We start from the raw sequence: 230686 nt of genomic DNA on the forward strand, positions 1-230686 counted from the left end.
CAGCCGCGGCGGCGCCACAGAAACGAGAGCCCCGGCGTGCCGGGGCTCTCGAGGACTTGCGTGGGTGCGGCGCGAAACGCCGCGCAGCCGCGGCTAGCGATAGGCCGATTCGTCCGCGTGCAGGTCGATGTTCTTGCGGTCCTTGAGGAACAAGAGGCCGATGACGAACGTCATCAGCGCGACGACGATCGGGTACCAGAGGCCGAAGTAGATGTCGCCGGTGGCGGCGACGAACGCGGTCGCGAGCAGCGGCAGCATCCCGCCGAACCAGCCGTTGCCGATGTGGTACGGCAGGGACATGGAGGTATAGCGGATGCGGGTCGGGAACAGTTCGACCAGCATTGCCGCGATCGGGCCGTACACCATGGTCACGTAGATCACGAGAATGGTGAGGAGCACCAGGATCATGCCCTTGTTCATCTGGGCAGGATCAGCCTTGGACGGATAGCCGTGTGCCTTGATGACGTCGCCCAATTCCTTGGACAGTGCCTTTTCCTTGGCAGCAGCTTCATCCTTCGGCAGCGCAGCAGCGTTGTACGACTGAATCACCTTGTCGCCAACCTTGACGGAAGCGACGGTGCCCGCAGGAGCAGCTTCGTTAGAGTAGTTCACCGAAGCAGCAGCCAGCTTGGCCTTGACGATATCGCAGGAAGACGTGAACTTCTTGGTCCCGGTCGGGTTGAACTGGAACTGGCAGTCTGCCGGATCAGCGACCACGACAACCGGCGAGTTCTTGATCGCGGTTTCGAGGGCCGGGTTGGTGTAGTGGGTCAGCGCGCCGAAGATCGGGAAGTAGGTCACTGCGGCGAGCAGGCAGCCGCCGAGGATGATCGGCTTGCGGCCAATCTTGTCGGACAGCGAGCCGAACACGATGAAGAACGGCGTACCGATCACGAGTGAGGCAGCGATCAGCAGGTTGGCCGTCGCGCCATCAACCTTCAGGGTCTGGGTCAGGAAGAACAGCGCGTAGAACTGGCCGGTGTACCAGACCACTGCCTGGCCGGCGGTCAGGCCGACGAGCGCCAGGATAACGATCTTCAGGTTCTTCCATTGGCCGAAGGACTCGGAAATCGGAGCCTTGGAGGTCTTGCCTTCCGCTTTCATCTTCGCGAAAGCCGGGGACTCGTTCATGGACAGGCGGATCCACACCGAAACAGCCAGCAGGAACACCGAGACCAGGAACGGAATGCGCCATCCCCAATCAGCGAACGCAGCTTCACCGATCGCGGTACGGGTACCGAGAATCACGAGCAGGGACAGGAACAGGCCCAGGGTCGCAGTGGTCTGGATCCAGGCAGTGAACGCGCCGCGCTTGTCTTGCGGAGCGTGCTCTGCAACGTAAGTTGCAGCGCCGCCGTACTCACCGCCGAGCGCAAGGCCTTGCAGGATGCGCAGGGAGATCAGGATCACCGGTGCGGTGATACCGATCGAGGCATAGCCCGGGAGCAGGCCCACGCCGAAGGTGGACATACCCATGATCAGGATGGTGACCAGGAAGGTGTATTTACGGCCGATCATGTCGCCGAGGCGGCCGAAGACCAGCGCGCCGAACGGACGGACGATGAAGCCCGCCGCAAATGCCAGCAGCGCGAAAATGAATGCGGTGGTGGGGTCGGTGCCGGCAAAGAACTGTTTCGCGATGATCGCTGCCAGTGAACCGTACAGGTAGAAGTCATACCATTCGAACACGGTGCCCAGCGAAGAGGCGAAAATAACTTTCCGCTCTTCTGCCGTCATGCCGCGCGCAGCCGTTGTCTGAACTGTCGCCATGCTTATCTCCTCGTTAATTAATATGAATGTGCAAAGACTCTTGCCCATTTATTGCACATGCGGAGTGTGCGACTGAAACCTTACGTCACGCTTGCTTCAAACTTACAGAAACTTACAAGAAACAGGATCGCGGTATGGTGGTTTTCACTCTGGGAGATGCATTTTTCAGGGGGGATGGATTCTCGATCTTACGTTTGCGAACGATCGTGCTAAAAATGTGATATTCTGGTGTTTCGATAAGAGTTCATGTCGGCCGGCGGCGTCTGCGGACGGCAAGCTGCGGGCCCCGGCTGCCGACTTGGACTCGACATGCAGCAAGGCTGAAAAGCCGGCAGGAAAGTACGCGTACCGATTCGCACAAGTACATAAATCAAATTCAACTCAAGGAGCTCCAAATGACAGATGCCGTGATCGTATCCACCGCCCGCACCGGCCTGGCCAAATCCTGGAAAGGCGCTTTCAACATGACCCACGGCGCGACACTGGGCGGCCACGTGCTGAAGGCAGCCATCGAGCGCGCGAAGATCGACGCCGCTGAAGTGGAAGATGTCCTGATGGGTTGTGCGACGCCTGAAGGCGCAACGGGAAGCAATATTGCGCGTCAGGTCGCGTTGCGCGCCGGTTGCCCGGTGACGACCGCCGGCATGACGATCAACCGGTTCTGCTCCTCCGGCCTGCAAACCATTGCGATGGCATCGCAACGCATCATCGCCGGCGAGGGCGACGTTTATGCGGCAGGCGGCGTCGAGTCGATCTCCTGCGTGCAAAACGAATCCAACCGTCACATGATCATGGAGACCTGGCTGCAGCAGAACAAGCCGGAAGTCTACTGGCCGATGCTCCAGACTGCGGAGAATGTCGCCAAGCGCTATAACATTAGCAAGGAGCGCCAAGACGAGTACGGCGTGCAGAGCCAGTTGCGCGCCGCTGCTGCGCAGGCTGCCGGCAAGTTCAACGAAGAAATCGTACCGATGACCACCATCATGGGCGTAGCCGACAAGCAAAGCGGCATGCTGATGACGAAGGAAGTGACGATCTCTGCCGACGAAGGTATTCGCGCCGACACGACGCTGGAAGGCGTCTCCAAGATCCGCACTGCGATCCCGGGCGGCGTGATTACCGCTGGCAATGCCAGCCAGTATTCTGACGGCGCATCAGTCGCCATCGTGATGAACAGCAAGCTTGCGGAACAGAAGGGCCTGAAGCCGTTGGGCATCTTCCGTGGCTTTGCGGTTGCGGGTTGCGAGCCGGACGAAATGGGAATCGGCCCGGTATTCGCGATTCCCAAGCTGCTGAAAAAGGCCGGCCTGAAGGTGGAAGACATCGGTCTGTGGGAGCTGAACGAAGCCTTCGCCGTGCAAGTGCTGTATTGCGCCGACAAGCTCGGCATCCCGATGGATCGCCTCAACGTGAACGGTGGCGCCATTGCAGTCGGCCATCCGTATGGTGTTTCCGGTGCACGCCTGACCGGACATGCGCTGATTGAAGGCAAGCGTCGCGGAGCGAAGTACGTCGTGGTCACGATGTGCATCGGCGGCGGGCAGGGCGCAGCCGGACTGTTTGAAGTCGTGTGATGTAAAGCGTGGGCGCCCGGTGCAACCGAGGCGCCCACGTTCGCATTGGGCGCCTCGGTTGCCATTTGGTGCCCGTCATCCTTGATATTGCTCACAATCGCGTGTGGCGGTGATTCCGCACGCACGGAGGACCATCATGCAATCGAAAATCGTTTCCCGGCGCGACCTTGAATTTGTGCTGTATGAATGGCTCAGGGCAGAGGATCTGACCGGTCGCGCGCGTTATGCCGATCATTCGCGCGAAACCTTCAATGCCGCGCTGGACACCTGCGAGCAGATTGCAACCGATCTGTTCGCGCCGCATAACAAGAAGAATGACCAGGAAGAGCCTCATTTCGACGGTGAAAAGGTCCACATCATTCCGGAAGTGAAGACTGCGCTGAAGGCGTTCTGCGATGCCGGGCTGATGGCCGCAGGGCAGGATTACGATTTTGGCGGCATGCAGCTGCCATGCCTGATTGAGAAGGCCGGCCTGGCCTATTTCAAGGGCGCCAATGTCGGCACCTCCTCGTATCCGTTCCTGACCATCGGGAATGCCAATACCCTGCTTAAATGCGGCACGCCAGAACAGATCGACACCTTCGTCAAGCCAATGATGACCGGCCGTTTCTTCGGCACCATGTGCCTGTCCGAACCGCAGGCCGGCTCGTCGCTGTCCGATATCGTCACGCGCGCCGAACCGCAAGGCGACGGCACCTATCGCCTCAAGGGCAACAAGATGTGGATCTCGGCCGGCGAGCATGAACTGTCGGAGAATATCGTGCATCTCGTGCTGGCCAAGGTGCCGGATGAAAACGGTAAGCTGATCCCGGGTGTGAAGGGCATCTCGCTATTCATCGTTCCCAAATTCCTGGTCAACGCTGATGGCTCGCTCGGCGAGCACAACGATGTGGTGCTGGCCGGCCTGAACCACAAGATGGGTTACCGCGGCACCACGAACTGCCTGCTGAATTTCGGCGAAGGCAAGTTCAAGCCACTGGGCAAGGCCGGCGCGGTCGGCTATCTAGTCGGTGAACTGCACAAGGGCCTCGCCAACATGTTCCACATGATGAACGAGGCGCGCATCGGCGTCGGGCTCGGCGCCGTCATGCTGGGCTACACCGGATACCTGCATGCGCTGGAATATGCGCGCGAGCGTCCCCAGGGCCGCCATCCGATGGCGAAGGATCCGGCGCAGCCGCAGATTCCGATCATCCAGCATACCGACGTCAAGCGCATGCTGCTGGCGCAGAAGACTTATGTGGAAGGCGGACTCGGGCTGAACCTCTTCTGTGCAAGATTGGTCGACGAGGAAAAGACAGCGGAATCGGCGGAAGTGCGCAAGCATGCCACGTTGCTGCTCGACATCCTGACGCCGATTGCCAAGTCATGGCCGTCGCAGTGGTGCCTGGAAGCCAACAGTCTGGCGATCCAGGTCCACGGCGGCTACGGCTACACCCGCGAATACAACGTCGAGCAGTTCTATCGCGACAACCGCCTGAACCCGATCCATGAAGGCACGCATGGCATCCAGGGCCTGGATCTGCTGGGCCGGAAGGTATCGATGCAGAACGGTGCGGCATTCAAGGCGCTCGCGCTCGAAATGCAGAAAACGATGGCACAGGCGCAGGAATTGTCTGAGCTTGCCGCTTATGCGAAATCCCTGGGCGCCGTGTTGCTGCGCGTTGAAAAGGTAACGCAGGCGCTGTACGCGGCCGGCGACCTGAACAAGACCCTCGCCAATGCGTCGGTCTATCTCGAAGCATTCGGTCACATGGTCGTCGCCTGGATGTGGTTGCAGCAGGCCATTCTTTCGGTCGGCAAGAGCGGTCACGACGCCGACTTCTACAAGGGTAAGCTGCAAGCCTGCGCATTCTTCTTCAAATGGGAACTGCCGAAGGTGCAGCCGCAACTGGATTTGCTGGAAAGCATCGATATCACCACGCTGGAAATGCAGGACGCCTGGTTCTGAACATGAAGCAGCGCAATGCATGGGTCACGAAGTCCGAACAACATAGATAAAGGAGGCACTATGCGTACGACAAAAGAATTGCTGAACCTGACAGGCAAGACGGCCTTGGTCACAGGTGGTTCGCGCGGTCTCGGTTTGCAGATCGCCGAAGCGCTCGGCGAGCAGGGCGCGAAACTTGTACTGTCCTCGCGCAAGCAGGCGGATCTCGATGAGGCTGTCGCGCACCTGAAAGAGCGCGGCATCGAAGCGAGCGCCATCGCCGCCGACCTGTCGAAGGAGAGTTCGATCGCACCGCTGGTCGCGGAAACGCTCCAGCGCCTGGGGCATATCGACATTCTCGTCAACAATGCCGGCGCGACCTGGGGCGCACCCGCGGAAGACTATCCGCTGGAAGCGTGGGACAAGGTAATGAACCTGAACGTGCGCAGCATCTTCCTGCTCTCGCAGGCGGTCGCGAAGCAATCGATGATTCCCCGCAAGTACGGCCGCATCATCAACGTCGCCTCGATCGCCGGCCTGGCCGGCAACGGCCCGGACAGCATGCAAACCATCGCCTACAACACGTCGAAGGGTGCGGTCGTGAACTTCACGCGAACGCTGGCCGGCGAATGGGGCAAATACGGGATCACCGTCAACGCGCTGGCGCCGGGTTTCTTCCCGTCCAAGATGACCAAGGGCGTGCTGGAAAGCTTTGGCCAGGAGGCATTGGCCAAGGCTGCGCCGCTGCAACGCATCGGCGACGATGAGGACCTGAAGGGCGCGGCATTGCTGTTCGCGTCCGATGCGTCCAAGCACATCACTGGCCAGATTCTTGCGGTTGATGGCGGCGTGTCTGCGGTTCACTGATGGATACGTCAAAGCCACAACCATTTCCCGCTGAAATCCCGTTCCTGCATGACCTCGGCGTGGAATTCATCCGGATGGAAGATGGTGAGGCGGAAGTCGCGCTGAGCCTGTCGGAGCGCCACATGAACAGCTGGAACGTCGCGCATGGCGGCATCATCATGACCCTTCTCGACGTGGCAATGTCCATGGCGGGAAGGTCGCTCGACCCGGATGCGCGCGGCGGCGTCACGATTGAAATGAAGACCAGCTTTTTGCAGCCAGGTGGTCACCCTGGCGGGCGCATCATCGCCAGGGGCAAGGCCTTCCACCGCGCACGAACCATCTGCTTCTGCGAAGGCGAAGTGTGGAATGACGACAAGCTGGCAGCCAAGGCGATCGGCACGTTCAAGTACCTAAAACGCCTCGACGTTGCAAAGAAGCTGGAACACGAGTAAGCCCGTGCAGCCTGCGGCGCGCACTGTTCCCGGCACAACTGGGACACGCGCTGCAACTGCTCTCACTTTCTTCTGAATAAGCGAGCACACAATGAGCACATCGACTACTTACAAACGCATGGTCCTTGCCTCCCGCCCGCAGGGGCAGGTTGTTCCCGAAAATTTCCGTCTCGAAGAAGTGCCGGTGCCGACACTGAAAGACGGGCAGGTATTGATCCGCAACCATTTCCTCTCGCTCGATCCTTACATGCGCGGCCGCATGGAGGAGAGCAAGAGCTATGCTGCGCCACAGCCTTTGAACGAAGTCATGGTCGGTGGCACGGTCGGCGAAGTGGTCGCATCGAAGAACCCGGCATTTGCTGTTGGCGACAAGGTCCAGGGCATGCTCGGCTGGGCCGAAATGGGTGTGTCGGACGGAACCATGCTGCGCAAGGTCGACACCACGCACGTCCCGATGTCGGCCTATCTTGGCGCAGTCGGTATGCCCGGGATGACGGCATGGTACGGCCTGACGCAGATCATGCATCCGAAGCCGGGTGAGACGATCGTCGTCTCCGCCGCAAGTGGTGCAGTGGGCAGCGTTGTCGGGCAGTTGGCCAAATTCCATGGCTGCCGCGCGGTTGGCATTGCCGGCGGTGCGGAGAAGTGTGCTTATGCCGTGAACGAGCTTGGCTTTGATGCCTGCGTCGACTACAAGGCGGGCAATCTGGCGGGCGACCTTGCCAAGGCCACACCGAATGGCATCGATGCCGTTTTCGAGAATGTCGGCGGCGAGGTTTTCGATGCCTGCCTCGCGCGCATGAATCCCTTCGGACGCATTGCCTTGTGCGGCCTGATCGCGGGTTATAGCGGCGAACCGATTCCGCTGAAGAACGTGCGTGCCTTCCTTACCATGCGCCTGAACGTGCAAGGTTTCATTGTCTCCGAGCACATGGAACTGTGGCCGCAGGGACTGACCGAGCTGGAAGCGCTGGTGGCAATCGGCAAGCTGAAGTTCAGGGAATCCATCGCACAGGGACTGGAATCGGCGCCGGATGCATTCATTGGTCTGCTGAAGGGAAGGAACTTCGGGAAGCAGCTGGTCAAACTGATCTGAGTTCAACCAGCCGATTGCGCGGAGACCGCATGCCAGACCTTATTCTTCATCATTATCAGAATTCGCCCTTCTCGGAAAAAATCCGGCTGATGTTCGGCTTCAAGAAGCTGGCATGGAAGTCGGTGCTCATTCCGCCGGTGATGCCCAAACCGAACCTGACAGCGCTGACCGGCGGATATCGCCGCACGCCCGTGCTGCAGGTGGGGGCGGACATCTATTGCGATACTGCACTGATTGCCGATGTGCTGGAGCGGGTCGCGCCGTCGCCCTCCCTGTATCCGGCGCCGGTAACCGGATTGGCGCGTACGCTTGCACAATGGGCTGACGCGACCCTGTTCTGGACCGTGATCGGCTATGTGTTCCAGCCCATTGCGATTCCTCACCTGCTCGGGCCGCTGACGCCGGAGCAGATGAAGGCATTCGGTGCCGACCGTGCAGCGATGCGCGGCAATGCGCCGCGCATGACGGCGCAGGAAGCGACCGGTAATCTCAAGGTGTACCTGCGCCGGCTCGATGACATGCTGGCCGATGGCAAGCGTTATTTGCTCGGCGCGCAGGCAAGCATTGCCGATTTTTCGGTCTATCACTGCATGTGGTTCATTCAGCTCGCGCAACCGCTTGCAGGCATTCTGGATGATGTGCCGCGACTGAAAGACTGGGTTGCACGGATGGCGGGTGTCGGGCATCACCAGTCGGAAATGCTGAGCGCCGAACGGGCGCTGGAAGTTGCGCGCGACAGCACGGCTGCGGAGACGAGAGGCTTCCCGTTCGTCGACACGCACGGCGTTGCGCTGGGCGAGCGCGTCTCCATCATGCCGACCGACTATGCATTCGATCCGGTCGAAGGCGAACTCGTCATTTCCGCTGACAACGAGTTCGCGGTACGACGCGAAGACCCGAAGGCGGGCAGAGTGGTAGTGCACTTTCCGCGTATCGGTTTCCAAATGAAGAAAATCTGAATCAATCAGCTGGCAGGAGACAACATGAAAGAATTCCGGAACAGGGTGGCCGTCATTACCGGCGGCGCAAGCGGCTTCGGGCGCGAGTTTGCAAACATCGGCGCAAGAGTGGGCATGAAACTGGTGCTGGCCGACGTGCAGCAGGACGGATTGGAGAAGGCAAAGGCCGAACTGGAAGCCCAGGGCGCGCAGGTCATCGCGGTTCGTTGTGACGTGCGCAAGGCGGAGCAGGTGCAAGCGCTGGCCGATGCCGCGATGGAGAAATTCGGCGCTGTTCATCTCGTCTTCAACAATGCCGGCGTGGGCGCAGGCGGCCTTGTCTGGGAAAACTCCATCGCCGACTGGGAATGGGTGCTTGGGGTAAATCTGTGGGGTGTGATCCATGGCGTGCGCACGTTCACGCCACTGATGCTCGAGTGTGCAAAGAAGGACCCCGGTTACGAAGGTCATATTGTGAATACGGCGTCGATGGCCGGGTTGCTGAATGCGCCCACCATGGGCGTCTACAACGTCTCCAAGCATGCCGTCGTATCCTTGTCCGAATCCTTGTTCCATGACCTTCAGTTGATCAAGGCACCGGTTGGAGCGTCAGTGCTGTGTCCATATTTTGTTCCCACCGGGATCAACCAGTCGCATCTGAATCGCCCTGATGATGTGAAGAGCGATGCAGTTCCCACGACAAGCCAGGTCGTCGCCCAGGCGATGTCGGACAAGGCTGTGACTTCAGGCAAGGTAACCGCCGCGCAGGTCGCGGAGCGAACCTTCGACGCCATCAAGGAAGACAGGTTCTACATCTATTCGCATCCCCATGCCCTCGGCAACGTGCAGACACGCATGGAAGACATCGTCCTGCAGCGAAATCCTAGCGACCCTTATGCCGCTGCGCCACAGATTCGCGAAGCACTGCAGGCCCAACTGGGCGTGAAGTAAGGGGGAAACGATGAGCGCACCCATTCAATCCAACCAATTCGCAGCGCTGCCCAATGGCATTCGCCTGCATTACGCCAGTGCCGGTGAAAAGGGCAAGCCGCTGGTCCTGTTCGTGCATGGCTTTCCCGAGTTCTGGTACGAATGGGAAGCGCAACTGCGCGAATTCGGCGGCGAATACTTTGCCGTGGCACCGGACTTGCGCGGCTTCAATTTGTCGGACATGCCTGCCGACCCTGCAGCCTACAAGGCGAAACATATCGTCGATGACCTGCGCCTGCTGGCGGAGCACCTCGGCTATGAAAAATTCGTGCTGGTCGCGCATGACTGGGGCGGTGCGATTGCCTGGAACCTTGCCATCGCCTTGCCGCTGCTGCTGCACAAGCTCATCATCGTGAACTCGCCGCATCCTTACCTGTTCATGCAGGCACTGGCGAACGACCCTGCGCAGAAGGCGGCGAGCGAGTACATGAACTGGCTGCGCGCGGAAGGCTCGGAAGGTGCGCTTGCGAAAGATGGCTTCGCGAAGCTCGAAAGTCTGCTGAACGGCATGGGGCAGGCACCGACGCCCTGGTTTACTGGCGAGGTACGAGCGAAATACCACGAGTGCTGGTCGCGCGGCCTGACCGGTGGCGTCAATTATTATCGCGCGTCGCCTTTGCATCCGCCGACATCCGATCATCCCGGCCCGCTGAAGCTGCAAATGAACCCGGCCGATTTCCGCATCACGGTACCCACGCGCGTGATCTGGGGAGAAAAGGACATTGCGCTGCCGAAGTCGCTGCTCGACGGGCTGGATGAAGTGGTCGACGACCTCGAGATCGTCCGCATCCCGGACGGTTCGCATTGGGTCGTGCACGAGCAACCGGAACGGATCAACAGCCTGATTCGCGGGTTTCTTGCTGACTAGGATCACCCGAAAAGCTGGTGCCGGGGCAGCCTGGCATCCATGTCGTCCCGTGCGCAAATCGTTCATAATTAACGGCTGAATATTTTCTGGCACACAAGATGGCACGCGAAGATTTTTCCTTCTTTCATTCCTTGCGTGTCCGTTGGGCAGAGGCCGACATGCAAGGCATCGTCTTCAACGGACATTACCTCACCTATTTCGACGTCGCGTTCACCGAATACTGGCGCTCGACCGGTCTGCCCAGCGTCCTTCAGCAGGCCAGCGACGGACGAGAAATGTTCGCGCGCAAGGCGACCATTGAATACAACGCGCCTGCACGTTTCGATGACGTTCTCGATATCGGCGTGCGCTGCGCCGGCTTCGGCAGGACCTCGGTGCGTTTCGTACTCGAGATTTTCCGCGGCGACCAGCATCTGATCTCGGGTGAACTGGTGTATGTGTATGCGGATACCGCAGTCCGGAAGGGCGTGCCCTTTCCGGAGGAGTGGCGCGCAGTCCTGAGCCGGGTCGAAAAAGTCGCACCGGTCGCTGCATGAACATCCGTCTGACGATTGGCGATTGGGACACGCAGCGCTCCGATGCGCAGATGATCCGTTACGAGGTGTTCGTCGTCGAGCAGAAGGTTCCGCTGGAGATGGAGTGGGACGAGATGGATCGCGAGTGCGTTCATGCCGTCGCCTATGATGCGGGCAAGGCTGTGGCTACCGGGCGGCTGCTGCCGGACGGGCATATCGGCCGCATGGCGGTGGTGAAGGCGATGCGCGGACAGGGAGTCGGCGGGGCCGTACTGCAGGCGTTGATGTCCGAAGCCCGCAAGCGCGGCGACCCTGCGGTCCTCCTGCATGCGCAGAGCCATGCCGAGCAGTTCTACCGCCGTTTCGGTTTTGTGCAGGAGGGTGAGGAATTCATGGAGGCGGGCATACCGCACATCACGATGCGGCATGCGTTCCGCTGACAGTCCTTTTAGCGGATGACGTGCTCGCGCAGTTTCGCGGAGTCACGGGCGTGGATTTGCGCAACGGTCGAGGAACGCGTTCCATACTCCGGCGACTCGATGCACACCGCCGACAACATTCGTTCCCATTCCAGGCTCACGCCGGTTTTCGGCAGGCGGCAATCAGATGCCCGCGTCGTATCGGTCAGCATGTCGAAATAGGCTTCTTCCGGTGCGCCCTGGCACAAGAGGCTGGCAAACTGCGCCTTGGTTCTGACTACTTTGGGCCATGGTGAATCGAGTGACGCATTCGATAGGCCGTAGATGCCTGAGGGCAGAGGCTTGCCGTTGCGCTCGTCATCCGCGCGATTGGAGTACCAGATCAGTGAATCCCGATTGCCGACGAGGAGATTGAATCCATTGAATCGGTCGGCATCGGCCGAGATCGTTTCTACATATTCCTCCGGTGACGTGTTGCCCGTGAGGTAATCGGCAACCAGCGCGCCGCGTGTCGGTGCATCGTCGCGTCGCTCTGACGGCGCGCGGATATTCGTGATCGCCGCAAACCTGCCGTCGCGTGTCACGCCCATCCAGGTACCGCCGCCGCGCAGGTCACGCCCGGCATACACATCCGGATGATCGTCCCACCAATCGGCAGGGACGGCAGGGCGATCATAGAATTCATCGCGATTACCGGCAGCGACCAGCGGCATGCCGGGAACAACCTGCCAGGCGAATACGATCAGGCACATGTAGAAACATCCACAAAAATTTCTGTATGACGGGGGCCGTCGATGAGCGCGGCCAGGCCAGCGTGCGCGATTGCGCGCCCAAGTGTCGCCTCGAAGCCGGCAGGCACTGCGTGGTAAATTTCCATCCACGTCTGCCCACCATCCTTTTCGTCCGGGCGGCGCTTGAGTTCGCAGACGATACCATATTCCTGGACGATCGATCCTTGCATGCCCAAAACCCGATCGCGCAAGACCTCGACATTGTTCACCGGGACGCGATAATAGATATACAAATCCATGGCCGCGTCGAAGGCCGTCAATCAGGCGGGAAGGGCGTAAGGCAACTGGCCAAACCTGAGTACAGTGCCTCCAGCGGAGCCGAGGTGGATGGAGCCTTCTTCCGCAGCAACCGTTTTCACTTCCACCAGGCAGTCGGTGCCGCCTTGCAGGTTGGGTTCCGCATTCACGACCATGCCGCAAGGTTGCTCGGGATCTTCACTCGAGAACAATTCCATGCCGGGCCGCGCCGCCATTCCGTCAAGGGTGGCGAGCAGCATTCTGCGTTTCTGCTTGCCGAGGTATTGGCTACGGGCGACGATCTCCTGACCGGGGTAGCAGCCTTTCTTGAAGTTGACGCCGCCGATCAATTCGAAATTGACCATTTGCGGAACGAACTGCTCCTGCGTTGCCTGCGTGATGAGGGGAATTCCCGCGTGGATGTCGGTCAGGTGCCACAGCGATGCGCCGACCGGTGTGAATATCTTGACGAGTTCCGGCCAGGCCTGTTCGGCCACGGCGACTGGCGCGACCCACTGAAAGCGCGGCTCGCCAAGCGCATCCGGAAGACGGATCAGGCTGCCGGACGGAGAGTCGGTCTTTGCAAATGGCGTCGTGGGGATGGTGGGGAACCACGCCTTCAGTGCATCAGCTGCCGAGGCTCCGCCGAGGCCGAGCACGGCATGCTGGTCCGAGAGGTCATTCAGCTTGACCTTCGCCCGCAACACGAACATCTGCAAGCGCTTTTGCACGGCGGGCTGGATTTGACGCGACAATTGCAGCATGATTGCATCCGCCGTTTTCCACATCAGGAAACTGGCCAGCATGCGACCTTTCGGCGAACAATAGGCTGCCAGGCGCGCTTCCCCGGACGACAAGTGTTCGACGTCGTTGGTCAACTGGTTGTGCAGGAAAACGAACGCATCATCCCCGGTTGCGCCGATCAGGCCGACATCGGTCAAGGGGGCGACGAAGCTTCGCGGAAGTGCTGCCGGACGGGGAAATTCGGCGATCGGTACTCCACTGGAGTCATCGATCGCGGCGCCGTTCTGGCTCAGGAATTGCAACCATGTATTCATAAATGCGGTCCTACCTAAAGTAAATTAGCGCTACAGCCATTATCATTCTGGGTTGATTATAGAGAGGTCTGAAAGACTCGGTGGCATCAACCCCAGCCGCGACCCGGATTCTGAATTTGCCAAGGTTTTGTTTTGATCAAGAAATTTTTTCTTTTTGTTATCGCCATTTCCACCTTGTTCGCCGCGCTGGTCTATTTCTGGGCGCACCAGCCGATCATCGGCGGCGAGGAAAAGCCGGTGGAGTTTTCCATCAAGGCTGGCAGCAGTGTGCGCAGCAGCGCCGAGCAGATAGCCAGCGCCGGCGTACCGGTCAATCCGATGCTGCTCGGCTTGCTTGCCCGCATTAGCGGAAAAGGCTCCCGGCTGAAAGCCGGCAACTATGAACTGAAGCCCGGCACGACGCCGCTGAAGCTCATCGATCAGCTCGTACGAGGGGAGTTCGCCCAGGAAGCTCTGGTCATCATTGAGGGCTGGACGTTCCGTCAGATGCGTCAGGCGATCGCGACCCACCCGGCCCTGAAGCACGATACCTCCGGGCTGTCCGACAAGGAACTGCTCGCGAAAATCACCACGGAGTACACGAGGCCCGAAGGCTTGTTTTTTCCGGACACCTACCTGTTCGCCAAGGGGTCGAGCGATCTCCAGGTCTACAAACAGGCGCATGCCTTGCTGCAGAAGCGCCTGAACGATGCCTGGGCAAGGCGCGATCCGTCGCTGCCCTACAAGTCTCCGTACGAAGCGCTGATCATGGCGTCCATCGTCGAGAAGGAGACCGGGCTGAAGGCCGAGCGCAACCTGATTGCGGCGGTCTTCATTAATCGCCTCAAGCGCGGCATGCTGCTGCAGACAGATCCCAGCGTGATTTATGGCATGGGTGAGGCTTACCAGGGCAACATCCGCAAGCGGGACCTGGAGACCGACACGCCATATAACACGTACACCCGTGTCGGCCTGCCGCCAACGCCCATCTCCCTGCCTGGTGCGGAATCGCTGGAGGCTGCACTCAATCCCGCCAGGTCGGATGCGCTGTACTTCGTTTCACGCGGAAACGGGACGAGTGAATTTTCAAACAACCTGAACGACCATAACCGCGCAGTCAACAAATACCAGCGATAATGCCGTCTGCACAGGAAACAAGAATATCCATCCATGACAGTTGGCAAATTCATCACATTCGAGGGGATCGATGGTGCGGGTAAATCTACCCATCTGGACTTTGTCGCCGAATGGCTGAGAACGCAGGGCAAGACCGTCATCATCACGCGCGAGCCCGGCGGCACGCCGCTCGGTGAGAAATTGCGGGAGATCCTGCTGCATGAAAAGATGCATCTTGAAACGGAAGCCTTGCTGATGTTTGCGGCGCGCCGGGAACACCTGGCTGAGGTTATCGAGCCTGGGTTGGCGCGTGGAGACTGGGTGATCTCCGACCGCTTTACCGACGCCACATTCGCCTACCAAGGCGGGGGAAGGAAGCTCTCCCTGGACAAGCTCGAAGCCCTCGAAAAGTGGGTGCATCCGCATTTGCAGCCCGATCTGACCCTGCTTTTCGATGTTCCCCTCGATGTCGCGCGCGCGCGGCTGGATGCCACGCGCGAACTGGACAAGTTTGAACGGGAGAAGGCGGACTTCTTTGAATCGACCAGGAAGGAATACTTGCGCCGGGCAGCCCAATTCCCGGGACGTTTCAGGGTGATCGATTCGACGCAGGCGATCACAGACATCCGGAAGACGCTTGTAAACATCCTGGCAGGCATGTGACGTCATGACGCAGACTCTTTACCCTTGGCAGAACACCGCGTGGCAGCAACTGCAGCAGTTGCGGCAGCGCCTGCCGCACGCCATTCTGTTCCACGGACCGGAAGGCATCGGGAAGACAGATTTCGCCGAGCATTTTGCCCAGTCTCTGTTGTGCCAGGCGCCTTCGGCGGAAGGACATCCATGCGGCCACTGCGATCCATGCGGCTGGTTCGGCCAATACAACCATCCCGATTACCGCCGTGTCCGCCCCGAAGTGCTGGACGAAGACGAAGCCGGCGAAACGGAGGATGTCGAGGCGGGTGAAGGGAAGAAATCCAGCAAGACAAAGGCGCCCTCCAAGGAAATCAAGATCGACCAGGTCCGCGCACTGGCCGATTTCATGAACGTCTCGACCCATCGCCAGGGAATGCGCGTAATCCTGCTGTATCCGGCGGAAGTGCTGAATACCGCGGCAGCCAACGCCTTGCTCAAGACGCTGGAAGAGCCGCCGCCGCAGACCATGTTCCTGCTGGTGTCGAACAGTCTTGACCGCCTGCTGCCGACGATTTTGTCGCGCTGCCGAAAGTTTGCGCTGCCAATGCCGTTACAGGAAGAGTCACTGGCGTGGTTGCAGGAGCAGGGTGTTGCCGATGCCGATGTCTGGCTCGCCGAGCAAGGCGGAGCGCCACTCTCCGCACTGGCCCTGGCACAGACGGAAGAGCGCGAAACGATGGATGAATTCCTGCGCAGTCTCGCCAGGCCGGGAGTGGAAAGCGCCTTGAAAGCGGCCGAAAAGCTGCAGAAGGCGCCCGTTCCCACCATGGTCTCGTGGCTGCAACGCTGGCTGTATGATGTATTTTCCCTGAAACTGTCAGGCAGAATTCGTTATTATCCGCGCTACGGGAAAGAACTCACCGCGCTGGCGCAGCGGGCCGACACGACCGATTTGCTGCGCGTGCTGAAATCCGTCAAGGACCGTCGGGCGGTGGCGGAACACCCGTTGTCGGCAAAGCTTTTCATTGAAGATATGCTGCTGGAATATTCAGCCCTTTTTCCTTCGTAATGTCTTCCGAACGTAAAGGATAGTCATGGCAGAAGCACCCGCGATTCCGACGTCTTCCGCAGGCGGAGCCAACATTGCCCGCCCGTCCGTCCTGTCGCTGCCCATCAAGGAAAAGGCGGCCTTGTATGCCGCGTACATGCCTTTCCTCGCCAATGGCGGCATTTTCGTTCCGACCAACAAGCCGTACAAGCTCGGCGACGAGATCTACCTGATCCTCACTTTGATGGATGATCCAACCAAATATCCCATTGCCGGGAAGATCGCCTGGATCACGCCCGCCGGCGCGAACAACAACAAGGCGCAAGGTATCGGCGTCCATTTTTCCGCCGATGAGAGCGGACTGCGCGTAAAGCACCGCATAGAAGAATTGCTTGGCGCTGCGCTGCGCTCGTCCCGCGCCACGCACACACTGTAATCATCAATGAGCTATTCGCATCGCCTCGCCCGCCAGGAAGACCTGCCTGCAATTGTTGCCATCTACAACAGTACCGTCCCGTCCCGACAGGTAACCGCGGATACGGAGCCGGTTACCGTCGAGTCACGCCAGGCCTGGTTCGCTGAACATCAGCCCGAAAGGCGGCCTCTTTGGGTCGCGGAAGAAGATGGACAGATCATCGGCTGGCTATCCTATTCCAATTTTTACGGTCGCCCGGCTTACGCGGGAACGGCCGAGCTGTCGATCTATCTGCATGAGTTGGCGCGCGGCAAGGGCCTTGGCCGTTATTTTCTCACCAAGGCCATTGAACACGCGCCAAGCATCGGCGTACACACCCTGCTTGGATTCATCTTTGGACACAACATCCCCAGCCTGAAGCTGTTCGAAGCATTCGGTTTCGAAACCTGGGGCGATCTCCCCCGCGTGGCGACTCTCGACGGCGTTGAACGCGACCTGATCATTGTCGGCAAGCGCGTTGCCTGAACATAATTTCGGGGCGGCGCCGTTTGCCGTTCGTTCACCGAACTGCTGCCATGATCGAGATACGCCCGAGGGCGTAAAATGCGCACATGTTTATCGATTCCCACTGCCACATCAATTTCCCCGAACTGTCTGCCCGCCTGTCGGAGATCTTCCGGAAGATGGAAGACAATTGCGTAACGCATGCCCTTTGCGTGTCGGTCAACCTTCCCGAGTTTCCTCAGGTACTGGAACTGGCCGAAAAATATCCAAATATCTACGCATCAGTCGGCGTCCATCCTGACTACGAAGACACGCCTGAGCCGAGCGTGGAAGAGCTCGTCCGCCTTGCCTCCCACCCGAAAATCGTTGCCATCGGTGAAACCGGGCTGGATTACTACCGCCTCGAAGGTGACCTCGAATGGCAGCGTGAACGCTTTCGCCGGCACATCAAGGCTTCGCGTGCCACCGGCAAACCCCTGATCATCCATACCCGTTCGGCCTCCGAAGACACGATTCGCATCATGCGCGAAGAGGGTGCGGGAACTGAAGCAGGCGGGGCTGGCGGGGTGATGCATTGTTTTACCGAATCGCTTGAGGTGGCCGAGGCCGCAATGGAAATGGGTTTTTATATTTCCTTCTCCGGCATTGTCACTTTCAAGAACGCCAGGGACCTGCAAGCGGTTGCCAGCGCGGTGCCGCTGGAACGCATGCTGATCGAAACGGATTCTCCCTACCTCGCGCCCGTTCCGCATCGGGGAAAAATCAACGAGCCCGGCCTGGTCAGGCATGTCGCAGAATTTCTCTCCAGGCTGAAGGATGTTCCGCTGGAACGCGTCGCGCAGCAGACCACGGATAATTTCTTCACGCTGTTCAAACTGCCCTGCTGAGGAGTGCATGAAAAACCTTGAGCATCGCGAAATGCGGGAAGCCCGGATTTGTCTGGGGCGGAGAAAATCTATCGCGATGCTGGGCGCTGCTGGCCTTGCCCTCGGCATGCCGGGCATCGGGATGGCGGGCGCTTATGATGATTTCTTCCGGGCGGTAAAGGTGGACAACGACCAGGCGATCAAATCACTGCTTGCGCGCGGCCTCGACCCCAATCTGATCGAAGCGGAACGTGGAGATACCGGTCTCATCCTCGCCTTGCGAGAGAATTCCATGAAGGTATTCGATGTGCTTCTCAACGCAAGAGACATTAATCTCGAAGTGACCGCATTCAATGGCGATACCTCACTGATGATCGCATGCTATAAGGGAAACAAGCCGGCTGTCGAAGCGCTGCTGGCCAAAGGCGCTGAAGTCAACAAACCGGGCTGGACTCCATTGCATTATGCAGCCGCAATTGGCAACAACGAGATTGTGCAGATCCTGCTCGACAAGTCCGCGTACATAGACGCCGAATCGCCGAACAAGACCACGCCGATCATGATGGCCGCACGCGGAGGACATATCCTCACCGTCAAACTCCTGCTCGACGAGGGGGCAGATGCCACCCTGAAGAACGACATCGGGATGAGCGCCATTGATTTTGCGGTAAAGCACGGGCATGCGGATATCGCCGAGGGCCTGACTTATCGCCTGAAAAAAGCGGGCAAGCTGTAAAAAGCCGTGCTCGCAGAACCAGTTGCTGGTTCGTGCCCGAAATTGTTGAGTTCAGCCGAACTCGCTTCGGTTGCCCCAGATCCCGTACTGAATGGACTTCGCAGATTTCAGGAAGTGCTTCTTCAGGGCCTCCAGGTCCGAGGCGACATCTGGCGGAAAGCCTTGCCTGTCACCGCGAGTATCCGTCATCAGGTCATCCAGATAGCGCTCGCATTCAGGTGGTCGATTCCAGACCTCGGCAAGACGGTTGGCGACACGGGGAAATTTGACTGCCAAGGCATTTGGCCTTGTCTCCCTGGGTAGCTTCGCTAGCCACTTGAAGGTATTCGCAGCCAAGTCATTGTGGCTGCTTGCCCGTTGGCCTCGCGCGGCCAATCTCTTATCCAGCGGTGAAGCCGCATTTGCTGTTGTGGTCGGCCCGAGCGGGGACGCCTTTGCTTTTTCCAGCAAAACAGGTTCGCAGGGAATGGAATCCATCGCACCGACCTCCAACCATATGCAAGGCAGACAAGCGAGCATGTTGCGCCCCCCGATTATTTTGTTTCTTGTTGGGACGCAGGCAATGAAGCTGAAAATCCAGAAGATTTACAAATTGCAAAATTCGCAAAATATTAGCACCGACCGAATTAGTCGATTAATGAGTAATATCAATCGTGAATAGAGAGGGCATGGATTGACGCTATGAAATGTGTCGTTGCCTGCAAATTTCAGCAAGTAGTTGAGTCTTCAAGAAAAATGTCTTGACCTTGCAGGCCTGGTACAACGCCTCACGTCTTATGGCAGGCTGATCGTAATGCTCGCGATTCTTGGTGCCAGCCTGATGATATCGAAGTAAGCGCCGAGCACTTCATTGCTGTGCCGGGCGAGCAGCCATCCGAGAACCCCGTAAGTGACCAAGCCGAGACAAGCTAGTGCGGCGCCGATCACCCATAGCGGAAGTTCGGATCTCAACATGTGCTTCACCTGGTCGGGTGATTTCCAGTGCGGAGCGAATTGGGGGCGCTTGCCCTTCAGGTGAGTGATCTCCTTGTCGAGTGTGGCGATAAGATAGTTCAGTTTTTCCTTGCTCTCGAGTGCATATTTGCCCTGGAAGCCGGTCAGAAGACACATGTAAAACACCTCCAGGGTCTGGACGCTTGCCTGGCCGCGATGTCGCACGGCTTCGAGCTCCTTGTAGAAATTCTCTCCGGCCAACTGATCACCAAACAGGGTCAATTGCAGCGGTGCCTGCTCCCAGATCTCCCGAATAGCCATTTCTGACGACAGGATGGTTTCGTCAACGGCGGCACAAAATGCATACTTCGCTGCGTAGATGTCATCGATTGCCACGTTCATGCGTCGTGCATTGCGTTCGAAATTATCGAGAAGTCGACATACCTGCGCGGAAAACTGATTCGGGTCCGCCGGAAAGTAGCGGTTACGCATCAAAAGCAGCAGGTAAAAGCCCTCATGCATCAAGTCTGCCAGCGACCGTGTTGCAGGTGCGGGAGTCGAATGCGCAGGCATATCCTCAAACAGGGAGGGAGCATGGGAAATCGTATTCTGTATCAATGCATCAGTCATTATTGTGTCACCGCGAACAATTCGAGTCTGATATTGTTGAAGCCGGCAGGCGCGTAGACCATCACGGAGGCGGACGCGATCATGCGCTCATAGATTGTTCCGTGAGGGTCGAGCGAAAAGTAATAGCATCCCGGGCGTACCGGTATGGATGGCGGTACCTGCGGCGCGGACATCAGCCGCACACCTGGCATGGCTGAGGAGACCATTCTGTCCACGTCATCCGGTGCTCCCACTTTGATGCGTAACGGGATGGCTTCCACTAATTCTGCAGGGGGCATGTCGGCGGTGACGCAAAGGTAGAACGATGCACCGCTTGTGACTTTTTCGGAGTCGAGACGACCGAGATGGAAGGCGGGTTTTACCTCGGACAGCGGGATCGAGAAGTAGCGCGACGAAATCACGGTGTCGATCAATTCCCGGATGATCCTGTCAAGTCTTGCGAATTCAGGGCCAGGGCTTGAATGATTGTATATCGGCAGGTCAGACAGGCTGAACGCCTTGGAGAAGGTCAGCAGTTGACCGGCCAGCTTCAGGAGTTCATGGAACAGCCGTTCCGGATGGAGCGCAGGGTGATGGAACAGATGTGCCAGCGAGGCGTAAGCCGTGTTGACCGTATGGAGGAGCCAGAACGAAGCCACATCGCCAGACCGGAATTCGAGCACATTAAGTGAAGGTTCGCGATGATGGCCATAGAGCGCCTGCGCCTTGGCCTGGAGGATCTCCAGCAGCCGACGCATCATCAGAAAGACCGGCGAGGATGAACGAATTGTCAGAATGGGCGGAACAAAGCTGGTATCGAGTTCATAGGAGCCTGAACTTCCTGTACGCACCCGGGCGATCGGCATGGAGACATACTGCTCGCGATTGTCGTGTTCGGAAAGCAGGCGCAAGGATTTCTTCAGAATTGTCAGCTCCGATTCGATCGCATTCGTGTAAAGGTCAGGCGCAGATTCCTCGTCTTGGCGGTAACGAAATGCCTGTCCGATGGGTGCGTGTTGTGTCGAGAAATTCGGCCCGAAATCCCGGAGATAGGGCAGTCCGACGTAAATGACTGTGCCGTTCGCCATGTTCTCGATACCGGCAAGATTGAGCGCCTCCGGCAATTCGTCGCAGGCTGGCGCGCGAATCATCTCGCCATCAGGCAGGACGCCGCTGATCGCAGTGAGCCGCAGAATGCCTGATGTGATGGCATCCATATCGAATTCCAGCTCTCGCACCCCCCATAAATAGGGATGGGCCATGTGGCCGAATTCAGCCAGTCGTGACTCGTGATAGAGGTCTTGCCGCTGGAAGTGTTGAGGCCGCAAGAACAGGCCTTCGCCCCAAAGGATTTTTGCTAGACGGTTCATGATTCACACGATTGATCTGTTACGGTTAAGCCTCAATTACAGCCGGTCGATACCGGCAAGGCTGCATTGGCCGACGAAATTCCGATTGGTGCCGCGCTTGTTGCCGACATCGCGCAGGCATGCAGGCCAAGCACGACTCCGGAGCGCGACTTCAGGCGCGGCAAACGCATAGCGCCAGTGCTGCGCCCGCGGCGAGCGAAAGAGAGCTACCACACCAAAATACCTTGCTTCTCCCTCGAGCTTTTCAGTGATTTCCAGCGTTTGTCCCGGGGACAGGACCAGCTCCCGAGTCCCCACGAGATCGTCGCCCATATCCTGTTTTTCCTTTTCCAGGTTCCCGTAGTTCGCATAGGGCATGGCCATAAAGACGTGCTCGGCTCGCAAGTGGTAAAGCCTGATTACCGTCGCCAGTCCTCGCCCGTCGTCTCCGGCATTCAGATCGGGCGCGGCTTCCATCCTCATTTGAATCGTCAAGGAGGTCTGCGACGCAGATGTTCCTGGACGATTCACGCCGATAGAGCCCAATGCGGCCTCTGCCATCTTTTCCGCAGCCTGGTGGACGGCCGTGCTGCATCCGGCAATAGCCACGCACGCTGTAGCCAACGCAAGTATGCGGACCAAAGGTTGCCGTTCAGTGCGGTCGGCAATTGTTCTTTGCATGGGGCGGTTTTGTGGTCAGGAATCTCCTGCCAGCCCTAAGCAGTTAGCCGTGCTCACAGAAAAATATCAAAAAACAATTGAAAAAATAACAATAAGTCAGTTAGTATAGCCGACTGTTGCAATAATGTTAATTATTAATGCGCTAAGTCCGCGGGAGATGATGCGATGGCGGCAAGGTTTGTCGGCCATCCGTCAGTTCTGATGCGGAATGCGCGGGAATTTTCTTTTTTGCCGAGGAGATCCAATGTCCTATGGAAAATCTTGCACATTTCGACGCACCACACGAGCCTTGAGCCTGAGCCTTGGTGGAGCGTTGGTATGCCTATCCCTTCTTTCCGGCTGCGCAACAACTGGCGCTGATGACGCGCCAAAGGCGAACGTCGACATACTTTACAAAGATGCAGATGCCGCGCTCGCAGCGGGGCAGACTGACAAGGCGATCGGCCTGTGGAACCAGGCTGCGAGGGAGAATCCGACCAGTGCCGTGCCATGGATGAAGATGGCTAACGCCTGGTTTGAACAGAATAACTATCCGTCTGCGATTGTCGCCGCAAACGAGGCCATGCAACGGGACGAATCGAATCAGGATGTGAAGAGCGTCCTCGTTGTGGCTGGTCTTCGTGTTGCAGCGAAGGCGGTTGCCGGACTGCGGCCAAATGGAGCCGTCAACATGAACGCGCGCGCCGAAGCCGAGAAGCTCACCAATTCCTTGCGGGAAGTGCTTGGCGAAAAAGTTCTTGTTCCGCCTGCTACCGCCGACGCAAGGCCTACTCCGGCAGCGCGTATAAGACTGCATTCGCGCGCGCATGGGGCATCAAAGACCTCCAAATCTCATCAAAGCGAGTCGAGCAACGGCTCCGCGGACCCTTTCAAGTCATTGAAATAGCGGCCTGCAAGTCCACACGTTTCTGATACCACTCATCAAAGGAAAACACCTATGTCCAAGAAAGAAAGCGTGCAGAAGAAGCTACAGCGTGTCCGGCCGCCGCGCGTCCAGCTCACCTACGACGTTGAGATCGGCGACGCAATCGAACAGAAGGAGATTCCGTTCGTCGTCGGCGTCATGGGGGACTTTTCAGGGAATTCCGCCACACCCTTGCCTAAATTAAAGGATCGAAAGTTTGTCAGCATCGATGTGGAGAATTTTGATGATGTCATGAAGGGGGTCGAGCCTCGTGCTGCGTATAGCGTAAAGAACACCCTGAGCGAGACAGGTGGTGAACTCGCCGTCGATATCAAATTCAGGTCGATCGACGATTTCCGGCCTGAGGCTGTGGTTCAGCAGGTTGAGCCATTGCGAAAACTTCTTGAAGCACGCAGCAAGCTGTCCGATTTGCGTAACAAGCTGGCCAGCAACGACAAGCTGGAAGATGTGCTGAGCGAGGTCCTGTCGAATACCGAAAGCCTGCAGCGGCTAGGCAAAGAAACGCAACGCGGAGAGGACTGACATGGAAATGCAAGCACAGGCCAAGGAAGCGCCGACCTTCGGCGAAGTCGGGGCGAGCCTGCTCGACAGGGTTGTCGACGAGAGCCGGGTGGCGCGTTCCGATTCGGAAAGAGCGCGTGCAAGAGACCTGATTGCGGAACTGGTTGCACAAATCGTCGACGGTACAGTCGCCATCTCCAGCAATCTGTCGGCAACGCTCGACGCTCGCATCGCGGAACTTGATGACCTGATTTCCGGACAGCTTAATGAAGTCCTGCATGCACCCGAATTTCAGAAGATGGAGAGTTGCTGGCGCGGCCTTCATTACCTCTGCAAGCACTCGGTAACCGGTGAAACGCTCAAGGTCAAGATGTTGAATGCATCGAAGAGGGACTTGGTGCGTGATTTTAATAATGCGATCGATTTCGATCAGAGCGCATTATTCAAGAAAGTGTACGAGGAGGAGTTCGGCACCTTCGGCGGGGCACCATTCGGTGCGCTGATTGGCGATTACGAAATCACTCGCCAGCCCGAAGACATGTACCTGATAGAACAAATGTCGCATGTTGCTGCGGCATCGCACGCACCGTTCATTTCTGCGGCGTCACCTGAACTACTCGGGCTGGATTCATTTTCCGACCTTGGAAAACCGCGCGACCTCGCAAAGATCTTCGACACACTGGAATACGCAAAGTGGAAGTCGTTCCGTGATTCCGAAGATGCGCGGTATGTCGGCCTGACAACCCCGCGCTTTCTGGGGCGTATGCCATACCATCCGAAGGAAGGAACCGTAGTCGAAGAGTTCAATGTCGTCGAGGATGTCGATGGCACGAACCACGGCAAGTACCTCTGGATCAATGCGGTCTATGCATTTGCTGCACGCCTCACCAATGCCTTCGAAAATTTCGGCTGGTGTGCCGCTATCCGTGGCGTGGAGGGTGGCGGTCTTGTCGAGGATCTGCCGACGCATACGTTCAAGACGGACGATGGCGAAATTGCGCTCAAGTGTCCGACAGAGATCGCCATTACCGACCGCAGGGAAAAGGAGTTGAGCGATCTTGGATTCATCCCGCTGGTGCATTGCAAGAATACCGACTATGCCGCGTTTTTTGGCGCCCAGTCGGTGCAACGCGCAAAAAAATACAACACGGACTCGGCAAACGCGAACGCTGTGCTGTCGACGCAGCTGCAATATGTCTTCGCGTCATGCCGAATCGCCCATTACCTGAAGTCGATGATGCGCGACAAGATCGGCAGCTTTACGGCGGCCTCCGGTGTCGAGCAGTTTCTCAATAACTGGCTGGCGCAGTACGTCGTCATGGACGACTCTGCTTCCCAGGAAGTCAAGGCGCAGTATCCGTTGCGGGAAGCGTCTGTCCAAGTATCGGAAGTGCCGGGGCGGCCCGGCGTTTACCGCGCCGTGACATTCCTCCGTCCACATTTCCAGCTGGATGAACTAAGTGTTTCCTTACGTCTTGTCGCCGAGCTTCCGCAGTCGGCGAAGGCGTAGCTTTACCTGCAGTGATGAAAAGACCAACCAAGCACGTCAGCGTGCACATTTTTAGGAGTGATGAAGCATGAAAGATATCTACCTGAAGTTCGACGGAGGCGATACCAAAATCGAAGGTGAGTCGCGTGATGACGGCCATCCGAAATGGCTCGAGGCACTGTCCTGGAGCCACCTGATCCGCCAGCCGAAATCCGCGACAGCGAGCACTTCCGGCGGCCATACGGCGGAACGCTGCGAACATGGCGACATGGTATTCGTGAAGGATATCGATTCGACCAGCCCGTCGTTATGGCTCGCATGCAGCCAGGGCGATACCTACAACAAGGTGACGATCGAGTTCATGCGCGCTAGTGGGAAGGATAAGGTCAAGTATCTGGAAATTGTTCTGAACCACGTCATTATTTCGTCGGTTACGCCATCGGTCGGAGGCGAGGGATTGCCGACAGAGACCATCGCCCTGAAGTACGCCTCGGTGAAATGGACCTATACCGTTCAAGGCATTGATGGCAAGAAGGGTGGCAGCAATCCGCAAATGTGGAGCCTGTCGAAGAACAAGGCGACCGAGGCAGTGTAATGGCCTGACGATCTCCTTTATGTACTTGCGGCGTCGAAAGTGCGCCGCCACTTTTTTGTATCGTTGACGCTATAAGCGGCCGTGGTCACATGCCAATCGATCTGCATCCGAAAGCCAGGTATCGTCCAGCCTTGCTCGAACGTCTCTCGGACAGTGCACCGCATCTCCCCTCGGACAGTCATCCGGTCAGGCTCATCACGGTCGATGAACTGAAAGATTCGGTAGCGCAGGATCTTGAGGCGCTATTGAATTGCAGATGTGTTCACGACGAGGACAGTTTTCGGCGTTTCCCGGAAGTGTTGAAATCGATTGGCAGCTACGGGATGGGAGATTTTGTCGGCCTGAGCCTCGCAAATCCGGCGGATCGCAATCATATCTGCCGATCGCTGGAGCGCACCATAGCGATTCATGAACGTCGCCTGACGCAGGTGCGTGTTTTACTCGAAGTTGACAGCGTTGCTGTCAACCGGCTTCATTTTGCGATCCACGCACTACTGGTGGTGCATCCTTCGGCCGAGCCGGTATTTTTCGATGCCCTGCTTCAGCCATCGTCGCTTCAATATTCCGTCAGCAAGGCCCGGCGCATTGTTCCTTTCTGAAAAGCCATGGATACCTTGTTACCGTATTACGAGCGTGAACTCACTTTCTTGCGCAAGCAGTCGAGTGAATTCGCGCGTCGCTTTCCCAAGGTTGCGAGCCGGCTTTTGCTCTCGGGTGAAACCTGCGAGGATCCTCATGTCGAACGCCTTGTCGAATCCTTCGCATTCCTTTCTGCTCGCATCCACAAGAAGCTGGATGATCAATATCCCGAATTTACAGACTCATTGCTTCAGGTGCTCTGTCCGCAGTACCTCAGACCATTTCCCTCAGTATCGATTGCGCATTTCGACACCGCTTCCGTTGCTGCGAGACTCGCTGGGGCAGTACGTATTCCGAGGCATACGACACTTGTCACGCGTCCGGTGCGAGGGATACCGTGCCGTTTCAGAACAGCATACGATGTGACTATCTGGCCGATTAGCGTCGTCAGTGCGGCCTATGAAACTGTCTTGGACGTCTCTGGGCTGAGCAGCTATGCTGCGCGCATGGCCAGTTCGGCGATTCGGTTTGATCTTGCCGTATCGGGGGAGTGCGGTGGGTTCGGCACGCTTGCTGTCGAGAGGCTGAGATTCTTTCTCAACGGCGACCCGGCCATCGTCGCACGGATACGCGAAGCGCTGTTCTCGCACGCGGTCGGCCTCTGGGTAATCTTGCCTGAAACGGGGCAGAAGCTTGAGCTTCCGCTTTCCGCGATCATTCCCGTCGGATTTGCAGATGAGGAGATGCTGCTTGACGCAGAGGTACGCTCACATCCGGCAGGTCAACTGATGCTTGAATATTTTTCCTTCCCGGAGAAATTCAATTTCTTTGACCTCGATCTTCGTGCGTTGAAAGGGAAAATACCGCAGCAGGGCCGTAGGTTGGAAGTTCGTGTGGGGCTCGGCAAATCCGAGGACCGATGCTTTCCGATCAATTTTCTGGCGCGAGTCGACAAGGATAATTTCGTTCTCGGATGCACTCCGGTTGTCAATCTGTTCCAGCAGGCTCCGGAGCCAATCCGTGTGACGGGAACCGAAACGTCGTACCCGCTCATTGTCGACAGCAGGCGTCCCTACGCCTACGAAGTCTACGAAATCAAACGGGTGTTCAGGGTCAGGAAGGACCTGGACGGCGATCATGTGAACGAATTCCATCCGTTTTTCTCTATCCGGCACGGCGATGCACATGACAGCCCTGCACATTACTGGCATGCGTCCTATCTCGGGAGTGAAAGCGCCGACAGCCATACCATGGAGCTGTCCCTGGTCGATTCGTCGATGAGCCCGCAGCGCGAGGAGACAAATACACTGAGCCTCGAGCTAATGTGCACTAATCGCGACCTGCCATCCCAATTGCCATTCGGGCTGCAGGAAGGTGATTTGTTCATCGACGGTGGATCTGTTGCGAAGGCGATTCGTTTGCTGCGCAAACCGACGCCGAGTTACCGATTCCGGTCCGGGCATGGTGCGCAATGGCGTCTCATTTCTCAGCTGTCACTGAACCATCTGGGTTTGTCAGGGCAAGGTGTGGAGGCCATCAAGGAGATTTTGACCTTGCACGATATAACACAGGCGGCCACCAACAGCAGGCAGATCAGCGGTATCACCGCGATCGATCATCGGGCTACGACAGCGCGCATTGCCGGCGATCCGTTTCCAAGCTTTGTGCGGGGTGTAGAGGTTCGCGTGAGCCTGGATGAAACACATTATGCAGGAGTCGGCCTGTTTACGTTCGCGCAGGTCCTGGATCGCTTCTTCGGGCTCTTCGTGCATGCCAACAGTTTCAGCCAGTTGACATTGGTCTCCAGACAAACAGGACAGGAACTGATCAAATGCCCCGCGAGAAACGGCGCCGCCATACTAGCCTGATCCAGAGCTTGCGCGAGGAACCATACCGGTTCGAATTCTTTCAGGCGGTGCGATTGCTTCTCATGCTGCATCGCGCGCAGTCAGGCAAGCCGGATGCGCACCTGCTCGGGCAAATCATTCGTTTCCGGAGTTCGGCTGCGTTGGCGTTCCCCCCGAGTGAAATTGAGTCCATTGACTTTGACTGGCCCGAGACACATGCCGGCGACAGTGACGGGGATTCTTGCTTACCTTGTCGGGATACACATGCAGGTATCTTTAAGCCAGTAACGATTACGCCGGCATTCATTGGGTTGACCGGTCCATTAGGGGTCTTGCCGCGACACTACACACAATATGTGGCAGACAGAGAAATTCATCACCGCGACGTTGCCGCCCGGGCATTCTTTGACATTTTTTCTTCACGGTCGATTGCCTTGTTTTATGAGGCCTGGCAAAAGTACCGACCACATTTGCACTACGAAGCAGAAGGCAAAACCGGCTTTTTACCGCTGGTGGCAAGTCTGGCCGGCCTTGGATTTGCCGGCGTTCGGGATCGACTGAAGGAGGATGGCAGCGGCATTTCTGACGAATCGTTGGCGTTCTACGCCTCTGCATTGCGCCAGCGACCACGCTCGGCGACGTGGTTCTCGCGGGTCGTTTCAGACTATTTTCGCGTGACCTGCAATATTGACCAATTTATCGGGCAATGGTTCGAATTGCCCGCCCATGAACTGACCCGTCTCGGGGCGGCAAATTGTGATCTGGGACGGACTACGTTCTGTGGCGGACGGATATGGGACCGGCAAACCAAGTTGCGACTGACACTCGGCCCAATGCAGCGCAAACAGTTTGACGACTTCCTGCCTGGCGGTGCGGCGCAAATGAATCTCGCCCGTTTGCTTCGCCTCATGCTCGGCATCACATTTGACTGTGAAGTCAGATTGGTGCTGGACAAAAGAGATGTCACTCCCGCACGCCTTGAAACAAGGCAAGACGGCACAAGGCTGGGCTGGAACAGTTGGTTCACGAAGCACGGCACTCGCTCGGATTCCCGCGATGTGGCATACCTGATCAAGGTTTCTGATCACGTTTAATTAACCACCAATACCTGAAAATGAACGCGAACCTGAAAGTACTTATTAGCAAACTGGACTCCACCTGCAAGAAAGCAGCAGAACAGGCGGTCAGCCATTGTGTATCGCGAGGCCAGTATGAGGTCGATCTGGAACACCTGTTTCTGGCCTTGCTTGATAACAGGGGAAGCGACTTTGCACTTCTTTGCCGGCACTATGACATCAGCCCGGCAGCGCTGGAGAGGGATTTGGTGAACGAAATTGCGGGATTCAAATCAGGTAATGCACGCACTCCTGTATTTTCCGCTCATCTGCCGAAACTTTTCGAGCATGCCTGGCTGTTCGCTTCGCTTGATAGCCAGGGCACGCGAATTCGCAGCGCTCATCTCCTGCTGACGCTGCTGACTGAGCCGGAACTGTCGCAACTGGCATTCCGCGGTTCGAATCAGTTTGCGCGATTTTCAATAGAGGACCTCAAGCACAAGTTGGCCGAACTGACTTCTGATTTTCCAGAAGCCATTGAGGCGAAGGATTTCGTACCTGGCCCGGATATCGGCGATCCGGCAGTGGCCATGCGAGAGAGCTACCCCGTAGGAAAAACAGGAACACCGGCACTCGATCAGTTCACCACGAATCTGACCGAGCATGCTCGTACTGGAAAGATCGATCCCGTCATCGGTCGTGATGCCGAGATCCGGCTGGCTATCGATATCCTGATGCGTCGGCGTCAGAATAACCCGATCCTAACTGGCGAAGCAGGTGTCGGGAAGACAGCAGTTGTCGAAGGACTGGCGCAGCGGATAGCGGACGGGGACGTGCCAGCTTCTCTGCACGGCGTCGAGTTGCATGTGCTGGACCTCGGTTTGCTGCAGGCGGGAGCGAGCGTCAAGGGAGAATTCGAGAATCGCCTTCGGAATGTCATTGATGAAGTCAAACGCAGCCCTCACCCGATCATTCTGTTCATCGATGAAGCCCACAACATGATCGGTGCCGGCGGCACGGCAGGCCAGAATGATGCAGCGAACCTATTGAAGCCGGCGCTCGCGCGCGGCGAGTTGCGAACAATTGCAGCGACGACGTGGAGTGAATACAAGAAATACTTTGAACGGGACGCGGCGCTGGCCCGGCGCTTTCAGGTGATATGCGTGGAAGAGCCATCCGAAGAGATCGCCTGTGCCATGCTCCGCGGCCTCGCGAGCCGGATGGAGCAGCACTTCAAGGTTCGAGTACTGGATGAAGCGGTTACCGCAGCAGTCAGGCTCTCCGCGCGTTACATCACCGGCAGGCAATTACCTGACAAGGCCATCAGCATTCTTGACACTGCGTGTGCACGTGTCGCGCTCGGCAACTCTTCGACACCGGCCGTCGTCGAGGACGGACGTCGCGCGGTGTCCTGCCTGTCTGAGGAAATCAGGGTGCTGGAGAAAGAGGTCGCAAGCGGCAGATTCCATGCGCACAGGCTGGAGGAATTGCGCAGCCAGCGAGAGGCTGTTCAAGCACAGCTAAGGTTGGATGAAGAACGTTGGCAAAGAGAGTTGGTGCTGGTCAGGCAGGCCCAGGATTTGGGCCGGCAACTGGAAGACGACAAGCAGGATGATGCCAGCTACACGGCACCATCGATGGACTCCGTCGGGATGCCGGAGGACATCGACAATCGCGTGGAAAAAGGATCGGATTTCGCCAATGCCGCTCGCTTGCAGGAGCTTGCCGAACGGCGCCAGGCGCTTTCCATCCTGCAGGGGGAAAAGCCCTTGGTCCCGGTCTGCGTCGATCGTCAGGCCGTGGGTGAAATTGTGGCGGCATGGACCGGCATACCGATCGGGAAAATGGTGAGCGACGAAATCAGAACAGTCCTTGACCTCAAACCATTGCTCGAACAACGTGTGATCGGGCAAGCGCATGCCCTGGACCAGGTCGCTCAGCGCATTCGTACTGCGCGCGCCAACCTGGAGGACCCCGACAAGCCCAAGGGCGTGTTCCTGTTCGTCGGCCCATCCGGAGTCGGCAAGACCGAAACCGCGCTTGCACTCGCCGACATCCTGTTCGGCGGAGAACGCAACCTGATAACGATCAACATGTCCGAATACCAGGAGGCACATTCGGTCGCCGGACTGAAAGGGGCGCCACCGGGCTACGTCGGCTACGGCGAGGGTGGTGTGCTGACGGAGGCGGTGCGCCGGAAGCCCTACAGCGTGATCTTGTTGGACGAAGTGGAGAAGGCACATCCGGATGTGCTGGAGTTGTTTTTCCAGGTGTTTGACAAGGGACTGATGGATGATGCGGAAGGGCGCCAAATCGATTTCAGGAATGCGGTGATCATCCTGACCTCCAACGTCGCGTCACCGAGCATCATGCAGGCTTGCCTGAACAAGGGGCAGGATGAATTGCCGGATCCAGAGAGCCTGTGCGAGCTGATTCGCCCGTATCTGTACAAGGCGTTCAAGCCGGCATTCCTTGGGCGCACGAAAGTCGTTCCCTACTATCCGCTACCGGATTCAATACTTTCCGACATCATTCGCCTGAAACTGGAACGCATCAGAAGGAGAGTCGAACAGAATCACAAGGCAGATCTTGCATATAGCCGGGATGTGGTGGACGCAGTGCTTGCGCGATGTACTGAGGTCGACTCGGGCGCGCGCAATGTCGATCACATCCTGAATGGCACGATGCTCCCCGAAATCGCCCAAACGCTTCTCGCGCGCATGGCGGAGGGGAAGACAATCAGGTCGGTCAGGATCGGCGTGAGCAGGGAAAAGCAATTTATCTACAAAGTAAATTGATCGCACGGAGGTGCCATGAAGATGCAGATCGAAGAGATGCTGGAGCCCGTAAGCGAGTTGCAGCCATGCGGCGATGACTTGTCTTTTTCTGCTGAGTTCGACCGGATTCAGGAATCGCGCCGCGAGGATGATCCGAACGTAGATTATGGCGACTGGCAAACAACGCTCAAGCAGGCAGACTGGCACGCCGTTGTTGCAGATTGCCGGCAGCTGCTGATCGCGCGCAGCAAGGATTTGCGGCTGGCCTCCTGGCTGGCAGAAGGAATGATAAAGACATCAGGCCTCGCCGGCCTCCTGGGCGGACTTGAGATCGTCGCACGTCTCCTGGCTCGCTTCGGTGCCGGAATTCATCCTCAGGCAGAGAGCGACGACCAGGAGCGGCGTATCGCGACCTTGAACTGGTTCGCGGCGCGCACGGCGCAACTAGTGCCACAAATACCCCTTACTCGATCGAACGGCGCCTGCTACAACCTGAATGATTATGAGGCCGCGCAGCAGTTGCAGCTTCAATTGCAGCGCAATGCGGAAAGCGTCGAGAAAATTGATGGAAAGCTCACGTTGGAAAAGTTTTCATCCGCCGTTGGCAAGACGCCGAAAGCACTTTATGTTGAATGGATGTCCGAGACTGGACGGGCTATCACTGCACTGGCGCATTTGACGGAGGTATGCGACAGGCAGTTTAGAGTCGATGGGCCGTCGTTTGCAAAGCTGAGTGACAAAATCGGCGCGGTCCACGAGCGATTGCGGATGATTGCAAGGGGACTAGGAATTCCTGTGCCGGGAGAGGATGTCCGGTCGGACGTGCCGCGAGATCCGGCTGATGGGCCGGTGGCAGCTCAGGACAATTCTGTTCACGATCTGTTCCGGACGCGCGCGGAAGCGCTCAATGTCCTACGACAGGTGGCAGATTTTTTTCGGAAGACTGAGCCGCACAGCCCGGTGGCTTATCTTGCGGACAAGGCTGCGACTTGGGGGAGTATGCCCCTGCATGTCTGGCTACGCAGTGTCGTAAAGGATCACGGTACCTTGTCTCACCTTGAAGAAGCGCTTGGCCTGGACAAGGAGCAGGACAGGGCTGGTGCAGGCTAAAGATGCCAGCGTAAATCCGGTTGCAGTGGCGCTCCGTGCTGCTGAAATATACGTACCGTCTGTATCGGTTGTCCTGCCATCGCCATTTTAGGTGGGTACGCCGCAGCTACTTTCAGGAACACTTCCCTGAGCCCGTGCGAGCCGTGACAGGAGAGTTAGCTTACTGGCTGACACGGAAGTCGATTCTTCGATTTTTCCGGCGACCTTCCTCGGTCGTGTTTGAAGCGACCGGTTGGTCGGCGCCCATTCCGCTCGTTCCGATAAGTGCCGGCGAAATCCCTTTTGAGACAAGATAGGTCTTGACTGAGTCAGCGCGCGAGCGAGACAGGGCTGTGTTCCTTGCTGGCGTTCCGATATTGTCGGTGTGGCCGATGATTTCAAATTTCGTGGCGTCCAGCTTCTTGATCGCGCCCGCTATCTCATCCAGAATTAATTTTCCGGATTCGGTCAGTAGTGCGCTTCCATGTTCAAACTCGACGACGCGATTGGCCAAAACCTGATCAATCAATGTCTGGCCTGCTGCTGTGACGCGTAGGCTATTTCTGATGACATACGAGGCATTGAGTGATTTCGCAAAATCATTGGTGATCGCTCGCCGCACGTTTTCACTTGCAACTTCCCCGTGTATGGAAACATTGGTTCCGTCGACGGCGAGCTGCCCCTTGCCGATCAACTTCAATTGCGGAGTGAGAATGTTCGGTACATTGGCAGACCAGCCCGGCGGGGCCGAAACGCGACCTACGCTCAATTGATCGACGACCTTGCCCGATCCGAATATCTCCTGCAAGCGCGCCAGAAACGCAGCCCTGGTCGCCTCGTCCGGTACTGTCCCGGTAATGACGACCGGACTGGACGTCGACTTCTCGGCATAGATTGTCTCGGCAGGTGCGGATCTGAACGCGGTCAGCAGAAGGAGAACGATGAGTCGGGCACACGAAAGACAAGAAGTGTTCATCCAGGATGGCGATTTGTGATGTTGAACTCGGGACACGGCAGGCATCGACATGGTTATCCGCTGAAAGCCTGCCGAAAGGTTTCCACCATCTGGCGCAAGGACAGGTTTCCGTGCTCCAGATAGCTCGCCAGTTTTGAGGTTGCGGAGTCGAGACTGAGACAGTCCTCGACCCATGCAGAGTTGCTGACGTCAACCAGGAGTGCGGATGCGGTCTGTTCCTGGAGCAGGGCGCGAAAGATTGTCGGTGTCGTTCCGTTGAAGGTGAGAATCAGTTTAGGCGTGCCGAAGTGCATGCATGAAAAGACGCTGAGCTCGAATTCCGCCCGTTGAACGAAGGTGCTAACCAGATCGAGCCAGAGCGCCTTGACGAGGGCGAACCATGCCGGATCACATGGCAATGGAAATATCAATCCTTTTTGAGGCGGATCGGCATGGTTGGTCAGGACGGGTTGCAGCAGGTATCCGGTTGCGAGAATCATTTGCCTTGGCGTCGCGTAGGTGTCGCAGATGCCGAGAGCGTCCTCCAGCATGGCAATCGTGGTGGTCTCGAGAAATTGGCCATAGGTTTCGATGATTCTGCCTTGCGAAAAGCTTGCTTCCAGCGGGACCTCGCTGAGCGTGGCGAGCGTATCGTTGACATCCGCGGCTTTGGCGGCGTGATGAATCAAGGCGCGCAGGTGATTTGTGTGCCGCTCCAGCACAAGTGGGCTGAGGGGAAGAAACGCAAGAGACTCATCGGCTTCAAAAAGGGTGGCGGCAATAAAGGGGAATCGACGTGATGAGGCGTCGGCGCTAGGAATCAACGCACCACAGATCGCATGCTTTTTGCGTGTCCCAATAAAGAGGAAATCGATCGGCGCCGTGGAGTCGTAACAATTTTTCCAGTCCGGACTCGCGATAAGCAATTCCATGCCCTGCGTCACCCAGTTGTCGATCAAGGCGATGACCTTTGCACCTGGTGAGCTCCTTACAAAGTCCCCGCGTGACGCAATCTTGCCGAAGAAGAACGAACTGTGATTGCGCAATTGAATGGCTTTGGCCGTGGTCATGTTCTGATTTGCCCGTTCAAGATTCCCGCGTCATTCCTCTGCGCCGGCCACCTTGGCCGGCAATCTCAGCCCGCGGAGACCGGCTTCGGCGATTGTGCTGGATGCAGTACTGTTTCGTGCATCACTGATGAGCTTGAAATTGACGCTCACTGCGATGCCCTCGCCGGACCAGGACATGCCGAAGATGCCATTGTCGAGTTTTTTGCGTTGTGCCGAGTTGATGAGTTTTTCCAGACCGAACTGCCCAGGAAAGTTGGCCACTTCGATTGTTTTGCCATCGCTGGTTGTGACAACGATCCTGGCCCCGGGTTGGCCAAGGGCGGAGGGCCACGAGAAATTGACCCAGTCCTGCCGCCCATTCCTATAACGCAGGCTTTGGCCGTCGATGTCGATGCTGTATTCCGCCAGACCGGGAGTTGGCACTGGTTGCAGCTGGAACATGGTTTGAGGCTGCGGGCCAGTATTCGTGGCCGAACTTGTCACGCCCTGCGGCGCAATATAGCGGGCCAGATTGCCGGTAAACCCGGCATTGAGGCGAAGACCCATGTCGGCCCAGGTTCGGGGAGAAATCGTGTCGCCGCGACGAACAACCAGTAATCCCATGGAGGTCTGTACGAATCGTGCAATTGCTCCTTCAGGTCCGAACACCTGGCTGATCTCACTCGAACTTGCTTCGAGCCGGGCATCAGGTGAAAAAGGATATTTTGCAGCAAGCGATTTGGTGAATGGATCAAATACCTGCGCGGCCCAGATTCGGTTGAGCTCCTGTTCGACAGGAGAAATGATGGCGGAGAATGCCTGCATCAGGGGGCGCACCAGTAGCGGACGTATGGTTGCACGCTCGTTGTCCGGCATGCCGGTCAGCATACTTTCGTCGACATATTGCAGTACTTCTGCGATTTCCGAATTGCTGCCATCGAGGGTGGCTTGCATCAGCTGCCGGCTTGCCGGCCCGATGTCGCCGCTGTTCCTGATCTGGTTGAAGCGCATGCGCACATGGGAAAGCCGCGCGAGATAACCATTGAGGAGCGACCTATCCCTGTTTTCGCCGCGCGCAACGACAAGCCTCGCAATCCCTGTGAATTCCCTTCCGATCCCACCTGCGCCTATGTCGCCTTGCTTGCCTGAAGCAATGTTCGGGAGGGCTTGGGCTGGCGCCTTGCGCAGTACGACTGTCCTGAACCAGTCTGCAATGCCATGACTCGCATTCTGCAGCCCCTGGGTGACGAGGGATGGATTGTCCCACGATGTCTCCTTGTACAAGGTTTGCATCAGGGAATTGATCGGCGAGGATATGGGATCGCCAAGTCGCTCCATGCCGGCTGCTGCAGAATCGAATGAAGAAAAATTTGCGATTGTGATGCCCTGGATGAACTTCTTCCATTCCCTGACATACTCGGTCTTGTACATCCGGACCAGCTCGCGCTGGATCTGCTCCGGGCTGCCTTCCAACGAAAGGTCATCGCGCATCGTCGTGTTCAGAACCCAGTCTGCGCTTCGCAGTGCCTTCGTGCTTGCTTCCCTGATGGCGCCGTCGACAAACTGCTCCCAGGCAGCACGGGTGAAGGCGCCAGCTACCGCATGGCTGCCGGCGAGAATATCCTTGCCTTGTTCGCCTGCGACGGCAGCGACCGTCAGTGCTGGAAAGCGTGTCGATGCACGCATCTTGATTTCGCTGTAAACACGTTCGCGTGCCGGCGTTCCCGTAATAATGGGGCGCAGCGTCTCTCGCGTCTGGTCCACCAGCGCGAGCTGGCTCTCGATCAGTGGGAAATCTGGCTCCTGGACCTGTGAAAGATAGAAGGCAATGATCTTCTCTGCGCTCCGAATGACCTGCTCGCGCGCCGCATTCCCGCGATTGGCTTCCAGCCATGTCCGCCAGATTCGTGTGACCTGGTCTCCCAGGTGCGCGGTGTCGACATGACTCCGGTCCGCAAGCATCAAGTAAGTTTTCAGGGCGTTGTACGCGTCCTCGGCACTGGATGGCGAGAGGCTCGTGTATATGGCTTGATGTGGTCTGCTCTGTCCGCTGCCATCGGCGGCAACAGTGGAGGCAGCGTTTGGCGGCTGCGATGGTCGAACCGCTACTTCAAGCCTGGGGGGATTCTTGTTCACTTCGGACAGAAACCCCTCCAGGCTGGCCGTCACCGGATTGAGCATGACCTGCCGCAGCCCCTTGAAATATTCTTCTCGTAATTTATGTTCGACCCGTTCGCCCTGGTACAGGCCGAAGCCCAATGAAAGAGGTTTGTCGGCGTGATAGCGTTGCAGCTGCTCGAGTCGTTCCTGGATGGTCTCAAGCGCTTCAAGTCGGGATGCGAGATCGAGCCGCGTTTCCTGGATCCGCGCTGCCTTGTTCAAGTCGGCCTGGACGTTGGCGACATACTGGCGATTTGCCTGGAATGACCAGCTCCATCCGCCTAGAAGGAGACTCAATGCGAGGACGCCACCGAAGAAGGTTGCCTGACGCACGAGGATTCTGCGGCGGCTTGCGTAATGTCGGATCAAGTGACGATCAGCGAAAATGACCGAGGAGAATAGGTTGCGCAGAAAAAAGCCTGTGCCGGAGCTGATGCTTGCGCTCATTCTTTTTCCGGAAGACAGGCCGTATTGCTGGATGATCCGTTGTCCAGTGGCATGAGTCGCCACGCCTTCCTGTATCGCGCTGGTGAAGTAAAAGCCGCGAAAGATCGGTTTGAACTGAAATGGGTTGTCTTCGAACAGTGTCGCGATGAAGGTGCGCAGATGCTGCTTGATCCCGATGAATTCCATCGGAAAGGTGAGGATGCCAGGGCTCATCGCTTGGCCCCGGTTGAGGGACATGCGCGTATTACCGAGCTCCTTGAGGCCATCGGCCAACAGGTCGAAGTGCTGGTCGAACTGTGACGCGGCATTGGCCTTGCCCCCTGCGTCATACGGGAAGGTTGCGCCCCACACACGGTTTCGCTCGCTGGCGTCGGAATCTTCAAAGAAGTCGACGAATCCGGCGATCAGGTCGACCTTGGTGAACACGACGTAAACCGGAGCGAACAGTTCCAGGCGTTCCGTGAGTTCTTGCACACGCTGCCTGAGCTGCCTGGCAAGGTTGATGGTGAATTCCGGGCGGTTACCAGTCAATTCCGCAATACTGGCAACGATGACGACGCCGTTGATTGGCACCTTTGGACGGTGTTTTCTGAGCAGGCCGAGGAAGCCGAGCCATTCGCTGCGGTCCTCATCATGCACGGCATAGCGGCCGGCAGTGTCGAGCAGGATGCCTTCAGTAGTGAAGAACCAGTCGCAGTTTCGTGTACCTCCGATACCCTGTATCGCTTGCCCTGCATTGTCAGAATAGGGGAAATTCAGGCCGGAATTGACGATGGCAGTACTCTTGCCCGCTGCCGGATTGCCGATGACGATGTACCACGGTAATTCATACAACGCGGCACGTCCCGTCGTCTCGCCGAGTTTTGACGTCTTGATCGTGAGGACTGCTTCCAGCAGGTGCTTGCGCAGGATCTCGACGTCTGGTTTTCTTGCCGCAGGAGCGGCGTTGACGGCTGCGTCGGCCTGGCTCCTGAATATTTGTTCCATGGCCTCGGACGCATGTTCTGACTGTTTTCGGCGAATGATCCAATAAGACGTGCCGGCGAGCAGCATGGCCGCGCCCACCGTGACCATCCATATCACGGGAACGTCAAGCAGGAACATGGCAAGGAAGAACGACGCGATAGCCAGTATCAGTCCGAATGCGACGACGATTCGGATACTGTTGGACGGGTTGAAAATGCGATTCATGGACGAGATTCTCTATGCCACATGCGGGAGGTCGGTTTCTCCGCGGGTAATTCGAGCGGCGGCAGGAATGAGGACGGCGGCGGCACGGTCCAGGTCATGGCTGACGTTAAAAAGCAGCACTGGATGGCCAGCATCGGCGCAGCGGGTGACGCCTGCGACCAACAGGGCTGGAACGGACGTCGTACCAAGGTGGCCGCACGCCTCGTTTGTGGCGAGGCGGTGACGGATGGCGTCGAGTTGGGGCGTGTGCGCCGACATCACGGCAATACTTTCCAAAGTCCGGCTTGCGCGATGGTCGGCATCGCAAGCGACGGCACCGAGCTGCGCCGACGCTATGCCAGATGCTTCGAGTGCCGCCCCAACGGTTTGCTGCAGCGCCTGGCATGAAGGCCGGGCTGGAGCATCGGCTGAATGCGGGCGTTGCGTCCTGAATACTGGTGTCAGTGCGCAGGCTGCTTCGATCCCTGTCATCTGCAATGCTTTTTGGTTCGAAAACAGGGCTCCGAACGCGGCTTCTCCGACCATTAACCCATCCGGTCTGGCGGAATCAAATAGCTTCTGCTGATTTTCCAGATCTTCGATCACTGTCGGGCAAAGGCGCGAATCGCAGGCAAGAAGCAGAAGGGCTCGCGGGACCGTATCGTGAAGACTTGTGCGCCGAAATTCGTCGGCGGCGGCCAATGCGCTGGTATCGTCCATGGCAGTAATGACGTTGAACGTGCGCTCGCCCGGACAAGACAACAATGCGAGACGTTGTGCCACGAATTCTTCGGCGAGCAGTCGTTCCGGCGCAGGGAAATCGGTCGGCACGAGTAGGATGACGTGCAATTGCAGGAAGTCCCCGTCAGGTGCCGTGAGCCCCGAGGAGCCGCGCAGGATCGGCGCCATTCCGGACGGGACGCTTGCGTTCTCGGCGGCGCTTCCGGGCAACGGCCAATCCGTCAGAACCTGATTCAGCAAGGACTCGAGGAGTGCAAGCGCGCGTGTGAGGGAATCTCGCCAATGCTCATTATCCGGGTCAGCCTTCCGGGCGGCCAGCAGCTGCCGCAGATTCTGGTCGATGGCCTCGGTATCGAGATTCAGGGCTCGTCCTGCCAGGACTGGAAAACCCTGGGTATCAGTCAGGGTGTGGTCCGGATTCGGACGAGAACGTTGTGCAATAAGTTGTTCAACGAAGCCTTCCTGATCTGGTGCGAGGCATGTTGCAGCCCAGGTGGCGAGAATCGGCAGTGCAGAACCGGTTGATGTTCCGGGACGGACGTCCTCTGCTTCAGTGGGCGAGGTTGTAGTCGCGCCGCCTGCGGAAGGCGGTTGGGAATGTTTAACCGTGCCGTGGAGTTTGCTTGCTACGAAAACGCATAGCAACAGCATGAGGGGAAGCGCGATCAGGTAGGCCAGCGTGTCCGCCGTAGTGATGACGCGTTGGGTGGATTGCCACCAGCCGATCACCAGGCACCAGGTCAGGATGATGACGACTGCCGAGATGGCGGCCCAGCGTGATGCTGTGCGAAATGTGCTGTTTGCGTGAGGCGTGGGCGACATCGATTAGAGTGATATGTTGCAGGAATGTGATCCTACGGATGAGATTTGTCTGTCTATGCGCTGAAAACAGAAGTCTGGGATGCGATCAGGATGGCCCCGCAGGCGGTTCTATCTCCGTGGCGTGCGACAGGCCTGCCGTCAATGACCACGGTCGGGTCGCCAGTTGCGATGACAGTCGTTCCGCCGTGACCTTTCTTCGGACAGGTCACTTCGTCGCCGACACGTGCGATACGCTTTCCTTGGGTGTCGGTGGTGGCAGCTCCGCCGATAACCTTGCCGCCATGGTCGGTCACGTCGCCAACAACAATAAATGCTTTCGTCATAAAACTTGTTTATTTGAAAAGATTGTCTAAATGATAACTTAAGGCTTTGCGGATGTGGATGGTTTTGAAGCGCCAGCGGCCACCAGTGACCTTTTCCTCAGTTCCACATGGCCGAAATCCATCAGTTGCCAATTGCCGCCCCAGGTGAGACCAAGTGATTCCGCGAACTGGCCGTACAGACGGTATCCCTCCATTGCCCATGGGTCGCGTTCCGATATCACGATCCTCCCGTCCCGATAAAACGCGCTGTCTGCCGCAAGGCCGAACTGGTGATAGCTCTGATTGGGGCCGGCATAAGTAACGTGACGGCCGAGCTGCGCCAGTTGTGCTTGTCGTTCGGGGCTGCGATACCCTTCAAGCAAGGCCATGCGGTATCCGCGACCTTCCATCAGCTTGTACAGAGCCAGCAGGCGCTGGCGGAAATCGGAATCGAGCTGGCTCCATTCGCGGCTTGCGGTACCCAGTTGGCGCTTTTCTGCGTCGACGTCCCTGCTGATGAACAGCTCCGGAGGAAGTGGGGGCGGCGGCACGAGCCGTTCACCGGAGAGCAGCGCGACGATGACGGGCGAAGTTGTCGGAGCCACGTCGTTGTAAGGCTCGAGTGCGGGAGGCGGCAGGAGGAAGTGTGCGGCCAGCGGTGGAGTCGAGAGGATCGCAAGACTGGCCAGGATTGCTCGGCGGTGACGAATTGCGCCGGCTTTAAGCATTTCTGCTGACTGCGTGATGAATTGCAGGGTGTTTGCCTTGCGACGCAGTGCCGGCTGATAGCGGGCCTGCAGCCACGCGCCGAATGTCGTGCGCAATTGCCGGACATGGGACACCCATTTCTGCCTGCTTGCGGTTTCCATGACATACCAGCCTCCAATTCCAATGACGATGAAATGAACTACGGCAAGGAATGCAAGGAAATAGGTGTCGCGCACAAGGTCTGCCAGTTGCAAATGTGTTGTTAAAAAAACAAAATCAAATGTTATTATAAATGTAAGTATTGCAATTTTGAAAACTGTTTTATGCCTTGCAGGAAAGGATGCATCTGGGATGAATAAGCAAACGAGACAAGCCGTCCCGGAACTGAAAATACCGGAGCGGCCATCGCTGTACGGCGATGGCGTCATGGAGGGACGCGGCGGTTTCAGTATCCTCGAAGGATTGGAGCCCCGGCGGCGGCAGTGGCGAGCATCACGAATGGCCTGGTGGGGGTTATTGTTGGCAATGGTGGGAACAGGCGTGGCAATTCTTTCCAACCTGCGGATGACGCAATCGATTTACGCGCCGCACTTGCGGGCTGACGTCGGAAATGAAAGGCCGCAGGCAGTAAAGAATGTTGTGTCGCAACTTGCCGCGGTGTCGCCTGCTGTGAGCAGTAACGTAGATGCTCGACCCATGGTTATCGAAGCTTCGCCAGGCGAGGACGGGGCGGAAACGCCGGTCTTGGTTGGCGAACGCATAGAGCCCGCAGTGGCAAGTACGGGCGACGTCGCCGGCAATCATGCAGACGATGCTGGAGCGGATTCGGGAATTCGGGCGACGAACCTGGTGCCTGCGGCCTCGCATCAGACAGCCGCCGGAAAATCGAAAAAAGAAGCGGCGCATGTACTTGCGCGACCCAGTACGCGGGATGCAAAGAGCGAGAGGAAGTCGGCGCAGCAGACGACGAAGAATCCGGACAAGGATGTTGAGCTGATTGCCGCGCTCTTGTCGCATCTGTCCGGGCCGGCAAAGAGGAAAAACGAGGTGAATTCTCGTCCGCGCGCCAAGGACGAATCCGATTCGCTGAAACACACGAGGCCCGCCGATCAGAACAAGGAGGTCGTGATGCGCGATTCCGGCGAACCACTGGACTCTCTCGTCAAACGATGCAAGGCGCTCGGGATGATCGAAGGCGAGCTTTGCAGGTTACGAATCTGCTCGGGAATGTGGGGCAAGGACCCCGCCTGTCCGGCGGGGCCGAATTCCGCCAGCGGTGTGCAATAAGTTCAACGCTGACACGGCAGCGACAGGATGACTTCGAGCCCGCCCGCGGGATGGTTGTGCAGGCGGATCGTGCCCCCATGCTGTTCGGCGATATTGCGGGCGATGGTCAGACCGAGGCCCGTGCCGCCCGTGTCGCGCGAGCGGGAGTTTTCGAGGCGGTAGAAGGGATCGAAAACCTTTTCCTGGTCGTCATCGGGGATGCCGGGCCCGCCGTCCCTGATGCGGATGATGGCGTATGCTCCATCACGCCCTACCGTCACTTTCGCGAATTGTCCGTATTTCACCGCATTATCGATCAGGTTGGTGAGGCAGCGGCGCAGCGCTACGGGGCGCGCCATCAGGGCGGCATGGGTCTGTCCGCTGCACGTCACGGCCTGACCGGCATCGGAAGCATCGGTGCATACGCTGTCGATCAGCGAATCGAGATCCAGCGACTGCAAACGCTCTGCTGAGTCCATGCTGCGCGCGAGATCCAGTCCCTCGCGCACCATACTTTGCATGGCGGAAAGGTCGCTGATCAATTTTTCACGCAGCTCGGTATCGTCGACCTTTTCCAGCCGCAGCCGGAGGCGGGTCAGCGGTGTCTGCAGGTCGTGCGTGATGGCGGCGAGGATATGGGCGCGCTGCTTGATGTGATGACGAATGCGCAGTTGCATCGCGTTGAACGCGGCGGCCGCCTGCCGGATTTCGAGCGCACCGCGCTCGGGCAGGGGAGGGCGCTCGATATCGTTGCCAAGTTCGGTTGCCGCTTTTGCCAGCTGCTTCAGCGGACGCATGGTCATGCGCGCCACGAGCGCTGCCAGCAGCGCAATGCTGAACAGAAACGCGAGAATGTAGGTCAGGTAATCCTGCTGCGGACGCAGCATCGGCGGGCGGGGCGGGGCGACCGTCAGGCGCAGCCGCGCGCCATCGTTCAGCGTGATGAGCAAGGCTTCGCAATTATTCCGGTAGTCCGGAAGACGCCGCATGCGGCGCCGCATGCCGGGCGGCGGGCAATCCGCCGCGTTGCCGGTCACGGAGGCGACACGGTATTCCTGGGGCAGGCGTTCATTCAGCAGCTCGGCCAAGTCCGAGCGGGTTTCCGTCGTCTGCTCGGCCGGGTCGGCCATTTCGGCGCGCATGCCCATGCCGCCGGCCGCGGCCAGGAACTGCGGGCGCAAGTCGGGAGGGACCGATTCCAGCGAAAGAACGAACTGCGCCATACGTTCCACCGCGTGGAACTCGCGGAACTGGCGCGCCATCTTCTCGCTCTCGTTGAAAGCGAGGAACAGCATGAGGACCGCGCTGAGCACCACGCCGGAAATCAGGACCAGGATCACCCGGCTCGTCATCGACTGGAAGAGCGCTCTCATTCCTTGGCAACCACGGTGGCAAGTACGTAACCCTCATTGCGCACGGTCTTGATGATTTGCGGCGAACGCGCGTCATCGCCCAGCTTCTGGCGTAGGCGGCTGATTTGCAGGTCGATGGAGCGATCGAACGGATCGGCGTCGCGGCCCTGCGTGAGGTTGAGGAGCTGGTCGCGGCTGAGGACGCGATTGGCGTGGTCGAGGAACACTTTCAGCAGGCGGTATTCCGCTCCCGACAGGGCAACGACGGTGCCACTGGGGTTGATGAGGTGGCGCGCCGTGAAGTCCATGGTCCAGCCGGCAAAATGCATCTGCTGCGCTTCCGCCGTCTGCAGATTCGGCGGGAGTGCTTGCGCGCGGCGCAGGACGCTGCGGATGCGGGCAAACAGTTCGCGCGGCTCGAATGGTTTGGGGAGGTAGTCGTCGGCACCCATTTCGAGGCCAAGGATACGGTCCAGTGGCTCGCCGCGCGCTGTCAGCATGATGATGGGCATGTCCGAGCGGGTGCGCAGGTTGCGGCAGAGCGTCAGGCCATCTTCGCCGGGAAGGTTCAGGTCGAGCACGATCAGGTCGACCCGTGCTTCATCCAGGATTTTCCACATTGCCTTTCCGTCGGCTGCAGTCAGCGTGCGATAGCCATTCTTCTCGAGGTATTCCGCAAGAAGGGTGCTGATTTCTCTATCGTCGTCGACGATCAGGATTTGGGCAGGTTGTTCCATGAGCGTAATTATGGCGAATTCAGCCGGACACGATGTCACGCAATTGTATCGCTCTATTTCCAGCAGCCGGTGGGATACAACCCGATACAAATGCCATTCGGGCAGTTACTTCATGCTACAAGATTTCCGCTGCCGGACAAGCCGGGGATACATTCGCGCCGCAAGATGGGAACCGTGCCGAGATGGATGCACGTGAACCACGAATGACCTGAGCATAGGAGTAATGATGACAACGTTTCGCAAACATTTATTGATCGGGCTTGTTGCGCTGGGCGTCGGTGGCGGCTCTGTCGCTGCCTATGCCGTCGGACCGGGCTATGGGCCTGGGCCAGGGCCGGCGAATGGCCAGGGATACGGCCCGGGGTCGGGAGGCGATCCGGCAAAATTCGCCGAGCGCATGAAGGAGCATTTCGACCGGCGCCAGGCTGAATTGCACGACAAGCTCAAGCTGACCGCGGCGCAGGAGCCGGCCTGGAACACCTTCACGCAGCGCATGCGCCCCACCGTACCGCCTGCATTCGCTAACAGGGCGGCGCTCGACAAGCTGCCCGCACCGGAGCGCATGGAGAAGATGCTTTCCTTCATGAAAGACCGTGAGGCGCGGATGGCCGATCACGTCGTCGCGGTGAAGGAATTCTATGCTGTCCTGACGCCGGAGCAGAAGAAGGTCTTTGATGATCAGTTTGCCGCCGGAAGACGTCACCGACCCGGACGCTGGTAGCCGATCGGACGAGGGAGCATGCTCCCTCGTTCTTGTGCCTGCCTGTCGCAGCTCCGTGGTTGTATCGGCGGATGTGTCAATGTTCTCTCTTCGTTTATTGCCTCTCACGGCCTTCCTGTCCCACGCCCGCGCCTGATGCGGGCATCTTTCATCTTCACCACTAGATCCTCCCGTTCGCGGATGTTGTGCTACGTGCGAGCTGTCACGTTTTGGAGCAGGTGGTGAATTTTGAATCACCCGGATTCATCGTAATACCCGATTTCCCCCTGATTCCTCACTTCCGCAGCCGCGGAAAGAGATGGCACACAGATTGCGTTACATACGCGTCACCAAAGGATTCGTGACACAGGCAGGAATGATGTCAGTTCCTTGCATTCGCTTCGACCGGAGCGTGGGAGTCGAACAGTCGCCCATGCACCTGGGCGCTTTGGACCGGAACGGGAGGTGTCGCACAACGCGGCCGCCCGGCACAGGAAGTCAAATCAAAAACAGGAGGAGTCAATGAAAACACAGTTGATCAAGTTGTCTGTCTTGTCGGCGCTGGCCGGCCCGTTGGCGGTGTATGCCGCCGGCGTTACCGACGCCATGATCGAGGCAAGCGCAAAATCGACGAACGAAGTGCTGACCTGGGGCATGGGCCAGCAGGGACAGCGCTTCTCGCCGCTCACGCAGATCAACACCAAGACCGTGAAGCACCTGGTGCCCGCATGGTCGTTCTCCTTCGGCGGCGAGAAGCAGCGCGGCCAGGAATCCCAGCCGCTCGTGTACAACGGACGCATGTTCGTCACTGCATCCTACTCGCGTATCTACGCGCTGGATGTGAAGACTGGCAAGAAGCTGTGGAAGTATGAACATCGTCTGCCGGAAAACATCATGCCTTGCTGCGACGTGATCAACCGCGGCGCTGCGCTGTATGACAACCTCGTGATCTTCGCAACGTTGGATGCACAGCTCGTGGCACTCAACCAGGAGACCGGCGAAGTCGTCTGGAAGGAAAAGATCGACGATTACGCTGCCGGCTATTCCAACACCGCCGCGCCGCTGATTGCCAAGGGCCTGCTGCTGACCGGCGTGTCCGGCGGCGAGTTCGGTATCGTGGGCCGCGTCGAGGCGCGCGATCCGCGCACCGGCCAACTCGTGTGGTCGCGTCCGACTGTCGAAGGCCACATGGGCTACAAGTACGACAAGGACGGCAACCCGACCCCGAACGGCATCAGTGGTACCACCAACAAGACCTGGCCGGGCGAACTGTGGAAGACCGGCGGTGCGGCAACCTGGCTTGGCGGCACTTATGATCCGAAGACCGGCCTGGCCTACTTCGGCACGGGCAATCCGGCGCCGTGGAACAGCCACCTGCGTCCTGGCGACAACCTGTATTCGTCGTCGACGGTCGCGATCGATGTTGCAACCGGGCAGATCAAGTGGCACTACCAGACCACGCCGCATGACGGCTGGGACTTCGACGGCGTGAATGAATTCGTGACCTTCGACATGGACGGCAAGCGCCTCGGCGGCAAGGCTGACCGCAACGGCTTCTTCTATGTGATCGACGCGAACAACGGCAAGCTGGAAAACGCCTTCCCGTTCGTGAAGAAAATCACCTGGGCCAGCGGCATCGACCTCAAGACGGGACGTCCGAAGTACATCGACGAGAGCCGCCCCGGCGATCCGACCAAGGGTGAGAACGGCAAGAAGGGCAAGTCCGTGTTCTCCGCACCGTCCTTCCTTGGCGGCAAGAACCAGATGCCGATGGCTTACAGCCCGAAATCGAAACTGTTCTATGTGCCTGCCAATGAATGGGGCATGGAAATCTGGAACGAGCCGATCAGCTACAAGAAGGGTGCTGCGTATCTTGGCGCTGGCTTCACCATCAAGGCATTGAACGAAGATTACATCGGCGCGCTGCGTGCGATTGATCCGAAGTCCGGCAAGATCGTATGGGAAGCCAAGAACAATGCGCCGCTGTGGGGCGGTGTCATGACCACCGCGGGCGACCTGGTGTTCTACGGCACGCCGGAAGGCTACCTGAAAGCACTGGATACGAAGACCGGCAAGGAAATGTGGAAATTCCAGACCGGTTCCGGCGTCGTGGCGCCCCCGATTACCTGGCAGGACGGTGACACTCAGTACGTGGCCGTGGTGTCCGGTTGGGGCGGCGCAGTTCCGCTGTGGGGTGGCGATGTCGCCCGCCGCGTCAACTTCCTCGAACAGGGCGGATCAGTTTGGGTCTTCAAGTTGGCGAACTGATCGCCGATCTGCTGTCTCTGCCTCCTTGGGTGCTAGTTTGCACAGCTAGCCTCTACCTCACCTGAGGATGGTTTTGGCCGATGATATGTGTCATCGGCCTTTTTTATTGGCCGCGCGGATTCGGGAACGAGTCAATCCGTACTGTCTTGGTCGGACTTGTCAGTGCGAGTTCTTGCGAAGTTGTGGAGAGTTCAGGTAATTCCGTATACACAAGGGCACAAGGGTGCGATGTGCGGGAGTGCCCTTGATGCCTTCGCAAGTGCGCGCGTAGCGCACCCCGCGGCATTGTCTGATGATCTATACGGAAACGAACCGGGTTTGATGGGCCAATGACGTTCTGCCAGGGCGATTCCTGGCTTGTCATTCCGGTCACGCTGAAGCGAGGTGTTCCAGGATGTCGCAACAGTGTCACATATTGGAACAATCCCCGCTTGCTGTTTTCACATCTTGAAGCGAAGTCCGATGGTGACGATGCGCGGCGACCCTGGAGCGACGAAGCGAGCCTCCGCAGCTTCGGCCGGCGCGACATGTGGCTGCACCAGACTGCCGTTCGGGAACATGTCCTGCGCGAGTACGCCGTAGGTTTCATAACGGCGGTTGAAGAGGTTGCTGACTCTTGCAAAGAGCTCCCATTGACGGTTCTTCTGGTAGCTCGCGTGCAGGTTGAAGATCGCATGGCCGCGGATGCGCCAGTCGGCAGCGACGGGAGTGCCGCTCGTTGTGTCGGTGCGCATGCCGTCCTCGTTGCCTTGCGTTGCCATGCTTGATACGGCCAGCATGCTGCTGCCGATGGTCAGCTTGTGCGTGGCATTCCAGTCGATGCCGAGTTTGAGCGTGTGGCGCGGCAAGCCGGCGATGGGTGTGCCCGGATGTACGTTCACATTGCGTTCACCCGCGAACAGCGTGCCGTCGGCGTCGTAGGTGGCGCGCAGATAGCTGTAGGAGAGATGTGTGCTGATACTGCCCATCGTGCGGCTTGCGGTGAAATCGATGCCGCGCCGCCGCGTACGCGCGAAGTTCGCAAAATAGCCTTGCTGGGTGGCGCCGGCAGTGAAGAACAGGATGTCGTCGCGATTCACCGTCTGGTACGCCGATACGGATAGCGATGTGCCCGGAGACGCCTGCCAGCGCGTGCCCGCTTCGATGGTGCGCGACACGACCTGCTTCAGGTAGGGATCGGATTGCAGGCCGGCGGGCAGGCGGCAGGGCTGAGCAGGATCGGCGCAGCCGAGTTCGATCACTGTCGGGACGCGATTGCTTTGCGCAACATTCGCAAATACCGACAGGCCTGTACGCAGATCGCGAGTGATACCTAGCGCCGGGTTGAGCTTGCTGTAGGTAAATCGTTCGTGCGGCTGCTCGCCGCTGGTGTTGCTCAGCGTATTGCCGACCTCGACATGGTTGAAGCGGGCCGCGCCGGTGATATGAGTGGCGCGTGCGACTTCCCAGGTGTCGGTGGCGTACAGGCCGAGGGCACGCGATGTTCCGTGTACGCCTGCGACGAATTCCGGTGCCGCCTGCGGATCGGCGCTTACGCCACGATCGCCATTGAACCAGGCGTCCTGCTCCTGCTGCGCATACCGCACGCGACTGGCGTCGAGCGCGGTGCCGAGCGTGAACTGATGGCGTTCGAGCGTTTTGTTCAGATTCAGGCTGAGGCCGATGCTGTCCTGCCTTGTCGACGCGCTGTTGAGCGAAGCAGAGTGCAGCGCGGCTGCTGAAGCCCTGTCGGTGCCGCAGCTTGCCGGATCGACGGCCGCGCCGCTGGCGTCGAATCCGGCCGCGCAGTCTTGCGCATAGTTGCTGTATTGCTCGCTGACATCGCCTGTGACGCCATCGCGCCGGCTGTTGCGCCAGTATGCGCCGGCGACGATATCGGTCTCGGCATCGAGCGCGTGACGCAGGCTTGCCGCGATCTGGGTCAGGCGATTTTCCGTCACGTCCGGAAAGGTGTAGGCGGCGCGGGGATTCGACTCATACAAGCCATTGATTGGACCGCCGGCGGACCAGCGATAGCTCGGCAGCAGGCCGTTGCCAGCCAGGCGGCTGGAGCCTTGAAGCAGCGAGATGTCCCATTGCGTCGTTCCACGTTGCGCGCCGATCTTTGCAAACAGGTTGCCGAGGCGGCTTTGCGAATGCTCGCGCCAGCCATTGTCGTCGAGCAGCGTGGCTGCCACGAAGCTGTGCAGTCCGCCCTGATGGCGGGTGCCGTAGGCGAGGTCGAGCCGCTTGCTGCCGGCGCTGCTGACGGATGTTTCGGCTTCGAGGCCGGGATGGCTGCGCCCGCTTTTCGTTGTAAAGGCCAGCGCACCGCCCAACGTATTGAGGCCGAACATCGGGTTCGATCCGGGCACGAGCGAAACGCTGGCGATGGCCGCTTCGGGCAGCATGTCCCAGTTCACGACGTCGCCGAAGGGCTCGTTCACGCGCACGCCGTCGAGATAGACCGACATGCCCTGCGGCGATCCGAGGATGGGGGAGGCGCGAAAGCCGCGGAAGGTGATATCGCTCTGGAACGAATTGCCCTGGATGTCGTTCGCGTTGACGCCTGCGAGCTGGCGCGTCATGTAGTCGGTGAGCGTGCCGGACTGCGACTGCTTCAAGGTCTTGTCCGAGGCAGTTTGCACAGCGTAGGGAAGCAGCCTGCCGTCGATGCCGAGGCCGGGCAGCAGGGCTGCCGAGACGACCGACACGGAAGGCAATTCGCGTTCAGGCGCTGCAAGCTGCTGCGCCTGAACCGCCGGAGCTGCGGCAGCGGCCAGCAGCGCGATCGCATAAGCGAGCATGCGCGGCTCGACGGCCTCGATCAGGAGGTCGACGAGGTGGCGCGAATCCGCGCTGCGAGAAAACAAATCCATAAAAGCGCTCCTCCAACAATATAGGTATGGCACTTCGCAGCGCAATTTCCGTTCCCGCATTCACGATGCCGGTTTCCGCTCACGGCGGATGCGCGTGGCATGCAAATTGCAAACGTGGTGGAAAAGCCTGTGTCACACCGATCAACCACAACGTCAACATGCCAATGAATTCATTTCATCGCCTTCGCTGCAGTGCGGCAGTCGTCCCATCGCCTGGGCTGGGGCCGGTCCTTGCCCTTTCATTAAGCGTTCCTTTGCTCTGCATGTCGCATCCCGCGGCAGCGCAGGAAAAGAAGCTGGAGGATGTGGTCGTATCTGCAAGCCGTTCCGAGCAGCGCCGCTTCGATGCGCCGGCATCGATCGATGCCGTGCAGGTCGACACGCAGCACGCCTCCTCGCCGCTGGTGAACCTGTCGGAACTGTTGCAGGCCGTGCCCGGCATCCAGATCCGCGAGCGGCAGAACTATGCGCAGGACCTGCAGGTCTCGGTGCGCGGTTTCGGCACACGCTCCACCTTCGGCGTGCGCGGCGTGCGCATCCTGATCGATGGCATTCCGGCCACCATGCCGGACGGGCAGGGGCAGGCGGCCACGGCGAGCCTGAATTCCGCGCAGCGCATCGAAGTGCTGCGCGGCCCGGTCGCGCAGCTCTATGGCAATGCGGCGGGCGGCGTGGTGCAGGTGTTTACCAAGGAGCCGCCGCTCAAGCCCGCGCCTCCGTTTGCGAGCGCAGCAGTCGGCGCCGGCAGCTACGGGCAGCGGCAGGCGGATGTGTCGGTCGGCGGTGGATCGGAAACAGTAGGCGCGCTGCTTGATGTTTCGAACTATTCAACTGATGGCTATCGCGACCACAGCGCGGCCGAGCGTTCGCAAGTCAACGCCAAGCTGGTGGCGCATCCCTCGGCGGACACCACCATCACCGGCATATTCAACCGCTTCGACCAACCGACCGCGCAAGATCCGCTCGGCTTGACGCATGCGCAGTTCGAGCAGAATCCGCGGCAGGTCGCGCCCGGCGCCATCACGTTCGATACGCGCAAGCGCATCGAGCAGAACCAGGCCGGCGTCCTGCTCGATCAACGCCTGTCTGCTAACGACACCTTGCATGCGCGCGCCTACGGCGGGACCCGGCAGATCATGCAGACGCTCTCATTCAGCGGGAGCGCGGCCAATTCCGCCGGCGGCGTGGTGGACCTTGACAACAGCTTCCGTGGCGCGGGAATGAGCTGGACGCACAAGACGAAGGTCAATGCATTGCCGCTCAACTGGACGCTGGGCGTCGAGGGCGACCAGCTCGATCAGACACGGCGCGGCTATGTCAACAACAACGGCAGCGCCGGCGCACTGCGGCGTGACGAGATCGACAGCGCCGACAACCTTGATGTTTTCGGACAGGTCGACTGGACCTTCTCGCCGCAATGGACGGCGACGGCCGGCGCGCGCGCGTCGCGTGTGCGCTTCGCGGTCGATGATCACTACGTGACGTCGGCCAGCCCGAACGACAGCGGAAGCGTTGAATACCGCAATACCAGCCCGGTGGCCGGCCTGGTGTGGCATGCCACGGATGACATCAACGTGTATGGCAATATCGGGCGCGGTTTTGAAACGCCGACATTGACCGAGATGGCGTACCGGCCCGATGCGACCGGGCCCAATCTTTCCCTGAAGCCTTCGCGCAGCGTGCAGGGCGAGGTGGGCGTCAAGCTGCACAGCGGCAGGCACAGCGTCGACGTGGCGCTGTTCGATGCACACAGCAATGACGAGATCGTTCCCCTCACCAACGATAACGGACGCTCGATTTTCCAGAACGTCGACAAGGTGGAACGGCGCGGACTGGAAGTGTCATGGAAAGCCGCCTGGGACAAGCTCGCCACGCAGCTCGGTTACACCTTGCTGGATGCGCGCTTCAAGCAGGCGTTTACCAATGGACAGGGCACGGCGGTTGCTGTCGGCAATCGACTGCCGGGTGCGCCGATGCACAGCCTGTTTGCCCAGCTTGAATACCGGCCCCAGGATGCTGTCACGACGGCCCTGGAAATGCGCGCGGAGAGCCATGCCTACGTCGATGACCTCAACAGCGATGCCGCACCGGGATATGCAGTATTCAATCTGCGCGCCGGTTATGACTTCCGCGCTGGCAGCATGAAGATGCACTTGTACGGCCGTCTCGACAACCTGTTCGACCGCAATTACGCCGGCTCGATCATCGTCAACGACGGCAATCGCCGCTTCTTCGAACCGGCTGCCGGCAGGCGTCTGTTCGTCGGGCTGCGCACCATGTTTTGACATATATAAGGCCGCTCGGCCAATAACATTACGGAGACATCATGAAGAAGCATTTCACCGCGTTACTCGTCCTTTCCGCCTGCGTGCTTGGCGCACATGCCAGCCCTTTCGCCTATGTGCCCAACGAGAAGTCCGGCACCCTGTCAGTAATCGATTGCGAGACGGACTCCGTCGTCGATACGATTGCCGCCGGCAAGCGGCCGCGCGGACTTGTCGTCAGCCACGACGGCAAGTCCTTGTATGTCAGCGACCAGGCCAGCAACGCGCTGCTCGTGGTGGACCTGGCGAAGCGGGCCGTGGTGTCGAAGGTGGCGCTGGAGGAATCGCCAGAGGGCGTCGGCATCTCGCATGCCGGTGACTGGGTGGTAGTGGCGAGTGAGATCAGCAACAGCGTGGGCTTCGTCTCGACAGACACCAACCGGCAGGTCTTCAGCGTCAAGACCAAGGGCAAGAACCCGGAACACGCAGAGTTCAGTCCGGATGGAAAGTGGCTGTACGTGAGTGCGGAAGAAGCGGACTCGGTGGACATCGTGGACGTCGCCAAACGTGAACAGGTCAATTCAATCAAGCTCGGCGAACGCCCTCGTGGCATCGGCTTCTCGCCGGATGGCAGCAGGGCTTACGTCGCGGCGGAACTCGCAAGCATGGTGTATGTGATCGACGTGCCGAAGCAGTCGCTGATCGCGCAGGTCAAGGCCGGCAAGTTTTCCAACGGCGTGGCGGTGCATCCGGACGGCAGGCATGTCTACATCTCGAACGGCAAGGATGCAAGCGTATCCGTGATAGACACCGCAGAGAACCGCGCGATCGCCACCATCCCGGTCGGAAAGCGGCCGTGGAACATGGCGTTCACGCCGGATGGGCGCAAGCTTTATGTTGCGAACGGCCGATCGAATTCGGTATCGGTCATTGATACGCAGAGCAACCAGGTCATCAAGGAGATCGCGGTGGGTGAATTGCCCTGGGGCGTGGTGGTGCAATGAACGCCGCGGTGGAGGAGACGGACATGAACGAGAAACTGCCACAAGCGTACAGCAGGCCGACCATGCTGCTGCATTGGATGATGGCGATCCTGCTGTTCGTGCAGATCGGGATCGGCTGGTACATGGTCGACATTCCCAAGCGCACGCCGCCGGTCGCGTTCTACTACGACATCCACAAATCTCTCGGGCTGATTGCGTTTGCACTGGTGCTGTTGCGCCTGTGGTGGAAGTCGCGCGTGCCGGCCCCGTCACCGGTGGGATTGCATCGCTCGGTCCTGCAGGAGAAGGCGGCGCAGGCCTCGCACAGGATGCTGTATGCGTGCATGGTGATGACACCCTTGTGCGGCATTGTTTCGTCAAGCTTCACGCGCCATGGCATTCGCTTCTTCGGCTATCCGCTGCCGCAGCTCGGATGGGATGAACCGCTGATCCACTCGGTGTTCAACAATATGCATGTCGCATTTTCATGGCTGCTCGTTGCACTGATCGCCGTACACGTGCTGGCAGTGTTCTACCATCTTTCGGTGACCGGAACGCGCATCATCTGGCGCATGCTGCCGCACTGAGCAGGACAGTAATTCAGCATCGACATGCGAAAGCCGGGTGGGCGCCGTCCACCCGGCTTTCTTTTTTTTGCATGTGCTGGTGGGCGAGGGGCGTGATGACAGTCCGCCAAGGGCACGCATCGTTGCGTTCTGGAGCAGTGTTGCAGATTGACGCAACCTCATTTCCGCGAGAGCGCAGACCGTCTTTCTGGTACCGCCATGTTGGCGTTCCGAAGCGCGCCGTACAGCCCGCATCCGGCCGGAAAACGGCGGCATCAGGTAGCCATCCATCAGGCTTCGTCCGACGCGTTCGATGGCACACGAATTGCGTTTGCTTGCGTACCCATTTTTGTTTAAAGAGGAGACACCATGAAACGCAAGACCTTTACCTTTGTTTTTGGCGCATTGATCATGTCCGCATCGATGGTGCCGCTTTCCGCGATGGCGCATGGCGATGTCGTGCCGCAGGCCGTCGATACCAGCACCTTGCCGCAGCTCGGAGAGGGCTGGCGTGACGAGAATCCCTTCAAGGGCAACAAGGAGGCGATCAAGATCGGTACCTCCGCCTTCGCGCAGAACTGTGCACGCTGCCATGGTATCGAGGCGGTTTCCGGCGGCATCGCTCCCGATCTGAGGAAGCTGGACCGCGACTGCTTCGGTCTGAAAAACGAGGCGAAGAAGAAGGCCTGCTACAAGGATAACGACCAGTATTTCCTGACCTCGATCCGTGGCGGCAAGACGCGCAACGGCGCGGTGTACATGCCGCCGTTCGAGAAGGTCTTCAGCCAGGAAGCGATGTGGGCGATCAAGGCCTATCTCGAAACGCGTCGCGAAACCAACTGATCAGTGCACCCCTTCCAACAACATAATCGGAGACAGAGATGATCATGCACGTATTGCGGAGGCTGGCGGCGCCGTTTGCCCTCGCCTTCACCTTGTATGCGCCACTGCAGCAGGCACACGCCGACCTCGACAAGCTCAAGCAGGGCGGCATCCTGAAGGTGGCGGTATATAACGACTTCGCGCCGTTCTCGAACAAGGAGAGCGGAATCGATGTCGATTTTGCACGCGCGCTGGCCGACAAGCTCGGATTGAAGCTGCACCTGCTTCCCTTCGATGCCGGCGAAGACCTGGGCGATGATCTGCGCAATATGGTGTGGAAGGGGCATTATCTCGGCTATGGGCCGGCTGACGTGCTGATGCATGTGCCGGTCGATCCGCACCTGATGAACGCGAACAAACAGGTCAAGATCTTTGCACCGTACTATCACGAAAAGGTCCGCCTCGTGCGCGACGTGCGCAAGATCCCCACGTACGAGAGCGTCGATTCGCTCGCCGGCAAGAAGGTCGGCGTCGAGAAGGTGTCGATCTCGGCGATGGTCATGCTCGGAGAGCAGGACGGGAAATTCCGTGATAACGTGAAGATCTTTCCGACGGCGATTGAAGCGCTGGAAAAGCTGAAGGCGGGTGAGCTCGATGCGGTTCTGGCCAATCAATCGGAAATCGAGTCGGTGATCAGGCAGGATCCGAATTTCGCGCTGAGCGAGGCAACGTTCCAGCGCCTGCCGCGCCAGGGATGGGTCGTCGGCCTCGCCGTGCGGGATGGTGACGTCGAACTCGCCAAGGCCTTGCAGGCAGCGACCAACGACATGGCGTCTTCGGGCGAGCTTGCGCAGATTTTTGCGAAGCACGGCGTGTCGCTGGCGAAGCCGTAGGACGCCAGATAAAGGATGCGCAGCCGCTCGTGACGCGGAGCGCATCCCCATTTGTGCGCACTTGATCCGAAGTGCGCAACGTCTTCTACTAATGCAGCTTGATGCGCGGGTTGCGCGCCCAGTTGATGGCCTCGGCCCATGTCACCAGCCATGTTCTGAACCAGCCGCTGACGGCAATCTGGTGGCGCTTGTAAAGCCACCAGTACATCCACTTCGCGATGTAGCCTTCGATGAACACCGATCCCCGCGCGACGGCACCCATCAGGTTGCCCACGGCGCTGTATTCTCCGAGTGATACCAGAGATCCGTAGTCGTGGTAGCTGAACTCCAGCAGCGGTCTTCCTTGCAGCATTCGCACCAGTGATTTCGCCAGCATTGTCGCTTCCTGGTGGGCCGACTGCGCGCGCGGCGGAACCGGCGGCCGACCATCGCCTTGCGGGCAGGCGGCGCAATCGCCCATGGCGAAAATGGATGGATCGTGCGTGGACTGCAGTGTGCGATGGACAACCACCTGATTGAGACGGTTGACTTCGAGGCCGTCGAGCGTCTTCATGAAGTCCGGAACCTTGATGCCCGCGCACCACACCACCAGTTCGCTGGGAATGAAGGTGCCGTTGGCCATCTGCACGCCATCCTTCGTCACTTCCACCACGCGCTCGTTGGTGCGGATCTCGATGTCGAGCATGTGCAGTTCCTGCGCGACTGCCGACGAGAGGCGTTCCGGCAGGGCCTGCAACAACCGGGGCGCGGCCTCAACGACCACGATCCGCAAATCCTTTCCAGGATCGAAATTGGCCAGGCCGTAAGTGGACAGGATCTTGGCTGTCATGTGCAGCTCGGCCGAAAGTTCCACGCCGGTTGCGCCGCCGCCGATGATGGTGACGGTGAAGGGTGGCTGGCCGGGCTGTCTCGGCCGGGCCTGCGCACGAATGCACGAGTTGATGAGGCGCTGGTGGAAGCGCTCGGCGGCGGCGGGAGTGTCCAGCATGATGCAATGTTCGCGCGCGCCAGGAGTGCCGAAATCGTTGCTCTGGCTGCCGATCGCAAGCACAAGCGTGTCGTACGGGATTGCCCGGCGCGGAAGAATCTCGTTGCCGTCTTCGTCATGGGCCGCTGCGAGGTAGACTTCCTTTTTCTCGCGGCTTAGTCCATCCATGCGCCCCAGCCGGAAATGAAAGTGGTAGTTGCGGGCGAGGGCGAGATACTCGAGTTCGTCGGTATGCGTATCCATTGTCCCGGCTGCGATCTGGTGCAGCAAGGGTTTCCACAGATGGGTGCGGGCCGCGTCCACCAGCGTGACTTGGGCCTTGTTCTTCTTTCCAAGTTTCTTTCCAAGGCGAACGGCGAGTTCGAGGCCGCCGGCGCCGCCGCCGACGATGGTGATCCGGTGTGGATGCGACGTGAATGCTTGGGCCAAGACGATCTCCGTGAGATGCACGCAGAAATGCTGCCGCGAGAATTGAATTGCAAAACTGACATCGCCTCGCATTCCTGCAGGGGCGGGGATGCTGGTATGACCCGTGCAGGCTTCGTGCATCGACTCCGGACGGATTGATTCAAATCAAACAACTGGCAAAACCCGTTTGTTACATTCGTGCGCGACGATATGCACATGTGATGGAACAAGACAAATAACAGGGAGTCTCCGATGAGAGTGCTGGTCGCGGTGGACGGTTCGAAATATTCGCGCAAGGCGGTCAAGCATGTGGCGTCGCATCTCGACTGGTTCCAGGGCAAGCCGGAACTGCATTTGCTGCATGTAAAGGAGCCGGTGCCGGCAGGGCGCTCCAGGCCGTTCCTGGCCGCAGACCTTATCGCCGACTATTATCGGAAAGAATCCGAGATCACCCTTTCGCCGGCCGGGAAATTGTTGGACAAGCTCCAGATCCCGTATACTGCCGCGTGGAGGGTTGGAGACGTGGCGGAAGAGATCCGCGCGTATGCCAGAAAACACAAGATCGACATGATTGTCATGGGTTCGCATGGACGCACGGCATTCCAGAACCTGGTGATGGGCTCGGTGGCGACGAAGGTGATCGCTGCGACGAACGTCCCGATCCTGATCGTCAGATAACACTGCATGAGCACAAGCAAAATAAAGATTCGCGAATTTCTCTGCCGGCTGCCGCTGTTCAATGAAGTGGCGCCGGAGGAACTGGACAAGATCGCGGAATCTGTCAGCGAACTGCACGTTCCGCGCGGCGACATCATTTTCCGGCGTGGCGACCCCTGCGTCGGGTTTCACACGGTCATTTACGGCCAGGTGAAGCTGGCTTTCCATTCTGCGGATGGCAACGAGAAGGTGGTCGAGATCATCGGGCCGGGCTTCAGCTTCGGTGAGGCCTTGATGTTCATGGAGAAGCCCTACATCGTGACGGCGCAGGCGCTTGCCGATTCCCTCGTGCTGCATGTGCCGAAGACTGCCGTTTTCGATGAGCTCGAGCGCGATCCGAAATTCGCGCGCAAGATGCTGGCGGGACTGAGCCGGCGGCTGCACAGCCTGATCTGCGACGTGGAAGCCTACTCGCTGAGTTCCGGCACGCAGCGCGTGATCGGTTACCTGCTGAAGCAGGAGACGCCCGAGGATGGCGGCCAGATCATGCTGAAGGTCAGCAAGACGGTGCTGGCGTCGCGCCTCAACCTGACGCCGGAACATTTCTCGCGCATCCTGCATGATCTCGCCGACCGGCAGATGATCAGCGTGGAAGGGCGCAACATCACCATTCTCGACATCGAAAAGCTGCGGGCATACGAGGGCCGTTGATCAGATCCGGGCCGGCGTCATGCCGGCTCGCGCAGCTTCGACAGATCGGCGGTCATCGTCCGATAGATCCGTGCCGCTTTCCAGATATTGAGCCAGAGCCATGCCGACGAGGCAATGAAGGACAGCGCCGCGACTTGCGACAGCCACGCCGGGAGGAGTGCGGCGGCAAGCAGCAGCACCAGCGCCAGCAGATGGGCGCGGAACTGCCTTTCCGCTACGCGGTCGGGCAGGATCTGTTTGACGTTCGGCGCCTTGGCGCAGCCACCCGCGAGCTTGTTCTGCAAGTGATACCAGACCAGGAAGGGCACGATCTTGTAGAGCATGCCGTTGATGACCGATGCGGCGAAGCCGACAATGAACAACAGGCCCAGCAGCAGCGGATAGGCAGGGATTGCCGCAAGCGCCGGGAACAGTGTGCCGGCAAGCCACAGCACGGTGCCTGCCAGCAGGCTGGAGAGACCGGCGCGCCAGAACAGTGTGGTCGGGTCCGGTTTGGGGCGCTTGCGCCGCCACAACAGGTAGAACGTGGTACCGGCGAACAGGGCGAAGGCCAGCGCGAGCAGTGCCGCCACGGCATTTGTCCAGGCCGCCAGCACTTGGGCCACCGACCAGATGGCGATCAGCGAGAACACCGTTTTTGCGAGCCAGCGGGTGATGTACTGCGGGTAGGTCGGCGTCACCTGGAACATCGGCACGACCTGGTAGGCGACACCGATGACAAGCAGGCCAACCCACCCGAGCAATCCCCATCCGGCATGCATGTTGGCGATGGTCATGACCGGCAATGGCAGCGACAGGCCCCAGGCGAAGGCGCTTGCCGCGACAAGACCGAGGACCACGACCACGGCCAATGCAGTGAGGGCAAGACGGATGGCTGTCAGCATGTCCTTGCCATCCGGTGCGCGCCACACGCCGCGCAGCCCGGCGAGGAACAGCCAGGCAAACCCGATCGCGAGCAGCGGCAGTGCCATTTCGAATAGCAACGGCGATGACAGCAGGAAGCCCGCTACAAGGGCGAGGGTTCCGGCGGTGAGCAAGGCATGCGCGACAGCGGCGGTCCTGTTCGAGTGCGGGATGTCGATGCCGGCCACCACGGGCAGGATCTGCATCAGCGCGCCGATCATGCACATCGCGAGGAAGCCCAGCGTCATCAGGTGCGTGAGGGCGAGCGTCACGGGCGACCAGCGCGAGGCCAGCGCGTCCGGCCCTTCCCAGAGCAGCACGAGGCCGGCGGCGATGGCAAACAGCGGCGCAGTCAGGAAGAAGCGGAGCGGGACGGAGAGCGGCGGGGTCTGCTCAAATGATAAGACGCGCTGCATGTGACTTCGGTATCAGCGTTTATTCCAGATCAGGACTTCGTACAGGAAATCCTCGCGGCACCTGGTTTCGTGGGCATATCCGTTCTGCTCCAGGATGCGATAAAGCGGAAACGGTTCGCGGCCGATGACTACACGCAGGCGGCGGCCGGAAGAAAGTTCCGACAGCGCCTCCAGCACGCGTTCCAGCGGTTCGGGCGGTTCCAGCCCGCAGACATCGAGGACGATATCGTCCTGCGGCGAATTGCTCATGGCGTGACGCCGATACCGCTCATCTCGCTGATCAGTTGCTCCTGCTGGCCGGACAGTACGCGATCGCTCATCTGGTAGAGAATCGTCTCTTCCTTCATGTTGTGCTGCTGGACCATAGTGTTGAAGGTGTCCGAATGGCCGAAGAAGTCATCGGCATCGCGCTTTGCCAGGGCATCTTTCAGCATGGCCATCATGGAGCGCATCTGCTCGTGTTCCATGCGCATCACGCGCGTCGGGCCTTCAGTGCTGCCGATCGCTTTTTCGAAGGTCGGGAACAGCACCTGTTCTTCCATGCCGAAGTGCCGCTCGACCGCATCGACGAATTCATTGAGCGATGTCGCCGCCTGGTCCCATTGGCCGTTGCTGACGCTAGTCTCGGTGTTGGCAAAAAGATCATCGCAGCGTTTGTGATCGCTGCCGAGAAAGCGGGAAATCGTAGTCATGTGAAGCCTTGTTTCGTGAAGGTGCGGCACATTGTGACATTCGCAGCAAGCCGAAATCCTTAACCTGAATCAAGGATTCCGGCACCGTCCCGAGAGTAGAGTGGACAAAGTAGACACATTGTGGGCCAGTTGCCCTAATTCAATTCAAGTCCGGATTTCTTGATTGAGATCAAACAAATTCGACATTGCATTTGCTACATTCGCTCGTTGCTTAGTGATTGGAAGGACCCCCTGTGCTGAAAACTGCTTTACAACCGCTTGTCGTCAAGGGCAAGTCTCTCCTTCCAATCGTCCAGGGCGGCATGGGAGTCGGTGTTTCCGCCCATCGCCTGGCGGGTACTGTCGCGCGCCTGGGTGGCATCGGCACTATTTCCAGCGTGGATTTGCGCCGTCATCACGCCGATCTCATGGCGCAGACCGGAAAGTCGCGCAACAAGGCGCTGATCGATCGCGCCAACCTGATCGCACTCGATCGTGAAATCAAGGCTGCCAAAGCCATGGCCCAGAACATCGGCATGGTGGCGGTCAATGTCATGCGCGCGGTCGCCGAATACGCCCACTACGTCAAGCAGGCCTGCGAGAGCGGCATCGATGCGGTCGTTGTCGGCGCCGGCCTTCCGCTGGACCTTCCCGAGTTGACCGTAGACCACCCGGATGTTGCATTGGTTCCGATCCTGTCGGACGTGCGCGGCATTGCGCTGATCATCAAGAAATGGATGCGCAAGAACCGCCTGCCGGACGCGATCGTGATCGAGAACCCGCGCTATGCCGCGGGCCATCTTGGCGCTGCCAAGCTCGAAGACGTCAATAACCCGCATTTCGCTTTTCCCGTCGTGCTCGAAGGCACGCTGCAGCTGTTCAAGGAGCTCGGCCTCGAGCGCGAGAAGATTCCGCTGATCACCGCAGGCGGCATCAACAGTCATGAGCAGGTACGCGCGCTGATGGACATGGGCGCAAGCGCCGTGCAGCTCGGCACCGCCTTTGCCGTGACGGAGGAAGGCGATGCGCATATCAATTTCAAGAAGGTGCTCGCCGAGGCCAAGCCGGAAGATATCGTCACCTTCATGAGCGTGGCCGGTCTGCCGGCGCGCGCGGTGCGCACACCCTGGCTGGATAACTACCTTGCCAAGGAAGCGAAGCTGCAGCGCAAGGCGGCGCCGAAGGATTGCACCGTCGGCTTCGACTGTCTGCACGAGTGCGGCCTGCGCGACGGCATTGCCAAGCACGGCCAGTTCTGCATCGACACCCAGCTTGCGTTCGCCATGAACGGCGATGTCAAGCGCGGACTGTTTTTCCGCGGCTCGGAGAAACTGCCGTTCGGCAGTGAAATCCGCTCCGTGCGCGAACTCGTCGAATTCCTGCTGAATGGTGTGCGCCCCGCGAAGGCCGACAGCACACTTGTCTGTCCTTCGACTGCTGTCGTTCCCGCCTGAGGACAGGCACACGTTCCATGACGAAGAACCCGATCGACATTTTTGAAGAATAGAAGTTATGCAGAACGCAACAGGCCAGATGGAACTGGTTTGTCCGGCCGGCAGCCTTCCGGCCCTGAAGCTTGCCATTGATAATGGTGCAGACTGTGTCTACCTCGGTTTTCGCGATTCCACCAATGCGCGCAATTTCGCCGGCCTGAATTTTGACGAGAAAGCGATTGCGGAAGGTATCGCCTATGCCCACGGCAAGGGCCGCAAGGTGCTGCTGGCGCTGAATACCTATGCGCAGGCAGCGGACGTGGCCCCATGGCGCAAGGCGATCGACCGTGCCGCAGCTTCCGGCATCGATGCCATCATCCTGGCTGATCCGGCGCTGATGCAGTATGCGACGAAGACCTATCCAAACTTGCGCTTGCACTTGTCCGTGCAGGGATCGGCGACCAATTACGAGGCAATCAATTTCTATCGCGAGCGCTTCAACATCCAGCGCGCCGTGCTGCCGCGCGTGCTGTCGATGGAGCAGGTCGAGTTTGTCACGCAGAACACCGATGTGGAAATCGAGGTCTTCGGTTTCGGCAGCCTGTGCGTGATGGTGGAAGGCCGTTGCGCCTTGTCTTCCTACGCCACCGGCGAAGCACCGAACACGAACGGCGTTTGCTCGCCCGCCAAGTCGGTGCGCTGGCAGCAGACATCCAAGGGATTGGAATCGCGCCTGAACGGCGTGCTGATCGACCGCTACGGCGAAGGCGAAAATGCCGGCTATCCCACGCTGTGCAAGGGGCGCTTCGAGGTCAATAACGAAAGCTATTACGCCATCGAGGAGCCGACCAGCCTGAACACGCTGGAACTCCTGCCGCAGCTGCTGGCATTGGGTGTGCGCGCCATCAAGATCGAAGGGCGGCAGCGCAGCCCGGCCTATGTCGGCCAGGTCACCAAGGTATGGCGCGATGCGATCGACAACTGTCTCAACCACGCGCAACGCTATTCCGTGAAACCCGCCTGGATGACGGAACTCAACAAGGTGGCGGAAGGGCAGCAGCACACGCTGGGCGCCTACCACCGTCCGTGGAAATAATTCGTCGGAGAACACATTTTGAAGCTGGCTCTGGGGCCGAACCTGTATTTCTGGCCACGCAATACCGTATTCGAGTTTTACCAGGCGATCGCCGAAACACCGGTTGATATCGTCTATGTGGGCGAAGCCGTCTGCTCGCGCCGCCGCGAACTGAAACTGAGCGACTGGCTCGACGTGGCGCAGATGCTGCAGGAGGCAGGCAAGGAAGTGTACCTGTCCACGCAGGTCCTGCTGGAATCCAAGACGGATATCGGCACGCTGCACCGCATCACCGAAAACGGACGTTTCGGCGTCGAAGCGAACGACATGGGCGCGGTGCGCTGCCTGTCCGGCAAGATGCCGTTCGTCGCCGGCCCGCACGTGAACATCTATAACGCCCCGACGCTGCAGTTCATGGCGGAGACCGGCGCAAAGCGCTGGGTGATCCCGCTGGAAATGTCGCGCGAGAGCCTCGCGCATGTGCACCAAGGGCGTCCGGAAGGCATGGAAACCGAGGTGTTCGCCTACGGGCGCATGCCGCTCGCCTTCTCGGCGCGCTGTTTCACCGCACGGCATCACAACTTGCCGAAAGACGATTGTCAGTTCATGTGCATGCAGTATCCGGACGGCCTGGCGCTGAAGACGCGCGAAGGACAGCATTTCCTCACGCTCAACGGCATTCAGACACAGTCCGCACTGGTCTACAACCTGGTGAGCGAAATGGAGGAGATGCGCAAGCTGGGCGTGGACGTGGTGCGCATCAGCCCGCAGTCGCAGCATACCGAACAAGTCATCAGCCTATTCCGCGAGGTCATGGACCAGAAACGCAGTGGCGACGATGCCATGGCCGAAATGGAACCGCTGATGCCGTCGGCGCCGTGCAACGGATACTGGTATGGCAAGCCCGGCCTTGAACGGGTGGTGGCACGCTGAATTTTTCGCCGGAAGGTGGAGACCCGTCTCCGGCGCGACGAGTGGATCGGCCAGATAACGATACGGAGAAGCAGGATGTGCCGCGACGCATCCAGTGAGATGATCCGGACGATCCGTGGTCCCTCTCCGCAGTGGAGACGGGCATGAAGGACCGGGCTTCGCCGACTGTCGCTTCGATGCAGGCCCTGGCAAGTATCAGTCGAGGAATTCCTATGAGTGAAAATCGTTTTCTGGTGCCCGAACCCCTGGGCAAGCTGCTTTCCCTGTTGCCGGCCTATCCCGGCTCACTGCTGTTTGCGACCGGGCTCAACCTGGCGCTCAAGAGCGATCTGCCGGAGGACGTGCAGCAATCGCTGAACGGCAAGAGGCTGCGCATCAGCGTCACCGACGCGCGCCTGTCGTTCGACTTCACCTGGCAGAATGGACGATTCGCGCCATGCGCAAGGCAAGCCGAACCGGACCTGACAATCGGCGCCTGCGCCTATGACTTCATGCTGCTGGCGCGCCGCGAGGAAGATCCGGATACGCTATTCTTCAGCCGCCGCCTTTCCATGGAAGGCGATACCGAGCTTGGCCTGCTCGTGAAGAACACGCTCGACGCCATCGAGCTTCCGGTATTCGAGCTCGGCAAGCTGGCGCCGGCCCGCGTGCTGGGCAGGATCAGGCCGGGTGGTAGAGGGCAGGCCTGAGCGGGGAAGATAACGATGGCTGTCAAGGATCCGACTTTTCCTCTCGTTTATTCCTGTTCAGGTTGTTCCAGCGCGGCGCAGACTGCCAACTATGCCGCCGTCCGCCTCGACCGTCTCGGCGTGGCCGAAATGTCCTGCATTGCAGGCGTTGGCGGCGATGTGCCGCAACTGGTGAGGGTGGCCAAGTCGGGCCGCCCGATCATCGGGATCGACGGTTGCCCGCTGGCTTGCGTGCGCAGTTCGCTGGCACGCCATGGCGTCACACCGGACCACTATCACCAGCTGAATGACTACGGCGTGAAGAAGCGCAACCACATGGACTTCGATCCGGAGCAAGGCGATGTCGTGGTGGAACGCGTGATTGCCGATCTCGAGCACCACAGCGCTGCGGCGATCGAAGAGCAGGAGTGATGCAGACGCATGGTGCCCGTGCACCATGCACGTCGCGTTCTCCTATGCCGGTCGATGGACGAAACCGGGAAACATCTGCCTGAGTGTTTCAACCAGGTCCGCACTCGGATAACCGGCGATCGCAGTCGCCTTCAATTCCTTTGTCTTGCAACCCTGCGCACGGAACACCTGCAGCGCATAATTTTTCACGCCCATGCCGGACAGGCTGCGTGCCAGTTCGATCACGTCGTCTTCGCTGAGCAATGCCGGATGCACGGTCGTCCGGAATTCATGATCAATCCCGCTTGCGATAATGGCCTCGGCCGACGCTAGAGTCTGCTGGCCGCTGTCGCTGACGCCGGTGATCTTTTCGTACTGTTCGAACGGCGCCTTGACGTCGAGCGCGACCCAGTCAATTTCCGGAAGCAGTTCCACGAGGCGATGCGGATAGGCTCCGCCGGTATGCAATCCGATCTTGAAGCCCAGGCGGCGTACATCGCGCATCGCGTTGCCGAGCGCCGGGTCGAGCGTCGGTTCGCCGCCGCTGAATACCACGGCGTCGACCAGGCCGACGCGCTTTTCCAGCAGGCCGAGCACACGCGACCACTGCAAGGGGCTCTTCTGCAGGCGTGGCTGCAAATGCGTATTGTGGCAATACCCGCACTGCCAGGGGCAGCCCTGAACGAACACCACCGCCGCGACTTGCCCGGGGTAGTCGGTCGCCGTGAACGGCGTTACACCGCCGACTTTCAGCGAACGCGGCATGCCCTCCGTCGACGCGGCGACCTGCTGCTTGCTCGCTACTGTGGTGACGTTCATGAAATTCTCCCTCTTTTTTTCACGCTGAACGAAGATGCCGCATCAGCATGCGCGCACCATGCGCAAGCCTGCATGACCAATTTGATATCGAAGTTTACGTTGAAGTCGCGTGCCTTGTCGCCTGCCGGATGTAGTGAAAACTAGTCCGCCACTTGATCTGGGGCAGTTTGCGGCAATTTTCTTCAGGCCGTCGTGCAGATTCCGGCACATGCATTTCTCACGCGTGGATCTGCGCCCAGCATCCATCGTCATCTTCGTCGCACGAAGCGATGTCTTCTCGAAGGGGAAGCATGACGGATGCGCACTGTCGTTGTCTTGCGCATGTGCGCGTACGCCTTTCGAACTATGCCGCCATGCGGGGCATACGCTTTCCGGGCTAATGCAATAAGCCTCTTGGCTTTGCGCATTAACCCTCTAACGGATAGTCTGAAGTTGCCAAGTGGCATATGCTCTTTGTCTGACACGCATGCGCTCAAAACGAAACGCAAGCGAAGCACGAATGCGAATGAGTTCAAGATAGTCTTGACTTGGGTCATTGGTTGTACCCAATCAACAAATATAAGCTTCCCTCCCTGTTGCTGACGTGAGATCTGGATCCGTGCTTTTGATCCGTATCCTGACAAAGTTGATCCAGATCATATTTTTTTCCGTGAACCAATACAGATAATGTGCATTAAAAATGCATATTTAAAAGCTGATTCAACCGGTATTTATTTTTTTTCACTTAAAGTCAGTTGTTACAGGAAAGGTAAACATGGCTGATACCAAGAAGACCAAGTCGAACACGGACCTGCCGGAGCAGGGGACCCGTCGCCGGTTCCTCGGGCAAAGCGCAATGCTGGGCCTGGCTGGTGCCGGGCTGCTCGCCGGCTGCAAGGAAGAGCCGGCCGCGAAGGCGTCGGCACCTGCAGCTTCCGCCAGCGCGACGGCTGCTGCCGAGTCCACTGGCATCCACAGCATTGAAGTCCCGCCGGGCAAGCTTGACGACTACTACACGCTTTCGAGCGGTGGTCACTCGGGTGAGATGCGCATCATCGGCATTCCGTCGGGCCGTACGCTCAAGCGCATCCCGGTGTTCAACATCGACCCGATGAGCGGCTGGGGCATTACCAACGAATCGAAGGCCATCATCGGTACCCATCCGGATGGCACCTTGCTGTACAACACCGGTGATACGCACCACGTGCATGGCAGCTACAAAGATGGTACCTATGACGGTCGTTGGCTGTTCGTCAACGACAAGATCCATTCCCGTATCGCTCGTGTCCGCATGGATACGATGGAATGCGACAAGATCACCCAGCTGCCGAACGTGATGGGCTTCCACGGCATCTTCCCGGACAAGTGCGACCCGGTCGATCCGAAGATCAATTACACCACCCGCGTGTTCTGCGGCGCTGAATTCCACATCCCGCTGCCGAACGACGGCCGTGACGTGAATGATCCCACCAAGTGGGGCTGCCTGTTCACCTGCGTCGATGCTGAATCGATGGAAGTGCGCTGGCAGGTTCGCATCGACGGCAACTGCGACCTGGTCGCAACGTCGTACGACGGCAAGCTCGTCGGCACCAACCAGTACAACACTGAAAACGCCGCCGACCAGGCAGGCATGATGGCTGCCGAGCGTGACGCCTGCCTGTTCTTCAACGTGGCTCGCATCGAGAAGATGGTCAAGGACGGCAAGTTCACCACCATCGGCAAGTCCAAGGTGCCGGTTGTTGACGGTCGCAAGGCTGCCAACCAGGATCCGAAGACCTCGATCACCTGCTACGTCCCGGTCGGCAAGAACCCGCACGGCGTGAACGCCAGCCCGGACGGCAAGTATTTCGTCTGCTCCGGCAAGCTGTCCCCGACCGCGACCGTGATCGACCTGTCGCTGGTGCTGAAGTGGTTCGACGGCGATCTGAAGACCGAGCGTGATGCAGTCGTTGCTGAACCGGAAATCGGCCTCGGCCCGTTGCACACCGGCTTCGACGGCAAGGGCAATGCCTTCACCACCCTGTTCCTCGACAGCCAGATCGTCAAGTGGAACGTGGATAAGGCGATTGCGCTCTACAAGGGCGACAAGAACGCCAAGCCGATCATCGACAAGATCGACGTGCATTATCAGCCGGGCCACGGCTTTGCATCGATGGGCGAGACCAAGGAAGCCGACGGCAAGTACTACAACTCCGGCAACAAGTTCTCCAAGGACCGTTTCCTGCCGGTAGGCCCGCTGCACGTGGAAACGGAACAGCTGATCGATATCACCGGTGAAAAGATGCGCCTGCTTGCGGACCACACCGCGCATCCGGAACCGCACGATGGCATCATCGTTCGCCGTGATATCGTGAAGACCCGTCAGATCTACAACCTTGACGAATTCCCGAATGCGGTCAAGCCGGAAAATGCTGGCATTACCCGCAAGGGCAACAAGGTCACCGTGCGCATGATGTCGATCGCTCCGGCGTACAGCATCCCCGAAATCAAGGTGAAGAAGGGTGATGAAGTCACCATCATTCTGACCAACCATGACAAGGTGGAAGACCTGACTCACGGCTGCGCGATTCCGAACTACAACATCTGCTTCATCGTGAATCCGCAGGAAACGAAGTCGGTAACGTTCAAGGCTGATAAGCCGGGTCTGTTCTGGATCTACTGCACCCACTTCTGCCACGCGCTGCACCTCGAAATGCGCAGCCGCTTCATCGTGGAAGCCTGATGGTCTAAGTAGCATGCATGGCGCAGGACGGGCATTGTCCGTCCTGCGGTTTTTCTGTTTTTTGATGGTGGTTTTTTTTGCCGGCACCGCCGTCATTGCGTCAAGTTTCGTAAAATAGGCTCATTCGCCTGCCGGCATGAGTATTTCAGCAAATACTCAAGAAGATATATATGAAACCGACAATTCACCGCCAGTCCCCGTTGCACCTGTTCCTCGTGCTGTGGGTCGCGCTTTGCGGATTGCTGTTTGCGCCGCATTCGCAGGCCTCGATGTACGACACCGTTCTCCCTCCCGAACTCAATACCAGCCCCGACCTCTGTGCCTATGCGCCGTGCCGCGATGTTATGCCGTCGGCGCAGAAGTTCTCCGTTCGAAAAGGCATGCCGAGCTATGTTGAGGCGTATGCGGACGAGGCGGGCAAGCAACTGGTCGGTTACGTATTCCTGTCCACCGACGTGGTGGACATTCCCGCCTATTCCGGAAAGCCGGTCATCACGCTGATCGGCATGGACACCAAGGGAATCCTGGTCGGTGTGCGCATCCTCAAGCACTCCGAACCGATTCTCCTGGCCGGTATTCCAGAGTCGGTGCTGACCAAGTTCATCGCGCAATATATCGGCAAGTCGGCCGCGGCCAAGCTGGAGATCGGCCATGGTCAGGACCAGGCCGAACGAGGCGCGGTCGGGCTGGACGCTATCAGCGGCGCGACAGTGACCGCCATCGCCGAGAACCAGGTCATCGCGCAGAGCGCTTATGAAATCGGCAAGCAGGTCGGCATCTTCAAGTACAAGCCGAAGCCGCGCGCGCATTTCACGCCGCTCCGCGAAAAACTCGACTGGAAGGCGCTGGAGAAAGAAGGCAGCGTCCAGCACCTCGTCATCGAAGCCGCCGATGTGGGTACGGGTGACAGCTCCCGGCCTTACATGGACCTGTATTTCGGTTACCTGAACACGCCGACGCTCGGTATCAGCCTGCTCGGCGAGCATGGTTACCAGCGGCTCATGAGCGACCTGAAGGAAGACGAGCATGCGATCTTCGTCATCGCGAACGGACAGGTGTCGTTCAAGGGCTCGGGCTTCGTGCGCGGTGGTATCTATGACCGCATCCAGGTGCGTCAGGATACCGGCACCTTCACCTTCCGCGATACCGATTATCAGAACCTGTACCACCTTGAGCCGTCCGACGCGCCCGGGTACAAGGAGTCGGGCATATTCATCATCCGTTCCGCGAACTTCAACCCGGGATGGCCCTGGCAGCTGACCTTCCTTGCCAACAAGATGGATCAGCAGACCCGCGTCAAGACCTTCGAGCATTTCGACCAGGAGTACTGGCTGCCCGCACGTTACCTGGAAGGCGGCCGCCCCAAGGTCGAGCGCCCGGTGGCGGCCTGGAAGAAAATGTGGATCGCGAAGAAGGTCGAGATTGCATTCTTCGTGCTGTTCCTGGCGGTCACAGCCGGGATGTATGCAGCGCGCGACAAGCTCGTCCGCATGTCCAACCGCAAGCACAAGCCGTGGATCTCGATTCCGCGCCACCTGCTGTGGATCGTCGCGGTCGGTTACGTTGGCCTGTATCTCAAGGCGCAGCCCAGCGTGACGCAGATCATGACCTGGTTCCACTCGGTCATTCATCACTGGAAGTGGGAGCTGTTCCTGTCGGATCCGTTCATCTTCATCTTCTGGTGGTTCATGATTGCGACCGTGTTCATCTGGGGGCGCGGCCTGTTCTGCGGATGGATGTGTCCGTTTGGTTCTCTGCAGCACCTGGCCTTCAAGCTCGGCCAGCTGATCGGCCTGAAGCGCTTCCAGGGACTGTTGCCGAAGAAGCTGCATGACAAGCTGAAGTGGGTAAAGTACGTGGTATTCGTTGTCCTGCTCTTCGTCTCGTTCTACTCGATGGAACTGGCCGAGACGCTCGCCGAGATCGAACCCTTCAAGACGACCTTCCTGGTCGGCGTGTGGAACCGTTCATGGCCGTTCGTGACCTTTGTCATGGTGATCCTCGGCATTTCGATCTTCAGCGAGCGTCCCTACTGCAAATACATCTGCCCGATGGGCGCCGGCCTGGCGATTCCGAGCACCTTGCGTCTGTTCGGCCTCAAGCGCAAGAAGGAATGCGAGACCTGCCACGCCTGTGCGGCCGGCTGCGGTTCGCATGCGATCGATGCGCAAGGCAAGATCGACCAGCGCGAATGCCTGGCCTGCCTCGATTGCATGGTGATGTACTACGACGACCATGCTTGCCCACCGCTGGTCAAGGAGCGCAAGTCGCGCGAGCGCGAAGGCTTGCCGCTCACGCCGATCGACGGCAAGGGCTATTTCATTCCGCTGGAGAGCGTGCGGCGCAATCTGTCGGAAAAAGCCACCGAAATCAAGAGGAAGGCTGGATAAGCATCATGAAAGCCGAGTGTAAGGAAGCAGTCCGGTGTTAGCGTTGTCACGGGTACGAATAGGCAAGACGCTCATCGCCGGAGTGCTGCTGGTAACGGGCTGTGCTGCCTGGAGCGCAGTCCTGCAGGTCAAGCCAGGACAGTCGATCGCCGCCGCGGTGCGCGCCGCGCAGCCCGGCGATACGGTACAGGTCGAACGCGGCACGTATAACGAAAACCTCGTGATCGACAAACGGTTGACGCTGCAAGGCATCAACCGGCCTACCATCAGCGGGCAGTTCCACGACGACGTCATCCGCGTCACGGGCACCGACGTGACGATCCAGGGCATGATCGTGCGCGACAGTGGCATCGATCAGGACAAGCAGAACGCGGGCATCTACATCCAGCCCGGCGCCGACCGTGCCACAGTGCAGGACTGCGAGGTCGTCTACAATCTGTTTGGCATCTGGCTGGAACATTCGGCCGATTCACGCCTCCTGCGGAATGTCATTACGGGACGTCGGGATCTCATGTCGGTGAACCGCGGCAACGGCATCGAGGTCTATAACACCGACCGCTCTCAGGTCATTGATAACAAGATCAGCTACACGCGCGACGGCATTTATGTCGACTGGTCGCGGCACGCCACCTTTCGCGGCAACATCATTCATCATGTGCGCTACGGCACGCACTACATGAACACCAACAACAGCGTCTGGGAAAACAACCAGTCGTATCTCAATCGCGGCGGACTGGCGCTGATGGAGGTGAAAAACCTCATCGTTCGCAACAACGTCGCCTGGGGCAATGCCGATCACGGCATCATGCTGCGCACCATCCAGGATTCCGTCATCGAAAACAATGTCGTGGCAGGCAATGACCGGGGTTTCTTCATCTACGATGCCGAGTTCAATTCAGTCAAGGGCAACCTGGTGATTGGGAACCACACCGGAATCCACCTGGCGGCGGGCGCAAAGAATAATGCGGTCGACGGTAACGATTTCATCGACAACCAGGAACAGGTGAAATTTGTAGCAACGGCGGATACCGAGTGGGGCCGGAGCAAAGGCAATTACTGGAGCAACTACAGCGGGTGGGACCAGAACGGCGACGGCACGGGCGATGTCGCCTATGAAGCCAACGACGTGGTGGACCGCCTCAACTGGCAGTACCCGCTGCTCAAGCTGATACTGAGCAGCCCGTCGATACAGACGCTGCGTTTTGTGGCGCGTCAGTTCCCGGTGCTGCGCGCGCCCAGCATCGTCGACAAGCATCCGCGCATGCACCCGTGGAATCCGGATTGGAGCAAATGGAATGGCAAGCAATCCCATTGAAGTTCAGAACGTCAGCAAGTGGTTCGGCGACGTCCATGCGGTCGACGGCGTCAGTCTGTCCGTCGGAAGAGGGGAGATGTTCGGCCTGATCGGGCACAACGGCGCAGGCAAGAGCACGCTGTTCAAGATGATGCTCGGCCTGATCCCTGCCAGTACCGGCGAGATCCGCGTCAATGGCGCCTTGATCGGTGGACGCGATTTCCGCGAGGTGCGGCGCCGTATCGGCTACCTCCCTGAAAACTTCGTCACCTACGACAACCTCAGCGGTCTGGAAGTGCTGCATCTTTTTGCGGACCTGAAGAAGGTGCCGCGGCGCGAATGCGAGGGAGTGCTGGAGCGCGTCGGACTGAAGGAAGCCGCGAAGCGCCGCGTGCGCGGCTATTCCAAGGGCATGCGGCAGCGGCTCGGTTTTGCGCAGGTGCTGCTGGGTTCGCCCGACCTGATCTTCCTCGATGAGCCGACGAACGGCCTCGATCCCGAAGGCATCCACGATTTTTACCAGGTGCTGCATGACGTGAAGGCACAGGGTTGCACGATCATCATCACCTCGCACATCCTGGCCGAGATCCAGGAACGGGTCGACCGTCTCGTCATCCTGAACTCTGGCCGCATCGCCGCGCAGGGCACGCTGCCGGAATTGCGCGCGCAACTGGTGCTGCCTTCGGTGATCCAGATCCAGCTGCGCTCCGGGCACGAGACGCGCGTGCAGGCGGCGCTGCAGCAGCTCGCCGGGCTCGAACTGAAGATCGACCAGGATTGCGTGCGGGTATCCTGCCTGCCGGGACAGAAGGTCGCTGTCCTCAATATTCTTTCGGCGCTGGCGGATACGGTGCATGACATCGCTATCCATGAGCCGTCGCTGGAAGACCTGTTTCTCGGTTATGGAGGTTTGCATGTCAAGCAGCGTTGATTGGGCGCAGGTGCGCGTCATCGCGAGCAAGGAGTTTCGCGATCGCATCCGCAATCGCTGGGTACTGGCCGTTGCGGTGATCTTTTCGCTGTTCGCGCTCGCGATTGCGTACTTCGGTTCGGCGCAGCAGGGCGCTGTCGGTTTTCGCGGCATCGATGTCACCATCGCGAGCCTCGTGAGCCTGGTGATTTACCTTGTTCCACTGATCGCGCTGATTCTTGGTTACGACGCGATCGTGGGCGAAAAGGAGCGCGGTTCGCTGGAGCTGCTGCTGGCCATGCCGATCACGCGCTTCGAAATCCTGCTCGGGAAGTTCGCCGGGCTGTCGGCGGCACTCGCGAGCTCGACAATACTCGGGTTCGGGGCAGGGGTATTGCTGCTGTCATCCCAACTCGGTATGCGAGACGTGTATCATTACGTCGGTTTTGTGTGTAGCGCAATTTTGATGGGCATGGCTTTCCTGAGCCTGTCGCTGCTGGTGTCGGTTCTCTCGCTTGATCGCATACGCGCAAGCGGCGTGGCCATCGGGCTCTGGTTCTTCTTCGTACTGATTTTCGATCTGCTGTTGATGGGCGGGCTGGTGCTGAGCCAGGGAAATCTCGGCAGCGGCCTGTTCGGCGCATTGCTGATGCTCAATCCCGCGGACGTCTTCCGCCTGCTGAACATCTTCAGCTCGGAGCAGGTGCAGAACATGTACGGACTGGCGACGGTGATGCCGGACAATCTGACCAATCCATCGGTTCTTGTCGGCATCATGCTTGCGTGGATCGTGACACCTTTCATCATTGCGCACTGGAGATTCAAGTGAATTTGGATTTGAGCATCAACAGGAAAAGCTGGCGCGCCGTGTCGTCCCGCTGGATAGTCGGGGGCTTGCTGGTTGCAGCGCTGGGCGCATGCAGCCAGAGCGAGCACAAGGTCGCCGCGCTGGAACCGAAGGATGACACTGCCTGCTCACTGGACGGCATGATCCTCAAGGACTATGCTGGTCCGAAGGCCCAGATTCATTACACCGAAGGTCAGCCGGATTTCTTCTGCGATCTGATGGAGTTGTTCGGCGTAGTGCTCACGCCGGAACAAAAGCGCGCGGTTGCCGCGATCTATGTGCAGGACATGGGCAAGACCGACTGGGATCATCCGCAAGGCAACTGGATCGACGCAAAAACGGCTGTCTACGTGGTTGGCAGCAAGAAGCACGGATCGATGGGGCCGACTTTCGGCTCCTTCTCCAATGAGCAGGACGCAACAGCCTTTGCACAGAAGGAAGGCGGCAAGGTTTTGCGTTTTGAACAGATCACGACCGACATGGTCAGTATGGGCAGCAGCAGCGCTGCACACGACGACGGCATGTCGCATTAGCTGATGGAAATGTATTACGCAGTCCGGCATGTCGCCGTACTGCGCCAGGGAGGATACGCGCTCTCCAAGAGGGTTTTTTTTGTTGTTAATAATAGGAAAGAGGAAACATGAAAGCATCGAAAATTCTACCGTTCCTGATGGTTGCAATGCTGGCAGCTTGCGGCAAGAAGGAAGAAGCACCGGCTCCGGCACCTGCTGAACAAACGCCGCCTGCTGCATCCGCTCCGGCAGCATCGGCACCGGCCGCTGAAACGCCGGCTCCGGCCGCATCCGCACCGGCCGCATCCGCACCGGCTGAAGCTGCTCCCGCAGCATCCGCTCCGGCTGCTTCCGGCGCCGCATCCGCCAGCGCAGCTGCAGGCGGTGGCGATCTCGCCATGGGCGAAAAAGTCTACAACACCACTTGCGTTTCCTGCCACGGCGCAGGCGTGCTCGGCGCACCGAAGTTCGGCGACAAGGCCGCATGGCAGCCGCGCATTGCGCAAGGCAAGGACACGCTGTACAACCACGCGCTGAACGGCTTCAAGATGATGCCTCCGCGCGGCGGCAATGCAGCGCTGAAGGACGACGAAGTGAAGGCGGCAATCGACTACATGGTCAGCAAGGCAAGCTGATCAAGCATGCGCCGGCACATGCACGATGCAGTGCCGGCGTTTTTGGCAGGTCTTGAAGTACTGGATTTACGGTGATGCGTAAGCTTGGTGTGTGGGCGTTTGTGTTGTTGCTGCTTCTTTCATTGCTGGAAGGCTGCAGCAGGAACGACGAGGTTTTTCGCACGCAGGGCCACGTATTCGGCACCCAGGTCCAGATCAGTATCTACGGCAATTCCGAAGAGCGTGCGCAGGAACTGGGCAACGCGGTCCTGAAGGAATTCGACCGGCTTCATCACAAATTCCACGCGTGGCAGCCCAGTCAGCTGACTGCGCTCAATGACGCGATCGCGCGCGGTGAAACCTTCCAGGCAGACGAGGAAATGGTCGATCTGCTGAAATCCGCCACCGTGCTTGCGGAGCAGTCGGACAATCTTTTCAACCCCGCCATCGGCCACCTGATACGGCTGTGGGGATTCCAGAGCAGCGACATCACCGAACACGGGCCGAGCCGCGCGGAGATCAAGCATTGGGTCGACGCCAACCCGCGCATGCGTGACCTGGTCTTTGACGGCACCCGTATCTCGAGCAAGAACAAGGCGGTCATGATCGACCTTGGTGGCTATGCGAAAGGCTATGCGCTCGATCGCGCGGCGCGCATCCTGCGTGATGCGCATGTGAAGGCGGCGCTGGTGAACGTCGGCGGCAACATCATCGCCATCGGCCAGCCGGGCGACCGGCCCTGGCGTGTCGGTATCCGCGATCCGCGCTCGGAGGGCATGATCGCCAGCGTCGCCCTGCACGATAATGAAGCGATCGGCACCAGCGGCGACTACGAACGTTATTTCATGAAGGACGGCAAGCGCCATCCGCATATCATCGATCCGCGCACCGGCGAGACGACCGACGTGGTGGCATCGGTGACCATCCTCATCTCAGGCGGCAAGGACGTCGGCCTGCGCTCCGACGGCAATTCCAAACCCATGTTCGTAGCGGGCCCCGCGCACTGGAAAGAAGTCGCGGATCATCTCGGTCTCAAGGCAGTCATGCTGATCGACGCGAACCACAACGTCGAAGTAACGCCGGCGATGGAACAGCGCCTTGCTGCGAAAGAGTGAGATAGTAGTCGCGGGGAATCCACAAAAACCTCTTTGTCCACGGAAAACACGGAAAACACGAAAGGGAAAGCCTCTTGGCGCAACCACTCGGGCCAGTCTCTGACAGCAGCTTCTATTTCACCTGTCAAAAAACCGACCTCGGCAGCTCGTACTGAGCCAGGAACCCTTTCGTGTTTTTCGTGTTTTCCGTGGACAAATGGTTTTTCCGTTGCGCACCTACGGAAGTAGTTCAGCGCTCTCCGTATAAGCAGAAAAGGAACCCACGACCTGAATAGTCCGTGGATCCAAAGCCCACCCACCGCACCCCATCTACTACTTTCGGCCTATCCCACCCGGCCGCGCCCTAATCCCTTGGCTCTACCACCCTAGCTCGCTTGCCTCGCGCGAGTACCCCTCCGACCAATAGTGTCGTCGGCGCGTCAGACGTAATCTTGTTGCATCTGATCATTCGTCCAAGGAGGTGTGTCGTGGTCGATTCAACCAACAATAACAGGAAGCAGATTTCCGTCCTCGCGAGCAGCACATTTGCCTTTACCGTCTGCTTTGCGATCTGGATGATGTTCGCGGTGCTCGGCATCCCGATCAAGGCCAAGCTCGGCCTCAATGAAACTCAGTTCGGTCTGCTGGCGGCGACGCCGGTGCTGACCGGTTCACTGGTCCGCGTGCCGCTTGGCATCTGGACCGACAGGTTCGGCGGCCGCATCGTGCTGTTCGTGCTCATGCTGTCGACAGTGATTCCGATCTACCTGATCAGCATGGCGACGCAGTACTGGCATTTCCTGCTGCTCGGCCTGTTCGTCGGCATTGCCGGCGGATCCTTCTCGGTGGGCACGCCGTACGTCGCTCGCTGGTTCTCGAATGAGCGCCGCGGCCTCGCCATGGGCATCTTCGGCGCCGGCAACTCTGGTTCAGCACTCACGAAATTCGTCGCTCCTCCCATCATCGCTGCATTCGGCTGGACCATGGTGCCGAAAGTTTATGCGGGCGCGATGCTGGTGACCGCGCTGCTGTTCTGGTTCTTCTCGTACAGCGACAAGTCTCACGTGGTGTCCTCCAATGTGTCCTTTGCCGAACAACTGCACGTGCTGAAGGATCCGCGCGTCTGGCGCTATTGCCAGTACTACTCCGTGGTGTTCGGCGGCTATGTCGCGCTGGCGCTGTGGATGACGAAATACTACGTCTCGGAATACGGTTTCGACATGAAGCTGGCCGCGCTGCTGGCCGCCTGCTTCTCGCTGCCGGGCGGTGTGCTGCGTGCAGTCGGCGGCTGGATCTCTGACAAGCACGGCGCCCAGAAGGTCACTTGGTGGGTGATGTGGGTGTGCTGGGTCGCCTTCTTCCTGCTGTCCTATCCGCAGACGAGCATGACCGTGAAGACCATCAACGGCCCGATGGCAATGAACATCGCCTTGTCGCCCGTGATGTTCACGGTGCTGCTGTTCATCGTCGGTGTGGCCATGGCGATTGGCAAGGCTTCCGTCTTTAAGTTCATTTCCGACGACTTCTCGCACAACATCGGCGCGGTGTCCGGCGTGGTCGGCCTGGCTGGCGGGCTCGGTGGTTTCGTCCTGCCGATCATGTTCGGCGCACTGGTCGACCTGACCGGCATCCGTTCCAGCTCTTTCATGCTGATGTACGGCACCGTGTGCGTGTCCCTGGTGTGGATGCACTACTCGTACAAGCCGCGGCGCAGCGCGCCTGACATGGCCATGCCGCTGGCGAAGGCTGCCTGACCGAATGCAATCGATTATCAATAGGAGAACAATGTGAGCAGATATCTGATCAGCCACTGGGAGCCGGAAACGCCTTCCTTCTGGCTCAGCAAGGGGAAGGCGACAGCCAACCGCAACCTGTGGATTTCGATCCCGGCGTTGCTGCTGGCGTTCGCAGTGTGGATGGTGTGGAGCGTGGTGGTGGTGAACCTGCCGAACATCGGGTTCAAGTACAGCACCAACCAGCTGTTCTGGCTAGCCGCGCTGCCCGGCCTGTCCGGCGCGACCTTGCGCATTTTCTATTCCTTCATGGTGCCGATCTTCGGCGGCCGCAAGTGGACCACGATCTCGACCGCCTCGCTGATGATCCCGGCGGTCGGCATCGGCTACGCGGTGCAGGACATCAACACCAGCTATCCGACCATGCTGATCCTGGCCTTGCTGTGCGGCTTCGGCGGCGGCAACTTCGCGTCCTCGATGGCCAACATCAGCTTCTTCTTCCCGAAGTCGCAGAAGGGCTATGCGCTCGGCATGAACGCCGGCCTCGGCAATCTTGGGGTGTCGGTGGTGCAGTTCGTCGTGCCGCTGGTGATTACGGCGGGTGTCTTCGGCGGCCTTGGCGGTGATCCGCAGTTGCTGAACACCGGCGGCATTACCAAGGAACTGTGGCTGCAAAATGCCGGCTTCGTCTGGGTGCCGTTTATCGCGGTGACGACCGTCGCCGCCTGGTTCGGCATGAATGACCTGGCCTCGGCCAATGCTTCCTTTGCCGAGCAGGCGGTGATCTTCAAGCGCAAGCACAACTGGCTGATGTGCTGGCTTTACCTCGGCACCTTTGGTTCCTTCATCGGCTATTCGGCCGGTTTCCCGCTGTTGATCAAATCGCAATTCCCGAATGTCAATCCGCTGCAGTATGCCTTCCTCGGTCCGCTCGTCGGCGCGCTGGCGCGCGTGGCAGGCGGCTGGATCTCGGACAAGCTCGGTGGTGCGATCGTCACCTTCTGGACCTTCATCGTCATGGCGTTCGCCGTGGTCGGCGTCATCGCCTTCCTGCCGAATGGCGGCGGCACGGGCAGCTTCATCGGCTTCTTCTGGATGTTCATGCTGCTGTTCGCCGGCACGGGCGTGGGCAATGCCTCGACCTTCCGCATGATCCCGGTGATCTTCCTCACCGAGCACCAGCGCGCAGCGGCCGGCAAGGGCCCGGCTGCGGAGGCGCAGGCGATCGCCAGCGGCAACAAGGAAGCGGCTGCCGTGCTTGGCTTCACCTCCGCAGTGGCGGCGTATGGCGCCTTCTTCATCCCGAAGAGCTATGGCACTTCGATCTCGCTGACCGGCGGACCGGAAGCCGCGCTGTGGTGCTTCATTGGCTTTTATGTCACCTGCATCGCCATCACCTGGTGGTTCTACTCGCGCAAGGGCGCTGAAATGCCCTGCTGATCCCCGACAGACGGGCTCCGATAGCGGAGCCCGTTTCGCAAGCAGTTTCAATTTCGCCTAGTTCTTAAGTAGTAGCCCGGCTAGTCACTACGCATGCAATCGCTCAACTTCTTGAGAATATCAAGTCGTGATACATCTCCGTAGACTTCTTACGTAGACAAGCCTCGAAAAACAATGTACTCGACCTCCGGGTACAAGGATGGAGAAACCATGAGTCACTTTCTGGACCGCCTGAAATTTTTCAGCAAGCCGAAGGAAACCTTTTCCAACGGCCACGGCGCGGTAGTACACGAAGACCGCACCTGGGAAAACGCCTATCGCCAGCGCTGGCAGCATGACAAGATCGTGCGTTCGACCCACGGTGTGAACTGCACCGGGTCGTGCAGCTGGAAGGTCTATGTCAAGAACGGCCTGATCACCTGGGAAACCCAGCAGACCGACTATCCGCGCACGCGGCCCGATCTGCCGAACCACGAGCCGCGCGGCTGCCCGCGCGGCGCCAGCTATTCGTGGTACGTGTACTCCGCCCAGCGCGTGAAGTACCCGATGGTGCGTGGCCGCCTGATGAAGATGTGGCGCGAGGCCCGCCAGACCATGTCGCCCATCGAGGCCTGGGAATACATCAGCCAGAACCCGGCACGCGCCGCGCACTACAAGAAGGTGCGCGGGCAGGGCGGTTTCGTGCGCGCCGACTGGGATGACGTGAATGAAATGATCGCTGCGGCGAATGCCTTCACCATCAAGAAATTCGGCCCGGACCGCGTCCTCGGCTTCTCCCCGATTCCCGCGATGTCGATGATCAGCTATGCGGCAGGTACGCGGTACCTGAGCCTGATCGGCGGCGTGGCAATGAGTTTCTATGACTGGTACTGCGACCTTCCGCCGTCCAGCCCGCAAGTGTGGGGCGAGCAGACGGACGTGCCGGAATCGGCCGACTGGTACAACTCCACCTATCTGATGGTGTGGGGCTCCAACATCCCGATGACTCGCACGCCGGATGCGCACTTCTACACCGAAGTCCGCTACAAGGGCACCAAGACCGTCGCTGTCTCCTCCGACTTCGGCGAAATGGCCAAGTTCGGCGACATCTGGCTCGCACCGAAGCAAGGCACCGACGCCGCGCTCGCGATGGCGATGGGCCATGTGATCCTCAAGGAATTCCACGCGACCAACAAGTCGGCCTACTTCCGCGAGTACGCGAAGCAGTACACCGACTTCCCGATGCTCGTACTGCTGAAGGAAAAGAACGGCCATCTGGTGCCGGACTACTTCCTGCGCGCCTCGCATCTCGCCAACAACCTCGACGAGACCAACAACCCCGACTGGAAGACGCTGGTTCTCGATGAAGCCACCGGCAACATCACCGCGCCCGCCGGTTCGATCGGCTTCCGCTGGGGCGAGTCGGGCAAGTGGAACCTGGAACAGATCGAAGGCAAGAGCGGCAAGCCGATCGATCCGCAGCTCTCGCTGATCGACAACCGCGACGACGTAGTGGAAGTCGGCTTCGGCTACTTCGGCGGCAAGGATGCCGACGATGTCCTGCTGCGGAATGTGCCGGTGAAGAAAGTGCAACTGGCCGACGGTACCGTCGCGCTGGTGGCGACCGTGTACGACCTGTCGATGGCGAACTACGGCGTCGACCGCGGCCTGGGCGGCAAGAACGTGGCGCGCGACTACAACGACGACGTGCCGTACACGCCGAAGTGGCAGCAGAAGCACACCGGTGTCAAGCCGGAAGACGTCATCACCGTGGCGCGCGAATTCGCCGACAACGCCGACAAGACGCGTGGCAAGAGCATGGTGATCGTCGGCGCAGCGCTGAACCACTGGTATCACATGGACATGACCTACCGCGGCATCATCAACATGCTGATGATGTGCGGCTGTATCGGTCAATCCGGCGGCGGCTGGTCGCACTATGTGGGCCAGGAAAAACTGCGTCCGCAAACCGGCTGGACCCCGCTCGCTTTCGCGCTCGATTGGCACCGTCCGTCGCGCCAGATGAACTCAACCTCGTTCTTCTACGCGCACACCAGCCAGTGGCGTCACGAGAAGCTGCACACCTCTGAAATCCTCTGCCCGACGGCGGACGGGAAGACAGCGGAGATGTCGCTGCTCGACTTCAATGCCAAGGCCGAACGCATGGGCTGGCTGCCGTCCGCACCGCAGCTGGAAACCAATCCGCTGGAAGTCACCCGCGCAGCGGAAGCGGTAGGCCAGGATCCCGTCAAGTACACGGTCGACAACCTGAAGGCCGGCAAGCTGAACCTGTCCTGCGACGACCCGGACAATCCCGCGAACTTCCCGCGCAACATGTTCGTGTGGCGTTCCAACATTCTCGGCAGCTCGGGCAAGGGCCACGAATACTTCCTGAAATACTTGCTCGGCACGCAGAACGCGCTGATGAGCGAGGAAGGCGGTTCCGTTGTGCCGAAGGACGTGAAGGTGCGTCCGGCCGTCGAAGGCAAGCTCGACCTGCTCGTTGTCCTCGACTTCCGCATGTCGACCACCTGCCTGTACGGCGACATCGTGCTGCCGACCGCGACGTGGTACGAGAAGGACGACATGAATACCTCGGACATGCATCCGTTCATCCACCCGCTGTCCGAAGCGGTGCAGCCGCTGTGGAAGGCGAAGTCCGACTGGGAAATCTACAAGGGCATCGCGCAGAAATTCAGCGAGATCGGTGGCGAATACCTCGGCACGCAGAAGGACCTGGTGCTGACCCCGCTGATGCACGACACCCCCGGCGAACTCGGCCAGCCGTTCGATCCGAAGGATTGGCGTGCAGGCGAATGCGAGGCAATCCCCGGCAAGACCATGCCGGCGATGACGGTGGTGGAACGCAACTACCGTGACGTGTACAAGAAGTACACCTCGATCGGACCCTTGCTGGAAAAAGTTGGCAACGGCGGCAAGGGCATCAGCTGGAAGACCGAGCATGAAGTGGACGTCCTGCGCGGCCTGAACCGCGTGGTGACCGAAGAGGGTGTGTCGAAGGGGCAGCCGCGCCTTGATACCGCCATCGATGCTGCCGAGATGATCCTCTCGCTGGCACCGGAAACCAACGGCCACGTTGCGGTGAAGGCATGGGAAGCGCTGTCGAAGATCACTGGCCGTGAGCATGCCCACCTGGCGTTGCCGCGCGAGCATGACAGCATCCGCTTCCGTGACATCCAGGCGCAGCCGCGCAAGATCATTTCGTCGCCGACCTGGTCCGGCCTCGAGAGCGAAGAGGTGAGCTACAACGCCTGCTACACCAACGTGCATGAGCTGATTCCATGGCGTACCCTGACCGGCCGCCAGCAGTTCTACCAGGACCATCTGTGGATGCGTCAGTTCGGCGAAGGACTGTGCGTGTACAAGCCCGCGATCAACACCAAGACGACCGCACCGATGCTCGGCAAGCGCCCGAACGGCAACAAGGAAATCGCGCTGAACTGGATCACGCCGCACCAGAAGTGGGGCATCCACTCGACCTACTCGGACAATCTGCGCATGCTGACGCTCTCGCGCGGTGGCCCGCACGTGTGGCTGTCGGAAATCGATGCGAAGGAAGCGGGTATCGAGGACAACGACTGGATCGAGGTGTTCAACGTCAATGGCACGCTGACTGCGCGCGCCGTGGTCAGCCAGCGGGTACCGGTCGGCATGACGCTGATGTATCACGCCCAGGAAAAGATCGTGAACGTTCCTGGTGCGGAAACATCCGGCATGCGCGGCGGCATCCACAACTCGGTGACGCGCGTCGTGACCAAGCCGACGCACATGATCGGCGGCTACGCACAGTACTCCTACGGCTTCAACTACTACGGCACCGTAGGTTCGAACCGCGACGAGTTTGTGCTGATCCGCAAGATGAAGAACATCGACTGGCTGGAAGGCCCGCTGAAGGAAAAGGCATAAGAAAACGGTCCCCTCTCCCTTGCAGGGAGAGGGTTAGGGTGGGGGTAGTGAGGCTGAACATCCGTAGAAGTGAATTCAGGCAGTCAACCCCCATCCCAACCTTCCCCCTGCCAGGGGGAAGGAGCCTACAAGGAGCTATGAATGAAAATTAGAGCGCAAATTGGCATGGTGCTGAACCTGGACAAGTGCATTGGTTGCCACACTTGTTCGGTCACCTGCAAGAACGTCTGGACCAGCCGTGACGGTGTCGAATACGCATGGTTCAACAACGTGGAAACCAAGCCGGGCATCGGCTATCCGAAGGAGTGGGAAAACCAGGACAAGTGGAACGGCGGCTGGAAGCGCAATGCTGCCGGCAAGCTGGAACCCCGCCAGGGCAGCCGCCTGAAGATCCTCGCCAACATCTTCGCCAACCCGAACCTGCCGGCCATCGACGACTATTACGAGCCGTTCACCTACGACTACGAGCGCCTGCAGAACGCGCCGCTGTCCGAGACGCCGCCGACCGCACGTCCGATCTCGGTGATCACCGGCAAGAAGATGGACAAGATCGAATGGGGTCCCAACTGGGAAGACGATCTTGGCGGCGAATTCGCCAAGCGCAGCAAGGACAAGCTGTTCGACAACGTGCAGAAGGAAATGTACAGCACGTTCGAAAACACCTTCATGATGTACCTGCCGCGCCTGTGCGAGCACTGCCTGAACCCGGCCTGCGTCGCCTCCTGCCCGTCCGGCTCCGTGTACAAGCGCGAAGACGACGGCATCGTGCTGATCGACCAGGACAAGTGCCGCGGCTGGCGCATGTGCATCTCGGGCTGCCCGTACAAGAAGATTTACTACAACTGGTCCACCGGCAAGGCAGAGAAGTGCACCTTCTGCTTCCCGCGTATCGAAGCCGGTCAGCCGACCGTTTGCTCGGAAACCTGCGTCGGCCGCATCCGTTACCTTGGCGTGATGCTGTACGACGCCGACATGATCGAAGCGGCGGCATCGGTGCCCGATGAGCAGGATCTGTACGAAGCCCAGCTCGGGCTGTTCCTCGATCCGCATGATCCGAAGATCATCGAGGAGGCGCGCAAGCAGGGTATTCCCGACGCATGGCTGGAATCCGCCAAGCGTTCGCCGGTGTACAAGATGGCGATGGAATGGAAGGTCGCCTTCCCGCTGCATCCGGAATACCGCACGCTGCCGATGGTGTGGTACATCCCGCCGCTGTCGCCGATCCAGGCTGCGGCCGAGTCCGGCAAGATGGGCATGAACGGCATCATCCCGGATACCAAGAGCCTGCGCATTCCGGTCAAGTACCTGGCCAACCTGCTCACGGCAGGCAAGGAAGCGCCGGTGGTGCACGCGCTGGACCGCATGCTCGCCATGCGCGCCTACATGCGTGGCAAGTCGGTCGAACGCATTGAGAACCTGGAAGTCCTCAAGCAGGTCGGCCTCGACAAGGCGATGGTGGAAGACATGTACCAGATCATGGCAATCGCCAATTACGAAGACCGCTTCGTGATTCCGTCCAGCCACAAGGAAATGGCCGAAGACAGCTTCAACGAGAAGGGCTCCTGCGGCTTCAGTTTCGGCAATGGCTGCTCGGACGGCATGAGCGAACCGTCGCTGTTTGGCAAGAAGAAGCAAGGTTCGGTGATCTTCGTCGACATGCCGAAGTCGCGCAAGAAGCGCGAGACAGAAGGAGCTTGAAACCAGAAGGCAGGGTGGATTTGCTGAATCCAATCCAGTCCGTCCATCCTGCAGTTCTGTCCGGCGCCCCAATGAAGCGAGCCTGAAAGGAATCACCATGCAACACTACCAAGTCCTGTCGGCACTCCTGCTGTATCCCGAGCAGGCCCTGATCGACAGCCTCGGCGAACTCGAATCGATCCTCGAGAAAACGCCTGCACTGCACGCTCCGCTGCGTCCGCTGTTCGCATATCTGGCGCAGGGAGACCTGATCACGCTGCAGGAAGACTATGTGTCGACTTTCGACCGCAACCCGTCGCATTCGCTGCATCTGTTCGAACATATCCATGGCGAATCGCGCGACCGCGGCCAGGCCATGGTCGACCTGATGGAGGAGTACAAAAAGCACGGACTGGAAATGGTGGGCGACGACCTGCCGGACTATGTGCCGCTTTTCCTCGAATTCCTCTCGCAGCTCGAACAGGACGAAGCGGACCGCCTGTTGTCCGATGCTATCCATGTAATGGCGCACGTCGGACGAAAACTGCGCGCCAACGGCAGTCCGTACGCGGTCGTGTTCGACGTGCTGCAGCTCCTCAGCCCGGTTCAGGCGGAAGAACTGAGCGAGCCGCCGGTGCGCGACATGGACGAAGCGCTGGAAACTTTCGGGCCGGGCGCCGACGGTGTCGAGCCGCTGTTGAAGAAGGCGCAGGGCGGCGTGCAGCCGGTCAATTTCTATCCGAAGGGCACGCGCGGCAGCAATGCGTGCACGGCGGGGTGATCAAACATATCGTGACGGCGCAGCCGACGCAACGATCAAGGAGATAACACAATGAATTATGCCAATCAGTTCTTTTTCGGGATCTACCCGTACATCGCGCTGTCGATCTTTTTCCTCGGCAGCCTGATCCGCTTCGATCGCGAGCAGTACACTTGGAAATCGGATTCGAGCCAGCTGCTCCACCGCGGCAGCCTGCGTCTCGGCAATACGCTGTTCCACATCGGCATCATCGGCCTGTTCTTCGGCCACATGGTCGGCCTGCTGACGCCGGTCGTGGTCTGGGATACTCTCGGCGTGTCGCACGGCGCAAAGCAGATCTTTGCGATGGCCGCCGGCGGCGTCATGGGCTCGATGTGCCTGGTCGGTCTGCTGATCCTGCTGGGCCGCCGCTTCTCGAGCGATCGCCTGCTGCGCGTGACGACTGCCAAGGACAAGGTCCTGCTGGTATGGATCCTCGGCGCCTTGCTGCTCGGCCTGTCGACCATCTTCGTGTCCGCATCGCATACCGACGGCCACATGATGGTGCAGCTGATGACATGGGCGCAGCATGTCATCACCTTGCGCGGTGACGCTGCCTCGTTCATCGAAGACGCGCCCTTGCTGTTCAAGTTGCACCTGTTCATGGGCATGACGCTGTTCGTGATCTTCCCGTTCACGCGCCTCGTGCATGTCTGGAGCGGTTTCGCATCGGTCGGCTACCTGGCCCGTGCTTATCAATTGGTGCGCCCGCGTTAACAGTTTGTTGAAAAGCCACTGTGCTTTTCAACAAACTGCCAAGTAATCAAGGAGTCAATGCCATGAGTATCACCGTCAACGGTATCGAGATCACCGACCGTGCCATCGAAGCAGAATTGCCGCATCATCAGCGCGCGCAGAACCCGCTGAAGCAGAGCGTGAATGAACTGGTTCTGCGCACGGTGCTGGTGCAGGAGGCGGATCGGCTGGGCATCGTTGGCGAGGATGACGATGCGCGCATCGAAACACTGTTCACGCAGGAAGTGCGCGTGCCGGAAGCCAACGAGGAAGCATGCCGCAACTTCTACCGGAATCGCCCGGAGATGTTCACCAGCGGCGAGATTGTGGAGGCACGCCACATCCTGTTCCAGGTAACGCCTACTGTGTCACTGGAGTTCCTGCGCACCACTGCCGAGTCGATCCTCGCGGAACTGCAGGAGCATCCGGAACGCTTTGCCGAACTGGCGAAGATGTATTCCAACTGCCCGTCCAGTAACCTCGGTGGCAACCTCGGGCAACTTACTCGCGGCCAGACCGTGCCGGAATTCGAGAGCTTCGTATTCCGTCTTACCGAAGGTGAAATGGGAAGCCGCCTGCTGGAGACGCGCTTCGGCCTGCATATCGTGCAGGTGATGCGGCGGGTCGAGGGCAAGCTGGCGCCGTATGAAGCGGTGCGCGAAGAAATTGCCGAGAACCTTACGCTCGCCGCATGGCAGCGCGGCGTGCACCAGTACATGCAGATCCTGGTCGGTCGCGCGAAGATCGAAGGCATCACACTCGAAGGCGCAGAGTCGCCGCTAGTACAGTAAATCAGATTCCTCCGGGAGCGGCGCAATGCAGCCGCACCCGGGCGGCACAACGGCTGGCTGCAGCCATCTTTGTTTCCTCTCATTCCGGCGCGCCGCGCTAATACTTAAGGACTACCCGCAGTAGCTCCTCATGCCAACTGCGGCGGCCGTTCCCGGAATATAGAATTCAATCACCACCCCACCATCAGGAGCAGTGATGCTGCGTGACCGCTTTGGCCGATCCATCGATTATCTGCGTCTCTCGGTGACCGACCGTTGCGACTTGCGCTGCACTTACTGTATTCCCAAAGGCTTCAAGGGATTCGAAGAGCCGTCGCATTGGCTCACATTCGATGAAATCGAGCGCCTGCTGTCGGCCTTTGCGCGTCTTGGCACCTCGCGCATCCGGCTGACCGGCGGCGAACCCTTACTGCGGCGGAATCTTCCCGAACTGGCCGGCCGCATCGCGCGCATTCCGGGCATTCGCGACCTGTCCCTGTCGACCAATGCAACCCGGCTCAATCGTCATGCGCAGGCATTGAAGGAGGCTGGCGTGTCGCGCATCAACGTGAGCCTCGACTCGCTTGACCGCGGCTGCATGGAAAAGATCACCGGGCGCGACAGCCTCGAACAGATCCTCGACGGCATCATGGCAGGCAAGGAAGCCGGCTTCGAACCGATCAAGATCAACATGGTCGCGATGCGCGGCATCAATGACGGCGAAATCGACGCCATGGTGGAATTCTGCATCACGCACGGATTCATCCTGCGCCTGATCGAGGCCATGCCCATGGGGGCCACGGGACGCGATGCATCATTCATGGAACTGGGGCCGATCCAGGCACGGCTACGCGAAAAATTCGGACTGCACGCCCAGGCTGCGGAGCTGGGCGGCGGCCCCGCGCGCTATCTCGCCACCGCGGATGGCCGCGCCAGCGTCGGTTTCATCACGCCGATGTCGCAGCACTTCTGCGCCACCTGCAACCGCGTGCGGCTTGCGGTGGACGGCACCTTGTATCTTTGCCTTGGGCAGGAAGAGAAGGTCGAGTTCCGCCCATTGCTGCGCGACGGCGCGAGCGACGCGGAGCTGGAAGCGGCAATCAGGCAGGCCATCGAACTGAAGCCGCAGAAGCATGAGTTTCGTGAGCGGCCGGAAAAGATCATCCGGTTCATGGCCCAGACGGGCGGGTAACGATCATGCAGGATATCGAAAAATTCATTCGCGGTTTCTGCCGCTTCCAGCAGCAGTACTTGGGCGAACAATCCGTTTTCGATAGCCTGCGCGAAGGACAACGTCCCGGCACGCTCATCATTGGATGCTGCGATTCGCGCGTCGATCCGGCGCTGCTGACCGGCAGCGATCCCGGCGAGCTGTTCGTGGTGCGCAATGTCGCCAATCTCGTCCCGCCCTGCAGGATGGATGCGCCGCCCGGCGTCAGCTCCGCCATTGAATTCGCGGTGTGCGGGCTTGAAGTCGCGCGCGTGATCGTGCTCGGTCATGCAGGTTGCGGCGGAATCCGCGCGCTTATGTCGCCAAAGCGGCTCGCATCCGAAACGAACTTCGTGGAGCGCTGGATGCGCATCGCCGAACCGGTGCGCCAGCGCGTGCTGCGCGAGTTGCCGCACAAGTCAGGCATGGAGCAGGCCAAGGCTTGCGAGATGGCGAATATCCTGCATTCGCTCGACAACCTGATGACCTATCCATGGCTCAAGCGCCGCGTGGAAGAAGGCAAGCTCATGCTGCATGGATGGTATTTCGATATCAACACCGGCGCGCTGCTCGCCTATTCACCGCGCAAGCAGGAATTCCTGCCGCTGGTATGCGCGCTTGAAGAACGCCTGCTGGAAGCTGCGGCATGACCTTGCCCAGGCGGAAGACTGCGGGCAAATGCTTGCATGATTGAAGGTATTTATCCCGGGGCAACTGACAGGCATGCAATGCCTCCGGACACCAGTGCGGGTCTTGCCGCGGGCCGTTATACTGTAGCCGTCCCGCTACGCATCCTGCCGGCAAGCGCGGCTTGCGAAATGGATGCAAACGGACTGCAAACGGCCTGCACCTTTCGCGCCGCCTCGCATCGATCGAGCACATGCAAGCAATGACCCTGGAAACCAACTTGCCGACGTGGCAACGGCTGTCGACGAAAATCGTCGGTGCCTTGCTCGGCTTTCTTTTCCTCGCCCTGATTGCCATCGGCGCCACGCTGTTGCTTTCCTGGCAACTGGAAGGCAGTTCTGCCGCGATCAACGAGACCGGCACCTTGCGCATGCATAACTACCGGCTGAGCACGTTCCTGGCGCGGCTGGTGCATGAACCGGGCATGCAAAGCATGACGCTGGCAACGGAGACCGAGCTGAAAGCAATCGACGACACTTTCGAGCGCCTGCGCCGCGGGGATCCGCAGCGTCCGTTGCTGTTGCCGCCGACGACCCGCATACAGAAGGGCTTTCAGGCAACCCATGAGCGCTGGATGAAACAGATGCGGCCGATGGCTGCCGATGTGCTGCAACAGGAGGGCCAGGCCCGGATCGCCGCATGGCGGAAATACCAGGCGAGCGTCGACCCCTTTGTCGCGGAAATCGATTCGCTGGTCCAACTGATCGAACGCGACAGTGAACTGCGGACCTTCTGGCTGCGCTCCTCGCAGCTTGCGCTGGTGGCCATGGCGCTGAGCGGCACCGTGGTACTGATTTACCTGATGTTCCTCCTGATCATCGAGCCGATCGATCGCCTGCGCGTCGGCATCCAGCGCATGACGCAGAAGGACTTTGGCGTGCGCCTGCAGGTGGAAAGCAATGATGAGTTCGGCCAGCTGACGCGTGGCTTCAACCACATGGCGGATCGCCTCGAAGAGCTGTACGGCAGCCTCGAGCAGCGGGTGCAGGCCAAGACGGCCGCGCTGGCCGACCAGAATCGCGAGCTGGCACTTTTGTATGACAGCGCGGCGTTCCTGCAGCGCCCGCAGACCCTGGAATCGATGTGCGACGGTTTCTTGCAGCGCATCACGCAGTATTTCGGCGCTGCGGGCGGTTCCGTGCGCGTGCTCGATGAAAAACATGGCAACCTTCACATGGTGGTCCACCATGGGATTTCGAGCCACCTTGCCGTGTCCGAGCAGTGCATGAAGGTCGGCGACTGCCTGTGCGGTGAAGCCGTGGCGAAGCGGATTTCGCTCGTGCGCGACTTGCGCGTGGCGAGCAAGTCGCGCAATCTCCCCTGCGCCAAGGAGGGATTCGCGACCATTTCGATCTTCCACATCCATGCGCATGAACAGCATCTCGGTTTTTTCAACCTGCATTTCCGTGATCCCAAGGCCTTCAGCCAGAAGGAACAGGCCTTGCTGGAAACGCTCGGCCAGGTGCTCGGCATCGCGATTGAAAACCTGCGGCTGGCGACGCGCGAGCGCGAGATGGCGATCTCCGAAGAGCGCAACCTGGTGGCCCAGGGACTGCACGACAGCATTGCGCAGGGATTGACGTTCATGAACATCCAGATCCAGATGCTGGACGATTCGCTGCGCACCGGTAACACCGCCGAGGCTGCCGAAATCGTTCCTGCGCTGCGCTCGGGCGTGCAGGAAAGTTATGAGGATGTGCGCGAGCTGCTGCTGAACTTTCGCAGCCGGCTTGCCGAAGACGATCTGATCGGTGCGTTGAAGACCACCATCGAAAAATTCCGCAAGCAGACCGGTATCGACGCGCAATTCATCGCCGAGGGCAACGGCCCGCCGTTCTCGCGCGAGCAGCAGTTGCAGATGCTGTTCATCGTGCAGGAAGCGCTGTCCAACGTGCGCAAGCATGCGATGGCGCGGCATGTTGAAGTCCGCCTGCACAACCATCAGGATTTCGCGCTAAGCATCCGCGACGACGGGATTGGTTTCCAGTTTGATTCTTTGCACCAGAAAGGAGAGAATCACGTCGGAATCAATATCATGCGTGAACGCGCGCAACGCATTCATGCATCCCTCGCGGTCAGCTCCGAAATCGGCAAGGGCACGACAGTGTCGCTGCAGTTGCCGCAGGAGGAGCGCCGTGCTGCGTGACCTGAACAACAAGAAACATGAACACACCTGCCAAACCGATTACCGTCCTGCTGGTTGACGACCATACGCTGTTTCGCAGCGGCATACGCTCGCTGCTGCAGCGGCATTCCGATTTCACCGTGGTGGGTGAAGCATCCGACGGCGTCGAGGGCATCAAGCGCGCGAAGCAGTTGCGGCCGGATGTGGTGCTGCTCGACTTGAATATGCCGGGCATGTCGGGACTGGAAACCCTGCAACTGCTGCTGCAGGATTGTCCCGACACCGCAGTGATCCTGTTGACCGTGTCAGAAGAAGCCGAAGACCTGAAGGCGGCGCTGCAGGCGGGCGCGCGCGGCTACCTGATCAAGAACATCGATGCCGATTACCTGGTCCGGGCGATCCGTCGCGCCGCGGGTGGCGAGCCGGTGCTGGCCGAGGCGATGACCACCAAACTGGTGGCGCACTTGCAGGGCGGATCGACGAAGCCCGAGCCGCCGTCCGACCTGGATAAGCTGACCCCGCGCGAGAAGGAAATACTGGCTTGCCTGGCGCGTGGCGAGAGCAACAAGATCATTGCCCGCACGCTGGATGTTGCCGAGAGCACGGTGAAGATTCACGTACAGAACATTCTGAAAAAGCTCAATCTCTCAAGCCGTGTGCAGGCTGCCGTTTTTGCTGTCGGCCATGGCATGGCCGGCAGTCCGGACAAGCAGCACTGATGGATCGTCCGGCCTGATTGATCGGCTGATGTAGATGCCGATCAGCCGCCGCACTTGCCGCAGCAACCGCCGCAGGACCCGCTGCTTTCTTCGAGTGCAACCTTCTTCACGCCATAGCCGGAGCGGGCGAGCACGGCCGCCATTTCCTGCGTGGCGGTCAGGTCCTCGTCGAATTGCACGATAGCGCGGTTCTGCGGATATGACACGCTCACGTTGCTGACACCATCGATCGACTTGATCGCGCGCATCACCGTTTCGGTGCAATCTTCGGACTTCATTCCTGTGACATTCAGGATCTCGGTTTGCATGGTGCTTCCTTAATTCTCAATAAAATAAACTGGTTTCAGACAGGCGGGGCGATGCTTGCCGCACGTTAGCCGATACTAAATGAACCGCGCCGTGCGCATGAATGACTGAAATCAAGTTTTTCCAACTGACAAGCGATCTTGACGCCGCATGGAGACGTGTGACGGGAGAGGGAAGGCCCGTAAGGGCGAATTTTTTCTCTTCGCTCTATTGAGGACGAAATTTGCTCTCGCCAAGACGCCAGGAACGCCAAGGAAATGGGAAGAGTGACGGGCGATGCGATTGGGAAGCCCGGCATCACTCATTGATCGGCCGGACAAGAATCCTTGATTCCTTGACATTCCTGGCGTCCTAGCGAGAGAAGATTTTTTCTCCGCCTCAGGAATTTACTTGGCACGCTCAACATACCTGCCAAGCGGGGGAAAGGGAAAGGCGCGTGCAGCATGCTCGGCCGCACGCGCCGGTGTGACAAGCGGTCAGTGCGACATGAATACCGGCACGGTCATCGATTCCAGCACGGTGCGCGTGACGCCGCCAAGCAGGATCTCGCGGAAACGGGAATGCCCGTAGCCGCCCATGACGATCATGTCGGAGCCGAGGTCGGTGCAGATCGAGAGCAGGGCGTTGCCCACGTCGATATCGGTCTTCTGGCGCACGACATTGACCTTGATGCCATGGCGTGCGAGATAGAGGCCGATGTCCGCACCCGGTTGTTCGCCATGCGCATCGCCTTTCGATTCCGCATTGAATACGACCACGTCGACGTTCTCGGCGTGCTTGAGCAGCGGGATCGCCGCAGTGATCGCGCGCGTGGCACTGGTGCTGGCATCCCAGGCAATCAGGACACGTTTCGCGACGGTCTTGTAATGGCCGACGTACGGCACGATCAGGACCGGGCGGCCGGAGTTCATGACGACAAATTCAGGAAAATCGGGCAGGGTCGTGGTCGACGGTTCCTCGCGATCGGTTTGCCCGATCACGACCAGGTCGCTGTAACGCGCAGCAAGGCTGATGCCGCCGCCTGCTTCGTCGTCGATCGCGCGCGCTTCGCAGGACTGCACACCCATCCGCTTGGCGGTTTCTTCAAATTTGGTGAGCGAGTCGGCAGCTTCCTTGCGCAGTTCCTCGATGTGGTTTTCGAGATGCGTAGTCATGCCGCCGCCTTCGTAGATATACCTCGACTGGTAGACAAACCTTGAAACGCCGGTCGGCGCTGCGCCGATCAGATGCGCTTCCTGACTCATGGCGATGCCGGCGGCGAATTCGATACGCTCGGCCGCATGTTTGTCTTTGTCGACGTGCACAAGAACGGTTTTGTAGGACATGTGTTACCCCTTCATTTTTTTTAATGACATGGAACGATTGCTGTCAAATCCCGCATGGATAGCGTAGGGCCAACACGGTGGACCAGTCCAGAAAAAAGCGAACGCACGATCTATTACTTTGGGCATTTTTGATGCACATCAAAATTTTCCTTGCAGCCTGAATTCAAGGTAGTGGCGTCGACCGAAGGCCGGCATCAAGGCCTCCGCGCGCTCGTTCGTGATACCGCAAAGCGCCTACACCGTACGGCTGGGATCGCATGCGGTGTTGTGTTCCATGAGCCGGCTTATCGAACAAAAATCGCATGCGTTGCGCAAGTTCATGGCTCGCAATCCACAAGGCGCGCAATATTCGCCCAGGATCGATCGACGCAACCTGTTTAGGGATACCAAATGACCGTCAGAAACCTCAAATCCTTGTTTGAGCCGCGTTCCATCGCAGTGATCGGCGCATCCAGCAGGCCGCACAGCGTGGGCGCCACCGTGCTGCATAACCTGGTGGTCGGCGGCTTCGAGGGGCCGATCATGCCGGTCAATCCGAAATACGACACGCTGTCCGGCATGAAGGTCTACCGCAGCGTCAAGGACCTGCCCGCTGTTCCGGACGTGGCCGTGATCTGCACGCCGCCCGAGACCGTCCCCGGCATCATCAGCGACCTTGGGGAGTTAGGGACCAGGGCGGCCATCGTGCTGACAGCCGGCCTCGGCGCGGCCAAAGACCTGCACGGCCGCAGCATGAAAGAGTTGATGCTCAATGCGGCAAAGCCGCATCTGCTGCGCATCCTCGGCCCGAACTGCGTCGGCCTGCTGGTTCCCGGCCTCTCGCTCAACGCGAGCTTTGCCCATACCGGCGCGCTGCCCGGAAAGATTGCCTTCGTGTCGCAGTCGGGCGGCATGGTCACCGGCATCCTCGACTGGGCGAAATCGCGTGGCATCGGCTTCTCCCGCTTCATCTCGCTCGGCGACAGCGCCGATGTGGATTTCGGCGATACGCTCGATTACCTTGCCAGCGATCCGGATACGCATGCCATTCTCCTTTACATGGAAGCGATCAAGGATGCGCGCAAGTTCATGTCCGCCGCGCGTTCCGCCGCCCGCACCAAGCCGACGCTCGTCATCAAGGCCGGCAGGATGCCCGAGGGTGCAAAGGCGGCGGCATCGCATACGGGCTCGCTGACCGGATCGGACGATGTCTACGACGCCGCGATCCGCCGTGCCGGCATGCTGCGCGTCTATACCACGATGGACCTGTTCGATGCAGCGGAAACCCTCGCGCGCTCGCGGCCCATCAAGGGTGACCGGCTTGCCATCATCACCAACGGTGGCGGGCCGGGCGTGCTGGCGACCGATGCACTGATCGGCAAGCAAGGCAAGCTGGCGATGCTGTCTGCGCAGGCCATGATACGGCTGAACGAGATCCTGCCCGACACCTGGTCGCACGGCAATCCGGTGGACATCATCGGTGACGCGCCGGCGGAACGTTATGTCGATACGCTGGAAACCCTCCTGCAGGAAAAGGAAGTCGACGCTACCCTGTTCATCCACGTGCCGACGGCCATCGTGCCCAGCGTCGATATCGCCGCGGCGGTCGCGCCCATCGTGAAGAAAGCGTCGCGCAACATTCTTGCATGCTGGCTGGGCGGCGACTCAGTGGCGCAGGCGCGCAGCGCATTCACCGATGCCGGCATCCCGACCTACGATACGCCCGAGGAAGCGGTACGCGGCTTCATGCAGATCGTGCAGTACAACCGCAACCAGCAACTCCTGATGGAGGTGCCGGCGGCCGTATCGCACGACGTCTCCGAGGACCGCGCCACCGCGCGCGGCGTCGTGAAGAACGTGCTGTCCAGCGGACGCAGCATGCTGTCGGAGCCGGAGGCCAAGCAGGTGCTCGCGGCCTATGGCATCCCGGTGGTGCAGACTCGCTCGGTGCGCACGGTCGAAGAAGCCGCGCAATGCGCCATTGAAATCGGATTCCCGGTCGCGCTCAAGGTGCTTTCGCCGGACATTACACACAAGTCCGACGTGGGCGGCGTTGTGCTCGATCTGGAAGACGCGGCATCGCTCACGGCCGCGGCAAACGCCATGAACAAGCGCCTGCACGAATTGCGTCCCGATGCGCAGCTGATCGGATTTGCTGTGCAATCCATGGTGCGCCGGCCGCAGGCGCGTGAGCTGATCGTAGGCGTGACCAGCGACCCGATGTTCGGTCCCGTGATCCTGTTCGGGCAGGGCGGCATCGCCGTGGAAGTCACGGCCGACCACGCGGTAGCGCTGCCGCCCCTGAACATGGTGCTGGCGCGCGACCTCATCTCGCGCACCAGGGTGTCGAAACTGCTTGCCGGCTATCGCAACCTTCCCGCGGCGGACATCGAGGCAGTGTGCCATGTCCTGATCCAGATTTCGCAGCTGATCATCGACATCCCCGAGATTGCCGAGCTTGATATCAATCCCTTGCTGGCCGATGCGGAGGGCGTGATCGCGCTCGATGCGCGCATCGGCGTGAAGCCGGCCGAAATCGGCGGCGTGGACCGGCTTGCGATCCGGCCTTATCCGGAAGCGCTGGAAGAGTGGATCAGATGGCAGGATTCGCCCGTGCTGTTGCGACCTATCAAGCCGGAAGACGGGCCGCAGCACATCGAGTTCTTCAATGTCCTCGACCCGGAAGACGTGCGCTATCGCATGTTCGTACGCATGCGCGAGCTGACGAATCCGCAACTGGCGCGCATGACGCAGATCGACTACAACCGCGAGATGGCGTTCATTGCGACCAGGAAGGGCGAGGATGACGCACCGGAAACACTGGGCGTGGCGCGCGTAATTTTTGATCCTGACAACGTCAGCGCGGAGTTTGCGATCATCGTGCGCACCGACCTGAAAGGGAAGGGCCTCGGACGCATCCTGATGAGAAAACTGGTCCAGTACTGTCGCGACCGCGGCACGCAGGAGATCGTTGGCGAAACGCTCAGCTACAACAAGGCGCTGATCGGCCTGGCGCGAGGCTTCGGTTTCCAGGCGTCGCGCTCTGTTGAAAACGATACAACACACCTGGTCCTGGACTTGCGGCAGGGCTGAATGCGCGCCGGCGCCCGGATTAGTTTACCTGTCGATATTGATTTACCGGCCAAGGCAATATAAGATTCATCTAATATGAATCTTTTTGAGGGGTTGCCATGGCCTTGCTGACCATTGAAGAGCCGCGTTCGTCGGCACAGGGAAAGCCGTCGCTCACGCACCATCCGCTGTTCCGTCTCGGATTCCGCCCGTTCTACCTGCTGGCGGCGATCTTTGCCGGCGTCAGCGTTCCGATGTGGGTCGCGACCTACTTCGGCGTGGCGCCGCAGCATCTTGCCTCGCATGTGAGCCTCTTCTGGCACGTGCATGAAATGGTCTACGGCTTCGCCGTTGCCGTGATCATCGGTTTCCTGTTCACCGCCGGCCGCAACTGGACCGGGCTGTGGACACCGCGTCGCGGCCATCTTGCGGCGCTGGCCGGGGTCTGGATCGCCGGTCGTATTGCCATGTGCGCCTTCCCCGCGCCGCTGGCTGCCGTAGTGGATATCGCTTTCCTGCCGCTGGCGGCATGGCCGATGTATAGCGTGCTCAAGCGCGCCGGCAGCAAGCGCAATTATTTCCTGGTCGGCCTGCTGGGCCTGCTCACCGCCGCGAACATCGTGTTCCACCTTGCCGTCAATGGCGTGCTGAACATCTCGCCGATTGCGCCGGTGGAAGCAGCCATCCTCGTTGTCGTAATGATTGAATCCGTCATCGGCGGCCGCGTCATCCCGGGTTTCACTTCCAACGCTGTCCCGGGCAGCAAGCCGGTGACCAACGTGCAGCGTGACCGCATCAGCATCGGACTGACCGCCGTGGCAGCGCTGGCATGGATTGCCCACCTGCCGGGGCCGATGGTGGCGGCGCTGACCTTCGCCGCCAGCGTCACACAACTCACGCGTCTCATCGGCTGGAAGCCGCATCTCTCCCTGGGCACGCCGCTGTTGTGGATCCTGCATGTGTCGTTCGCCTGGATCGGGATCGGTTTCTTCCTGCTGTCGCTGGCGGCGCTGAACCTCACCACGACGAGCGCAGCCTTCCATGCGCTGGCCGTCGGCTCGATTGGCGGCCTGATCATCGGCATGATCACCCGCACCGCGCTCGGCCATACCGGACGGCCGCTTGCCGCAGGGCGCAGCGAACTGGTGATGTACCTGCTGGTACAGGCAGGCGTCGTCACGCGCCTGCTGGCGGCGGTGGATGCCTTCGGCGCGCGTAATGCACTGCTCGTCATTGCAGCCGTCTGCTGGAGCGGCGCATTCCTGTTGTATGCGGCTGTGTATGGACCCTACCTGGTGCGTGCTCGCATTGATGGCCGAGACGGCTAAGACACATTTCATCAGCACAAAGGCCCGGTTTCACACCGGAATCGGCGATGCAAGCCCCGATTCCAGTGTGGCTCCGGGCCTTCTTGCTGATGAAAGAGTTCTGATTTCGCTTGACAAAACTTCAGCTACACGATCCATGTCTGACCCGTTTGACATAGATCAAGGTGGCACTTTGTTCGCCAACCGTACACTGCACCCGAGCCTGATAGCGTTCCATCGTGGGGCGTTCGGCTGCAGGAGTTAACTATGGCGGTTCCCGCAACGGCAATACCCTTTACCCCCTCGGTGCTCTTCGATGCATCCTTGATCCGCAAGCTGAGCCAGCAGGGGCCGCGTTACACCTCGTATCCGACCGCAGATCGGTTCACGGAGGAGTTCCGCGTGGGCGATTACCTGCAGGCGGTGAGCAGCGTACGGGCCATGGGCGCCAGGAATCCGCTTTCCCTTTACATCCATATCCCGTTCTGCGACAAGCTGTGCTACTACTGCGCCTGCAACAAGATCGTCACCAAGAATCACAGCAAGGCCGATGAATACCTGACCTATCTGAAGCGGGAGATCGACCTCCAGGGCAAGCTGTTCGCAGCGATGAACCACGTCGAGCAGCTGCACTTCGGCGGCGGAACGCCGACGTACATCTCCGACGAGCAGATGGGCGACCTGTTGGCGCACATCCGCAAGTGGTTCCGCTTTGCCACCGACGAGGATGGCGAATATTCCATCGAAATCGACCCGCGCACGGTATCGCCGGAGCGGGTGCATTCCCTGCGCGCGCAGGGCTTCAACCGCATCAGTCTCGGCGTGCAGGATTTTGATCCGGACGTGCAGAAGGCGGTCAATCGCATCCAGCCGGAAGAGCAGACGCTCTCCGTGATGTGCGCAGCACGCGAGGCGGGATTCCGCTCCATCAGCGTCGACCTGATCTACGGTCTGCCGAAACAGAACCTGATCACCATGGGCCAGACGCTGACCAAGGTGATCGCGGCCAATCCGGACCGCATCTCGATCTACAACTACGCGCACCTGCCGCACCTGTTCAAGGCGCAGCGCCGCATTTCCGAGGCGGACATTCCGCACCCGGAAACCAAGCTGGACATGCTGGCACTGTGCATCAAGCGTTTGACCGAAGCGGGCTATGTCTATATTGGCATGGACCATTTCGCCAAGCCGAACGACGACCTGGCCATCGCGCAGCGCCAGGGGCGCCTGCACCGCAATTTCCAGGGTTATTCCACGCACGCCGAAGCCGAGATGGTTTCCTGCGGCGTGTCGGCCATCAGCGCAGTTGGCTCCACCTACAGCCAGAACGAGAAAACGCTGGAAGCCTATTACGAACGCCTGGAGTCCGGCGAATTGCCGGTCGCACGCGGCACGAAGCTGACTGTCGATGACCTGTTGCGCCGGATCATCATCCAGATGCTCATGTGTAATTTCGAGCTGTCGATCCGTTCGCTCGAGCTTGCCTATCCGATCACCTTCACGACGTATTTTGCAGAGGAGATCGAAAAGCTGCGCGGGCTGGAGGCCGATGGTCTGCTGAGCATCGATCCCGAGTGGCTGACCGTGACGCCGAAGGGCCGTCTGCTGATTCGCAATATCTGCATGGTCTTCGATCGCTACCTCAATACCAGGCAGGAAGCGAAAGTCGAGCGCCTCCGGTACTCAAAGACAATCTAATGTAAGCTTGCGCTTTTCGCGGCGCATGCCCGGCCAGCTTCGGGCACGGGTTCGCAGGTCTCAATAGTGACAGATTTACATTTACTCTCCGTTTTCCTGATCGGCTTGCTCGGTGGCGTGCACTGCGTCGGCATGTGCGGCGGCATTGTGAGCGCCTTCTCGGTCGCTTCCAAACGGCGACCGTTCCCGGTCGCGGTGACAAACGGATCCGCCTCCATCAACCACGCCATGGTGCTCGGCGATGCCGTGCGCGTCCTTGCCTATAACACCGGGCGCATTGCCAGTTATGCAATGGCAGGCGCGATTGCTGGCGGCGTTGCGCAGGGCGTGCGCACCTTCTCCACCGTATCGGTGCTGCAGGTCGGCGGCTACTGGCTTGCCAACCTGATGCTGGTTGCGCTCGGGCTGTACCTCATGGACGCGTGGCGCGGGCTGGCCCGGCTGGAGGCGCTGGGGCAGATCCTGTGGCGCAGACTGCAACCTTTGATGAAGCCGCTGCTTCCCGTCGACAGCGCCGCCAAGGCCTTTGCACTCGGCGGCTTGTGGGGCTGGGTGCCATGCGGCATGGTGTACAGCGTGCTGCTGACCGCGATGATGAGCGGCACTGCGCTTTCCGGCGCGACCGTCATGCTGGCCTTCGGGCTCGGCACGCTGCCGTTGCTGGTGACAATGGGAATGCTGGGCGCGCGCCTGCAATCTTTCACGCGACGCCGCTGGGTGCGCGTGGCAAGCGGCCTGCTCGTACTGGCCTTCGGCCTTCTCGGCCTGGTGCGCGCTGCCAATGGCTTGTCGCTTGGCTGGCTCGACGCCGTCTGCATCACGCCGCATGCCGCTACCCACGGAGGGCAATGATGCAAGCCGTGCTGGACAAGGCCGATGAGCCCTTGCGCGGCCAGGCTGCGCAATCCTGCTTTCACTGTGGCCTGCCGGTGCCGCCGGGTTCGAACTGGACGGTGACAATCGACGGCGCACCGCGCGCGATGTGCTGCCCAGGCTGCGAGGCCGTCGCGCAGGCCATCGTCGACAACGGCTTGACGGATTACTACCTGACCCGCGAGGGCTATTCCACCACCGCCGACAAGGATGCGCTGGTTCCGGAAGAGCTGCGCCTGTATGACACGCCGGAGCTGATGGCGCAGTTCTCCGCGCAGTCGTCGGATGGAGCGAATACCGGCGGCGAGAGCTGCGAAGCGGTGTTCTCGGTGGACGGCATCCGCTGCGCCGCCTGCGTGTGGCTGATCGAACGTCGGCTTACTCATGTGCCCGGCATCGAGAACATCAACCTGAATGTCGCCACCGAACGCCTGCATGTGCGCTGGCAAAAGGACAACTGCAAGCCGAGCGACATCCTGCGCGCGGTGCGCGAAGTGGGCTACGCAGCCTATCCGTATGACGCCATCCGCCACGGCGAGCAGCTGCAGCGCGCGGCGAAAAAGATGTTCCGCCAGCTCTTCATCGCCGGCCTGTCGATGATGCAAGTCATGATGTACGCCGTCCCTGTCTATCTTGCCAGCGAAGGGACGATGGATGCCGACATGGAAAGGCTGATGCGCTGGGCCAGCCTGCTGCTGACGCTGCCGGCCGTGTTCTACTCCGCACTGCCGTTCTTCAAGGGCGCATGGTCCAACCTGAAGGCGCGCGCGCTCGGCATGGACGTGCCGGTCGCGCTCGGCATTGCTGCCGGTTTCATTGGCAGCGTGGCATCCACCATCACCGGCCGGGGCGATGTCTATTTCGACTCGGTGACCATGTTCATCTTCCTGCTCCTGTGCAGCCGCTACCTGGAGCTGATGGCGCGCCGCAAGGCTGCGTCCGCGCTGGAAAAACTGCAGCGCGCATTGCCGGCCTCGGCTGCGCGAATGCCAGGATACCCTGCCGATCGCAGTACGGAAGTCGTGGTCGCGGCCCAGCTCATTGAAGGCGACACGGTGCTCGTCAAGCCAGGCGAGGCGATCCCGGCGGACAGCGTGATCGTCGAAGGTTCCACCGCGATCGACCTGTCGCTGCTCACCGGCGAAAGCCATCCTCAGCCGCGATCCATCGGCGACATCGTGCCGGGCGGCGCGGTCAATGCGACGCAGGCGATCGTGGCCCGCGTCAGCAAGTCTGCGCACGATAGCACGCTGTCAATGCTGGTCAAACTCATCGAGCGGGCAGGGCAGGCCAAGCCGCAGCTGGCCTTGTGGGCCGACAAGGTGGCCGCATGGTTCGTCGCCGCCTTGCTGCTGTTTGCGCTGATCGTGTTTGGCCTGTGGCAGTGGCACGATCCGTCGCGCGCATGGCCGATTGCCGTGGCAGTGCTGGTCGTCTCCTGTCCCTGTGCGCTATCTCTCGCAACGCCGAGCGCGCTGGCCGCCGCGACCGACCGACTGGTTCGACAAGGCGTGCTGGTGGTGCAACCGCATGTACTCGAAACCTTGCATCGGACCACGCATGTCATTTTCGACAAGACCGGCACGCTGACCACTGGCAAGCCGGTGCTGCGCAATATCGCCGCAGACGATCCGGATTCCAGCGCCCGTTGCCTGCAACTGGCCGCCGCGCTGGAAGCGTCGAGCGCGCATCCGCTCGCGCTGGCCATCGCCGAAGCCGCGCGCGCAGCTGGTGTGAATGCCGGCGAAACCATCGCCAGCGACTTGCACCACAGCGCGGGGCAGGGGATTGAAGGCATCATCGAAGGTGTGTCTTATCGCCTGGGCTCGGCGGCGTTCGTGGGGCAGATTGCCGGCTCGCCGGAGCCGGAGGGTGCGCATGACAGCTATACCCCGGTCTACCTCGGCACCAGCGGCGCATGGCTGGCGCGCTTCGACTTGGCCGACGCGGCGCGCAGCGACGCGAAGCAGGTGGTCGATCAGTTCAAGTCCGCCGGCAAGAAGGTCATCCTGCTCAGCGGCGACCAGGAGGCAGTCACGCAACACGTCGCCGCGGAACTCGGCATTCCGGAGGCGCACGGCGAATACCTGCCGGATCAGAAACTCGAATTCGTGCAAGCCCTGCAGGCCTCTGGCGCTGTCGTCGCCATGGTCGGCGATGGTATCAACGACGCAGCCGTCCTGCGCGCGGCCGATGTCTCCTTTGCCATGGGCAGCGGCGCGGCGCTCGCGCAGACGCATGCCGATACCGTCCTGCTGTCGGGCCGCCTGTCGGCAGTCTGGGATGCGAAGGAAGCGGCAACGAAGACCATGGCGGTCATCAAGCAGAACCTCGCATGGGCGACGGTGTACAATGCGGTCGCCATTCCCGCGGCGGCATTAGGGTTGCTCAATCCTTGGCTGTCTGGCATCGGGATGTCACTCAGCTCCGCGATCGTGGTCCTCAACGCGCTGCGCCTGCGCCGCCTTCCGGACGTTTCAACTGCGCGCCAGCCGATCGCGCCGCAACTTGACAAACAGGCCGCGTGACGGCGCGGAACGGAATACATGGAAGCACTCTATCTCCTCGTCCCACTGAGCATCGTCGTGGTCTTCGCAGCGATCTGGATTTTTTTCGCCGCCTCCGACAATGGGCAGTTCGACGACCTCGTCGGTCCGGGGCTGCGCATCCTGCAGGATGACGATCGCCCGGCTATCGGTGATGAGGCCGATGGCAAGCGTCACGACGTGAACAAGCAGTAACTCCCCAGGCAGTTTCTCCACTTCGGCGAGGGACATCTCCCGTCCCTCGCGAAAATCCTTCTCCTCCATACAGACTCGCTGCGTGCTCCGCTGTCGGAGCATACGGCAAACTTTCGTTCGCATTTTTCTACCATCAGGAACGCGGCCAGAGCGATATTTGGTTTTAATCACCCTATGTGCGTCGTGGGCTACTTGATTTCAATCAATTTGATTCATATCAAGGTTTTTCGCGTAGCAGAAATATACCCTGCCCCCATTAGTGTTACTAACCTTGGGAGATCGTACGTGGATACATCACTTAGCTACAACTACAAGGTCGTGAAGCAGTTCGCGATCGCTACTGTAGTGTGGGGCGTGGTGGGCATGCTGGTCGGCGTTTTTATCGCCGCGCAGCTGGCCTGGCCGGCGCTCAACTTCGACATACCGTGGCTGACCTATAGCCGTCTGCGTCCGCTGCACACGAATGCGGTGATTTTCGCATTCGGCGGCAGTGCCCTGTTTGCCACCTCATACTACGTGGTACAGCGTACCGCGCAGGTTCGCCTGTTCTCCAATGCGCTGTCGGCATTCACGTTCTGGGGTTGGCAGCTTGTCATTGTGTGCGCCGCGATCAGCCTCCCGCTGGGTTATACGACCGGCAAGGAATACGCCGAACTGGAATGGCCGATCGATATCCTGATCGCGCTGGTCTGGGTGTCCTATGCAGTGGTGTTCTTCGGCACGCTCGTCAAGCGCAAGGTGCCGCACATCTACGTTGCCAACTGGTTCTTCGGCGGCTTCATCCTCGCCGTCGCGCTGCTTCACATCGTGAACAGCGCCGAGATCCCGGTCACGTTCATGAAGTCCTACTCCGCCTATGCCGGCGTGCAGGACGCCATGGTGCAATGGTGGTACGGCCACAATGCGGTGGGCTTCTTCCTGACCGCAGGCTTCCTCGGCATGATGTATTACTTCATCCCGAAGCAGGCCGAGCGTCCGGTGTATTCCTATCGCCTGTCGATCGTGCACTTCTGGGCGCTGATCTTCACCTACATGTGGGCGGGCCCGCACCATCTGCACTACACCGCGCTGCCTGACTGGACCCAGTCGGTCGGCATGGTCTTCTCCCTGATCCTCCTGGCGCCGTCCTGGGGCGGCATGATCAACGGCATCATGACCTTGTCCGGCGCATGGAACAAGCTGCGCAGCGATCCGATCCTGAAGTTCATGATCGTGTCACTGTCCTTCTACGGCATGTCGACCTTCGAAGGTCCGATGATGTCGATCAAGACCGTGAACTCGCTGTCGCACTACACCGACTGGACCGTCGGCCACGTGCACTCCGGCGCGCTGGGCTGGGTCGGCTTCATTACCATGGGTTCGATCTACTACCTGATTCCGCGCCTCTCCGGCAAGACCGAGATGTGGAGCAAGCGCCTGATCGAAGTGCACTTCTGGGTCGCGACCATCGGCATCGTGCTGTATATCGCCGGCATGTGGATCGCCGGTGTGATGCAGGGCCTGATGTGGCGCGCTGTCAATGCGGACGGCACCCTGACCTACGCCTTCGTCGAGTCGGTCAAGGCAACCTTCCCGTATTACGTGATTCGCATGACGGGCGGACTGTTGTATCTCACGGGCATGATACTGATGGCCTACAACACGTTCATGACTGTGCGCGGCGGCAAAGCTGTTACCGCACGCATCCCCGCAGTCGCCGCACACGCTTGAGTCAAGGAGCTAGGAATGAAATTTTCACATGAATGGATTGAGAAGAACCCCTGGCTGCTGATCACGCTGATCGTGCTGGTGGTGAGCGTCGGCGGCCTGGCAGAAATCGTGCCGCTGTTCTTCCAGAAATCGACCACGGAACCGGTCGCGGGCCTGAAGCCGTATTCGGCCCTGCGCCTGACCGGGCGCGACATCTACGTGCGCGAGGGCTGCTACAACTGCCACTCGCAGATGATCCGTCCGTTCCGCGCCGAGACGGAGCGTTATGGCCACTATTCGGTCGCAGGCGAATTCATCTATGACCGTCCGTTCCAGTGGGGCTCCAAGCGCACCGGTCCGGACCTGGCGCGCGTCGGCGGCCGCTACAGCGACGAATGGCATCGCACGCACCTGAATAATCCGCGCGACGTGGTGCCGGAGTCGAACATGCCTGGCTACCCGTGGTTGGCCACGACGAAGCTTGATCCCGAATCGGCCGCGCCGAAAATGCGTGCACTGCGCAAGCTCGGCCATCCGTACACGGATGAAGATATTGCCAACGCCGCCAAGGAACTGGAAGGCAAGACCGAGCAGGATGCGCTGATCGCCTACCTGCAAGGAATGGGTACCCTGATCAAGGCGAGGTAATCATGGACATCGACAGCCTCTTTTTGAACGCTCGCAGCCTGTTTACCGTGCTGAGCTTCCTCACCTTTATCGGCATCGTTCTGTGGGCATACAGCGCTCGTCGCGCCGCGGACTTCGAGGCGGCAGCGAACCTGCCGTTCGCCGATGAAAAGGACACCCAAGTTTCGGAGAAATAGAAATGGCAGACTTTACAAGTGAATTCTGGAGCGTCTACGTCTCGATGCTGACGCTCCTCGGCATCGCCGGCTGCGCGATCCTGCTCTGGGCGCAGTCCAAGGCAAAGGTCGTGGTGTCCACCGAAGACAAGATGGAAACCACCGGCCACACCTGGGACGAAGGCCTTGCGGAACTGAACAACCCGATGCCACGCTGGTGGATGTGGATGTTCTACATTACCATCGTCTTCGGCCTCGGCTACCTGGCTCTGTATCCTGGCCTCGGATCCTATGCCGGCAAGCTGGGCTGGAGATCCACCGGCGCCTACGAGGAAGAGCTGAAGAAGGCGGACCAGGAGTATGGCCCGATCTTCGCCAAGTACCAGAAGATGGACCTCAAGGCCGTGGCGGCGGATCCGCAGGCGCATGCGATTGGTGAACGCCTGTTCCTGACTTACTGCGCGCAGTGCCATGGTTCCGACGCCCGCGGCAACAAGGGCTTCCCGAACCTGACCGACAACGATTGGCTGTACGGCGGTGCGCCGGAAACGATCGAGGCCACCATCCTCGGCGGTCGCAACGGCATGATGCCGCCGATGGGCGCAGCAGTTGGTTCCGCGAAGGACGTGGAAAATGTCGCGAACTATGTGCTGAGCCTGTCCAATTCGGCGCATGATCCGATCAAGGCTGCGTTCGGCAAGGAGAAGTTCGTGGCCTGCGCGGCATGTCACGGTCCGGACGGGAAGGGCAACCAGGCCATCGGCTCGGCCAACCTGACCGACAAGATCTGGCTGTACGGCGGCAGCAAGGAAACCATCATGGAGACCATCAACAAGGGCCGGACCAACACCATGCCTACGTTCAAGGAATTTTTGGGCGAAGCCAAGGTCCACTTGCTGGCGGCTTATGTATGGAGCCTCTCTAACGAAAAATCGACGGTCGCACAGAAGTGAGGCAGTCCTGGCAGTGAGTAATATCGATGAGTGAACCTGCACCAAAGGTTTCGGTAATACGGATGTACCAGGCTCGCGAGGATATCTATCCTCGCGAGGTGAAAGGCTGGTACGCCAACTGGCGCTGGGTCTGCGTATGGCTGACCCAGCTTGTTTTCTATGGCTTGCCATGGCTGTCCTGGAACGGCCGGCAGGCCGTTTTGTTTGATCTGACGGCACGCAAGTTTTATATCTTCGGCATCGTGCTGTGGCCGCAGGATTTCATCTATCTTGCGCTGCTGCTGATCATCTGCGCCTATTCGCTGTTCCTCTTCACCGCAATTGCGGGGCGGCTGTGGTGCGGATACTCCTGCCCGCAGACGGTCTACACCGAGATCTTCATGTGGGTCGAACGCAAGATCGAGGGCACCCGCAGCGCTCGCATGCGGCTCGACAAGCAGCCGATGTCGCTGGAAAAGTTCTGGAAGAAATCGGCCAAGCACCTGGTCTGGGGCGCCATCGCCCTGTGGACCGGCTTCACCTTCGTCGGCTACTTCACGCCCATCCACGTACTGGTCCAGGAAGTGGGGGCGCTCGGACTCGGGCCGTGGGAGTGGTTCTGGGTGCTGTTCTACGGCTTCGCCACTTACGGCAACGCCGGCTGGATGCGCGAGCAGGTGTGCAAGTACATGTGCCCGTATGCTCGCTTCCAGAGTTCGATGTTCGACAAGGACACGCTGATCATCACCTACGACAAGGAGCGTGGTGATCCGCGCGGCGCGCGCAGCAAGTCGGCAGGGAAGTCCTCCTCGCTCGGCGACTGCATCGATTGCTCCATGTGCGTGCAGGTATGCCCGACGGGCATCGATATCCGCGACGGCCTGCAGTATGACTGCATCGGCTGCGCGGCATGCATCGACGCCTGCAACTCGGTGATGGACAAGGTCAATTCGCCGCGCGGCTTGATTCGCTACTCGACCGAAAACGCCATGCGGAACCGTTTCACGCTGCAGCAGATCCGGCAGCGCGCTTTCCGCCCGCGGGTGCTGATCTACACCGGCATCCTGGTGCTGGTCGTGGCCGGGTTCTTCACCTCACTGCTCACGCGCACGCCACTCAAGATGGACGTGATCCGCGATCGTGGATCGATGGGGCGCGAAGTCGAGGATGGCATGATCGAGAACGTGTACCGCCTGCAGATCATGAACACCGACGAGCGCGCGCATCGCTATCGCATCCGGGTGAAGGGCATCGAGACCATCTCGCTGGTTTCGCCGGACGTGGTCGAGGTGGAAGCGACCGAGTCGCGCGCCGTGCCGGCACGGGTGCGGGTCGAACATGGCAAGGGCGTGGCGGGCTCCAACAAGATCGCATTCGAGCTGGAAGCCCTCGACGACGAAAGCATGGAAGTGAAGGAAAAAGCGGTATTCATCGTGCCGCGATAGTGAAGTGATTGGAGATTGTGATGCAGACTACGGCACCTGTTCTGAACCGCGCCAGTGATACCAAGCCCTGGTACCGTCATCCCTGGCCCTGGCTTCTCATGCTGGGGCCGCTCGTGGTGGTGATCGCCGCGTGCTACACGGCGTGGCTGGCCTACTCGCAGCAGGACGCGCTGGTCGTCGACGACTATTACAAGCAGGGCAAGGCGATCAACCAGGACTTGCGGCGCGATCGCGTCGCGGCCGACATGCGGCTGAAGATGAACATCCGCTACGATGCGGCGGCCGGCGTGCTGGCGGGGACGATCTCCAATCTTGCCCATCCCGAATCGGGCAAGCTTACGATCAGCCTCGTGCATTCGACGCTACCTTCCAAGGACATGCGCCTGGAAGCGCAGCCCGATGCCCAGGGGAATTTTTCCGTGGCGCTGCCGATGCTGGATGTCGCGCGCTGGCAGGTGCTGGTGGAAGGAGAAAAACGGGATTGGCGTCTGAATGGCGAATGGGCCTGGCCGCATGACCGCGCGATCGAGATTCGCGCCGAGGCGCCCTGAGCGGCAGAAGAATCCGGCAAGCCGTTCTCAGAATTCTGAATGTATTCCCGGATTCGGGAAATATTTTTGCAATCAGAATGTTGTGCTGATAGGGCGAGTTGATGTACCTTTTAGGAAAACAATAAGGTACGCAGGGTTTTTCAGCTGAAAGGAGGGTAGGAGGATGGCGCGACTGCTGATGGTCGTTTTATGGCCGTCATTTCTGGTGGCGATAGTCGCGGAAGGTTTCTTTTTCTCGTTGGTCGATCCACGCGATCTGGCATGGTCCAGCATCCACCTCGAGTTGTCGCCCATGGCGGCTTACACGATTGGATTTTTCTGTTTCTGGGTGTTCTGCGCGCTGGCAAGCATGTTGACTTACTATCTTGCCAACACACCGAATGATCGCCAGGCGCCTTTCTGAGCTGATGGCAAATTAAAAAGCCGCAGGATGCGAAAACATCCTGCGGCTTTTTTCATTCCGGGTGGTGTCTCACCCGCGGCAAGTCATCCGCAGCTGCGCGTGCCTGCGGCCACCGCCTTCAAGGTAACGGGATCCAGCAGTTCCAGTTCGCGATTGTTCACCTTGATCCAGCCTTGCTTCTTGAACTTCGACAGCAGCCGGCTGATGCTTTCAATCGTCAGGCCGAGGTAATTGCCGATTTCTTCGCGGGTCATCCGCAACTGGAAGCTGGTGGACGAGTATCCGCGCGCCGAATAGCGCGATGAGAGATTGCTGAGAAAGGCGGCGAAACGCTGTTCGGCGCGCATGTTCCCCAACAAAAGCATGACACTTTGCTCACGCGTGATTTCCTGGCTCATCATGCGATGGAAGTGATGCAGCAGCGCAGGCATCTCGCTGAACAGCGACTCCAGGCGCGCGAACGGAATCTCGCAGACTTCGCTGTCTTCCAGCGCGATCGCATTGCAGTGATGGCGATCCGTGCTGATGGCATCCATGCCGAGCAGTTCGCCGGCCATCTGGAAGCCGGTGATCTGTTGGTCTCCGCTCGGGTTGATCTGGTGTGTCTTGAAATGACCGAGGCGGATCGCGTACAGGTTGGTGAACGGATCGCCAACGCGGTACAGGTGCGCGTCGCGCGGCACACGGCGGCGACGGCCGATGATCTGGTCGAGCTTGTCCATGTCGGACACTTCCAGGCCCATAGGCAGGCAGAGCTGATGCATGCTGCAGGCGGAGCAGCGCGTACGCAGTTCCTGCACATTTACCGGACTCAGTTTCGGGAACGGGATGGGCTGGGTCATATTACCGGAGTTAAGACGATGCGGAATCATGGTGTGCTCGTTGATGGTTTTCATCCAGAAGGACTTTCGCCTCGGCCCTGAATTGAGCCAGGTCAAAAATCCTTATGCAAATCCTGTACCAAGCACCCATTACGTAAACAAGTTGAGAAATCAGGCGCAGATCGCAGCTTTGGCACGAATGGATATGACGATAATGAAGTCTTGCTAACGAGCAAAATTTTTGGTGCCTGACTTCGATCGACTTCTGACGACCGTCATTTTAAGGCGAATCGAAAGACCACACCTAGAGCATCGTTAAACATCACTCATCGGATACAACATGCTGGCTGAACGCGAGATAGAGAGCTGCTACCTGGGACAATTCATCCCTTTGCACTACCACCACAACATGCTGATGGACAGTCGCCGCATGCAGGGCTTCAAGGCCGCGATCGCCCATGCCGTCTTCCCCGGCGCGAAAGTGCTGGAGCTGGGCGGCGGCACCGGTGTGCTGTCATGGTTTGCCGCAGCCAGGGCGGAGAAGGTGTGGTGCGTGGAATTCAATCCGGATCTCGTGGCCGAGGCGCGGCGCCTGCTTTCCCGGAACCGGGAAGGGCACAAGGTCGAGGTCGTGCATGCCGATGCCTTCGACTATCTGCCGCCCGAGCCAGTGGATGTGGTCATTTGTGAAATGATCCACGTCGCGATGTTGCGAGAAAAGCAAGTGGAGATGATCGAGTCGTTCAAGCGCCGCTACCGGGCGCGCTTTGGCGGAAAGCTGCCGGTGTTCGTGCCGGAAGCTGCCATCATGGCAGTACAGCCGCTCGGGCAGGAGTACCGCTTCGAAGGCTACCACGCGCCCATCGTGCAGTTCCAGGAGCCGACGGCCATCGCGCCCGGCAGCATGGAATTCGCCGCACCCGTGGTGTACAGCGTCCTTGATTTTTCACAGCCGTGCGACAGCAGCATCCAGTGGCAGGGGAGCTTCACGATGGCGCAGGATGGCACGGTCAACGCGCTGCGCTTCATCACCAAGAACATCCTTGCCGTGCTGATGGCGCAGGGAACGACGGTCGACTGGCTGAATCACTACATGGTCCTGCCACTGTCAATGCCAGTGCAGGTAATGGCAGGCGATACGCTGTCCGTCCGCTTCCAGTATCGCGCGGGCGGCTCCATTCCTTCCTTGCAGAATGCACTGGAAGTCGAGGTGATCTCCGCTGCGAGCGCTTCAGCCTCGATACGCTCCGTGGATCTGATGCCCGCATGATGCACGCATGAAGTCCGCGCCGGGAACCGCGATTGCGATTCCCGGAATCGCGAGGAACCCCGCTCAACCCTTCTTCAAATTAAGAAAGATATTGAGCGCAAAGCAGACGAGGCCGAGCGTCGCGACGATCTCGGACACGGCCAGCACCGGTATCACCGCGCGCTTGCCTACCAGGAGCAAGGTGAGCGAAATCGTCATCACGGGCAGGGCCAGGTTGGTCAGCCAGAAGTGGAGCGTGGCAAGCCTGCTCGATGCCGCCCACGGAAACACGCTGTAGACCAGGCCGGCCACGGCCATGGTCGCCCATCCGAGCAGGTTGACGTGCGCGTGCACAGGGCGCAGCGTGAAGTCTTCGCTGGCGCCCATGGCGATGCCGAGCACGACGCCGACGATCAGGTAAAGCACGGCCAGTTTCAGCCAGAGAATGCCGACGGGGGACAAGGAATGCTCTCGCCCCTGGAGTGTTGTTTGCATGGAATACCCCTTTGTTGAGAATTACGCGATCTGTTCTTCGTGTTCGAGCGTCTGCGGCACATCCGCTCCCATCAGCTTGCGGGCCGCAACTACGACGGCTTGCGCCTGCGGCATGAATGCCTGTTCGAGCGCATAACTCGACGGTGCCGGCGTGTCGGGGCCGGTGATGCGCATGACGGGAGCTTTGAGCGAGGCAAATGCATGCTCGGCCACGATTGCGCTGATCTCCGCGCCGACGCCGCACATGCGACTGGCTTCGTGGACAACCAGCACGCGCCCAGTCTTGCGCACGGAGCGCAGGATCGTTTCCTCATCGAGCGGCTTGAGCGAGCGCAGGTCGATCACTTCGGCGGAGATTCCCGATTTTTCCAGTTGCGCAGCAGCGTCCATGCAGGTGCCGACCATCTTCGCGTAGGAGATGATGGTGACGTCCGATCCCTCGCGTGTGACGGCCGCTTTGCCGAGGGGGATCACATGCTCGCCTTCCGGCACATCCCCCGGCACATAGCCGAGCGGCATATCGACGAAGAAGAGCACCGGATTGTCGTCGCGGATCGCTGCCTTCAAAAGGCCTTTGAAGTCGGCGGCATTCGACGGCATCACGACCTTCAGGCCGGGGCTGTGCACGAACCAGGCTTCGAGATTATGGTTGTGCTGCGCGCCAACGGTCCAGCCGCCACCGGTCATGGCGATGACCACCATGGGGAAGGAGAACTGCCCGCCGGAGATGTAGCGCAGTTTGCCCGCGCTGTTCACGATCTCGTCCATCGCGAAACAGAGAAAGGGCGCGAACAGCAGATCGACCACGGGCCGCAGCCCGGTGGCCGCGGCGCCCGCAGCGGTGCCGGCGATGATGCCTTCCGCCAGCGGGGTATTGCGAATGCGCTGCGGCCCGAATTCTGCCAGCAGGTCGGCGCGCTTGGTCGCCACGCCTTCGCCGAACATGAGCACGCGCGGATCGCGTCGCATCTCTTCGGCAAGCGCCTGTGTGACGGCTTCGTTCACGGTAATGTGGGACATGGTCGGGCTCCTCAAGCGTAGACGTCGGTGGTGAGTTCGGACAGGGACGGGAAGGGCGAGTCGGCGGCGAAGGCTGCGGCTCGCTCGATGGCATCGGTGACGCGCTGCTGCATCGCTGCGATTTCCGCGCGGGTGATCGCCTGTTGCTGCAGCAAGCGGTTCTGCTGCAGCGTGATCGGTTCTTTCTCGCGCCAGCCCGCCAGTTCCTGCGGATCGACATAGGACTGGTCGTCGGGCTCGTAATGGCCGCGCAGGCGATAGGTAAAGGTTTCGAGCAGATACGGCCTGCCGGTTTCGCGGATACGCGTGATGGCATCCTTTGCCGCTGCATGCACTGCTTCCACGTCGTTGCCATCGACGGTGCGGCTTTCCATGCCGTAGCTGCACGCCCAGTCGCTGACATGCTCGCCTGTCATGGTCTCCTTGCGATGCACATAGGCCTGCCACTGGTTGTTTTCGCACACGTAAAGGATGGGCAGCTTCCACACGCTGGCGAGGTTCAGCGATTCATGGAAGATGCCTTCGCACGCCGCGCCGTCGCCGAAGAAGCAGGCCACGATGCCGTCCTGCGCGAGCATCGACATCGACAGTCCGACGCCGGTCGCCAGCGACAGTTCGCCGCCGACGATGGTGGAGGTCAGTATCACGCCGAATTCCTGCGCCGAGATGTGCAGTGATCCGCTTTTGCCCTTGCAGTAGCCGGTGCTGCGCCCCATGACTTCCGCCATCATGCGGCCGGGGTCTGCACCGCGTGCCAGCAAATGGCCGGCGCTGCGATGGTTGGTCAGGATGCGGTCGCCGGCGCGCAGCGCGCGCACCACGCCAACCGCCGAGGCCTCCTGGCCCACGGCGGTGCAGGTGCCTGCCACGCCGGTGGATTGCAGCGCTGCGAGCTTTTCTTCATAAGCCCGGATCAGCATCATGCATTCGAGCATGGATGCCGGGCTGTTGCCGTTCGAAATCTGGTTCATGTTCGTCCTTCATCGGATGGGTCAATCGGATGTGCGGACGAAGTCTACTGTGCGCCGCAGCGAAAAAATCGCCGGTTTCGCGGCTTAAGAATTTTTTAGGATTTATTGAATGAAGTTTTAGGAAAGCGCGTGCCGGCGATCTCAGGATCGTGGACAGGCGTCAATAAAGAAGAGGTCGAGACTGGCTGAAAAGCTGCCGCACGCCAACAAGCGCGGCCGTTTTCATTCTTCGGCAAGCCTGATCGGCCGGTCGACCTGCAGCCGGAACCGGCCGCGTCCGGTCTTTTCGATCCGGAGCGGCGCGTTGCGTTCTACCAGCCGCTTTCCGAGCAGGATCAGGCGTGCTTCGAGATTGTCGCTGACGTCAGGCAGGCGCACACGGGAATCGAGGCGGAGTTCACGATTGGTGAATTCCGTGCGCTGCCTGTCGGCATAGTCGCGCAGCAAGGTCCAGAAGATCGAGCCGGCAACACCCTTGATGAGGTAGTCGTCGCCGAGGAAGACGCTGTCGTTTTCGGGGAAATGCCGAACCAGCAGCGGCGCGCCGCCGGGCAGGTCGGGCTCCGGATCCGGCAACGGCGCCTCCTCGCCATTCTCCGCCGTGCTCTGCAAGAGATGGATCGCCATGCCAAGCTGGCCGGCGAGGCTGACCAGTGCGTCCTCGTCGTCGTAGCTGAAGCGCAGGTCGCGCGGGCTCTCGACGTAAAGTACGCCGAGCAGGCGTTGCGATGCGAGGATGGGCACCGCGAGCTGGCTGCGTGATTCGCGCAGGCCGGGCAGCGGGATTTCGGTTTCCAGCGCGCTTGCCCAGTTGCTCTGCTCGGTGCTTTCGCGGATCGCCCGGCCGTAGGCATATTCGGAGCTCATGTGGCCGATGCGGATCGGAGTGCGCTCGCGCGCAGCCACGCCGATCACGCCTTGGCCGAGGGGGATTTCGGAGCCGACGCCGGACTGTTCGTAGCCCTGGCTGGCGACGGTGTACAGGCGCTGGCTGGCCTCGTCGAACATCAGGATCATGGTGTGATGGATGCTGAACTGCTGGTCAAGGCAGAGGAGCGTCTCGGCGAGAAGCCGTTCCAGATCGGCGCATGGCGCGAGGCGTTCGGTGCAGGCGCGCAGCGCGGACAGCAGGTTGCGCTGCGGCGGCGGCGCGGGCAGCGATTCGCCGGGCAGGCGTTCGATCTCCAGTACCTGGAACACATCCGACCCGAGCAGGCGGAACACGCCGCCCATGCCGGTATGCGAGGCGATGCCGGCCAGTTTCGCCTTCATGCTTTCGAACAGCGGGCCTTGCGTTTCGGTCCGCAGGTATTGCAGTGAAAGCCTGTACTGTGCGGCCGTCAGCGGGCTGGTCACGACCAGCGCCGCGCGCGGATTGGCCATGATGTTCTGCCGTGTCTTGTTGAAGAACTGGTAGGACAGCGCAACGTGGCTGCTGTCGACATACTGCACCTGCGACAGGTAGGCGATGTTCGGCGTGCCGTCCGGGCATGCGGTGGCGACGGTGCCGGGGATCACTCCTTCCAGGCATTCGCGGATGGCGTCCACGGTCAGCGTCATGAGCGCCTCTGCAGGGGTTCGCCGGCGCGCGGCCCCGGTGTCTGCGAGTACGCTTCGGTCGGCGTAAAGTCCAGGCGCACGAGGTCGGAAGCGGGACGCGAGAGCAGCATGCGGACCAGGCTGTCCCTGTGGCCAATCGGCGCGAGCTGACGTGTAAAGGCTTCGATGTAGGCAGCGACGACCGACAGGTCACCCTCCGCAAGTTCCGCGACGGTGGCATCCCGGCCCTTGACCTGCACGGTGCGGTGCGTGGGCGGCTCGCTGAAGACAGCGGCAATGGCACGGTTCTCGCGCACGCACCGCAGGACCGGCGCGGCCTGCGAAGCCGAGATGAAGATGGCGATCCGTCGCCGGTCCGGCGCGACGCGGCAACCGGTGGCGCGCGCCAGGGTGGGGATGCAGTGAGCGTCGCAGGCAGCAACACTGATGCCGACGCCGCCCTGCATGAAGGCGGCGTGGTCGGCATCGATGAGCGGGTCGGGGTCTGGCGTCATTGGGCGTGTCGCATGAAAAATGAATGTATGACAATATTATCCAACTTGCACAGATAATAGCTTTGAATCGACAGTACGTCACTCATGAGACCGGGCGGGCGGTCGTGTTAGAGTGTCGCCATGAGTAAATTGACACTGGATCGCATCCTGCAATCGCAGGGTTTCGGCTCGCGCAAATGGTGCCGCGAGCTGATCACGGACGGGGAAGTCACGGTCGCCGGCGCAAAGGTGACGGACTACCGGCAACTGTTTGAGACCGATGGCCTCGAATTCACCGTGTACGATGAACCCTGGCTTTACAGGGAACATATCTACATCGCGCTGAACAAGCCGTCCGGTTACGAATGTTCGCGCAAGCCCAGCCATCATCCCGGCGTCCTGACGCTCCTTCCGGAGCAATTCACCTGGCGCGATGTGCAGCCCGTCGGCCGCCTCGACCACGACACCACGGGCCTGCTCCTGATGTCCGACGATGGGGCGTTCATCCACGCGCAAACCTCGCCACGGCGCCACATTCCGAAGGTCTATGTTGCCACTACGGATACCCCGGTGACCGGCGCCCTGATCGAACAGCTTCTCTCGGGAGTGCAGCTGCATGACGAGCCGGCGCCCATTGCCGCAAGCTCCTGCCGGCAACTCGGGGACCGGGAGATCGAAATCGTGCTGGAGCAGGGGAAGTATCATCAGGTCAAGCGCATGCTCGCCGCGGCGGGCAACCATTGCGCGGCACTGCGCCGGACCGCCATCGGCAAGCTGACGCTCGGGATGCTGGATCTTGACGCGGGCGAATGGCGCTACCTGGAGCAGGCAGAACTCGACCTGCTGGTTCCGGAGTGATGCTTTGCACGGGCTTCCTGGCCTGCGTGAAGTCCGTTGTATAGATAGTTGACGTTCGTGCACAAACTTGTTTCGGCTGCGATACGATTTACGGCTAAACTACTGATCAACCTTAGTTGAACCACGACAGGTATGGCAGAGACAGAATACAAGCGTCTGATTCAATCCGCGAAAGACAAAGCGCTGTTCGGCTTTTTGGCTGCCGTGCAGCGTTCCATGCAGGATGCGGACAAGGGTATTGTCGACCGGCTCCTCGCCGCGAAATCGGGACTGGATCAGACCGCGTTGACGTCGGTCCGACATTTCCTGCGGCAGGATGGAAACATCTTCCTGCGCCGGGTCGATACGCTGTTCCGCAAATATCTCGACCGCGCAGTGCAGACAATGTATGTCGACCTTCGCTCCGGCATGCGCAAACTGTCCGCCGACGAGCTGTCGCTGATCGATGATGAAGTGGTCAGCCACCAGATCGAAGTCGGCCGCCTGACGGAGCGCATGCGCGAAGCGAACGAGGAAGCCATTGGACGGCTGAACGTGATGATCAGCCAGATGCACGGACAGCATGAAGCCCGCGAACGCGAAAATCCGTTTCGCCCCTACCTGCTGGCGCGCGCGCTGTATGAGGCCGTCAAGGAATCGGTCAGCGACGATGCCAAGGCCCGTCTGCTGTTCGAGCATCTCTCCAATGCGATGGTCCAGCATTTGCCCGGCTATTACAGCGCGATCCGCGACGTGTTCGAATCGGCCGGCATGCGCGGCAGGTTCGTGGCGCAGCAGTCGCGCGCTGCGCACAACCAGCGCTACTTCGGCGCTCCGCCCGGGGCGTTGCCCGATCAGATCAGCGCGCGCATCGTCCCCAGCTTGCAGCGCATGTCGGAAACGATCGGATCCGAATCCAAGGGCGCCGATGGCAAATCCACGGCAGGCGACAAGGACCAGCCGCCGACGGTGCAGGACTTTATCCGGAAAATGTTCAGCCCTTCCCGGGGGCAGCCCGGCGACAGCCGCATGACGGGCATAACGGGCACGGCAAGCAATCCGCTGGTCGCGCAACTGAACAAGTACCAGAAGATGGCCGCGCAGGGGCAATCCGTCAGCGATGACCTGCAGCCGGGACAGAACCAGCTGGCTGCATTGCGCGACAAGCTCGACCTTGGCGCCGCATCCACCATGGAACGCATGACTGTCGAAGTCGTTGCCATGCTGTTCGAGTTCATCCTCGAAGACGAGCAGATACCGGCGGAGCTGCGTGCGCTGATCGGGCGCCTGCAGATACCCATCCTGAAGGCTGCGATCCTCGAGCCGGAGCTGATGCATGATGAAGGGCACCCGTCGCGCCAGCTCTTGAACCGGATGAGTTCGGCTGCAGTCGGCGTTGACGTGTCATCGGCAGCGGGACAACAACTGGCAGGCGAAATCGGGCGCCTTGTGCGCCGGATTCTTGACGAGTTCGATTCCAGCACGGCGATATTCGCCCTCAGCGTGCGGGAATTCGAGCAGTTCCTGGCGAACCACTTGAAGCGGGATGACAGCCTGACCGAGCGCGGCATCGAAGCCGTGGAGGCTGCGGAGAAGTACAGCGTCCTGCTGACCAACACCACCAATACGCTGTGCGATGTGCTGTTGCCGCTCAACGCGGATAAGGGGATCTCCGATTTCATCATCCATGTCTGGCCGCATGTGCTGGTGCAGGCATCATGGCGCGACCTGGAAAAACAGGTGCAGCTGGAGCAGGCCGACAGCCTGTTCCAGCAATATCGCACTGTGCTGCCCGAGCTGCTGTGGAGCATCCAGGAGAAGCAGAATCCCCAGGAGCGAAGCACCCTGATGCGCCTGCTTCCGCCGCTGGTCAAACGCTTGCGCGAAGCGCTGGCCATGGTACAGTTGCCGGAGGATGAGAGCACACAGATTCTCGATCGGCTCGTAGCACTCCATACGCAGGTGCTGCGCGGCGCGGCCGGCGGCGCCGGCAAGGAGCTTTCCAGCCTCGACGATTTGCGCCAGGTGTTTTCACGACTGGTGGTGAGCTGGGATCGCGCGTCATGGGGACTGGGCGAACCGCCCCAGCCGCGTACCGCGATCATCGAAGAGATATTCGGAAGGTTCGGACTGCAGGCTGAACTCAGGCTGGACGTGAAATCGGCGGCCACCTCGGCGCCGGACCGGGAATTCCTCGCGCAAACCTATCTCCTCGGCACACGCGTGGAACTGCGTGCGGCCGACGGAGGCATGCAGCCGGGACAACTGGTCTGGGTCAGCACGCATCGCTCGCTTTACCTCTTCAAGCGGGAAAGCGACGGCAGCCTCATCCTCTACACCTTCGCGTCGCTGCTGGAAGCGCTGAACAACGAGGAAGTCATTCCGGTCGAGTATGCGCCGGTCTTCGAGCGGGCGGTGGAATCGCTGCTCTTCGGCGCGGGGAACATGAAGGATACGGTACTGTAAGTCCCCGGGAGGCGCCGGCTCTGGCGCTTCCGGTCATTTGACGATCCGGTAGCACGGATTGTATTTCTTCCCCGGCAGCTTCATGCGGTGCTGCGATACGAACGAGGCCAGCAACGCATCCATCGGTTCCATGATGCTCGGCTCGCCGTGGATCTCGAAGGCGCCGTGCTGTTCGATGGCGCGGATTCCCTGTTCCTTCACATTGCCGGCGACCACGCCGGAAAACGCCCGGCGCAGGTTGGCGGCGAGATGATGCCGTTCCTGATTCTTCTGCAGGTGCAGGTTGCGCATGTTCTCATGCGTCGGCAGGAAGGGCATCTGGAATTCATGATCGACCTTCAGCAGCCAGTTGAAGTAGTAGGCGTCGCTGGTCTCCTTGCGGAATTCGCGCACTTCCTTGATCCCCGCATGCATTTCCTGTGCGACCTTCGCCGGGTCGTTGATGATGATCTTGTAGCGTTTCTGCGCTTCCGGCCCCAGCGTCGCACCAATGAACTGGTCGATCTGTTCGAAATACGCCTTGGCCGTGACCGGGCCGCTGAAGACGAGCGGGAAGGGCACTTTTGCGTTGTCCGGGTGGAGCAGGATGCCGAGGATGTACAGGATTTCCTCGGCCGTACCGGCGCCGCCGGGGAAGACGACGATGCCGTGACCGACGCGCACGAAGGCTTCCAGGCGCTTTTCGATGTCCGGCATGATGACCAGGTCGTTGACGATCGGGTTCGGTGACTCGGCGGCGATGATGCCCGGCTCGGTCAGGCCGAGATAACGGCCGTTGACGATGCGCTGCTTCGAATGCGCGATGGTCGCGCCTTTCATCGGTCCCTTCATCGCACCCGGGCCGCAGCCGGTACAGATGTCCATGGCACGCAGGCCGAGCTCATAGCCGACCTTCTTCGAATAGTCGTATTCCTCGCGCGAGATCGAATGCCCGCCCCAGCAGACCACCATGTTCGGATTGGTCATGGGCCGCAGTACGTTGGCATTGCGCAGGATATGGAAGACCGAATCGGTCACGCCTTCCGAGGTGGTGAGATCCAACTTCGGATTGTCATGGATCTCGTCGCTGACGTAGATGACATCGCGCAGCACCGCGAACAGGTGTTCATGGATGCCTTTGATCATCTTGCCGTCGACGAATGCGATGGCCGGTGCGCCCTTGATGTCGAGCTTGATCCCGCGCTCGCGCTGGATGATGCTGATGTCGAAGTTCTTGTAGCGTTCGAGCAATTCCTTGCCGTCGTCGAGCGGACTGCCGCAGTTCAGGACGGCAAGCGAACAGTTGCGGAAGATGTTGTACAAGCCGCCCTGGCTGGTGTCGAGAAGTTTTGTGACCTCGGCTTTGGAAAGAATGTCCAGGCGGCCTTCGGGGGATATCAGGGTGTCAACGACTTCGTGATCCATAGGTGGCGAGATTTCTGCCGGACATGACAAGGCATGCATTCGGCTTGTTCGAAAAAGCAATGGTATGAGTATACACACTGGGCGCGATCGTGGGCATTGCGCCGATAACAAAGTCTGGAGGTGTTGCCGCGATGTGGCCGCAGCGAAGGACGACGTGGGCGAACGTTTGCCGTGCCGAAGCGTCGAATTGTGATGGATTGAAGGCCGCTGAATCCGTTCCGTGGGAAATTGATCGCCAGGGTTGCTTGCTCACCTCCATTCGACAGGAACGCGCAGAGAACATGAACCAGACCAACTGGTCAGACGACGCAGACGAGCAGATGCGCCTCGACGCGCTGAAGCAGTATCACATCCTGGACACCGGACCGGAGCAGCAGTTCGACGACATCGTGACGCTCGTCTCGAGTATCTGCAATACGCCGATGGCGACCGTGTCGCTGGTCGATGAGCACCGCCAATGGTTCAAGTCCAGGCTCGGCATTGCGCTCGACGAGACACCGCGCGAGATTGCATTCTGCGACCATGCGATCAGGCAGACCGACATCTTTGTCATCAACGATGCCACCAGGGATCACCGGTTTTCCGATAATCCGCTGGTGACCGGGCCTCCGTTCTTCCGCTTTTATGCAGGCGCACCGCTGGTCAATCGCGACGGTTTCGTGCTGGGCACGCTCGCTGTGCTCGACGTCGTTCCACGCACGCTGACTCAGGAGCAGCGGCAGGCCATGTCCATTCTCTCGCGGCAAGTCGTGGCGCAACTTGAATTGAGGAGAAGCCTCGATGTGCTGGCGCGGACGATCGAAGAACGGGATCGCACGCAGCAGCAACTGCGCCTGTCGCACAAGCATCTCGAAAACCGCGTTGCCGATCGCACTGCAGCCCTGAACATTGCGAATGCCTCGCTCAAGGCGCAGTTCGAGGAAACTGAGAAACAGGCGGTGCAATCGCAAGCCATTATCGACAGCCTTCCGGGCATCTTCTATGTCTTCGACGAGAATGGAGAATTCGTGCGCTGGAACAAGAATCTCGAGCGCGTTACCGGGTACAGCGGGGAAGAGGTGGCTCGGGCGAGGATGCGCGATTTCTTCGGCAGCGACGAGGACAAGATCCTTGCCGAAGAGAAGATGCGAACTGTGCTGGCTGAAGGAAAGGCTACGCTGGAAGCAGACCTCGTCACTCGCAGCGGAAGGCGCATCCCCTACTACTTCACCGGTGTAAGAATCAATCTCGACGGCAGAGTCTGCTCGGCCGGCATGGGGTTCGATATCACCGAACAGCGGCGGTCCGAGGAATCCTTGCGCTTGCGCAACCGCGCGATCCAGGCGAGCGTGAATGCCATCGTGATCACCGACCTGGAGGGAAACATCGAATACACCAATCCGGCGTTCGAAAGGATCACGGGTTACCCGGTGGCGGAGTCGGTGGGGCGCAACTGCCGTTTTCTGCAGGGCGATGATACGCAGCAGTCCGGTGTGACGGCCCTGCGCGAAGCGGTGCACAAGCGTGAGGAACGCTCGGTCCTGCTGCGCAACTACCGCAAGAGCGGCGAACTGTTCTGGAACGATGTGCACATTGCGCCGGTGCGCGGGCCGGACGGCAAGGTGACGCATTTTGTCGGCGTGCTCAACGACATCACGGAAATCAAGCACTATGAGCAGGAACTCGAACGGCAGGCGAATTTCGATTCTCTGACGGCACTGGCCAATCGTAATGTGCTGACGGACCGGATTCTCCAGGCGATCGCTGCGGCACAACGCAACGGCACGTTCATGACCGTGGGATTCATGGACCTCGACAATTTCAAGTTCATCAACGACAGCCTCGGGCACAACATCGGCGACGAACTGCTCAAGGGTGTTGCGCAGCGCCTTGCCGCCTGCCTGCGTGGCCAGGACACGATCGCCCGCTACGGCGGGGACGAATTCGCCTTTGTGCTGGTGGGGCAGAAGGATGAGAAGTCTATCGCTGCCTTGATGGAGCGCATATTGAAGACCGTCGGGCACCCCTTCGACGTACAGGGGCACAAGCTCTTTGTCAGTTGCAGCATCGGCCTGGCGGCATACCCGAAGGACGGCAAGGATGCCGATACGCTGCTCAAGAACGCGGATGCCGCGATGTATCGCGCCAAGGAGCGGGGCCGCAACAATTTCCAGTTCTACACGCCGGCCATGAACAAGAGGGTGACGGAACGCTTGTCGCTGGAGTCGAAGCTGCGGCAGGCGCTGGCGGGGAATGAATTCGCGCTGCATTACCAGCCCAAGGTCGATCTTCGCAGCGGCCTCATCGTCGGAGTCGAGGCGCTGTTGCGCTGGCACACGACCAGCGGCGGCGTAGTTTCGCCGTCGTCCTTCATTCCCCTGGCCGAGGAAACCGGGCTCATCGTTCCACTCGGTGAATGGGTGCTGTACACCGCTTGCGCACAAGCGCGGGCCTTGCAGGATGCTGGATTTCCTCCGCTGCGCGTGGCTGTCAATATTTCAGCGCGGCAGTTCGAGCGCGAATCACTGGTGAACATGATCCGCGAGGCGCTCGAGACATCCGGCCTCGAGCCGAATTACCTCGAACTCGAGCTGACAGAGAGCCTGGTCATGGAGAATCCGCAGGAAGTCATCAAGATCCTGCACGACTTGAAGGGCATGGGATTGCTGATCGCCATCGATGATTTCGGCACCGGCTACTCGAGCCTTGGCTACCTGCAGCGCTTCCCGGTGGACCGCCTGAAGATTGATCAGTCCTTCGTGCGGGACATCGGCGCCGATCCGAATGATGCGATCATTGCGCGCGCCATCATTTCCCTGGGACACAGCCTCGGCATGAGCGTGATTGCCGAAGGCGTTTCCAGCGTGGAGCAACTTGCTTTTTTGCGCGAGAACGACTGTGATGAAATGCAAGGTTTCCTGTTCAGCCGCGCGCTGCCGATCGATGAGCTGACCTTGCTGCTTAAGGATAACCACAATCTTGGCGCGCATTGACCTGCCATTTTCTTCTTCATGATTTTTCCCTTTGCCATGCTGCTGCGAAGAATGTCGAACCTGTGCGGCAGGGGCGGTCTAATGGGCTGTTGAATAACTGCTGCGCGACGTTTTTCAAGACCCTGCCAAGCGTCACGCAGATCTGACATTGCAATCCGGCCTTTATTCTGAAGCATCATTCTTGCGTTCTAGGAACCTTGCAAACGCGCATGACCGCGGAATGCCTTCGGAGCGCGTGTGTATGCGGGAAGTACTCCTGAAGCAGGAACTCTTGCGGCATTTCATGATCTTTTGTTAAAGCAGTTAACGACAAATCCCGGACGAAGGCCTGTTGCCACTCGACCATTCTCCATCCCAGATGTCCCTTTCAGTTCCTGCCGCATCCGTGCGGCATCAAAGATCGCCGGCAGATAGCCTCGTGGTTCTCCGGCAAATCAACTTGTTGTCGACTCATAAAAAAATCGGCTCTCGGGCCGTCACGCTGCATGGCGCAAGAGATTGCGCCCATGTCAAAGCGCGTTGATAGAAACGGGAGAGCTTATGCCTATTCGATTATTTCGCCTTTCGTTGCGTTTCGTCCTGCCGCTGGCCCTCGTGCTCGGTTTGTTCGCGTACGCAGTGGTCCCGCTCGTGGATAACATGACGCTGCACTGGTTCATGCGGGACCTCGACGCGCGATCGCAGTCGCTCGCCAATGCCTTGCAGGAGCCCTTGCAGGAATATGTGCCGCAACATGCGGAAAAAAAGATCAACCAGTTGTTCGAGCGCTCGCTGCGCGATGAGCGGCTATACGCCATGGGGTTCTGCGATTCCGCAGGCAAGCTGTTGTACAAGACAGTGACCTATCCGCCTTCCCTCGGCTGCAACGTGCATTCGAAGGACGCAAAGAAAGCATCACTGGTGAGATTTCCCCAGGGATCGCTGCATGTATCGGAAAGCGCGCTCGAAAACAACGGGCAGTATCTTGGCAAGCTGATCCTGGTGCACGACATGAGCTTCATCGAGAAGCGCAGCGCCGACACGAAGAAATACATCATCGTGCTGTTCGCCATGATGGCGGTGGTGATTTCGCTGATCACGGTCATTGTCGCGCACCTTAGCTGGCGTGACTGGATGTCCTCAGTCAAGAGTATCCTGCGCGGCGAGATCGGGCCGCGGCCGCAACAACGTTCGACGCCCCCAGAGGTGAGGCCGCTGGAAGGCGATCTGCGCGTCCTGCTGCACGAACTGAACATCGAACGGCGCGCGCAGGATGATGTGACGCACTTGTGGACGCCGGAAAAACTGCGCACTTTGCTGCGCGAAGAACTGGCGGGCGACGAAATTCTGGTCGTGTCGAACCGTGAACCTTACCTGCATTCGCGCACACGCAAGGGAATCGAAGTGCAGCGGCCGGCCAGCGGGCTGGTGACAGCCGTCGAGCCGGTGATGCGTGCCTGCTCGGGAACCTGGATCGCGCATGGCAGCGGCTCGGCCGATCGCGAGACCGTCGACCGCAACGATCGCGTACCGGTCCCGCCGTCCAATCCTTCCTATACCTTGCGCCGCGTATGGCTCACCAAGGAAGAAGAGCAGGGCTATTACTACGGATTCGCCAACGAGGGCTTGTGGCCGCTGTGCCATATCGCGCACGTGCGGCCGGTGTTTCGCTCGTCGGACTGGGACCAGTACGTGATGGTGAACCAGCGGTTTGCCGATGCGGTGATCAAGGAGGCGCGCACCGACGATCCGGTGGTGCTGGTGCAGGACTATCACTTTGCATTGCTGCCGCGCATGGTGCGCGAAGTGCTGCCCAAGGCGACCATCATCACCTTCTGGCACATTCCCTGGCCGAATCCGGAATCCTTCGGCATCTGTCCATGGCGAGAGGAAATCCTCGAAGGACTGCTGGGCAGCACCATCCTTGGCTTCCATACGCCGTTCCACTGCAAGAACTTCATGGAGACCGTTGACCGCTACCTGGAGACGCGCATCGAGCATGAGGCGTCGACGATTTCCTATGGCGGCAAGCTGACGCAGGTCGAGCCTTATCCGATTTCGATCGCCTGGCCGGAGCCGAATATCATCCAGCCGAGCGTGGCGGAATGCAGGGCGGTGATACGCGAGGAGCACGGCATGCCGCTCGACCATCTGCTTGCGGTTGGCGTGGACCGCCTCGACTACACCAAGGGCATCATCGAGCGCTTCCAGGCGGTAGAACGCATGCTGGAGCTGCACCCGCACCTGGTCGGGAAGTTCACCATGATCCAGATTGCAGCGCCGACGCGCTCCTCGCTGGATGAATACCAGAATTTCGAGGCGCGCGTGCGCATGCTCGTGCAGCGCATCAACAGTCGTTTCTCGAGCGGCAATTACCAGCCCATCATCCTCAAGGCGGAGCATCACGACGCGCAGCAGGTCAACCGTTATTACCGGGCGGCAGACGTGTGCATGGTCACCAGCCTGCATGACGGGATGAACCTGGTGGCGAAGGAATTCATTGCCGCGCGGGATGACGAGCGAGGCGTGCTGGTGCTGAGCCAGTTCACGGGTGCAGCGCGGGAATTGCATGAGGCACTGGTGGTCAATCCCTACCACATCGAGCAGAGCGCCGACGCCTTGTACCGCGCCGTCACCATGCCGGAAATGGAGCAGCGCGAACGCATGCGCAGCATGCGCGCGCTGGTGAAGGACTTCAACATTTACCGTTGGGCCGGCCGCATGCTGCTGGACGCGGCACGGTTGCGGCAGCGCGAACGGATCACAACCAAGATCCGCTCGCACAGCCGCAAGTCGCTGCGACGGGTGGTGTGAGCATGGACCTGCTGTTTTCCGACGCGGGCATGACGCGTCTTGCCGAGGCTGCACAGCCGGGTCTGTTGTGCGCCTTCGACTTTGACGGCACGCTGTCGCCGATCGTGCCGGTGCCGGAACAGGCGCGCTTGCCGGATGAGGTGCGCGAGCGATTGCTGGAACTGTCTCGATACGCGCCGGTGGCGATCATCACCGGGCGCTCGCTGCAGGACATACGCCAGCGGCTTGGCTTCTCGCCGGACTTCCTCGTGGGGAACCATGGCATCGAGGGCGTGCCGGGATGGGATTTCCACGCTGCGCACCTCGAAATGATGTGCAGGGAATGGCTCGCACAATTGTCCGTCGCGATCCGCGAAATCGATCCCGGTATCGGCCTGGAAGACAAGCGATATTCCCTTTCACTGCACTTCCGCCATGCACGCGACCCGGATCGGGCCGCTGCACGACTCGGCGCGATCCTGGAAGAACTGGCGCCGCGCCCGCGCATCGTCACGGGAAAGTACGTGTTCAACCTGGTCGCGCCCGATGCGCACCACAAGGGACATGCGCTGGAACAATTGGTGAAGGCAAGCAAGGCGCGCCGCGCCGTCTACATTGGCGACGACGTGACCGATGAGGATGTGTTTTGTCTTCCTCGGGAAAGCCTGCTCTCGATACGGGTCGAATGTCATCCGGACAGTGCAGCCGAGTTTTACCTGCCGCATTTTCAGGATGTCTTGCCCGCACTGGAACAACTTGCGCAAAAGCTGTGCGATTCCGGCGCGCGCAACTGGCTGCAGGCGGCGGACAGCGTTACTTGAGGCGCAGCCGCGCTATGATGCTGAAACGTGGGTGCGGCGGATCGATGCCAGTAGATGCCAGTAGCCGGTACGCTGCCCGGTGCGATCGTGCGCGCCGCGCACGCGGCACTTTTTTCTGCATCACAAGACCGTAGCACAACAACAATGTGCCTGGCACAAAGCTATCTGAGGTTGGCATGGATGCGACTTTCATTGGTGCGGTTGATATCGGCGGGACAAAAATTGCGACGATCGTCGCGGGCCCGCAGGGGCCGCTTGCGCGGGTGACAGAGCCCACGGTCAAGAGCGGTCCGGAGGATGCGTTGCCGAACCAAGTGATCGCGATGATGGATGCGGCATGCAGGCAGGCGGGCGTCGATCCCGCCGCGGTGAAGACGGCCGGCATCGCTTCCTGCGGTCCGTTCGTGCGCGAACAGGGCTTCCTTGGCCTGTCCACGCCCAATCTTTGCGGCGGGCATACGGCGGCCGTCGACCTGCCTAACGACTGGAATGTGATCCCGGTGGAACGCGTGCTGCGCAAGCGTTTCAACCAGCTTGTCATCCAGAACGACTGCGTCGCTGCACTGGCCGCGGAACGCACCTTCGGCGCGTTGCAGGGCGAGCGCGATTGCGCCTACGCGACATGGAGCACCGGCATCGGTTTCGGCCTGTGCGTGGACGGGCAGATCCTGCACGGCAAGCACGGCAACGCCGGCCACGCCGGGCACATGCTGATGAGCGAGCGCCAGGATGCGCTGTGCGGATGCGGCAACCGCGGCGATCTTGAGGGATTGATCTCCGGGCGCAACATCGGCCGGCGCATGAACATATCGACGGCGGAGTTGTTTCGCGCCGCGCGCAGCGGCGATGCCAGGGCGCGCGAGATCGCCATCGAGGCAGCGCAATGGTTCGGGCGCGCGCTGTACAACCTGACCGCGACGCTGGACAGTCGCGCGTTTGCCGTCGGAGGCAGCGTGTGGCTGCATCACGGCGAGTGGCTTGCGCCCATCGTGCTGGAGGAAATCGAACGGCGCTTGCCGGCGCTGACGAGCGGTGTCACGGTGGTCACGGCGGCGCTGGGGAATCTCGTCGCTGATATCGGAGCGCTCAGCCTTATCATTCCGGCCGACTGGATCGCCGGCTGGCGGGTCACGCAACCTTGGCAAAAACTTGGCGGTTGATTCATGCCGGCGCATCCTTGACGGCGTCTCCTTGCTGTTTTCTATAGACATTTCGCTACTGGGCTGGCGGTAGGCGACACTATTTGCAGCGTCGTTCATGCCATGGGGAACTTTCCTTCTTTTCTTGCGACATAGAAATGACCGTGCTTGCAGCATGGCTTGTTGCATATTTTTTAAGCATCGTCTGCCCCTTTTTGCGAAAGAGTCCCTGTATGTTGATGGCATCCCCGCTGGCAAGCCTGCCGAAAGAATGGCAGATCTGGATCGAGGAAAACCTGGCTCGCTCCTGCGAACCTTCCAGCATGGCGGACGTGATGGTCCGCGATGGCCGGTTCGACCCGCGGCTCGCCTACGCCGCCATCGAGCAGGCGCGCGGCGCACCGGTACGTCAGTCACGCCCGCCGCGCCAGCATCAAGCCTTGCCGGAAATCGATACCAGCGCGAATACCGTGCTGGCAGGCGACCGCGTCGTCGACATCCTCCTCAGCCTCAAGGCTCCGCGCATCGTCCTGGTAGGCAAGCTGTTGGCCGATGAGGAATGCGATGCCTTGATCCACTATGCGGAAACGCGCCTCGAGCGTTCGCCGGTGGTCGCGGATCGCGACGGCAGCAACGAGCTCACTGCGTATCGCACGAGTCGCGGCGCGATGATGCAGCGGAGCGAAACGGAACTGGTGGCGCGCATCGAGGCGCGGCTTGCAGCACTGGTACGCTGGCCGGTCGAAAACGGCGAAGGCATGCAATTGTTGCGTTATGAAAAAGGCAATGAATACCGTCCGCACTACGACTGGTTTGATCCGGCCATGCCCGGGCCGCGCAAGCATCTCGAGCGTGGTGGGCAGCGCGTCGGCACGGTCGTCATGTACCTGAGCGACGTCGAGCAGGGCGGTGGCACCTCCTTCCCGGACATCGGCCTGCAGGTGCAGCCGAAGAAAGGCTCCGCGGTGTTTTTCGCCAATACCGATTCCTTCGGCGAGCCTGACCGGAAGACCCTGCATGCCGGTGAGCCGGTCGAAAAGGGCGTGAAGTTCATCGCCACCAAGTGGTTGCGGGCAGGCGAGTATCGCTGAGCGCAGCCGCAGTTCCCTGATACGCGCGGAGCGCGTTCGCCGCTCCGCCATTTCCTTCCTCCTCCTGCTCCTGGCTTTCCCGATCGTTACGTTTTTCGCATGACGATCGGTACGCCTTTCCGGATTTCCATCCAGCGAATCTCCGTACTTCTTTTCCGGAAAATAAAAAATACTGGTTTTTCAACGGCTTAGCGTGTTCTTGCAATAACGATACACATGGCACGCGAAGTGCTAATACAATGAACAAGGCATTTGCCTCTCATGGATCTTCCGGAAGACACCAGCGGCGAACGAAACGCAAGGCAGGAACGCAGGGCGGATCGTGCCGTACCGCTTGTTCGAATTCCTCCGGCTGACCCAGTTGTCAATAACAGATAGGAGATAAGGATGAAATTCAGCTTTGGACGTCGTCTCGTGATGTTGGCGGGCGCTGCGCTGCTGGTGGCAGGACCGGTTCATGCACAACAGCAATTCATTAATGTACTGACTGGCGGCACCAGCGGCGTGTACTACCCGCTCGGTGTGGCGCTGTCGCAGATCTACAGCAAGGCCATCCCCAATGCGAAGGTCTCGGTGCAGGCAACCAAGGCGTCCGCTGAAAACCTGAACCTGCTGCAAGCAGGGCGCGGCGAAATCGCATTCACGCTTGGCGATTCGCTGTCCGACGCATGGAAGGGCGACAAGGAAGCCGGCTTCAACGCTCCCCTGAAGAAACTGCGCGGCGTGGCGGGCATCTACCCGAATTACATCCAGATCGTGGCCTCCGCCGATTCCGGCATCAAGACCCTGGCCGACCTCAAGGGCAAGCGCATTTCGGTGGGCGCGCCGAAGTCTGGCACCGAGCTCAACGCGCGCGCCATCTTCAAGGCGGCCGGCATGAACTATGGTGATTTCGCGAAGGTGGAATACCTGCCGTTCGGCGAGTCGGTGGAGCTGATGAAGAACCGCCAGCTCGACGCGACTCTGCAGTCGGCCGGTCTTGGCGTCTCCTCCCTGCGCGACCTTGCCACGTCGATCAAGATGGTGGTTGTGCCTGTGCCTCGTGACGTTGTGCTGAAGGTGGGCGATCCGGCCTATCAGTCCGGCATGATCCCGGCCAATACCTATGAGGGCCAGGCCGAGGCCGTGCCGACCGCGTACGTGCAGAACTTCCTGGTGACGCACGCCGGCGTGTCCGATGACACCGTCTACAAGATGACCAAGGCCATGTTCGAGAACCTGGACCAGCTGAAGGCCGCGCATGCCGCCGCCAAGTCGATCCGGCGCGAAGCTGCGACGATCGGCATGCCGGTGCCGCTGCATCCCGGCGCCGAAAAATACTATCGTGAAGTGGGCGTCATCAAGTAAGACAACCAGAGCAATAAGAACGCGGGCGGCACATGCGCCGACCCGCGTCGCTACCACCCAAGGAGAACTTCATGTCCGACATCGACCTCCACGCCCACGGACACGGGCACGCGCACGCCGCCGAGGAGGAATTCCAGGAACACGGCGTGCAGCGCAAGCTGGGCGGAAAAACGCTGAAGCTGATCGTCGCGTTTTCGCTGCTGTTTTCCGTCTACCAGCTCGTCGTCGCGGCATTTTCGCCGCTGTCGAGCCTTGTCATCCGCTCGCTGCACGTGGGCTTCCTGCTGCCGCTGATCTTCCTGCTGTACCCCGCATTCAAGGGCGGCAAGCTGTCGCATGTGCCCTGGTATGACTGGCTGTTCGCCATCACCGGTTTCGCGCTGTCGTTCTACCACTGGATATTCGAATCCGACCTGATCATGCGCGCGGGCGACCCCAGCATGGCGGACATGGTGGTCGGCACCATCGTCGTGGTCATGGTGTTCGAGGCAGCGCGGCGCATTCTCGGCCCGGCGCTGCCACTGGTGTGCGCGACCTTCCTTGCGTACGGCATGTTCGGTCAGTATTTGCCTGGCGTCATTGCACATCGCGGCTACGGGTTCGATCAGATCGTTGGTCAGCTCTATACCGGCACCGAAGGCATCTATGGCATTCCGACCATGGTGTCGGCAACCTATATTTTCCTGTTCATCCTGTTCGGCGCTTTCCTTGAGCATGCCGGCATGATCAACCTGTTCAATTCACTGGCGCTCGGCCTCGTCGGACACGCAAAGGGCGGTCCCGCGAAGGTGGCCGTGATCTCCTCCGGCTTCATGGGCACAATTTCCGGCTCCGGCGTGGCGAATGTGCTGACGGTCGGCCAGTTCACGATCCCGCTAATGAAGCGCTTCGGCTACACCTCGGTATTCGCCGGCGCGGTGGAAGCAACGTCCTCGATGGGCGGCCAGATCATGCCGCCGGTCATGGGCGCGGTGGCCTTCATCATGGCCGAGACGCTCAACGTGCCGTATGTCAGCATCGTGAAGGCGGCGGTGATTCCCGCGGTGCTCTACTACTGCACGGCCTTCTGGATGGTGCATCTCGAAGCCGGCCGTGCCGGCCTGTCGGGATTGACGAAGGACCAGTGCCCGAACCCATGGCGCGCGCTCAAGGAAAGCTGGTATCTGATCCTGCCGCTGGCCGCGCTGGTCGCCATGCTGTTCCATGGCTTCACGCCGATGTATGCGGGCATGACCGGCCTCGCGCTGACGTCGATCCTGATCCTCGGCGCTGCGATTGCCGCCACGCTGTCGAAGCAGGCTTTCCGTTATGTGTTCTGGCTCGCAGTCGGGCTGGCTGCTGCCACGTTCGTGCAGTGGGGCATCTACTCGATCCTCGCGGTGATCGCGGTGCTCGTGCTGGCCTGCGCCCGGATCAAGGGCGGCATGAAGACCCTGCACACGATCAAGATGAGCCTGGTCGATGGCGCCAAGCAGGCGCTGCCGGTGGGGATCGCCTGCGCGATCGTCGGCGTCATCATCGGCGTGCTGACGCTGACTGGCGCCGCATCGAGCTTTGCCGGCTTCATCCTGCAGGTGGGCGAGACGAGCCTGTTCCTTTCGCTGGTGCTGACCATGATCGTTTGCCTGGTGCTCGGCATGGGCATCCCGACGATTCCGAACTACATCATCACCAGTTCGATCGCCGCCCCGGCCTTGCTCAAGCTCGGTGTGCCGCTGATCGTCAGCCACATGTTCGTGTTCTACTTCGGCATCATGGCGGACCTGACGCCGCCGGTGGCGCTGGCGGCATTCGCGGCAGCGTCGATCGCCAAGGACTCGCCGATGAAGATCGGCTTCAAGGCCACGCAGATTGCCATCGCCGGCTTCGTCATCCCCTACATGGCGGTGTACGATCCGGCCCTGATGCTGCAGGGAGACTGGACGATACCGGCAGTGGTCTATGTCGTCATCAAGGCCTTGCTTGCCATTACGCTGTGGGGTGGCGCGGCAGTGGGCTTCATGTTCGCTCCGCTTAAAGCGGCTGAACGCGTCTTCGCAGCCGTTGCAGCGCTGATGCTGGTAGCCGCAGTGCCGCTGACCGACGAGATCGGTTTTGCCATGACGATCGTCTTCTTCGGGTGGCACGTCTGGCAGAAACGCAGGCTGGCACTGGCGTGATCGGTACCTGTCTGGCAGCCGCCGCCTTGACGGTGGCGCTGCCCCTGCAAAGCTTCACGCTGGCGTGGACGCATTCGATCGAAAAGATCCGGTGGGAAGAGGACTACCGGGTCGTCGGCCAGCGCCTCCGGCTGGTCGAGGCGCGCGTGCGCGGGCATGGCGCCGGCATGGAACCACCGGAAGGCGCCGTCCTCAAAAACGGCGCCTGGCATTACCGTCCTGCGTTGCCGGATCTGCCCCGGCTCACGCTGGCCCGCTCCGGCTTCGTGGCTGACTATCAAATGTGCTGGGACGGCGCATGCCGTCCGATGCGCGATCTCATCGGGCCGGACGAAAAGGCGCCGGTGGTCGAAGTCTTTCCCTGCGAGACACCGTAAATCATCACAACTCGCGTGCCGGCTCCCCGTACAGCAGGCCCCTGCGCAGCAGCAGTTTTTCCACTTCCACAACCACCAGCACGATCATCGACAGCGCGAGGCACAGCGCTAGTTCACCCGCAGTCAGCGGCTGCGTGCTGAATACCGGATTCAGGAACGGCACGTAGATCGTTGCCATCTGTAGCGCGAAGGTCAGCAGCACGGCGCCAAGCAAGGGCCGGTTCGAGAACAAGCCTTGGTGGAACAGGGATTGCCGTTCCGAGCGGATCGCCAGCACATGCGCCATTTGTGACAAGGTGAGCACGGTGAATACCATCGTCTGCCAGTGCGCCGAACCGGTATCAAGCGCCCAGGCCTGCGCGAACAGCGAGACAGCCGCGATTGTCAACCCGACCCAGATGATGTGCTGCCACATGCCGTGCGCGAAGACGCTCTCCTGCGGCGGGCGAGGCGGGCGCTGCATGATGCCTTCTTCTGCCGGTTCGGCCGTCAGCGCGAGTCCGGGCAGGCCATCCGTCAGCAGGTTGATCCAGAGGATATGGATAGGCAGCAGCGGAATCGGCAAGGCGAAGAAGGGCGCCAGGAAGATCACCCAGATTTCCGCGGAATTGCCGGTCATCGCAAAGCGGATGAACTTGCGGATGTTGTCGAAGATGCGGCGGCCTTCGCGCACTGCGCCGACGATGGTGGCGAAGTTGTCATCGAGCAGGACGAGGCTGGATGCTTCGCGTGCCACATCCGTGCCGCCTTTGCCCATGGCCACGCCGATGTCTGCGCGCTTCAGCGCCGGCGCATCATTGACGCCATCGCCCGTCATCGCTACCAGTTCGCCGCGTGCCTGCAGCGTTTCGACGATGCGGATCTTCTGCGCCGGATCGACCCGCGCATACACACGGATATGTGCGGCCTTCGAGGCGAACAGTTCATCATCCATCGCCGCCAGTTCCGGGCCGGTGACCACATCATGCTCGTCGTTTGCGATGCCAAGCTGACTCGCGATTGCCAGCGCCGTGGCTGCATGGTCGCCGGTGATCATGACGGGCGTGATGCCCGCCGACCTGCACAGGCGGACTGCTTCCTGCGCTTCCGGCCGCGCCGGATCCATCAGGCCGACGAGGCCGATGAACACGAGGCCGGATTCGATGTCCGCATGTTGCTGTCTCTCGGGAATGACGGGCCAGTGGCGCTGTGCGATGGCAAGCACGCGCAGGCCGCGCGTGGCCATCTGCTTCGCCGCGGCGAGCATCGCAGTGCGGTTGATGTGCCCCTTGCCCTGCTCACCGGGTGCGTTGGTGAGCGCGTCGGTGCACAGCGGCAGTACGGATTCGGGTGCGCCCTTGGTATAGGCAATGAATGCTTCCCCGTGGCGATGCACGGTCGTCATGCGTTTCCGGTCCGAGTCGAAAGGCAGCTCGAAGACACGCGCTGCATTTGCTTCGAGCTCGACCTTGTGCAGTCCACGCTCGCTGGCAGCGAGATAGAGCGCCGCCTCGGTCGGATCGCCCGTTATCTCGCCGTTGCGGCCGCGGCTGGCATCGTTGCACAAGGCGAGCGCAGCGAACAGGCTGTTCCATGGCTCCTGCGCCGGCGTGTCCATCCATTGCTGGGAGAGTTCGCCCGCTGCCCACAGTTCTTCCACGCGCATGCGGTTCTGCGTCAGCGTGCCGGTCTTGTCGCTGCAGATGAAGGTGACCGAGCCCAGGGTCTCGACCGCCGGCAGGCGGCGCATCAGCGCATTCTGCTGCACCATCTTGCGCGCACCCAGCGCGAGTGAAATCGTGACCACCGCGGGCAGGGCTTCCGGGATCGCGGCAACCGCCAGGCTGACTGCGGTCAGGAACATCAGCACCACGGGCTCGCCGCGCATCAGTCCGACCACAAAGATGGCAGCGCAGATTGCCAGGACCGAGAGGCCCAGCCGCTTGCCGAAGGAAGCAAGGCGCTTTTGCAAGGGCGTCCTGAGTTCTTCGGCGGATTCCATCATGCGTGCAATCTTGCCAAGCTCGGTCTGCATGCCCGTCGCGACGACGATGCCCTTGCCCCTGCCATAGGTGGCCGTTGCGCCCTTGAAGGCCATGTTCACCCGGTCGCCCAATGGCAGATCCGGTTGCGGCAGTGCGTCGCACTTCTTGTCAACGGTGACCGCTTCGCCAGTCAGCAGGGCTTCGTCGACTTTCAACCGGGCCGACTCGACCAGGCGCAGGTCAGCCGGCACGACATTGCCCGCTTCCAGCAGGACCACGTCGCCCGGCACCAGTTCCTGCGCGGGGATGACGGCGTGCTCTCCGCCGCGCAGGACGGTGGCATGCGTCGCCGCCAGCTTCTTCAAGGCGGCCATGGCGCGCTCGGCACGCACTTCCTGCCCGAAGCCGATGATCGCGTTGAGCAGCACGATCACCACGATGGCCAATGTGTCCTTCAGGTCTCCGATAAATCCAGAAACGATCGCTGCCGCCATCAGGATCAGGATCATGAAGTCGGTGAACTGGTCGATGAACATGCGCCATAAGGGGCGCGGCGGTGCTTCCTGGATGAGATTGGCGCCGTTGGCCTGCAGGCGCTGCGCTGCCTGCTCATGCGTCAGGCCGCTCTTCGGCGCGACACCCGTCCGGCGCGCGACCTCGTCGACGTTCAGCGCGTGCCATGCGGCCATATCGGATGCGTCGGCGGGCGGAGCTTTTTCGGCAGTGGGATGGGGAGCGTGCATGGGCGAAAAATAGTAGGGCTGCAACATTCAATACTATCGCGGATAGCCATTGCCAGCCTTGATCGAGGACGCAATCCCGCTGGCACAGTGGGGCGCTGCAAATCGTTTGCCTGAGATTTGCCTGGAGTTCGCCTGAGCTGAATCAAGACCGTGCCCTTGTACGGCAGCGCCCGCGCGTTCACCCCCGGATGTCAGCAATATCACCCGCCGCCCGGCGAGATCCGTGAATGGCAGGCCCCGTGCACGTCCATCCGGAGCAGTGGACATGGCGGAACGTGAGAGCGTCCAGGTGTTGAAAAGACATCATCTGAAGCGGGCAGCCGAGCGCCCGGTTCGTCTCAAGCGCCGCGCCTTGAATTCTCTTCAAGACCCGTTCGCAACATCCCGAAAAAATTTTGTCATCCTTTTGCTTTTCGCAAACGTTGCGACTCATAAACACGCTATGATTAGTGCCGAAGAACAACCCTTTAATTTCGCCTTTCGCCTTTCGTATGTTCAAAAAAACCTTGATGGCGCTGCTGCTCAGCACGGCAGCGTCCGCCTTCGCGTTGCCGCTCAGCTCCCAGCATGCTCTCGTGCTCGAGGAGGATTCCGGCAAGGTGCTGGTGGAAAAAAATTCGCACGATGTGGTCCCGATCGCGTCCCTGACCAAGCTGATGACGGCGATGGTGGTGCTCGATGCCAAGCCCGACATGAACGAGATGATCACCATCGACGAAAGTGACGTCGATACGCTCAAGAACAGCTCGTCGCGCGTGCCGGTCGGCGCAGTCCTGCCGCGGCAGTCGGTGCTCGAACTGGCGCTGATGTCGAGCGATAACCGCGCAGCCCATGCGCTGGCGCGCACCTACCCCGGCGGCATGCCGGCATTTGTCTCGGCGGTCAGGGCGAAGATCGCCGCGCTGGAAATGCACCAGACCAATATCGAGGAGCCGACCGGCCTGTCGCCGCACAACCGCTCCACGGCTGCCGACCTGGCGAAAATGGCCGCGGCGGCCTCGACTTATTCTGAAATCAGCCGGCTCACCACGGGCACGGAAGATCTGATCGACATGAATGGCCGCATGGTCCACTACCACAACACCAACCGCCTGGTTGGCAGCAATGGCTGGGATATCCTGCTGTCCAAGACCGGCTTCACGCAGGAAGCCGGGCGCTGCCTGGTGATGCGCTTCCAGTCAGCCGGCAAGAACATGATCCTGGTCCTGCTGAACGCCAAGGCGACGGCCGCGCGCGTGCTGGATGCGGAAAACATCCAGCGCTACGTCAACGGCGAGCCGCTGTACGCCGCGAAGGCGGCGCCGCGCCGCGTCGCGCACAGGACGAGGTCGGCGAAGTCCGGCATCATGCTGGTCAAGACGAAAGGCAGCATCAAGCACAGCAAGAAGCGTCGCACGGTCTGATTCGTTCGCTCTCCTGTACATCGAAAGGCCCGGTTCGCCGGGCCTTTTTGTTGGCGCTCGCGGAAAGCACGCGAGACACGGAAAGGACCGCGATGTCGCCGGCAAGCCTTCCGCAACCTGTTTTTTCGACTGTGTCAGATTGGCGCAGTCATCCTCCATCTGTTCAGGAATAGGGCAGGCCGCGTGCTGTTGGCCTGACCCGGCAATCCGCGCAGGTGCCGTCGGGCTGGCATTTGCGGCCGGTCTGCATTCGTTCTGCCTCGGCGAGCCCGCTTGGCACGCCATTTGCCCCGTCACCGCAATACGCGAGGCGCCTTCAAGGGCGTAACAAGAACAGATTGGAGACCACAATGATGTTGCCGTCATGCCCCGGCCATTTTGCAGGGAGTGTGCAGCCATGCTGCGCGCAATCCTCTCGGCCCTGATCCTGTTCGCGGCCTGCGCGTCGTCTGCGCTGGCCGGCGTCATGACCCACGACGCGATGGTCAAGAGGTTCCCATCGCCTTACATCGTGGGGATGAAGGATGCGACCTTGCCGGTATGGCCGATCTTCCAGCAGAACGCCACGTCCGATGAACTGGTCGGCTATGTGTTCGAATCGATCGACCTCGCGCCGATTCCCGGCTTCTCCGGCGTGCCGATGAACCTGCTGGTGGCGCTCGACCATAACGGCAATTTCCTGAACGTGCAGGTGCTGTCGCACCATGAGCCGGTGTTCCTCGACGGCCTGGGCGAAGCGCCGCTGTTCAAATTCGTCAGCCAGTACCGCGGGATCTCGCTGATGCGGAACATCTCCATCGATAACGGAACGCAGCGGCAGATGGATCACGGTGATGCCGCCAATGTACATATCGACGGCGTGACGAAGGCAACCGCTTCGGTGCGCATCCTGAACCAGACGATATTGTCGTCGGCGCTCAAAGTGGCGCGCGGCAAGCTCGGCTTCTCCGGCAAAGGCGATCCCGAACGCGTGGCGCGCATCCGCGCCGATCTGTTCGAGCAGCATAGTGTCGACGAATTGATGCAAAGCGGATTGCTGCAGCGCGTAGTGCTGAAAAATGCCGACGTGGAAAAAGCTTTCGCGGGAACCGACGCAAGCGGTCTCGACCCGCAAGCGGTTTCCGCGCCGGACGCTCCCTTCGTCGAATTGCAGATCGGTTATCTCTCTGTGCCGAGCGTCGGGCGCAACCTCCTCGGCGAGGCACAATGGAACAGGCTGAAGGGCAGGCTGGAAGAGGGCGATCACGCCTTCCTGGTCATCTCGCGCGGCAGGTACAGCATTGTGCCCGACGACTTTACGCCGGGCAGCGTACCGGAACGCCTGGCCTTGACGCAGGGCGGGCTGCCGCTGGAAATGCGCGACGTGAATCTTGACCTGTCGTTGCCGAAGCAACTTGCAGCCAACGGCGACACCGTCAAGGTTTTTCGCGTCATCAGCCAGGCCGGGCTTGATCCGGCGCTGCCGCTCGACTTTGCACTCAACGTCACGCGTCTCAAGGGCGTGATCTATCCCGAGCGTGTCAGGAAGGAGTTCAAGGTTTCATACCAGCTGCCGGAGCGTTTCATCATTCCCGCAGAAGGAGACAACAAGTCCTGGGTCGGGATCTGGAAGCAGCGCTGGCCGGAACTTGGCATCATGGTGGCCGCCATCGGCATATTGTTCGTCGCGCTGGCAAGGCAGAAGCAGCTGACGGCAAACGCGACACGCTTCGCCTGGTTCAGGCGGGCGTACCTGCTGTTCACCCTGGTGTTCATCGGCTGGTACGCGCAGGGCCAGCTTTCCATCGTCAACATCACCAGCGTCGTGCAGGCGCTGAAGGAAGGGCGCGGGCTGGGCTTCCTTCTGTTCGATCCGCCCACGGTCATCCTCTGGTCTGCGGTCGTCGCATCGCTGTTTTTCTGGGGGCGCGGCACCTTCTGCGGCTGGCTGTGCCCGTTCGGCGCACTGCAGGAAGGAATCGCGAAGCTCGGTGCATGGCTTCGCATTCCCACGCTCAGGTTCCGGCCGCGCACCGATGCGCGGCTCAGGAAGATCAAGTACCTGGTCTTCGCCGGCATCGTTGCCAGCGCACTGTTCTCATCGACGATCACGGACAAGGCGGTGGAAGTAGAACCCTTCAAGACTGCCATCACGCTGGGATTCCAGCGTTCCTGGCCGTTCGTCCTCTATGCGCTTGCGCTGCTGCTTGCCAACATGGTGGTCTACAAGATGTTCTGCCGCTACCTGTGCCCGCTGGGCGCCGGCCTTGCGCTGTTCGGGCGCGTTCGCCTCTTTCGCTGGCTGCCGCGCCGCACGGAATGCGGATCGCCATGTCAGACCTGCCGCCATCGCTGCCAATATCAGGCGATCGAACAGGACGGCAGCATTCGTTATGAAGACTGTTTCCAGTGCATGGAATGCGTCGTGATTTATCGAAGCGACGAACAGTGCGCGCCGCTGATCATGGAAGCGAAGCGCGCGCGCACCATTCCCATCCAGGTAGCAGAGAGAAAGAAAGCATGATGCGACGTAGAAAATTCATGGCTGCCTCCGTCGGGCTCGGCACGGCGGCGCTTGCCAGCGGCTGGAAAATCATCGACAACCACGCTTTGCCGGGAACCGTTCTCAGGGGCAGACCGGGCGAGTCCGGCGAACGCCTCTATCGCGGTTTCGATCTCGCCTTCGGCACGACCATCTCGGTTCAGCTGCTGCATGCTGACGAGCGGCAGGCAAACCTGGCCATCGAGGATGCGTTCGCCGAAGCGAAGAAAGTGGATGCGCTGATGAGCATCCATCGCGAGACAAGCCAGGTGTTCGCGTTGAACGCGAGCGGCAGTCTTGAGCGGCCGCATCCCTACCTGCTCACCGTGCTGAAAACGGCGCGTGACCTGTCGATGCTGACCGACGGCGCGTTCGACGTGACGGTGCAACCGCTATGGCGAACCTATGAACAGGCCGAGAGGGCGGGCGGCCTGCCGAACGATGCACGGATCGACCATGCGCGTATGCTCGTCGGCTGGCAGCATCTGGCGTTCGATGGAAAGCGGGTACAGTTACTGCAGCCCGGCATGGCCATTACCCTGAACGGCATCGCGCAGGGCTTCGCAACCGACCTTGCCCTGGCGAGGGTGCGGGAGCGCGGCATCAGGCATGCACTGCTGGATACCGGCGAGTACGGCGCGATCGGATCGCGCGACCAGTCGCGGCCCTGGCTGCTGGCCGTGCAAGACCCGCGCAAGCGCGAGCCGATGCCGGAGGCATTTCCCATGGATGGACGCTGCGTGGCCACGTCGGGTGATTACGAAACGCATTTCAGCACCGACTATGCGCAGCATCACATCTTCGATCCGCACACCGGGAAATCGCCGCCCGAGCTGGCGAGCGTGACGGTCCTCGCGCCGACCGGAATCGTCGCGGATGCCTTGTCGACTGCATTGATGGTGATGGGCAAGGCAAAAGCGAAGAAGCTGGTGGCGAGCCTGGAGAATGTCGATGCGCTGCTGATCGACAAGGCCGGCGCGCGATGGCAGTCGGCGGACTTTCCGTCAGCGTGAATGATGTGCCGCTGCGCTTATGCCTGTCGTCGGCGCAAGTTCAGAAATTCATCTTCCGGTAAATCGTATTGCGCGACACACCCAGCGCCCGCGCTGCCGCCGATACGTTGCCGCCAAGCTCTTCCAGTGTCTTGCGCATCATTGCCAGTTCGATATCTTCCAGCGTACTCCCGCTTGCAGCTTGCTGTTCACCGCTGGACGCCAGCGCCATGGCACCGATGTCCTCCAGGAAGTCGTCCGGCATATGCTCCATTCCGATTTCCTCCTCGTCGCCGGCCATGATGATCGCCGTGCGGACCAGGCTTGCAAGCTGGCGGACATTGCCCGGCCACCTGTGGCGCTTGAATACCTGCATCAGTTCCGGTGAAATGGTCCGCCGCACAGTGCCCGAATTGGCGGCGAGCAGTTTGTCGACCACCGTCTCGATATCGGTGCGCTCGCGCAGTGGTGGCAGCTTGATCACGAGACCGTTCAGGCGATAGTAGAGGTCCTCGCGGAAAGCATTGCTCGCGATCTGTTCCCGCAGGTTGCGGTTGGTCGCGCAGATCAGCGCGATGTTCAGCGGATAGGACTTGGTGCAGCCAAGCGGCGTGACGGTGCGCTCCTGGAGCACGCGCAACAGCCGCGCCTGGAGGTTGAGCGGCATGTCGCCGATTTCGTCGAGGAATAGCGAGCCGCCATTCGCCTGCAGAATCTTGCCGATGCTGCCTTTCTTGCGCGCGCCGGTGAAAGCGCCGTCTTCATAACCGAACAGCTCGGACTCGATCAGTGTTTCCGGGATCGATGCGCAATTGACCGCTACGAACGGCCCGCCGGCGCGCGGGGAATCGTTGTGGATCGCCTGCGCCAGCAGTTCCTTGCCGGTCCCTGTCTCGCCGAGAATGAGGATCGGGATATCCCGGCCAATTACCTTTCCCACCTTGTCAATGACGTTCGCTACCTGCGGATCGCCGGTGTTCAGGTAGTGCAGGCTTGAAAACCGAGGCGATGCATTCGACGGGCGGGGTGTCTCCGCCATGGTGGAGACGGCCGTCGCCTCGCCGGCGCCGGCCGGGATGCGCAGCTCGGCGCGCGCATGAACGCGCACGCCGTTGTATAGGCGCAGCGTCAGCAGGCCCGGCGATAGCTTGCAATAGTGTTCAAATAATTCGGAGAGCGGCAGGCCGAACAGCGAACTGAACGTGTGTGTCTCCAGCGCCGATCGCGGCAAGCCGAATTGCCGCATCGCGCTGTGGTTGGCCGACAGGAAACGGCCTCCGGCCGTGAATGCCACCGTGTTTTCCATCAGCGTGCCGATGACTTCCGGCCGGCTGTGGAAATGGACCGTGATCGCATTCCGGAATGTGGTCGAGAACAACTGGTTTTCGATCATCTGCGCGGAAATGCGCACCAGTGCCATGGTGTGATGATGGAAACTGGCATGGTCGCCGGCTACGCCGAGTATGCCGGCGATCTGCTGTTGATGGTCGAAGACCGGCACGGCGGAGCAGGTAAGGAATCGGTTCGCGGCGAGGTAGTGTTCATCGGCGTGGACCACCGTCGGCGCTTGCTCCACAATGGCGGTGCCGATGGCATTCGTTCCCTTGCTGCACTCCGACCATCGCACGCCGGGTTGCAAGCCAATGTCGCTTGCCTTTTCGACAAAATCGCGATCACCGATGGCATGAAGCACGACCCCAGCGGGGCCGGTCAGCACCACCATGCTGCCGGTGTTGGCGATCTGCTCGCCAAGCGTTTCCATCACAGGAACGGCATACGCGTGGAGCATGGTGTTTTTCTCGATAGCCTGCTTCAGGTCCACGGCGCACGCCGCGCCGGGTGAAACTGGTGCGGACCTGGACAAACCATACGCGGCAGAGCGTTCGTGTGCTTCCTCGATGATTTGCTTGCGTCGATCGTTCGGCGAGGCGCGATGCGCGTCGGAGGCGATGTCCGATCTCTGGATTGTCAGCACTTCTACTCCTGTTGTCTCTTCATCAGAGCGCAGACCGCCGTCACTGGTGAATACGTGACTGTATCACCTGTGTGGAGCAGAGCAAAGCAAATGTGTTGGATCGCAACAGATAGCGATTTTTAGTGGCGCGTTACGGAAAGTTGGTAGGTATGAAACCGTGATGCACTAGAGATCACAAGGAATTATTCATGTAGGACAAATACTGCTGTCAACTGCATGCAAAACGGATTCAGGCAGCCTCACGAGATGTGACGCGCACCCCGTCTCGTAACTCGTTGCCGGGGTAGCGCACCACCTTCGCGCCTGCGCTGATGCCGGAGAGGACCTGCGCCTCGTCCTGGTTGCGCTGGCCGACCTGCACGCGGCGCTCATGCGCGCGTCCGCTCTCCACGGTGAAGACATGCCATTCTTCGCCGACACGAAACAGACTGCTCGCCGGCAGCTTCGTGACCTTGTCCGCCTGCCACACCACGATCCGCGCCTCGACCCGGTAGCCATCGCCCAATGGGCCGAGCGGATCGACCGGATCCGCGACGATATTGACGCGTTGCTCTTCTACGCCGAGCGATGAAATCTTGGTGAAGGCGACCGGCTCGACGAGGCGAACGCGCGCGCGGAGGGTTTTTCCGCCGCCCCAGCCCTCCAGCAGCATGGTGTCGCCCTGCTTGACTTTCACGGCATCCGTGGAAAGTACGTCCACCACGATTTCGTAACGCGTCGGGTCTCCGATCGTGACGAGCGGCGCACCGGCATTGACGGTGTGTTCGCTCTTTTCATGCACCTTCAGGATGTAGCCATCCACCGGCGAGCTTAGCAGCAGCTCGCGCTTTCCGCCGCGTGCATCGCGTGCATCTGCGAGCAAGGCCGCTTCAGCCGCCTTGACGTCGGCAGCAGCGGCCTGCTGGCGCGATATTGCCGCATTCCATTCAGCCCGGCTGGTCCTTTCGGCGGTTGCCGCTTTTTCCACTGCCTGCGGCGAGACGAAATTGTCGCGGACCAGGCGTTCGACACGCGCGCGCTCGCTGATCGCAAACTCCATATCCGTTTTCGCGCGCCCCGCGCGCAAGCTGGCCTCACGTTCCAGCGCCTTCGCCGCGTCGAGGCGGGCGAGGGCTTCGCGTCGCTGCCGCTCATCCATCGGCAAGGGACTGAGCACCGCAACCTCCGCGCCGCGCGCGACCGGATCGCCGTCATGCAGGGCGATCCGCGCAATCTCCGCGGCGACCGGTGCGGCGATCACATACTTGTCGTGGACGCGGACCTGTCCCTGGTTGTTGACCGTCACCTGCAGCGGGCCGGATTCGACCGCCGCCATTTCGACGGAAACCGGGGTCGGTGCAAACAGATACCAGGCGGCCAGCGCAAGCGCGGCGATCCCGAGCGCACCCAGAAACCAGCTGCGGCGCCGCCCGGCAGCAACCCGGGAAGTCGCGGTTTCCTGTTGCTTGTTCATGGTTTCCTTATTCACGTGTCTTGAGCACTTCAATCAGATCCAGTTTGTGCACCTTGCGCCAGACGAGATAGCCCGATGCCGCGGCGGACAGCAGCACGACGCCGATCGAGAACAGGTAAGTACGCGTGCTGATCACGAGCGGAATGCGGAACAGGTCCTGGCTCAGCAGTTCCGACAGCAAGGCTGCCAACCCGTAGCCGAGCAGGCAGCCGAACGGAATCGCGGCAAGCGTCAACAGGCCTTGCTCACCGAGCAGCATGCGCGCGACTTCCGCCCGGGTAAAGCCGAGTATGCGCAGGCTTGCCAGCTCGACCGCGCGTTCCGACAAGGCAATGCGGGCCGAATTGTAGACCACGCCGACGGCGATCACGCAGGCGAAGGCCACGATCACGATCGTGTTCATGCGCATGTTTTCCGCAATGGTGGAAAGGAAGCTTTGCAGCGTCGCTTCCCGCAGGTTGATGCTGCGCACGGCGGGAACGGATTTCAGTGCGTGATACAAGGTTGCGCGCTGCTGCGGATCGACCGCGACGAAGGCGCCGGTCATGGTTTCAGGCTCTTCCATCGCTTTTGCCAGCGCAGCATTGTCCATGTAGGCAAACATGCCGATCGGCTCGTCCACGATGCGTGCCACGGTCAGCAGAAGTGTCCTGCGCTGTCTCGCCATCGACTCGACCGTCAGCTTGTCCCCCTGGACAGCGCCGAGCGTTTCGGCGAGCTTCTTCGACAGCACCATGCCTTCCTGCGGCAGGTCGATCGGACGCTCGTTTTCGTCCAGCACCATGCGCAACTGGCGTGAGTGGCCGAGACCGAAGAGTACCGCCTTCTTGAAGCGATGCCTGAAACGTATCTTGACCGGAACGTCGTTGTAAGGCTCGACGCGCAGCACGCCGGGCAGGGAGGCGACCGCGTGGACGGCCGACATGTCGCGCACTTCGTTGAATGCCAGCGTCACGTCATCGCGTTGCGCGGTACGGAACTGGATGCGGATGATTTCATCCAGGGCATCGAAGGTGTACTGCCCGACGATCAGGAGCGAGACGGCAAGCGACAGCCCGAGTATCGACAACAATGCCTTGGCTGGGGTGCGCTCCAGGCTGCGCATGATGACGCGCACCGCCAGCGGCATGAAACGCTGCAGGCCGAGCCGCTCCAGCGGACCTGGCCGGAAATGCGCCGGCGCCTCGGGCCGCATCGCCTCCGCCGGCGCCATCCTGACCACGCGCGCCACGGCAACGGCGGCGCCGATGAAGGCCGATAATGCCGTCACCAGCAGCGAGACACTGATGGCGAAACCGGACAGCACGAAGTCCATGCGCGGAAAATGGTAGAAGCGCGCATACAGGTCGGCCAGGCCGTTGCCCAGCCATTCGCCCAGCGCGATGCCAAGAATGGCGCCGATCATCACAGTGAGCAGCGCGAACTTCAGGAAGTGTGCGGCGACCGCCATGCTGCTGTAGCCGAAGCTCTTGAGCAGGGCGATCTGCGCGCGCTGCAGCGAGGTGATGCGCAGCAGGACATTGTGTATCAGGAAAGCAGCAACACCGAGGAAAATGCCGGGGATGATGCTGCCGCTCACGCGCACTTGCGTCAGTTCGCTATCGATGAAACTGTGCGAGACCTGGTCCTTGCGGCCATAGGCGCCGAGCGAGCCATAGGGGGCGAGCAGATGGTCGAGCGCGTCGATCACGCCTTGTTCGCTGGCATGCGGCGCCAGCACCACGGACAGGTCATTGAAGCTGTCGCGCATGTCCATCGCGCCGGCCAACGCTTCGCGCGCCATCCACATCACGCCGAAGCGGCGGTTGTCGGGAAAACTGGTGCCGCGGATTTCATTGACGAACTCCGGCGAGATGGCAATGCCGACGATATGCAACTGTTCCTTGCGGCCATTGATGATGGCGCCCAGCGTGTCGCCGGGCTGCAGATTGTTGGCCTGCGAGAAGGCTTCGCTGATGAGCGCTTCATACAGGCTGCCGGCTTCCGGAAGGCGGCCGGTGCGTAGGTGGACTCGGTTCAGTCCGGTGCCGGGCCGCTCCGGAAGCGAGACCAGCAGGCCTGCGGCGGGTTCGTCCAGGCCGGGCACATCGAGCGATGCGTCGAATACCACGCGCCCGTCGGTTTCGTTGACGCCGGGAATTTCGCGCACCCGCGCCAACAGCGTCACCGGCGCATTCTTCAGCGTGGCAAAAACATCCGCAAAACGATAATGCTCGTAATACGAGGCCTGCGCCGTCAGCAGCGCTTCGTAGGAGCCGCGCATGGTGACCAGCGTGGCGATACCGCACATCGCCACCAGCGCAATCGCGAGCGCCTGGCCGCGCATGCGCCAGAGGTCGCGTAGCAGCTTGCGATCCATCGGATGCAGGGCAAGTTTCACCATTCGATCTCCGCCGGTGAAACACGGTTCTTGTTGAATTCGACCCGCGTGATATGGCCGCTGCTGATGTAGATGATCCGGTGCGCCATGCGGGCAATGGCCGCATTGTGCGTGATCACGGCGACCGTGGTGCCGAGTTCGCGGTTGATGCGGCTGAGCACCTCCAGCACGAGTTTCCCGGTCTGGAAATCGAGTGCGCCGGTCGGCTCGTCGCACAGGAGGATATCGGGCTGCTTGGCAATCGCGCGGGCGATGGCGACACGCTGCTGCTCGCCGCCAGACATCTGGGCGGGGAAATGGTCGATCCTGTCGCCAAGGCCGACCATCGTCAATGCCTCGACCGGATCCATCGGACTCTCGCTGATCTCGGTGACGAGCTGCACGTTTTCCAGCGCGGTCAGGCTTGGAATGAGGTTGTAGAACTGGAACACAAAGCCGACATGTTCGCGCCGGAACAGCGTGAGGGCAGCATCGCCTGCATGCGTGAGGTCATGGTCGAGGTAGCGGATGGTGCCGGCGGTCGGCGTGTCCATGCCGCCGAGGATGTTCAGCAGGGTCGACTTGCCGCTGCCGGAGGCGCCAAGCAGCACGACGAATTCGCCTTCGTAGAGATCGAGATCGACGTCCTTCAATGCTGCCACCTGGACCTCGCCCATCAGGTAGGTCCTCGCGACGCCGCGCAGGATGAATACAGGCCTGCCTGCGGCAGGCGGCGAGGGCGGAGCTGCATCTTGCGCTGCTGACGTCAGAGGCGCAGGCATGAATTAGGTCGCGGAGTGTGATGCGCACTACCGTAATCGGTGTGTGCCAAATTTTTATTGATCCAGGTCAACGGCCTTCGAATGCGATGAGAGCTGATGTGTGTGACACGATTTGGAACAGTTCACCCTGCAAACCTGCGCCAGAACGGAACATCCGGTTTGTCCCATACTGTAACGCGCAGAACCGCATTCCTCCAGGATAAGCGCGCCGTCATGGCGCAAACCCAGTATTCACGCGGGTTTCAGGGCGGTATGGCATCGGCTGGCACGTCCATTGCGCAATGTCATGCGTGCCTGGAATTCTCCAGGTGTCAAACAGTGCGAACCATCACATCTTTTAGGAGGAAGACATGAACCTTGCCGATATCAGCAAACTCGGAATCAAGAACCCGTACAAGCAACGTTACGACAACTTCATCGGCGGCAAGTTTGTGGCACCGACCGGCGGCAACTACTTCGAAAACATCAGCCCGATTATTGGCCAGCCGTTCTGCGAAGTCGCACGTTCGACGGCAGAAGACATCGAGCTCGCGCTCGACGCCGCGCATGACGCGAAGAAGGCATGGGGCAAGACCTCGCTGACCGACCGCGCCAATATCCTGAACAAGATCGCCGATCGCATGGAAGCGAACCTGCAGGTGCTCGCCACCGCCGAAACGATCGACAACGGCAAGCCGATCCGCGAAACGATGGCTGCCGACATCCCGCTGGCGATCGACCATTTCCGTTATTTCGCCGGCTGCATCCGCGCACAGGAAGGCACCGTCGCACAGATCGACTCGGAAACCTACGCATACCACTTCCATGAGCCGCTGGGCGTCGTCGGCCAGATCATTCCGTGGAACTTCCCGATCCTGATGGCAGCATGGAAGGTCGCTCCGGCACTGGCCGCCGGCAACTGCATCGTGCTCAAGCCCGCGGAACAAACTCCGGTATCGATCCTGGTCCTGATGGAACTGATCCAGGACCTGCTGCCGCCTGGCGTGCTCAACGTCGTTAACGGTTTCGGCCTGGAAGCCGGCAAGCCGCTGGCCAGCAACAAGCGCATCGCCAAGATCGCCTTCACTGGCGAAACCGGCACCGGCCGCCTGATCATGCAATACGCTGCACAGAACATCATCCCCGTCACGCTGGAACTCGGCGGCAAGTCGCCCAACATCTTCTTCGCCGACGTGATGGACAAGGATGACGACTACTTCGACAAGTGCCTCGAAGGCTTCGCCATGTTCGCCCTGAACCAGGGTGAGGTCTGCACCTGCCCGTCGCGCGTGCTGGTCCAGGAATCGATCTACGAGAAGTTCATCGAGCGTGCCGTCAAGCGCGTCGCTGCCATCAAGCAGGGCAACCCGCTGGACAGCTCGACCATGATCGGCGCCCAGGCATCGCAGGAACAGATGGAAAAGATTCTGTCCTACCTCGACATCGGTCGCCAGGAAGGCGCGAAGGTGCTGATCGGCGGCGAGCAGAACAAGCTGGGCGGCGACCTCGCCGGCGGCTACTACGTCAAGCCGACCATCTTCGCCGGCAACAACAAGATGCGCATCTTCCAGGAGGAGATCTTCGGGCCGGTGGTTTCGGTCACGACCTTCAAGGACGAAGAAGAGGCACTGTCGATCGCCAACGACACGCTGTACGGTCTCGGCGCAGGTCTCTGGACGCGTGACGGCTCGCGCGCCTTCCGCATGGGCCGCAGCATCCAGGCTGGCCGCGTGTGGACCAACTGCTATCACCTGTATCCGGCACACGCTGCGTTCGGTGGCTACAAGCAGTCCGGTATCGGCCGCGAAACGCACAAGATGATGCTTGAGCACTATCAGCAAACCAAGAACCTGCTGGTGAGCTACAGCCCGAAGGCGCTCGGCTTCTTCTGAGCTGAGCCCTGAGGCAACAAGGCGGACGGGATCCGTCCGCCTTGTGTTGTTGATTCATCCCTGTATTAGGAGCACACATGCAGCAAGCGGCCATTTCTCGCGTTGTCGCCACCGAAGCCGCCATCGAGTTCATCAACGCGCTGCGTGAAAAGCACGGTCCGCTGATGTTCTTCCAGTCAGGCGGCTGTTGCGACGGCAGCGCGCCGATGTGCTACGCACTGGGCGAGTTCAACGTGAGTGAATCGGACGTCTTCCTCGGAACGATCGCGGAGTCGCCGTTTTACATTGGAAGCGAGCAGTTCGAGTACTGGAAACACACTCAGCTCATCATTGATGTGGTGGATGGGATGGGTGGCATGTTCTCGCTCGATAACGGCACTGGAAAGCGTTTCTTTACCCGCTCCAGGCTCTTTACCGACATGGAGTGGGAAGGCTTGCAGGAGTAGTCCCGCAGACCAGGGTGGCGTGTACCATGCGCATGATCCGGCGCGGCGTTCATTGCGGGATGGCGTCGTGATCATTCGTGCGCATGGCGCACGCTACCCATCTCATTCACGTTCCGTAGTCTTGTAGCGTGCGCTCTGCGCACGGCCCCGCATTCCGCAAGACCATGCGCAGGATCAGCGCACTTTCCTAGACCCGTCCGTTCAGCTTCCGGTAGATCGTGTTGCGCGACACGCCCAGCGCCTTGGCTGCCGCCGACACATTGCCATCGTGATCCGCCAGTGTCTTGCGGATCAGCGATACCTCGGCATCTGCGAGCCGGCCGCTGCCCGGCAGCGCCGTCTCGACGACCTCGCAGACTTCTCCCACATCCTCGAGAAAATCATCCGGCATGTGTTCACGCCGGATCTCGCGATCGTCACCCGCCATCACGATGGCGGTGCGCAGCAGGTTGGTGAGCTGGCGGAAATTGCCCGGCCAGTTATGCTGCCTGAACATCTCCATGATCTCCGGCGACACGGCGTATTGTTCGCCGTTCGATTCGACCGCCAGCAGCTTGTGCACCACGACTTCGAGATCGGTTCTTTCGCGCAGCGGCGGCAGTTTCACGACCAGCCCGTTGAGGCGATAGTAGAGGTCTTCGCGGAACGCATTCTTGGCGATCTGGTCGCGCAGGTTGCGGTTGGTCGCGCAGATCACGGCGACGTTCACAGGAATCGATTTGGTGCTGCCCAGCGGCGTCACCACGCGTTCCTGCAGCACGCGCAGCAGGCGCGCCTGCAGGCTGAGCGGCATGTCGCCGATTTCGTCGAGGAACAGCGAGCCGCCGTTGGCTTGCAGGATCTTGCCGACGCTGCCTTTCTTGCGCGCGCCGGTAAATGCACCGTCTTCATAACCGAACAGTTCCGATTCGATCAGCGTCTCCGGAATCGAGGCGCAGTTGACCGCCACGAACGGCCCGCCGGCGCGCGGGGAGTCGTTGTGAATGGCCTGCGCCAGCAGTTCCTTGCCGGTGCCGGTTTCGCCCATGATCAGGATCGGGATGTCGCGCCCGATCACCTTGCCCACCTTCTCGATGACGTTCGCAATCTGCGGATCGCCGGTGTTCAGGTAGTGCAGGCTCGACAGGCGGCGCGGCTGCTGCGCCTCGACGGGACGCCGCGCATGCTCGGGCGCGGGCTGCGGCGAGGGCGCAGTGTTCTGGAAAAAGCTGTTCGACAGCCGCAGTTCGGCACGGCCGTACACGCGCACGCCGCTGTGCAGGCACATGCTCAGCAGACCGGGCGATGCGGTGCGGTAGTGGTCGAACAATGCCGACACCGGAATGCCGAACAGCGAACTGAAGGTATGCGCCTTCAACGCTGCTAGCGAGAGGCCGAGCTGGAACAGGCCGCTGCGGTTGGCGGAGAGGAAGCGGCCGCCTGGCGTGAACGAGGCAATGCCTTCCATCAGCGTGCCGATGAATTCGGGGCGGCTGTGGAAGTGCAGAGTAATGGCATCCTGGAACGCTGCCGAGAACAGCTGGTTCTCGATCATCTGCGCCGACATGCGCACGATGGCCATCGTATGCTTGTGGAAGCTGTGCTGGTCACCGCTCACGTCGAGCACGCCGAGCACCTTTCCTTCGTGGTCGAAGATGGGTGCGGCGGAGCAGGTCAGGAAATGGTTCGCCTTCAGATAGTGCTGGTCCGCGTGCACGAGCGCCGGCGCGCGTTCCGCGATGGCGGTGCCGACGGCGTTGGTGCCCATGCTTTGCTCCGACCACGCGGCGCCCGGCCGCAACGCGACGCGGTTGGCCTTCTCGAGAAAATCGGCATCGCCGATCGAGTGCATGACCAGGCCGTTGGCGTCGGTCAGCACGACCATGCTGTGCGTGTTGACGATTTGCTCGTAGAGCGTTTCCATCACCGGCAGCGCATAAGCGTGCAGGATGCGGTTCTGCTCTACCACTTGCTCCAGGTCTGCGCGCCCGATCGGACTGAAGTCCGGCTTGGCGTTGCAGGTAAGGCCGTAAGCTGCCGAGCGCTGGTGCGAGTTCTCAATCATGTCAGAGAAAAAACTGGCAGGATTCGTGCCATGTCCACTGACTTGTTTCGAGGGCAGGCCGGCGCCGGCCGGGTAGACAAGTTGCTGCCTGTTACCCGCGTGCGGATCATTCGAATACGCTTTCATGATGTCTCCACCAACGTCAATCTTCAGGGATTGATTCTGTCTGAGTGATTCTGTATCGCAAACCAGTGTAGCACCATGGGAAGGGAGATGATTGTCCCATTTTGACACAGCGCACACGCTGCATTTTTGCCATTTTGAACAGGCTTCCTGCGATGGTGTAAACCGGCAATGCGGATTTGACCTGCGCTGGGGTGCAACGTATGATCGGAGAAATTAAAACGGTCGTTCGGTTCCGCTCGTTGATGGCGTTGCCGAACAGGCATCGCGCTGCTGTCACGGCGCGAACATGAGGAGCAACGAGGATTCATGACGATGAATGCAAACACGACGGATCGCGCGGGCTTTTCGGCCGCACGTCTTGAAACCATCACCCGCTGCATCCAGGCCGATGTCGATGCGAAACTGATTCCCGGCGCGGTCATGCTGGTCTCGCGCAATGGCCGCATCGAGTACGAAAAGGCGATCGGCGTGCAGGACCCGTCCACTGGTGTGCCGATGACGCTGGACACCATCTTCCGCATCTATTCCATGACGAAGCCGATCGTGTCGGTTGGTGTGATGATGCTGGTCGAGCAGGGCAGGCTGCTGCTGAGCGATCCCGTTTCCATGCACATTCCGGAGCTGAAGGAACTGAAAGTCGGTATGGAAACGACCGACGCGCGGGGCCAGCGTAGACTGGAGTTGGTGCCGACGGTCATGCCAATGACGGTGCAGGACCTGTTGCGCCACACCTCCGGGCTCACCTACGGCATCTTCGGCGATTCGCTGGTCAAGGAGGAATACCGCAATTCGGGGCTGGGCAGCGCACGCGCGACCAGCGACGAGTTCATCCGCACGCTGGCGCAATTGCCGCTCGCTTACCAGCCTGGCACCGTGTGGGAGTACAGCCATGCGACCGATGTGCTCGGTGTGCTGCTGGAGCGCCTGTCGGGCATGTCGCTCGACGCGTTCCTCGCCGAGCGTATCCTGAAGCCGCTCGGCATGAACGAAACCGGCTTCTGGGTCGAGCCGGCGCAGCATCATCGCATCGCGGAAGCCTTCCCGATCGATCCTGTCACTGGCGTGTCGGTCAAGCTCAACCAGCCGCGCCGGCGTCCGAATTTTCTCTCGGGCGGCGGCGGCATGATGTCGACCCTGCACGACTACTTCCGCTTTGCGCGCATGCTGCAGAACGAGGGAGAGCTGGATGGCGTGCGCATCCTGTCGCGCAAGATGCTGCGCTACATGGCAAGCGACCATCTTTCCGAACTGCCGCTGGCAAAAACCGGTGCCAGCTATCTACCCGGGCCGGGTTATGGTTTCGGCCTCGGTTTTGCGGTGCGCACCAGCGAAGGCGGCGCGTTCATGCCGGGGTCGGTGGGCGACTTCACCTGGAGCGGCCTGGCCGGCACCTATTTCTGGGTCGATCCAAAGGAGAATCTTCTCGCGATCTATCTGATGCAGGCGCCCGAGCAGCGCAACCACTATCGCCAGCTGTTCCGCAACCTGGTGTACGCGGCCATCGAATAGGCGCGTTTCCTGGCATCAAGCCGCGGCAGCATGAACCAGATCATGACGAGTGCCGTGCGGGCAATGGCATAATGGAATTCTCCCACTTGCCGCAAGCCGGAGCCGTACATGAACGATCAAGTTGCCTTGGCGAACCAGATGGCGCTGATCGCCGCGCTTGCAGACAGGTTGTCGAAGCAGTCGCCGCGCTTCGCGATGTTCGAAACCCATATCTCCTGCATTCTCGTCACCAGCGATTACGCCTACAAATTCAAGAAGGCGGTCCGCTTCGACTTCCTCGATTTTTCCACGCTGGAGGCGCGCCATTTCTTCTGCCGTGAAGAGGTGCGGCTGAATAGCCGTCTCGCTCCCGACATCTATCTCGACGCGGTGGCGGTCACGACGCAGGATGGCGTGCCGGTGATCGGCGGAGAAGGCGCTCCGTTGGAATATGCCGTCAGGATGCGCGCCTTCGAGCAGGAGGCATTGTGGGATTACCGCCTACAGAACAATCTGCTGGGCCGCGACGAAATCGATGCGCTGGCCGTGCTGCTCGCGCGCTTTCATCAAGAGGCCGCGATTGCTCCCGCGTCCAGCCCCTTTGCCATCCAGGCTGCGCTCGATGCGGTGTCGCACGAAACGCTGCACCAGATCGCCACCTCCGCGCTGGACGCGCAGGACAGGGCGCTTGTCGAACAACTCCTGGCATGGGATGCGCGGCAGCGCGCCGAGCTGGCATCGATATTTTTGGAACGCAAGGCGCAGGGCATGATCCGCGAATGCCACGGCGATCTCCACAGCGGCAATATCCTCACGCATGACGGGCAGGTCGAAGCATTCGACTGCATCGAATTCAATGACAGCCTGCGCTGGATCGATGTGATGAACGACGTCGCCTTCGTCTGCATGGACCTGCGCTTTCGCCGGCAGCCGGAACTGGCTGCGCGTTTCCTGAATGCCTACCTCGAACGTACCGGCGACTACGGCGGCCTCGGCGTGATGCGTTACTACGAAGTGCATCGCGCTCTGATCCGCTCCAAGGTGGCGCTGCTGCGCGCGGCACAGGACGATGTCACAGGTACCGAACTCGAACGTTGCCGGCAGCAGGGCAAGGCCTATCTCGCATTCGCCGCACAGCGCCTCCGCTCCTCGCCGCCTGCGCTCATGATCATGCACGGCTTTTCCGGCTGCGGAAAATCCACTGTCGCGCGGCAGCTGGTCGAGGCATTCGACGCGATCCAGCTGCGTTCCGACGTTGAACGCAAGCGGATGCGCGGCCTTGCCGCCACGATGCGCGGCGCTGCCAGCCTGTATGGAGCGGACGTGACGCGCGAGACCTACGATGTGCTCGCAAGGCTGGCTGAACAGGTCATTCGATCGGGGTATCGCGTCATCGTCGATGCCACCTTCCTGCAGCGGGAGCAGCGCGTACGCTTCCGGCGGCTCGCGGAAGAACTGAAAGTGCTGTTCTTGATCCTGGATATCCGGGCTTCGGAAGCAGGCATGCGCGCGCGCATCACCGATCGTATGCGCCAGGATCGGGATGCATCCGACGCGGGGCTGGCAGTGCTGGAGTCGCAGCTGACCAGCCATGAACCGCTGCTGCCGGAGGAATGCCGGCAGATGATTGTGGTGGACACCGAAACGGGGCAGCTGGATACGGCGTGCGACCGTATCGGCATGGCACTGGCGATGCAAGAAACAGCATCACGTTAAGCATGACCTTAAGCATGACGTCATGCATGACGTTTTACGCCGGTCGTGCGCTTCCTCGCCATGTCGAGCGCCGCGACGCAGGCAAGGCCTGCGCGGAAACTCCGCGCAGCCTCAACGGATGACAGTAACCGGTACCGGCGAGCTGGCGATTACCTTTTGCGTGACACTGCCCGCAAACAACCTGCTCAATCCCTTGCGTCCGTGCGTGCCCATGAAAATCGCATCGCAATGCAAACGTTGTGCGGTGTCGACGATTTCCTCGTGCGGATTCTCCGACTGCGCCACGATCGTTTCGCAAGGCACGCCGGCAGCGGTGGCCGCGGTCGCGATCATGGAAACGTGTCCCTTGGCGACTTCGAGCGACCTCTGCTCGAAGGCTTCCGAACCACCGATATAGGCACTCTCGGCAATTGGCGAAAAGGGATAGGGCTCTGCGACCGCAAGGCCGATCACCTTGCCGTCAACCTGCCGCGCGAAATCGATTGCAGTTTTGATCGCCCGTTCGGAGTTGGCCGAGCCATCCGTGGGAACAAGAATCGTCTTGAACATGGTTTTCTCCCTTCACTGACGAAGCACTGGCGGGTGTCCTCTCGCTACGATACACCCGGTACAAATCAGGGGGTATCCGGCTTTTCTTGACTCAAGTCAAACCGGGGGTGGCAAAGGAGAAGCTGCGCGCTTCAACCCGCTTGAACGCACACTGAATTTACCTAAAATGACCTTAAGTCAGTCATGGATTATGTTGAACCGGGCTTTGCGCGAGCCCGGCCACTGCGAAAGCAATCATGTTCAAGAAAATCCTCGTGCCCACCGACGGATCGCCGCTGTCGGACAAGGCCATCAATGCCGCGGTCGAATTCGCCAAGGCTTACGGCGGCAGCCTTGTCGGCATCTGCGTCAGCGAACCGTATCCGCTCTCGCCGCTGTCGGAAATGAATTTCTCCGACGAGCGCGACGCCTACGAAGAACGCTCGCGCCAGGTCGCTGGGAAGAACGTCGAAAAGATCGTCGCTGCTGCCAGCGCGGCAGGCGTGAAGTGCGAAACGCTGGTCGCGGAATCCTTCGCGCCGCATGAAGAGATCATCAAGGCTGCAAACAGGCTCAATTGCGATGTGATCTTCATGGCGTCGCACGGACGCAAGGGACTGAGCAAGCTCTTTCTCGGTAGCGAGACGCAGAAAGTGCTCGTCAACTCGGCCATCCCGGTCCTGGTTTTCCGCTGAGACACATGATGCTGAAATCAACTGGCCTGGCGCAAGCAGGCGACTGCGCCAGCCGATCCTGAAAACCTGCGCGGGAGGAATTGCCGGAATCGCAGCAGGTGCATAAAACCGGAGCGAAGCACTCCGGTCCATCATCGAAGAGAGAAGGAGCAAAACATGTTCAAACATATTCTGTTACCGACTGATGGTTCCGAAGCATCGGAAAATGCGATCAAGAAGTGCATCCAGTTCGCCAAGGATACCGGCGCAAAGATCACCGGCTTTCATGTGACTCCGGAGTTTCATGTGATCGCTTATCAGACTGAAATGCTGGAGGACACGAAGGAAGAATTCATGCAGGCCAGCAAGGTCCACGCCGCGACCTATCTGGCGTCGATTGAAAATGCGGCGCGCGAAGCGGGCGTGCCTTGCTCGGTCACGTACACGTCCAGCGATCATCCTTTCGAAGCGATCATCGAAGCGGCGAAGGAACATCATTGCGACCTGATTGCAATGGCGTCGCACGGAAGGAAGGGAGTGAAGGGAGTCTTGATGGGCAGCGAGACGCACAAGGTGCTGACGCACAGCCAGATACCTGTGCTCGTTTATCGGTAGCTTGTTTAAGGGGGCGCGTGAAAAAGGATGCAAATCGAAGACGCAATCGCACCCGAGGAATCGGGTATCTGCACCATAGAACATCTTGCAAAGGCTTCCGGACTTTCGCTGGCGGAAGTCCAGGAACTTATCGATACCGGCGTCATTGTGCCGCTGGATCAGCTGGTCGAGCCGGCACGTTTCCACAAGCAGTATGTGGTGACCGCCTTGACCGCGCGCCGTCTGCGCGACGACTTCGAACTGGACCGCCGGGGCGTTGCCGTCGCGCTCATGCTGCTGCAACGGATCGATGCGCTCGAGAATGAATTGCGTGCCCTGAAAGCCAGGCACTAGACCTGACGTGTTTTTGCAACATCTTTGGCTGCCTGAAAATTGGGCAGTGTCGATGCATGTCTGCAAACTGGGCAGTGTGCACGTGCACCGCATCACGGTGCGTAGATCGTAAATTGCACTGCGCTACAAGGCCGGAATGCGGCTCGTCTGCACTCGGCACGGATGCCTGTTAACAAACTGCAAACTTCGTTGCAAGAGATATCCTCCCTGCTTCAGCTTGGGGCTGCCCAGATTCCGGACATGCGCACCGGCGTATCGTCATTAGTCTGACCGAAACCGCATTGCTTCCATTACACTCTTTCTGCTGGGGTGTATGGCTAGGGAACTTCAGTCTTGATACACAACTATTCGACCGGATGCAGTCATGTCCGGCAGACAGGTTCCCGACGCCGAGTTAAACGGATCGGGGGACAAGGCAATGAATCTGCGTACGGTGAAGATCGGTGCGAGGCTGGCAATCGGCTTCGGCATCATTCTCGTGCTGGTCGTTTGCGTGCTGCTTGCGGACATCGTGATCAGCGCCAACGGAAGAAAAACGCAAAACGAAGGACTGAAGCACGCCAGCGCAAAATCCGCCGTCGCCGGCGCCATGCGCAGCGCGGTGCTCGAAGGCGGGATTGCGATGCGCAACGTCGGGCTGCAGTACAGCACGCCGGACATGTTGCGCGAAGAGGCAAAGGCGAAAGCGCAGCGGCAGCGTTTTACGGAAGCGGAACAGAAACTGCTCTCGCTGGGCCTGACTGCCGAGGAAAAGGCGATCGTCGCCCGCATCGATGAGCTGAACAAGAAGACCGATGCTCCGTTCGCGGAAGCCATCCAGCGCGTCAAGGATTATGCGAACGAATCGGCGGGCAAGCTGATCTCTACGCAGATTGATTCTCTCAACCATCAAGCCATCGCGGAAATCGACAAGCTCGTCGGCATGCAGCAGAAGGCGATCGACCAGTTGCTGACGGATTCGGAAGCCGCTGGCCGCCGGCTGACCTTCCTCCTGCTGGCGATGGGCGTCGTCACCTTGATCACCGGCGCCGCGCTGTCGGTGGTCACGACGCGCAGCATCACAGGTCCGTTGCAGGACGCGGTCGGGCTGGCCAAGCGTGTCGCCGCAGGCAAGCTCGGCACGCCGGTCACGATCAGCGGCAAGGACGAAACCAGCGAATTGCTGCACGCGCTGCGCGACATGGATGAAAGCCTGTCGCAGATCGTGCGCCAGGTCCGGATCGGCACCGACCAGATCGGCAACGCCTCCGGCGAGATCTCTTCGGGCAATGCCGACCTGTCGGCGCGCACCGAATCGCAGGCCAGCGCGCTGGAGGAAACCGCCTCGTCCATGGAGCAGTTGACCGGTACCGTGCGTCACAACGCGGAGAATGCGCAACAGGCGAACCAACTCGTGCAGTCGGCATCCGATTCTGCGACCAAGGGCGGCGTCGTGGTCGGGCAGGTGGTGGAGACGATGGGTTCGATCAAGGACAGTTCGCGCAAGATCGTCGACATCATCGGCGTCATCGACGGCATTGCCTTCCAGACCAACATCCTCGCGCTCAACGCCGCCGTGGAAGCAGCGCGGGCCGGCGAACAGGGCCGCGGCTTCGCCGTGGTCGCCGCGGAAGTGCGCAACCTTGCACAGCGCTCCGCCAGCGCCGCGAAAGAAATCAAGGACCTGATCAGCGATTCGGTGCGGAAGGTCGAAAGCGGCAACGCGCTGGTGGACGACGCCGGCCGGCAGATGGAAGAAATCGTCGCCGCGGTCAAGCATGTGGCGGACATCATGAACGAGATCACCGAAGCGAGCCAGGAGCAGAGCGTCGGCATCGAAGAGGTCAACCGCGCCATTGCGACCATGGACGAGATGACACAGCATAATGCGGCACTGGTGGAACAGGCCGCTGCTGCTGCCGCCGCGATGCAGTCACAGGCATCAGAACTGGCGCAGACCGTCGCCGCGTTTGAGCTTGGTGCAGGAAGTCAGCCGGCACGGCCGCAAATAGCGAGCCCGGACAACGCGCGCCTGAAGCAGACGGCGCTGCTGGCTATCGCAGAGCCAGCGAAGAAGATGCTTGTGCACCATGGATAGGATATCCACGGAAAACACGGAAGACACAGAAAGAAATCCAGGAATTTTTTTCGTGTTTTTCGTGTTTTCCGTGGACGATATCAATCGACGTTGATCCGAACCCGACGCTAGCGCAGGCGCGCGGGACTCAATTCCTCCGCACGCACGCCGAAGTCGAGTATCCGCTGCGGGATCGATACTCCGCGCAGCATCGCTGCATACGTCTCGCCCGCCGCTGCCGAGGACTGGATGCCGTAGCCACCCTGGCCTGCGGCCCAGAAAAATCCGGGAACGGCCGGATCGAATCCGGCGACGAAACTTCCATCGGGCACAAAGGAACGCAGGCCCGCCCAGACATGTTTCGGCCGGCGGATCGACAGCGTCGTCATCGTTTCGATGCGGTCGATGGCGAGCGCGACGTCCATTTCCTCTGCCTGCACATCATGCGGTTCGACCGGATCGGCGTTGGCGGGAGAACCTAGCAGCATGCCTGCGTCGGGCTTCACATAGTAGGACTCGTCCGCGCCGATGAACATCGGCCACGCGCTCACGTCGAGGCCTTCCGGAGGCGCGAAGGTGAACGCCGAACGCCGCATCGGCACCAGGCCGGACGGCACTGCACCTGCCAGCGCGCCGACCACATCGCACCAGGCCCCGGCCGCATTCACCACCACCGGCGCTTCAAAGGTCTGGCCGCCGGCTGTCACGCGCCAGATGCCGTTCACGCGCTCCATTGCCGTCACAGACGCATCACACACTACGGAACCGCCTGCCGCACGGATGCCGCGCAGGTAGCCCTGGTGCAGCGCATGCACGTCGATGTCCGCTGCGTCCGGTTCGAGCACGGCGCCGAGCACGCGCTCGCGCCGCAACACCGGAACGAGTTCGCACGCGCCGGCGGAATCAAGGCGCTGCACGTGCTCCGATACCGACCTGACGGCGGCTTCATGCTGGTCGAGCAGGTCCGATTGTCCTTCGGTGGCGACCATCAGCGCGCCACGCGGGGAAAGGATGGGATGGTCGGTGAAGCCCGCTGGAGGATGATCGAAAAATGCGCGGCTGGCGCAGGTGAGGGCGCGTACCTGCGGCGGACCATAGCTTTCATAGAACAGGGCGGCGGAACGGCCGGTGCTGTGGTATCCCGGCTGCGCTTCACGCTCGAGCATGATGACTTTCGCATGAGGTGCCAGCCAATATCCAATCGATGCTCCCGCGATGCCCGCACCAATGATCAGGTAGTCGCACTTCATTTCATTGCTTGCCACGTGGATCCTCCGATTGTTCTGGAAGGCCCTATTATCCGTCGGCCCTGTGGGCTGCGTGTATTGATCCCCGGAAATGTGTGGGGGATTCTTCGACGATAATTTCTATTTCAGAAAAAATGCATTGTCAGGAACGCTGTTTATTGATAGCGACGTGGTCTATACACTGTGCTTCATCGATGAGCACACAAGAAAAAGCTGCGACTCACCGAGCTGGTTCAGACGGATCACCGATTCCTTTACCGCCGGACAGCACTGGATAGTCAATCAACCAACTTGTTTCTGGAGAATGAAAATGAATGCCACCAAAATGATCGCCGCCGCTGCTGTATTCGCCCTCACCGGTTCCGCTTTTGCGCAGGGCAACAGCGAAGTTGTCGATTTCAGCAGCTTTGTCTCGACCAAATCCCGTGCAGAAGTCCAGGCCGAACTGGCGCAGGCTTATACGCAAGGCCAGCTCGCGGGGAACCAGGAGTATGTGCAGTTCACGAAGGTCGCGTCCACGGCGCCGCGTTCACTGGTGCGTGCCAGCATTGCCGCTTCGCAGGGCGCTGTCGGCAGCAGCCCGGAATATGTCGAATTCACGAACGTTGCATCAACCAGGACCCGCGCCGATGTGCGCAACGAAGTGTTGCAGGCCGCGAAGAATTCGCATGAAGTGACCGGCAGCTGATCAATCCGCACGACAGCTCCTTCTCGCAAAAAGACCTGCCGCAAACAAGGCCAGCCGCAGAAGCGGCTGGCCTTGTTGCCGTGAGGCTGACATGAGTTTCATTCGACCTTCTCGCATTCGCGGCCGACCGCCTCGCGGATGATTTCCGCCAGCCGGCGCGTGCCCGGTCCAGCGGCATCGGGATCCGCCAGCACGAGGTAGAGTTCCGCGAAGCGTTCGCCGCCGTCGCGCATCGGCAGCGGCTTCAGGCAGCCGTCTCGCAGTTCGTTGCGGATTTTCTCTTCAGGGAACCACGCAAAGCCATAACCCATGCGCACCGCTTCAATGGATGTCGCACTGTGGCTCACTGTCCAGCGTTGCGTGGTGTCCACCGGCAAGATGCGCGTGCTGCGCCTCGTGCCGGATTCACGCACCACAAGATGACGCTCCTTGCGCAAATCTTCGATCGTGATTTCGCGCCCGAGCTGATGCAGGGGATGCGACGGGCTCGCAACCGGAATGAAGCGCATGCGCAGGAGCGGCATGCCGAGAAAGCCGGAGGGCACGATACTCGCGATCGCCAGGTCGGCCTGGCCCTGCAACAATGCTTCGCCGGTGCCGCCCAGCACCGACTCGATCAGCTCGATGCGGGTGTGCGGACTCTCCTTGCCGAGCCGGTCGAAACATTCCAGCAGCAGCCACGTCGGGAAGATGATTTCCGCCGCAATCCGTATTTCCGCTTCCCAGCCGGCCGAGAGCCGCTTCGCCGCACGTTCCAGCGCGCTCGAATCCTCCAGCAGCGCGCGGGCGCGCCGGTACAGGAACTGCCCGGTCGGCGTCAGGATCGCCTTGCGACCCTGGATCTCGAAGGCCTTCACGCCGAGCAGGGATTCGATTTTCTGCACGGCATAGGTCACCGATGACTGGCTCTTGTGCAGTACCTCGGCAGCCTGCGCATAGCCTCCGATATCGACCACCATGATCAAGGTCCGCCATTGCTCCAGCGTGATGTATTGATTTTCCATTATCGGATGAATAGATGAATATGGTCTAAATATTCTACTTTTTTATCTATCCAGTAAATAGTTTAATGGAGACTCATGATCAACCCGAGGAGAAACACAATGAAAACCCTGCTTCAGATTAATGCCAGCATGTTTTCCGAAAACGGCCAGTCGAGCCGCCTGTCCAACCGGTTCGTTGCCGAATGGCAGTCCGCCCATCCGGATGGAAAGGTGATCGCGCGCGATCTCGGCACCGATCCCGTGCCGCACCTGACCGCGCAACGCTTTGGCGCCTTCCTCGCCAAGCCCGAGGAACGCAGTGCCGAGCAGCAGGACGTGGTCGCGTTTTCCGATGCGCTGATCGATGAACTCCGGCGCGCGGACACCATCGTGATCGGGCTGCCGATGTACAACTTCGGCAGCCCGTCCGCCCTGAAAGCTTACTTCGATCACATCGCACGTGCCGGTGTGACCTTCAAATATACCGACAAGGGCGCGGTCGGCCTGTTGTCCGGGAAGAAGGTTTATGTGTTCGCGACGCGCGGCGGATCGTATGTCGGCACCCCGCTGGATACGCAGACTTCGTATGTGCGGGATTTCCTGCGCTTTATCGGTATTTCGGATGTCGAATTCGTTTATGCCGAGGGACTCAACTTGGGTGACGAAAGCAAACAGGCGGCATTAATGAATGCCGAAACCGCGATCAGGCTGCTCAGCGAGCCGCTGCGCGCCGCTGCATGACGCTGGATAACGGCGCATAAGCTGGCACAACGCAGTATGATCGTTTGTTATTAAAGGAAAAGCCATGAACACCACTGTCACTTCACGTACCTTGCAGCGTGTCATCGAAGGCCTCGCCACATCCGACGGCGCCGGTGTCAAATTGCGCCGCAGCCTCGGGCAGGGACAGGGCGCGCGGCTGGACCCGTTCCTGATGCTGGATGAATTCTCCTCGGACAATCCGGGCGATTACATCGCGGGTTTCCCGGCCCATCCGCATCGCGGGTTCGAAACCGTCACCTACATGCTCGACGGCCACATGCGGCACGAGGACCATCTCGGCAATGTCGGCGAGCTCAAAAACGGTGGTGTGCAATGGATGACGGCGGGGCGCGGCATCATCCACTCCGAGATGCCGCAACAGGAAGAGGGCCGCATGCGCGGCTTCCAGCTGTGGATCAACCTGCCGGCAAAGGAAAAGATGAAGCCGGCGCATTACCGCGACATTCCGCCGTCCGAGATTCCTCTGGCTTCCCTGCCAGGCGGCGGATCGGTCAAGGTGATCGCGGGCACCTTGCATCTCGACGGCCAGGACGTGCGCGGCCCGATCCAGGGCCTGAGCACCGATCCGCTGTATCTGGACGTTGCGCTGCCGCCCGGCGCCGCATTGTCGCAGGTGCTCGAGACCACGCACAATGCGTTCATTTACGTGTATGAAGGCGATGTGCAGGTCGGCAGCGAGTCGCCGCGCCTATTGAAGTCGCAGAGTGCCGGCTTCCTCTCTCCCGGCGAGCGCATCGATGTGAAGGCGGGTACGGTGGGAGCGCGCTTCCTCGTGCTGGCAGGCCGTCCGCTGCGCGAGCCGGTGGTGCAGTACGGGCCGTTCGTGATGAATACCAGCGAGGAAATCGAGCAGGCGATCATGGACTACCAGAGCGGCCGTTTCACCCAGGCTGCGACTTGAGTGGATAATGGGTGGACACGTCTTCGCGAGGATCCATCCATGACCATTTCTTCGTTGCATCTCATCAAGCCGCACGTCAAGGATCTCGGCGGCTTCACCGTCAAGCGCCTGCTGCCCAGCCTGTCGCACAAGATGGTGGGGCCGTTCATCTTCTTCGACCACATGGGACCTGCGGTATTCGGACCTGGCGAGGGGCTGGATGTGCGGCCGCATCCGCATATCGGCCTGGCAACCGTCACCTATCTGTTTGAAGGCGTCATACTGCATCGCGATTCGCTCGGTAGCGTGCAGCCCATCCATCCCGGCGACGTCAACTGGATGACGGCAGGGCGCGGCATCGTGCATTCGGAGCGCAGCCCCGATGAGGTGCGTCGCGTCGGCGGGCCGCTGCATGGCATCCAGATCTGGGTCGCCTTGCCAAAGATGCATGAAACCTTGGCGCCTTCATTCGAACATCATCCCGTCTCGACTTTGCCTGTCGTGGATCTACCTGGCGTTCAGCTGCGACTGGTCGCCGGCGCCGCCTTTGGCCATACGGCGCCTGCCACCACCTTTTCGGACATGTTCTACGCGGCACTCGAAATGATGCCGGGCAGCCGCTTCACCGTTCCTGCGGAATATCCCGAGCGGGCGGTCTACCTGGTCGACGGCGAAGCGGATGTCGAAGGTTCGGTCTTGCCCGCGCAATATATGGCTGTCCTTCCGGCCGCACAAGAATTTACAATAGAGGCAAAGACGAAGGCGCGTATCATGCTGCTGGGTGGGAAGTCGATCGATGGTGACCGTGTTATCTGGTGGAACTTCGTAGCCAGCAGCAAGGACGCGATCGAGAAGGCAAAAGAAGACTGGCGTGCGCAGCGCTTTGGCGCGGTGCCGCAGGAAACTGAATGGATTCCGCTGCCGGAAGCGCCGAAACCGCCGGAATCTTTCAGTTAAGGCAATTCACAGGATCACATCACATGAGCAAACCCGGAGACAAGAAGACGGCGACCGCCGGCTCCGACAAGATTTTCGACCACGTTGTTTCTTCCACCCTTCCGACCAAGCATGGCGAATTCCACATTCACGTGTTTCAGCCGGCCGGCGAAACGGTGGAGCACGTGGCCATGGTGAAAGGCGACGTCCGAGGCAAGGAGGCCGTGCTGGTGCGCGTGCATTCGGAATGCCTCACCGGCGATGTGCTCGGTTCGATGCGCTGCGATTGCGGCGAGCAGCTCGACGCGGCACTGAAGAAGGTGGCCGACGAAGGCAGCGGCGTCGTGGTCTACCTGCGCGGCCATGAAGGACGCGGCATCGGCCTGGCCAACAAGATCCGGGCGTACCAGTTGCAGGACCAGGGGCGCGACACGGTGGAGGCCAACCTCGACCTCGGCTTCCCGGTCGACATGCGCGATTACCAGATCGCGGCACGCATCCTCGAGCATCTCGGCGTGAAGACGATCCGCCTGATGACCAACAATCCGAAGAAGATGAAAAAATTGGCCGATTGCGGCATGCAAGTGGTCGAGCGCATCCCCGTGCTCACCGCGCACACGCCGCACAACATCGGCTATCTGCGCACCAAGCAGGAGAAGCTCGGGCACATGCTCGACTTCGATTGAGGAACACGCGCTCGACGTCAGCGCGTGCGCGGCGCATTGCGTTGCGGCTGGCCGCGGTTCGATCCCTGTCGTACCGGTTCGGACGGCGTCGAGATTTCCTCCAGCGTGTCTTCCACGCTGGCCTTGTGGCGCGCGTCGCGAGATCACCGAGCGACACAATGCCGACCAGCTCCATGTTGCGATTCACTACCGGAATGCGGCGGATCTGGGCGTCGCCCATGTGCTGCAGCGCTTCTCCGACTGTCTGATCCTCGAAGCACCAGTAAACGCCGCCGCTCATGATCTCCGCGGCGCGTATGTCCGCCGGAGCTTTTCCGGCGGGTATCGCACGCACGGCGATATCGCGGTCGGTAACGATGCCTACCAGGCGCTTGCCTTCGCAGACTGGCAGCACGCCAACGTTCCAGTCGGCCATCATTTTTGCCGCCTGCTGCACATTGTCGTCCGGCTTGATGACCGTGACGTCACGCGTCATCACCTCTGAAATTGTGATGGACACGTCAGACTCCTGTTCGTTACATCTTCGCCGCCACCGGATTGCCCGACAGCGACAGCTTGTTATTTGACTTCGGCGCTGTCGCACGGTTTCCTCACTACCGGTCTTCACGCGCGGTACACTTCTGCCTTTTCATGATTTTCGTAGCGGAACCAACCATGCCGAAACCCAAGCGTTTATTGACCCTGCTGGCCTTGTTGATTTGCGGCGGCGCATACGGCGCCGAGCCCGTCAGGATAGGCATGATCGAGGGACTGTCCGGACCGTTCGCCAATGCAGGACAAGCGGTCGTACGCAACCTGCAATTCGCGATCGAGCGGGTGAATGCGCGCGGCGGGGTGCACTTGCGCGACGGCGCCCATCCGCTCGAACTCGTCACCTTCGACAACAAGCAGGGCGTGGAGGAGTCGCTGGTCGGTCTGCGGCAGTATGCAGACCAGCATGTGCGCTTCGTGGTACAGGGCAACAGCTCGGCGGTGGCCGCGGCGCTGATCGACGGCATCGAGAAGCACAACCTGCGCGATCCTCAGCATCGCATGGTGTTTCTCAACTACTCCGCAGTCGATCCGGCGCTGACGAACGAAAAGTGCAGCTTCTGGCACTTCCGCTTCGATGCGAATGCCGACATGCGCATGAACGCGCTCACGGAAGTGATCAAGGGCGACACATCGGCGAAGCGCGTGTACATCATCGGCCAGGATTACAGCTTCGGCCGGCAGCTCGCGAAATCGGCACGCACGCAGCTTGCGGCGAAGCGGCCGGATATCAGCATCGTCGGCGACGAGCTGCATCCGATCGGCAAGATCAAGGACTTCACGCCCTACATCGTGAAGATCAAGGCCAGCGGCGCCGACACGGTCATCACCGGCAACTGGGGCAATGACCTGACACTGATGGTGAAGGCGGCGAAGGAAGCCGGCCTGCAGCTCAAGTTCTATACCTTCTATGGCAACGGCCTCGGCGCGCCTGCAGCCATCGGCGATGCCGGCGTCGGGCGCGTGCGCGCCGTCGCTGAATGGCATCCGAACACCGGCGAGGGCACCAGGAATTCCGCCAGCGACGCCTACTACCAGACCTTCCGCAAGCGCTATCCGCAGCCGGAAGACGACTACGTGCATCTGCGCATGCATGTGATGATCGAGATGTTGGCATCGGCGATGGAAAAGGCTGGCAGCAGCGAGGCCGGCGCGGTGGCGAAGGCGCTCGAGGGCGCACGCTTTCGCAATGCCTTCCACGAAGCGGTGATGCGCGCCGAGGATCACCAGCTGCTGCAGCCGCTCTATGTCTCCGTGATGCGGAAGGTGTCGGACGGCTCGGTCCGGTTCGATAACGAGGGGAGCGGTTACGGTTTCAAGACAGAACGCTATCTACCGCTGGAGGCGAGTGCGCTTCCCACGACCTGCAGGATGAAGCGCCCGGAGTAAAGCGCGACCGCGCGGCAGGCGCTTGAGCCTGCCACCGGATTGGCCGCATTAGATCGCCCGCATTAGATCGCCCGCATCAGATTGCCATATAGCGCCCTGGCTTGTGGTTGATCGCCAGCGTCAGGTTAAGCATTGCCGCACCGAGCAGGGAAATCACCACGGCCTGGATGGAAATCATCGGAATGGAAAGCAACATGATGATTGCGTCCAGGCCGAGTTGCACCAGGCCCGCCCGCAGTCCATATCGCTCCTGCAGATACAGCACCATCACATTGAAACCGCCCAGGCTGGCCTTGTGGCGGAACAGCACCAGCAGTCCGACGCCGGTCAGCAGCCCGCCCATCACTGCAGCGTAGAGCGGGTTGAGCATTTCCACCTTGAGCACCAGTGGCAGCATTTCCGAAAACGTCGACAGCAGAAGCACGGCGGTGAAAGTCTTCAACGTGAACTTCCATCCCATCTTCTTCACGGCGAGATAGTAGAAAGGCAGATTGATCGCGAAGAACAGCTTGCCGAAACTGATCCCGGTGAAGTAATGCAGAAGGAAGGCCAGGCCGACCGTGCCGCCCGTGATCAGGTGCGCCTTGCCGAGCAGCGCGACCCCGAGCGACACCAGCAGAATGCCGGCGGCAAGCGCCTGCATGTCCTCGAAGGCTGTATGGTGCTGCAGCTTGTCGGTTCGCTGCGTTTCTTTCGGTTTGTCGGCCACGATGGCAATGGAAGGGGAGCTGCGCAGCGGAACGGGATTGTCCATGTGGGACCTCAAAAGCGACTCGGCCCCACTCTTGTGAAGCAGGCCCGAAGGATTATTTTTCTGCGCGCAAGCTTATACCAACTGCTTCTGAAAAATAATTGACTTGCATCAAAAAAATCGGGGCCGCGATGCGATTGATGCTTCATGCACTCGGTTTATTGCACTCAATGAGGACTATTCATTTGAATGATTCTTCGGCGCACTCTAAGATTCTCCGTACATGCAGCATGCAACATCTCGCATCACTCTCTGAAAGTTCAAGATGGATTTCGAATACACGCCGAAAGTTCGGCAGCTGCAAAGAAAGCTGCAGGACTTCATGGACAACTATGTCGTGCCGCACCTTCCGCTGTGGCACCGGGAAGCCGGCGACGGCCTGCAGCATCCGCAATGCCTCGAAGACCTCAAGGCATTGGCCAAAGAGGAAGGCCTGTGGAACCTCTTCCTGCCCTCACAAGGACTGACCAACCTGGAATACGCGCCGCTGGCGGAAATCATGGGGCGGGTGCACTGGGCTTCGGAAGCCTTCAACTGCAGCGCGCCCGATGCGGGCAACATGGAACTGCTGCACATGTTCGCTTCGGAGGAGCAGCGTGAACGCTGGCTCGATCCTCTGCTGGATGGGAAGATCCGCTCCTGCTTCGCGATGAGCGAGCCTGACGTCGCCTCGTCCGATGCCACCAATATCCAGATCTCGATTCGCCGTGACGGCGACGATTACGTCATCAACGGGCGCAAGTGGTTCATCTCCGGTGCGGCGCATCCGCTCTGCACATTCGCCATTGTCATGGGCGTGACCGATCCGAACGCGGAAGTGCACAAGCGCCAGAGCATGGTGATCGTGCCCTTCGATACTCCCGGCTTCAGGGTAGTGCGAAATATCGAAGTGATGAGCCATTCCTTTCCCGGCGGGCATTGCGAGCTGGTGTTCCGTGATGTGCGGGTGCCGAGAACGAACCTCATCCATGCAGAAGGCGCCGGTTTCGCCATTGCACAGGCGCGCCTCGGGCCGGGCCGCATCCATCACTGCATGCGTTCCATCGGCCAGGCCGAGCTCGCGCTCGAGCTGATGTGCGAGCGTGCGGCCGAGCGGCGCACTTTCGGGCACTATCTGCACCAGCACGCGAACATCGCCGAATGGATTGCCTTGTCGCGCATGGAAATCGAGCAGGCGCGACTACTCGTGCTGAAGACCGCCTGGATGATCGACCAGCACGGCGCGAAATCGGCGCTGCGCGAGATCGCCATGATCAAGGCCATCGTGCCGCGCATGCACACCACGGTTTGCGACCGGGCGATGCAGGTGTTCGGCGCGATGGGGCTCAGTCCGGATACGCCGCTGGCGGAGCTGTGGACATGGGGCAGGGTGCTGCGCATCGCGGATGGCCCGGATGAAGTCCACCTGCGGACGATCGCGCGGCAGGAAATGAGCGCGGCAGCCGAGCGCCGCGGTGCCACGCTGCCGTACATGAATACGCCGGATCTCGATTAATACTAAAATTGCACGGGTGTTCACTTATGCGGCATGTCATCTCCACGTCGACTGTCGCCACCCACCCACTGCAATTCATGAAGCAATCAGACCAGGCCGTAGCCATACCGGTACCCACTACATCCATTCCCGTTGCCGCGGTGCCGTTGCTGTCGCTCGCAGCTTTCGGCAGCGGCATTTCGCTGCGCGTCACCGATCCGTTGCTGCCGCAGCTCGCGACCGAATTCTCCGTCTCGCTCGGCGATGCATCGAATGTCATCACGATGTTTGCCATCGCCTACGGCCTGGCGCAGCTGTTCTTCGGCCCGCTGGGAGACCGTTACGGAAAATATTTCATTGTCGCCTGCGGCACCCTGGCCTGTGCGCTCACCACCTTGCTGTGCGCGTTCGCACCGGGATTTGTTCCCCTGCTCATCGCGCGCCTGCTGGCCGGCACCACCGCTGCGTCCGTCATCCCGCTCTCCATGGCATGGATCGGTGACGTCATACCTTACCAGGACCGGCAACCGGTGCTGGCGCGCTTTCTGATCGGACAGATCCTCGGCCTGTCGGCCGGCGTGCTGCTAGGCGGGCTGGCGGCGGATGCGCATAACTGGCGGTTGCCGTTCTTCCTGATCGCGGCCGTCTTCCTGGTCGTCGGCGCGGCGCTGTTTTCATTGAACCGGCGTCTTCCCGAAGCTGCGCGCCGCCTGCACCGCGCAGAGGGGCCGGCCGTGCGTCGCATGATCGTGGAGTTTAAACAGATTCTGATGCTGCCTTGGGCGCGGAGCGTGCTGCTCACCGTGTTTCTCGAGGGCGCGTTCCTGTACGGCGCGTTCGCATTCATCGCTTCGCACGAGCATCGTACCTTCGGCCTGTCGATGACTACGGCGGGCGCGCTCATCATGCTGTTCGGCGGCGGCGGATTCGTGTTCGCGCTCGGCTCGCGCATATTGGTGCGGCGAATGGGGGAGGTGGGCTTGTCGCGCTGGGGCGGTATCTTCCTCGGTGGCTCGCTGTTCCTGATCGGCGGTGCGCCGGCGTGGTGGTGGGCCATACCGGGCTGTTTCATGGCCGGGCTGGGCTTCTACATGCTGCACAACACCCTGCAGATCAATGCCACGCAAATGGCGCCGGAGCGTCGCGGTGCGGCAGTCTCGGCCTTCGCTTCCAGTTTTTTTCTGGGCCAGTCAGTCGGTGTCGCCATTGCCGGCGCGCTGGTCGAGCCGATTGGAACCGGCAAGGTGCTGATGATCGGTGCGCTCGGCGTGCTGCTCGTCGCACTGCGCTTCAGCCATCGGTTGCGCCTAAAAGCGCAGCCCGCGTGATGGCTTTCAGATAACAACAATGAAAGGAGACAAACAATGAACGATATCCAGCACCCTGCACTATGGACGCCGTCACCGGAACGGATCGCGCAGACGCGCATGCATGATTACATGCAGTGGCTCGGCCAGGAGAAACAGGTCCACGTCGATGATTACAACGCCTTGTGGCAATGGTCGGTCGACCGTCTCGATGATTTCTGGGCCTCGATCTGGCAATACTTCGATGTGCAAAGCTCGGCGCCGTACACCCGCGTGCTGGACGGCGAGAAGATGCCGGGCACGAAGTGGTTCGAAGGTGCGCGGCTGAATATCGCGGAACAGGTGTTCCGCTTTCATCGCAGCGAGGAAGAGAGCGGCAAGACTGCCATCATCGGAAAATCGGAAATGCGGCCGACGGTCGAGCTGAGCTGGCGCGAGATGCGACGGCAGATCGCCTCAGTGGCGCACGCACTGCGCGAAATGGGGGTGCAGCCGGGCGACCGCGTCGTGTCCTACCTTCCCAACCTGCCGGAATCCGTCGTCGCCTTCTATGCCTGCGCGAGCATCGGTGCGATCTGGTCGAGCTGCTCGCCCGATATGGGCACACCGAGCGTGCTCGACCGCTTCGGCCAGATCGCGCCGAAGGTGCTGATTGCCGTAGATGGCTATCGCTATGGCGGCAAGGATTTCGACCGGCGTGATGTCGTGACGGGACTGATGCAGTCGTTGACCTCGCTCGAACACGTTGTGCTCCTGCCCTATCTGAACAAGGATGCGACCTTGCAGGGAACGCGCAACTGGAATGCGCTGCTCGAGCATGACGGCGAGCTCGCCTTCGAGCAGCTGCCTTTCGATCATCCTTTGTGGGTCGTGTATTCGTCAGGTACCACCGGTATGCCTAAACCGATCGTCCACGGGCAGGGCGGCGTCCTGCTGGAAAGCCTGAAGGGCCATGGTCTGCATTCGAACCTGGGCGAGAACGACCGCTACATGTGGTTCTCGACGACCGGCTGGGTCATGTGGAATTCGCAGGTCACGGGACTCTTGGTCGGTTCCACGATTGCGGTCTACGACGGCAATCCCGGTTATCCCGATCTCGGGGTCTTGTGGAAGTTCGCCGAAGAGGCGCGCCTGACTGCCTTCGGCGCCGGCTCCGCCTACTTCGCCAATTGCATGAAGGCCGGCATCGAACCGGGCAAGCTGGCCGACCTGCATACGCTTCGCATGGTCGGCGCGACAGGTTCGCCGCTGCCGGCGGAAGCATTTGCATGGATCTATGAGCAGCTCGGATCGAACATTCTGCTTGCCACCATCAGCGGCGGCACGGATGTCATTGCCGCCTTTGTCGGCGCCTGCCCGATCCTGCCGATCTACCCGGGGGAGATGCAATGCCGCTGCCTGGGCATCGCAGTCTACGCAATGGACGAGCAGGGCAAGCCGCTCACGGATGCCGTCGGCGAACTGGTGGTCACCAAGCCGATGCCGTCCATGCCGCTGTACTTCTGGAACGATGCAGAGGGACGCCGCTATCGCGAGAGTTATTTCGAGATGTATCCCGGATGGTGGCGGCACGGCGACTGGCTGCAGATCACGCCGCGCGGCGGGGCGGTGATCTACGGACGATCGGACACGACGATCAACCGGCATGGGATCCGCATGGGCACCAGCGAAATCTATCGCGTGGTGGAAGCCATGCCGGAGATCATGGACAGCCTCGTCGTGGACCTTGAATACCTCGGACGCGAATCATGGATGCCCCTGTTCGTCGTGCTGCGCCCGGGTGTTGCACTGGACGACGCGTTGATCAGGCGCATCTTCGACAACATCCGCACCGCGCTGTCCGCGCGCCATGTGCCGAACGAAGTGGTCGCGGTAACGGAGATTCCGCGCACCCTGAGCGGGAAGAAGATGGAATTGCCCGTCAAGAAGCTGCTGCTCGGGATGCCGGTCGCGGAGGTCGCCAGCCCGGATGCGATGAGCAATCCCGGCAGTCTCGGCTACTTCGTGGAGCTGGCGAAATCACGCAACGCGCAGCAAGTCCAGGCCAGCGCCTGATCCGCAGGGAAAGCGGGCCTGAGCAATCTCAAGGCTCGCGCCCTTGCGGGCAGTACCATGTCCGTGGATCAACACCGGGGCAACGACCATGGAAAGCGGACAAGACTGGCACACCGAATCTTACAAGGGGATGGAAGTGCATGTGACGGCCTTGCCCCATGAGCGCGACTCGTCACGCTGGGATTACACGGTGCGTATCGCGCAGCCGGGCGACGACTCCACGTCGGAGAGTGAACTGACGGCAGAATCGGGCGATGACGCCGATTACCCGACCCGGGATGCGGCCGTCGAAGCCGGCTTCATCAAGGGCTACACGATGATCGACGAGCTGCTTTCGTAGACGTGTGTATTCTGTTTTCCAGCAGCCTGCTAAGGCATCTTCTTCTCGCCGGGCTTCTTGCCCGAAGGAGAATGGTGCTCGATCACTGCATTGATCTCGGCGCCGAACAACATCACGGCGGATGAAATGAAGAAGTAGAGCAGCAGCACGATGATCGTGCCGATGCTGCCATACATTGCGCTGTAGTTGCCGAAATTGCTGACGTAGTAGTTGAAGGCAATGGAGGTAACCAGCCAGACGATCACCGCAAGCGCCGCACCTGGCGTGATGAAGCGGAATTCCTGTTCAACGTCGGGCGCGACGTAGTAGACCACCGCCGCCGACAGGGTCAGCAAAAAGACGGCGACCGGCCACCGCAACCATGTCCATAGCGTCACGAACAACTGTTCAGCGCCGATCTGCCGCGCGAGCCAGTCGATCGCCTGGGGGCCAACGATCAGGAATGCCGTGGCGACGATCAGGATCGCGGCAATCCCGAGCGTGTAGAGGATCGAGAGGGGATAGAGCTTCCATGCGGGACGCCCTTCCTGCACATCGTAGGCGCTGTTCAGCGCGTTCATGGTGGCGCGTACGGCGGAGGACGCGGTCCAGAGTGCGGTTATCACGCCGAAGGAAAGCAGGCCGGCCTTTTTCTGCTGGAGTTCGCCAATGACCTGATTGACCGGTTGCATCGCCTCCTGCGGCAGCACGATCTGCGCGCGTTGCCGCAGCCATTCGAAAAAATCGGAGAGGTTGAAAAAGCCGAGCAGTGCGATCAGGAAAATGATGAACGGGAAGAGCGCGAACAGAACCTGGTAGGACAATGCGGAAGCGTAGGTGGTCATGTCGTCGGCGAGGAAATCCTTGGCCGCCTCCTTGAGGACGTTCATCGGGCTCAGGCCGCGAAGTCCGGGTATCCGCATAGAATCGTTCAAACCGTGTGATTGATCATCCGGTGCAGGACGGGCGACACGCCGTGCGACTGTGGCCGCTTACGCCCGTCTGGACATTCGGAAAATTTTACCTCGTTGCATCAATTATGGCGATGCCGCGCCTGCCCTTCGAACGCGCGCTTGGCAAAGTAGGTTCCTGCCAACAGAGCGCCTGCGGCGACCAGCATGGAACTGGTGGGAAATCCGCGTACCGTGTTCACTGCAATCTCCCCGGCGCGCGGCGCAGTGAGTTGCAGGCGACGCTTGGTCATCTGCATTCCGAGTTCGCCCAGGCGGTCGGGCATCAGGCGTTCTGCATCCGGCAGCAGCGTGGTTTCTTCCTCCGCGACGTGATGCATCACAACGCGCATGAGCTGCATGAAAGTCTGGTCGTAGTGCGCATCAAGCGGATCCATCGAGCGCAGCTCTGAAATCAGGTGACGCATTTCATTGTGCTCGGGAATGCTCTTGTTGACGACCGGCGTGTCTGCGGCAAGCGTGCGCATGGCAGGATAGAAGATTTCTTCTTCGAGTTGCGAGTGGATTTCCAGGGCAAGGCAGACGGTGTTCACCAAGGCCTTTTTCGTTTGCGGACTTGAATCGATTTCATACTGGTGAAAAGCTTCCACGACATGCGTGTGATCCATGCGGATCATGTTTGTCACGCTCGGGGAAAGCTTGTCCTTTACGGTGTTCCTGATTGAATTCATCATGACTCTCTCCAATTAAGTGGGTGGGCACATTCACGAATGCAGGTCAGGAGCAAACAGCATACCCGCGCAAATGCGAGCGAATTCGGCGTGAACAGGTTGCACCTTGTGCAGCCGGCAGCGGTCAACAGGGGGCTTCCTTACATGGGCGTGTACAAATTACAGGCCCGCCCGTGAATTGACATCGCTCGTATTGCAGGGCTATTGACGATGCATTGCAGGTCATCAAGCGGACGACGAGGAACTATCCGCCGGAGCGGCGAACAAAAGATACTCGCTTGTCATCCCTTGAGAAAGGAATACCCATGCAGATGCAACAGATTCGTGACCGCTTTTCCCAGATTGAACAATGCGTCGATGCTGCCGCACAGATGTGCGAGATGAGCAAGGATGTACCTGATCGCTTGCGCACATGCCTGAATGAACTGGAGCAGGAATCCGACCATGCGCAACAAGTCGCCGAGCAGCAACAGAGTGAAGAACAGATTCGGCAGTGCGTCACCAAGCTGGAAAAAATCGGCGACCGCGCAATGCAGGCGTGTTCGCAAGGCGGATATGTCGACGAGCAGGTACAGAACGCCGTGCGCCAGGCGCGCAAGGCTATTTCCACATTGAAGCAGCAGCTTCATTGATTGATTCACTCATCGCATTTCCTCGTTACATCGAAGTCGGAGCGGCGCTCGCTGTTCCGATGTAACGAGGTGTAACGTTGCCCTGGTCGCTTGCGTTCGCACAAAACTCTTTCGATTTAAGTGAAACAGAATCCGTAGACCCGATGACTTGAGTGCGTCTGTTCGACTCACTCGATGATGTCGCCGGGGAAACCGGAGAACGGTTCGGTCGGTACCCGCGCCGACATGTCCGTTTCCTTCGTCAGTCTCATCACCCCTTGATCAACACACTGTTTCCGAATGCAGGCCGTGGAGACAGTGCACGTATTCGGTTGCAAGCTCGCGTGCAGTCGTTCGCGGCCAGCGCGATCTGCAATCCGTGTGCTTATATTTGGAAGGGAATTTGCCAATGCCGGAATCCATCAGTGTGAACCTTGAAAGCGAACCGCACGGTGCCGCTGCCTGTCGCGATGTGCGGCGTGAAAAAATGCCGGAATCATTCGCCACGCGTGGCCGACAGACACGCATCATGTATCTGCAGCCGCTTTGCGCGGCACTGGCCGCTGCGAGCCTGCTGAGTGCGTGCGGCGGCGGAGGAGGATCCACTGTAACGACGACGCCGTCATCGGGCAGCCAGCCTCCCGCCACATCGTCGCCGAACGAACCTGCAAACCCGGGCACGCCATCAACACCTACTACGCCCACTACACCCACCACGCCCACCACACCGACAACACCTCCGGACGGTGGACAGACAAGCGGCACGCCCGCACCAGTTCCGTCATCGACGCAAATGACCATGGTCTGCGCCGACGGCGCCGGCTTCCAGTGCAGCGGAGGGAGCATCATCCGGCGCGAGAATGGCATCGCGCTGACGAGTTCCGGCGTGCAGGCGTACGGCACGTCGACCAGTGACCTGGCCGCGCAAATCGCAATCAAGACCGGTGCCTTCGGCTTTGCGCCTGCCTCCGGCGGCTCGGCCGAAATCCGGATTGCGAAAGACAGCAGTGGCGCCGTCAGCAAGGCCGCGGCATTGCTGAACAACCTGGGTCTGACATGGGACGGCAAGACGGAGCGACCGCCGATCCTGGAAACCTTTGCGACGACCCAGGGGCACACCGTGCTGACCACGGGTGGCGCGTTGTCTTCAGTCGCGCTGCCCGACAGCGCCGATCTCAGCTTCTATGACTATGCGATCAAAGGTACGGCCGGCACACAGACCAATTACGCGAACAATCGCTACTTCCCGCGCACCAGTCCCTCGCGCTGCCCAGCCGACCTCGTGCCATGCCCGACGACGGAAACGAGCGGGGTGCACTATTCCGCAGGTGACTGGCGCTCGGGAGGGAATACGCCAGACCTCGCATCGGCTTCGCGCGTGCATGAAGATGGCGACATCCACGCCGGCAACAACATCCCGGATGCGAATGGCAATCCGACGATCCTGCCGGGCGGGAACGGTATCGGCGTGCCTTTCCCTGGCTCGAAAGGTTATCGCAGTCTCGATAACTGGGGCTTCCAATACGGGAACCTTGCCGCCTGGCTGACGCAGGACACGGTTGTGATCGAGGAGTGGGCCAAGGCGGGCAACGAGCACAACAAGAACCGGCGCGGCATGGTGGCTTACGGCGATGTGACCAATCCTGCCGCGGTGCCGACAAGCGGAACTGCCACCTATTCGGGCTTTGTCTACGGCTGGTACACGCCTGACGGCAGCGCCGACCCCGCGGTGTTCCGTGGCTCGGCAGTGGTCAGCGTGAACTTTACCAGCCGCCAGGTGAGCGTGACGATCCAGAACCCGGTGACCTGGGATGCGTCCGCGACGAGCGTTCCGGTCGCGTTGACGGCAACGGTGCCGATGGGCGCTGCCGGCAGCAACGTCGCAAACTATATGACCGGACCGGTGCAGAACGGCAACCTGAGCGGGGGGCTGGGCGGGCGTTACTTCGGCCCGGTGACCGGCTCCGGCACGAATGCCGCGCCGGCGGAAATCGGCGGTACGATTTCCCTTTCCAGTACGACAAGCGGCCAGGCTGTGCTTGGCGGGTTCATTGCGCGCAAGCAGTAGTGCAGCGCCGCCGGGAGCACGACAGTTCCCGGCGGCGTCCGCGATTGACAAAACGTCATCAAGATTCTCTCGCCAATACGACGTAACAAATGTAAAGAAACACGCCGGCCCCGGCCGCAGGCTGCTAAAGTTGCGTTTTTTCAGGACTTTACGAGGAAGCGACAGTGGCCCGGCGTTCAAAGCCTTCATCGTCCGCGGGGAAATCGAACAATGGCTCGATGAATGTGCGCCTGCTGCAAGCAGTGGCCGCACTGTTTTCCATTGTGGCGCTGGCCGGCGTGCTGCTCGCCGGTTATGTGATGCTGGTGGTGATCCCGAGCCTTCCGCCGCTGGATGCACTCACGGACTATCGTCCGAAAATTCCTCTGCGCGTCTATACCGCGGACCAGGTGCTGATCGGCGAATTCGGCGAGGAGCGGCGCGATTTCGTGCCGATCAGAGACATGCCGGCGGTCATGAAAAAGGCCCTGCTGGCCATCGAGGACGACCAGTTCTATGAACATGGAGGCGTGAATTTCAAGGGCATCCTGCGCGCCTTCCTGGTGAACTTTGGCGCCAGCAAGTCGCAGGGCGCATCCACTATCACCATGCAGGTAGCGCGCACGTTCTACCTTAGCCGTCAAAAGACCTATGCGCGCAAGCTCACCGAAATCGCGTTGGCATACAAGATCGAGGAAAAGCTGACCAAGGACCAGATCCTCGAGGTCTACATGAACCAGATCTACCTCGGTGAGCGTGCATATGGATTCGGCAGCGCCGCGCGAATCTACTTCGGCAAGTCGGTACAGGAACTCAGTATCGCGGAAGCGGCCATGCTCGCTGGTCTGCCCAAATCGCCGGCCGGCGCCAATCCGATCGTCAATCCAGCACGCGCGAAGCAGCGTCAGCAATACATTCTCAAGCGCATGCTGGAACTCGGCTACATCACGCCCGCCCAGTACAAGCAGGCCGCCCAGGAAAAACTCGTTGTGCGCGGAAAGGGCTACCGTTTCGATACGCATGCGGAATTTGCAGCGGAACTGGTTCGGCAGTATATGTATGAGCAATACAAGGACGATATCTACACGCGCGGCTTCACCGTCTACACCACGCTCAACAGTAGCGACCAGAATGCCGCCTATGATGCGGTGCGGCGTGGCGTGCTCGACTATGACCGACGGCACGGCTACCGTGGGCCGGAAGTCTTCATCGACCTTCCGCGCGACACCGACGAGCGCGAGCAGGCGATCGATGAGGCATTGCAGAAGCATCCCGACAGCGACGAACTGCGCTCCGCTGTAGTGCTGTCCACATCGCCGAAAGTGGTGCGCGCCGAAACCTTCTCCGGCGAGATCGTCGAGATCACGGGCGACGGCCTGCGCTTCGCCGCGGCATCCCTGTCCTCCAAGGCACGCGCCGAACACCGGATCAGACCAGGTGCGGTGATCCGCATTCTGCGCGATGCGAGAAACCGCTGGTCGATCAGCCAGCTTCCGGAAGTGTCGGCTGCATTCGTTTCGCTCAATGCCAACGATGGATCCTTCCGCACCATGGTCGGCGGCTTCGACTTCACGCTCAACCAGTTCGATCATGTCACTCAGGCATGGCGCCAGCCCGGGTCCAGCATCAAGCCTTTCATCTATTCGTCGGCGCTGGAGAAGGGGTTTTCACCGGGAACGGTCGTCAACGATGCGCCGCTATCGATCGACACGGCGGTCACGGGCGGTCAGCCATGGGACCCGCAGAACGACGATGGCCGCTACGACGGCCCAATCACCATGCGCACCGGCCTGAAGAAATCGAAAAACCTGGTATCGATCCGTATCCTGCAATCGATCACGCCGGGCTATGCGCGCGATTACCTGTCGCGTTTCGGATTCGACGCCGACAAGCATCCGCTCAACCTCACCATGGCGCTCGGAACGGGATCGGTGACGCCGCTGCAGATGGCTGCGGCCTACTCCGTCTTTGCAAATGGCGGCTACCAGGTCCGCCCTTATCTGATCAGCAAGGTGGCCGATGCACAGGGCAAGGTCCTGTTTGAAAGCAAGCCGGTGATTGCCGGCGACGAATCAGTACGCGTGCTCGACCCGCGCAATGCCTTCATCATGGATACGATATTGCGTGACGTGGTGAATTCCGGCACTGGCTATGCCGCCAGCCAGCGCCTTGGACGCCGTGACCTTGCGGGCAAGACCGGCACCACCAACGACGCCATGGACGGCTGGTTCGCCGGTTATGGCGGAGATATCGTCGCGGTTTCCTGGATGGGCTTCGACAAACCGAAATCGCTTGGCGGGCGGGAGTTTGGGGCAACGGTCGCGCTGCCGGTATGGACTGACTACATGCGGCAAGCACTGCGCGGCAAGGGCGCATTCCAGCGGGCAGTCCCGGCCGGCCTGGTTCAGGTCGATGGTGACTGGATGTATGAGGAAAACTCGCACGGAGACGGGGTGCGCTCGATTGGCGTCGATCCGATCCGGAGTTTCTGGGATCGCCTGTTCGGCAATCATGCGCCGGATTCCGGACGTGCCGAAACACCCAGGCAACCGCTCAATGACATGACCTATCGTGGTGGCCAGTGATGGCCGGGTGGCGTCGTGGAATGCCTGGAATGCCCGTTCAGCAATGGCGTTCGACGCGGTTGCGTCCCTTGCGCTTGGCCTGCAACAGGGCTCCGTCAGCGGTTTCGGTCAGGCCCGCCGCCGTGTCGACCAGGGGATAGGGCGAGACGCCTGCGCTGAACGTGGCATACAGCGCGCCGCCCGGATGCGCATGGGGCAGGCCAGAGAAATCCGTCCGGATACGATCGATCACCATGGTGGCCTGTTCCAGGCTGATGCCGGGAAGGGCGATGATGAATTCTTCACCACCGTAGCGCCCGATCAGGTCGATGGAGCGCAGGCGTCCCTTGAGCAGCCATGCAAGGCTGCGGATCACCTGGTCGCCCACGGGATGTCCATACGTGTCGTTGACGGACTTGAAATGGTCGATATCGATCATGGCCACGGTCAGGTTGTGATGGGCGCCGTCACGGACCATGGCATCGAGACGTGACTTGGCGGCGGTATGGTTCAACAGGCCGGTCAGCCCGTCGAGACGCGTGGAGCGGCGCGTCTCGCGGAAACGTTCGATCCGCGTCTTCACCACGGCTGCCAGCAGTACGGGATTGAAGGGCTTGATCAGGAACTGGTCCCCGCCCAGGCGCAGGGCTTCGACCTGCATGCCCACATCGGATTCGCCGGACAGGTAAACGATCGGCAGTGAGCTGTAGGCGGCCATCTGCCGCAGGACCCGCGTGGCTTCGACGCCATTGAAGCGCGGCATGTACATATCCATCAGCACCAGGTCCGGGCGGAAGGACTCCAGAGCATCCAGCAACTTGCCCGGGTCGTTGATGGCCCGCGTATCGATGCCGTGCTGCGCCAGCGTGCGCTGGATCAGCGCCACCGCAACGCGGGAATCCTCGACGACGAGGACCCGATACTGCTCCTGCTCGTTGGTCTGCACGAGATCGAGCACGCAATTGAGCACCATTGAGGGCTGGTCTTCTGCCGGGATCGTCACATCGATACCGGCGCGCATCAGGTCGACGATCGGTTCTATGGCCGACTGGCCGCCCAGGTAAAACAGCTGGCTGGCCGGGGAGCTTTCGCGGATCGCGGAAATGAACCTGAGCTCGCCCGGCTTCGTGGCATCCCCGGTCGGAATGAACAGTACCGCGAGCGGCTTGTCCTTTGGTAAATGTTCGCCGCCCCAGTCGATTTCGTAAACCTTGAAGCCAAAGAACTGCAACTGGCGGCGCAGCGCATTCGCCAGGTCATGTCTTTCGCCTGCCGCGATCATCCAGATCGATCGCGGCTTGATCCAGTCGATCTCCTGTGTAGCAATGGACGGTTCCTGAATTCGCCGGCTCGAGGCAGAAGAACGCGAAGTCGCGACCGAACCGAGCAGGGCATCCAACTGACGTTGCAGTGAGGCGATATCCTGCGCCGGAATCGGATGCGTAGAGAGGTCGCCAAGCTTGGCCAACGCGACATTTTCCAGGCCCTCGCACAAGCGGACCAGGCCGGGCAGGCGCAGGCGGTTGAAGTACTCCGCGAGACTGTTGACCGCAACGGCAAATTCAATGAACTGCTCGAAGTGTCCCTGGGCGACATAGTGCTCCCATCGCGTTCGCAGAACGTAGAGCCTGTCTTCAATTGAATTGTTGGAATGCGTCGGCATGGATCGGCAAGTCGGGTGCGTGTTGTTCTTGTTGATGTGCAGGGCACCAGTGATTCGTTACACCTCGATTGACGGCTTCTCCCGGCCACTCGACATAAACCATGAATCGAGGTGCGACAGACTACGAGCCGCTTCTGGGCTGTGCTGTTCCCGCGCCGTTCGTCCGGTGCTGCCGGACAGAAACGATGTCGCATTATCAGGGATCATTGCATTTCAGGCAATTGTATTGAGATAAAAATGACAACTATCTGGTTGTGAGAGCGGAAAGTGCCCCGTTCTTTTTACTGTTGTTTTATACAGTAGTTGTGGTAAAGTAAGATTTCATCCACTGCAGCATTCAGAAAAGGAGACGTGCCATGATGCACCTGAACAATTCCTTCGGTCCCCGATTCGGCCTCGAATATGCCCCCACCTCATTTCTGTTGCGACTCGGACGTCGTGAAATTTTTGTGTGCCGTGATTTCCGCAAGCGGTATTACACCGTCAACCCGCTCATTGATGTCAGCACAGGGATTGAACCCGGGCATCTTGAGTTGCTGCTTTTTCGCCGTTGGCTGGTCATCCTCTCCAAAGCAAGATAAGAATCTGCCAGCTTTGGTTGGATAGATGCGAAAAATCAATCGCTTATGAGGCTTGTTTGAAGTGAATTGGTTCAAGCAAAGCCTGAGGATGGAACGTCGACTCAAGTCGGATTTTGCTGCTCGAACTGCTGTATATCCTCCTCGACTGAGCGCAGGTAGTCGAAGGCAAGACCGAGGGCATTGACGGCAGCATGAAACGGGTTGTCCCAAGGATCAGTTGCGGCAACGCTGGCGTTATATTCCTGCAATGCTGCCTGGATTTCGAGGCTGCGCTGTGAAAGGCTGCCAACCTGTCGCGTCTGAATAACGGCCTGGAATGCGGCCACGAGGCTGTCGAGTTTTCGCCCGACCACGCGCAGGTTGAATGCCAGCAGGCAGATGTGGACGTCAACGTCATACAAGTCCGGATGCGAAGACTTCAGCGCCGTTTGCCGGACATGCAGGGCATCGAGGAAATTCAGCGCGTCTTCAACGGCCCGGTACTGCGTATAGAGCGGGCCTGGAGGGTAGAGCAGGTTCAAGGGCATGGCAGTTCATGGGAGATGAACATATCCAGTATAGGCGCCGTACTTCCGTAGTTCGGAAAAGCGCTTCAGATTTTTAAAAAATAAGTAAAATCAGATGGTTGTAGCTGATTTTTGAAGATTTTTGGAGGCTAGGGCCTATGTTTTTCATCGAAGCAGGCCCGGATGGGCGGGCGCAGCGCCGCCAGGCGCGCACGGCCCATCTTGTTCGCTCTGTAACTTACTCAAGCCCAAGTTCCTTCAGGCGTTTGATCTGTCGCCTTGTCAGGCGATCAATGTCGGCGATGTCGGCCGCCGAGAGCTTCGGCCCCGGCCTCCTGACAGCGGCTGATGCAATCGCGCCGCGTGCTGCCAAAATGTGCTTGCGTACCGCGAGCCCGGCCACCGGTTGTTGCTCATAGCGCGCCAGCGGCAGATAGGCATCGAAGATGTCGTGCGCCCGTTCGGTATCGCCGGCGGCATGCGCGTTGCAAACGCCGACCATCATCTCCGGATATACGAAACCCGTCATTGCGCCATCCGCACCGCGGCTTAGCTCTTCGGGCAGGAACAGCCCGCCTCCGTTGCCGGTAAGGATCGCGACCCGCTTTACTTCACCGCGCTCGCTCGCCGCGCGAATCGCGGAAAGCTTGCCTAGTCCCGGACAGTCTTCATGCTTGAGCATTACGCAATTCAGTGAATTCTTAAGGATGCTCAGCACCACCGAATTCGACATCTTGACCCCCGTCGAGACCGGATGGTCCTGCAGTACCCAGGGTACATCCGGCCCGAGGGTTTCGTTGACCATGTCGAAATACGCTAGGATCTGCTCGTCGGTACGCACACTCGACGCCGGCGCGATCATGACGCCGGAGGCGCCCATATCCATCACGCTCTGGGTCAGCTCCTTCATCGGCGCGAAGCCGGCGGAAGAGGCGCCGACCACGACCGGCACGCGGCCGTTGACGCGCTTGAGCACCTGTCTGGTGAAGGTGCGCGACTCCTCGGCGGTCAGCTTGGTCGCTTCGCCCATGATGCCGAGAATGGTGAGTCCGTTCGCGCCGCGCTCCAGGTAAAAGTCGACCATGCGATCGGTGCTTGCGAGGTCGAGCGAACCGTCTTCCGCGAAGGGCGTGACGGCGATCAGATAAACGCCCCTGGCGTTGATATCCAGCTTGTTCATGTTTGCGTCTCCGTGTCCGGTTTCAGAAGATCTTCATGGCTCTTTAAAGCTTCTTCAGGCTTCTTCAGCCTTTTTTGGCGGCAGCCTTGAAGGCTTCATAGCGCGCCTTGTTTTCGGCATTCGGCGGGTAGAGGCCCGGCAGCGCGGCACCTTTTTCCACTTCCGCCATGATCCAGTTTTCCAGTTGTTCCTGTTCGGTCGCCTGCGCTACCACTTCGTCGAGCAGTCTAGCCGGGATGACTACCGCGCCATCCGTGTCCGCCACCACGATGTCATTGGGGAAAACGGCGACGCCGCCACAGCCGACCGGTTCCTGCCAGCCGACGAAGGTCAGGCCGGCGACTGAAGGCGGCGCGGCGACGCCACGGCCCCAGACCGGCAGGCCGGTATCCGACACGCCCTTGACGTCGCGCACCACGCCGTCCGTGACGAGCGCGGCCACGCCACGCTTCTTCATGCGGGAGCACAGGATGTCGCCGAAAATGCCGGCATCCGTGACGCCCATCGCATCCACCACGGCAATGCAGCCGGCCGGCATCGCCTCGATGGCAGCGCGCGTGGAGATCGGGGAAGACCAGGATTCCGGGGTCGCCAGGTCTTCGCGCGCCGGCACGAAACGCAAGGTAAACGCGCGGCCGACCTGGCGCGCCTGCTTGCCGTCCATCGGCATCGTGCCGCGCATCCAGACATTGCGCAGCCCCTTCTTCAGCAGGACCGTGGTCAGCGTGGCGGTGGAGATACTTGACAGGGTATGTGCGATTTCAGGATCGAGGGGAAGGGATTCAGTAGTCATTCTGCATGCCTTGTGAAGATGAAGTGGGTGCAAATTCCTGCCTTGACGCCGTGGACCCGCTGCTATCGGAAGGCGTCCGTTACGTCGGCTTTAATTAGAGATATCACATCGTCCAAATAATTTCCGTACCGCGCCACAAAATTCGCCACCTGTTTCCGCCGGGCGATGCATTGCGTTAGCCACGTTCCAGCTGGCGCCGGGCGCGATGCCTTGCCTTGCAGTCATACATCTCCCGATCGGCGAATCGCATAAGGGACGGAATATCCAGCCCATCGCGCGGATACACCGCGATGCCAATGCTGGTTCGCACGTCGAGCACCGCGTCGCCGAACTTAACCGGCTGGCTGACTGCCGTCTCCACCTTGAGCGCAACTGCTGCGGCGTCTTCCATATGCGTGATTTCAGTCAGGACGATCACGAACTCGTCGCCGCCGAGGCGCGACACGATGTCGCAGCCGCGTACCGCCTTGGTCATCCGCTCGGCCACTGCCTTCAGTACAAGGTCGCCGGCTTCGTGGCCATGGGTGTCGTTGATCTGCTTGAAACCGTCCAGGTCAAGAAACAGCAGGGCGAACTGAAGCCCGTTGCGGGTGGCCGCGGCCAGGGTCCGTTTGGTCAGTTCGAGCAGGAAGGACCGGTTCGGCAGTTGCGTCAGGCTGTCGGAGTGGGCGCGCCGGCGCAGCTCTTCCTCCGCGGCCTGGCGCTCGGTGATGTCGCGCGCAATGCACAGCGCATAGCGGCTGCCTTTCAGTTCGAAGGCGCGCACGCTGATTTCCACCGGGATGATGCGCCCGCTCTTGGTGCGGTGGTCGGTGACGAACATGGCTTCGCCCTTGACGAGCAGGCGTTCGGCGATCAGCGGAAAGTCGCCGAGGCTGCCGGTGGCGTCGATGCTGCTGGCGGTGAGATGAAGCAATTCTTCGCGTGAATACCCGAGGCGCCAGCAGGCGACATCATTCACTTCGACGATGCTGGTGAGGCCTTCCGGCGTCAGCAGGCACACGAAGATCGCGTCGCTGCTGGCGTTGAACAGGGCACGGTAGCGCTCTTCGCGATCGTGCAGCGCTTCCTCCGCATGCTTTTTTTCGGTCACGTCCGAAAATGTGCCGATGTAGGTGCTGACCATGTCGTCACTGTCGGTCAGTGCGCGAATCGACAGCCACTTGGGGAAATCCTCGCCGCTCTTGCGGCGGTCCCAGATTTCGCCCTCCCAGCGGCCGGTGGACTTGATGGCGGCCCACATGTCTGCGTAAAACGCATCGGCATGGCGGCCGGAGCGCAGCAGGCGCGGCGTCTGTCCGATGGCTTCTTCACGCGAGTAGCCGGTAATGCGCGAAAAAGCCGGGTTGACGGTCTGTATGACGCCCTCCCGGTTAGTGATCATGATGCCTTCGCCGGTCGCGTCGAATACCTGGCGGGCAAGCTGCAATTCCTGGTCGGCCTTGGCCAGGCGCCGCTTGTGTTCAGCGAGTGCCTGCTGGAGATTGCTGAGATAGTCGCGTTCGTATCCGGCCAGCACTTCCGATTGCGAGAGGATGCCGAGCAGGCTGCCGTCCTCGCCGGTGACGCCGAGGTGGCGTATGCCTTTCTCCTGACAGAGCGCGCGCGCCAGGAAGAGGCTGGTGTCCGCGTGGACGCTGATGAGCGGGCGGGAAGCAATCTGCCCGGCCTGCGCGCCGGTTTCCTGCCGGCCGAGCGCGCGCAGCACATCCTGCTCGGTCAGCATGCCATATTCGCCGTGGAAGTCGACCACGATAGCGTCACGGCCTTGCATGGCCATCGATCGCGCGGCATCGGCCAGTGCAAGCTCTTGCGGAACGATCAGGGCGGGGCCGCTGATCAGAGAGCCGACGGCCTTCAGCGTGACATCGAGCTCCAGGCTCGGAAGCCTGACGATGTCCGTCTGGCTGATCATTCCGATGGGGTGTCCTGATGCGTCAACCACGAGCGCATGGCGGATGTGATGCTGAATGAAGAAATGCGATGCGGCTGAGACGCTGGTGTCTTCCCCGAGGGTTTTCACCGCGGTGGTCATGGCGGAGGAGACGGGAGCGCTCATGGCCTCCCGCTTGCCGAGGTCGACGCGCAAGGCATCGGCCCTGGTCCAGATGCCGAGCACCTTCCCGTTGTCCATGACGAGAATCGAGCCGCACCGGTTTGCGTCCATGAGATCGGCAGCTTCGCAGATCGGCGTGTGCGGCGGGCATTGCAGGAGCTCGCGCCGTATGATCTTCGAGATCGGCAGATCGAATGACATGGACGAATGCCTCTTTGCTTCGGGTTGCGCGGTCGGAATGGTCAGATGGCGTTTGGAATAGCGGCCTGGAAAATTGCCTTAAATCAATTATACGCAAGCAGCGGAGCGCGCGCACGGCAATCCTGGCGGATTTGGCCCGGTGGCTGGCAAGAGTGGATTGCGCGCAACGACAGGGAGCGATGCGGGCAAGAAGCCGCCCGTTGAGTCCCAACGGCTCAGCGGGCGAGCGGGGCTTACAGCATCGGCATGCGCAGCATGTCGACGACTTTGCGGATGATGCGGCGGCGTGCTTCGGTGTAGGGTGGGTAGAACATCTTCACGAGCATCAGCGGGGAGGAGCGCAGTACCGCGCGCTCATGCGAAAACGCCTTGAAGCCGAAATGGCCGTGGGCATTGCCGATGCCGGAATTGTTGACGCCACCGAACGGCAATTCGCCGTGCGCAAACTGCATCACGCAATGGTTGACGCAGGCTCCGCCGGAACTGGTGCGCATCAGAACGTTATCGATTTCCTTCCTGTCCCGGCTCCAGACATACAACGCCAGCGGCTTTGGCCGTGCGTTGATGTCTGCGATGACCGCGTCCAGCTGCGTGTATGGGAGGATCGGCAGCACCGGGCCGAAGATTTCTTCTTCCAGGATCTGCGCTCCGGGCGGGACATGATCGATCAGGGTGGGCGCGATGTAGCACTGCGCCACATCCACCTCACCGCCGGCCTGGATCGCCGCGCCGCGGGTGAGCGCATCGTACAGCAGGGAGGCGACGCGCTGGGTATGGCGCTGGTTGACCACGCGCGTCAGGTCCGACGTATGCTTCTGTTCGTGTGCGGTTGCGCCATACCGCGCGTGGATGATCTTGCGGCATTCCGCGATAAAGGCATCCTTGACCGATTCATGGACGTAGACAAAGTCCGGCGCGACGCAGGTCTGGCCGCCATTCAGGAATTTGCCCCACATCAGCGTTTCGGCCGCCAGCCTGATGTCGGCGGATGGGGCGACGATGGTCGGTGACTTGCCACCGAGTTCCAGGGTGACGCTGGTGAGATGTTTTGCCGCGGCGGACATGACGATCTTGCCGACGGCCGGCGATCCGGTGAAGAAGATATGGTCGAAGGGCAGGTCGAGCAGCGCCTGCGAGGTGGCGGTGCCGCCTTCGAACAGCGCGACTTCCGATTGCGGGAACACTTCGCTGATGACGCGGCCCATCAACGCGGATACCGCCGGCGTCATCTCCGATGGCTTGATCATCACCGTGTTGCCCGCAGCGAGCGCGGAAACCAGCGGGCCGAAGCACAGGCTCAGGGGGTAATTCCAGGGGGCGATGATGAGCACGCGACCGCGAGGCTGGTACTGCACCCAGCCGGAAGTACCGAGCATCGTGCTGGTGGGCCACACCTTGTGCGGCTTCATCCAGCGCTTGATGCGCCCGATGGCATGGCGCACCTCGTCCATGACGGGCAGGAATTCGGACGCTTCCACTTCGGCGGGCGACTTGCGGTAATCCTGCATGAATGCTTCGTAGAACGCCTCGCGCTGGGCCATCATCGCGTCGCGCAGCTTTCTGATGCGCGCGATGCGTTCGTTCGCCGTGGATACGCGCCAGCGCAGCGCCGTCTCGAGCTGGCTGGCAAACACTTCCTTGATGCGCGCCGGATCGCTTTCGACCAGTGGCGCGACCGGTGTGAACGCCTGCATGGACGGGTTCGTGCTCATGTTCATCTCCACATTGAAATTCTGTTTCTTATTGTTTGAGGACTTCCGGCGCACCGGACTCGAACTGCTGTACGGCACACTCCATGATTGTATGCTTCATCAACTCGGCCGACGTCGACAGCTTGCGGTCCTTCAGCCAGACGATTGCAAAATGCGTCTGCAACTGTGGCGGCAGCGCCAGGTCCAGCCTGACAAGTTCCCTGCGCCTGACCTGATCGCGTACCGCGCTCGGCGGCGAGAAGAACAGCACGTCGGTCAATGCCGCGCTGGTGCGCAGCAGGCCGAAATCATTGCTCGACACCGCACTGGCGGACAGCCTGCCCGACAGCAATTCCGGATGCATCTTCAAGACCTTTTCCAGCTCTTTCGGGATCTTCGTCAGCCCCGAAAACGGATATTTCTGCAAGTCACCTAGGTTCAGCTTCTTCTTTTTCAGTAGCGTATGCCCGTTCCGAACATATACGCAGATGGGCTCGGCAGGCAACTGCGCAATGTCAAAATCGACGATGTCCTCTAATTCCCGCGAGTCCGCAACGAGGAAATCAATCTCGCGGTTCAGGAGCCTGTGCTTGTGGTCATCCCAGTAGCCGGACTCGACGGCAATATCGATATTGGTCGCAACGTCCCGCAACCGGGCCAGGCAATGCGGAATCAGTGACGAGCACAGGACCGTTCCGGCGGCAATTCGCACGGAGCCGTTGGCCTGGCGCTTGATCATGTCGATTTCCGTGTGCAACTGCTGGATGTCGGACAACAGCGAGGAAGAGCGCGACAGCAGCCATTGCCCGACCGGCGTCAGCCGTACCCCGCGCGGAGAACGGTCGAACAGGACCACATCAAGGTCTTCCTCCAGGATGCGTATGCTCTTCGACAGCGCCGGCTGCGAGATGGAAAGCCTGGCGCTTGCCTTGTGCACATTGCCCGATTCCGCGAGTGCCACGAAATGCTGCAGCTGCTTCAGGTTCATATCGATAACTTTCGGATATCACTCGTCGAACAAAAAGTCATTAGACCATGTATCGGGCCATACGGGATACTAGTGGACCGCCGCAAAGAATAATCCTGAACGGGGAGACAAGCCATGCATGCGGACCGTCCGCTTTTCCTTCAGCCGGCTTGTGCCGGCGACTACCGTGAACTGGCCCGGCGCCGCCTGCCGCGGCAGTTCTTCGATTATCTCGATGGTGGCGCGTACGACGAAGCTACCATGCATAACAACGTAGAGGACTTCCGCAAGGTCTTGCTGCGGCAGCGTGTGCTGCGCGACATTTCGAACATTGACTTGCGTGCCGAAGTACTGGGGCAGAAGCTGTCCATGCCAGTGATCCTCGGCCCGGTCGGGCTGGCAGGCATGTTTGCGCCGCGCGGCGAAGTCCAGGCGGCGCAGGCGGCCGAAGCCGCCGGCATTCCGTTCTGCGAATCGACGGTCTCCATCTGCTCGATAGAGGAAGTGCGCGCGAACACCAAGGCACCGTTCTGGTATCAGCTCTATGTGATGCGGGACCGCGGTTATGCCCGTGAACTGTTGCAGCGGGCGCACGCGGCGGCATGCCCGGTGCTGGTCTTTACTGTCGACCTCGCCGTGGTCGGCGCGCGCTATCGCGACGTGCGCAACGGCATGACCGGCGTGCGCAGCCCCTTCGGCAAGCTGGCCAAGGCCTGGGACTTCGTTTCCCATCCTTCGTGGGCGCTGGACATGGTGGCGCATGGTAAGCCGCTGGTGTTCGGCAATCTCGTCAAGGCACTGCCACAGGCGCACAGCCTTCCGGCATTTCGCGCGTGGGTCAATGCACAGTTCGATCCTGCCGTGACCTGGAAAGACCTGTCATGGCTGCGCGAGAACTGGCCGGGGAAGATCGTGGTGAAGGGCATCCTCGATGCGGATGATGCGCGTACCGCTGCGGACATTGGTTTCGATGGTGTAGTCGTTTCCAATCATGGCGGCCGGCAGCTCGACGGCGTGCCTTCTTCGGTGTCGGCATTGCCTGCCATCGTTGATGCGGTTGGCGATCGTGTTGACGTATTGATGGATGGCGGCGTGCGCAGCGGCCTCGACGTGGTGAAGGCGCTGGCGCTCGGCGCGCGGGCATGCATCGTAGGCCGAGCATGGGCATATGCATTGGCGGGCGGCGGCGGTCGCGGCGTCGCTCATGTGCTGCATATCATGCGCAAGGAGATGGAAGTGGCCATGGCGCTGACTGCCTGCACCAGCTTGCGCGAACTTGACCGCGAGATCCTTGTCCCGGCATCGGGGACGCAAGTGAAATCCGGACCGGGCAAGGATGTCGCCGAAACACTGGCATCGCGGGTGGCCTATGCAGAAGTATCAAAGTGACGTCATCGTCATCGGCGGCGGACTCGCCGGCATCGTCGCCGCGATCGAGCTGCTCTCCGCCGGCAGGCGCGTAACGCTGCTGGACCGCGATGTCGAAGAGAACTTCGGCGGGCTGGCGAAGGAGAGCTTCGGCGGCATCTTCCTGGTCGGGACGCCCGAGCAGCGGCGTTCGGGCATTCGGGATACGCCGGAACTGGCCTTGCAGGATTGGCTCGCCTTCGGCGCGTTCGGCCAGGACGAATCGGCGGAACGGTGGCCACGCCGCTGGGCGGAGGCCTATGTCAACGATAGCCATGGCGAAATCTATTGCTGGCTGCGCGAGCGGGGCGTACGTTTTCTGCCTTTGCCCTTGTGGGTCGAACGTGGCCAGTTCAGCGGCGGCAACTCCGTGCCGCGCTGGCATGTGACCTGGGGCACCGGGCATGGACTGGCGATGCAACTGATCCGCGTCCTGCAGGCGCATCCGCGGCGACAGGCGCTGACGCTGAGGTTCAATCACCGGGTGGATGCGTTGACATCGCGGGACGGCAGCGTCACCGGGTGTTGCGGCGTGATAGAAGACAGCGGGGAAGACTTCGTGGCCGAAGCCGGCGCGGTGCTGGTCGCGTGCGGCGGGATCAACGGCAACATCGAACGCGTCCGTCAGCACTGGCATCCTGAATGGACATCGCCGCCGGACACCATCCTGAACGGCTCGCACAAGTTCGCCGACGGGCGCTTGCATGATGCCGTGGAATCGATCGGCGGCAAGCTCACTTTCCTCGACCGCATGTGGAACTACGCAGCCGGCGTTCATCACTGGCGGCCGCGCAAGCCGGGTCACGGCCTCTCGCTGGTGCCGCCGCGTTCCGCCTTGTGGCTGAACTGGCGCGGCGAGCGTATCGGCCCGCAACCGCTGGTGAGCGGCTTCGATACGCGCGAACTCGTCACGCAGATTTGCCGGCAGGAGAAACAGTACTCCTGGCAACTCATGAACTGGAAAATCGCGTTGAAGGAGCTCGCCGTTTCGGGTGCGGAATTCAATCCGTCGATCCGCGAGAAGAAAGTCATCGGCTTCCTGAAAGACACCTTGCTTGGCAACCATTGGCTGCTGGAGCAGATGACGGAAAACTGCAAGGACGTGGTCGTGGCGGGTTCGCTGCCGGAACTGGTGGAGAAGATGAATGCCCTGCAGGGCGAGGCCGCAGTCGATCTCGCAACGGTGTGCAGCGTGGTCGCGCGGTACGATGCGGAAATTGAGCGCGGACCGACCTTCCATAACGACGAGCAATTGCGGCGCATCGCGCATCTGCGCAAGTGGCGCGGCGATCGCATGCGCACCTGCAAGTTCCAGAAGATACTTGAGCCGGGCGCGATGCCTCTGATTGCGATCCGCGAGTTCATCATCAGCCGAAAAAGCCTGGGCGGCATCCAGACCGATCTCGATTGCCGCGTGCTGGACAAGGTCGGCGCGCCGATTCCGGGTCTGTATGCGGCGGGTGAAGCGGCGGGCTTCGGTGGTGGCGGGATGAACGGGCTGCGCGGGCTGGAAGGTACATTCCTCGGCGGATGCATCTATGGCGCGCGGCGCGCGGCGAGAGCGATCAAATAAAAGCATCAAGGAGACAATCATGAAGAAAACCGCAGCCTGGCTGGCTGTCTATGCCATGGAACAGCTCGGCATCAAGTTCACCTTCGGCATACCGGGTGTGCACAACACCGAGCTGTACGACGAGCTGAACAACTCCGAAAAGGTGACCCCGGTCCTCGTCACGCACGAAGGCGGCGCCGCCTTCATGGCCGATGGCGTGAGCCGCGCGGCGGATGATACGATCGGCGCGCTGGCGATCGTGCCCGCCGCCGGCTTCACCCATGCATCGAGCGGCATCGGCGAGGCGCTGCTGGACGGCATCCCGATGCTGGTGTTTTCCAGCGGCATCCGCACCGATACGGGAAAGCGCTACCAGCTGCATGACATCGACCAGCTTGCGCTGGCCAAGCCGCTGACCAAGGCGGCTTTCCGCGTTACCCGCCACGAGGATGTGGTGCCAACGATTTTCGAGGCCTACCGGATTGCGACGGGCAATGAACCAGGGCCGGTGCTCATCGAGCTGCCTGTCAACCTGCAGTTGTTTCCCGGAGAGGTGGGCGAACTGCCGCGATGGGAGCGCCATAACGGACTGAGTACGCCGGATCCTGCGCTGATCCGGCGCGCGGCAGACGTCCTGCTCGGCGCGCGCAAACCCGGCCTGTTCGTCGGCTGGGGTGCGCGCATGGCGACGGACGAAATTGCGGCGATTGCCGAACTGCTGCAGGCGCCGGTCAGTACGACGCTGCAAGGGCTGGCTGCGTTTCCCGGCGATCATCCACTGCATGCCGGATTCGGCTTCAGCCCGTCGGCGGTGCCGGCCGCCCGCAATGCCTTCCATGAATGCGATGCCATGCTTGCGGTCGGCGCACGTTTCGGCGAGATCCCGACCGGCAGTTTCAGCGCCACTGTGCCGCCGGCCCTGGTGCATGCCGACATCAATCCGCAGGTGTTCGATGCGAACTATCCGAGCGCGGTGCGCATTGCCGGCGATGCGCGCGTGGTGATGGCCGCGCTGCTGGCGGAGCTGCGCTCGCGCGGCGGCCGTGCGGCAGACAAGGAACTCCTTACGCAGATTGCTCGCGACAAGCAGGCATACCGTGAGGAATGGTATGCGCACGACAGCAAGGGACGCGTCAATCCTGCACGCTTCTTCGACGAGTTGCGACGCCAGATGCCGTCCGACGCGGTGGCGGTGCTGGACGACGGCAACCACACCTTCCTGACAGCAGAGCTGTTCCCCATCCATCGCGGCGGCAAGTTGCTGACGCCGACCGATTTCAATGCGATGGGCTACGCGGTACCGGCGGCGATCGGCGCCAAGCTTGCGCAGCCCGACAAGGAAGTGTTTGCCATCGTCGGCGACGGCTGCTTCATGATGACCTGCATGGAAATCGTGACGGCGGTATCGCGCTGCCTCGGCGTGATCTATTTCGTTTTCCACGACGGCGAACTGTCGCAGATCGCGCAGGCGCAGCAGATTCCCTACAACCGCAAGCCATGTACCGTGCTGGCCGGCCCGAATATCGAAGGCATCGCCATGGCGACCGGCGCAGCGTATGTGCGTATGGCGAACCAGGACGCCATCGTTGACGCGATCGAGCAGGCGCGACGCGTTGCGCGCGAAGGACGCCCAGTGATCGTCGACGTGGAAATCGATTATTCGAAGCGCACCGCATTCACCAGCGGCACGGCGAAATCCACCTTCAAGCGATTCCCGCTGTCGCAGCGCATGCGCTTCGCGGGTCGCGCGCTGGTGCGCAAGGTGACTGGCTAGCAAGCGAAATGTCGGGAAGGTCTCTAGAATAGCTGGCATTGCCAACGCACGGAAACAGCATCATGCAAGCATTGAAAGCGCGCGAACTTCTTCTCGACATGTATAGCGCCGCCGTCGGCGCGGTGAGTGCGGAGAAATGCCTTCCGGCCTTCCTGCCGAAACCGTCGCCACAGGGTCGCACGCTGGTCATCGGCGCGGGCAAGGGCGCGGCGGCGATGGCGAAGGTTGTGGAAGAACACTGGGAGGGCGATCTTGCCGGACTGGTCGTAACGCGCTACGGGCACGGCGCGGATTGCAAGCGCATCGAAGTGGTCGAGGCGGCGCACCCGGTTCCTGACGAGGCGGGCCGCCGCGCGGCGGGGCGCATGATGGAGATGGTGCGCAACCTGACCGAAGACGATCTCGTGCTGTGCCTGATCTCCGGCGGCGGTTCCGCCTTGCTCGCCTTGCCGGCTGAAAGCATCACGCTGGAGCAGAAGCAGGCGATCAACAAGGCGCTGCTGAAGAGCGGCGCGACCATTTCGGAAATCAACTGTGTGCGCAAGCACCTGTCTGCGATAAAGGGCGGGCGTCTCGCGCTGGCATGTGCGCCGGCGCGCGTGGTGACGCTGCTGATCTCGGACGTGCCGGGTGACGATCCAGGCGTGATTGCCAGCGGCCCGACCTTGCCCGACCCGACGACCTGCCAGCAGGCCCTGGCGATACTCTCGAAGTATGCGATCGATGTCCCCGACAACGTCAGGCGACATCTCGCGTCCGGCGCGGGGGAAACACCGAAACCGGGCGATGCGCGTTTTGCGCGCAATGCACATCATGTGATCGCCACGGCGCAGCAGGCGTTGGAAGCCGCTGCGCAAGTGGCGCGCGCGGCCGAGATCACGCCTTACATTCTCTCGGACGACATGGAAGGCGAGGCGCGTGATGTCGGACTGGTGCATGCGGCGCTGGCACGGCAAGTCGCCGTGCGTAACCAGCCGTTTCGGCGGCCTTGCGTGCTGATCTCCGGCGGCGAAACCACGGTGACGGTGCGCGGGAAAGGGCGAGGCGGGCGCAATGCGGAATTCCTGCTGAGCCTGGCGACGTCGCTGAGCGGGCTGGAAGGTGTCCACGCGATTGCCTGCGACACGGACGGCATCGACGGCTCGGAAGACAATGCGGGTGCGCTCTACGCGCCGGACTCGGTGGCGCGCGCGGAAAAGCTGGGGCTGCGTGCGAGGACGATGCTTGACAACAATGACGGCTATGGCTTCTTCAGTGCGCTGGGCGACTTGGTCGTGAGCGGCCCGACGCGCACCAACGTGAATGACTTCCGCGCGATACTGATCCTGTAATTTCAGGCCGGGTGGCGGGTTGGTTAAGCATCCAGTTAGAGATGTGGGGTGGGGTGCGCACCAGTGCAGCGGTGGCAAGAGTGCTGGTGCTGCAATGTTGGCAGTCGAGGGATTGGCGGGTTTCGCTGCGCTCTACCCACCCTACCGTCCTTTGTTCATCATCCTCATTGTCGGGATCATTTACCAGGTGTTCTGCACCAGCGCCTTCGCTGTTGCCGTGATCAGTTCGCGCAGCCACTTGTGCTCCGGCGCATGGTGCACGCGGTCGTGCCAGAGCTGGTAAAAGCGCATGGTGGGAAACCGGATCGGCACGTTGAATATCTTGAGCGGCAGGTTACGTTCGTAGAAGCGCATGAATTGCCGCCCGGTGGTGAGCACCAGGTCGCTGCGCGTGAGCATGTACGGGATCATTCCAAAATAGGCGGACTCCACCACCACGTTGCGATGCATGTCCTGCCTGGCGAGGAAGGACTCGATCACGCCCGAGTAACCGGGCAGCATTTGCGACGGGGCCACGTGCGGCAGCGATAGGTAATCTTCCACCGTCATCGCGTCCGGCGCGGTGCGCAGAGCATAGGGGCAATCGGCGCGCATGATGCAGGCGATCTCATCCTCGAACAGCTTGGACATATGAAGATGTGCCGGCGGATCGTCCCAGTTGGCGATCACGATGTCGAGCTCGCCGTCCGCCAGCAGCTTCAGGTAGTCGTTGTCCGGTCCCTTGCCATGCAGGACGATGCGGCTCTTTGGCGACTCGCGCCGCACGCTGGCGACGATGTTCGGCAGGAACTGGCTGTCGAGGTAGTCCGGCGCGGCGATATGGAAGGTGCGGGCTTCGTGCTGCGGCGAAAACGCGGTCTTGCGCGCGAACAGTCGCTCGGTCTCGTCGAGGATGCGCTTGGCTGGCTGCAGCAGGCTTTCGCCGTATTGCGTCGGCACCATGCCGCGCGTGCCGCGCACCAGCAGCGGATCGCCGGTCAGTTCGCGCAGCTTGCGCAACGAGGCGGAAATGGACGGCTGGGGCTGGTTAAGCTTGAGCGCGACGCGCGAGACGTTCTTCTCGGACAGCAGCAGGTACAGGATGCGTATGAGATGAATGTCCAGATGGTCCGGCAATCCCGACATGGTGTCTCCCTTCTGTTTGAATCTACCTGCAATATACCGGATACGCGATGCCCGGTTCCAGATTCGATATCGCTTGCCGGTGCCTTGAGGATTACCCACATCCTTATGCAGGAACAGCATTCTTCGCTCTCGCCAAGACGCCAGGAACGCCAAGGGAATGGGGAGCATCGTTCGTCGACTGAAAGCGAAAGGGGCATGCCTTGGCGTTCCTGGCGCCTTGGCGAGGCGGCTTCAGCTTATTGTCTTCGCCGCACGTCTACGGCACATGAAAAAGGCCCGGCGATCTGCCGGGCCAGGGTGATGAATCGAAGCGAATCGATCAATCATGCGTCGCGGGCTTGTGGCGGGCGGCGCGTGCAGGCGGGAGCTTGTGCTCTCGCCCGATTCCAGGATCAGAAGCGATGGCGGATGCCGACGCCGAAGCTGTTGCCGTTGTTCTGCGCCGTGATGCGGTCATTCATGAAGATTGCATACAGGTCGGTGCGCTTGGACATGTCGTAGTCGTAGCCGATCGACGTCGTGTTGCGCTTCTGGTCAGCGCCGATCGCCGTGCCGGTGCGCTTGGTCTGTGCCCAGCCAGCCAGGAACTTGCCCTGGCCTGCCGGCACGCTTGCGCCGAGCGATACCGTCTTGTCGTCGAGGTCGATGTTGTGCGATGTCTGGCCGTAGGTCGCATACAGCTTCGCGGCCTTCAGGTCGTAGCTGCCGCCGACCATCCATGCGGTCTGGCGTGCAGCGGAGAGGCCCGAGGGAAGCGGCAGGTTGCCGGCGGGCTGCACATTGCCTGCCGGGCTGTTGAGCGGATTGTTGATTTCCACGTTGTGATAGAACGCCGTCAGGGCCAGCGGGCCACCGAAGTAGAGCAGGTTCAGGCCGACGTTGTTCTTGCCGTTGCTGCCCGCGACTTCACCCAACTGGTAGTGCAGGTTGGCAGTCAGGCCACCGAAGTTCGGCGTGGTGTAGCGGATCTCGTTGCTCCATCCGGTATCGCCGGCAACCGAATTGGTCCAGCTCGAAGCATTGAAGAGCGGTACGTCCGTGTGCAGGATCAGCGGCGAGAAGGTGAAGGAATCGCCGAACGGGTTGAACAGGATGGTCGGCAGGAAGTTGGGTGCCAGGTCGCGTCCGAGCGAGAATGCGCCGAAGCTGCCGGACAGGCCGACGTTCGCGTCGCGCGAGAACAGCGTGTCGCCGGGGAAGCGGCCCTGCGTGCCCGTGTCGGCCTGGATGAAGCTGGTCAGCTGGAAGTTCGCCTTCAGGCCGCCGCCGAGGTCTTCCGAGCCCTTGAAGCCGAACCAGGAGGTGGTCATGCCTCCGCTGTTGACGACGGATCGGCTGTTGGTGTCGCCTGCATTGCGCAGTTTGCCTGCGAAAACGTCGACGAGCCCGCTTACGGAAACATTGGTCTGCTGCGCCATGGCAGCCGGCGCTGCCGCGGCAAGAATGGCCGCAGCGAGGGCGATATGTTTCAGTCTGGTTTTTTGTTGTTGCATGTAGTCTCCTGGTCTGATGCGGTGGATGAAACCGGGATGCCTCCCCGGACGGTAAGTCCCTGTTTTGAGATTGCCGCGCGGCGTCCCAGTTTCTGAACGGCAATCATTTTACTTTCCCTTGCTGCATCTTTGAAAGAGGCAGGAGAGCTGAAATGTGTGGTGCGGCGAGGAGTGACCTAAGCCTCGTCATCGTCGTGGGTATTTCCCTCTTCGTCTTCTGCAAACATGCCTCCCCGCGCATGAACGAGTCTCCCTGCGGCATACGTCGCGACGATGGTCCGATCGTCACCCAGCATGGCAAGCGCAAACAGGAGTTCATCGAGCGATCCGGCCCGCGCAGTGCGACGCTCGAGCAAGGGTGTCGCGTGTGGGTCCAATACAACAAAATCCGCCTCTGTCCCTTCTGCAAAATTTCCGATGGTTCCTTCAAGCTGCATGCTGCGCGCGCCACCAAGCGTCGCCAGATAGAACATACGCAGCGCCGGCAGATAAGTGCCGCCCATGCGCGCCACCTTGTACGCTTCGTTCATCGTGCGCAGCATCGAGAACGAGGTGCCGCCGCCGACATCGCTGGCCAGCGACAGCAGCATTCCTGCCTCGTCGGCACGCGCGAAATCGAACAGCCCGCTGCCAAGGAACAGGTTCGAGGTGGGACAGACTGCCGCAGCCGAGCCCGTCTCATGCATGCGCCTGCGGTCACGCTCGTCCAGCCAGATGCAGTGCCCGAACATCGCGCGCGGACGCAACATGCCGAAGCTGTCGTAGATATCGAGATAGCTGCGCGCGTCGGGAAACAGTGACCTGACCCATGCCACTTCATCGGTATTTTCGGCAACATGGGTCTGCAGGAAGGTATCGGGATAGGCGCGTGCGAGTTCGCCGGTGAGGCGCATTTGCTCCGGCGTCGAGGTCGGAGCAAAGCGCGGCGTGATGGCGTAAAGCTGGCGCCCCTTCTTGTGCCAGCGGCGGATCAGTTCCTCGCTCTGCTGCAGGCCGGTTTCTGCGGTGTCCTGCAGATATTCCGGACAATTCCGGTCCATCAGCACCTTGCCGGCCACCATACGCAGGTTGCGTTCCTCGCTTGCTTCGAAAAAGGCATCGACCGAGGCCGGATGGACCGTGCAGTACACCATGGCCGTGGTCGTGCCGCAGCGTAGCAGCTCGTCGATGAAAAAGCGCGCGACGTCGCTTGCATGCGCCGGATCGGCGAACTTGCGCTCAGTCGGGAAGGTCCAGTTTTCCAGCCAGGGCAAAAGCCCGGGCGCAGGCGACGCGATCATGTCGGTCTGCGGATAATGGATGTGCGTGTCGATGAAACCGGGAAGGAGCAACTTGCCGCGATAGTCGAGCGTCTCGACGGATGCGGGAAGGCGCGCGTGCAGTTGTGCATAATCGCCCGCCGCGACGATCCGGCCATTCTCGACGACGAGCAGGCCGTCTTCATGCCAGGCAAATGCCTTGTCATTGAAAGCCGGATCGGCGGTGAAGTGGAGGATGGCTGCGCGGTAGGCCTGGCAATCGGTGGATAAATCTGCGGATGTCATTGAATGCGTTCTTGTTCTTTTGGCGTGCCAAAGCTAGCGGGCAAGGGAAGGCGAAAGTGCATGCGAGGGAAACTGGGTGGACGGCATGGATTGCATGCGCGCAAATTCCTCCCTTTCCCACATCTGCAGCAGTTGCGCGCACACCGAGGCGGCAATCACGGCGGGAGTCTTGCCGCTGATGCCGGGTATGCCGATCGGGCAGACCATGCTCGCAAGGCGTGCCCGCGCGATGCCGCGTTCGAGCAGGCGATGCTCGAACTGCATTCGCTTGGTCTTTGATCCGATCAGGCCGAACCAGCCCGCATCAGCGCGGCGCAGGATGGTTTCCGCGAGGCGCTGGTCGAGTGCATGGCTGTGCGTCATGACCAGGAAGCTCGTGCCGGCGGGGACTTCATCGACCACTGCCTCAGGCGTGTCGGTCACTTCGATGACGACGTTGGACGGCACGCTGGCTGGGAACATGTCTTCGCGTTCGTCCACCCAGATCACGCGGCAGGGCAGGTCGGCAAGGGCGCGCACGATTGCTGCGCCGACATGGCCGGCGCCGAACAGGACCAGCAACGGCCGGCGGGCGAGGAGGGGATCGACCAGCCAGCGTCCACCTTCGGCATCCTTGATGAGGTGGCATTCATCGAGATGATCGAGGCGCGGCAGCATGGGCGGGATTGATCCAAACCGCGCGCTCCCGCTGCAATCGACAAGCACCGGCGGCAGTATGGCGTCGAGCGCGACCAGGCGGGTAATGTCCTCGCGGTTGCGCCAGCACTCGTCCATAGGGGCGAAGCCGGCACGGTCACTTTCCAGCAGACGCTCGAAGGCAAGGAATACGACGCCGCCGCAGCATTGACCGAGGCTGGGTCCAAGCGAAAATCGCTCGAGGCGCCGGATCGCCGCAACCGAGGTCGGCGGCGCCTCGAGCATGTCGCGCGCGATGTCGCAGGCGCGCATCTCCAGGTGCCCGCCGCCGATGGTATCGGCCTGCGCACTCGCGGTCACGAGCATTTTTGCGCCCGGTTCACGCGGACTGGAGCCTTGCACCGACGCGATCGTGACCAGCACCGCGGGTTCCTCGCGGGCTGCGGCAGCGGTCAGTGCGGTACGCCAATCGTTCATGTTGTTGCGGGCGAGCCGGAGGTGCGCAGCGCGTCGATGGCGCCCAGGATAGCTTCGCTTGTTGCCGGCGCATTCAAGGGCGGATTGACCACGTAATTTCCCACGCTGGCGATCGCATCACGGATCGCGAAGAATACCGAGAAGGCCAGCAGCAGCGGCGGTTCGCCCACCGCCTTGGAGCGGTGGATGCTGTCCGAGGCATTGCGATTTTTGAACAGCTTTACGCGAAAGTCGCGCGGACAATCGGAAACCGCGGGAATCTTGTAAGTCGACGGCGCGTGCGTCATCAGTTTGCCCGCCTTGTCCCACCACAGTTCCTCGGTCGTCAGCCAGCCCATGCCCTGGATGAAGCCGCCCTCGACCTGGCCGATATCGATGGCCGGATTGAGCGAATTGCCGGCGTCGTACAGCACGTCGGTACGCAACAGCTTCCACTCGCCGGTCAGCGTGTCGACAATGACTTCCGAAACCGCGGCGCCATAGGCGAAATAGAAGAAGGGATTGCCGGTCATGGTGTCCCCGTCCCAGTGTAGGCCGGGCGTAGCGTAGAAGCCGTCCGACCATAGCTGAACGCGTGCGCTGTAGGCGCGCTGGACCAGCGAGGGGAAGCTTTCCGGCACGCTGTTCACATAGACATGGTTGTCCGCGAAGCGTACCGCCGACGGATCAACCTGCGCTGTTTGCGCTGCGAATGCGGCAAGCCGCTCGCGGATCTGCCGGGCGGCATCCTGCGCCGCCTTGCCGTTCAGGTCCGCGCCGGTCGAAGCGGCAGTGGCGGAAGTGTTGGCCACTTTGCTGGTATCGGTGGCGGCAATGCGCACCTGCGACAGGTCCAGTCCGAGTTCATGCGCCACGACCTGCGCCACCTTGGTGTTCACGCCCTGACCCATTTCGGTGCCGCCATGGTTGACCAGGACCGAGCCGTCGACATAGACATGGACCAGCGCGCCAGCCTGGTTCAGGTGGGTGAGGTTGAAGGCGATGCCGAACTTGACCGGCGTGAACGCAATGCCTTTCTTCAGGACCGGGCTGGCTGCATTGAAGGCGCGTGCTTCAGCGCGGCGCTTGCGGTAGTCGCTGTCGGCTTCCAGTTCCGCCATCAGCTCATGCAGGACGTTGTCGGATACCTTCTGTCCGTATTGCGTAAGGTTGCGGCCTTCAAGCTCGTCGCAGCCATAGAAATTCAGTTTGCGCACGTCCAGCGCATCCTTGCCGAGATTGCGCGCGATCTCGTCGATCACAACCTCGATGGCGATGGCGCCTTGCGGTCCGCCGAAACCGCGGAACGCAGTATTCGATTGCGTATGCGTCTTGCCGCACAGGGCGACGATGTCGACGGCAGGCAGGTAGTAGGCATTGTCGAAATGGCAAACCGCGCGCGTGGCGACCGGGCCGGACAGGTCGGCGGAATAGCCGGACCGCAAGACCATTTCCACCTTCGCAGCCAGAATGCGGCCCTCGCCGTCGTGGCCGATTTCATACTCATAGTGGAAGTCGTGGCGTTTGCCGGTGACCATCATGTCGTCGTCGCGGTCGGCGCGCAGCTTGACCGGGCACTTCAGCCGCGCGGCGGCCACCGATGCGGCTGCTGCCCACAGTGCGGACTGCGATTCCTTGCCGCCGAAGCCACCGCCCATGCGCCGGCACTCAACCGTCACATTATGCGAATGCAGGCCGAGCGCGTGCGCCACGACGTGCTGCATTTCCGAAGGATGCTGCGTCGAGCAGTAGACCAGCATGCCGCGATCTTCCTTCGGGATGGCGTAGGAGATCTGGCCTTCGAGGTAGAACTGTTCCTGCCCGCCGACATACAGTTCGCCCTTGATCCGGTGCGGCGCCTGTTCGAAGGCCTGCCTGACGTCGCCGCGCGCGAGATGCATCGGCGGCAGGACCCAGGACTCTGCGCGTTTGGCATCCTGCGGTGTCAGGATGGCGGGCAATTCTTCATAATCGACCTTGGCCAGTCGCGCAGCACGTCGCGCGTGGTCATGGGTATCGGCCACGACCAGGAACATCGGCTGGCCGACGTATTGGACGAGGCCGTCGGCCAGGATCGGATCGTCATGGATGATCGGGCCGCAGTCATTGACGCCGGGGATATCGCTGGCGGTGAAGACAGCCACCACGCCGCGCGATCTGCGCACCGCGTCAAGGTCGATCGACCTCACCCTGGCGTGCGCCTTTTGCGAGAGCCCGAGCGCCGCATGCAAGGTGCCGTGCAATTCGGGAATGTCATCGGTATAGGTGGCTTCGCCCAGTACGTGCAGTTGTGCCGACTCGTGTGGACGCGGGACGCCAACGGCCGTCCATTGTGCAAGGGCGTCCGGCTTGAGGAAGGTTTCGATTTGCTTGTTCATGGTCAGGCATTTGCGAAGGCATTGACAGCGCTGGCGGGCAGCGGTGCGTCCGGGCGCGTTTCGAGCCAGAATCGGCGCAGCAGGTTTTGTGCGGCCTTGCTGCGATAGGCGCTGCTGGCGCGCATGTCGGTGAGCGGGGCGTAATCGCCGGAGAGTGCCTGTATGGCATTGGCGAGCGCGGCCTCATCCCAGGTGCGGCCCTTGAGGGCAGCTTCGGCTTTCGGCGCGCGGCGTGAAGTGGCGGCCATGCCGCCGAAGGCAATGCGCGCGTCGCGCACCACGTCGCCGTCGAGCGTGAGGGCGAAAGCGGCACAGACCGCCGAGATGTCCTGGTCGAAGCGCTTGGAAAGTTTGTAGGTACGGAAGCGCAGGCCGGGGCGTGGCAGCGGCACGCGCACCGCTTCGACGAATTCGTCCGGGCGCAGGTCCTTTTTCTGGTAATCGAGATAGAAGGCCTCAAGCGGCATGACGCGCTGGCCGCCGCTGCCGCGCAGCACGATGTCGCTGCCGAGGGCGATCAGCCAGGGCGCGGAATCGCCGATCGGCGATCCGTTGGCAATATTGCCGACCAGCGTCCCGGCATTGCGGATCGGCTGCGAGGCAAAGCGTTGCCACAGTTCCGACAGCTCCTGCGGATAATGCGTGCACAGCGCGGCATAGGCATCGTTGAGGGTGACGGCTGCGCCGATCTCCAGCTTGCCATCCACTTCGGTGACACGTTGAAGCTCCGCGACCTGGTTGATGTAGATGACTTCGCCGGGTTCGCGCATCTGCTTGGTGACCCACAGGCCAACGTCGGTGGAACCGGACAGAATGAGGGCGGATGGCTTTTTCGCGCGCAGTTTCACCAGGTGCTCCAGTGACAGGGGGGCGTAAAACATTTGGCCGCCACTGCCATAGGTCAACGTGTCGTCGCGCCGGATTTCTTTCAAGCTTGCCGCCAGCGCTTCACGATCGAAGGATGCACGCGGTAGGTCGAGCATGCGGCTCGCCGCGTCGATGATGGGGCGGTAGCCGGTGCAACGGCACAGGTTGCCGGACAGCGTATCATCGATTTCCTTGCGATCCGGGTGTGCGGTCTTTCCTTCCTGCTTCAGGTAAAGGCTCCACAAGGACATGACGAAACCCGGCGTACAGAAACCGCATTGCGAACCGTGACAATCGACCATCGCCTGCTGCACAGGATGCAGGCTGCCGTCCTGTTGTTTCAGGTCTTCGACGGTGAACAGCGCCTTGCCATCCAGCGTAGGCAGGAACTGGATGCAGGAATTGACCGTCTTCATCTCGATCGCATCGCCCTTCAGTTCCGCGACCACCACTGTGCATGCGCCGCAGTCGCCTTCGGCGCAGCCTTCCTTGGTTCCGGTGCAGTGATGGTCCTCGCGGATATGCTGCAGGATAGTGCGGGTGGGCGGGGCGTCGGACACCGAATGGATCCTGCCGCGATAGAAGAAGCGAATGGGTTGTGACATGCTGTCTCGTCAGAAATCTTGTAATGCCATGCGCGGTATCCTTGTGACGGATGGTTATCGCATGGAGTTAACGAATGGTATCGGGTGATAGACATGCACCCGTTCGCCACCGTCTTATCTTAAAGTCTTATCATGCAAGAAGCAGGCGAAGTCGTCAGTACGTTCTTGCAATATCCGGTATATGGACGGACTTATGAGCGGCCTGCCACGTATTGCAGAGATGTCCAACCAACAGGAGCAAGCGATGGGAAAGCTGACGACACATGTGCTCGACATCGCCCACGGCAAGCCGGCGGCGGGAGTGATGGTCGAGCTCTACGAAGTGAAGGCAACCCAGAGGAGCCTGCTGTGCAGCACATCCACCAACCACGACGGCCGCTGCCACGCGCCGCTGCTGCAAGGGGAAGAGATGCGCGCCGGCCAGTATGAACTCGTGTTCGGCATCGGCGACTATTTTACCGGCCATGGCCTTGTCCTTCCACAGCCGCGCTTTCTGGACCGGGTGATCATCGCCTTCGGCATCGCCAACCCCGACGAGAACTTCCATGTGCCGCTGGTCGTCTCGCCCTGGGCGTATTCAACCTATCGCGGCAGCTGACCGGAGCGGTGGTGTGGTTTTTTTCGGCATGCCATAGACCTTGACCATGGCGTTGGTGTGGGCAAAAATTTTGATGCATCGTGCGCAAGCTTTCCGTACGGCATGAGACAATTGCAGCCCTCTTGAATAACACCTGCCGTTTTCATTCATTGCGTATTTGTCGATGCATGTCCTGTTTGCGCCAGAAGACAGAGCAGTTCGGTCTTCCCTATATCCAGCCGTCTATAGGTCACATACAGACAAATGTATATCGGCCCGGGATATTTCCTGTAATTTCAGCCATTAAAAGAAAATTCCTATAACGGAGCCACTACCAAAGCGGTTTTCGGGGCAGAGGCTTCAAGAAGAGTGAGACATGGACACCCGCCTAACCTTGAGCAGGATCACGAAGAGATATCCTTCCGTGGTCGCAAACGACGGCGTCGACCTGGAAGTACTCCCGGGAGAGATTCATTCTATCCTTGGCGAGAACGGTGCCGGCAAATCCACATTGATGAAGATTATCTACGGCGCTGTCAAACCGGACGCCGGGGAGATGTTCTGGAACGGTAGGGAGGTGCATATCGCCAATCCTGCCGAGGCCCGCAAGCTGGGCATCGCAATGGTGTTCCAGCACTTCTCGCTGTTCGATACGCTGACCGTCGCTGAAAACATCGCGCTCGGCCTGCCGAAGGACACCGATCTTCATGAGCTGAGCCGGCGCATCGAGAACACCGCGCACCAGTACGGCCTGGAGCTGGAACCGCAGCGTCATGTGCATACCCTGTCGGTCGGCGAATGCCAGCGTGTCGAGATCGTGCGCGCGCTGCTCGCAAAGCCCCAACTGCTGATCCTAGACGAGCCGACCTCGGTGCTGACGCCGCAGGCGGTCGAGAAGCTGTTCGAGACATTGCGCCAGCTCGCCTCCGAAGGCTGCAGCATTCTTTATATCAGTCACAAGCTGGATGAAATCCGTTCCCTCTGCCACAAGTGCACCGTGATGCGTGGCGGGAAGGTGACCGGCACCTGCGATCCGATGCAGGAGACGGCGGCCAGCCTGTCACGCATGATGATCGGTTCCGAACCGCCTGCGATCCGCGCGGCAGAGCGTGCCCCCGGAGAAAAGATGCTGTCCCTGCGCAACCTGTCATTGCCGAAGAGCCATCCGTTTGGGACCGAACTCAGCAACATCAACCTGGACGTTCATGCCGGCGAAATCGTCGGGATCGCCGGAGTGTCCGGCAACGGGCAACAGGAGCTGCTTGCTGCGCTGTCGGGCGAGGATCCGCGCGCGCGGCCGGATGCCATCGTGCTCAATGGAGAGGCAGTAGGACGCATGAACGCGGCACGCCGTCGCCGTCGCGGCCTCGGCTTCGTGCCGGAGGAGCGCCTCGGACGTGGTGCGGTGCCGGACCTTTCGCTGGCGCATAACATCCTGCTTTCGCACCAGAATAAAACAACTGTCCGGCACGGGCTGATCAAGTTCGGTGCGATCAACCAACTCGCTGCAGCCATCATCGACCGCTTCAAGGTCAAGGCGCCTGGGCCGCACGCCACGGCCGGCAGCCTGTCCGGCGGCAACCTGCAGAAATACATCGTCGGACGCGAAGTGATGCGTGATCCGAAAGTACTGATCGTCGCGCAGCCGACCTGGGGCGTTGACGTCGGCGCGGCAGCGCAGATCCGTGCGGAGCTGGTTGCCTTGCGCGATGCCGGTTGCGCGCTGCTGGTCGTGTCGGAAGAACTCGATGAACTGTTTGAAATTTCGGATCGCCTTGTCGTGATCGCCAAGGGAAAGCTGTCGCCGCCGATCAGATGCTCGGAGGCGTCGGTCGACCTGATCGGCCAGTGGATGAGCGGTTTGTGGGATAAACAGGAATCGGTGCTGCGGGAGGTGGCCAATGGTTAAGTTGGAAAAACGGCCCAGCCCGTCGGCGCTGATGTCGTGGATGTCGCCGGTATTCGCGGTGATCCTGACCGTGATATTTGGCGTCATCGTATTCGCCGCTCTGGGCAAGGACCCGATCGCCGGACTGTCGGTGTTCTTCATCGAGCCGATCAAGGACCTGCGCGGCTGGTCGGAGGTTGGCGTGAAAGTGGCGCCGCTCCTGTTGATTGCGGTTGGCCTGGCGATCTGTTTCAGGGCGAATGTGTTCAACATCGGCGCGGAAGGGCAGCTTGTCGTCGGCGCCATCACCGGCGGTGCGGTCGGCCTGTATTTCGACCACGGCGAGGGCGGCGGCGCAACGATGATCACCTTGATGCTGCTGGCCGGCATGGCGGGCGGCATGGCATGGGCAGCGATCACCGCCTTCCTGCGCGACCGCTTCAACGCCAATGAAATTCTGGTGTCGCTGATGCTGGTGTATGTTGCACAACTGCTGCTGAGCCTGATGGTGAACGGTCCGCTGCGCGACCCGGAAGGATTCAACTTCCCGCAATCGCGCATGCTCTCCGACGGCTTCCTGATGCCTAATATTCTGATGGGAACCCGCCTGCATTTCGGCATCGTGCTGGCGCTGCTCGCCTCCGCGCTCGGCTGGGTCTACCTGTCGCGCAGCTTCGGCGGCTATCGCCTGCAGGTTGGCGGCATGGCGCCCGCTGCCGCGCGCTATGCCGGCTTCTCGTCGCGCAAGTCGCTTTGGACCTCGATGCTGCTGTGCGGCGCGCTGGCCGGAATCGCAGGCGTGTCGGAAGTGATGGGGCCGATCGGACAGCTCACGCCGTCCGTCTCGCCGGGCTACGGCTTCGCGGCGATCATCGTCGCCTTTGTGGGCCGTCTGCATCCGGTCGGCGTGGTGTTTTCGAGCTTCATCATGGCCTTGTTCTACATCGGCGGCGAACTGGCGCAGACGCGCCTCGGCATGCCGAGTGCGATCACCGGCGTGTTCCAGGGCGTCCTGTTGTTCTCCCTGCTGGCCTGCGATGTCATGATCCACTACAAACCGATCTGGAGAAAATAATGGATGCCTCACTGACTTCAGACATTGCGCCGCTGATTGCCGCGTCCATCAATGCGGGCACGCCCCTGATGCTGGCGGCGCTCGGCCTGCTCATCAACGAGAAATCGGGCGTGGTCAACCTCGGCGCGGAGGGCATGATGCTGGTCGCTGCCGTCGTCGGCTTCGCGACCGCAGTCAACACGGGAAGCGTGACTTTCGGTTTCATTGCAGCGGCTGTCTCCGGGATGCTGTTGGCAGGCTTCTTCGCCTTGCTTACGGTCTGGCTCGGCACCAACCAGTATGCAACCGGGCTGGCGTTGGCGCTGTTCGGCAGCGGGGCGTCGGCTTACATCGGCATGGACTATGTCGGCCACAGCCTGGAAAATCCGAAGTTCGCCCTGCCTTGGCTATCCGATATTCCGGTCCTCGGCGCTGCCTTGTTCCGGCAGCATCCGATGGTCTATTTTTCGCTGCTTCTGTGCGCCGGAATTGCCTGGTTCCTGTATCGCAGTCGCGCCGGCCTGGTGTTGCGCGCGGTCGGCGAATCACCGTCGTCGGCACATGCGCTCGGCTACAACGTGCGCATGATCCGCCTCGCGGCCTTGCTGTTCGGCGGCGCCTGCTGTGGCCTTGCCGGCGCGTTCATGTCGCTGGTGTACACGCCGATGTGGGTCGAGGGCATGGTGGCAGGGCGCGGCTGGATCGCCCTGGCCTTGACCACCTTCGCGACCTGGCGCCCCGCGCGGGTGCTCATCGGCGCCTACCTGTTCGGCGGTGTGACCATCCTGACCTTCCACGCACAAGGTCTGGGCGTGTCGCTCGCGTCGCAATGGCTGTCGATGCTGCCGTACCTGGCGACCATCGTCGTGCTGGTGCTGATTTCGAACAATGCGAACTGGATCAAGCTCAACATGCCCGCTTCGCTCGGCAAGAATTTTCATCCGCATTGATGCCGTCGCGTGACGGCACGCAATGTGGACAGCCGCGCCGTTGTTCCCGCTCGGCGCGGTTGGGTGTTCATTGATCAACCAGTGGGAATTACATGAAAAGGAAAACCATGTCGAAAAGCTTCATGCGCGGTGCCTTGTCCGCGATCGCAGTACTGCCGGCGCTCGCGCTGGCTCCCGCAATGGCCGCAGATCCCGCTCCGCTGAACGTCGGTTTTGTCTATGTCAGTCCGATCGGAGAAGCCGGCTGGACCTACCAGCACGACATGAGCCGCAAGGAACTGGAAAAGAACCTTGGCAACAAGGTCAAGACCAAGTTCGTGGAAAACGTCCCGGAAGGCGCCGACGCCGAGCGCGTGATCCGCGACCTCGCGCAGCAGGGCAACAAGCTGATCTTCACCACCTCGTTTGGTTTCATGAATCCGACACTGAAGGTGGCGAAGCAATTCCCCGACGTCAAGTTCGTGCACCTGACCGGCTACAAGACCGCACCCAACGTCGCCACGCTTAATGCACGCTTCTATGAAGGCCGCTACCTCGCTGGCGTCCTCGCCGGCAAGATGACCAAGTCGAACATCGCCGGCTATGTCGGCGCGTTCCCGATCCCTGAAGTCCTGCAAGGCATCAACGCCTTCACGCGCGGCATGCGCAGCGTGAACCCGAAGGCGGAAGTGCGCGTCATCTGGGTCAACAGCTGGTATGACCCGGGCAAGGAGCGCGACGCGGCCATCACCTTGATGGGCCAGGGCGCCGACATCGTGACCCACCACACCGATTCGCATGCTGTCGTTCAGGCCGCGGAAGAGAAGGGCAAGTACGCGGTCGCCTACCACTCCGACATGAAGCAGTTCGGACCGAAGGCACAGCTCGCCGCCGTGACGCACCACTGGGGCAAGTACTACACCAAGGCAGCGCAGGATGTGCTGAACGGCACCTGGAAGCCGACCAGTATCTGGGGCGGCATCAAGGACGGCTTCGTGACGCTGGAAGGCATCAATCCGGCCGTGCCGAACGACGTGAAGCAAACCGTCGCCAGCGTTGAAAAGGACATCGTCTCCGGCAAGATGACCCCGTTCGATGGCCCGGTCAAGGACAACGAAGGCAAGGTACGCCAGGAAAAAGGCTCGATGTCCGACGCCGCGCTCAACAAGATGGACTTCTACGTCGAAGGCGTCTCCGGCAAGCTGCCAGGCAAGTAATCACGCTTCCATCTTTTCAGATGACAAATGGCCCGCATGCATTGCGGGCCATTTTTTTTGTCCACGGAAAACACGAAAAACACGAAAAGATCATTCCAGTGAACAACCTGCGAGCGAACTGTTTCCTCGGTGCGGACGATAGCGATCAGCGGTGATTGTACGGAGCGATGATCTCAACGATCGATTCTTTTTTTCGTGTTTTTCGTGTTTTCCGTGGACAAAAAAGCGAGGCATCATCCCCTGGCTACCTCACGCTACACCCGATCCCGCCGCACACCCCGAAGAAAAAATTTTCCGTGGAAACAGAACACCAGCCTATTTAGTTTTGTCCTGCAAAACTATGTTCCAAAATTGTTGACAGATTCCGCAGGTGTCGGTAACTTGCTTAAAACGCCACGACGGACAAACCGACATTTCTAAAACGTTGATTGGCGTCAATAAAGCCATTACAGGAGACGGTGTTTTGGACTTGATTCTTCAACAGGTTCTGAATGGACTGACGCTTGGGGGCGTGTACAGCCTGGTAGCGCTCGGCCTGACCCTTGTCTACGGAATCCTGCAGGTTCCGAATTTCGCGCATGGGGCGTTCTATATGGCCGGCGCTTATGTGGCCTACTATCTGATCAGCGCCATGGGGCTGAATTACTGGGTGGCAATGGCAGGTGCGGCGGCGGCGGTTGCCCTGCTTGCCGTGATTGCCGAGCGGCTGGTGTTCCATCCCTTGCGGCACGCTCCCGGCCTGCATCACATGATTGCTGCGATCGGGATACTGCTTTTTCTGGAATCCGGTGCGCAGGCTATCTGGGGCGCCGATTTCAACCGGATGCAAAGCCCGTTCGACGGCATTATCAATTTTGCAGGGCTGGTGCTGCCGGAGCAACGCTTGCTGATCATCATCGCGGCATTCGCCCTGGTTGGCGCATTGCACTTCTTCCTGAAAAAGACGGTCACCGGCGCCACTATCATTGCCATGGCGCAGAACCGTGACGGCGCCGCACTCGTTGGCATCGACCCGAACCGCGTGGCCATGCTGACCTTCGCGATCTCCGGCGTGCTGGCCGCTGTCGCCGCGGCGCTCTACGCACCCATCAATCTCGTATATCCCGGCATGGGCAACCTCGTGATCACCAAGGCATTCGTGATCATCGTGCTCGGCGGCATGGGCAGCGTGCCGGGCGCCATTGTCGGCGGACTGATCATCGGATTCGCGGAAGCCTTCGGCGCCTTTTACATCTCCACCGATTACAAGGACATCATCGCTTTCGTCCTGCTGGTTGCCATTCTTTCGATTCGCCCCGAGGGGCTGTTCACTAAAGGGGTGCGTTGAGAATGAAAGTCCTCGAAAGCAAAATCGGCTGGCTGCTGCTGGTTGCGCTAGCCGTCGCCTTTCCCTTCCTTGCGGGCAATGACTACTACCTGACCGTGATGTCGCTCGCGTATATCTATGCGATCGCGACAGTCGGGCTGAACCTGATCACCGGCTATACGGGGCAATACAACCTGGCGCACAGCGGCTTCATGGCGGTCGGCGCCTATACCGTGGGCATCCTCACGGTCGACTACCAGGTGCCGTTCTGGGTCGCCTTCGCGCTGTCGGGCTTCGTTGCCGCAGCCATCGGCTTTTTCGTCGGCATCCTGTCCTTGCGCCTGAAGGGGCACTTCTTCTCGATCTTCACGCTGTGCGTCGGCTACATCATGTACCTGCTGATCGAGAAGTGGGAGAGTCTGACGCACGGTACCGTGGGCATCATCGGCATCCCGGCCGCGCCATCGGTATTCGGCATCGACTTCGAAAGTCCGCGCGCCCAGTACTACCTGGTACTGTTCTTCCTGGTGGCGACGGTCTGGATCATGCACCGCATCGTGAACTCGCTGCTGGGGCGCACCTTCATGGCGATCCGCAACGGTGACGACCTGGCCGAAGCGCTCGGCATCAACCTGATGCGCAACAAGGTGCTCGCGTTCATGCTGTCGGTCTTTTACGCCGGACTGGCGGGTGGCCTGTATGCAGGATCGGTCCGCTTCCTCGGCCCGGCACTTGCGGGCGTGGAGCAGACCTTCGACATGACGATGTACATGCTGGTCGGCGGCACCGGCACCATGCTCGGCCCTTTGCTGGGATCGGTGTCCATGCCCTGGCTGACGCAATATCTGCAGTTCCTGCAGGACTACCGCTTCCTTGTGTTCGGCCCGGTCCTCGTGCTGCTGGTGATCTTTCTGCCGAACGGCATTGTCGGGACCTGGCTGGCGTGGAAGACGCGCGCGGCTTCGCGTGCCACGTCCAGCGTGCAGCCTGCGCAAGCCTCCGTCAAGATCGTGCAACAGCAGGAGGGCAGCCATGCTTGAAATCCAGTCACTGACCAAACGCTTTGGCGGCCTTACCGCGGTTCGCAATGTTTCCACCACCATCGAGCGCGGCAAGATCAACGCCATCATCGGCCCCAACGGCGCCGGCAAGACGACATTCTTCAACCTGATCAGCGGGGTGTTCCAGCCGACGGAGGGACGGATCATTTTCGAGGGGCAGGATGTCACGAATCATCATGCCGACGAAATGGCAAGGCTGGGCGTGTCCCGCACTTTCCAGACGACGCACCTGTTCGACAATGCGACCGTGCTCGACAACCTGATCGTCGGCCATCGCCTGCGCACGAAATCGGGCCTGCTCGACGTGCTGCTCGGCACGCGGCGCCTGAGGGACGAAGAGCGTGAATGCCGCGAAAAGGCGCGCGCTGCGCTGGACTTCGTCGGCCTGTCGCATATCGAAAACAGGATCGCCGCCGACATCACGCAGGAAGAGCGCAAGCGCGTCGCCTTCGCCCTGGCGCTGGCGACCGATCCCTCGCTGGTCCTGCTGGATGAACCGGCGGGCGGCGTGAATCCGGAAGAAACCATCGGCCTCGCGGACCTGATCCGCAAGATGGTGAAGACCGGCCTCACGGTCTGTCTGATCGAACACAAGATGAGCATGATCATGAACCTCGCGGACAAGATCCTCGTGCTGAATTACGGCGAAAAAATTGCGGAAGGAACGCCGGCGGAAATTCAATCCGATCCGGTCGTGATCGAAGCCTATCTCGGGAGCGAACATGCTGCAGCTTGACAACGTCTCGGTGAATTACGGCAGTTTCCGGGCGCTGGACAAGGTCAGCATCCATGCGAAGGAAGGCGAACTGGTAGTGCTGCTCGGCGCCAACGGTGCCGGCAAGAGCTCGATCTTCCTCACCGTGAGCGGCCTGAACAAGGCGGCCTCCGGCAGCATCCGTTTTCGCAACAAGGAACTGGTCGGCATGAAGCCGTCGCAGATCGTGCATGACGGCGTGGTGCATTGCCCCGAAGGGCGCAAGCTGTTTCCTGGCATGTCGGTGCTGAAGAACCTTACGCTCGGCGCCTATGTGCACCGGCGCGACAAGCGGGGCATCCAGAAAACGCTGGATGAAGTCTTCGAGCTGTTCCCGATCCTGCACGAACGGCGCGAAGCCAATGCGGGTTCGCTATCCGGCGGCCAGCAGCAGATGGTCGCCATCGGCCGTGCGCTGATGGGGCGTCCCAAAGCGCTGCTGCTCGACGAGCCGTCGCTCGGCCTGGCGCCGCTGGTGGTGAAGCAGATGTTCGAGATCATCGAGAAGATCAACCGCACTGGCACCACCGTGCTGCTGGCGGAGCAGAACGCGTATGCGGCGCTCAGGATCGCGAACCGCGCGTATGTGATCGAGAACGGCCACATCGTGCTGGAAGGTTCGCGCGACGAATTGCTGAATAACGAACAGGTGCGCAAAGCCTACATTGGCGCCTGATCGAAAACACGGGTGAAGTCTTCACTGGGTGAACACATCAACGAGGAGCAGAGGATGAAGATGCAAATTCGCAGGAAACTGACGAAACTGTCCGTCGCGCTGGCAATCAGTGCGGTGATGGGCAGCGGCGCCGCATTCGCGGAGGACGTGGTCAAGATCGGCTATTCCGGGCCGCTTTCGGGTGGCGCTGCGCTCTACGGCAAGAACGTGCTGACCGGAATGGAAATGGCCGCCAACGAAATCAACGCCAAGGGACTGGAAGTCGGCGGCAAGAAGTACAAGCTGGAGATCGTCGCCCTCGACGATAAGTACAACCCGAGTGAAACCGGCATTAACGTGCAGCGCATGATCCAGCAGTACAAGACGCCGGCGGTACTGGTGCCGCATTCCGGCGGCGTGTTCGCGGTGCAGGCCTTCAACGAGAAATCGAAAGTGCTGCTGCTCGCCTACACCAGCCTTGCGCAGGTGACGGCGCGCGGCAACAAGATGACGGTCCGCATCCCTCCGGAGATCACGGGCTACATCAATCCGTTCATCAAGACCGAGATGTCGAAGTTCGGCAAGAACGTCGCCATCGCCTGCGCCGACCATGACTATGCGAAGACCTGGATCGCCGCATTCAAGCCGGCATGGGAAGCCGCCGGCGGCAAGGTGGTTGCAGAGAATCCGATGTCCTACAACAAGTCCACCGACTTCTACAGCGGCGTGAGCCGCGTACTGCAATCGAAGCCGGATGTGCTGTTCATCGGCGGCCCGTCGGAACCGACCGGCCTTGTCGCCAAGCAGGCGCGCGAACTCGGCTTCAAGGGCGGTTTCATCGTGCTTGACCAGGCCAAGCTGGATGAAATGGCAAAAGTCACAGGTGGCTTTGCTCCGCTGGAAGGCGCGATCGGCGTGCTGCCGATGGTCAACGACGAGCGGCCGAATGCCAAGGCCTTTGTCGAACGCTATCGCAAGCTCTACCCGGGCAAGGACCCGAGCTCCGAGGTCGCGCTGAACTACACCGCAGTGCATGCAACCGCGATCGCCATGGCGCAGGCTGGTACGGTATCCGATCCTGTGGCGATCCGCGCGCAGATGGCCAAGGCATTCAAGAGCCTGCCGGCGGAATACAACCCGAATGACTTCGATGGCCTGAACGATGTCGGCGGAACGCTGGCCGACACCTTCGTCGGCTATGTCGAGGGCGGCAAGGTCAAGCAACTGAACTTGCGCAGCCTCAACGCCGAGAAGTAAAAGTTTGCCTTGGACCGGCCATGCTGCGAGCATGGCCGGATTGCGCACGCCGGCTTGCATGCCGGCTTCTTGCATTCATGGACCGGAGCAAAACATGGAACAACAAAAAGCGAAGGCAGTGATCTGCCGCGAAATCAACCAGCCGGTTGTGGTGGAAGAGATCCTTGTCGAAGCGCCACGGCGCGGCGAGGTGATGATCAAGCTGGCCGCGTGCGGCGTGTGCCACAGCGACCTTTCCGCGACCAACGGCACAATTCCGTTTCCTCCACCCGTCATCCTTGGCCATGAAGGCGCGGGCAAGGTCATCGCGGTGGGTGAAGGCGTGACGGATTACAAGGTGGGCGACCATGTCGTCAGCTCCTTTGTCAGCATGTGCGGCAAATGCCGCTACTGCCAGACCGGCCGTCCGCAGCTCTGCGACCAGGCCGGCAAGGCGGCCACCACGCTGCCCGACGGCAGCTTGCGCACACGTGACCTGGCCGGCAATCCGCTCAACATCTTTTCCGGATGCGGCGTGATGGCGGAGTACGCCACGCTGCACATTGACAACGTCGTCAAGGTCGACGAGCAGATGCCGCTCGACAAGGCTGCGCTGATTGGTTGCGGCGTGATGACCGGCGTCGGCGCGGCAGTCAATACCGCCAAGGTGGATCCCGGCTCGATTGCCGTCGTGTTCGGCTGCGGCGGGGTCGGCCTGAATACGATCCAGGGCGCTGCGATCGCCGGCGCGCGCATGATCGTCGCAGTCGACACCAATGACGGCAAGCTGGAGATGGCGCGCCAGTTCGGTGCAACGCATGTGGTCAACAGCAGGAACGAAGAGAATGTCGTCAAGTCCATCCTCAAGCTGACCGAAGGCGGAGCGGATTACGCCTTCGAATGCGTCGGTCTCGGCGAGATCGCTGCGCAGGCGTATGGCGTGCTGCGCAAGGGCGGAACCGCTGTCGTCGTCGGCGTGGCAGGCCCGAAGGACATGACCACCATCCGCACCGCGACACTGACCTTCGGCGAAAAGACACTGACCGGCAGTTACTTCGGCTCGGCCCGCCCGCGCGAGGATTTTCCGCGTCTGATCGGGCTGTATCGGGCGCATCGGCTGAAGCTCGACGAACTGATCACGCACACCTATGCCATCGACCAGGCGCCGCAGGCCTTCGCCGACATGCAGGCCGGGCGCAATGCGCGCGGCGTTATCATTTTTGAATAAACTCCTCGCAGAGGTAACGACATGCAAAATCGAGACAGCTTTTACATCAACGGCAAGTGGGTTCCTGCATCCGGCAAAAACCGGATCGAGGTCATCAATGCATCGACCGAGGAAGTCATGGCGACCATTCCCGACGGCGACGAGAACGATGCCAATGCCGCCGTGGCAGCGGCACGCGCCGCCTTCGATGGCTGGAGCATGACCACGCCTGCCGCGCGCAGCGACTTCCTGCGCAAGATCCAGGAGGGGCTGAAGGCGCGTAGCGACGAACTGGCAAAGATCATCGCCGGCGAGGTCGGCATGCCGCTGAAGCTGTCGGCCATGATCCAGGTGGGCTCGCCAGTGGCAAACTTCGGCATCTACGCAAAGCTGGCCAATGCCTTCCAGTGGCAGGAAGTCACCGGCAATTCGCTGGTGGTGCGCGAGCCGGTCGGCGTGGTGGTATGCATCACGCCCTGGAACTACCCCTTGCACCAGATTGCCGCGAAAGTTGCTGCCGCGTTGGCGGCAGGCTGCACCGTCGTCCTCAAGCCGTCCGAGGTGGCGCCGCTGAACGCGTTCGTCCTCGCCGAGGTGATCGATTCCGTTGGACTGCCGGCAGGCGTGTTCAATCTCGTGACGGGCACCGGGCCGGTCATTGGCGAAGCCCTGGTGCGCCATCCTGGTGTGGACATGATTTCGTTCACCGGATCGACGCGTGCCGGCAAGCGCATTTCGGAAGTGGCAGCGGCCAGCGTGAAGCGGGTGGCACTCGAACTCGGCGGCAAGTCCGCTTCGATCATCCTCGACGATGCCGACCTGCCGACGGCGGTGAAGGGCACGGTCAATGCCTGCTTCCTCAACAGCGGCCAGACCTGCTCGGCGCACACGCGCATGCTGGTGCCCCAATCGCGCTATGAAGAGGTGGCAAAACTTGCCGTGGAAGCGGCGAAGAACTTCGCCGTTGGCGATCCCTTTGGCGGCAGCGCGAAGCTGGGGCCGCTGGTGTCGGCGGCGCAACGGGAGCGCGTCCGCAACTATATCCGCAAGGGCATCGAAGAAGGGGCCGAACTGCTGTGCGGCGGGCCGGATGCGCCGGAAGGACTGCCGAAGGGCTACTACGTGAAGCCGACGGTGTTTGGGCGCGTGAAGCCGGACAGCACGATTGCGCAGGAGGAAATCTTCGGGCCGGTGCTGTCAATCATCACCTATCGCGACGAAGACGACGCGGTAAAGATTGCCAACGGCACCTTGTATGGTCTCGCCGGCGGCGTCTGGTCGGGCAGCGACGAGCACGCGATGCAGGTCGCGCGGCGCATGCGCACCGGGCAGGTCGACATCAATGGCGGCGCATTCAATCTCGGCGCACCGTTCGGCGGTTACAAGCAGTCGGGCCGCGGACGTGAAATGGGGCCGTACGGACTGGAAGAATTCCTGGAGTACAAGTCGCTTCAGTTCAGGCCGGACGCGACCGCGCTGACGGCAAACGCCGCGCATTGACCGGAATAGTCACTCGTACAGGTAAAGGCATCGCCCGGCGGTCATTCCGACCGCCGGGCGATGTGCTTTCAGGCGCACGTACTGAAGGCATTGAGCGTTTCCCTGCCACCAACAGTTACAGGAGGTTTGAGCAAGACGGACAACCCGCCACACTGCGCTTGCAAAAACATTCCTTAGGTATATATTATTAACCGTGACGCCGTCCGGTGTATTTATTCCTACAGCCATTGCGCACCGGCGGACGTAAATTAAAAGCGACAAGGAGACAAGCATGGCTATCTACGTCACGTAGTATTCCCGTCCGTTCTGAAGTCGATTTTCCTATCGATGTTGCCGCCGGTCCGACCGGACCATGAAGCGGCAAGCGTTGCGGGGAGGAGAACACGTCTGCCACATGCCGCCGCGAGCGGTGCGCCAGGCGAACAGTTCGACATCCCGTCAGCAAACCCGACAACCGAAGTTCTTGCCAAGGGAGAACAATGTTGAAGCAAAGGGTGACTGGTGTGGGAATGCTTGCCGCAACGCAGCCGCCCGGGTTCAGAACATTACGGTCCGTGAGGTAGTCATGAGAGTCTCTTCGAAATCCATCGTCGTCGCATTGCCCCTGGCCTGGATGGCCGGTGTCATCTACTTTTATCCCCCTCAACTGCAGTACGACGCGCCGGAACAGGCGATGGCCCGCCTGGAACGAATGGCGCAGCGGTCAATCGTGCCCAGCGCTCCGCAGGGGAACCTGATTACCACGCAATACAATCGCGCCATTTTCCGCGAGACAGCCACCGGTGATGTCGAGATCGATTCGCACACGACCGACAAGCTGGACGTGCTGCTGCGGGCACTGCCGCAGGATTACCGCGATGAAGAGCTGGAGCGTGTCGAACAGGCCGTCCAGACAGGATTGTCTGCACACGCCGCCGAACGGGCTGGCCAACTGTTGCGCACCTATCTCGCTTATCGCGACACCGAAGCCGCATTGCTTGCCGAACGGCGTGGCGACGATGTGATCGATGCGGCCGACATGTTCAGGCGGATCAGCGGCATCCGGCACGAATTCTTCGGCAGAGATGCCGATGCGCTGTTCGGCGCGAAGGAAGCCGAGGCGCGGGTCTCCCTGGAAGCGGCGCGCATTGCTTCCGATCCGGGACTGAGCAAGGAGCAGCAGGCGCAACGCATCGCCGCACTGCAGGCTACGCTGCCGAGGAAGGCTGGGGGGGATTCAGGTTACTACGAGGATGTCGTGCAAACCGCGCAAGCGGCTGCGAGTGACCTGAGAAAGACATTCGCCGAGCGGACGGTCCAGGAGCTGGTAAGGTAACATCTTCATTCCATGCGCCGCGCACGCCTCAGTCGTCCTCCGGATGGACGCGCTGCAGGCGATAGCGCGGCTCTTCCACGCGCAGGATCGCCAGGATCGACAGGGATTTCACGGCCACGGCCAGCCAGAACACGTAGATGAAATCGAAGCCCTGCGCGATCATCCCGCCGAGCAGCGGGCCAGTCGCCATCATCAGGTGTGAGGCCGTATCCGATACGGCGATCAGCATGGGTCGTTCATGCAAAGCGCCGAACTCCAGCACGAAGTTTTGCGAAGCCACGAAATAGCCGCCGAAACCTGCGCCAAGCCCGCAGAAAGCGAGCAGGATCATTAGCTGTCCGCTGGCCAGCATCAGCCCGATCGTCGACGCAGTCCACAGCACCATGCTCACCAGGAAGACTCGTCGGTAACCATGACGGTCGGCCATGGCGCCCCAGGCCAGGTTGCTCACGGTCTGTGAAAGCAGGAAAGCCAGCGAGAGATAGCCAAGCATTGCGCCGGAGAGGCTGATGGACTTGCCGGCGTAGATCGCATAAAAGGGGAGGGCCGTCGCGCCGAGTGCCGCCAGCGTGCGGGCGATGAAAAAGCGAGTGTAGTGGACGTCCGAGCGCAGAATGGCAGGCACTTGCCGCAGGCGCTCCCACAGGTCGGATTGCGCATTCACCGCCAGCGAATCCGGTTCGTGCACGAAGGTGAGCGCCGAGATGCCGAGGCTGGTCAACACGAAGGCAACCAGGAAAGTGGTGGCATAGCCGTTACCGAAGACATTCCCTTCCACCAGGTAGCGACCGCCCAGGTAGGCGACACCCGACGCGATCAGGCCGCCGAGGAAATTGCGCAGCCCGGTCAACTGCCCGCGCCGCTCCACCGGAATCACCTTCGACATGAGAAAACTGAACGTTACGCTCTGCATGCCGTTGAAGAATCCGAACAGGGCAAGGAACAGGCAGGCGGCAACGAGCGCGGCGCGGCCGGACAGCAGGTAGGCCGACAGGGCCAGGCCTAGCACCTGCGCGCGCATCAGCCATCCCACGTTGTAGACGACGCGCATCACTCGGCGCCGGTGTTCGATCAGGGTCGCGCCCCAGATCGAAGACAGCGCCATGCCGAGATATTGCGCGCCAAGCGCAAGGCCGACAGCGATCTTGGAGTTGGACAGGAGATAGACATAGGCTGGCACAAAGGTCGGCGCGGTCACCAGCCGAAAACCGGTCACGCCCAGCATGCCATGCACGAGATTGGCCGCGAAGTTACGAGGCAGGTCGCGGCGCACCTGCGCATGAAATGCCGCCTCGTCCGATGGCAGGCTTGCCTGCACTGTAATAGATGACGCGTTGGCGCTCATGCCTGCAACTTCAACCTCTATGGAGTTTTCGTGAAAGCGGTATGCTGACTGACTGTCCGATATTAACATACGACTCGCCACGGAAAGCAATAATGAACCGGTTGTGGAGAGGAGATGATGAATGGGCGGGAGAGTTGATCTACGGTGTGATAATTTTGTCCACGGAAAACACGAAAAACACGAAAATATCCTTTAATTTCTTCCGTGTTTTTCGTGTTTTCCGTGGATCCCCATAATGATCTGTGCACAACAGAGATATGCGGGGAAGCACTTATGCAAATTCATTCGGGTGAACCGCTGGAATTTCGTGGAACAGGAAATCAGCCTTGCCCTCGGCTGGTTTTTTTGAAAAGATGGGTATGTTGTGCGCGAAGCCCTCGCACATGCTGACAAGACCTTAAAACTGGCTGTGCCGTCGTTCGGCAACGGTATAATCCGCCGACCCTATCATCGCCCGACACATTTCACACATGAACAAAGCACCGCAGGCTGGCCGAATGACGCAACGTTACGCGAAGAAGCGCGATGCCATTCTTCATGCCGCGGCTCAACTGTTCAATCAGCATGGCATGAAAGGGGCGACGCTATCGGACGTCGCGGGGCGCGTGGACTTGAGCACGAACAGCATCACCTACTACTACAAGAAGAAGGAAGACCTGGTGGTGGCCTGTCTGCTGCGGTCGATCGAAGTAATCAACGACATCATCTCGTCGGCCGCGGAGGCGCCTTCGCCCGCGGAGCGCATCCGTGTGTTCATCCGGCTGTTCGTTGCCAGGCTGGCAAGGATACAGACCGGCGATGCGCCGGAAATGATGGCCTTCCGGGATGTGCAGACACTGGCCAGTCCGCATTCCGAAGTGGTCTATGCCGCTTATACGGACATGTTCCGGCGCGTGCGCCGGCTGCTGGCGAGCGACGCGGTGCCGCGCGCCGATCGCGTGGCGCTGAATGCGCGCAGCCACTTGCTGCTGACGCTGACGATCGGCGCCATGAGCTGGAGCTCGCGCTATGATCCGGAAGACCATGAGCTTGTCGCCGAACGCATGAGCGATGTGCTGATAGGTGGCCTCGCTGCGCCGGCATCGCGCTGGGGTTCTACGGCACTGGACGAGGAATTGGCGCATGCCCCGGAAGGGGCTGACACCACGCAGGATGCCTTCCTGCGCGCGGCAACGGCATTGATCAACGAAGCCGGTTACCGGGGCGCGTCGGTCGACCGCATTTCGGCACGACTGAACGTGACCAAGGGTTCCTTCTACCACCACAATCCGAGCAAGGAAGAACTGATCTCTGCCTGCTTCGAACGCACCTTCGCCGTCACCAGGCGCATGCAGATGATCGCGCTCAAGGCTTCCGGTCCGGGTTGGGACAAGCTGTGCGCCGTCGCGCGGGCGCTAGTCCGCTTCCAGTTTTCCGAGCATGGGCCGCTGCTGCGCATGTCGGCCTGGAGCGAGTTGCCGGACGAGATCCGTGAGGACAATCTCAGGACCATCAACCAGCTCGGCCAGCGTTTCGTCAGTTTCCTGGTCGACGGCATGAAGGACGGCTCCATCCGCCCGCTTGATCAGATGATCGCGGCCTACCAGGTCGGCGGCATGATCAATGCGTCCGTCGTGCTCGACCGCTGGGTACCTGATATCACCGCGGAAAACGCCGTCGAGCTTTTCGTGCGCCCGCTGTTCCTCGGGATCCTCGCGGAGTAAGTCTCCCGTCGCTCGCTGCGCAGCAGCTGCCTTTCCACCTTTGCGCCTTCTTCCCGCGTGCCGTTCACAATGCACGCTTGCGCACGCACAGGAAATATTCAGGTCATACCCATTTTTCGTAAATACGGTATTGACACTGGCATCAGCAGCGCGCTATAAAAACGCATTGCTGTAGCGCGCCATTAAAATATTTTAGAAAAATCGGATTGGTTTCAGCGTGCAGTGCATGAGCATGACTTGAACGCAGTGACAATCCGGATGGAAAGGCCGCAAGCATCTGAACTGGAGAAAACCATGGAAGATCCGAACGCGTTCCGCAAGGAAGTGCGCGCCTGGCTTGAGGCGAATTGCCCGGCCGAGATGCGCCAGCCCGCGCAGGGCGAGGAAGACATCTGCTGGGGCGGGCGGAGATTCGTTTTCCGCTCCGAAGCGCAGCGCAGCTGGATGCAGCGCATGGCGGAGCGGGGATGGACCGTGCCTGAATGGCCTCGCGAGTACGGTGGTGGCGGGTTGTCGAAAGATCAGGGCAAGGTATTGCGCCAGGAGATGCAGTCGCTCGGTTGCCGTCCGCCCCTGCAGAGCTTCGGCATCTGGATGCTCGGGCCGGCCTTGCTCAAGTACGGCTCCGAGGAACAAAAACGCAGGTATCTGCCTGAAATCGCACGTGGCGAAATTCGCTGGTGCCAGGGCTATTCCGAACCGAATGCCGGCTCCGACCTGGCATCGCTGCAAACCCGTGCCGAGGAGCAGGGCGATCACTTCATCGTCAATGGACAAAAGACCTGGACATCCTACGCCGACAAGGCGGACTGGATCTTCTGTCTCGTGCGCACCGACTTCAATGCGAAGAAACATACCGGCATCAGCTTCCTGCTGTTCGGCATGGAATCGCCCGGTGTTTCGACGCGCCCGATCACACTCATTTCCGGCAAGTCACCGTTCTGCGAGACCTTCTTCGACAATGTGAAGGTGCCAAAGGAAAACCTGGTTGGCCAGCCGAACGGCGGATGGGAGATTGCCAAATACCTGCTGACCCATGAGCGCGAAATGATCGGTGCCGTTGGCGATCGTGCCGTGAGCCGGCCGCTGGGCGCATTCGCCGGCGCGGCGGTCGGCCTGGATGCAGACGGTCGGCTCGATGATCCGATGCTGCGCGCCCAGATTGCGATGTTCGAGATCGACGAGGCGGCGTTCCGCCTGACCCTCGAACGCACCGGCGACCTTGCACGGCAGGGGCGCGCCGAACCGGCGTTTTCGTCGGTCCTCAAGTACTACGGCGCGGAGCTGAACAAACGCAGGTATGAATTGCTGATGTCCGCCGGCGGTGCCGATGCGCTGGAATGGGAGGGCGATCGCAGTCGCGACGGTGAGCTCGCGCGCACCTGGTTGCGGACCAAGGCCAATTCCATAGAAGGCGGCACCAGCGAGGTGCAGCTGAACATCATCGCGAAACGCATCCTCGGCCTGCCGGGCGCTTGAGGCTGACACTCACCGATACGGATCAGACATGGCTATCGCATTGAATCAGGAACAGGAAATGCTGCGCGACAGCGCAATGGTTTTCCTTCGCGAGAACGCGCCGGTTTCGCAGCTGCGCAAGTTGCGCGACAGCCGCGACGAAACAGGTTTCTCACGCGAGCTCTGGCAAAGCTTCGCGGACATGGGCTTCACTGGCGTGCTCATTCCGGAGGCTTACGGCGGCCTCGGGCTGGGGCAGGTGGAAGCCGGCGTCATCATGGAGGCGATCGGTCGCAATCTCGGCGCGGTGCCGTTCTTGTCGACGGCAGTGCTCTCGGCGTCAGTGCTGGCGCGCCAGGGCAGCGAGGAACAAAGGCAGAAATACTTGCCGGCGATTGCTGACGGCAAGATCGTCATGGCACTGGCACTGGACGAGAGCAGCAAGCACAGGCCCGAAAGACAATCGCTCCGGGCAACGCCGAATGGACATGGTTTCCGGCTCAACGGTGCCAAGACCTTCGTGGTCGACGGCCATGTTGCCGACACGCTCGTCGTCGCGGCGCGCATTGCCGGCAATGAAGGTGACCGGGACGGCATCAGCCTGTTTCTCGTTGATCGCAGCTCGCCCGGCGTGCAAGTGGAACGCACGATCATGGTCGATGCGCATAATGCGGCACGCATTTCTTTCAGCGATGTGGAGGTGGAGGCTGGTGCCTTGATCGGCGCATCGGGCGAAGGCTGGCCGCTGCTCGAAGCAACGCTCGACGCCGGCCGCATCGCACTGGCATCGGAACTGCTGGGCATGGCGGATGAAGTGTTTACGCGGACGCTGGATTACCTGAAAGAGCGCAAGCAGTTTGGCAAGATCATCGGCGAATTCCAGGCCTTGCAGCATCGCGCGGCGCATCTCTACACCGAAATCGAGATCACCCGAGCATTAGTCCTGCGCAGCCAGCAGATGCTGGATGAGGGCAACAGGAAGGATAACGGCAAGGGCAACGACGTGGCATCAGCGATGGTATCCGCCGCCAAGGCGCGCGCCGGCGCAACCGCCGCGCTTGCGGTGCAGGAGGGCGTGCAGATGCACGGCGGCATCGGCATGACCGACGAATTCGAGATCGGCTTCTTCATGAAGCGCCAACGCGTCGCGCAGGAACTGCTGGGCGACACGAATTACCACGCCGATCGCTGGGCGCGATTGAGTGCCTATTGAAGTCCGCTTTTATTGTCCACGGAAAACACGGAAAACACGAAAAAATCCTTTCTGTGTCTTTCGTGTTTTCCGTGGACAAAAGGTTTCTCGTCTTGATGCAATGTCTACGCTACACCTTCATCCCCGGTAGGTTCAGTGAGGCGGTGTTACCGCCGTCGACCGGTAATGCCTGGCCGGTGACGTAGCTCGCGTCGTCGCTGGCGAGGAAGGCGATCACGGCGGCTACTTCCTGCGGTCTGCCGTAGCGGCGGAGTTCGCAGCGCGAACCGAGCTTGTCTTCCTTGTTGGCGGCCCGTGCGCGTTCGAATACAGGGGCGGTCATGCCGGTCTCGATCAGGCCGGGGCAGACGACGTTCACACGCACGTTCCATTCACCGAGATCGCAGGCGGAGGTCATCGTGAGATTGATCACGGCGGCCTTCGAGGCGCTGTAGGCATTGCCGCCCGCACCGGAACGCACACCTGCCACCGACGCGGTGTTCACGATCGCGCCGCCATGTTGCTCGCACATGATGCGCGCCGCGTATTTGGTGAAGTGGACCGCGCCCATCAGATTGACGGCAAGGATGCGTTGCCAGACTTCGGTGTCGGTGTCCGTGATTTTGGAGTAATCGCCGCCGGAAATGCCGGCGTTATTGCACAGCGCGTCAATGCGGCCGCACTTCGCAAATACATCGGCCACGCATTTCTCGACCTCCGCCTCACTGGAGATATCCAGTGCACGGAACCAGACCTTTTTCTGGTCCGGCAGCAGGGCTGCTGTTTCCACGAGAGCGGCTTCATTGCGGTCCACCAGCGCCACGAAAGCGCCTTCCGCCGCAAGCCGTTGTGCAGTTGCGCGCCCGATGCCGCTGGCTGCGCCGGTGACGATGGCTACCTTGCTGTCGAATCGCATCCAATCCTCCTGTTATGAAAGTGCCTTTTCACGTTCCTGCAATTCGCGCCACTGCAACTTGCCCGACGATGACTTGGGCAGACTGTCGACAAACTCGACAATGCGCGGACTCTTGTAGGCCGCCATGTTTTCGTGTGCCCAGTCGATGATCTCCTGCGCGCCGATCTTGCCGCGCCAGGCGTCGCGCAGCACGATCACCGCTTTCACCGTTTCGCCGCGCTTCGCATCATTCGCGGCGATGACGCAGGCTTCCTGGATGGCGGGATGCTGATACAGCATCGTTTCCACTTCCGCCGGCCACACCTTGAAACCCGATGCATTGATCATGCGCTTCAGGCGGTCGACCATGAAGAAGTAGCCGTCTTCGTCGGTCATCGCAAGATCACCGGTGCGCAGAAAACGCTTGCCGTCGATCTCGACAAAGGCGTCCTTCGTGGCTGCAGGATGATTCCAGTAACCCTGCATGACATGCGGCGCATTGACGATGATTTCTCCGGTTTCGCCCGGCGGCAGTTCATGGAAATCCGCTGGATCAACCACACGCGCTTCGACGTCGTAAATAGGAATGCCGAGGCATTGTTTCTTGGGACGCAGCGGCGGATTGATGTGCGTCGCCGCAATCGTCTCCGACATGCCGTAGCCCTCGACATAGGGCACACCCAGCAGGTCCCTGAGCTTTTGCGCCACCGCTTCCGGCATGGCTGCGCCGCCGCCGCGAATGCCGCGAAGACTCGAGAGGTCGTATTCGCCGATGCGCGGATTCGCCAGCAGGTCCACCACCATGGTCGAGATCAGTTGCAGCGTGCCGATGCGGTAACGCTGGATGCAGGCCGCAGCCACGTCGCGATCCCAGCGCGGCAGGATCACGATGGTGCTGCCGTAATACAGCGGACCGCTCATGCTGCCCTGCATGCCGGTGACATGGAAGAAGGGCAACACGCTCAGCGTCACCGCATCCTGGTTGGTGTTGAACCACTGCATGCTCGCCACCAGCGAAAACATCACACCACGATGCGTGTGCATGCAGCCTTTCGGATGGCCGGTGGTGCCGGAGGTATAGGGCATCACGCACAGATCATCCGGTCCGACCGTCAGCGGGCCTGGCCGCAAATTGCGCGTCAGCATGTCGCTCCACAGCGTGACACCCTTTCCGTTGAGCGGCTCGCGCGGAGCCGACACGAAATCGGGGATCTTCAGGTCGGTGGGACGCTTCAGGTAATCCGAATAGGCCGCGACGAGGATCTGCTCCAGCCCGTGTTCCAGCATGGGCGCCATCTGCGGGAACAAGTCCTGCGCCACGATGGCGGCCGTTGCGCCGGTGTCCTTCACATAGTGCAGCAGCTCGTGGGACTTGTTCATCGGATTGACCGGAACCACCACGGCATTGGCGCGCAGGATGCCGTAATAGGCCAGCACGAACTGCGGGCTGTTCTGCATGAAGAGCAGCACGCGGTCACCTTTCTTCACCTTGCATACCTGCTCCAGGTAACCGGCGATGCGCTCCGCTTCGTCCTTGAACTCGGCGTAGGTGATCGGCGTATCGTAGAACAGGATGTAAGGTTTGTCCGGATACCGCGCGGCCGACACTTCCACGTTGTAGAACAGGCTGGTCTGCGGCGCGGTGAGATGACGCGAATGACCAGCCGGCCAGAATGGGAAATGACGATCGGACATGGACGGATCAGCGTTCGATGTAACGCGACAGTTCCAGTTTGGCGATCGCGTTGCGATGCACTTCGTCCGGGCCATCGGCAAGGCGGATCGAACGCGCGCTGGCATAAGAGTGCGCGAGCGGCGTGTCCTGGCTGACACCGGCGCCGCCGTGGGCCTGGATGGCCCAGTCGATCACCTGGCAGGCCATGTTCGGCGCGATCACCTTGATCATCGCGATTTCCTTCGCAGCCACCTTGTTGCCCACCGTATCCATCATGTGCGCCGCATTCAGAACCATCAGGCGCGCCTGGTCGATCATGATGCGCGAGTTGGCGATGCGCTCGCGCCATACGCCTTGCTCGGCGATCTTCTTGCCGAATGCGGTACGGGCGAGAGTGCGGCGGCACATCAATTCCAGCGCAACTTCGGCGCGGCCGATCAGGCGCATGCAGTGATGAATGCGGCCCGGGCCAAGGCGGCCTTGCGCAATCTCGAATCCGCGTCCTTCGCCGAGGAGGATGTTGGATACCGGCACGCGCACGTTGTCGAAACGCACTTCCGCATGGCCGTGCGGCGCATCGTCGAAGCCGAACACCGACATGTTGCGCAGGATGGTCACGCCCTTGGTTTCGGTCGGGACCAGGATCATCGATTGCTGGCGATGGCGGTTCGGACTGTTCGGATCGGTCTTGCCCATGAAGATCAGGATCTTGCAACGCGGATCGCTGGCGCCCGAGGTGAACCACTTCTGGCCGTTGATCACGTAATGATCGCCGTCGCGCTCGACGCGCGCTTCGATGTTGGTCGCGTCCGAGGAGGCAACCGCCGGTTCGGTCATTGCGAAGCCGGAGCGGATTTCGCCGTTGAGCAGGGGGATCAGCCATTGCTGCTGCTGTTCTTCGGTGGCGTAACGCACCAGTGTTTCCATGTTGCCGGTGTCAGGCGCGGCACAGTTGAATACTTCGGCGGCGATCGGCACGCGGCCCATCAGCTCGCACAGCGGGGCATATTCGAAATTGGTGAGGCCGGCGCCATACTTCGACTCGGGCAGGAACAGGTTCCACAGGCCGGCCGCACGCGCCTTCGCCTTCAGGCCTTCGAGCGTCTTCGACACGATCCAGGGATTGCCGGCCTTGCGCGCGGCATCCATTTCTTCCTTGTAGTCATGTTCCGCCGGGATGATTTCGTCGTCAATGAATGTCTTGACGCGCTTTTGCAGGTCAAGGGATTTCTCCGAAAAATTGATCATGCTGCTCTCCTTAATGTTTGATTTGCTCGACCAACGCCCATGCCTGTTCGGCCAGCGGCCGTGTGCGCTTGCCTGCCTGTGCTGCTTCCGCGCTCGCCGCATTGCCGATCAGCGCGCGCTTGGTGATACCTTGCAGGATGCCGACAAGGCGGAACATGTTGAACACCATGTAGTATTCCCAGGCCTCTTTTGATACATCGGCGCGCCCGGTGCGCTCGCAATACGCGGCGAGGTATTCTTCTTCGGTGGGAATGCCGAGCTCGCGCAGGGGCACGCCCACCAGTCCGCGTCCACCTTCGCGCGGCATGCGCCAGGTCATGCAGTGATACGCAAAATCCGACAGCGGATGGCCGAGCGTCGACAATTCCCAGTCGAGCACGGCCAGGATGCGCGGCTCGGTTGGATGGAAGATGACGTTATCAACGCGGAAATCGCCGTGCACGATGCGCGTCTCGTCGCCCGCAGGGATGTTCTTCGGCAGCCATTCGATCAGGTTTTCCACGGCCTGCATGTGCTCGGTTTCGGAGGCACGGTACTGCTTGGTCCAGCGCGCCACCTGGCGTTCGAGATAGTTGCCGGGCCGGCCGTAGCTTTCCAGGCCAACGGCTGCGTAATTCACACTGTGCAGCGCGGCGATCACGCGATTCATTTCCTTGTAGATGGCGCGACGCTCTTCGGGCCGCATGCCTGGCAATGACGGATCCCACAGGATGCGCCCCTGCACATAGTCCATGATGTAGAAGGCTGTACCGATCACGGCATCGTCTTCGCATAGGGCATAGGTCCTTGCCACGGGAACGTCGGTGTTCGCGAGTGCGCTGATCACGCGGTATTCGCGGTCCACGGCGTGCGCCGAGGGCAGCAGTGTTCCTGGCGGTTTGCGCCGCATCACATACTGCTTGCCGCCGGCGGTGAGCAGGAAGGTCGGATTGGATTGTCCGCCCTTGAACTGTTCGACCTGCAGATCGCCGGAAAAGCCTTCCACGTGTTCGCGCATGAATGCGGCGAGCCTGTCGATGTCGAAAGCATGCTGCGGAGCGACTGGCCGGG

Annotated in this window: 192 protein-coding genes (1 of these 192 cut by a window edge); 130 read left to right on the forward strand and 62 right to left on the reverse strand. The window is 60.4% G+C overall.

The window, feature by feature from the left end; genetic code table 11:
* Positions 1-93 precede the first annotated feature (93 nt).
* Positions 94-1770 carry an MFS transporter gene (locus tag VJ698_RS05985; protein WP_324101805.1) on the reverse strand — a complete coding sequence of 559 codons (1677 nt, stop codon included), beginning with the start codon at positions 1768-1770 and terminating at the stop codon, positions 94-96.
* 395 nt (positions 1771-2165) lie between these two features.
* Between VJ698_RS05985 and VJ698_RS05990 the strand changes: the two genes are divergently transcribed.
* From VJ698_RS05990 to VJ698_RS06035, 10 genes are all read left to right on the forward strand, one after another.
* Positions 2166-3344 carry an acetyl-CoA C-acyltransferase gene (locus VJ698_RS05990; protein WP_324101806.1) on the forward strand — a complete coding sequence of 393 codons (1179 nt, stop codon included), beginning with the start codon at positions 2166-2168 and terminating at the stop codon, positions 3342-3344.
* A 136-nt stretch (positions 3345-3480) separates the two neighbouring features.
* Complete coding sequence (locus VJ698_RS05995) at positions 3481-5295, forward strand: acyl-CoA dehydrogenase (protein ID WP_324101807.1); 1815 nt, start codon at positions 3481-3483, stop codon at positions 5293-5295.
* 60 nt (positions 5296-5355) lie between these two features.
* A complete protein-coding gene (locus tag VJ698_RS06000) occupies positions 5356-6141 on the forward strand; it encodes an SDR family oxidoreductase (protein WP_324101808.1) in 786 nt (261 codons plus the stop codon).
* A complete protein-coding gene (locus VJ698_RS06005; protein ID WP_324101809.1) occupies positions 6141-6575 on the forward strand; it encodes a PaaI family thioesterase in 435 nt (144 codons plus the stop codon). Before VJ698_RS06000 ends, VJ698_RS06005 begins: the two co-directional genes overlap by 1 nt.
* 91 nt (positions 6576-6666) lie before the next feature.
* Positions 6667-7671 carry an NADP-dependent oxidoreductase gene (locus tag VJ698_RS06010; protein ID WP_324101810.1) on the forward strand — a complete coding sequence of 335 codons (1005 nt, stop codon included), beginning with the start codon at positions 6667-6669 and terminating at the stop codon, positions 7669-7671.
* A gap of 29 nt (positions 7672-7700) precedes the next feature.
* The gene (locus tag VJ698_RS06015) at positions 7701-8630 is read left to right on the forward strand and encodes a glutathione S-transferase family protein (protein WP_324101811.1); all 930 of its coding nucleotides are present in this window, start codon (positions 7701-7703) and stop codon (positions 8628-8630) included.
* A 24-nt stretch (positions 8631-8654) separates the two neighbouring features.
* Positions 8655-9560, forward strand: a complete 906-nt coding sequence (locus VJ698_RS06020) for an SDR family oxidoreductase (protein WP_324101812.1) — start codon at positions 8655-8657, stop codon at positions 9558-9560.
* Positions 9561-9570: 10 nt separating this feature from the next.
* Positions 9571-10467, forward strand: a complete 897-nt coding sequence (locus tag VJ698_RS06025) for an alpha/beta hydrolase (protein ID WP_324101813.1) — start codon at positions 9571-9573, stop codon at positions 10465-10467.
* Between the two features lie 98 nt (positions 10468-10565).
* Positions 10566-11003 carry a thioesterase family protein gene (locus VJ698_RS06030; protein ID WP_324101814.1) on the forward strand — a complete coding sequence of 146 codons (438 nt, stop codon included), beginning with the start codon at positions 10566-10568 and terminating at the stop codon, positions 11001-11003.
* A complete protein-coding gene (locus VJ698_RS06035; RefSeq protein ID WP_324101815.1) occupies positions 11000-11422 on the forward strand; it encodes a GNAT family N-acetyltransferase in 423 nt (140 codons plus the stop codon). The genes VJ698_RS06030 and VJ698_RS06035 overlap by 4 nt, the downstream gene beginning before the upstream one ends.
* An 8-nt stretch (positions 11423-11430) precedes the next feature.
* Here VJ698_RS06035 and VJ698_RS06040 read toward each other — a convergent pair whose 3' ends face one another.
* The 3 genes from VJ698_RS06040 to VJ698_RS06050 are packed head-to-tail and all read right to left on the reverse strand — an operon-like array spanning position 11431 to position 13487.
* Positions 11431-12153 carry an NRDE family protein gene (locus VJ698_RS06040; RefSeq protein ID WP_324101816.1) on the reverse strand — a complete coding sequence of 241 codons (723 nt, stop codon included), beginning with the start codon at positions 12151-12153 and terminating at the stop codon, positions 11431-11433.
* Complete coding sequence (locus VJ698_RS06045; protein WP_324101817.1) at positions 12144-12431, reverse strand: DUF4936 family protein; 288 nt, start codon at positions 12429-12431, stop codon at positions 12144-12146. Before VJ698_RS06045 ends, VJ698_RS06040 begins: the two co-directional genes overlap by 10 nt.
* 21 nt (positions 12432-12452) lie before the next feature.
* Complete coding sequence (locus VJ698_RS06050) at positions 12453-13487, reverse strand: folate-binding protein (protein ID WP_324101818.1); 1035 nt, start codon at positions 13485-13487, stop codon at positions 12453-12455.
* Positions 13488-13619: 132 nt separating this feature from the next.
* Between VJ698_RS06050 and mltG the strand changes: the two genes are divergently transcribed.
* The 7 genes from mltG to VJ698_RS06085 all read left to right on the forward strand — a co-directional run bounded on the left by mltG (position 13620) and on the right by VJ698_RS06085 (position 18787).
* The gene (gene mltG, locus VJ698_RS06055) at positions 13620-14603 is read left to right on the forward strand and encodes an endolytic transglycosylase MltG (protein WP_414691116.1); all 984 of its coding nucleotides are present in this window, start codon (positions 13620-13622) and stop codon (positions 14601-14603) included.
* A 33-nt stretch (positions 14604-14636) separates the two neighbouring features.
* The gene (gene tmk / locus VJ698_RS06060; RefSeq protein ID WP_324101819.1) at positions 14637-15245 is read left to right on the forward strand and encodes a dTMP kinase; all 609 of its coding nucleotides are present in this window, start codon (positions 14637-14639) and stop codon (positions 15243-15245) included.
* A 4-nt stretch (positions 15246-15249) separates the two neighbouring features.
* Positions 15250-16287: a DNA polymerase III subunit delta' gene (locus tag VJ698_RS06065; RefSeq protein WP_324101820.1), complete on the forward strand. Its 1038-nt coding sequence runs from the start codon at positions 15250-15252 to the stop codon at positions 16285-16287.
* 25 nt (positions 16288-16312) lie between these two features.
* Positions 16313-16702 carry a PilZ domain-containing protein gene (locus tag VJ698_RS06070; protein ID WP_324101821.1) on the forward strand — a complete coding sequence of 130 codons (390 nt, stop codon included), beginning with the start codon at positions 16313-16315 and terminating at the stop codon, positions 16700-16702.
* 6 nt (positions 16703-16708) lie between these two features.
* Positions 16709-17206, forward strand: coding sequence for a GNAT family N-acetyltransferase (locus VJ698_RS06075; RefSeq protein ID WP_324101822.1), 498 nt, complete (start codon positions 16709-16711; stop codon positions 17204-17206).
* An 86-nt stretch (positions 17207-17292) separates the two neighbouring features.
* Positions 17293-18072 carry a TatD family hydrolase gene (locus VJ698_RS06080; RefSeq protein WP_324101823.1) on the forward strand — a complete coding sequence of 260 codons (780 nt, stop codon included), beginning with the start codon at positions 17293-17295 and terminating at the stop codon, positions 18070-18072.
* Entirely contained in the window at positions 18002-18787 is a 786-nt protein-coding gene (locus tag VJ698_RS06085; protein WP_324101824.1) for an ankyrin repeat domain-containing protein, read from the forward strand. The genes VJ698_RS06080 and VJ698_RS06085 overlap by 71 nt, the downstream gene beginning before the upstream one ends.
* Before the next feature lie 51 nt (positions 18788-18838).
* Here VJ698_RS06085 and VJ698_RS06090 read toward each other — a convergent pair whose 3' ends face one another.
* Complete coding sequence (locus VJ698_RS06090; protein ID WP_324101825.1) at positions 18839-19063, reverse strand: hypothetical protein; 225 nt, start codon at positions 19061-19063, stop codon at positions 18839-18841.
* Between VJ698_RS06090 and VJ698_RS06095 the strand changes: the two genes are divergently transcribed.
* A complete protein-coding gene (locus VJ698_RS06095; protein ID WP_324101826.1) occupies positions 19053-19448 on the forward strand; it encodes a hypothetical protein in 396 nt (131 codons plus the stop codon). The two genes, VJ698_RS06090 and VJ698_RS06095, sit on opposite strands and share 11 nt — an antisense overlap.
* A 113-nt stretch (positions 19449-19561) precedes the next feature.
* Here VJ698_RS06095 and icmH read toward each other — a convergent pair whose 3' ends face one another.
* Genes icmH through tssJ form a run of 3 tightly spaced genes read right to left on the reverse strand, consistent with a single transcriptional unit; the run spans position 19562 to position 22359 of the window.
* Entirely contained in the window at positions 19562-20323 is a 762-nt protein-coding gene (gene icmH / locus VJ698_RS06100) for a type IVB secretion system protein IcmH/DotU (protein ID WP_414691124.1), read from the reverse strand.
* 26 nt (positions 20324-20349) lie between these two features.
* The gene (tssK, locus tag VJ698_RS06105; protein ID WP_324101828.1) at positions 20350-21699 is read right to left on the reverse strand and encodes a type VI secretion system baseplate subunit TssK; all 1350 of its coding nucleotides are present in this window, start codon (positions 21697-21699) and stop codon (positions 20350-20352) included.
* A gap of 36 nt (positions 21700-21735) precedes the next feature.
* Positions 21736-22359, reverse strand: coding sequence for a type VI secretion system lipoprotein TssJ (gene tssJ / locus VJ698_RS06110; protein WP_324101829.1), 624 nt, complete (start codon positions 22357-22359; stop codon positions 21736-21738).
* A gap of 244 nt (positions 22360-22603) precedes the next feature.
* Between tssJ and VJ698_RS06115 the strand changes: the two genes are divergently transcribed.
* The 9 genes from VJ698_RS06115 to tssA all read left to right on the forward strand — a co-directional run bounded on the left by VJ698_RS06115 (position 22604) and on the right by tssA (position 33237).
* Positions 22604-23245 (forward strand): tetratricopeptide repeat protein, encoded by a 642-nt coding sequence (locus tag VJ698_RS06115; protein ID WP_324101830.1) that lies wholly within the window; start codon positions 22604-22606, stop codon positions 23243-23245.
* Between the two features lie 51 nt (positions 23246-23296).
* Positions 23297-23806 (forward strand): type VI secretion system contractile sheath small subunit, encoded by a 510-nt coding sequence (gene tssB, locus VJ698_RS06120; RefSeq protein WP_324101831.1) that lies wholly within the window; start codon positions 23297-23299, stop codon positions 23804-23806.
* Position 23807: 1 nt separating this feature from the next.
* The gene (gene tssC / locus VJ698_RS06125) at positions 23808-25295 is read left to right on the forward strand and encodes a type VI secretion system contractile sheath large subunit (RefSeq protein WP_324101832.1); all 1488 of its coding nucleotides are present in this window, start codon (positions 23808-23810) and stop codon (positions 25293-25295) included.
* Between the two features lie 67 nt (positions 25296-25362).
* Positions 25363-25869 (forward strand): type VI secretion system tube protein Hcp, encoded by a 507-nt coding sequence (locus VJ698_RS06130; protein WP_324101833.1) that lies wholly within the window; start codon positions 25363-25365, stop codon positions 25867-25869.
* Positions 25870-25958: 89 nt separating this feature from the next.
* On the forward strand, positions 25959-26468 hold the full coding sequence (gene tssE, locus VJ698_RS06135) for a type VI secretion system baseplate subunit TssE (protein WP_324101834.1): 510 nt from the start codon (positions 25959-25961) through the stop codon (positions 26466-26468).
* Between the two features lie 6 nt (positions 26469-26474).
* Positions 26475-28316 carry a type VI secretion system baseplate subunit TssF gene (gene tssF / locus VJ698_RS06140; RefSeq protein ID WP_324101835.1) on the forward strand — a complete coding sequence of 614 codons (1842 nt, stop codon included), beginning with the start codon at positions 26475-26477 and terminating at the stop codon, positions 28314-28316.
* Positions 28280-29389, forward strand: a complete 1110-nt coding sequence (gene tssG / locus VJ698_RS06145; protein ID WP_324101836.1) for a type VI secretion system baseplate subunit TssG — start codon at positions 28280-28282, stop codon at positions 29387-29389. The genes tssF and tssG overlap by 37 nt, the downstream gene beginning before the upstream one ends.
* Before the next feature lie 20 nt (positions 29390-29409).
* A complete protein-coding gene (gene tssH / locus VJ698_RS06150; RefSeq protein ID WP_324101838.1) occupies positions 29410-32148 on the forward strand; it encodes a type VI secretion system ATPase TssH in 2739 nt (912 codons plus the stop codon).
* Positions 32149-32163: 15 nt separating this feature from the next.
* Entirely contained in the window at positions 32164-33237 is a 1074-nt protein-coding gene (gene tssA, locus VJ698_RS06155; protein WP_324101839.1) for a type VI secretion system protein TssA, read from the forward strand.
* Positions 33238-33397: 160 nt separating this feature from the next.
* Here tssA and VJ698_RS06160 read toward each other — a convergent pair whose 3' ends face one another.
* The 6 genes from VJ698_RS06160 to VJ698_RS06185 are packed head-to-tail and all read right to left on the reverse strand — an operon-like array spanning position 33398 to position 41998.
* Complete coding sequence (locus tag VJ698_RS06160; RefSeq protein ID WP_324101840.1) at positions 33398-34243, reverse strand: OmpA family protein; 846 nt, start codon at positions 34241-34243, stop codon at positions 33398-33400.
* Positions 34244-34245: 2 nt separating this feature from the next.
* The gene (gene tagF, locus VJ698_RS06165; protein ID WP_324101841.1) at positions 34246-35241 is read right to left on the reverse strand and encodes a type VI secretion system-associated protein TagF; all 996 of its coding nucleotides are present in this window, start codon (positions 35239-35241) and stop codon (positions 34246-34248) included.
* Between the two features lie 30 nt (positions 35242-35271).
* Complete coding sequence (gene tssM, locus VJ698_RS06170; RefSeq protein WP_324101842.1) at positions 35272-39018, reverse strand: type VI secretion system membrane subunit TssM; 3747 nt, start codon at positions 39016-39018, stop codon at positions 35272-35274.
* Between the two features lie 12 nt (positions 39019-39030).
* A complete protein-coding gene (locus VJ698_RS06175; RefSeq protein ID WP_324101843.1) occupies positions 39031-40560 on the reverse strand; it encodes a hypothetical protein in 1530 nt (509 codons plus the stop codon).
* A 53-nt stretch (positions 40561-40613) separates the two neighbouring features.
* Positions 40614-40883 carry a PAAR domain-containing protein gene (locus VJ698_RS06180; protein ID WP_324101844.1) on the reverse strand — a complete coding sequence of 90 codons (270 nt, stop codon included), beginning with the start codon at positions 40881-40883 and terminating at the stop codon, positions 40614-40616.
* A 38-nt stretch (positions 40884-40921) separates the two neighbouring features.
* A complete protein-coding gene (locus VJ698_RS06185) occupies positions 40922-41998 on the reverse strand; it encodes a M15 family metallopeptidase (RefSeq protein WP_324101846.1) in 1077 nt (358 codons plus the stop codon).
* Between VJ698_RS06185 and VJ698_RS06190 the strand changes: the two genes are divergently transcribed.
* Positions 41997-42857 carry a hypothetical protein gene (locus tag VJ698_RS06190; RefSeq protein WP_324101847.1) on the forward strand — a complete coding sequence of 287 codons (861 nt, stop codon included), beginning with the start codon at positions 41997-41999 and terminating at the stop codon, positions 42855-42857. The genes VJ698_RS06185 and VJ698_RS06190 overlap by 2 nt on opposite strands.
* A 2-nt stretch (positions 42858-42859) precedes the next feature.
* On the opposite strand, the gene VJ698_RS06195 is transcribed toward VJ698_RS06190, so the two are convergent.
* Positions 42860-44209: an ATP-binding protein gene (locus VJ698_RS06195; protein ID WP_324101849.1), complete on the reverse strand. Its 1350-nt coding sequence runs from the start codon at positions 44207-44209 to the stop codon at positions 42860-42862.
* Positions 44206-44925: a response regulator gene (locus VJ698_RS06200; protein ID WP_324101850.1), complete on the reverse strand. Its 720-nt coding sequence runs from the start codon at positions 44923-44925 to the stop codon at positions 44206-44208. Before VJ698_RS06200 ends, VJ698_RS06195 begins: the two co-directional genes overlap by 4 nt.
* Positions 44926-45148: 223 nt before the next feature.
* On the opposite strand from VJ698_RS06200, the gene VJ698_RS06205 reads away from it, so the two are divergent.
* Positions 45149-45646 carry a Spy/CpxP family protein refolding chaperone gene (locus VJ698_RS06205; protein WP_324101851.1) on the forward strand — a complete coding sequence of 166 codons (498 nt, stop codon included), beginning with the start codon at positions 45149-45151 and terminating at the stop codon, positions 45644-45646.
* A 501-nt stretch (positions 45647-46147) separates the two neighbouring features.
* Complete coding sequence (locus VJ698_RS06210; protein WP_324101852.1) at positions 46148-47893, forward strand: PQQ-dependent methanol/ethanol family dehydrogenase; 1746 nt, start codon at positions 46148-46150, stop codon at positions 47891-47893.
* A gap of 440 nt (positions 47894-48333) precedes the next feature.
* Here the strand turns inward: VJ698_RS06210 and VJ698_RS06215 are convergent, their stop codons facing one another.
* Positions 48334-50751, reverse strand: coding sequence for a TonB-dependent receptor (locus VJ698_RS06215; RefSeq protein ID WP_324101853.1), 2418 nt, complete (start codon positions 50749-50751; stop codon positions 48334-48336).
* Between the two features lie 263 nt (positions 50752-51014).
* Here VJ698_RS06215 and VJ698_RS06220 point away from each other — a divergent pair, with 263 nt between their 5' ends.
* The 5 genes from VJ698_RS06220 to VJ698_RS06240 all read left to right on the forward strand — a co-directional run bounded on the left by VJ698_RS06220 (position 51015) and on the right by VJ698_RS06240 (position 56279).
* Positions 51015-53036: a TonB-dependent receptor gene (locus VJ698_RS06220; protein ID WP_324101854.1), complete on the forward strand. Its 2022-nt coding sequence runs from the start codon at positions 51015-51017 to the stop codon at positions 53034-53036.
* A gap of 41 nt (positions 53037-53077) precedes the next feature.
* Positions 53078-54019: a beta-propeller fold lactonase family protein gene (locus VJ698_RS06225; RefSeq protein WP_324101855.1), complete on the forward strand. Its 942-nt coding sequence runs from the start codon at positions 53078-53080 to the stop codon at positions 54017-54019.
* 23 nt (positions 54020-54042) lie between these two features.
* On the forward strand, positions 54043-54585 hold the full coding sequence (locus tag VJ698_RS06230; protein ID WP_324101856.1) for a cytochrome b: 543 nt from the start codon (positions 54043-54045) through the stop codon (positions 54583-54585).
* A gap of 390 nt (positions 54586-54975) precedes the next feature.
* Positions 54976-55407: a cytochrome c-550 PedF gene (gene pedF, locus VJ698_RS06235; RefSeq protein ID WP_414691125.1), complete on the forward strand. Its 432-nt coding sequence runs from the start codon at positions 54976-54978 to the stop codon at positions 55405-55407.
* 38 nt (positions 55408-55445) lie between these two features.
* On the forward strand, positions 55446-56279 hold the full coding sequence (locus tag VJ698_RS06240) for a transporter substrate-binding domain-containing protein (protein WP_324101858.1): 834 nt from the start codon (positions 55446-55448) through the stop codon (positions 56277-56279).
* Between the two features lie 88 nt (positions 56280-56367).
* On the opposite strand, the gene VJ698_RS06245 is transcribed toward VJ698_RS06240, so the two are convergent.
* Positions 56368-57696, reverse strand: coding sequence for an NAD(P)/FAD-dependent oxidoreductase (locus VJ698_RS06245; RefSeq protein WP_324101859.1), 1329 nt, complete (start codon positions 57694-57696; stop codon positions 56368-56370).
* Between the two features lie 231 nt (positions 57697-57927).
* On the opposite strand from VJ698_RS06245, the gene VJ698_RS06250 reads away from it, so the two are divergent.
* Together VJ698_RS06250 and VJ698_RS06255 are read left to right on the forward strand one after the other, a co-directional pair.
* Positions 57928-58353 (forward strand): universal stress protein, encoded by a 426-nt coding sequence (locus VJ698_RS06250; protein ID WP_324101860.1) that lies wholly within the window; start codon positions 57928-57930, stop codon positions 58351-58353.
* A 6-nt stretch (positions 58354-58359) separates the two neighbouring features.
* Positions 58360-59043, forward strand: a complete 684-nt coding sequence (locus VJ698_RS06255) for a Crp/Fnr family transcriptional regulator (protein WP_324101861.1) — start codon at positions 58360-58362, stop codon at positions 59041-59043.
* A gap of 17 nt (positions 59044-59060) precedes the next feature.
* Here VJ698_RS06255 and VJ698_RS06260 read toward each other — a convergent pair whose 3' ends face one another.
* From VJ698_RS06260 to VJ698_RS06270, 3 genes are read right to left on the reverse strand one after another with little or no spacing between them, the layout of a single operon-like run.
* Positions 59061-60362, reverse strand: a complete 1302-nt coding sequence (locus VJ698_RS06260) for a hypothetical protein (protein ID WP_324101862.1) — start codon at positions 60360-60362, stop codon at positions 59061-59063.
* 12 nt (positions 60363-60374) lie between these two features.
* Positions 60375-60611: a DUF2249 domain-containing protein gene (locus VJ698_RS06265; RefSeq protein WP_324101863.1), complete on the reverse strand. Its 237-nt coding sequence runs from the start codon at positions 60609-60611 to the stop codon at positions 60375-60377.
* Positions 60608-61054, reverse strand: a complete 447-nt coding sequence (locus VJ698_RS06270) for a hemerythrin domain-containing protein (protein ID WP_324101864.1) — start codon at positions 61052-61054, stop codon at positions 60608-60610. Before VJ698_RS06270 ends, VJ698_RS06265 begins: the two co-directional genes overlap by 4 nt.
* Positions 61055-61287: 233 nt before the next feature.
* Here VJ698_RS06270 and VJ698_RS06275 point away from each other — a divergent pair, with 233 nt between their 5' ends.
* The 5 genes from VJ698_RS06275 (at position 61288) to VJ698_RS06295 (ending at position 65574) form a co-directional block, all read left to right on the forward strand.
* Positions 61288-62487, forward strand: coding sequence for a nitronate monooxygenase family protein (locus tag VJ698_RS06275; protein WP_324101865.1), 1200 nt, complete (start codon positions 61288-61290; stop codon positions 62485-62487).
* Positions 62488-62545: 58 nt separating this feature from the next.
* Positions 62546-63562: a ubiquinone anaerobic biosynthesis protein UbiU gene (gene ubiU, locus VJ698_RS06280; protein ID WP_324101866.1), complete on the forward strand. Its 1017-nt coding sequence runs from the start codon at positions 62546-62548 to the stop codon at positions 63560-63562.
* Positions 63563-63580: 18 nt separating this feature from the next.
* On the forward strand, positions 63581-64474 hold the full coding sequence (locus tag VJ698_RS06285; RefSeq protein ID WP_324101867.1) for a U32 family peptidase: 894 nt from the start codon (positions 63581-63583) through the stop codon (positions 64472-64474).
* A gap of 212 nt (positions 64475-64686) precedes the next feature.
* Positions 64687-65163 carry a ubiquinone anaerobic biosynthesis accessory factor UbiT gene (gene ubiT, locus VJ698_RS06290; RefSeq protein ID WP_324101868.1) on the forward strand — a complete coding sequence of 159 codons (477 nt, stop codon included), beginning with the start codon at positions 64687-64689 and terminating at the stop codon, positions 65161-65163.
* Positions 65164-65178: 15 nt separating this feature from the next.
* Positions 65179-65574 carry a putative zinc-binding protein gene (locus tag VJ698_RS06295; RefSeq protein ID WP_324101869.1) on the forward strand — a complete coding sequence of 132 codons (396 nt, stop codon included), beginning with the start codon at positions 65179-65181 and terminating at the stop codon, positions 65572-65574.
* 42 nt (positions 65575-65616) lie between these two features.
* Here the strand turns inward: VJ698_RS06295 and VJ698_RS06300 are convergent, their stop codons facing one another.
* Complete coding sequence (locus VJ698_RS06300; RefSeq protein WP_324102184.1) at positions 65617-66318, reverse strand: anaerobic ribonucleoside-triphosphate reductase activating protein; 702 nt, start codon at positions 66316-66318, stop codon at positions 65617-65619.
* Positions 66319-67126: 808 nt separating this feature from the next.
* On the opposite strand from VJ698_RS06300, the gene nosZ reads away from it, so the two are divergent.
* From nosZ to VJ698_RS06395, 19 genes are all read left to right on the forward strand, one after another.
* A complete protein-coding gene (gene nosZ / locus VJ698_RS06305; RefSeq protein WP_324101870.1) occupies positions 67127-69073 on the forward strand; it encodes a TAT-dependent nitrous-oxide reductase in 1947 nt (648 codons plus the stop codon).
* Between the two features lie 170 nt (positions 69074-69243).
* Positions 69244-71463, forward strand: a complete 2220-nt coding sequence (locus VJ698_RS06310; protein ID WP_324101871.1) for a 4Fe-4S binding protein — start codon at positions 69244-69246, stop codon at positions 71461-71463.
* Between the two features lie 43 nt (positions 71464-71506).
* On the forward strand, positions 71507-72778 hold the full coding sequence (locus VJ698_RS06315; protein ID WP_414691126.1) for a nitrous oxide reductase family maturation protein NosD: 1272 nt from the start codon (positions 71507-71509) through the stop codon (positions 72776-72778).
* Positions 72759-73688, forward strand: a complete 930-nt coding sequence (locus VJ698_RS06320) for an ABC transporter ATP-binding protein (protein ID WP_324101872.1) — start codon at positions 72759-72761, stop codon at positions 73686-73688. Before VJ698_RS06315 ends, VJ698_RS06320 begins: the two co-directional genes overlap by 20 nt.
* Positions 73672-74496 carry an ABC transporter permease gene (locus VJ698_RS06325; protein WP_324101873.1) on the forward strand — a complete coding sequence of 275 codons (825 nt, stop codon included), beginning with the start codon at positions 73672-73674 and terminating at the stop codon, positions 74494-74496. Before VJ698_RS06320 ends, VJ698_RS06325 begins: the two co-directional genes overlap by 17 nt.
* A gap of 14 nt (positions 74497-74510) precedes the next feature.
* The gene (locus tag VJ698_RS06330) at positions 74511-75047 is read left to right on the forward strand and encodes a nitrous oxide reductase accessory protein NosL (protein WP_414691127.1); all 537 of its coding nucleotides are present in this window, start codon (positions 74511-74513) and stop codon (positions 75045-75047) included.
* Positions 75048-75154: 107 nt separating this feature from the next.
* Positions 75155-75661 carry a c-type cytochrome gene (locus VJ698_RS06335; protein ID WP_324101874.1) on the forward strand — a complete coding sequence of 169 codons (507 nt, stop codon included), beginning with the start codon at positions 75155-75157 and terminating at the stop codon, positions 75659-75661.
* Positions 75662-75735: 74 nt separating this feature from the next.
* Positions 75736-76755 carry an FAD:protein FMN transferase gene (locus VJ698_RS06340; RefSeq protein ID WP_324101875.1) on the forward strand — a complete coding sequence of 340 codons (1020 nt, stop codon included), beginning with the start codon at positions 75736-75738 and terminating at the stop codon, positions 76753-76755.
* Between the two features lie 554 nt (positions 76756-77309).
* Positions 77310-78488: an MFS transporter gene (locus tag VJ698_RS06345; protein WP_414691128.1), complete on the forward strand. Its 1179-nt coding sequence runs from the start codon at positions 77310-77312 to the stop codon at positions 78486-78488.
* Between the two features lie 33 nt (positions 78489-78521).
* The gene (locus VJ698_RS06350; protein WP_324101877.1) at positions 78522-79907 is read left to right on the forward strand and encodes a NarK family nitrate/nitrite MFS transporter; all 1386 of its coding nucleotides are present in this window, start codon (positions 78522-78524) and stop codon (positions 79905-79907) included.
* 210 nt (positions 79908-80117) lie between these two features.
* The gene (locus tag VJ698_RS06355) at positions 80118-83813 is read left to right on the forward strand and encodes a nitrate reductase subunit alpha (RefSeq protein WP_324101878.1); all 3696 of its coding nucleotides are present in this window, start codon (positions 80118-80120) and stop codon (positions 83811-83813) included.
* A 141-nt stretch (positions 83814-83954) separates the two neighbouring features.
* Entirely contained in the window at positions 83955-85511 is a 1557-nt protein-coding gene (narH, locus tag VJ698_RS06360; protein WP_324101879.1) for a nitrate reductase subunit beta, read from the forward strand.
* A 97-nt stretch (positions 85512-85608) separates the two neighbouring features.
* Positions 85609-86271, forward strand: coding sequence for a nitrate reductase molybdenum cofactor assembly chaperone (narJ, locus tag VJ698_RS06365; RefSeq protein WP_324101880.1), 663 nt, complete (start codon positions 85609-85611; stop codon positions 86269-86271).
* A gap of 51 nt (positions 86272-86322) precedes the next feature.
* Positions 86323-87006 carry a respiratory nitrate reductase subunit gamma gene (gene narI, locus VJ698_RS06370; protein WP_324101881.1) on the forward strand — a complete coding sequence of 228 codons (684 nt, stop codon included), beginning with the start codon at positions 86323-86325 and terminating at the stop codon, positions 87004-87006.
* 62 nt (positions 87007-87068) lie between these two features.
* Complete coding sequence (locus VJ698_RS06375) at positions 87069-87815, forward strand: peptidylprolyl isomerase (protein ID WP_324101882.1); 747 nt, start codon at positions 87069-87071, stop codon at positions 87813-87815.
* 196 nt (positions 87816-88011) lie between these two features.
* On the forward strand, positions 88012-88986 hold the full coding sequence (moaA, locus tag VJ698_RS06380) for a GTP 3',8-cyclase MoaA (protein ID WP_324101883.1): 975 nt from the start codon (positions 88012-88014) through the stop codon (positions 88984-88986).
* Positions 88987-88991: 5 nt separating this feature from the next.
* Positions 88992-89654, forward strand: coding sequence for a carbonic anhydrase (locus tag VJ698_RS06385; protein ID WP_324101884.1), 663 nt, complete (start codon positions 88992-88994; stop codon positions 89652-89654).
* 230 nt (positions 89655-89884) lie between these two features.
* Positions 89885-91837, forward strand: a complete 1953-nt coding sequence (locus VJ698_RS06390) for a type IV pili methyl-accepting chemotaxis transducer N-terminal domain-containing protein (protein ID WP_324101885.1) — start codon at positions 89885-89887, stop codon at positions 91835-91837.
* Between the two features lie 17 nt (positions 91838-91854).
* Positions 91855-92535: a response regulator gene (locus tag VJ698_RS06395; RefSeq protein ID WP_324101886.1), complete on the forward strand. Its 681-nt coding sequence runs from the start codon at positions 91855-91857 to the stop codon at positions 92533-92535.
* A gap of 41 nt (positions 92536-92576) precedes the next feature.
* Here VJ698_RS06395 and VJ698_RS06400 read toward each other — a convergent pair whose 3' ends face one another.
* Together VJ698_RS06400 and VJ698_RS06405 are read right to left on the reverse strand one after the other, a co-directional pair.
* On the reverse strand, positions 92577-92843 hold the full coding sequence (locus tag VJ698_RS06400) for a heavy metal-associated domain-containing protein (protein WP_324101887.1): 267 nt from the start codon (positions 92841-92843) through the stop codon (positions 92577-92579).
* 474 nt (positions 92844-93317) lie between these two features.
* Positions 93318-94166, reverse strand: a complete 849-nt coding sequence (locus VJ698_RS06405) for a universal stress protein (protein WP_324101888.1) — start codon at positions 94164-94166, stop codon at positions 93318-93320.
* Between the two features lie 390 nt (positions 94167-94556).
* On the opposite strand from VJ698_RS06405, the gene VJ698_RS06410 reads away from it, so the two are divergent.
* The 13 genes from VJ698_RS06410 (at position 94557) to VJ698_RS06470 (ending at position 109659) form a co-directional block, all read left to right on the forward strand.
* Positions 94557-97238: a bifunctional acetate--CoA ligase family protein/GNAT family N-acetyltransferase gene (locus tag VJ698_RS06410; protein ID WP_324101889.1), complete on the forward strand. Its 2682-nt coding sequence runs from the start codon at positions 94557-94559 to the stop codon at positions 97236-97238.
* A 98-nt stretch (positions 97239-97336) separates the two neighbouring features.
* Positions 97337-98545: an NnrS family protein gene (locus tag VJ698_RS06415; protein ID WP_324101890.1), complete on the forward strand. Its 1209-nt coding sequence runs from the start codon at positions 97337-97339 to the stop codon at positions 98543-98545.
* Between the two features lie 246 nt (positions 98546-98791).
* On the forward strand, positions 98792-100222 hold the full coding sequence (gene hemN / locus VJ698_RS06420) for an oxygen-independent coproporphyrinogen III oxidase (protein ID WP_324101891.1): 1431 nt from the start codon (positions 98792-98794) through the stop codon (positions 100220-100222).
* Positions 100223-100288: 66 nt separating this feature from the next.
* Positions 100289-101074: a sulfite exporter TauE/SafE family protein gene (locus VJ698_RS06425; RefSeq protein WP_324101892.1), complete on the forward strand. Its 786-nt coding sequence runs from the start codon at positions 100289-100291 to the stop codon at positions 101072-101074.
* The gene (locus tag VJ698_RS06430) at positions 101074-103623 is read left to right on the forward strand and encodes a heavy metal translocating P-type ATPase (protein WP_414691129.1); all 2550 of its coding nucleotides are present in this window, start codon (positions 101074-101076) and stop codon (positions 103621-103623) included. The genes VJ698_RS06425 and VJ698_RS06430 overlap by 1 nt, the downstream gene beginning before the upstream one ends.
* Positions 103624-103641: 18 nt before the next feature.
* Positions 103642-103836 carry a cbb3-type cytochrome oxidase assembly protein CcoS gene (gene ccoS / locus VJ698_RS06435; protein WP_324101894.1) on the forward strand — a complete coding sequence of 65 codons (195 nt, stop codon included), beginning with the start codon at positions 103642-103644 and terminating at the stop codon, positions 103834-103836.
* A 285-nt stretch (positions 103837-104121) separates the two neighbouring features.
* Entirely contained in the window at positions 104122-105546 is a 1425-nt protein-coding gene (ccoN, locus tag VJ698_RS06440) for a cytochrome-c oxidase, cbb3-type subunit I (protein ID WP_324101895.1), read from the forward strand.
* A gap of 15 nt (positions 105547-105561) precedes the next feature.
* Positions 105562-106173 carry a cytochrome-c oxidase, cbb3-type subunit II gene (ccoO, locus tag VJ698_RS06445; protein ID WP_324101896.1) on the forward strand — a complete coding sequence of 204 codons (612 nt, stop codon included), beginning with the start codon at positions 105562-105564 and terminating at the stop codon, positions 106171-106173.
* A gap of 2 nt (positions 106174-106175) precedes the next feature.
* Entirely contained in the window at positions 106176-106349 is a 174-nt protein-coding gene (locus VJ698_RS06450; protein ID WP_324101897.1) for a cbb3-type cytochrome c oxidase subunit 3, read from the forward strand.
* Between the two features lie 2 nt (positions 106350-106351).
* Positions 106352-107281 carry a cytochrome-c oxidase, cbb3-type subunit III gene (ccoP, locus tag VJ698_RS06455; protein ID WP_324101898.1) on the forward strand — a complete coding sequence of 310 codons (930 nt, stop codon included), beginning with the start codon at positions 106352-106354 and terminating at the stop codon, positions 107279-107281.
* Between the two features lie 26 nt (positions 107282-107307).
* Positions 107308-108705: a cytochrome c oxidase accessory protein CcoG gene (ccoG, locus tag VJ698_RS06460; protein ID WP_324101899.1), complete on the forward strand. Its 1398-nt coding sequence runs from the start codon at positions 107308-107310 to the stop codon at positions 108703-108705.
* A gap of 20 nt (positions 108706-108725) precedes the next feature.
* On the forward strand, positions 108726-109256 hold the full coding sequence (locus tag VJ698_RS06465) for a FixH family protein (protein WP_324101900.1): 531 nt from the start codon (positions 108726-108728) through the stop codon (positions 109254-109256).
* A 163-nt stretch (positions 109257-109419) separates the two neighbouring features.
* Positions 109420-109659, forward strand: a complete 240-nt coding sequence (locus VJ698_RS06470) for a hypothetical protein (protein ID WP_324101901.1) — start codon at positions 109420-109422, stop codon at positions 109657-109659.
* An 83-nt stretch (positions 109660-109742) separates the two neighbouring features.
* Here the strand turns inward: VJ698_RS06470 and fnr are convergent, their stop codons facing one another.
* Complete coding sequence (gene fnr, locus VJ698_RS06475) at positions 109743-110501, reverse strand: fumarate/nitrate reduction transcriptional regulator Fnr (protein ID WP_324102187.1); 759 nt, start codon at positions 110499-110501, stop codon at positions 109743-109745.
* A 319-nt stretch (positions 110502-110820) separates the two neighbouring features.
* On the opposite strand from fnr, the gene VJ698_RS06480 reads away from it, so the two are divergent.
* On the forward strand, positions 110821-111750 hold the full coding sequence (locus tag VJ698_RS06480; RefSeq protein ID WP_324101902.1) for a methyltransferase domain-containing protein: 930 nt from the start codon (positions 110821-110823) through the stop codon (positions 111748-111750).
* A 63-nt stretch (positions 111751-111813) separates the two neighbouring features.
* On the opposite strand, the gene VJ698_RS06485 is transcribed toward VJ698_RS06480, so the two are convergent.
* The 5 genes from VJ698_RS06485 to VJ698_RS06505 all read right to left on the reverse strand — a co-directional run bounded on the left by VJ698_RS06485 (position 111814) and on the right by VJ698_RS06505 (position 116269).
* On the reverse strand, positions 111814-112224 hold the full coding sequence (locus VJ698_RS06485) for a hypothetical protein (protein ID WP_324101903.1): 411 nt from the start codon (positions 112222-112224) through the stop codon (positions 111814-111816).
* Between the two features lie 21 nt (positions 112225-112245).
* Positions 112246-113244 carry an alpha-ketoacid dehydrogenase subunit beta gene (locus VJ698_RS06490; RefSeq protein ID WP_324101904.1) on the reverse strand — a complete coding sequence of 333 codons (999 nt, stop codon included), beginning with the start codon at positions 113242-113244 and terminating at the stop codon, positions 112246-112248.
* 11 nt (positions 113245-113255) lie between these two features.
* Positions 113256-114215 carry a thiamine pyrophosphate-dependent dehydrogenase E1 component subunit alpha gene (locus VJ698_RS06495; RefSeq protein ID WP_324101905.1) on the reverse strand — a complete coding sequence of 320 codons (960 nt, stop codon included), beginning with the start codon at positions 114213-114215 and terminating at the stop codon, positions 113256-113258.
* A 222-nt stretch (positions 114216-114437) separates the two neighbouring features.
* Complete coding sequence (locus tag VJ698_RS06500; RefSeq protein ID WP_324101906.1) at positions 114438-115775, reverse strand: GAF domain-containing protein; 1338 nt, start codon at positions 115773-115775, stop codon at positions 114438-114440.
* The gene (locus VJ698_RS06505) at positions 115772-116269 is read right to left on the reverse strand and encodes a hypothetical protein (RefSeq protein WP_324101907.1); all 498 of its coding nucleotides are present in this window, start codon (positions 116267-116269) and stop codon (positions 115772-115774) included. Before VJ698_RS06505 ends, VJ698_RS06500 begins: the two co-directional genes overlap by 4 nt.
* Before the next feature lie 120 nt (positions 116270-116389).
* Between VJ698_RS06505 and VJ698_RS06510 the strand changes: the two genes are divergently transcribed.
* On the forward strand, positions 116390-117106 hold the full coding sequence (locus VJ698_RS06510) for a 16S rRNA pseudouridine(516) synthase (RefSeq protein WP_324101908.1): 717 nt from the start codon (positions 116390-116392) through the stop codon (positions 117104-117106).
* Positions 117107-117238: 132 nt separating this feature from the next.
* Entirely contained in the window at positions 117239-119551 is a 2313-nt protein-coding gene (locus VJ698_RS06515) for a DUF1631 family protein (RefSeq protein ID WP_324101909.1), read from the forward strand.
* Between the two features lie 33 nt (positions 119552-119584).
* Here VJ698_RS06515 and ppnN read toward each other — a convergent pair whose 3' ends face one another.
* Entirely contained in the window at positions 119585-120955 is a 1371-nt protein-coding gene (gene ppnN, locus VJ698_RS06520; RefSeq protein WP_324101910.1) for a nucleotide 5'-monophosphate nucleosidase PpnN, read from the reverse strand.
* Positions 120956-121236: 281 nt separating this feature from the next.
* On the opposite strand from ppnN, the gene VJ698_RS06525 reads away from it, so the two are divergent.
* The 8 genes from VJ698_RS06525 (at position 121237) to VJ698_RS06560 (ending at position 133633) form a co-directional block, all read left to right on the forward strand.
* A complete protein-coding gene (locus VJ698_RS06525; RefSeq protein ID WP_324101911.1) occupies positions 121237-123927 on the forward strand; it encodes a sensor domain-containing phosphodiesterase in 2691 nt (896 codons plus the stop codon).
* 540 nt (positions 123928-124467) lie between these two features.
* Positions 124468-126720, forward strand: coding sequence for a trehalose-6-phosphate synthase (locus VJ698_RS06530; RefSeq protein WP_324101912.1), 2253 nt, complete (start codon positions 124468-124470; stop codon positions 126718-126720).
* A 2-nt stretch (positions 126721-126722) separates the two neighbouring features.
* Positions 126723-127520, forward strand: a complete 798-nt coding sequence (gene otsB, locus VJ698_RS06535; protein ID WP_324101913.1) for a trehalose-phosphatase — start codon at positions 126723-126725, stop codon at positions 127518-127520.
* A 176-nt stretch (positions 127521-127696) separates the two neighbouring features.
* On the forward strand, positions 127697-128680 hold the full coding sequence (locus VJ698_RS06540; protein ID WP_324101914.1) for an ROK family protein: 984 nt from the start codon (positions 127697-127699) through the stop codon (positions 128678-128680).
* Positions 128681-128892: 212 nt separating this feature from the next.
* On the forward strand, positions 128893-129750 hold the full coding sequence (locus VJ698_RS06545; protein WP_324101915.1) for a 2OG-Fe(II) oxygenase: 858 nt from the start codon (positions 128893-128895) through the stop codon (positions 129748-129750).
* Between the two features lie 387 nt (positions 129751-130137).
* Positions 130138-131097: a TAXI family TRAP transporter solute-binding subunit gene (locus VJ698_RS06550; RefSeq protein ID WP_324101916.1), complete on the forward strand. Its 960-nt coding sequence runs from the start codon at positions 130138-130140 to the stop codon at positions 131095-131097.
* Between the two features lie 71 nt (positions 131098-131168).
* Positions 131169-133256, forward strand: coding sequence for a TRAP transporter permease (locus VJ698_RS06555; RefSeq protein WP_324101917.1), 2088 nt, complete (start codon positions 131169-131171; stop codon positions 133254-133256).
* Positions 133253-133633 carry a DUF1850 domain-containing protein gene (locus VJ698_RS06560; protein WP_324101918.1) on the forward strand — a complete coding sequence of 127 codons (381 nt, stop codon included), beginning with the start codon at positions 133253-133255 and terminating at the stop codon, positions 133631-133633. Before VJ698_RS06555 ends, VJ698_RS06560 begins: the two co-directional genes overlap by 4 nt.
* Before the next feature lie 4 nt (positions 133634-133637).
* Here VJ698_RS06560 and VJ698_RS06565 read toward each other — a convergent pair whose 3' ends face one another.
* Positions 133638-136367: a calcium-translocating P-type ATPase, PMCA-type gene (locus VJ698_RS06565; RefSeq protein WP_324101919.1), complete on the reverse strand. Its 2730-nt coding sequence runs from the start codon at positions 136365-136367 to the stop codon at positions 133638-133640.
* 464 nt (positions 136368-136831) lie between these two features.
* Between VJ698_RS06565 and VJ698_RS06570 the strand changes: the two genes are divergently transcribed.
* The 3 genes from VJ698_RS06570 (at position 136832) to VJ698_RS06580 (ending at position 141277) form a co-directional block, all read left to right on the forward strand.
* Positions 136832-137743: a serine hydrolase gene (locus tag VJ698_RS06570; protein WP_324101920.1), complete on the forward strand. Its 912-nt coding sequence runs from the start codon at positions 136832-136834 to the stop codon at positions 137741-137743.
* A 397-nt stretch (positions 137744-138140) separates the two neighbouring features.
* Positions 138141-140246 carry a 4Fe-4S binding protein gene (locus VJ698_RS06575; RefSeq protein ID WP_324101921.1) on the forward strand — a complete coding sequence of 702 codons (2106 nt, stop codon included), beginning with the start codon at positions 138141-138143 and terminating at the stop codon, positions 140244-140246.
* The gene (locus VJ698_RS06580) at positions 140243-141277 is read left to right on the forward strand and encodes an FAD:protein FMN transferase (protein WP_324101922.1); all 1035 of its coding nucleotides are present in this window, start codon (positions 140243-140245) and stop codon (positions 141275-141277) included. Before VJ698_RS06575 ends, VJ698_RS06580 begins: the two co-directional genes overlap by 4 nt.
* Before the next feature lie 40 nt (positions 141278-141317).
* Here the strand turns inward: VJ698_RS06580 and VJ698_RS06585 are convergent, their stop codons facing one another.
* The 4 genes from VJ698_RS06585 to VJ698_RS06600 form a co-directional block, all read right to left on the reverse strand.
* A complete protein-coding gene (locus VJ698_RS06585; RefSeq protein ID WP_324102188.1) occupies positions 141318-143045 on the reverse strand; it encodes a sigma-54-dependent Fis family transcriptional regulator in 1728 nt (575 codons plus the stop codon).
* Between the two features lie 415 nt (positions 143046-143460).
* Positions 143461-144684 carry an efflux RND transporter periplasmic adaptor subunit gene (locus tag VJ698_RS06590; RefSeq protein WP_324101923.1) on the reverse strand — a complete coding sequence of 408 codons (1224 nt, stop codon included), beginning with the start codon at positions 144682-144684 and terminating at the stop codon, positions 143461-143463.
* 7 nt (positions 144685-144691) lie between these two features.
* Positions 144692-147067 carry an ABC transporter permease gene (locus VJ698_RS06595; RefSeq protein WP_324101924.1) on the reverse strand — a complete coding sequence of 792 codons (2376 nt, stop codon included), beginning with the start codon at positions 147065-147067 and terminating at the stop codon, positions 144692-144694.
* Positions 147061-147825, reverse strand: coding sequence for an ABC transporter ATP-binding protein (locus tag VJ698_RS06600; protein ID WP_414691118.1), 765 nt, complete (start codon positions 147823-147825; stop codon positions 147061-147063). Before VJ698_RS06600 ends, VJ698_RS06595 begins: the two co-directional genes overlap by 7 nt.
* Positions 147826-148175: 350 nt before the next feature.
* Between VJ698_RS06600 and adh the strand changes: the two genes are divergently transcribed.
* Both adh and VJ698_RS06610 read left to right on the forward strand, forming a co-directional pair.
* Positions 148176-149696 (forward strand): aldehyde dehydrogenase, encoded by a 1521-nt coding sequence (gene adh / locus VJ698_RS06605; protein ID WP_324101925.1) that lies wholly within the window; start codon positions 148176-148178, stop codon positions 149694-149696.
* Positions 149697-149773: 77 nt separating this feature from the next.
* Positions 149774-150142, forward strand: coding sequence for a DUF779 domain-containing protein (locus VJ698_RS06610; protein ID WP_324101926.1), 369 nt, complete (start codon positions 149774-149776; stop codon positions 150140-150142).
* Positions 150143-150329: 187 nt separating this feature from the next.
* Here VJ698_RS06610 and VJ698_RS06615 read toward each other — a convergent pair whose 3' ends face one another.
* The gene (locus tag VJ698_RS06615) at positions 150330-152186 is read right to left on the reverse strand and encodes a sigma-54-dependent Fis family transcriptional regulator (protein ID WP_324102190.1); all 1857 of its coding nucleotides are present in this window, start codon (positions 152184-152186) and stop codon (positions 150330-150332) included.
* A 432-nt stretch (positions 152187-152618) separates the two neighbouring features.
* Here VJ698_RS06615 and VJ698_RS06620 point away from each other — a divergent pair, with 432 nt between their 5' ends.
* A complete protein-coding gene (locus VJ698_RS06620) occupies positions 152619-153821 on the forward strand; it encodes a serine hydrolase domain-containing protein (RefSeq protein WP_324101927.1) in 1203 nt (400 codons plus the stop codon).
* A gap of 108 nt (positions 153822-153929) precedes the next feature.
* Positions 153930-155516: an AAA family ATPase gene (locus VJ698_RS06625; RefSeq protein WP_324101928.1), complete on the forward strand. Its 1587-nt coding sequence runs from the start codon at positions 153930-153932 to the stop codon at positions 155514-155516.
* A 111-nt stretch (positions 155517-155627) separates the two neighbouring features.
* On the opposite strand, the gene VJ698_RS06630 is transcribed toward VJ698_RS06625, so the two are convergent.
* Positions 155628-156065 (reverse strand): universal stress protein, encoded by a 438-nt coding sequence (locus tag VJ698_RS06630; protein WP_324101929.1) that lies wholly within the window; start codon positions 156063-156065, stop codon positions 155628-155630.
* Positions 156066-156301: 236 nt separating this feature from the next.
* On the opposite strand from VJ698_RS06630, the gene VJ698_RS06635 reads away from it, so the two are divergent.
* The 4 genes from VJ698_RS06635 to VJ698_RS06650 all read left to right on the forward strand — a co-directional run bounded on the left by VJ698_RS06635 (position 156302) and on the right by VJ698_RS06650 (position 159743).
* The gene (locus VJ698_RS06635; protein ID WP_324101930.1) at positions 156302-156739 is read left to right on the forward strand and encodes a universal stress protein; all 438 of its coding nucleotides are present in this window, start codon (positions 156302-156304) and stop codon (positions 156737-156739) included.
* A 156-nt stretch (positions 156740-156895) separates the two neighbouring features.
* A complete protein-coding gene (locus VJ698_RS06640; RefSeq protein ID WP_324101931.1) occupies positions 156896-157333 on the forward strand; it encodes a universal stress protein in 438 nt (145 codons plus the stop codon).
* Between the two features lie 27 nt (positions 157334-157360).
* Positions 157361-157666 carry a chaperone modulator CbpM gene (locus VJ698_RS06645; protein ID WP_324101932.1) on the forward strand — a complete coding sequence of 102 codons (306 nt, stop codon included), beginning with the start codon at positions 157361-157363 and terminating at the stop codon, positions 157664-157666.
* Positions 157667-158030: 364 nt separating this feature from the next.
* Positions 158031-159743, forward strand: a complete 1713-nt coding sequence (locus tag VJ698_RS06650; protein WP_324101933.1) for a methyl-accepting chemotaxis protein — start codon at positions 158031-158033, stop codon at positions 159741-159743.
* Between the two features lie 107 nt (positions 159744-159850).
* Here the strand turns inward: VJ698_RS06650 and VJ698_RS06655 are convergent, their stop codons facing one another.
* Positions 159851-160972, reverse strand: coding sequence for an FAD-binding oxidoreductase (locus VJ698_RS06655; RefSeq protein WP_324102191.1), 1122 nt, complete (start codon positions 160970-160972; stop codon positions 159851-159853).
* 88 nt (positions 160973-161060) lie between these two features.
* Between VJ698_RS06655 and VJ698_RS06660 the strand changes: the two genes are divergently transcribed.
* A complete protein-coding gene (locus tag VJ698_RS06660; RefSeq protein ID WP_324101934.1) occupies positions 161061-161657 on the forward strand; it encodes a DUF4148 domain-containing protein in 597 nt (198 codons plus the stop codon).
* Positions 161658-161755: 98 nt separating this feature from the next.
* On the opposite strand, the gene VJ698_RS06665 is transcribed toward VJ698_RS06660, so the two are convergent.
* On the reverse strand, positions 161756-162661 hold the full coding sequence (locus tag VJ698_RS06665) for a LysR family transcriptional regulator (RefSeq protein WP_324101935.1): 906 nt from the start codon (positions 162659-162661) through the stop codon (positions 161756-161758).
* A gap of 99 nt (positions 162662-162760) precedes the next feature.
* Here VJ698_RS06665 and VJ698_RS06670 point away from each other — a divergent pair, with 99 nt between their 5' ends.
* From VJ698_RS06670 to ribA, 4 genes are all read left to right on the forward strand, one after another.
* Entirely contained in the window at positions 162761-163381 is a 621-nt protein-coding gene (locus VJ698_RS06670; RefSeq protein ID WP_324101936.1) for an FMN-dependent NADH-azoreductase, read from the forward strand.
* Positions 163382-163445: 64 nt separating this feature from the next.
* On the forward strand, positions 163446-164324 hold the full coding sequence (locus tag VJ698_RS06675) for a pirin family protein (RefSeq protein ID WP_324101937.1): 879 nt from the start codon (positions 163446-163448) through the stop codon (positions 164322-164324).
* Between the two features lie 39 nt (positions 164325-164363).
* The gene (locus VJ698_RS06680) at positions 164364-165260 is read left to right on the forward strand and encodes a pirin family protein (RefSeq protein ID WP_324101938.1); all 897 of its coding nucleotides are present in this window, start codon (positions 164364-164366) and stop codon (positions 165258-165260) included.
* 23 nt (positions 165261-165283) lie between these two features.
* Positions 165284-165925 carry a GTP cyclohydrolase II gene (ribA, locus tag VJ698_RS06685; protein WP_324101939.1) on the forward strand — a complete coding sequence of 214 codons (642 nt, stop codon included), beginning with the start codon at positions 165284-165286 and terminating at the stop codon, positions 165923-165925.
* On the opposite strand, the gene VJ698_RS06690 is transcribed toward ribA, so the two are convergent.
* Complete coding sequence (locus VJ698_RS06690) at positions 165846-166424, reverse strand: CBS domain-containing protein (protein ID WP_324101940.1); 579 nt, start codon at positions 166422-166424, stop codon at positions 165846-165848. The genes ribA and VJ698_RS06690 overlap by 80 nt on opposite strands.
* Positions 166425-166579: 155 nt before the next feature.
* Between VJ698_RS06690 and VJ698_RS06695 the strand changes: the two genes are divergently transcribed.
* Positions 166580-167845 carry a branched-chain amino acid ABC transporter substrate-binding protein gene (locus tag VJ698_RS06695; protein ID WP_324101941.1) on the forward strand — a complete coding sequence of 422 codons (1266 nt, stop codon included), beginning with the start codon at positions 166580-166582 and terminating at the stop codon, positions 167843-167845.
* A gap of 76 nt (positions 167846-167921) precedes the next feature.
* On the opposite strand, the gene VJ698_RS06700 is transcribed toward VJ698_RS06695, so the two are convergent.
* Positions 167922-168599 (reverse strand): YitT family protein, encoded by a 678-nt coding sequence (locus VJ698_RS06700; protein WP_324101942.1) that lies wholly within the window; start codon positions 168597-168599, stop codon positions 167922-167924.
* A gap of 262 nt (positions 168600-168861) precedes the next feature.
* Between VJ698_RS06700 and VJ698_RS06705 the strand changes: the two genes are divergently transcribed.
* The 4 genes from VJ698_RS06705 to VJ698_RS06720 all read left to right on the forward strand — a co-directional run bounded on the left by VJ698_RS06705 (position 168862) and on the right by VJ698_RS06720 (position 173772).
* Positions 168862-170091 carry an acyl-CoA dehydrogenase family protein gene (locus VJ698_RS06705; protein ID WP_324101943.1) on the forward strand — a complete coding sequence of 410 codons (1230 nt, stop codon included), beginning with the start codon at positions 168862-168864 and terminating at the stop codon, positions 170089-170091.
* 77 nt (positions 170092-170168) lie between these two features.
* Entirely contained in the window at positions 170169-171398 is a 1230-nt protein-coding gene (locus VJ698_RS06710) for an MFS transporter (RefSeq protein WP_324101944.1), read from the forward strand.
* A 36-nt stretch (positions 171399-171434) separates the two neighbouring features.
* A complete protein-coding gene (locus tag VJ698_RS06715; RefSeq protein ID WP_324101945.1) occupies positions 171435-173432 on the forward strand; it encodes an acetoacetate--CoA ligase in 1998 nt (665 codons plus the stop codon).
* 88 nt (positions 173433-173520) lie between these two features.
* Positions 173521-173772, forward strand: a complete 252-nt coding sequence (locus VJ698_RS06720; protein WP_324101946.1) for a hypothetical protein — start codon at positions 173521-173523, stop codon at positions 173770-173772.
* A gap of 29 nt (positions 173773-173801) precedes the next feature.
* On the opposite strand, the gene VJ698_RS06725 is transcribed toward VJ698_RS06720, so the two are convergent.
* Positions 173802-174641, reverse strand: a complete 840-nt coding sequence (locus tag VJ698_RS06725) for a YihY/virulence factor BrkB family protein (RefSeq protein WP_324101947.1) — start codon at positions 174639-174641, stop codon at positions 173802-173804.
* Positions 174642-174784: 143 nt separating this feature from the next.
* Positions 174785-175396: a hemerythrin domain-containing protein gene (locus tag VJ698_RS06730; protein ID WP_324101948.1), complete on the reverse strand. Its 612-nt coding sequence runs from the start codon at positions 175394-175396 to the stop codon at positions 174785-174787.
* A gap of 302 nt (positions 175397-175698) precedes the next feature.
* Here VJ698_RS06730 and VJ698_RS06735 point away from each other — a divergent pair, with 302 nt between their 5' ends.
* From VJ698_RS06735 to VJ698_RS06745, 3 genes are all read left to right on the forward strand, one after another.
* Positions 175699-176025 carry a hypothetical protein gene (locus VJ698_RS06735; protein WP_324101949.1) on the forward strand — a complete coding sequence of 109 codons (327 nt, stop codon included), beginning with the start codon at positions 175699-175701 and terminating at the stop codon, positions 176023-176025.
* 388 nt (positions 176026-176413) lie between these two features.
* Positions 176414-178072 carry a hypothetical protein gene (locus VJ698_RS06740; protein WP_324101950.1) on the forward strand — a complete coding sequence of 553 codons (1659 nt, stop codon included), beginning with the start codon at positions 176414-176416 and terminating at the stop codon, positions 178070-178072.
* A gap of 218 nt (positions 178073-178290) precedes the next feature.
* Complete coding sequence (locus VJ698_RS06745; RefSeq protein ID WP_324102192.1) at positions 178291-180636, forward strand: penicillin-binding protein 1A; 2346 nt, start codon at positions 178291-178293, stop codon at positions 180634-180636.
* A 37-nt stretch (positions 180637-180673) separates the two neighbouring features.
* On the opposite strand, the gene VJ698_RS06750 is transcribed toward VJ698_RS06745, so the two are convergent.
* Positions 180674-182278, reverse strand: coding sequence for a diguanylate cyclase (locus VJ698_RS06750; protein ID WP_324101951.1), 1605 nt, complete (start codon positions 182276-182278; stop codon positions 180674-180676).
* Positions 182279-182634: 356 nt separating this feature from the next.
* On the opposite strand from VJ698_RS06750, the gene VJ698_RS06755 reads away from it, so the two are divergent.
* Positions 182635-182859, forward strand: coding sequence for a hypothetical protein (locus tag VJ698_RS06755; RefSeq protein WP_324101952.1), 225 nt, complete (start codon positions 182635-182637; stop codon positions 182857-182859).
* Positions 182860-182960: 101 nt separating this feature from the next.
* Here the strand turns inward: VJ698_RS06755 and VJ698_RS06760 are convergent, their stop codons facing one another.
* The 6 genes from VJ698_RS06760 to VJ698_RS06785 all read right to left on the reverse strand — a co-directional run bounded on the left by VJ698_RS06760 (position 182961) and on the right by VJ698_RS06785 (position 190274).
* A complete protein-coding gene (locus VJ698_RS06760) occupies positions 182961-183386 on the reverse strand; it encodes a hypothetical protein (RefSeq protein ID WP_324101953.1) in 426 nt (141 codons plus the stop codon).
* A 217-nt stretch (positions 183387-183603) separates the two neighbouring features.
* Complete coding sequence (locus VJ698_RS06765; protein ID WP_324101954.1) at positions 183604-184545, reverse strand: dihydrodipicolinate synthase family protein; 942 nt, start codon at positions 184543-184545, stop codon at positions 183604-183606.
* 64 nt (positions 184546-184609) lie between these two features.
* Positions 184610-185338 carry a ribonuclease activity regulator RraA gene (locus VJ698_RS06770; RefSeq protein ID WP_324101955.1) on the reverse strand — a complete coding sequence of 243 codons (729 nt, stop codon included), beginning with the start codon at positions 185336-185338 and terminating at the stop codon, positions 184610-184612.
* 175 nt (positions 185339-185513) lie between these two features.
* Positions 185514-187595, reverse strand: coding sequence for a diguanylate cyclase domain-containing protein (locus VJ698_RS06775; protein ID WP_324101956.1), 2082 nt, complete (start codon positions 187593-187595; stop codon positions 185514-185516).
* A 233-nt stretch (positions 187596-187828) separates the two neighbouring features.
* A complete protein-coding gene (locus tag VJ698_RS06780) occupies positions 187829-189307 on the reverse strand; it encodes an aldehyde dehydrogenase family protein (protein WP_324101957.1) in 1479 nt (492 codons plus the stop codon).
* Positions 189308-189335: 28 nt separating this feature from the next.
* Positions 189336-190274 carry a LysR family transcriptional regulator gene (locus tag VJ698_RS06785; protein WP_324101958.1) on the reverse strand — a complete coding sequence of 313 codons (939 nt, stop codon included), beginning with the start codon at positions 190272-190274 and terminating at the stop codon, positions 189336-189338.
* Between the two features lie 114 nt (positions 190275-190388).
* Here VJ698_RS06785 and VJ698_RS06790 point away from each other — a divergent pair, with 114 nt between their 5' ends.
* The 4 genes from VJ698_RS06790 (at position 190389) to VJ698_RS06805 (ending at position 196317) form a co-directional block, all read left to right on the forward strand.
* Positions 190389-191642 (forward strand): L-lactate dehydrogenase, encoded by a 1254-nt coding sequence (locus VJ698_RS06790; RefSeq protein ID WP_324101959.1) that lies wholly within the window; start codon positions 190389-190391, stop codon positions 191640-191642.
* On the forward strand, positions 191623-193233 hold the full coding sequence (locus VJ698_RS06795; protein WP_324101960.1) for an FAD-binding dehydrogenase: 1611 nt from the start codon (positions 191623-191625) through the stop codon (positions 193231-193233). The genes VJ698_RS06790 and VJ698_RS06795 overlap by 20 nt, the downstream gene beginning before the upstream one ends.
* A 19-nt stretch (positions 193234-193252) precedes the next feature.
* Positions 193253-194986: a thiamine pyrophosphate-binding protein gene (locus tag VJ698_RS06800; RefSeq protein WP_324101961.1), complete on the forward strand. Its 1734-nt coding sequence runs from the start codon at positions 193253-193255 to the stop codon at positions 194984-194986.
* 62 nt (positions 194987-195048) lie between these two features.
* On the forward strand, positions 195049-196317 hold the full coding sequence (locus tag VJ698_RS06805; RefSeq protein ID WP_324101962.1) for a glycerate kinase: 1269 nt from the start codon (positions 195049-195051) through the stop codon (positions 196315-196317).
* Between the two features lie 180 nt (positions 196318-196497).
* Here the strand turns inward: VJ698_RS06805 and VJ698_RS06810 are convergent, their stop codons facing one another.
* The 6 genes from VJ698_RS06810 to xdhA form a co-directional block, all read right to left on the reverse strand.
* The gene (locus VJ698_RS06810) at positions 196498-197442 is read right to left on the reverse strand and encodes a LysR family transcriptional regulator (RefSeq protein ID WP_324101963.1); all 945 of its coding nucleotides are present in this window, start codon (positions 197440-197442) and stop codon (positions 196498-196500) included.
* 392 nt (positions 197443-197834) lie between these two features.
* Complete coding sequence (locus tag VJ698_RS06815) at positions 197835-198935, reverse strand: porin (protein WP_324101964.1); 1101 nt, start codon at positions 198933-198935, stop codon at positions 197835-197837.
* 176 nt (positions 198936-199111) lie between these two features.
* Positions 199112-200479 (reverse strand): guanine deaminase, encoded by a 1368-nt coding sequence (gene guaD, locus VJ698_RS06820; protein ID WP_324101965.1) that lies wholly within the window; start codon positions 200477-200479, stop codon positions 199112-199114.
* Positions 200480-200512: 33 nt separating this feature from the next.
* Positions 200513-201592: a xanthine dehydrogenase accessory protein XdhC gene (gene xdhC / locus VJ698_RS06825; protein ID WP_324101966.1), complete on the reverse strand. Its 1080-nt coding sequence runs from the start codon at positions 201590-201592 to the stop codon at positions 200513-200515.
* Positions 201589-203949 carry a xanthine dehydrogenase molybdopterin binding subunit gene (xdhB, locus tag VJ698_RS06830; RefSeq protein ID WP_324101967.1) on the reverse strand — a complete coding sequence of 787 codons (2361 nt, stop codon included), beginning with the start codon at positions 203947-203949 and terminating at the stop codon, positions 201589-201591. Before xdhB ends, xdhC begins: the two co-directional genes overlap by 4 nt.
* 2 nt (positions 203950-203951) lie before the next feature.
* The gene (xdhA, locus tag VJ698_RS06835) at positions 203952-205421 is read right to left on the reverse strand and encodes a xanthine dehydrogenase small subunit (RefSeq protein WP_324101968.1); all 1470 of its coding nucleotides are present in this window, start codon (positions 205419-205421) and stop codon (positions 203952-203954) included.
* Positions 205422-205665: 244 nt separating this feature from the next.
* On the opposite strand from xdhA, the gene uraH reads away from it, so the two are divergent.
* The 13 genes from uraH (at position 205666) to VJ698_RS06900 (ending at position 220120) form a co-directional block, all read left to right on the forward strand.
* Positions 205666-206019, forward strand: a complete 354-nt coding sequence (uraH, locus tag VJ698_RS06840) for a hydroxyisourate hydrolase (protein ID WP_324102193.1) — start codon at positions 205666-205668, stop codon at positions 206017-206019.
* 355 nt (positions 206020-206374) lie between these two features.
* A complete protein-coding gene (locus VJ698_RS06845; protein WP_324101969.1) occupies positions 206375-207907 on the forward strand; it encodes an ABC transporter ATP-binding protein in 1533 nt (510 codons plus the stop codon).
* Positions 207900-208961, forward strand: a complete 1062-nt coding sequence (locus tag VJ698_RS06850) for an ABC transporter permease (RefSeq protein WP_324101970.1) — start codon at positions 207900-207902, stop codon at positions 208959-208961. The genes VJ698_RS06845 and VJ698_RS06850 overlap by 8 nt, the downstream gene beginning before the upstream one ends.
* Entirely contained in the window at positions 208961-209890 is a 930-nt protein-coding gene (locus VJ698_RS06855; protein WP_324101971.1) for an ABC transporter permease, read from the forward strand. Before VJ698_RS06850 ends, VJ698_RS06855 begins: the two co-directional genes overlap by 1 nt.
* 107 nt (positions 209891-209997) lie before the next feature.
* On the forward strand, positions 209998-211086 hold the full coding sequence (locus VJ698_RS06860; protein WP_324101972.1) for a BMP family ABC transporter substrate-binding protein: 1089 nt from the start codon (positions 209998-210000) through the stop codon (positions 211084-211086).
* A gap of 463 nt (positions 211087-211549) precedes the next feature.
* Positions 211550-212413, forward strand: a complete 864-nt coding sequence (locus VJ698_RS06865) for a branched-chain amino acid ABC transporter permease (protein ID WP_324101973.1) — start codon at positions 211550-211552, stop codon at positions 212411-212413.
* Positions 212414-212415: 2 nt separating this feature from the next.
* A complete protein-coding gene (locus VJ698_RS06870) occupies positions 212416-213432 on the forward strand; it encodes a branched-chain amino acid ABC transporter permease (RefSeq protein ID WP_324101974.1) in 1017 nt (338 codons plus the stop codon).
* On the forward strand, positions 213425-214189 hold the full coding sequence (locus tag VJ698_RS06875; RefSeq protein WP_324101975.1) for an ABC transporter ATP-binding protein: 765 nt from the start codon (positions 213425-213427) through the stop codon (positions 214187-214189). Before VJ698_RS06870 ends, VJ698_RS06875 begins: the two co-directional genes overlap by 8 nt.
* Positions 214176-214883, forward strand: a complete 708-nt coding sequence (locus tag VJ698_RS06880) for an ABC transporter ATP-binding protein (RefSeq protein WP_324101976.1) — start codon at positions 214176-214178, stop codon at positions 214881-214883. Before VJ698_RS06875 ends, VJ698_RS06880 begins: the two co-directional genes overlap by 14 nt.
* A gap of 54 nt (positions 214884-214937) precedes the next feature.
* Entirely contained in the window at positions 214938-216119 is a 1182-nt protein-coding gene (locus tag VJ698_RS06885) for an ABC transporter substrate-binding protein (RefSeq protein WP_324101977.1), read from the forward strand.
* A 94-nt stretch (positions 216120-216213) separates the two neighbouring features.
* Entirely contained in the window at positions 216214-217326 is a 1113-nt protein-coding gene (locus VJ698_RS06890) for a Zn-dependent alcohol dehydrogenase (protein ID WP_324101978.1), read from the forward strand.
* Between the two features lie 21 nt (positions 217327-217347).
* The gene (locus VJ698_RS06895) at positions 217348-218805 is read left to right on the forward strand and encodes an aldehyde dehydrogenase family protein (protein ID WP_324101979.1); all 1458 of its coding nucleotides are present in this window, start codon (positions 217348-217350) and stop codon (positions 218803-218805) included.
* A gap of 565 nt (positions 218806-219370) precedes the next feature.
* Positions 219371-220120 carry a lipase secretion chaperone gene (locus VJ698_RS06900; RefSeq protein WP_324101980.1) on the forward strand — a complete coding sequence of 250 codons (750 nt, stop codon included), beginning with the start codon at positions 219371-219373 and terminating at the stop codon, positions 220118-220120.
* A gap of 28 nt (positions 220121-220148) precedes the next feature.
* Here the strand turns inward: VJ698_RS06900 and VJ698_RS06905 are convergent, their stop codons facing one another.
* Positions 220149-221465: an MFS transporter gene (locus tag VJ698_RS06905; protein ID WP_324101981.1), complete on the reverse strand. Its 1317-nt coding sequence runs from the start codon at positions 221463-221465 to the stop codon at positions 220149-220151.
* Positions 221466-221962: 497 nt separating this feature from the next.
* Between VJ698_RS06905 and VJ698_RS06910 the strand changes: the two genes are divergently transcribed.
* The 3 genes from VJ698_RS06910 to VJ698_RS06920 all read left to right on the forward strand — a co-directional run bounded on the left by VJ698_RS06910 (position 221963) and on the right by VJ698_RS06920 (position 225839).
* Positions 221963-223168: a TetR/AcrR family transcriptional regulator gene (locus VJ698_RS06910; protein WP_324101982.1), complete on the forward strand. Its 1206-nt coding sequence runs from the start codon at positions 221963-221965 to the stop codon at positions 223166-223168.
* A 294-nt stretch (positions 223169-223462) separates the two neighbouring features.
* A complete protein-coding gene (locus tag VJ698_RS06915) occupies positions 223463-224647 on the forward strand; it encodes an acyl-CoA dehydrogenase family protein (RefSeq protein ID WP_324101983.1) in 1185 nt (394 codons plus the stop codon).
* 28 nt (positions 224648-224675) lie between these two features.
* Positions 224676-225839: an acyl-CoA dehydrogenase family protein gene (locus tag VJ698_RS06920; protein WP_324101984.1), complete on the forward strand. Its 1164-nt coding sequence runs from the start codon at positions 224676-224678 to the stop codon at positions 225837-225839.
* Between the two features lie 109 nt (positions 225840-225948).
* Here VJ698_RS06920 and VJ698_RS06925 read toward each other — a convergent pair whose 3' ends face one another.
* The 4 genes in view from VJ698_RS06925 to VJ698_RS06940 are tightly spaced (at most 12 nt apart) and all read right to left on the reverse strand, a layout consistent with a single transcriptional unit that may run on beyond the window.
* Entirely contained in the window at positions 225949-226734 is a 786-nt protein-coding gene (locus VJ698_RS06925) for an SDR family oxidoreductase (RefSeq protein WP_324101985.1), read from the reverse strand.
* Between the two features lie 12 nt (positions 226735-226746).
* The gene (locus tag VJ698_RS06930) at positions 226747-228408 is read right to left on the reverse strand and encodes a long-chain fatty acid--CoA ligase (RefSeq protein WP_324101986.1); all 1662 of its coding nucleotides are present in this window, start codon (positions 228406-228408) and stop codon (positions 226747-226749) included.
* Between the two features lie 7 nt (positions 228409-228415).
* A complete protein-coding gene (locus VJ698_RS06935; protein ID WP_324101987.1) occupies positions 228416-229636 on the reverse strand; it encodes an acyl-CoA dehydrogenase family protein in 1221 nt (406 codons plus the stop codon).
* A 10-nt stretch (positions 229637-229646) separates the two neighbouring features.
* Positions 229647-230686 carry the 3' portion of a phosphotransferase gene (locus VJ698_RS06940; RefSeq protein ID WP_324101988.1) on the reverse strand. It continues 34 nt past the right edge of the window, so 1040 of the gene's 1074 nt are visible here — the last part of the coding sequence; its start codon lies beyond the right edge, outside the window — the gene reads right to left on this strand; it ends in the stop codon at positions 229647-229649.

Source organism: Noviherbaspirillum sp., assembly GCF_035254685.1.
Lineage (GTDB): Bacteria > Pseudomonadota > Gammaproteobacteria > Burkholderiales > Burkholderiaceae_D > Noviherbaspirillum.

Bases quoted from the DNA above. Each gene is read 5' to 3' on its own strand.
- VJ698_RS05985 (WP_324101805.1), bottom strand. From the start codon at position 1,770: ATGGCGACAGTTCAGACAACGGCTGCGCGCGGCATGACGGCAGAAGAG.
- VJ698_RS05990 (WP_324101806.1), top strand. From the start codon at position 2,166: ATGACAGATGCCGTGATCGTATCCACCGCCCGCACCGGCCTGGCCAAA.
- VJ698_RS05995 (WP_324101807.1), top strand. From the start codon at position 3,481: ATGCAATCGAAAATCGTTTCCCGGCGCGACCTTGAATTTGTGCTGTAT.
- VJ698_RS06000 (WP_324101808.1), top strand. From the start codon at position 5,356: ATGCGTACGACAAAAGAATTGCTGAACCTGACAGGCAAGACGGCCTTG.
- VJ698_RS06005 (WP_324101809.1), top strand. From the start codon at position 6,141: ATGGATACGTCAAAGCCACAACCATTTCCCGCTGAAATCCCGTTCCTG.
- VJ698_RS06010 (WP_324101810.1), top strand. From the start codon at position 6,667: ATGAGCACATCGACTACTTACAAACGCATGGTCCTTGCCTCCCGCCCG.
- VJ698_RS06015 (WP_324101811.1), top strand. From the start codon at position 7,701: ATGCCAGACCTTATTCTTCATCATTATCAGAATTCGCCCTTCTCGGAA.
- VJ698_RS06020 (WP_324101812.1), top strand. From the start codon at position 8,655: ATGAAAGAATTCCGGAACAGGGTGGCCGTCATTACCGGCGGCGCAAGC.
- VJ698_RS06025 (WP_324101813.1), top strand. From the start codon at position 9,571: ATGAGCGCACCCATTCAATCCAACCAATTCGCAGCGCTGCCCAATGGC.
- VJ698_RS06030 (WP_324101814.1), top strand. From the start codon at position 10,566: ATGGCACGCGAAGATTTTTCCTTCTTTCATTCCTTGCGTGTCCGTTGG.
- VJ698_RS06035 (WP_324101815.1), top strand. From the start codon at position 11,000: ATGAACATCCGTCTGACGATTGGCGATTGGGACACGCAGCGCTCCGAT.
- VJ698_RS06040 (WP_324101816.1), bottom strand. From the start codon at position 12,153: ATGTGCCTGATCGTATTCGCCTGGCAGGTTGTTCCCGGCATGCCGCTG.
- VJ698_RS06045 (WP_324101817.1), bottom strand. From the start codon at position 12,431: ATGGATTTGTATATCTATTATCGCGTCCCGGTGAACAATGTCGAGGTC.
- VJ698_RS06050 (WP_324101818.1), bottom strand. From the start codon at position 13,487: ATGAATACATGGTTGCAATTCCTGAGCCAGAACGGCGCCGCGATCGAT.
- tmk (WP_324101819.1), top strand. From the start codon at position 14,637: ATGACAGTTGGCAAATTCATCACATTCGAGGGGATCGATGGTGCGGGT.
- VJ698_RS06065 (WP_324101820.1), top strand. From the start codon at position 15,250: ATGACGCAGACTCTTTACCCTTGGCAGAACACCGCGTGGCAGCAACTG.
- VJ698_RS06070 (WP_324101821.1), top strand. From the start codon at position 16,313: ATGGCAGAAGCACCCGCGATTCCGACGTCTTCCGCAGGCGGAGCCAAC.
- VJ698_RS06075 (WP_324101822.1), top strand. From the start codon at position 16,709: ATGAGCTATTCGCATCGCCTCGCCCGCCAGGAAGACCTGCCTGCAATT.
- VJ698_RS06080 (WP_324101823.1), top strand. From the start codon at position 17,293: ATGTTTATCGATTCCCACTGCCACATCAATTTCCCCGAACTGTCTGCC.
- VJ698_RS06085 (WP_324101824.1), top strand. From the start codon at position 18,002: ATGTTCCGCTGGAACGCGTCGCGCAGCAGACCACGGATAATTTCTTCA.
- tssK (WP_324101828.1), bottom strand. From the start codon at position 21,699: ATGAACCGTCTAGCAAAAATCCTTTGGGGCGAAGGCCTGTTCTTGCGG.
- tssJ (WP_324101829.1), bottom strand. From the start codon at position 22,359: ATGCAAAGAACAATTGCCGACCGCACTGAACGGCAACCTTTGGTCCGC.
- VJ698_RS06115 (WP_324101830.1), top strand. From the start codon at position 22,604: ATGTCCTATGGAAAATCTTGCACATTTCGACGCACCACACGAGCCTTG.
- tssB (WP_324101831.1), top strand. From the start codon at position 23,297: ATGTCCAAGAAAGAAAGCGTGCAGAAGAAGCTACAGCGTGTCCGGCCG.
- tssC (WP_324101832.1), top strand. From the start codon at position 23,808: ATGGAAATGCAAGCACAGGCCAAGGAAGCGCCGACCTTCGGCGAAGTC.
- VJ698_RS06130 (WP_324101833.1), top strand. From the start codon at position 25,363: ATGAAAGATATCTACCTGAAGTTCGACGGAGGCGATACCAAAATCGAA.
- tssE (WP_324101834.1), top strand. From the start codon at position 25,959: ATGCCAATCGATCTGCATCCGAAAGCCAGGTATCGTCCAGCCTTGCTC.
- tssF (WP_324101835.1), top strand. From the start codon at position 26,475: ATGGATACCTTGTTACCGTATTACGAGCGTGAACTCACTTTCTTGCGC.
- tssG (WP_324101836.1), top strand. From the start codon at position 28,280: ATGCCCCGCGAGAAACGGCGCCGCCATACTAGCCTGATCCAGAGCTTG.
- tssH (WP_324101838.1), top strand. From the start codon at position 29,410: ATGAACGCGAACCTGAAAGTACTTATTAGCAAACTGGACTCCACCTGC.
- tssA (WP_324101839.1), top strand. From the start codon at position 32,164: ATGAAGATGCAGATCGAAGAGATGCTGGAGCCCGTAAGCGAGTTGCAG.
- VJ698_RS06160 (WP_324101840.1), bottom strand. From the start codon at position 34,243: ATGTCGATGCCTGCCGTGTCCCGAGTTCAACATCACAAATCGCCATCC.
- tagF (WP_324101841.1), bottom strand. From the start codon at position 35,241: ATGACCACGGCCAAAGCCATTCAATTGCGCAATCACAGTTCGTTCTTC.
- tssM (WP_324101842.1), bottom strand. From the start codon at position 39,018: ATGAATCGCATTTTCAACCCGTCCAACAGTATCCGAATCGTCGTCGCA.
- VJ698_RS06175 (WP_324101843.1), bottom strand. From the start codon at position 40,560: ATGTCGCCCACGCCTCACGCAAACAGCACATTTCGCACAGCATCACGC.
- VJ698_RS06180 (WP_324101844.1), bottom strand. From the start codon at position 40,883: ATGACGAAAGCATTTATTGTTGTTGGCGACGTGACCGACCATGGCGGC.
- VJ698_RS06190 (WP_324101847.1), top strand. From the start codon at position 41,997: ATGGAGGGACGCGGCGGTTTCAGTATCCTCGAAGGATTGGAGCCCCGG.
- VJ698_RS06185 (WP_324101846.1), bottom strand. From the start codon at position 41,998: ATGACGCCATCGCCGTACAGCGATGGCCGCTCCGGTATTTTCAGTTCC.
- VJ698_RS06195 (WP_324101849.1), bottom strand. From the start codon at position 44,209: ATGAGAGCGCTCTTCCAGTCGATGACGAGCCGGGTGATCCTGGTCCTG.
- VJ698_RS06200 (WP_324101850.1), bottom strand. From the start codon at position 44,925: ATGGAACAACCTGCCCAAATCCTGATCGTCGACGACGATAGAGAAATC.
- VJ698_RS06205 (WP_324101851.1), top strand. From the start codon at position 45,149: ATGATGACAACGTTTCGCAAACATTTATTGATCGGGCTTGTTGCGCTG.
- VJ698_RS06210 (WP_324101852.1), top strand. From the start codon at position 46,148: ATGAAAACACAGTTGATCAAGTTGTCTGTCTTGTCGGCGCTGGCCGGC.
- VJ698_RS06215 (WP_324101853.1), bottom strand. From the start codon at position 50,751: ATGGATTTGTTTTCTCGCAGCGCGGATTCGCGCCACCTCGTCGACCTC.
- VJ698_RS06220 (WP_324101854.1), top strand. From the start codon at position 51,015: ATGTCGCATCCCGCGGCAGCGCAGGAAAAGAAGCTGGAGGATGTGGTC.
- VJ698_RS06225 (WP_324101855.1), top strand. From the start codon at position 53,078: ATGAAGAAGCATTTCACCGCGTTACTCGTCCTTTCCGCCTGCGTGCTT.
- VJ698_RS06230 (WP_324101856.1), top strand. From the start codon at position 54,043: ATGAACGAGAAACTGCCACAAGCGTACAGCAGGCCGACCATGCTGCTG.
- pedF (WP_414691125.1), top strand. From the start codon at position 54,976: ATGTCCGCATCGATGGTGCCGCTTTCCGCGATGGCGCATGGCGATGTC.
- VJ698_RS06240 (WP_324101858.1), top strand. From the start codon at position 55,446: ATGATCATGCACGTATTGCGGAGGCTGGCGGCGCCGTTTGCCCTCGCC.
- VJ698_RS06250 (WP_324101860.1), top strand. From the start codon at position 57,928: ATGAGAGTGCTGGTCGCGGTGGACGGTTCGAAATATTCGCGCAAGGCG.
- VJ698_RS06255 (WP_324101861.1), top strand. From the start codon at position 58,360: ATGAGCACAAGCAAAATAAAGATTCGCGAATTTCTCTGCCGGCTGCCG.
- VJ698_RS06260 (WP_324101862.1), bottom strand. From the start codon at position 60,362: ATGCAGCGCGTCTTATCATTTGAGCAGACCCCGCCGCTCTCCGTCCCG.
- VJ698_RS06265 (WP_324101863.1), bottom strand. From the start codon at position 60,611: ATGAGCAATTCGCCGCAGGACGATATCGTCCTCGATGTCTGCGGGCTG.
- VJ698_RS06270 (WP_324101864.1), bottom strand. From the start codon at position 61,054: ATGACTACGATTTCCCGCTTTCTCGGCAGCGATCACAAACGCTGCGAT.
- ubiU (WP_324101866.1), top strand. From the start codon at position 62,546: ATGCAGAACGCAACAGGCCAGATGGAACTGGTTTGTCCGGCCGGCAGC.
- ubiT (WP_324101868.1), top strand. From the start codon at position 64,687: ATGAGTGAAAATCGTTTTCTGGTGCCCGAACCCCTGGGCAAGCTGCTT.
- VJ698_RS06295 (WP_324101869.1), top strand. From the start codon at position 65,179: ATGGCTGTCAAGGATCCGACTTTTCCTCTCGTTTATTCCTGTTCAGGT.
- VJ698_RS06300 (WP_324102184.1), bottom strand. From the start codon at position 66,318: ATGCCGCGTTCGCTGAAAGTCGGCGGTGTAACGCCGTTCACGGCGACC.
- nosZ (WP_324101870.1), top strand. From the start codon at position 67,127: ATGGCTGATACCAAGAAGACCAAGTCGAACACGGACCTGCCGGAGCAG.
- VJ698_RS06310 (WP_324101871.1), top strand. From the start codon at position 69,244: ATGAAACCGACAATTCACCGCCAGTCCCCGTTGCACCTGTTCCTCGTG.
- VJ698_RS06320 (WP_324101872.1), top strand. From the start codon at position 72,759: ATGGCAAGCAATCCCATTGAAGTTCAGAACGTCAGCAAGTGGTTCGGC.
- VJ698_RS06325 (WP_324101873.1), top strand. From the start codon at position 73,672: ATGTCAAGCAGCGTTGATTGGGCGCAGGTGCGCGTCATCGCGAGCAAG.
- VJ698_RS06335 (WP_324101874.1), top strand. From the start codon at position 75,155: ATGAAAGCATCGAAAATTCTACCGTTCCTGATGGTTGCAATGCTGGCA.
- VJ698_RS06340 (WP_324101875.1), top strand. From the start codon at position 75,736: ATGCGTAAGCTTGGTGTGTGGGCGTTTGTGTTGTTGCTGCTTCTTTCA.
- VJ698_RS06345 (WP_414691128.1), top strand. From the start codon at position 77,310: ATGATGTTCGCGGTGCTCGGCATCCCGATCAAGGCCAAGCTCGGCCTC.
- VJ698_RS06355 (WP_324101878.1), top strand. From the start codon at position 80,118: ATGAGTCACTTTCTGGACCGCCTGAAATTTTTCAGCAAGCCGAAGGAA.
- narH (WP_324101879.1), top strand. From the start codon at position 83,955: ATGAAAATTAGAGCGCAAATTGGCATGGTGCTGAACCTGGACAAGTGC.
- narJ (WP_324101880.1), top strand. From the start codon at position 85,609: ATGCAACACTACCAAGTCCTGTCGGCACTCCTGCTGTATCCCGAGCAG.
- narI (WP_324101881.1), top strand. From the start codon at position 86,323: ATGAATTATGCCAATCAGTTCTTTTTCGGGATCTACCCGTACATCGCG.
- VJ698_RS06375 (WP_324101882.1), top strand. From the start codon at position 87,069: ATGAGTATCACCGTCAACGGTATCGAGATCACCGACCGTGCCATCGAA.
- moaA (WP_324101883.1), top strand. From the start codon at position 88,012: ATGCTGCGTGACCGCTTTGGCCGATCCATCGATTATCTGCGTCTCTCG.
- VJ698_RS06385 (WP_324101884.1), top strand. From the start codon at position 88,992: ATGCAGGATATCGAAAAATTCATTCGCGGTTTCTGCCGCTTCCAGCAG.
- VJ698_RS06390 (WP_324101885.1), top strand. From the start codon at position 89,885: ATGCAAGCAATGACCCTGGAAACCAACTTGCCGACGTGGCAACGGCTG.
- VJ698_RS06395 (WP_324101886.1), top strand. From the start codon at position 91,855: ATGAACACACCTGCCAAACCGATTACCGTCCTGCTGGTTGACGACCAT.
- VJ698_RS06400 (WP_324101887.1), bottom strand. From the start codon at position 92,843: ATGCAAACCGAGATCCTGAATGTCACAGGAATGAAGTCCGAAGATTGC.
- VJ698_RS06405 (WP_324101888.1), bottom strand. From the start codon at position 94,166: ATGTCCTACAAAACCGTTCTTGTGCACGTCGACAAAGACAAACATGCG.
- VJ698_RS06410 (WP_324101889.1), top strand. From the start codon at position 94,557: ATGACCGTCAGAAACCTCAAATCCTTGTTTGAGCCGCGTTCCATCGCA.
- VJ698_RS06415 (WP_324101890.1), top strand. From the start codon at position 97,337: ATGGCCTTGCTGACCATTGAAGAGCCGCGTTCGTCGGCACAGGGAAAG.
- hemN (WP_324101891.1), top strand. From the start codon at position 98,792: ATGGCGGTTCCCGCAACGGCAATACCCTTTACCCCCTCGGTGCTCTTC.
- VJ698_RS06430 (WP_414691129.1), top strand. From the start codon at position 101,074: ATGCAAGCCGTGCTGGACAAGGCCGATGAGCCCTTGCGCGGCCAGGCT.
- ccoS (WP_324101894.1), top strand. From the start codon at position 103,642: ATGGAAGCACTCTATCTCCTCGTCCCACTGAGCATCGTCGTGGTCTTC.
- ccoO (WP_324101896.1), top strand. From the start codon at position 105,562: ATGAAATTTTCACATGAATGGATTGAGAAGAACCCCTGGCTGCTGATC.
- VJ698_RS06450 (WP_324101897.1), top strand. From the start codon at position 106,176: ATGGACATCGACAGCCTCTTTTTGAACGCTCGCAGCCTGTTTACCGTG.
- ccoP (WP_324101898.1), top strand. From the start codon at position 106,352: ATGGCAGACTTTACAAGTGAATTCTGGAGCGTCTACGTCTCGATGCTG.
- ccoG (WP_324101899.1), top strand. From the start codon at position 107,308: ATGAGTGAACCTGCACCAAAGGTTTCGGTAATACGGATGTACCAGGCT.
- VJ698_RS06465 (WP_324101900.1), top strand. From the start codon at position 108,726: ATGCAGACTACGGCACCTGTTCTGAACCGCGCCAGTGATACCAAGCCC.
- VJ698_RS06470 (WP_324101901.1), top strand. From the start codon at position 109,420: ATGGCGCGACTGCTGATGGTCGTTTTATGGCCGTCATTTCTGGTGGCG.
- fnr (WP_324102187.1), bottom strand. From the start codon at position 110,501: ATGACCCAGCCCATCCCGTTCCCGAAACTGAGTCCGGTAAATGTGCAG.
- VJ698_RS06480 (WP_324101902.1), top strand. From the start codon at position 110,821: ATGCTGGCTGAACGCGAGATAGAGAGCTGCTACCTGGGACAATTCATC.
- VJ698_RS06485 (WP_324101903.1), bottom strand. From the start codon at position 112,224: ATGCAAACAACACTCCAGGGGCGAGAGCATTCCTTGTCCCCCGTCGGC.
- VJ698_RS06490 (WP_324101904.1), bottom strand. From the start codon at position 113,244: ATGTCCCACATTACCGTGAACGAAGCCGTCACACAGGCGCTTGCCGAA.
- VJ698_RS06495 (WP_324101905.1), bottom strand. From the start codon at position 114,215: ATGAACCAGATTTCGAACGGCAACAGCCCGGCATCCATGCTCGAATGC.
- VJ698_RS06500 (WP_324101906.1), bottom strand. From the start codon at position 115,775: ATGACGCTGACCGTGGACGCCATCCGCGAATGCCTGGAAGGAGTGATC.
- VJ698_RS06505 (WP_324101907.1), bottom strand. From the start codon at position 116,269: ATGACGCCAGACCCCGACCCGCTCATCGATGCCGACCACGCCGCCTTC.
- VJ698_RS06510 (WP_324101908.1), top strand. From the start codon at position 116,390: ATGAGTAAATTGACACTGGATCGCATCCTGCAATCGCAGGGTTTCGGC.
- VJ698_RS06515 (WP_324101909.1), top strand. From the start codon at position 117,239: ATGGCAGAGACAGAATACAAGCGTCTGATTCAATCCGCGAAAGACAAA.
- ppnN (WP_324101910.1), bottom strand. From the start codon at position 120,955: ATGGATCACGAAGTCGTTGACACCCTGATATCCCCCGAAGGCCGCCTG.
- VJ698_RS06525 (WP_324101911.1), top strand. From the start codon at position 121,237: ATGAACCAGACCAACTGGTCAGACGACGCAGACGAGCAGATGCGCCTC.
- VJ698_RS06530 (WP_324101912.1), top strand. From the start codon at position 124,468: ATGCCTATTCGATTATTTCGCCTTTCGTTGCGTTTCGTCCTGCCGCTG.
- otsB (WP_324101913.1), top strand. From the start codon at position 126,723: ATGGACCTGCTGTTTTCCGACGCGGGCATGACGCGTCTTGCCGAGGCT.
- VJ698_RS06540 (WP_324101914.1), top strand. From the start codon at position 127,697: ATGGATGCGACTTTCATTGGTGCGGTTGATATCGGCGGGACAAAAATT.
- VJ698_RS06545 (WP_324101915.1), top strand. From the start codon at position 128,893: ATGTTGATGGCATCCCCGCTGGCAAGCCTGCCGAAAGAATGGCAGATC.
- VJ698_RS06550 (WP_324101916.1), top strand. From the start codon at position 130,138: ATGAAATTCAGCTTTGGACGTCGTCTCGTGATGTTGGCGGGCGCTGCG.
- VJ698_RS06555 (WP_324101917.1), top strand. From the start codon at position 131,169: ATGTCCGACATCGACCTCCACGCCCACGGACACGGGCACGCGCACGCC.
- VJ698_RS06565 (WP_324101919.1), bottom strand. From the start codon at position 136,367: ATGTTGCAGCCCTACTATTTTTCGCCCATGCACGCTCCCCATCCCACT.
- VJ698_RS06570 (WP_324101920.1), top strand. From the start codon at position 136,832: ATGTTCAAAAAAACCTTGATGGCGCTGCTGCTCAGCACGGCAGCGTCC.
- VJ698_RS06575 (WP_324101921.1), top strand. From the start codon at position 138,141: ATGCTGCGCGCAATCCTCTCGGCCCTGATCCTGTTCGCGGCCTGCGCG.
- VJ698_RS06580 (WP_324101922.1), top strand. From the start codon at position 140,243: ATGATGCGACGTAGAAAATTCATGGCTGCCTCCGTCGGGCTCGGCACG.
- VJ698_RS06585 (WP_324102188.1), bottom strand. From the start codon at position 143,045: ATGCTCCACGCGTATGCCGTTCCTGTGATGGAAACGCTTGGCGAGCAG.
- VJ698_RS06590 (WP_324101923.1), bottom strand. From the start codon at position 144,684: ATGAACAAGCAACAGGAAACCGCGACTTCCCGGGTTGCTGCCGGGCGG.
- VJ698_RS06595 (WP_324101924.1), bottom strand. From the start codon at position 147,067: ATGGTGAAACTTGCCCTGCATCCGATGGATCGCAAGCTGCTACGCGAC.
- VJ698_RS06600 (WP_414691118.1), bottom strand. From the start codon at position 147,825: ATGCCTGCGCCTCTGACGTCAGCAGCGCAAGATGCAGCTCCGCCCTCG.
- adh (WP_324101925.1), top strand. From the start codon at position 148,176: ATGAACCTTGCCGATATCAGCAAACTCGGAATCAAGAACCCGTACAAG.
- VJ698_RS06610 (WP_324101926.1), top strand. From the start codon at position 149,774: ATGCAGCAAGCGGCCATTTCTCGCGTTGTCGCCACCGAAGCCGCCATC.
- VJ698_RS06615 (WP_324102190.1), bottom strand. From the start codon at position 152,186: ATGATTGAGAACTCGCACCAGCGCTCGGCAGCTTACGGCCTTACCTGC.
- VJ698_RS06620 (WP_324101927.1), top strand. From the start codon at position 152,619: ATGACGATGAATGCAAACACGACGGATCGCGCGGGCTTTTCGGCCGCA.
- VJ698_RS06625 (WP_324101928.1), top strand. From the start codon at position 153,930: ATGAACGATCAAGTTGCCTTGGCGAACCAGATGGCGCTGATCGCCGCG.
- VJ698_RS06630 (WP_324101929.1), bottom strand. From the start codon at position 156,065: ATGTTCAAGACGATTCTTGTTCCCACGGATGGCTCGGCCAACTCCGAA.
- VJ698_RS06635 (WP_324101930.1), top strand. From the start codon at position 156,302: ATGTTCAAGAAAATCCTCGTGCCCACCGACGGATCGCCGCTGTCGGAC.
- VJ698_RS06640 (WP_324101931.1), top strand. From the start codon at position 156,896: ATGTTCAAACATATTCTGTTACCGACTGATGGTTCCGAAGCATCGGAA.
- VJ698_RS06645 (WP_324101932.1), top strand. From the start codon at position 157,361: ATGCAAATCGAAGACGCAATCGCACCCGAGGAATCGGGTATCTGCACC.
- VJ698_RS06650 (WP_324101933.1), top strand. From the start codon at position 158,031: ATGTCCGGCAGACAGGTTCCCGACGCCGAGTTAAACGGATCGGGGGAC.
- VJ698_RS06655 (WP_324102191.1), bottom strand. From the start codon at position 160,972: ATGAAGTGCGACTACCTGATCATTGGTGCGGGCATCGCGGGAGCATCG.
- VJ698_RS06660 (WP_324101934.1), top strand. From the start codon at position 161,061: ATGTGTGGGGGATTCTTCGACGATAATTTCTATTTCAGAAAAAATGCA.
- VJ698_RS06665 (WP_324101935.1), bottom strand. From the start codon at position 162,661: ATGGAAAATCAATACATCACGCTGGAGCAATGGCGGACCTTGATCATG.
- VJ698_RS06670 (WP_324101936.1), top strand. From the start codon at position 162,761: ATGAAAACCCTGCTTCAGATTAATGCCAGCATGTTTTCCGAAAACGGC.
- VJ698_RS06675 (WP_324101937.1), top strand. From the start codon at position 163,446: ATGAACACCACTGTCACTTCACGTACCTTGCAGCGTGTCATCGAAGGC.
- VJ698_RS06680 (WP_324101938.1), top strand. From the start codon at position 164,364: ATGACCATTTCTTCGTTGCATCTCATCAAGCCGCACGTCAAGGATCTC.
- ribA (WP_324101939.1), top strand. From the start codon at position 165,284: ATGAGCAAACCCGGAGACAAGAAGACGGCGACCGCCGGCTCCGACAAG.
- VJ698_RS06695 (WP_324101941.1), top strand. From the start codon at position 166,580: ATGCCGAAACCCAAGCGTTTATTGACCCTGCTGGCCTTGTTGATTTGC.
- VJ698_RS06700 (WP_324101942.1), bottom strand. From the start codon at position 168,599: ATGGACAATCCCGTTCCGCTGCGCAGCTCCCCTTCCATTGCCATCGTG.
- VJ698_RS06705 (WP_324101943.1), top strand. From the start codon at position 168,862: ATGGATTTCGAATACACGCCGAAAGTTCGGCAGCTGCAAAGAAAGCTG.
- VJ698_RS06710 (WP_324101944.1), top strand. From the start codon at position 170,169: ATGAAGCAATCAGACCAGGCCGTAGCCATACCGGTACCCACTACATCC.
- VJ698_RS06715 (WP_324101945.1), top strand. From the start codon at position 171,435: ATGAACGATATCCAGCACCCTGCACTATGGACGCCGTCACCGGAACGG.
- VJ698_RS06720 (WP_324101946.1), top strand. From the start codon at position 173,521: ATGGAAAGCGGACAAGACTGGCACACCGAATCTTACAAGGGGATGGAA.
- VJ698_RS06725 (WP_324101947.1), bottom strand. From the start codon at position 174,641: ATGAACGTCCTCAAGGAGGCGGCCAAGGATTTCCTCGCCGACGACATG.
- VJ698_RS06730 (WP_324101948.1), bottom strand. From the start codon at position 175,396: ATGATGAATTCAATCAGGAACACCGTAAAGGACAAGCTTTCCCCGAGC.
- VJ698_RS06735 (WP_324101949.1), top strand. From the start codon at position 175,699: ATGCAGATGCAACAGATTCGTGACCGCTTTTCCCAGATTGAACAATGC.
- VJ698_RS06740 (WP_324101950.1), top strand. From the start codon at position 176,414: ATGCCGGAATCCATCAGTGTGAACCTTGAAAGCGAACCGCACGGTGCC.
- VJ698_RS06745 (WP_324102192.1), top strand. From the start codon at position 178,291: ATGAATGTGCGCCTGCTGCAAGCAGTGGCCGCACTGTTTTCCATTGTG.
- VJ698_RS06750 (WP_324101951.1), bottom strand. From the start codon at position 182,278: ATGCCGACGCATTCCAACAATTCAATTGAAGACAGGCTCTACGTTCTG.
- VJ698_RS06755 (WP_324101952.1), top strand. From the start codon at position 182,635: ATGATGCACCTGAACAATTCCTTCGGTCCCCGATTCGGCCTCGAATAT.
- VJ698_RS06760 (WP_324101953.1), bottom strand. From the start codon at position 183,386: ATGCCCTTGAACCTGCTCTACCCTCCAGGCCCGCTCTATACGCAGTAC.
- VJ698_RS06765 (WP_324101954.1), bottom strand. From the start codon at position 184,545: ATGAACAAGCTGGATATCAACGCCAGGGGCGTTTATCTGATCGCCGTC.
- VJ698_RS06770 (WP_324101955.1), bottom strand. From the start codon at position 185,338: ATGACTACTGAATCCCTTCCCCTCGATCCTGAAATCGCACATACCCTG.
- VJ698_RS06775 (WP_324101956.1), bottom strand. From the start codon at position 187,595: ATGTCATTCGATCTGCCGATCTCGAAGATCATACGGCGCGAGCTCCTG.
- VJ698_RS06780 (WP_324101957.1), bottom strand. From the start codon at position 189,307: ATGAGCACGAACCCGTCCATGCAGGCGTTCACACCGGTCGCGCCACTG.
- VJ698_RS06785 (WP_324101958.1), bottom strand. From the start codon at position 190,274: ATGAACCTGAAGCAGCTGCAGCATTTCGTGGCACTCGCGGAATCGGGC.
- VJ698_RS06790 (WP_324101959.1), top strand. From the start codon at position 190,389: ATGCATGCGGACCGTCCGCTTTTCCTTCAGCCGGCTTGTGCCGGCGAC.
- VJ698_RS06795 (WP_324101960.1), top strand. From the start codon at position 191,623: ATGCAGAAGTATCAAAGTGACGTCATCGTCATCGGCGGCGGACTCGCC.
- VJ698_RS06800 (WP_324101961.1), top strand. From the start codon at position 193,253: ATGAAGAAAACCGCAGCCTGGCTGGCTGTCTATGCCATGGAACAGCTC.
- VJ698_RS06805 (WP_324101962.1), top strand. From the start codon at position 195,049: ATGCAAGCATTGAAAGCGCGCGAACTTCTTCTCGACATGTATAGCGCC.
- VJ698_RS06810 (WP_324101963.1), bottom strand. From the start codon at position 197,442: ATGTCGGGATTGCCGGACCATCTGGACATTCATCTCATACGCATCCTG.
- VJ698_RS06815 (WP_324101964.1), bottom strand. From the start codon at position 198,935: ATGCAACAACAAAAAACCAGACTGAAACATATCGCCCTCGCTGCGGCC.
- guaD (WP_324101965.1), bottom strand. From the start codon at position 200,479: ATGACATCCGCAGATTTATCCACCGATTGCCAGGCCTACCGCGCAGCC.
- xdhC (WP_324101966.1), bottom strand. From the start codon at position 201,592: ATGAACGATTGGCGTACCGCACTGACCGCTGCCGCAGCCCGCGAGGAA.
- xdhB (WP_324101967.1), bottom strand. From the start codon at position 203,949: ATGAACAAGCAAATCGAAACCTTCCTCAAGCCGGACGCCCTTGCACAA.
- xdhA (WP_324101968.1), bottom strand. From the start codon at position 205,421: ATGTCACAACCCATTCGCTTCTTCTATCGCGGCAGGATCCATTCGGTG.
- uraH (WP_324102193.1), top strand. From the start codon at position 205,666: ATGGGAAAGCTGACGACACATGTGCTCGACATCGCCCACGGCAAGCCG.
- VJ698_RS06845 (WP_324101969.1), top strand. From the start codon at position 206,375: ATGGACACCCGCCTAACCTTGAGCAGGATCACGAAGAGATATCCTTCC.
- VJ698_RS06850 (WP_324101970.1), top strand. From the start codon at position 207,900: ATGGTTAAGTTGGAAAAACGGCCCAGCCCGTCGGCGCTGATGTCGTGG.
- VJ698_RS06855 (WP_324101971.1), top strand. From the start codon at position 208,961: ATGGATGCCTCACTGACTTCAGACATTGCGCCGCTGATTGCCGCGTCC.
- VJ698_RS06860 (WP_324101972.1), top strand. From the start codon at position 209,998: ATGTCGAAAAGCTTCATGCGCGGTGCCTTGTCCGCGATCGCAGTACTG.
- VJ698_RS06870 (WP_324101974.1), top strand. From the start codon at position 212,416: ATGAAAGTCCTCGAAAGCAAAATCGGCTGGCTGCTGCTGGTTGCGCTA.
- VJ698_RS06875 (WP_324101975.1), top strand. From the start codon at position 213,425: ATGCTTGAAATCCAGTCACTGACCAAACGCTTTGGCGGCCTTACCGCG.
- VJ698_RS06880 (WP_324101976.1), top strand. From the start codon at position 214,176: ATGCTGCAGCTTGACAACGTCTCGGTGAATTACGGCAGTTTCCGGGCG.
- VJ698_RS06885 (WP_324101977.1), top strand. From the start codon at position 214,938: ATGAAGATGCAAATTCGCAGGAAACTGACGAAACTGTCCGTCGCGCTG.
- VJ698_RS06890 (WP_324101978.1), top strand. From the start codon at position 216,214: ATGGAACAACAAAAAGCGAAGGCAGTGATCTGCCGCGAAATCAACCAG.
- VJ698_RS06895 (WP_324101979.1), top strand. From the start codon at position 217,348: ATGCAAAATCGAGACAGCTTTTACATCAACGGCAAGTGGGTTCCTGCA.
- VJ698_RS06900 (WP_324101980.1), top strand. From the start codon at position 219,371: ATGAGAGTCTCTTCGAAATCCATCGTCGTCGCATTGCCCCTGGCCTGG.
- VJ698_RS06905 (WP_324101981.1), bottom strand. From the start codon at position 221,465: ATGAGCGCCAACGCGTCATCTATTACAGTGCAGGCAAGCCTGCCATCG.
- VJ698_RS06910 (WP_324101982.1), top strand. From the start codon at position 221,963: ATGACGCAACGTTACGCGAAGAAGCGCGATGCCATTCTTCATGCCGCG.
- VJ698_RS06915 (WP_324101983.1), top strand. From the start codon at position 223,463: ATGGAAGATCCGAACGCGTTCCGCAAGGAAGTGCGCGCCTGGCTTGAG.
- VJ698_RS06920 (WP_324101984.1), top strand. From the start codon at position 224,676: ATGGCTATCGCATTGAATCAGGAACAGGAAATGCTGCGCGACAGCGCA.
- VJ698_RS06925 (WP_324101985.1), bottom strand. From the start codon at position 226,734: ATGCGATTCGACAGCAAGGTAGCCATCGTCACCGGCGCAGCCAGCGGC.
- VJ698_RS06930 (WP_324101986.1), bottom strand. From the start codon at position 228,408: ATGTCCGATCGTCATTTCCCATTCTGGCCGGCTGGTCATTCGCGTCAT.
- VJ698_RS06935 (WP_324101987.1), bottom strand. From the start codon at position 229,636: ATGATCAATTTTTCGGAGAAATCCCTTGACCTGCAAAAGCGCGTCAAG.